The 225975-nt window shown below is 44.4% G+C and carries 258 protein-coding genes, 3 tRNA genes and 5 pseudogenes; 50 read left to right on the plus strand and 216 right to left on the minus strand.

Annotated elements, in window-relative coordinates:
• Positions 1 to 235: 235 nt before the first annotated feature.
• Positions 236 to 1606: an MATE family efflux transporter gene (locus LCF57_RS11175; protein WP_226000747.1), complete on the plus strand. Its 1371-nt coding sequence runs from the start codon at positions 236 to 238 to the stop codon at positions 1604 to 1606.
• On the opposite strand, the gene LCF57_RS11180 is transcribed toward LCF57_RS11175, so the two are convergent.
• The 5 genes from LCF57_RS11180 to LCF57_RS11200 form a co-directional block, all read right to left on the minus strand.
• A complete protein-coding gene (locus tag LCF57_RS11180; RefSeq protein ID WP_226000748.1) occupies positions 1603 to 1812 on the minus strand; it encodes a DUF3906 family protein in 210 nt (69 codons plus the stop codon). The two genes, LCF57_RS11175 and LCF57_RS11180, sit on opposite strands and share 4 nt — an antisense overlap.
• 117 nt (positions 1813 to 1929) lie before the next feature.
• Entirely contained in the window at positions 1930 to 2901 is a 972-nt protein-coding gene (pfkA, locus tag LCF57_RS11185) for a 6-phosphofructokinase (RefSeq protein ID WP_226000749.1), read from the minus strand.
• Between the two features lie 23 nt (positions 2902 to 2924).
• Positions 2925 to 4004: a tetraprenyl-beta-curcumene synthase family protein gene (locus tag LCF57_RS11190; protein WP_226000750.1), complete on the minus strand. Its 1080-nt coding sequence runs from the start codon at positions 4002 to 4004 to the stop codon at positions 2925 to 2927.
• A 191-nt stretch (positions 4005 to 4195) separates the two neighbouring features.
• Positions 4196 to 5611 (minus strand): MATE family efflux transporter, encoded by a 1416-nt coding sequence (locus LCF57_RS11195; protein ID WP_226000751.1) that lies wholly within the window; start codon positions 5609 to 5611, stop codon positions 4196 to 4198.
• 209 nt (positions 5612 to 5820) lie between these two features.
• Positions 5821 to 6018 (minus strand): cold shock domain-containing protein, encoded by a 198-nt coding sequence (locus tag LCF57_RS11200; RefSeq protein WP_013309706.1) that lies wholly within the window; start codon positions 6016 to 6018, stop codon positions 5821 to 5823.
• Positions 6019 to 6190: 172 nt separating this feature from the next.
• Between LCF57_RS11200 and LCF57_RS11205 the strand changes: the two genes are divergently transcribed.
• The 5 genes from LCF57_RS11205 (at position 6191) to LCF57_RS11225 (ending at position 10163) form a co-directional block, all read left to right on the plus strand.
• The gene (locus LCF57_RS11205; protein ID WP_226000752.1) at positions 6191 to 6424 is read left to right on the plus strand and encodes a hypothetical protein; all 234 of its coding nucleotides are present in this window, start codon (positions 6191 to 6193) and stop codon (positions 6422 to 6424) included.
• Between the two features lie 7 nt (positions 6425 to 6431).
• Positions 6432 to 6620 (plus strand): hypothetical protein, encoded by a 189-nt coding sequence (locus LCF57_RS11210; RefSeq protein WP_007429808.1) that lies wholly within the window; start codon positions 6432 to 6434, stop codon positions 6618 to 6620.
• Between the two features lie 199 nt (positions 6621 to 6819).
• Positions 6820 to 8616: an oligoendopeptidase F gene (gene pepF, locus LCF57_RS11215; protein ID WP_226000753.1), complete on the plus strand. Its 1797-nt coding sequence runs from the start codon at positions 6820 to 6822 to the stop codon at positions 8614 to 8616.
• 78 nt (positions 8617 to 8694) lie between these two features.
• On the plus strand, positions 8695 to 9111 hold the full coding sequence (locus LCF57_RS11220; protein ID WP_413232193.1) for a LapA family protein: 417 nt from the start codon (positions 8695 to 8697) through the stop codon (positions 9109 to 9111).
• 14 nt (positions 9112 to 9125) lie between these two features.
• Positions 9126 to 10163, plus strand: a complete 1038-nt coding sequence (locus tag LCF57_RS11225; RefSeq protein ID WP_226000755.1) for a M42 family metallopeptidase — start codon at positions 9126 to 9128, stop codon at positions 10161 to 10163.
• Positions 10164 to 10340: 177 nt separating this feature from the next.
• On the opposite strand, the gene LCF57_RS11230 is transcribed toward LCF57_RS11225, so the two are convergent.
• The 9 genes from LCF57_RS11230 to hemE form a co-directional block, all read right to left on the minus strand.
• Positions 10341 to 12290, minus strand: coding sequence for an ABC-F family ATP-binding cassette domain-containing protein (locus LCF57_RS11230; protein WP_226000756.1), 1950 nt, complete (start codon positions 12288 to 12290; stop codon positions 10341 to 10343).
• A 128-nt stretch (positions 12291 to 12418) separates the two neighbouring features.
• Positions 12419 to 12994 carry a TetR/AcrR family transcriptional regulator gene (locus LCF57_RS11235; protein WP_226000757.1) on the minus strand — a complete coding sequence of 192 codons (576 nt, stop codon included), beginning with the start codon at positions 12992 to 12994 and terminating at the stop codon, positions 12419 to 12421.
• An 81-nt stretch (positions 12995 to 13075) separates the two neighbouring features.
• Positions 13076 to 13882, minus strand: coding sequence for a DUF92 domain-containing protein (locus LCF57_RS11240; RefSeq protein ID WP_226000758.1), 807 nt, complete (start codon positions 13880 to 13882; stop codon positions 13076 to 13078).
• Positions 13883 to 14093: 211 nt separating this feature from the next.
• Positions 14094 to 14717 (minus strand): fumarylacetoacetate hydrolase family protein, encoded by a 624-nt coding sequence (locus LCF57_RS11245; RefSeq protein ID WP_226000759.1) that lies wholly within the window; start codon positions 14715 to 14717, stop codon positions 14094 to 14096.
• Between the two features lie 39 nt (positions 14718 to 14756).
• On the minus strand, positions 14757 to 15527 hold the full coding sequence (locus LCF57_RS11250) for a glycerophosphodiester phosphodiesterase (RefSeq protein WP_226000760.1): 771 nt from the start codon (positions 15525 to 15527) through the stop codon (positions 14757 to 14759).
• 81 nt (positions 15528 to 15608) lie between these two features.
• A complete protein-coding gene (locus tag LCF57_RS11255) occupies positions 15609 to 16997 on the minus strand; it encodes a CapA family protein (RefSeq protein ID WP_226000761.1) in 1389 nt (462 codons plus the stop codon).
• 136 nt (positions 16998 to 17133) lie between these two features.
• Positions 17134 to 18579 (minus strand): protoporphyrinogen oxidase, encoded by a 1446-nt coding sequence (gene hemY, locus LCF57_RS11260; protein WP_226000762.1) that lies wholly within the window; start codon positions 18577 to 18579, stop codon positions 17134 to 17136.
• Between the two features lie 7 nt (positions 18580 to 18586).
• Positions 18587 to 19528 carry a ferrochelatase gene (gene hemH / locus LCF57_RS11265; RefSeq protein WP_226000763.1) on the minus strand — a complete coding sequence of 314 codons (942 nt, stop codon included), beginning with the start codon at positions 19526 to 19528 and terminating at the stop codon, positions 18587 to 18589.
• Positions 19529 to 19561: 33 nt separating this feature from the next.
• The gene (gene hemE / locus LCF57_RS11270) at positions 19562 to 20608 is read right to left on the minus strand and encodes a uroporphyrinogen decarboxylase (protein WP_226000764.1); all 1047 of its coding nucleotides are present in this window, start codon (positions 20606 to 20608) and stop codon (positions 19562 to 19564) included.
• Positions 20609 to 20839: 231 nt separating this feature from the next.
• On the opposite strand from hemE, the gene LCF57_RS11275 reads away from it, so the two are divergent.
• Entirely contained in the window at positions 20840 to 22060 is a 1221-nt protein-coding gene (locus LCF57_RS11275) for an MFS transporter (protein WP_226000765.1), read from the plus strand.
• Between the two features lie 109 nt (positions 22061 to 22169).
• Here the strand turns inward: LCF57_RS11275 and LCF57_RS11280 are convergent, their stop codons facing one another.
• Positions 22170 to 22814 carry an O-methyltransferase gene (locus LCF57_RS11280; RefSeq protein ID WP_226000766.1) on the minus strand — a complete coding sequence of 215 codons (645 nt, stop codon included), beginning with the start codon at positions 22812 to 22814 and terminating at the stop codon, positions 22170 to 22172.
• Positions 22815 to 22985: 171 nt separating this feature from the next.
• Between LCF57_RS11280 and LCF57_RS11285 the strand changes: the two genes are divergently transcribed.
• Both LCF57_RS11285 and LCF57_RS11290 read left to right on the plus strand, forming a co-directional pair.
• Entirely contained in the window at positions 22986 to 24146 is a 1161-nt protein-coding gene (locus LCF57_RS11285) for a THUMP domain-containing class I SAM-dependent RNA methyltransferase (protein ID WP_226000767.1), read from the plus strand.
• A 238-nt stretch (positions 24147 to 24384) separates the two neighbouring features.
• Positions 24385 to 26367, plus strand: coding sequence for an LTA synthase family protein (locus tag LCF57_RS11290; RefSeq protein ID WP_226000768.1), 1983 nt, complete (start codon positions 24385 to 24387; stop codon positions 26365 to 26367).
• Between the two features lie 102 nt (positions 26368 to 26469).
• On the opposite strand, the gene LCF57_RS11295 is transcribed toward LCF57_RS11290, so the two are convergent.
• The 13 genes from LCF57_RS11295 to LCF57_RS11355 form a co-directional block, all read right to left on the minus strand.
• Positions 26470 to 26739 (minus strand): hypothetical protein, encoded by a 270-nt coding sequence (locus LCF57_RS11295; protein ID WP_226000769.1) that lies wholly within the window; start codon positions 26737 to 26739, stop codon positions 26470 to 26472.
• A gap of 94 nt (positions 26740 to 26833) precedes the next feature.
• Positions 26834 to 27055: a DUF1450 domain-containing protein gene (locus tag LCF57_RS11300; protein WP_007429791.1), complete on the minus strand. Its 222-nt coding sequence runs from the start codon at positions 27053 to 27055 to the stop codon at positions 26834 to 26836.
• 23 nt (positions 27056 to 27078) lie between these two features.
• Positions 27079 to 27381 (minus strand): iron-sulfur cluster assembly accessory protein, encoded by a 303-nt coding sequence (locus LCF57_RS11305; protein ID WP_226000770.1) that lies wholly within the window; start codon positions 27379 to 27381, stop codon positions 27079 to 27081.
• A 209-nt stretch (positions 27382 to 27590) separates the two neighbouring features.
• The gene (locus LCF57_RS11310) at positions 27591 to 27857 is read right to left on the minus strand and encodes a hypothetical protein (RefSeq protein WP_226000771.1); all 267 of its coding nucleotides are present in this window, start codon (positions 27855 to 27857) and stop codon (positions 27591 to 27593) included.
• A 136-nt stretch (positions 27858 to 27993) separates the two neighbouring features.
• Positions 27994 to 29250, minus strand: a complete 1257-nt coding sequence (locus tag LCF57_RS11315; protein WP_226000772.1) for a M14 family metallopeptidase — start codon at positions 29248 to 29250, stop codon at positions 27994 to 27996.
• 118 nt (positions 29251 to 29368) lie between these two features.
• Positions 29369 to 30178, minus strand: a complete 810-nt coding sequence (gene racE / locus LCF57_RS11320; RefSeq protein ID WP_318840674.1) for a glutamate racemase — start codon at positions 30176 to 30178, stop codon at positions 29369 to 29371.
• 209 nt (positions 30179 to 30387) lie between these two features.
• Positions 30388 to 30714 (minus strand): YtxH domain-containing protein, encoded by a 327-nt coding sequence (locus LCF57_RS11325; protein WP_226000773.1) that lies wholly within the window; start codon positions 30712 to 30714, stop codon positions 30388 to 30390.
• A 97-nt stretch (positions 30715 to 30811) separates the two neighbouring features.
• A complete protein-coding gene (locus LCF57_RS11330) occupies positions 30812 to 31459 on the minus strand; it encodes a helix-turn-helix transcriptional regulator (RefSeq protein WP_226000774.1) in 648 nt (215 codons plus the stop codon).
• 8 nt (positions 31460 to 31467) lie between these two features.
• Entirely contained in the window at positions 31468 to 31908 is a 441-nt protein-coding gene (locus tag LCF57_RS11335) for a DUF86 domain-containing protein (protein WP_226000775.1), read from the minus strand.
• A gap of 24 nt (positions 31909 to 31932) precedes the next feature.
• Positions 31933 to 32220, minus strand: coding sequence for a Dabb family protein (locus LCF57_RS11340; RefSeq protein ID WP_226000776.1), 288 nt, complete (start codon positions 32218 to 32220; stop codon positions 31933 to 31935).
• Positions 32221 to 32301: 81 nt separating this feature from the next.
• The gene (locus LCF57_RS11345) at positions 32302 to 32727 is read right to left on the minus strand and encodes a holin family protein (RefSeq protein ID WP_226000777.1); all 426 of its coding nucleotides are present in this window, start codon (positions 32725 to 32727) and stop codon (positions 32302 to 32304) included.
• Between the two features lie 226 nt (positions 32728 to 32953).
• Positions 32954 to 34081, minus strand: coding sequence for a polysaccharide deacetylase (locus tag LCF57_RS11350; RefSeq protein WP_226000778.1), 1128 nt, complete (start codon positions 34079 to 34081; stop codon positions 32954 to 32956).
• Between the two features lie 546 nt (positions 34082 to 34627).
• The gene (locus LCF57_RS11355; protein ID WP_226000779.1) at positions 34628 to 35461 is read right to left on the minus strand and encodes an RHS repeat domain-containing protein; all 834 of its coding nucleotides are present in this window, start codon (positions 35459 to 35461) and stop codon (positions 34628 to 34630) included.
• Between the two features lie 182 nt (positions 35462 to 35643).
• On the opposite strand from LCF57_RS11355, the gene LCF57_RS11360 reads away from it, so the two are divergent.
• A complete protein-coding gene (locus LCF57_RS11360; RefSeq protein ID WP_007429779.1) occupies positions 35644 to 36228 on the plus strand; it encodes a helix-turn-helix domain-containing protein in 585 nt (194 codons plus the stop codon).
• Positions 36229 to 36439: 211 nt separating this feature from the next.
• Here LCF57_RS11360 and LCF57_RS11365 read toward each other — a convergent pair whose 3' ends face one another.
• The 4 genes from LCF57_RS11365 to LCF57_RS11380 form a co-directional block, all read right to left on the minus strand.
• Positions 36440 to 38137, minus strand: a complete 1698-nt coding sequence (locus LCF57_RS11365; RefSeq protein ID WP_226000780.1) for a ribulokinase — start codon at positions 38135 to 38137, stop codon at positions 36440 to 36442.
• Positions 38134 to 38844 (minus strand): L-ribulose-5-phosphate 4-epimerase, encoded by a 711-nt coding sequence (gene araD, locus LCF57_RS11370; RefSeq protein WP_226000781.1) that lies wholly within the window; start codon positions 38842 to 38844, stop codon positions 38134 to 38136. Before araD ends, LCF57_RS11365 begins: the two co-directional genes overlap by 4 nt.
• A 333-nt stretch (positions 38845 to 39177) precedes the next feature.
• Positions 39178 to 40275 carry a GntR family transcriptional regulator gene (locus tag LCF57_RS11375; protein WP_226000782.1) on the minus strand — a complete coding sequence of 366 codons (1098 nt, stop codon included), beginning with the start codon at positions 40273 to 40275 and terminating at the stop codon, positions 39178 to 39180.
• A gap of 196 nt (positions 40276 to 40471) precedes the next feature.
• Positions 40472 to 41623 carry a sn-glycerol-1-phosphate dehydrogenase gene (locus LCF57_RS11380; RefSeq protein ID WP_226000783.1) on the minus strand — a complete coding sequence of 384 codons (1152 nt, stop codon included), beginning with the start codon at positions 41621 to 41623 and terminating at the stop codon, positions 40472 to 40474.
• 167 nt (positions 41624 to 41790) lie between these two features.
• On the opposite strand from LCF57_RS11380, the gene LCF57_RS11385 reads away from it, so the two are divergent.
• Complete coding sequence (locus LCF57_RS11385) at positions 41791 to 41994, plus strand: hypothetical protein (protein WP_226000784.1); 204 nt, start codon at positions 41791 to 41793, stop codon at positions 41992 to 41994.
• Positions 41995 to 42121: 127 nt separating this feature from the next.
• Here LCF57_RS11385 and fabV read toward each other — a convergent pair whose 3' ends face one another.
• Together fabV and LCF57_RS11395 are read right to left on the minus strand one after the other, a co-directional pair.
• Positions 42122 to 43297 (minus strand): enoyl-ACP reductase FabV, encoded by a 1176-nt coding sequence (fabV, locus tag LCF57_RS11390; RefSeq protein ID WP_226000785.1) that lies wholly within the window; start codon positions 43295 to 43297, stop codon positions 42122 to 42124.
• Positions 43298 to 43948: 651 nt separating this feature from the next.
• A tRNA-Leu gene (locus LCF57_RS11395) sits at positions 43949 to 44033 on the minus strand.
• 395 nt (positions 44034 to 44428) lie between these two features.
• Here LCF57_RS11395 and LCF57_RS11400 point away from each other — a divergent pair.
• Positions 44429 to 44890 carry an N-acetyltransferase gene (locus tag LCF57_RS11400; protein WP_226000786.1) on the plus strand — a complete coding sequence of 154 codons (462 nt, stop codon included), beginning with the start codon at positions 44429 to 44431 and terminating at the stop codon, positions 44888 to 44890.
• Here the strand turns inward: LCF57_RS11400 and LCF57_RS11405 are convergent.
• Together LCF57_RS11405 and LCF57_RS11410 are read right to left on the minus strand one after the other, a co-directional pair.
• Positions 44841 to 45356, minus strand: a complete 516-nt coding sequence (locus LCF57_RS11405; RefSeq protein WP_226000787.1) for a GNAT family N-acetyltransferase — start codon at positions 45354 to 45356, stop codon at positions 44841 to 44843. The genes LCF57_RS11400 and LCF57_RS11405 overlap by 50 nt on opposite strands.
• A gap of 31 nt (positions 45357 to 45387) precedes the next feature.
• On the minus strand, positions 45388 to 45903 hold the full coding sequence (locus LCF57_RS11410) for a hypothetical protein (protein ID WP_226000788.1): 516 nt from the start codon (positions 45901 to 45903) through the stop codon (positions 45388 to 45390).
• Positions 45904 to 46215: 312 nt separating this feature from the next.
• Here LCF57_RS11410 and LCF57_RS11415 point away from each other — a divergent pair, with 312 nt between their 5' ends.
• Entirely contained in the window at positions 46216 to 46722 is a 507-nt protein-coding gene (locus LCF57_RS11415; RefSeq protein WP_226000789.1) for a hypothetical protein, read from the plus strand.
• Between the two features lie 160 nt (positions 46723 to 46882).
• On the opposite strand, the gene nspC is transcribed toward LCF57_RS11415, so the two are convergent.
• The 5 genes from nspC to LCF57_RS11440 form a co-directional block, all read right to left on the minus strand.
• Complete coding sequence (gene nspC, locus LCF57_RS11420) at positions 46883 to 48022, minus strand: carboxynorspermidine decarboxylase (protein ID WP_226000790.1); 1140 nt, start codon at positions 48020 to 48022, stop codon at positions 46883 to 46885.
• A gap of 8 nt (positions 48023 to 48030) precedes the next feature.
• Positions 48031 to 49230, minus strand: a complete 1200-nt coding sequence (locus LCF57_RS11425) for a saccharopine dehydrogenase family protein (protein ID WP_226000791.1) — start codon at positions 49228 to 49230, stop codon at positions 48031 to 48033.
• Positions 49231 to 49459: 229 nt separating this feature from the next.
• Positions 49460 to 51340 (minus strand): molecular chaperone HtpG, encoded by a 1881-nt coding sequence (gene htpG, locus LCF57_RS11430; protein ID WP_226000792.1) that lies wholly within the window; start codon positions 51338 to 51340, stop codon positions 49460 to 49462.
• Positions 51341 to 51521: 181 nt separating this feature from the next.
• The gene (locus LCF57_RS11435; RefSeq protein WP_226000793.1) at positions 51522 to 52145 is read right to left on the minus strand and encodes an SMI1/KNR4 family protein; all 624 of its coding nucleotides are present in this window, start codon (positions 52143 to 52145) and stop codon (positions 51522 to 51524) included.
• Between the two features lie 130 nt (positions 52146 to 52275).
• The gene (locus LCF57_RS11440; protein WP_226000794.1) at positions 52276 to 52476 is read right to left on the minus strand and encodes a hypothetical protein; all 201 of its coding nucleotides are present in this window, start codon (positions 52474 to 52476) and stop codon (positions 52276 to 52278) included.
• A 76-nt stretch (positions 52477 to 52552) separates the two neighbouring features.
• Here LCF57_RS11440 and LCF57_RS11445 point away from each other — a divergent pair, with 76 nt between their 5' ends.
• Positions 52553 to 53683 (plus strand): phosphodiester glycosidase family protein, encoded by a 1131-nt coding sequence (locus LCF57_RS11445; RefSeq protein WP_226000795.1) that lies wholly within the window; start codon positions 52553 to 52555, stop codon positions 53681 to 53683.
• 131 nt (positions 53684 to 53814) lie between these two features.
• Here the strand turns inward: LCF57_RS11445 and LCF57_RS11450 are convergent, their stop codons facing one another.
• On the minus strand, positions 53815 to 54261 hold the full coding sequence (locus LCF57_RS11450) for a DUF6386 family protein (RefSeq protein ID WP_226000796.1): 447 nt from the start codon (positions 54259 to 54261) through the stop codon (positions 53815 to 53817).
• Positions 54262 to 54484: 223 nt separating this feature from the next.
• Entirely contained in the window at positions 54485 to 54583 is a 99-nt protein-coding gene (locus LCF57_RS11455; RefSeq protein ID WP_226000797.1) for a YjcZ family sporulation protein, read from the minus strand.
• 583 nt (positions 54584 to 55166) lie between these two features.
• Between LCF57_RS11455 and LCF57_RS11460 the strand changes: the two are divergent.
• Positions 55167 to 55505: pseudogene (locus tag LCF57_RS11460) on the plus strand (helix-turn-helix domain-containing protein).
• A 125-nt stretch (positions 55506 to 55630) separates the two neighbouring features.
• On the opposite strand, the gene LCF57_RS11465 reads toward LCF57_RS11460, so the two are convergent.
• On the minus strand, positions 55631 to 56080 hold the full coding sequence (locus LCF57_RS11465; protein WP_226000798.1) for a VOC family protein: 450 nt from the start codon (positions 56078 to 56080) through the stop codon (positions 55631 to 55633).
• A 128-nt stretch (positions 56081 to 56208) separates the two neighbouring features.
• Here LCF57_RS11465 and LCF57_RS11470 point away from each other — a divergent pair, with 128 nt between their 5' ends.
• A complete protein-coding gene (locus LCF57_RS11470) occupies positions 56209 to 57147 on the plus strand; it encodes a helix-turn-helix transcriptional regulator (RefSeq protein WP_226000799.1) in 939 nt (312 codons plus the stop codon).
• 44 nt (positions 57148 to 57191) lie between these two features.
• Here LCF57_RS11470 and LCF57_RS11475 read toward each other — a convergent pair whose 3' ends face one another.
• The 7 genes from LCF57_RS11475 to LCF57_RS11505 all read right to left on the minus strand — a co-directional run bounded on the left by LCF57_RS11475 (position 57192) and on the right by LCF57_RS11505 (position 63524).
• Positions 57192 to 58316: a serine hydrolase gene (locus LCF57_RS11475; RefSeq protein ID WP_226000800.1), complete on the minus strand. Its 1125-nt coding sequence runs from the start codon at positions 58314 to 58316 to the stop codon at positions 57192 to 57194.
• A 145-nt stretch (positions 58317 to 58461) separates the two neighbouring features.
• The gene (locus tag LCF57_RS11480; protein ID WP_226000801.1) at positions 58462 to 58716 is read right to left on the minus strand and encodes a YciI family protein; all 255 of its coding nucleotides are present in this window, start codon (positions 58714 to 58716) and stop codon (positions 58462 to 58464) included.
• Between the two features lie 97 nt (positions 58717 to 58813).
• Entirely contained in the window at positions 58814 to 59665 is an 852-nt protein-coding gene (locus tag LCF57_RS11485) for a GNAT family N-acetyltransferase (RefSeq protein WP_226000802.1), read from the minus strand.
• A gap of 761 nt (positions 59666 to 60426) precedes the next feature.
• Positions 60427 to 61566 carry a 5-methyltetrahydropteroyltriglutamate--homocysteine S-methyltransferase gene (locus tag LCF57_RS11490; protein WP_226000803.1) on the minus strand — a complete coding sequence of 380 codons (1140 nt, stop codon included), beginning with the start codon at positions 61564 to 61566 and terminating at the stop codon, positions 60427 to 60429.
• A gap of 122 nt (positions 61567 to 61688) precedes the next feature.
• Entirely contained in the window at positions 61689 to 62591 is a 903-nt protein-coding gene (locus LCF57_RS11495) for a LysR family transcriptional regulator (RefSeq protein WP_226000804.1), read from the minus strand.
• A gap of 155 nt (positions 62592 to 62746) precedes the next feature.
• Positions 62747 to 63088: a carboxymuconolactone decarboxylase family protein gene (locus LCF57_RS11500; RefSeq protein ID WP_226000805.1), complete on the minus strand. Its 342-nt coding sequence runs from the start codon at positions 63086 to 63088 to the stop codon at positions 62747 to 62749.
• A gap of 49 nt (positions 63089 to 63137) precedes the next feature.
• A complete protein-coding gene (locus tag LCF57_RS11505; RefSeq protein ID WP_226000806.1) occupies positions 63138 to 63524 on the minus strand; it encodes a tautomerase family protein in 387 nt (128 codons plus the stop codon).
• Between the two features lie 111 nt (positions 63525 to 63635).
• Here LCF57_RS11505 and LCF57_RS11510 point away from each other — a divergent pair, with 111 nt between their 5' ends.
• Entirely contained in the window at positions 63636 to 64529 is an 894-nt protein-coding gene (locus tag LCF57_RS11510) for a LysR family transcriptional regulator (RefSeq protein ID WP_226000807.1), read from the plus strand.
• Positions 64530 to 64656: 127 nt separating this feature from the next.
• Here LCF57_RS11510 and LCF57_RS11515 read toward each other — a convergent pair whose 3' ends face one another.
• The 4 genes and pseudogenes from LCF57_RS11515 to LCF57_RS11530 form a co-directional block, all read right to left on the minus strand.
• Positions 64657 to 66585 carry a fructose-specific PTS transporter subunit EIIC gene (locus LCF57_RS11515; protein ID WP_226000808.1) on the minus strand — a complete coding sequence of 643 codons (1929 nt, stop codon included), beginning with the start codon at positions 66583 to 66585 and terminating at the stop codon, positions 64657 to 64659.
• Positions 66586 to 66652: 67 nt separating this feature from the next.
• Positions 66653 to 67564, minus strand: coding sequence for a 1-phosphofructokinase (pfkB, locus tag LCF57_RS11520; RefSeq protein ID WP_226000809.1), 912 nt, complete (start codon positions 67562 to 67564; stop codon positions 66653 to 66655).
• A gap of 2 nt (positions 67565 to 67566) precedes the next feature.
• Positions 67567 to 68313 (minus strand): DeoR/GlpR family DNA-binding transcription regulator, encoded by a 747-nt coding sequence (locus LCF57_RS11525; protein ID WP_226000810.1) that lies wholly within the window; start codon positions 68311 to 68313, stop codon positions 67567 to 67569.
• 366 nt (positions 68314 to 68679) lie between these two features.
• A pseudogene (locus LCF57_RS11530) lies at positions 68680 to 69351 on the minus strand (O-methyltransferase).
• Between the two features lie 125 nt (positions 69352 to 69476).
• On the opposite strand from LCF57_RS11530, the gene LCF57_RS11535 reads away from it, so the two are divergent.
• Both LCF57_RS11535 and LCF57_RS11540 read left to right on the plus strand, forming a co-directional pair.
• The gene (locus tag LCF57_RS11535) at positions 69477 to 70385 is read left to right on the plus strand and encodes a LysR family transcriptional regulator (RefSeq protein ID WP_226000811.1); all 909 of its coding nucleotides are present in this window, start codon (positions 69477 to 69479) and stop codon (positions 70383 to 70385) included.
• 220 nt (positions 70386 to 70605) lie between these two features.
• Positions 70606 to 70920, plus strand: coding sequence for a hypothetical protein (locus LCF57_RS11540; protein ID WP_226000812.1), 315 nt, complete (start codon positions 70606 to 70608; stop codon positions 70918 to 70920).
• A 53-nt stretch (positions 70921 to 70973) separates the two neighbouring features.
• On the opposite strand, the gene LCF57_RS11545 is transcribed toward LCF57_RS11540, so the two are convergent.
• Positions 70974 to 71852 carry a radical SAM/SPASM domain-containing protein gene (locus LCF57_RS11545; RefSeq protein ID WP_226000813.1) on the minus strand — a complete coding sequence of 293 codons (879 nt, stop codon included), beginning with the start codon at positions 71850 to 71852 and terminating at the stop codon, positions 70974 to 70976.
• A gap of 198 nt (positions 71853 to 72050) precedes the next feature.
• Between LCF57_RS11545 and LCF57_RS11550 the strand changes: the two genes are divergently transcribed.
• Genes LCF57_RS11550 through LCF57_RS11560 form a run of 3 tightly spaced genes read left to right on the plus strand, consistent with a single transcriptional unit; the run spans position 72051 to position 74423 of the window.
• The gene (locus LCF57_RS11550; RefSeq protein WP_226000814.1) at positions 72051 to 72788 is read left to right on the plus strand and encodes a MerR family transcriptional regulator; all 738 of its coding nucleotides are present in this window, start codon (positions 72051 to 72053) and stop codon (positions 72786 to 72788) included.
• A 49-nt stretch (positions 72789 to 72837) separates the two neighbouring features.
• Positions 72838 to 73422 (plus strand): GNAT family N-acetyltransferase, encoded by a 585-nt coding sequence (locus LCF57_RS11555; RefSeq protein ID WP_226000815.1) that lies wholly within the window; start codon positions 72838 to 72840, stop codon positions 73420 to 73422.
• Positions 73419 to 74423 (plus strand): alpha/beta hydrolase family protein, encoded by a 1005-nt coding sequence (locus LCF57_RS11560; protein WP_226000816.1) that lies wholly within the window; start codon positions 73419 to 73421, stop codon positions 74421 to 74423. The genes LCF57_RS11555 and LCF57_RS11560 overlap by 4 nt, the downstream gene beginning before the upstream one ends.
• 186 nt (positions 74424 to 74609) lie before the next feature.
• Here the strand turns inward: LCF57_RS11560 and LCF57_RS11565 are convergent, their stop codons facing one another.
• The 8 genes from LCF57_RS11565 to nrdR all read right to left on the minus strand — a co-directional run bounded on the left by LCF57_RS11565 (position 74610) and on the right by nrdR (position 83586).
• Complete coding sequence (locus LCF57_RS11565) at positions 74610 to 76151, minus strand: MFS transporter (RefSeq protein ID WP_226000817.1); 1542 nt, start codon at positions 76149 to 76151, stop codon at positions 74610 to 74612.
• A 39-nt stretch (positions 76152 to 76190) separates the two neighbouring features.
• Entirely contained in the window at positions 76191 to 77291 is a 1101-nt protein-coding gene (locus LCF57_RS11570; RefSeq protein ID WP_226000818.1) for a glycoside hydrolase family 105 protein, read from the minus strand.
• 258 nt (positions 77292 to 77549) lie between these two features.
• Positions 77550 to 78839 (minus strand): ABC transporter substrate-binding protein, encoded by a 1290-nt coding sequence (locus LCF57_RS11575; protein WP_413232194.1) that lies wholly within the window; start codon positions 78837 to 78839, stop codon positions 77550 to 77552.
• 35 nt (positions 78840 to 78874) lie between these two features.
• Positions 78875 to 80428: a response regulator transcription factor gene (locus tag LCF57_RS11580; RefSeq protein ID WP_226000819.1), complete on the minus strand. Its 1554-nt coding sequence runs from the start codon at positions 80426 to 80428 to the stop codon at positions 78875 to 78877.
• Positions 80429 to 80432: 4 nt separating this feature from the next.
• Positions 80433 to 82190, minus strand: coding sequence for a sensor histidine kinase (locus LCF57_RS11585; RefSeq protein ID WP_226000820.1), 1758 nt, complete (start codon positions 82188 to 82190; stop codon positions 80433 to 80435).
• Positions 82191 to 82832: 642 nt separating this feature from the next.
• Positions 82833 to 82905 (minus strand) — tRNA-Lys (locus LCF57_RS11590).
• A gap of 13 nt (positions 82906 to 82918) precedes the next feature.
• Positions 82919 to 82994: transfer RNA gene (locus LCF57_RS11595), tRNA-Ala, on the minus strand.
• Between the two features lie 124 nt (positions 82995 to 83118).
• On the minus strand, positions 83119 to 83586 hold the full coding sequence (gene nrdR / locus LCF57_RS11600; RefSeq protein ID WP_226000821.1) for a transcriptional regulator NrdR: 468 nt from the start codon (positions 83584 to 83586) through the stop codon (positions 83119 to 83121).
• 105 nt (positions 83587 to 83691) lie between these two features.
• On the opposite strand from nrdR, the gene LCF57_RS11605 reads away from it, so the two are divergent.
• The gene (locus tag LCF57_RS11605; RefSeq protein ID WP_013309613.1) at positions 83692 to 83916 is read left to right on the plus strand and encodes an alpha/beta-type small acid-soluble spore protein; all 225 of its coding nucleotides are present in this window, start codon (positions 83692 to 83694) and stop codon (positions 83914 to 83916) included.
• A 115-nt stretch (positions 83917 to 84031) separates the two neighbouring features.
• Here LCF57_RS11605 and LCF57_RS11610 read toward each other — a convergent pair whose 3' ends face one another.
• The 11 genes from LCF57_RS11610 to LCF57_RS11660 all read right to left on the minus strand — a co-directional run bounded on the left by LCF57_RS11610 (position 84032) and on the right by LCF57_RS11660 (position 96254).
• Positions 84032 to 84595 (minus strand): lytic transglycosylase domain-containing protein, encoded by a 564-nt coding sequence (locus LCF57_RS11610; protein ID WP_226000822.1) that lies wholly within the window; start codon positions 84593 to 84595, stop codon positions 84032 to 84034.
• Positions 84592 to 85188 (minus strand): dephospho-CoA kinase, encoded by a 597-nt coding sequence (gene coaE, locus LCF57_RS11615; protein ID WP_226000823.1) that lies wholly within the window; start codon positions 85186 to 85188, stop codon positions 84592 to 84594. The genes LCF57_RS11610 and coaE overlap by 4 nt, the downstream gene beginning before the upstream one ends.
• Before the next feature lie 11 nt (positions 85189 to 85199).
• Positions 85200 to 85925 carry an MntP/YtaF family protein gene (locus LCF57_RS11620; RefSeq protein ID WP_226000824.1) on the minus strand — a complete coding sequence of 242 codons (726 nt, stop codon included), beginning with the start codon at positions 85923 to 85925 and terminating at the stop codon, positions 85200 to 85202.
• 111 nt (positions 85926 to 86036) lie between these two features.
• The gene (gene mutM, locus LCF57_RS11625) at positions 86037 to 86867 is read right to left on the minus strand and encodes a DNA-formamidopyrimidine glycosylase (RefSeq protein WP_226000825.1); all 831 of its coding nucleotides are present in this window, start codon (positions 86865 to 86867) and stop codon (positions 86037 to 86039) included.
• A 71-nt stretch (positions 86868 to 86938) separates the two neighbouring features.
• Positions 86939 to 89593, minus strand: a complete 2655-nt coding sequence (gene polA, locus LCF57_RS11630) for a DNA polymerase I (RefSeq protein WP_226000826.1) — start codon at positions 89591 to 89593, stop codon at positions 86939 to 86941.
• A 175-nt stretch (positions 89594 to 89768) separates the two neighbouring features.
• Positions 89769 to 90428 carry a phosphate signaling complex protein PhoU gene (gene phoU / locus LCF57_RS11635; protein ID WP_226000827.1) on the minus strand — a complete coding sequence of 220 codons (660 nt, stop codon included), beginning with the start codon at positions 90426 to 90428 and terminating at the stop codon, positions 89769 to 89771.
• 39 nt (positions 90429 to 90467) lie between these two features.
• Entirely contained in the window at positions 90468 to 91226 is a 759-nt protein-coding gene (pstB, locus tag LCF57_RS11640) for a phosphate ABC transporter ATP-binding protein PstB (RefSeq protein WP_152381166.1), read from the minus strand.
• Positions 91227 to 91353: 127 nt separating this feature from the next.
• Complete coding sequence (locus tag LCF57_RS11645; RefSeq protein ID WP_226000828.1) at positions 91354 to 92478, minus strand: methyl-accepting chemotaxis protein; 1125 nt, start codon at positions 92476 to 92478, stop codon at positions 91354 to 91356.
• Between the two features lie 133 nt (positions 92479 to 92611).
• Positions 92612 to 93343 (minus strand): response regulator transcription factor, encoded by a 732-nt coding sequence (locus LCF57_RS11650; RefSeq protein ID WP_010349065.1) that lies wholly within the window; start codon positions 93341 to 93343, stop codon positions 92612 to 92614.
• A gap of 129 nt (positions 93344 to 93472) precedes the next feature.
• Positions 93473 to 95275, minus strand: coding sequence for a two-component system histidine kinase PnpS (pnpS, locus tag LCF57_RS11655; protein WP_226000829.1), 1803 nt, complete (start codon positions 95273 to 95275; stop codon positions 93473 to 93475).
• Between the two features lie 109 nt (positions 95276 to 95384).
• Positions 95385 to 96254, minus strand: a complete 870-nt coding sequence (locus LCF57_RS11660) for an SDR family oxidoreductase (RefSeq protein WP_226000830.1) — start codon at positions 96252 to 96254, stop codon at positions 95385 to 95387.
• A gap of 235 nt (positions 96255 to 96489) precedes the next feature.
• On the opposite strand from LCF57_RS11660, the gene LCF57_RS11665 reads away from it, so the two are divergent.
• Positions 96490 to 97578 (plus strand): low temperature requirement protein A, encoded by a 1089-nt coding sequence (locus tag LCF57_RS11665; RefSeq protein ID WP_226000831.1) that lies wholly within the window; start codon positions 96490 to 96492, stop codon positions 97576 to 97578.
• Positions 97579 to 97700: 122 nt separating this feature from the next.
• Here the strand turns inward: LCF57_RS11665 and LCF57_RS11670 are convergent, their stop codons facing one another.
• The 4 genes from LCF57_RS11670 to citZ form a co-directional block, all read right to left on the minus strand.
• Positions 97701 to 98114 carry a hypothetical protein gene (locus LCF57_RS11670; protein ID WP_226000832.1) on the minus strand — a complete coding sequence of 138 codons (414 nt, stop codon included), beginning with the start codon at positions 98112 to 98114 and terminating at the stop codon, positions 97701 to 97703.
• Positions 98115 to 98475: 361 nt separating this feature from the next.
• Complete coding sequence (mdh, locus tag LCF57_RS11675) at positions 98476 to 99417, minus strand: malate dehydrogenase (RefSeq protein ID WP_226000833.1); 942 nt, start codon at positions 99415 to 99417, stop codon at positions 98476 to 98478.
• 15 nt (positions 99418 to 99432) lie between these two features.
• The gene (icd, locus tag LCF57_RS11680) at positions 99433 to 100728 is read right to left on the minus strand and encodes an NADP-dependent isocitrate dehydrogenase (protein WP_152381159.1); all 1296 of its coding nucleotides are present in this window, start codon (positions 100726 to 100728) and stop codon (positions 99433 to 99435) included.
• A gap of 152 nt (positions 100729 to 100880) precedes the next feature.
• Positions 100881 to 101993, minus strand: coding sequence for a citrate synthase (gene citZ, locus LCF57_RS11685; RefSeq protein ID WP_226000834.1), 1113 nt, complete (start codon positions 101991 to 101993; stop codon positions 100881 to 100883).
• A gap of 344 nt (positions 101994 to 102337) precedes the next feature.
• On the opposite strand from citZ, the gene ytvI reads away from it, so the two are divergent.
• Positions 102338 to 103456 (plus strand): sporulation integral membrane protein YtvI, encoded by a 1119-nt coding sequence (gene ytvI, locus LCF57_RS11690; RefSeq protein WP_226000835.1) that lies wholly within the window; start codon positions 102338 to 102340, stop codon positions 103454 to 103456.
• Positions 103457 to 103480: 24 nt separating this feature from the next.
• On the opposite strand, the gene LCF57_RS11695 is transcribed toward ytvI, so the two are convergent.
• The 7 genes from LCF57_RS11695 to LCF57_RS11725 all read right to left on the minus strand — a co-directional run bounded on the left by LCF57_RS11695 (position 103481) and on the right by LCF57_RS11725 (position 109663).
• On the minus strand, positions 103481 to 103879 hold the full coding sequence (locus LCF57_RS11695; RefSeq protein ID WP_010349074.1) for an FxsA family protein: 399 nt from the start codon (positions 103877 to 103879) through the stop codon (positions 103481 to 103483).
• The gene (locus LCF57_RS11700; protein ID WP_226000836.1) at positions 103876 to 104394 is read right to left on the minus strand and encodes an acyl-CoA thioesterase; all 519 of its coding nucleotides are present in this window, start codon (positions 104392 to 104394) and stop codon (positions 103876 to 103878) included. Before LCF57_RS11700 ends, LCF57_RS11695 begins: the two co-directional genes overlap by 4 nt.
• A gap of 132 nt (positions 104395 to 104526) precedes the next feature.
• Positions 104527 to 105735 (minus strand): pectate lyase, encoded by a 1209-nt coding sequence (gene pelA / locus LCF57_RS11705; protein WP_226000837.1) that lies wholly within the window; start codon positions 105733 to 105735, stop codon positions 104527 to 104529.
• Between the two features lie 210 nt (positions 105736 to 105945).
• Positions 105946 to 106788: a phosphate ABC transporter ATP-binding protein PstB gene (gene pstB, locus LCF57_RS11710; protein ID WP_226000838.1), complete on the minus strand. Its 843-nt coding sequence runs from the start codon at positions 106786 to 106788 to the stop codon at positions 105946 to 105948.
• 16 nt (positions 106789 to 106804) lie between these two features.
• A complete protein-coding gene (pstA, locus tag LCF57_RS11715; RefSeq protein WP_226000980.1) occupies positions 106805 to 107701 on the minus strand; it encodes a phosphate ABC transporter permease PstA in 897 nt (298 codons plus the stop codon).
• Positions 107701 to 108633, minus strand: coding sequence for a phosphate ABC transporter permease subunit PstC (pstC, locus tag LCF57_RS11720; protein ID WP_226000839.1), 933 nt, complete (start codon positions 108631 to 108633; stop codon positions 107701 to 107703). Before pstC ends, pstA begins: the two co-directional genes overlap by 1 nt.
• Positions 108634 to 108739: 106 nt before the next feature.
• Positions 108740 to 109663, minus strand: coding sequence for a phosphate ABC transporter substrate-binding protein (locus tag LCF57_RS11725; RefSeq protein ID WP_226000840.1), 924 nt, complete (start codon positions 109661 to 109663; stop codon positions 108740 to 108742).
• Positions 109664 to 109868: 205 nt separating this feature from the next.
• Here LCF57_RS11725 and LCF57_RS11730 point away from each other — a divergent pair, with 205 nt between their 5' ends.
• The gene (locus LCF57_RS11730; protein ID WP_226000841.1) at positions 109869 to 110765 is read left to right on the plus strand and encodes a LysR family transcriptional regulator; all 897 of its coding nucleotides are present in this window, start codon (positions 109869 to 109871) and stop codon (positions 110763 to 110765) included.
• Positions 110766 to 110862: 97 nt separating this feature from the next.
• On the opposite strand, the gene pyk is transcribed toward LCF57_RS11730, so the two are convergent.
• The 6 genes from pyk to LCF57_RS11760 all read right to left on the minus strand — a co-directional run bounded on the left by pyk (position 110863) and on the right by LCF57_RS11760 (position 119174).
• The gene (pyk, locus tag LCF57_RS11735) at positions 110863 to 112293 is read right to left on the minus strand and encodes a pyruvate kinase (protein WP_226000842.1); all 1431 of its coding nucleotides are present in this window, start codon (positions 112291 to 112293) and stop codon (positions 110863 to 110865) included.
• Positions 112294 to 112416: 123 nt separating this feature from the next.
• Positions 112417 to 113400 carry an acetyl-CoA carboxylase carboxyltransferase subunit alpha gene (locus LCF57_RS11740; RefSeq protein WP_226000843.1) on the minus strand — a complete coding sequence of 328 codons (984 nt, stop codon included), beginning with the start codon at positions 113398 to 113400 and terminating at the stop codon, positions 112417 to 112419.
• Positions 113401 to 114294, minus strand: coding sequence for an acetyl-CoA carboxylase, carboxyltransferase subunit beta (gene accD / locus LCF57_RS11745; protein WP_226000844.1), 894 nt, complete (start codon positions 114292 to 114294; stop codon positions 113401 to 113403).
• A gap of 180 nt (positions 114295 to 114474) precedes the next feature.
• Entirely contained in the window at positions 114475 to 114663 is a 189-nt protein-coding gene (locus LCF57_RS11750) for a hypothetical protein (protein ID WP_007429680.1), read from the minus strand.
• A 153-nt stretch (positions 114664 to 114816) separates the two neighbouring features.
• Positions 114817 to 115314 (minus strand): phosphatidylglycerophosphatase A, encoded by a 498-nt coding sequence (locus LCF57_RS11755; RefSeq protein ID WP_226000845.1) that lies wholly within the window; start codon positions 115312 to 115314, stop codon positions 114817 to 114819.
• A 191-nt stretch (positions 115315 to 115505) separates the two neighbouring features.
• On the minus strand, positions 115506 to 119174 hold the full coding sequence (locus LCF57_RS11760; protein ID WP_226000846.1) for a DNA polymerase III subunit alpha: 3669 nt from the start codon (positions 119172 to 119174) through the stop codon (positions 115506 to 115508).
• A gap of 137 nt (positions 119175 to 119311) precedes the next feature.
• Here LCF57_RS11760 and LCF57_RS11765 point away from each other — a divergent pair, with 137 nt between their 5' ends.
• Together LCF57_RS11765 and LCF57_RS11770 are read left to right on the plus strand one after the other, a co-directional pair.
• Positions 119312 to 119641, plus strand: a complete 330-nt coding sequence (locus LCF57_RS11765; RefSeq protein ID WP_013309582.1) for a YtrH family sporulation protein — start codon at positions 119312 to 119314, stop codon at positions 119639 to 119641.
• A 12-nt stretch (positions 119642 to 119653) separates the two neighbouring features.
• Positions 119654 to 120151: a hypothetical protein gene (locus LCF57_RS11770; RefSeq protein WP_025717645.1), complete on the plus strand. Its 498-nt coding sequence runs from the start codon at positions 119654 to 119656 to the stop codon at positions 120149 to 120151.
• Positions 120152 to 120194: 43 nt separating this feature from the next.
• On the opposite strand, the gene LCF57_RS11775 is transcribed toward LCF57_RS11770, so the two are convergent.
• The 3 genes from LCF57_RS11775 to LCF57_RS11785 form a co-directional block, all read right to left on the minus strand.
• Positions 120195 to 121529, minus strand: coding sequence for a DRTGG domain-containing protein (locus LCF57_RS11775; protein WP_226000847.1), 1335 nt, complete (start codon positions 121527 to 121529; stop codon positions 120195 to 120197).
• Positions 121530 to 121726: 197 nt separating this feature from the next.
• Positions 121727 to 122011 carry a hypothetical protein gene (locus LCF57_RS11780; RefSeq protein ID WP_226000848.1) on the minus strand — a complete coding sequence of 95 codons (285 nt, stop codon included), beginning with the start codon at positions 122009 to 122011 and terminating at the stop codon, positions 121727 to 121729.
• A 72-nt stretch (positions 122012 to 122083) separates the two neighbouring features.
• Entirely contained in the window at positions 122084 to 122428 is a 345-nt protein-coding gene (locus LCF57_RS11785; protein ID WP_025717648.1) for a YlbF family regulator, read from the minus strand.
• 162 nt (positions 122429 to 122590) lie between these two features.
• Here LCF57_RS11785 and LCF57_RS11790 point away from each other — a divergent pair, with 162 nt between their 5' ends.
• Genes LCF57_RS11790 through LCF57_RS11815 form a run of 6 tightly spaced genes read left to right on the plus strand, consistent with a single transcriptional unit; the run spans position 122591 to position 129352 of the window.
• Positions 122591 to 123961 carry a YheC/YheD family protein gene (locus LCF57_RS11790; protein WP_226000849.1) on the plus strand — a complete coding sequence of 457 codons (1371 nt, stop codon included), beginning with the start codon at positions 122591 to 122593 and terminating at the stop codon, positions 123959 to 123961.
• Between the two features lie 43 nt (positions 123962 to 124004).
• Entirely contained in the window at positions 124005 to 125159 is a 1155-nt protein-coding gene (locus tag LCF57_RS11795) for a YheC/YheD family protein (protein WP_226000850.1), read from the plus strand.
• Between the two features lie 12 nt (positions 125160 to 125171).
• The gene (locus LCF57_RS11800) at positions 125172 to 126542 is read left to right on the plus strand and encodes a YheC/YheD family protein (RefSeq protein WP_226000851.1); all 1371 of its coding nucleotides are present in this window, start codon (positions 125172 to 125174) and stop codon (positions 126540 to 126542) included.
• The gene (locus tag LCF57_RS11805; protein WP_226000852.1) at positions 126539 to 127648 is read left to right on the plus strand and encodes a YheC/YheD family protein; all 1110 of its coding nucleotides are present in this window, start codon (positions 126539 to 126541) and stop codon (positions 127646 to 127648) included. Before LCF57_RS11800 ends, LCF57_RS11805 begins: the two co-directional genes overlap by 4 nt.
• Positions 127649 to 127664: 16 nt before the next feature.
• The gene (locus LCF57_RS11810; protein ID WP_226000853.1) at positions 127665 to 128180 is read left to right on the plus strand and encodes a GNAT family N-acetyltransferase; all 516 of its coding nucleotides are present in this window, start codon (positions 127665 to 127667) and stop codon (positions 128178 to 128180) included.
• Positions 128162 to 129352: a YheC/YheD family protein gene (locus tag LCF57_RS11815; RefSeq protein ID WP_226000854.1), complete on the plus strand. Its 1191-nt coding sequence runs from the start codon at positions 128162 to 128164 to the stop codon at positions 129350 to 129352. Before LCF57_RS11810 ends, LCF57_RS11815 begins: the two co-directional genes overlap by 19 nt.
• A gap of 129 nt (positions 129353 to 129481) precedes the next feature.
• On the opposite strand, the gene LCF57_RS11820 is transcribed toward LCF57_RS11815, so the two are convergent.
• The 3 genes from LCF57_RS11820 to LCF57_RS11830 all read right to left on the minus strand — a co-directional run bounded on the left by LCF57_RS11820 (position 129482) and on the right by LCF57_RS11830 (position 133771).
• Positions 129482 to 130183: an HAD family hydrolase gene (locus tag LCF57_RS11820; protein WP_226000855.1), complete on the minus strand. Its 702-nt coding sequence runs from the start codon at positions 130181 to 130183 to the stop codon at positions 129482 to 129484.
• An 84-nt stretch (positions 130184 to 130267) separates the two neighbouring features.
• On the minus strand, positions 130268 to 130930 hold the full coding sequence (locus tag LCF57_RS11825; RefSeq protein ID WP_226000856.1) for a class I SAM-dependent methyltransferase: 663 nt from the start codon (positions 130928 to 130930) through the stop codon (positions 130268 to 130270).
• A gap of 24 nt (positions 130931 to 130954) precedes the next feature.
• Positions 130955 to 133771: a methyltransferase domain-containing protein gene (locus tag LCF57_RS11830; protein ID WP_226000857.1), complete on the minus strand. Its 2817-nt coding sequence runs from the start codon at positions 133769 to 133771 to the stop codon at positions 130955 to 130957.
• Between the two features lie 427 nt (positions 133772 to 134198).
• Between LCF57_RS11830 and LCF57_RS11835 the strand changes: the two genes are divergently transcribed.
• Positions 134199 to 135275, plus strand: coding sequence for a glycosyltransferase (locus tag LCF57_RS11835; protein ID WP_226000858.1), 1077 nt, complete (start codon positions 134199 to 134201; stop codon positions 135273 to 135275).
• A gap of 150 nt (positions 135276 to 135425) precedes the next feature.
• Here the strand turns inward: LCF57_RS11835 and LCF57_RS11840 are convergent, their stop codons facing one another.
• From LCF57_RS11840 to LCF57_RS11870, 7 genes are all read right to left on the minus strand, one after another.
• A complete protein-coding gene (locus LCF57_RS11840; RefSeq protein ID WP_226000859.1) occupies positions 135426 to 135995 on the minus strand; it encodes a manganese catalase family protein in 570 nt (189 codons plus the stop codon).
• A gap of 33 nt (positions 135996 to 136028) precedes the next feature.
• Positions 136029 to 136508, minus strand: a complete 480-nt coding sequence (locus tag LCF57_RS27880; protein ID WP_318840672.1) for a spore coat protein CotJB — start codon at positions 136506 to 136508, stop codon at positions 136029 to 136031.
• 1 nt (position 136509) lies between these two features.
• Positions 136510 to 136734 carry a spore coat associated protein CotJA gene (locus LCF57_RS11850; RefSeq protein WP_226000860.1) on the minus strand — a complete coding sequence of 75 codons (225 nt, stop codon included), beginning with the start codon at positions 136732 to 136734 and terminating at the stop codon, positions 136510 to 136512.
• Between the two features lie 191 nt (positions 136735 to 136925).
• Positions 136926 to 138281, minus strand: a complete 1356-nt coding sequence (locus tag LCF57_RS11855) for a hemolysin family protein (RefSeq protein WP_226000982.1) — start codon at positions 138279 to 138281, stop codon at positions 136926 to 136928.
• A 134-nt stretch (positions 138282 to 138415) separates the two neighbouring features.
• Positions 138416 to 139546 (minus strand): radical SAM/CxCxxxxC motif protein YfkAB, encoded by a 1131-nt coding sequence (gene yfkAB, locus LCF57_RS11860; protein ID WP_226000861.1) that lies wholly within the window; start codon positions 139544 to 139546, stop codon positions 138416 to 138418.
• A gap of 97 nt (positions 139547 to 139643) precedes the next feature.
• Positions 139644 to 140804: an HD-GYP domain-containing protein gene (locus tag LCF57_RS11865; RefSeq protein WP_226000862.1), complete on the minus strand. Its 1161-nt coding sequence runs from the start codon at positions 140802 to 140804 to the stop codon at positions 139644 to 139646.
• Positions 140758 to 142212, minus strand: a complete 1455-nt coding sequence (locus LCF57_RS11870) for a bifunctional metallophosphatase/5'-nucleotidase (RefSeq protein WP_226000863.1) — start codon at positions 142210 to 142212, stop codon at positions 140758 to 140760. Before LCF57_RS11870 ends, LCF57_RS11865 begins: the two co-directional genes overlap by 47 nt.
• Before the next feature lie 312 nt (positions 142213 to 142524).
• Here LCF57_RS11870 and LCF57_RS11875 point away from each other — a divergent pair, with 312 nt between their 5' ends.
• Entirely contained in the window at positions 142525 to 143589 is a 1065-nt protein-coding gene (locus tag LCF57_RS11875; RefSeq protein WP_226000864.1) for an HD-GYP domain-containing protein, read from the plus strand.
• 211 nt (positions 143590 to 143800) lie between these two features.
• Here LCF57_RS11875 and LCF57_RS11880 read toward each other — a convergent pair whose 3' ends face one another.
• The 8 genes from LCF57_RS11880 to LCF57_RS11915 form a co-directional block, all read right to left on the minus strand.
• Positions 143801 to 144163 carry a YmaF family protein gene (locus LCF57_RS11880; protein WP_226000865.1) on the minus strand — a complete coding sequence of 121 codons (363 nt, stop codon included), beginning with the start codon at positions 144161 to 144163 and terminating at the stop codon, positions 143801 to 143803.
• 503 nt (positions 144164 to 144666) lie between these two features.
• Positions 144667 to 144870: a helix-turn-helix domain-containing protein gene (locus LCF57_RS11885; protein WP_226000866.1), complete on the minus strand. Its 204-nt coding sequence runs from the start codon at positions 144868 to 144870 to the stop codon at positions 144667 to 144669.
• 322 nt (positions 144871 to 145192) lie between these two features.
• A complete protein-coding gene (locus tag LCF57_RS11890) occupies positions 145193 to 145588 on the minus strand; it encodes a LytTR family transcriptional regulator DNA-binding domain-containing protein (protein ID WP_226000867.1) in 396 nt (131 codons plus the stop codon).
• Between the two features lie 14 nt (positions 145589 to 145602).
• Entirely contained in the window at positions 145603 to 145749 is a 147-nt protein-coding gene (locus LCF57_RS11895) for a cyclic lactone autoinducer peptide (protein WP_081752074.1), read from the minus strand.
• Positions 145746 to 146282, minus strand: a complete 537-nt coding sequence (locus LCF57_RS11900) for an accessory gene regulator ArgB-like protein (RefSeq protein ID WP_226000868.1) — start codon at positions 146280 to 146282, stop codon at positions 145746 to 145748. Before LCF57_RS11900 ends, LCF57_RS11895 begins: the two co-directional genes overlap by 4 nt.
• A complete protein-coding gene (locus LCF57_RS11905; RefSeq protein WP_025716044.1) occupies positions 146260 to 146892 on the minus strand; it encodes a hypothetical protein in 633 nt (210 codons plus the stop codon). Before LCF57_RS11905 ends, LCF57_RS11900 begins: the two co-directional genes overlap by 23 nt.
• Positions 146893 to 147016: 124 nt before the next feature.
• Positions 147017 to 147349 carry a YolD-like family protein gene (locus LCF57_RS11910; protein WP_226000869.1) on the minus strand — a complete coding sequence of 111 codons (333 nt, stop codon included), beginning with the start codon at positions 147347 to 147349 and terminating at the stop codon, positions 147017 to 147019.
• A gap of 564 nt (positions 147350 to 147913) precedes the next feature.
• Positions 147914 to 148075 carry a hypothetical protein gene (locus LCF57_RS11915; RefSeq protein ID WP_167438774.1) on the minus strand — a complete coding sequence of 54 codons (162 nt, stop codon included), beginning with the start codon at positions 148073 to 148075 and terminating at the stop codon, positions 147914 to 147916.
• A gap of 124 nt (positions 148076 to 148199) precedes the next feature.
• Here LCF57_RS11915 and LCF57_RS11920 point away from each other — a divergent pair, with 124 nt between their 5' ends.
• The 3 genes from LCF57_RS11920 to LCF57_RS11930 all read left to right on the plus strand — a co-directional run bounded on the left by LCF57_RS11920 (position 148200) and on the right by LCF57_RS11930 (position 149042).
• On the plus strand, positions 148200 to 148337 hold the full coding sequence (locus LCF57_RS11920; RefSeq protein WP_226000870.1) for a hypothetical protein: 138 nt from the start codon (positions 148200 to 148202) through the stop codon (positions 148335 to 148337).
• A gap of 104 nt (positions 148338 to 148441) precedes the next feature.
• The gene (locus LCF57_RS11925) at positions 148442 to 148750 is read left to right on the plus strand and encodes a hypothetical protein (RefSeq protein ID WP_226000871.1); all 309 of its coding nucleotides are present in this window, start codon (positions 148442 to 148444) and stop codon (positions 148748 to 148750) included.
• Positions 148751 to 148883: 133 nt separating this feature from the next.
• Positions 148884 to 149042: a hypothetical protein gene (locus tag LCF57_RS11930; RefSeq protein ID WP_226000872.1), complete on the plus strand. Its 159-nt coding sequence runs from the start codon at positions 148884 to 148886 to the stop codon at positions 149040 to 149042.
• Between the two features lie 283 nt (positions 149043 to 149325).
• Here the strand turns inward: LCF57_RS11930 and LCF57_RS11935 are convergent, their stop codons facing one another.
• The gene (locus LCF57_RS11935; RefSeq protein ID WP_226000873.1) at positions 149326 to 150747 is read right to left on the minus strand and encodes a helix-turn-helix domain-containing protein; all 1422 of its coding nucleotides are present in this window, start codon (positions 150745 to 150747) and stop codon (positions 149326 to 149328) included.
• Between the two features lie 271 nt (positions 150748 to 151018).
• On the opposite strand from LCF57_RS11935, the gene LCF57_RS11940 reads away from it, so the two are divergent.
• Both LCF57_RS11940 and LCF57_RS11945 read left to right on the plus strand, forming a co-directional pair.
• On the plus strand, positions 151019 to 151564 hold the full coding sequence (locus LCF57_RS11940; protein ID WP_226000874.1) for a hypothetical protein: 546 nt from the start codon (positions 151019 to 151021) through the stop codon (positions 151562 to 151564).
• Between the two features lie 85 nt (positions 151565 to 151649).
• Positions 151650 to 151934, plus strand: coding sequence for a hypothetical protein (locus LCF57_RS11945; RefSeq protein WP_226000875.1), 285 nt, complete (start codon positions 151650 to 151652; stop codon positions 151932 to 151934).
• 212 nt (positions 151935 to 152146) lie between these two features.
• Here the strand turns inward: LCF57_RS11945 and LCF57_RS11950 are convergent, their stop codons facing one another.
• From LCF57_RS11950 to LCF57_RS12290, 72 genes are all read right to left on the minus strand, one after another.
• Positions 152147 to 152734, minus strand: a complete 588-nt coding sequence (locus LCF57_RS11950; RefSeq protein WP_226000876.1) for a hypothetical protein — start codon at positions 152732 to 152734, stop codon at positions 152147 to 152149.
• On the minus strand, positions 152727 to 153299 hold the full coding sequence (locus tag LCF57_RS11955) for a hypothetical protein (protein WP_226000877.1): 573 nt from the start codon (positions 153297 to 153299) through the stop codon (positions 152727 to 152729). Before LCF57_RS11955 ends, LCF57_RS11950 begins: the two co-directional genes overlap by 8 nt.
• 230 nt (positions 153300 to 153529) lie before the next feature.
• On the minus strand, positions 153530 to 154087 hold the full coding sequence (locus LCF57_RS11960; RefSeq protein ID WP_226000878.1) for a phage holin, LLH family: 558 nt from the start codon (positions 154085 to 154087) through the stop codon (positions 153530 to 153532).
• Positions 154088 to 154101: 14 nt separating this feature from the next.
• Positions 154102 to 155022: an N-acetylmuramoyl-L-alanine amidase family protein gene (locus tag LCF57_RS11965; protein ID WP_226000879.1), complete on the minus strand. Its 921-nt coding sequence runs from the start codon at positions 155020 to 155022 to the stop codon at positions 154102 to 154104.
• 3 nt (positions 155023 to 155025) lie between these two features.
• Positions 155026 to 155427 (minus strand): hypothetical protein, encoded by a 402-nt coding sequence (locus tag LCF57_RS11970; RefSeq protein WP_226000880.1) that lies wholly within the window; start codon positions 155425 to 155427, stop codon positions 155026 to 155028.
• A gap of 45 nt (positions 155428 to 155472) precedes the next feature.
• Complete coding sequence (locus LCF57_RS28175) at positions 155473 to 155616, minus strand: CD1375 family protein (protein WP_413232195.1); 144 nt, start codon at positions 155614 to 155616, stop codon at positions 155473 to 155475.
• Positions 155613 to 156128 carry a hypothetical protein gene (locus LCF57_RS11975; RefSeq protein ID WP_226000881.1) on the minus strand — a complete coding sequence of 172 codons (516 nt, stop codon included), beginning with the start codon at positions 156126 to 156128 and terminating at the stop codon, positions 155613 to 155615. The genes LCF57_RS28175 and LCF57_RS11975 overlap by 4 nt, the downstream gene beginning before the upstream one ends.
• Before the next feature lie 13 nt (positions 156129 to 156141).
• Entirely contained in the window at positions 156142 to 158325 is a 2184-nt protein-coding gene (locus LCF57_RS11980; protein ID WP_226000882.1) for a hypothetical protein, read from the minus strand.
• Positions 158318 to 158866 (minus strand): YmfQ family protein, encoded by a 549-nt coding sequence (locus tag LCF57_RS11985; RefSeq protein WP_226000883.1) that lies wholly within the window; start codon positions 158864 to 158866, stop codon positions 158318 to 158320. Before LCF57_RS11985 ends, LCF57_RS11980 begins: the two co-directional genes overlap by 8 nt.
• Positions 158859 to 159926, minus strand: a complete 1068-nt coding sequence (locus tag LCF57_RS11990; RefSeq protein ID WP_226000884.1) for a baseplate J/gp47 family protein — start codon at positions 159924 to 159926, stop codon at positions 158859 to 158861. The genes LCF57_RS11985 and LCF57_RS11990 overlap by 8 nt, the downstream gene beginning before the upstream one ends.
• The gene (locus tag LCF57_RS11995) at positions 159919 to 160326 is read right to left on the minus strand and encodes a DUF2634 domain-containing protein (protein WP_226000885.1); all 408 of its coding nucleotides are present in this window, start codon (positions 160324 to 160326) and stop codon (positions 159919 to 159921) included. The genes LCF57_RS11990 and LCF57_RS11995 overlap by 8 nt, the downstream gene beginning before the upstream one ends.
• Entirely contained in the window at positions 160323 to 160682 is a 360-nt protein-coding gene (locus LCF57_RS12000; RefSeq protein ID WP_226000886.1) for a DUF2577 domain-containing protein, read from the minus strand. The genes LCF57_RS11995 and LCF57_RS12000 overlap by 4 nt, the downstream gene beginning before the upstream one ends.
• The gene (locus tag LCF57_RS12005) at positions 160682 to 161680 is read right to left on the minus strand and encodes a hypothetical protein (RefSeq protein WP_226000887.1); all 999 of its coding nucleotides are present in this window, start codon (positions 161678 to 161680) and stop codon (positions 160682 to 160684) included. The genes LCF57_RS12000 and LCF57_RS12005 overlap by 1 nt, the downstream gene beginning before the upstream one ends.
• A gap of 4 nt (positions 161681 to 161684) precedes the next feature.
• A complete protein-coding gene (locus LCF57_RS12010; RefSeq protein ID WP_226000888.1) occupies positions 161685 to 162392 on the minus strand; it encodes a LysM peptidoglycan-binding domain-containing protein in 708 nt (235 codons plus the stop codon).
• A gap of 2 nt (positions 162393 to 162394) precedes the next feature.
• Positions 162395 to 164632 carry a hypothetical protein gene (locus LCF57_RS12015; RefSeq protein ID WP_226000889.1) on the minus strand — a complete coding sequence of 746 codons (2238 nt, stop codon included), beginning with the start codon at positions 164630 to 164632 and terminating at the stop codon, positions 162395 to 162397.
• 57 nt (positions 164633 to 164689) lie between these two features.
• Complete coding sequence (locus tag LCF57_RS12020; protein WP_226000890.1) at positions 164690 to 165043, minus strand: hypothetical protein; 354 nt, start codon at positions 165041 to 165043, stop codon at positions 164690 to 164692.
• 234 nt (positions 165044 to 165277) lie between these two features.
• Complete coding sequence (locus LCF57_RS12025) at positions 165278 to 165703, minus strand: phage tail assembly chaperone (protein WP_216974992.1); 426 nt, start codon at positions 165701 to 165703, stop codon at positions 165278 to 165280.
• A 25-nt stretch (positions 165704 to 165728) separates the two neighbouring features.
• Positions 165729 to 166196 carry a phage tail tube protein gene (locus LCF57_RS12030; RefSeq protein ID WP_226000891.1) on the minus strand — a complete coding sequence of 156 codons (468 nt, stop codon included), beginning with the start codon at positions 166194 to 166196 and terminating at the stop codon, positions 165729 to 165731.
• Position 166197: 1 nt separating this feature from the next.
• Positions 166198 to 167523 carry a phage tail sheath family protein gene (locus LCF57_RS12035; protein WP_226000892.1) on the minus strand — a complete coding sequence of 442 codons (1326 nt, stop codon included), beginning with the start codon at positions 167521 to 167523 and terminating at the stop codon, positions 166198 to 166200.
• Positions 167523 to 167771, minus strand: a complete 249-nt coding sequence (locus LCF57_RS12040; RefSeq protein WP_226000893.1) for a hypothetical protein — start codon at positions 167769 to 167771, stop codon at positions 167523 to 167525. The genes LCF57_RS12035 and LCF57_RS12040 overlap by 1 nt, the downstream gene beginning before the upstream one ends.
• Complete coding sequence (locus LCF57_RS12045; protein ID WP_226000894.1) at positions 167764 to 168189, minus strand: DUF6838 family protein; 426 nt, start codon at positions 168187 to 168189, stop codon at positions 167764 to 167766. The genes LCF57_RS12040 and LCF57_RS12045 overlap by 8 nt, the downstream gene beginning before the upstream one ends.
• A 4-nt stretch (positions 168190 to 168193) precedes the next feature.
• Entirely contained in the window at positions 168194 to 168592 is a 399-nt protein-coding gene (locus LCF57_RS12050) for an HK97 gp10 family phage protein (RefSeq protein WP_226000895.1), read from the minus strand.
• Entirely contained in the window at positions 168589 to 168960 is a 372-nt protein-coding gene (locus tag LCF57_RS12055) for an ABC transporter ATP-binding protein (RefSeq protein WP_226000896.1), read from the minus strand. The genes LCF57_RS12050 and LCF57_RS12055 overlap by 4 nt, the downstream gene beginning before the upstream one ends.
• A 1-nt stretch (position 168961) precedes the next feature.
• On the minus strand, positions 168962 to 169336 hold the full coding sequence (locus LCF57_RS12060) for a phage head-tail connector protein (protein WP_226000897.1): 375 nt from the start codon (positions 169334 to 169336) through the stop codon (positions 168962 to 168964).
• A gap of 13 nt (positions 169337 to 169349) precedes the next feature.
• Positions 169350 to 169544, minus strand: a complete 195-nt coding sequence (locus LCF57_RS12065; RefSeq protein ID WP_226000898.1) for a hypothetical protein — start codon at positions 169542 to 169544, stop codon at positions 169350 to 169352.
• A gap of 17 nt (positions 169545 to 169561) precedes the next feature.
• Positions 169562 to 170551, minus strand: a complete 990-nt coding sequence (locus LCF57_RS12070; protein WP_226000899.1) for a major capsid protein — start codon at positions 170549 to 170551, stop codon at positions 169562 to 169564.
• A 29-nt stretch (positions 170552 to 170580) separates the two neighbouring features.
• On the minus strand, positions 170581 to 170937 hold the full coding sequence (locus LCF57_RS12075; RefSeq protein ID WP_071559182.1) for a hypothetical protein: 357 nt from the start codon (positions 170935 to 170937) through the stop codon (positions 170581 to 170583).
• A complete protein-coding gene (locus tag LCF57_RS12080) occupies positions 170937 to 171542 on the minus strand; it encodes a phage scaffolding protein (protein ID WP_226000900.1) in 606 nt (201 codons plus the stop codon). Before LCF57_RS12080 ends, LCF57_RS12075 begins: the two co-directional genes overlap by 1 nt.
• Before the next feature lie 122 nt (positions 171543 to 171664).
• Entirely contained in the window at positions 171665 to 172006 is a 342-nt protein-coding gene (locus LCF57_RS12085; RefSeq protein ID WP_226000901.1) for a hypothetical protein, read from the minus strand.
• Positions 172007 to 172175: 169 nt separating this feature from the next.
• Positions 172176 to 173870, minus strand: a complete 1695-nt coding sequence (locus LCF57_RS12090) for a minor capsid protein (RefSeq protein ID WP_226000902.1) — start codon at positions 173868 to 173870, stop codon at positions 172176 to 172178.
• On the minus strand, positions 173867 to 175339 hold the full coding sequence (locus LCF57_RS12095) for a phage portal protein (RefSeq protein WP_226000903.1): 1473 nt from the start codon (positions 175337 to 175339) through the stop codon (positions 173867 to 173869). Before LCF57_RS12095 ends, LCF57_RS12090 begins: the two co-directional genes overlap by 4 nt.
• A 15-nt stretch (positions 175340 to 175354) precedes the next feature.
• Positions 175355 to 176590, minus strand: coding sequence for a PBSX family phage terminase large subunit (locus LCF57_RS12100; RefSeq protein ID WP_226000904.1), 1236 nt, complete (start codon positions 176588 to 176590; stop codon positions 175355 to 175357).
• Entirely contained in the window at positions 176587 to 177378 is a 792-nt protein-coding gene (terS, locus tag LCF57_RS12105) for a phage terminase small subunit (RefSeq protein WP_226000905.1), read from the minus strand. The genes LCF57_RS12100 and terS overlap by 4 nt, the downstream gene beginning before the upstream one ends.
• 46 nt (positions 177379 to 177424) lie before the next feature.
• Positions 177425 to 177616 carry a hypothetical protein gene (locus LCF57_RS12110; RefSeq protein WP_226000906.1) on the minus strand — a complete coding sequence of 64 codons (192 nt, stop codon included), beginning with the start codon at positions 177614 to 177616 and terminating at the stop codon, positions 177425 to 177427.
• A 15-nt stretch (positions 177617 to 177631) separates the two neighbouring features.
• Positions 177632 to 177952: a hypothetical protein gene (locus LCF57_RS12115; RefSeq protein ID WP_226000907.1), complete on the minus strand. Its 321-nt coding sequence runs from the start codon at positions 177950 to 177952 to the stop codon at positions 177632 to 177634.
• Between the two features lie 79 nt (positions 177953 to 178031).
• Positions 178032 to 178217, minus strand: a complete 186-nt coding sequence (locus LCF57_RS12120; RefSeq protein ID WP_226000908.1) for a hypothetical protein — start codon at positions 178215 to 178217, stop codon at positions 178032 to 178034.
• Between the two features lie 4 nt (positions 178218 to 178221).
• Positions 178222 to 178401 (minus strand): hypothetical protein, encoded by a 180-nt coding sequence (locus LCF57_RS12125; RefSeq protein ID WP_226000909.1) that lies wholly within the window; start codon positions 178399 to 178401, stop codon positions 178222 to 178224.
• 205 nt (positions 178402 to 178606) lie between these two features.
• Complete coding sequence (locus tag LCF57_RS12130) at positions 178607 to 178834, minus strand: hypothetical protein (RefSeq protein ID WP_226000910.1); 228 nt, start codon at positions 178832 to 178834, stop codon at positions 178607 to 178609.
• A 77-nt stretch (positions 178835 to 178911) separates the two neighbouring features.
• On the minus strand, positions 178912 to 179163 hold the full coding sequence (locus tag LCF57_RS12135; protein WP_226000911.1) for a hypothetical protein: 252 nt from the start codon (positions 179161 to 179163) through the stop codon (positions 178912 to 178914).
• A 409-nt stretch (positions 179164 to 179572) separates the two neighbouring features.
• Positions 179573 to 180028 carry an AP2 domain-containing protein gene (locus tag LCF57_RS12140; RefSeq protein ID WP_226000912.1) on the minus strand — a complete coding sequence of 152 codons (456 nt, stop codon included), beginning with the start codon at positions 180026 to 180028 and terminating at the stop codon, positions 179573 to 179575.
• 174 nt (positions 180029 to 180202) lie between these two features.
• Positions 180203 to 180421, minus strand: a complete 219-nt coding sequence (locus LCF57_RS12145; protein ID WP_226000913.1) for a hypothetical protein — start codon at positions 180419 to 180421, stop codon at positions 180203 to 180205.
• Between the two features lie 174 nt (positions 180422 to 180595).
• Entirely contained in the window at positions 180596 to 181066 is a 471-nt protein-coding gene (locus LCF57_RS12150) for an ArpU family phage packaging/lysis transcriptional regulator (RefSeq protein WP_226000914.1), read from the minus strand.
• Positions 181067 to 181077: 11 nt separating this feature from the next.
• On the minus strand, positions 181078 to 181290 hold the full coding sequence (locus tag LCF57_RS12155) for a hypothetical protein (RefSeq protein WP_226000915.1): 213 nt from the start codon (positions 181288 to 181290) through the stop codon (positions 181078 to 181080).
• On the minus strand, positions 181280 to 181405 hold the full coding sequence (locus LCF57_RS27565) for a hypothetical protein (RefSeq protein WP_264083593.1): 126 nt from the start codon (positions 181403 to 181405) through the stop codon (positions 181280 to 181282). The genes LCF57_RS12155 and LCF57_RS27565 overlap by 11 nt, the downstream gene beginning before the upstream one ends.
• Complete coding sequence (locus tag LCF57_RS12160; RefSeq protein WP_226000916.1) at positions 181402 to 181686, minus strand: hypothetical protein; 285 nt, start codon at positions 181684 to 181686, stop codon at positions 181402 to 181404. Before LCF57_RS12160 ends, LCF57_RS27565 begins: the two co-directional genes overlap by 4 nt.
• Positions 181683 to 182012 carry a hypothetical protein gene (locus LCF57_RS12165; protein ID WP_226000917.1) on the minus strand — a complete coding sequence of 110 codons (330 nt, stop codon included), beginning with the start codon at positions 182010 to 182012 and terminating at the stop codon, positions 181683 to 181685. Before LCF57_RS12165 ends, LCF57_RS12160 begins: the two co-directional genes overlap by 4 nt.
• Complete coding sequence (locus tag LCF57_RS12170; RefSeq protein ID WP_226000918.1) at positions 182009 to 182326, minus strand: hypothetical protein; 318 nt, start codon at positions 182324 to 182326, stop codon at positions 182009 to 182011. Before LCF57_RS12170 ends, LCF57_RS12165 begins: the two co-directional genes overlap by 4 nt.
• 48 nt (positions 182327 to 182374) lie before the next feature.
• A complete protein-coding gene (locus tag LCF57_RS27570) occupies positions 182375 to 182500 on the minus strand; it encodes a hypothetical protein (protein ID WP_264083594.1) in 126 nt (41 codons plus the stop codon).
• 72 nt (positions 182501 to 182572) lie between these two features.
• Positions 182573 to 182878 (minus strand): hypothetical protein, encoded by a 306-nt coding sequence (locus LCF57_RS12175; RefSeq protein ID WP_226000919.1) that lies wholly within the window; start codon positions 182876 to 182878, stop codon positions 182573 to 182575.
• Positions 182871 to 183020 (minus strand): hypothetical protein, encoded by a 150-nt coding sequence (locus LCF57_RS12180; RefSeq protein WP_226000920.1) that lies wholly within the window; start codon positions 183018 to 183020, stop codon positions 182871 to 182873. Before LCF57_RS12180 ends, LCF57_RS12175 begins: the two co-directional genes overlap by 8 nt.
• On the minus strand, positions 183013 to 183417 hold the full coding sequence (locus LCF57_RS12185; RefSeq protein ID WP_226000921.1) for a hypothetical protein: 405 nt from the start codon (positions 183415 to 183417) through the stop codon (positions 183013 to 183015). The genes LCF57_RS12180 and LCF57_RS12185 overlap by 8 nt, the downstream gene beginning before the upstream one ends.
• Positions 183418 to 183527: 110 nt before the next feature.
• A complete protein-coding gene (locus LCF57_RS12190; RefSeq protein ID WP_226000922.1) occupies positions 183528 to 184205 on the minus strand; it encodes a hypothetical protein in 678 nt (225 codons plus the stop codon).
• Positions 184206 to 184289: 84 nt separating this feature from the next.
• Positions 184290 to 184628 (minus strand): hypothetical protein, encoded by a 339-nt coding sequence (locus LCF57_RS12195; RefSeq protein ID WP_226000923.1) that lies wholly within the window; start codon positions 184626 to 184628, stop codon positions 184290 to 184292.
• An 18-nt stretch (positions 184629 to 184646) separates the two neighbouring features.
• Positions 184647 to 184907: a hypothetical protein gene (locus LCF57_RS12200; protein WP_226000924.1), complete on the minus strand. Its 261-nt coding sequence runs from the start codon at positions 184905 to 184907 to the stop codon at positions 184647 to 184649.
• A 133-nt stretch (positions 184908 to 185040) separates the two neighbouring features.
• Positions 185041 to 185310, minus strand: coding sequence for a hypothetical protein (locus LCF57_RS12205; RefSeq protein WP_226000925.1), 270 nt, complete (start codon positions 185308 to 185310; stop codon positions 185041 to 185043).
• Complete coding sequence (locus tag LCF57_RS12210) at positions 185307 to 185834, minus strand: hypothetical protein (protein ID WP_226000926.1); 528 nt, start codon at positions 185832 to 185834, stop codon at positions 185307 to 185309. The genes LCF57_RS12205 and LCF57_RS12210 overlap by 4 nt, the downstream gene beginning before the upstream one ends.
• 10 nt (positions 185835 to 185844) lie before the next feature.
• Positions 185845 to 186069, minus strand: a complete 225-nt coding sequence (locus LCF57_RS12215) for a hypothetical protein (protein ID WP_064795283.1) — start codon at positions 186067 to 186069, stop codon at positions 185845 to 185847.
• On the minus strand, positions 186053 to 186214 hold the full coding sequence (locus LCF57_RS12220) for a hypothetical protein (RefSeq protein ID WP_226000927.1): 162 nt from the start codon (positions 186212 to 186214) through the stop codon (positions 186053 to 186055). Before LCF57_RS12220 ends, LCF57_RS12215 begins: the two co-directional genes overlap by 17 nt.
• Positions 186215 to 186316: 102 nt before the next feature.
• Positions 186317 to 186688: an ead/Ea22-like family protein gene (locus LCF57_RS12225; RefSeq protein ID WP_226000928.1), complete on the minus strand. Its 372-nt coding sequence runs from the start codon at positions 186686 to 186688 to the stop codon at positions 186317 to 186319.
• Complete coding sequence (locus LCF57_RS12230) at positions 186681 to 186992, minus strand: hypothetical protein (protein WP_226000929.1); 312 nt, start codon at positions 186990 to 186992, stop codon at positions 186681 to 186683. The genes LCF57_RS12225 and LCF57_RS12230 overlap by 8 nt, the downstream gene beginning before the upstream one ends.
• Before the next feature lie 261 nt (positions 186993 to 187253).
• Positions 187254 to 187574 carry a hypothetical protein gene (locus LCF57_RS12235; protein WP_226000930.1) on the minus strand — a complete coding sequence of 107 codons (321 nt, stop codon included), beginning with the start codon at positions 187572 to 187574 and terminating at the stop codon, positions 187254 to 187256.
• Positions 187571 to 188005, minus strand: coding sequence for a BC1872 family protein (locus LCF57_RS12240; RefSeq protein WP_226000931.1), 435 nt, complete (start codon positions 188003 to 188005; stop codon positions 187571 to 187573). Before LCF57_RS12240 ends, LCF57_RS12235 begins: the two co-directional genes overlap by 4 nt.
• A gap of 121 nt (positions 188006 to 188126) precedes the next feature.
• The gene (locus tag LCF57_RS12245; protein ID WP_226000983.1) at positions 188127 to 188906 is read right to left on the minus strand and encodes an ATP-binding protein; all 780 of its coding nucleotides are present in this window, start codon (positions 188904 to 188906) and stop codon (positions 188127 to 188129) included.
• Complete coding sequence (locus LCF57_RS12250; protein WP_226000932.1) at positions 188815 to 189621, minus strand: DnaD domain-containing protein; 807 nt, start codon at positions 189619 to 189621, stop codon at positions 188815 to 188817. The genes LCF57_RS12245 and LCF57_RS12250 overlap by 92 nt, the downstream gene beginning before the upstream one ends.
• 46 nt (positions 189622 to 189667) lie before the next feature.
• Positions 189668 to 190054 (minus strand): hypothetical protein, encoded by a 387-nt coding sequence (locus LCF57_RS12255; protein ID WP_226000933.1) that lies wholly within the window; start codon positions 190052 to 190054, stop codon positions 189668 to 189670.
• Between the two features lie 12 nt (positions 190055 to 190066).
• Positions 190067 to 190393 carry a hypothetical protein gene (locus tag LCF57_RS12260; RefSeq protein ID WP_226000934.1) on the minus strand — a complete coding sequence of 109 codons (327 nt, stop codon included), beginning with the start codon at positions 190391 to 190393 and terminating at the stop codon, positions 190067 to 190069.
• A gap of 8 nt (positions 190394 to 190401) precedes the next feature.
• Positions 190402 to 190833 carry a single-stranded DNA-binding protein gene (locus tag LCF57_RS12265; protein WP_226000935.1) on the minus strand — a complete coding sequence of 144 codons (432 nt, stop codon included), beginning with the start codon at positions 190831 to 190833 and terminating at the stop codon, positions 190402 to 190404.
• Entirely contained in the window at positions 190823 to 191458 is a 636-nt protein-coding gene (locus LCF57_RS12270; RefSeq protein ID WP_226000936.1) for an ERF family protein, read from the minus strand. The genes LCF57_RS12265 and LCF57_RS12270 overlap by 11 nt, the downstream gene beginning before the upstream one ends.
• A 2-nt stretch (positions 191459 to 191460) precedes the next feature.
• A complete protein-coding gene (locus tag LCF57_RS12275; RefSeq protein ID WP_226000937.1) occupies positions 191461 to 191718 on the minus strand; it encodes a hypothetical protein in 258 nt (85 codons plus the stop codon).
• Entirely contained in the window at positions 191666 to 191896 is a 231-nt protein-coding gene (locus LCF57_RS12280) for a hypothetical protein (protein WP_226000938.1), read from the minus strand. The genes LCF57_RS12275 and LCF57_RS12280 overlap by 53 nt, the downstream gene beginning before the upstream one ends.
• A 131-nt stretch (positions 191897 to 192027) precedes the next feature.
• Positions 192028 to 192219, minus strand: coding sequence for a hypothetical protein (locus tag LCF57_RS12285; RefSeq protein ID WP_226000939.1), 192 nt, complete (start codon positions 192217 to 192219; stop codon positions 192028 to 192030).
• A gap of 133 nt (positions 192220 to 192352) precedes the next feature.
• Entirely contained in the window at positions 192353 to 192517 is a 165-nt protein-coding gene (locus LCF57_RS12290; RefSeq protein WP_226000940.1) for a hypothetical protein, read from the minus strand.
• An 82-nt stretch (positions 192518 to 192599) separates the two neighbouring features.
• Here LCF57_RS12290 and LCF57_RS12295 point away from each other — a divergent pair, with 82 nt between their 5' ends.
• Complete coding sequence (locus LCF57_RS12295; protein WP_226000941.1) at positions 192600 to 192842, plus strand: hypothetical protein; 243 nt, start codon at positions 192600 to 192602, stop codon at positions 192840 to 192842.
• Here the strand turns inward: LCF57_RS12295 and LCF57_RS12300 are convergent.
• Genes LCF57_RS12300 through LCF57_RS12320 form a run of 5 tightly spaced genes read right to left on the minus strand, consistent with a single transcriptional unit; the run spans position 192832 to position 194799 of the window.
• A complete protein-coding gene (locus LCF57_RS12300) occupies positions 192832 to 193323 on the minus strand; it encodes a hypothetical protein (RefSeq protein WP_226000942.1) in 492 nt (163 codons plus the stop codon). The two genes, LCF57_RS12295 and LCF57_RS12300, sit on opposite strands and share 11 nt — an antisense overlap.
• Positions 193324 to 193326: 3 nt before the next feature.
• Positions 193327 to 193593, minus strand: coding sequence for a hypothetical protein (locus LCF57_RS12305; protein WP_164964720.1), 267 nt, complete (start codon positions 193591 to 193593; stop codon positions 193327 to 193329).
• A gap of 2 nt (positions 193594 to 193595) precedes the next feature.
• The gene (locus LCF57_RS12310; RefSeq protein ID WP_226000943.1) at positions 193596 to 194279 is read right to left on the minus strand and encodes a Rha family transcriptional regulator; all 684 of its coding nucleotides are present in this window, start codon (positions 194277 to 194279) and stop codon (positions 193596 to 193598) included.
• Positions 194280 to 194292: 13 nt separating this feature from the next.
• Positions 194293 to 194559: a group-specific protein gene (locus LCF57_RS12315; protein WP_226000984.1), complete on the minus strand. Its 267-nt coding sequence runs from the start codon at positions 194557 to 194559 to the stop codon at positions 194293 to 194295.
• 21 nt (positions 194560 to 194580) lie between these two features.
• Entirely contained in the window at positions 194581 to 194799 is a 219-nt protein-coding gene (locus tag LCF57_RS12320; protein ID WP_104495759.1) for a helix-turn-helix domain-containing protein, read from the minus strand.
• Positions 194800 to 194937: 138 nt separating this feature from the next.
• On the opposite strand from LCF57_RS12320, the gene LCF57_RS12325 reads away from it, so the two are divergent.
• The gene (locus LCF57_RS12325) at positions 194938 to 195606 is read left to right on the plus strand and encodes a LexA family protein (RefSeq protein ID WP_226000944.1); all 669 of its coding nucleotides are present in this window, start codon (positions 194938 to 194940) and stop codon (positions 195604 to 195606) included.
• 16 nt (positions 195607 to 195622) lie between these two features.
• Positions 195623 to 196774 (plus strand): tyrosine-type recombinase/integrase, encoded by a 1152-nt coding sequence (locus tag LCF57_RS12330; RefSeq protein ID WP_226000945.1) that lies wholly within the window; start codon positions 195623 to 195625, stop codon positions 196772 to 196774.
• Between the two features lie 62 nt (positions 196775 to 196836).
• On the opposite strand, the gene sufB is transcribed toward LCF57_RS12330, so the two are convergent.
• The 6 genes from sufB to LCF57_RS12360 all read right to left on the minus strand — a co-directional run bounded on the left by sufB (position 196837) and on the right by LCF57_RS12360 (position 202919).
• Positions 196837 to 198234, minus strand: coding sequence for a Fe-S cluster assembly protein SufB (gene sufB, locus LCF57_RS12335; RefSeq protein ID WP_025717668.1), 1398 nt, complete (start codon positions 198232 to 198234; stop codon positions 196837 to 196839).
• Between the two features lie 30 nt (positions 198235 to 198264).
• Positions 198265 to 198687: a Fe-S cluster assembly sulfur transfer protein SufU gene (gene sufU / locus LCF57_RS12340; protein WP_226000946.1), complete on the minus strand. Its 423-nt coding sequence runs from the start codon at positions 198685 to 198687 to the stop codon at positions 198265 to 198267.
• Complete coding sequence (locus tag LCF57_RS12345; RefSeq protein WP_226000947.1) at positions 198677 to 199900, minus strand: cysteine desulfurase; 1224 nt, start codon at positions 199898 to 199900, stop codon at positions 198677 to 198679. Before LCF57_RS12345 ends, sufU begins: the two co-directional genes overlap by 11 nt.
• Positions 199897 to 201201: a Fe-S cluster assembly protein SufD gene (sufD, locus tag LCF57_RS12350; RefSeq protein ID WP_226000948.1), complete on the minus strand. Its 1305-nt coding sequence runs from the start codon at positions 201199 to 201201 to the stop codon at positions 199897 to 199899. Before sufD ends, LCF57_RS12345 begins: the two co-directional genes overlap by 4 nt.
• A gap of 23 nt (positions 201202 to 201224) precedes the next feature.
• Positions 201225 to 202007 (minus strand): Fe-S cluster assembly ATPase SufC, encoded by a 783-nt coding sequence (gene sufC, locus LCF57_RS12355; protein ID WP_007429648.1) that lies wholly within the window; start codon positions 202005 to 202007, stop codon positions 201225 to 201227.
• A gap of 441 nt (positions 202008 to 202448) precedes the next feature.
• Positions 202449 to 202919, minus strand: a complete 471-nt coding sequence (locus tag LCF57_RS12360; protein WP_226000949.1) for a Dps family protein — start codon at positions 202917 to 202919, stop codon at positions 202449 to 202451.
• 289 nt (positions 202920 to 203208) lie between these two features.
• Between LCF57_RS12360 and mtnK the strand changes: the two genes are divergently transcribed.
• A complete protein-coding gene (gene mtnK / locus LCF57_RS12365; protein ID WP_226000950.1) occupies positions 203209 to 204441 on the plus strand; it encodes an S-methyl-5-thioribose kinase in 1233 nt (410 codons plus the stop codon).
• The gene (gene mtnA / locus LCF57_RS12370; RefSeq protein ID WP_226000951.1) at positions 204438 to 205547 is read left to right on the plus strand and encodes an S-methyl-5-thioribose-1-phosphate isomerase; all 1110 of its coding nucleotides are present in this window, start codon (positions 204438 to 204440) and stop codon (positions 205545 to 205547) included. Before mtnK ends, mtnA begins: the two co-directional genes overlap by 4 nt.
• A 156-nt stretch (positions 205548 to 205703) precedes the next feature.
• On the opposite strand, the gene LCF57_RS12375 is transcribed toward mtnA, so the two are convergent.
• The 6 genes and pseudogenes from LCF57_RS12375 to LCF57_RS12400 form a co-directional block, all read right to left on the minus strand.
• Positions 205704 to 206006, minus strand: a complete 303-nt coding sequence (locus tag LCF57_RS12375) for a YunC family protein (RefSeq protein ID WP_226000952.1) — start codon at positions 206004 to 206006, stop codon at positions 205704 to 205706.
• 140 nt (positions 206007 to 206146) lie between these two features.
• Positions 206147 to 206497 carry a hypothetical protein gene (locus tag LCF57_RS12380; RefSeq protein ID WP_226000953.1) on the minus strand — a complete coding sequence of 117 codons (351 nt, stop codon included), beginning with the start codon at positions 206495 to 206497 and terminating at the stop codon, positions 206147 to 206149.
• Positions 206497 to 207690, minus strand: coding sequence for a WXG100 family type VII secretion target (locus tag LCF57_RS12385; protein ID WP_226000954.1), 1194 nt, complete (start codon positions 207688 to 207690; stop codon positions 206497 to 206499). Before LCF57_RS12385 ends, LCF57_RS12380 begins: the two co-directional genes overlap by 1 nt.
• A gap of 70 nt (positions 207691 to 207760) precedes the next feature.
• Positions 207761 to 208036 carry a hypothetical protein gene (locus tag LCF57_RS12390; protein WP_226000955.1) on the minus strand — a complete coding sequence of 92 codons (276 nt, stop codon included), beginning with the start codon at positions 208034 to 208036 and terminating at the stop codon, positions 207761 to 207763.
• Between the two features lie 203 nt (positions 208037 to 208239).
• Complete coding sequence (locus LCF57_RS12395; RefSeq protein WP_226000985.1) at positions 208240 to 209655, minus strand: helix-turn-helix domain-containing protein; 1416 nt, start codon at positions 209653 to 209655, stop codon at positions 208240 to 208242.
• 699 nt (positions 209656 to 210354) lie between these two features.
• Positions 210355 to 210939 (minus strand): annotated as a pseudogene (locus tag LCF57_RS12400) (recombinase family protein); the annotation flags it as partial.
• Positions 210940 to 210983: 44 nt separating this feature from the next.
• On the opposite strand from LCF57_RS12400, the gene LCF57_RS12405 reads away from it, so the two are divergent.
• Complete coding sequence (locus LCF57_RS12405; protein WP_226000957.1) at positions 210984 to 211445, plus strand: hypothetical protein; 462 nt, start codon at positions 210984 to 210986, stop codon at positions 211443 to 211445.
• On the plus strand, positions 211426 to 211842 hold the full coding sequence (locus tag LCF57_RS12410; protein WP_226000958.1) for a hypothetical protein: 417 nt from the start codon (positions 211426 to 211428) through the stop codon (positions 211840 to 211842). The genes LCF57_RS12405 and LCF57_RS12410 overlap by 20 nt, the downstream gene beginning before the upstream one ends.
• Positions 211843 to 212514: 672 nt before the next feature.
• Here LCF57_RS12410 and LCF57_RS12415 read toward each other — a convergent pair.
• The 7 genes from LCF57_RS12415 to LCF57_RS12445 all read right to left on the minus strand — a co-directional run bounded on the left by LCF57_RS12415 (position 212515) and on the right by LCF57_RS12445 (position 217048).
• Positions 212515 to 213225 (minus strand): alpha/beta hydrolase, encoded by a 711-nt coding sequence (locus tag LCF57_RS12415; protein WP_226000986.1) that lies wholly within the window; start codon positions 213223 to 213225, stop codon positions 212515 to 212517.
• A gap of 473 nt (positions 213226 to 213698) precedes the next feature.
• Positions 213699 to 214169 carry a hypothetical protein gene (locus LCF57_RS12420; RefSeq protein ID WP_226000959.1) on the minus strand — a complete coding sequence of 157 codons (471 nt, stop codon included), beginning with the start codon at positions 214167 to 214169 and terminating at the stop codon, positions 213699 to 213701.
• 22 nt (positions 214170 to 214191) lie between these two features.
• Positions 214192 to 214710 (minus strand): hypothetical protein, encoded by a 519-nt coding sequence (locus tag LCF57_RS12425; protein ID WP_226000960.1) that lies wholly within the window; start codon positions 214708 to 214710, stop codon positions 214192 to 214194.
• 44 nt (positions 214711 to 214754) lie between these two features.
• Positions 214755 to 215420, minus strand: coding sequence for a restriction endonuclease (locus LCF57_RS12430; RefSeq protein WP_226000961.1), 666 nt, complete (start codon positions 215418 to 215420; stop codon positions 214755 to 214757).
• Between the two features lie 492 nt (positions 215421 to 215912).
• Entirely contained in the window at positions 215913 to 216359 is a 447-nt protein-coding gene (locus tag LCF57_RS12435; RefSeq protein WP_226000962.1) for a hypothetical protein, read from the minus strand.
• Positions 216360 to 216399: 40 nt separating this feature from the next.
• The gene (locus LCF57_RS12440) at positions 216400 to 216900 is read right to left on the minus strand and encodes a hypothetical protein (protein WP_226000963.1); all 501 of its coding nucleotides are present in this window, start codon (positions 216898 to 216900) and stop codon (positions 216400 to 216402) included.
• Position 216901: 1 nt separating this feature from the next.
• Positions 216902 to 217048 carry a hypothetical protein gene (locus LCF57_RS12445; RefSeq protein WP_226000964.1) on the minus strand — a complete coding sequence of 49 codons (147 nt, stop codon included), beginning with the start codon at positions 217046 to 217048 and terminating at the stop codon, positions 216902 to 216904.
• Between the two features lie 80 nt (positions 217049 to 217128).
• Between LCF57_RS12445 and LCF57_RS12450 the strand changes: the two genes are divergently transcribed.
• Entirely contained in the window at positions 217129 to 217437 is a 309-nt protein-coding gene (locus tag LCF57_RS12450) for a helix-turn-helix domain-containing protein (RefSeq protein WP_226000965.1), read from the plus strand.
• Between the two features lie 160 nt (positions 217438 to 217597).
• Positions 217598 to 218080 (plus strand): hypothetical protein, encoded by a 483-nt coding sequence (locus LCF57_RS12455; RefSeq protein WP_226000966.1) that lies wholly within the window; start codon positions 217598 to 217600, stop codon positions 218078 to 218080.
• A gap of 303 nt (positions 218081 to 218383) precedes the next feature.
• On the opposite strand, the gene LCF57_RS12460 is transcribed toward LCF57_RS12455, so the two are convergent.
• From LCF57_RS12460 to LCF57_RS12485, 6 genes and pseudogenes are all read right to left on the minus strand, one after another.
• Positions 218384 to 219130, minus strand: coding sequence for a hypothetical protein (locus tag LCF57_RS12460; RefSeq protein ID WP_226000967.1), 747 nt, complete (start codon positions 219128 to 219130; stop codon positions 218384 to 218386).
• Positions 219131 to 219212: 82 nt separating this feature from the next.
• On the minus strand, positions 219213 to 220490 hold the full coding sequence (locus LCF57_RS12465; RefSeq protein ID WP_226000968.1) for an SIR2 family NAD-dependent protein deacylase: 1278 nt from the start codon (positions 220488 to 220490) through the stop codon (positions 219213 to 219215).
• A gap of 567 nt (positions 220491 to 221057) precedes the next feature.
• Positions 221058 to 221177, minus strand: a pseudogene (locus LCF57_RS12470) (DUF1805 domain-containing protein); the annotation flags it as partial.
• Between the two features lie 782 nt (positions 221178 to 221959).
• Positions 221960 to 222934, minus strand: coding sequence for an alpha/beta hydrolase (locus tag LCF57_RS12475; protein WP_226000969.1), 975 nt, complete (start codon positions 222932 to 222934; stop codon positions 221960 to 221962).
• Positions 222931 to 223560, minus strand: a complete 630-nt coding sequence (locus LCF57_RS12480; protein WP_226000970.1) for a TetR/AcrR family transcriptional regulator — start codon at positions 223558 to 223560, stop codon at positions 222931 to 222933. Before LCF57_RS12480 ends, LCF57_RS12475 begins: the two co-directional genes overlap by 4 nt.
• 2111 nt (positions 223561 to 225671) lie before the next feature.
• A pseudogene (locus LCF57_RS12485) lies at positions 225672 to 225941 on the minus strand (transcriptional regulator); the annotation flags it as partial.
• Positions 225942 to 225975: the final 34 nt, after the last annotated feature.

Consider the following 225975-nt stretch of genomic DNA (forward strand, 5'->3'; position numbering starts at 1 on the left):
TTTCTGTCCTTTTTTAGCCATACAAATATCCCCTTCAAGTTCACTCAATCCTCATGATACCATGCGGACTTTTTTGAGTGTCTACTTGAAGGGGATAATACCAGTTTGAATAACGAGAGCAGTCTTTTTTGTTGCTGTTCAAATGTTACAGCATCCCTTACAATGATCCTTGACATGTTATGATATATCTTGTGGTATATCATAGTGACAATTCTTTAGTAAATGAGGAAACAAAATGCAATTAACACTTACAATGAGTCAGAAATGGAAACAGCTTTTTTACATTTTGCTACCCATCCTGATTACCCAACTCGCATTATCCGCGATGACTTTTTTTGATACCAATATGTCCGGACACTTTTCTCCTGCCGATCTGGCTGGTGTAGCTATCGGAGTAAGTCTGTGGATCCCCGTGCAAACAGGTCTCAATGGCATACTTATGGCGATCACGCCGATTGTGTCCCAATTGGTTGGGGCACAGCGCAAAGATAAAGTTTCCTACTATGTCATTCAGGCGCTTTGGCTATCTCTTGCCTTATCCATCATTGTTCTGATTGCAGGCCTTTTTATCGTCAATCCTATTTTGAATGGCATGAAATTGGAGCCGAGGGTTCATAGCGTTGCAGTGTACTATCTTTGTGCGATGGCATTTGGTGTTATTCCATTATTCGCCTACACAGTGCTCCGAAGCTTTATGGATGCTCTAGGACAAACCCGATTTACTATGGCGATCACACTGATGTCACTCCCTATCAATATTCTGTTAAACTATTTGTTTATTTACGGAAACTGGGGTTTTCCTCGTCTGGGTGGTGTGGGGTCTGGGGTTGCAACCGCCACCACCTACTGGATCATTATGCTGGTCGCTGGCATCACCGTCCACCGAGGAAAAAAGTTTGCCGAATACCGAATCTTCCGCAAAATATACGGAATTGCCTCCAGCGCCTGGAAAGAGCTTATCCATATTGGTGTACCGATTGGCTTTGCTATATTTTTCGAGACTGCCATTTTCTCTGCTGTCACTCTATTGATGAGCAGTTACAATACGGCCACCATCGCCGCTCACCAGGCCGCCATGAACTTTGCGAGCACACTGTATATGCTTCCGCTTAGCATATGTATGGCACTTACGATTCTCGTCGGTTATGAAACAGGAGCTAATCGCTCGCGGGATGCCAAAACCTATAGTGTACTGGGCATCAGCACCGCAGTGGGTCTGTCACTGATCACAGCTATTGTTCTGCTCATCTGGGGTGAACAGGTGGCTCGACTTTATTCCACCGATCCGCAAGTGATTCAGTTGACTCAGCATTTTCTTATCTATGCGATTTTCTTTCAAATCTCAGATGCCATCGCTACGCCTACTCAAGGGGCACTACGCGGGTATAAAGATGTCAATCCGGCCTTTCTACTCACATTCCTGTCCTATTGGGTTATTGGGCTTCCCGTGGGGTATATACTCGCACGCTGGACATCCTGGGGCCCCTACGGCTACTGGATCGGTTTGATTACAGGTTTGGCCGTAGGCGCTATTTTACTTCTCGGACGTCTGATGCTGGTACAACGTCGTTTTACCGATAAAAAACAACACGCAGAGGCTGTCTAGCCTTTGCGTGTCTCGATAACATATGCTGTGCCTGAAGTTATTCTTTTCTTCTCCACAATGGCTACCTCATTCAGCTTGGGAGGATACAGAAAGTGTCTCTCCACATGTTGATCCATCTCCTTAAATGCCTGTTCTTCATTTTCAGCAGCGAGAATGACCGTTAAAGCTCCTTCTGAGCTGTCCACTTCGATTTTAAACAAATACATGCGTTATAGCCTCCTCACAGTATTTAAAGCTAAAAAAATAGCGGATGACTCGGGTCATCCGCATGATTTTACGTTTCTTCAAAATCAGAACCGATCTACTACAAATAAAGGCTCTTATTATTGGGACAAACGTAATGCCAGCTCGTAAAGTTCCATATTGAATTCTTTTTTCGTGCTTACTACCTTACCAATATCTGTAGCTACCAGTTTGCCATCAATCATTCCGCAAGCTTTGTCAGATACGCCCTCGATCAATTGACGAACAGCAAAATCACCCAAACGGCTGGCCAGATTGCGGTCAAACGCGGTTGGTGTGCCTCCACGTTGGATATGACCAAGCACCGTAACACGCGGTTCATAATCCGGACAGTTTTCTTGGATTACCTTTGCTACATCTTCGCCTTTGCCTACGCCTTCTGCAACGATAATGATACTATGGCGTTTGCCATGCTTAAAGTTTTGCTTCATCCGATCCGATACTTCGTTCAGGTCAAACTCTACCTCAGGCACCAAAATAGTTTCCGCGCCGGAAGCCAACCCAGCATGCAAAGCAATATCTCCGCAATGACGTCCCATAACTTCCACAATGGAAGAACGTTCGTGGGATGACATCGTATCACGCAGTTTATTGATCGCGTCCACTACGATACTAACCGCCGTATCAAAACCAATGGTGTAGTCTGTGAAGGAAATGTCATTGTCAATCGTACCTGGAAGACACATGGTCTTAATGCCTTGCTTGGTCAGTTTGTTAGCCCCTTGGTAGGAACCGTCGCCACCGATCACGACTACGCCATCAATTCCACGGTCACGCAAAATTTGCGCGCCTTTTTTCTGCCCTTCTTCAGTTATAAATTCCAGGCATCTTGCAGATTGAAGTACAGTACCTCCACGTTGGATAATATCTCCGACGCTTCTCAGATCCATCGGGAAAATATCGTCGTTCAAAAGGCCTTGATAGCCGCGTTGAATCCCGAATACTTCCAGTCCAAAGTACAAGCCGCTACGCACGACGGCGCGAACTGCCGCGTTCATCCCTTGTGAATCTCCACCACTTGTTAATACTGCAATTTTCTTAACTGCTGTCATGATTTATGACCTCCTCAAAATAATCATATAAGCCTTCTTATCCATCGACTGTTCAATAAGAAAAACAAACGCATGAGCGGACTGTTTTTCATTAAACGTCTCGAAACAGCGCGCACATCCTGCTGCTCGCTAACTTTGGGGTCGGATAAATATAAAGCCAGCAATCCCTCGATAATCATCCGGTGAAAGGAGCTGGCAGGGACATCTGCAATATCAGCCCGCGCCCGATTCACAACGTAGGCGATCCGGTCCAGCATCATGTCGGCATCTTTATAATAGTTGCAAAAGTTAAGATCTCCGCCCTTCCGGTCTTCGTCTTGATCGATTAGATAATCCAGCAAAATATGAAGACTGCACACATGTGGAAAATACGATGCATGTATTGAGGCAGCCCCCGCATCTGTCAGATGCTGGTCGCTGGCAGCAAGAAACAGCATAAAGACCCCCAGGGTTGAACCCGTAGCCGCAGCAAATTCGTTCCAGCGCAGCTCCGGTGTACGGTCTTTATGTAACGACCACCAGTCCAAAAGCGCTTGTTCCCGCAGCTCGGGTTTAATATGCTTGTATACTTGCAAATCCGTGTATAATCCCGCTAAATCCTGAACGTAAGGCATTGCCGCCTCATAGCCCGGAAGTCTGCTTATACAAGACTGACAGGTTGTCACCAGCCCGGTCAAATAACCGTTATCCTCCTGCTCCCGACGCAATTCATAATAGTTCACTGGCTTAGCCGCCGGATTAACCGCATCCAGCATAGACTGATGGAGCAGCCTGAAATCATCAGGGTCCATAGACGTACTGCGATCACACAGGTTGTCCAGATAATCGCTAATGGTCTGGTACGCCACGATCAGCGGAATTAGCGTCTGTCTGGCAGACATATTGGCTGCGGCATAAACCGCCCCGCCTACACAGTGAAACGTCTTTCCCGCTATACTCGCAAGTGCCTGACTTCTCAACTCGGGGTCCGGGATCTGCTCCGCCTTGCTCTTCCAGTTGCTCAACTGTTGTTTTGTTTCAGGGAGAATATGCTTGTACATTCGGCTCATTAGACCTATGGGGCCTCTCGGTACTTGATAACGTCCTTGCTCAACATAACTCAAATGACGGTGCCTCCACATTGTTGTCTACGTAATTATACCTATCCAAACCATATTCATTATAATATGATCGTCCTTTTAGCACAAATGAACAACCTCACTTTTTTCTTTATTATCCAAGAAAAATGGGCTATTTTCACAAAAAGCTTACTCCTGTGATGTTTAATTAGTTAAAAATAGCATAAACGTCCTACTTATCCCCCATCCTTTGCTGGCTTCATGCCTTGGGGAATCTCTCCCATACTCGCTTGCTTCCATTTCCCGGAAGCATAATAGACAACGACCGCCACCGCAGAAATAGCAAAACCAACCGGGAAGCTCCACCATACGGCATCCAGGCCATACTTATCGACAAATGCATAGGCCAAAGGTATACGAATGCCCCATAATGAAACAATGGTAATTAAAAGTGGTATCATTACGGAGCCCGTAGATCGAACAACACCCGTAATAACATTGGTAATGCCGAATATAACAAAGGACCACAAGGTAATCAGATTAATCCGCATCCCCAATTCCATTGCACCTCCCGTAGAAGGAAGAAACATCAGCAAGGCCTGACGGTTAAACACGTAAATTAATACCACAGCTCCGCCAGTTAACACAAAATTGTACACAATCCCAATCCAGGTTGTCCTGCGCACTCGATCCCAACGTCCGGCTCCGATATTCTGAGCAGCAAACGAAGATACAGCCGCACCTAAAGCCATTGCTGGCATTTGCACATAGCTAGACAAATTATTCGCTGCCGTATAAGCCGCCGCTGCCACAGTCCCGTAGCCGTTAATCAGGTTCATTAATGCAATTGCACTGGTCGAGACAGCGATCATTTGCAAACCCATTGGCACTCCCTTACGGATCAGGGTCCAAATAATCTTCCAGTCGAATCTTAGCAAGTGAAGCTCTGAAGATGTAATGCGCAAAAAGTATTTTACACGATAAAGGTAAATGAGAATCAGCACGAAGCTGATCCCTTGAGCGATCAGGGTAGCAGCTGCGGAACCTCCAATGCCCATTGCAGGTATCGGCCCCCATCCGAATATTAATAACGGATTAAGTAGTACATCCAGCACGACGGAGACGATTAGAAAATAAAACGGTGTTTTGGAATCTCCAGCCCCTCTCATGACGGTCATAATGTAGTTATATCCGTACAAAAAGGGCATACCCGCGAAAATAATACGCGTATACGTGATTGCCATATCCACGGATTCGGCAGGTGTATTAAGCACGTGAAGAATCCACGGAACACCCACAAAACCGATAATGCCTATAGCCAAAGCAAGCACTAGAAAAAAAACTGCACTTGTGCCTACTACACGCTTGGTTTCAGCAATGTCTCCTGCTCCTATATTTTGTCCGATCATAATGGTAGCAGCCATCGTGACACCAAAGATCGAACTGATAAGAAAAAACATAATAATATTTGCGTTGGAAGCGGCAGTCAATGCAGCCTCTCCGAGAAACTTCCCTACCCAGATCGAATTGATAGTTCCATTCAGGGATTGCAGAATGTTTCCGAACAGCATCGGCAAAGAGAACATAAATAGCGATTTTGCAATGGGACCTTCAATTAAGGAAGGCTTAGAACTAGCCTCTGCTGCACTCATTTAATCAGCTCCTTCAATTTAAAGTGACTTCTGCTTGGCTTTATTACGTATAATACCCTATTCCAACTTAACCTCTTCATATCATAAACGTTTTCACGCAAAAAAGCGCAGTCCCTTAAACTTTAAGGAACTGCGCTTTCAATTCATCGTTTAACCGTAATATATAAGACATCCGTAGTAACGGAACAATTCTTACAATTCAGTTACACTTACAGTTTGATAACGTTAGCTGCTTGTGGTCCACGGTTACCTTCAGTAATTTCGAATTCAACCGCTTGACCTTCTTCCAAAGTTTTGAAGCCGTCGCCTTGGATTGCGGAGAAATGTACGAATACGTCCTCGCCACCATCCATTTGGATGAAGCCATAACCTTTTTCTGCGTTAAACCATTTAACTGTACCTTTCAAGTGAACAACCTCCTAAAAATACCGCCATCTATGGCGAATATCCATATTATACTTCATGCTTTTTCACAATGCAATTGATGTTTTTGATGAATTTTCAGGCTGGAATGATTTGCTTTTGCGGCGGAAACTGCGGTATCATGAACCAAAACATCTATATATCGGAGACATGCATATGATGAAAAAACACGAAATATACAAAAAAGACAATTGGAACATGATGACTGTCGAGGTGCAGGGCCGTTACATCGTTCTACGGGAAATATCCGATGATTGGGGCGAGGAAGCCCACACCTTTTTGAGCCGTCCGGCGCTAATGCAGTGGGCTCAAAATCGGTTTCCCAAGCAGTCCTTTCAAGATAACGAGGAAGAGTGGCAGCGGATCATGAACGCTTTCAAGCAGGTATAGCTGATTCATGGTGTCCAACAGCTATCTCATCTTCATTATTTTGGCCTTCACGCTGGGCGGAGTGCTGATCATGAAACGTGATACGATACCGGCTCCTCTCAAAAAGTGGATGGCCCTCACTGCCGTAATCATGGTTTGCCTTGCCTTTTATCTTATTGTATACAGCTTATTAAATATAGGTTCCAACCCACAGTAAGGAAAATTATACTTTCCGGGGTAAGAGGTCATACTATGGCATAACAAGCCATGGTATAAGGAGGATATGCCGTTATATGCATCCCGTAAAACCTCTTGCCTTGCTGCTTACGGTAAGCGTGGCGGTTTCTTCGTTTTGGCATCCGTCCCTTACCGCCGCAGCCCTACCCCACATTATGTTCGATCAGAGGAGGCTCCCCATGAGTAAAATTGTAAAACGCGCCGATGCACCGGTGGAAAATACATGGAAACTGGAAGACCTGTTTCCTGACCGCAAAGCATGGGATCAAGAATACGAAGAAGTCAAACAATTAGCCAAAAAGGCTGCACAATTCCAAGGCAAGCTTAATTCAGCCGAAGCGATTGGCAACTGCTTTAAACTGGAAGATGAACTGTCGCTTAAAACCGAGCGGGTCTATGTGTACGCCCATCTGCATCATGATGAGGATACGGCTGAACCTACATATCAGGGGCTTTCGCAAAAAGCCAAGAAATTAGGCGTTGAGGTTGGCGAGTCTCTTTCTTTCGTGACGCCGGAAATTTTGGCACTGCCGGATCAACAGCTTGATACCTTCATTGAAGATCCGAAGCTTGCGGATTACAAATTTACCCTTCAAGAAATGAAGCGGGAAAAGGCGCATGTTTTGGGCAAAGCAGAAGAAGCCCTGCTCGCTCAGGTTGGCAATCTGGCTCAGGCTCCGCAAACGATTTTTGGTATGCTGAACAACGCCGATTTGAAGTTTCCTAAAATCAAGGATGAAAACGGCAAAGAGGTTGAGCTAACCCATGGCAGCTATATTCAATTTCTCGAAAGTCCGCACCGTGAAGTACGTGAGCGTGCTTTTAAAGCGGTCTATGACACGTATGCAAAAAATAAAAATACGATTGCTTCCACACTGAATGCCAATGTGAATAAAAATATTTTTTATTCTCGTGTTCGCAAATACCCTTCCGTATTGGAAATGTCACTATACGGTGACAATATTCCGAAGGAAGTGTATACGAATCTCATTGATACCATTCATGAAAGCCTCCCTCTTCTCCATCGTTATATCAAGCTGCGCAAAAAATTGTTAGGTGTGGATGAGCTTCATATGTATGATTTGTTCGCACCGCTTGTGGACGAATATAAGATGGACATAACGTATGAAGATGCTAAAAAGCAAACGAAGGAAGGTCTTAAGCCACTGGGCGAGGACTATATGGCTTCGTTGCAAAAAGGCTATGATGAGCGCTGGATTGACGTTTACGAAAATGAAAATAAACGGACAGGTGCTTACAGCTGGGGTGCTTATGGCACCCATCCTTATGTGCTCCTGAACCATAAAGATAATCTGAACAGCATGTTTACACTTGCTCATGAAATGGGACACGCGTTGCATTCATATTATTCTGACAACGCCTTGAAGTATCGGGATGCACAGTACACCATTTTCCTAGCTGAAGTGGCTTCAACGACTAATGAAGCATTGCTCATGGATTATCTGCTTAAGAAGTCTACCGATCCAAAAGAGAAAATGTATCTTCTCACCTACTATGCGGACCAATTCCGTACAACTGTTTTCCGTCAAACGATGTTTGCGGAATTCGAGAAGATTGTACATGAACGCGCAGAACAGGGAGAATCCCTTACACCACAGCTTTTATCAGAGATTTACTATGATCTGAATGTGAAATATCACGGACCAGGCATGAAGGTAGACAAAGACATTGAAATGGAATGGGCGCGTATCCCTCATTTTTATAACAGTTTTTATGTCTACAAATATGCTACCGGCTTCTCGGCTGCAACTAGCTTCTCTAAACAAATTCTCGAAGAAGGCCAGCCGGCCGTTGACCGTTACTTGGGCTTCTTGAAGAGCGGCGGCAGCGATTATTCCATCAATATTTTGAAGAAAGCTGGCGTTGATATGTCCTCTCCTCAGCCGATTCGTGAGGCAATGAGCGTATTCGAGGAAGTCATTACGGAAATGGAAAAGCTAACTGAAGGAAAATAGAATCGTGCACGCATAAAATCCAGCATTGAAATGATGCACGGATAAATCCCTTGTCCATGACGGGCAAGGGATTTTATAATGTACCGTAAGAATGGAACAGGAGGAGGTGGCAATTTGAAAACACAATGGTCTTTAATCGCTGCTCTTGTTATCGCCTTGTTAACTGCTGTATTTGCTGTCATTAATGTGAACTCGGTTCAAGTGAATCTTCTGTTTAGTAGGGTGAGTATCCCCTTGATCCTGCTAATTCTTGGCTGCACTCTTTTAGGCGGACTTATCGTCGGTTCATTTGGTATCTTCCGCCAATATAAGCTTCAGCGAGAAATTAAACGTCTAACTGCTCAGCTTCATACACTTCAAGAAGAGCATAATTCCGCGATGGAAGCATACGAAGGTGGCATGACCTATGACACGCTTGATTCACCCAGTACGCTGTCTACATCCGACAAAGATACAGAGCAACCGTCCTCTAACCCTGATCGGTTGTCCAAATGAGGAGGAGCAACAAGATGACGATTCAATTGAATGAGAATTATATCATGACCTTTCTAAATCGGCTGCTGAATACGCCCAGTCCCAGTGGCTATACCCATCAGGTGATGGAACTGATCCGCAAGGAAGCTGAAAGCCTTGGGGTACATATCGAATGGAACGCAAAAGGCGGTGCCATCTTGACTTTGGAAGGTCAGGAAACAGGCTATACGGTGGCACTGAGCGCACATGTGGATACATTGGGCGCGATGGTACGCTCGATTACAAGTCAAGGCACCTTGCGTCTGACATCCGTTGGCGGCTTTATGATGAACAGCATTGAGAACGAATACTGTCTGATTCATACCAGAAGTGGACATACGTATACGGGTACCATTCTGTCCAGTCACCCATCCGTACATGTCTATGACGATGCACGCAGCTTTGAGCGCAAAGAAAGTCATATGGAGATCCGGATTGACGAGCTGGTCGAGTCCAAGGAAGACGTGCTTCAGCTTGGCATTGCGGTGGGTGATTTTGTTTCATTTGATGCCCGTCCGGTCGTAACACCGAGCGGCTTCATCAAATCGCGGCATTTGGACGATAAAGCTAGTGTGGCTGCGTTATTTGGTTTATTGGAATCTGCCGTAAACGAAGGCTGGAAGCCTCGGCATACCGTTAAACTGCTCATTTCCAACTATGAGGAAGTGGGACACGGAGCGGCATACATACCCGAAGGAATCACTGAGATGATAGCTGTCGATATGGGCTGTATAGGTGAAGATCTAAGCTGCAAGGAAACAGATGTTTCTATCTGTGCCAAGGATACCTCCGGGCCCTATGACTATAATATGACGACTCGGCTGATTGATTTGGCCAAAGAGCTCCATATTCCGTATGCGGTTGATATTTATCCGCACTACGGTTCAGATGCCTCGGCTGCGCTGCGAGCAGGCAACAACATCCGCGCTGCACTGATCGGCCCAGGTGTACACGCTTCCCACGCGATGGAGCGTACGCATAAGCTGGCCGTGGTGAACACTGCTCGTCTGCTTGCAGCTTATGTGACGGTTTAATCTGGATAATGACAACCGGCCTATTACCCTGGAGAATAGGTCAGTAAAATAGATCGGTTAAACAGATCAGTAAATAAAAAAGCAAGTCGTCCGGCTTTACGGAGACTTGCTTTTTTAGTATGAGTAACAAGAAAAAAATCGCTTCTGTACCATGTTGGTTGCGTGCTATATGAAAGCTTATGACTTGCTTTGTTCAATTTGCTCGGCAAGCTCGTTCAGGTAGGTCCAGCGCTCCATTTGATACTCCAGATGCTCTTCGGCCTTCGTTTGCTCAGCCATAAGCTCCTGTAGCCGTGCCGAATCACTGAAAGCCTCCTCCATCTGTCGTTGGATGTCGGCCAACTTCTCTTCGGCTTGTTCAATCAGCTCGTCAATTTGCTCATATTCTCGCTGTTCCTTAAAGGTGAATTTAAGCTTGACTTTGCTTGTCTCCTTGACCGAATTCGAAGCACCTTCTGACTTTGGCGCAGAAGACCGAGCCGAAGAAGCTATACCCGGCAAAACAGACGTAGCCGCAGATGATTGAGCATTTTTGCTCATCCATTCTGCATACTCGCTATAGTCGCCCACATGCACTCGTACCTGTCCTTCGCCTTCAAATGCGAGTATTTTATCCACCGTTCGATCCAGGAAGTACCGATCATGAGAAACGATGAAAACCACACCCGGGAATTCATCCAGATAATCTTCCAGTACGGAAAGGGTCTGAATATCCAAATCATTTGTAGGCTCATCCAGCAGCAGCACATTCGGTGCGGACATGAGGACACGCAGCAGATACAAGCGCCGTTTTTCGCCCCCGGACAATCGCGAAATCATCGTCCATTGGGCGTTTGGCGCAAACAGGAAACGCTCCAGCATTTGCGCGGCTGTAATCGTTGATCCGTCTGCTGTACGAATCACCTCAGCTTCTTCCTTAATGTACTCAATGACACGCAGTGATTCGTTCATTTCCTGATGTTCCTGCGTAAAATAGCCGAGTTTCACAGTCGGTCCCAGCACAACACTGCCGGAATCCGGTTCTACACGCTGGGCAATCATTTGGAGCAGGGTAGATTTCCCACTGCCGTTGGGACCCAGGATACCGACACGATCCCCTGGAACAGCGATATAGCTCAAATCCTGTATCAGCTTGCGAGAATCTACCGATTTGGACAGATGCTCCAGCTCCAATATCTTTTTACCGAGACGCGTAGAGGCTACGGACATTTCTACCGATCCCGAACGAGCTTCCGGCTGTTGATCCCTGAGCTGCTCATAGCGCTCAATGCGCGCTTTCTGCTTGGTCGAACGAGCCTTGGCCCCCCGGCGAATCCAGGCCAGCTCATTACGCAGCAGGTTTTTCCTTTTTTGTTCCGAAGACGCTTCTCGCTCCTCGCGTTCTGCCTTTAGCTCCAGAAAACGGGTGTAGTTAGCCTCATAACGGAAAAGCCGACCATGATCCAGCTCCAGCATGACATTCGCAACTCGATCCAGAAAATAACGATCATGCGTGATCATTAATAGCGCACCGCGTCTTTTTTGTAAATATTGCTCCAGCCATTCCACGGAATCATTATCAATATGGTTGGTAGGCTCGTCCAAAATGAGCAGCTCACAGGGTTGGATCAAAGCCGCCGCTAAAGCTACCCGCTTGCGCTGACCGCCGGATAGAACGCCCATACGCGCCTCAAACTGAGTGATTCCCAGCCGAGTAAGTATATTTTTGGCCTCGCTCTCCAACTGCCATGCCTGAAGCGTATCCATTTGCTGGCTTGTTCGCAACAGACGGTTCTGAAGCTCCTCGCTGCCCGGATTCAGCTCCAACAGCTCCATGGTTTCCGTGTATTCACGCACCGCTTTCATTTCTGGCTGGTTGCCGTGAAAAATATGCTGGAGTACCTTCATTTCAGGATCAAACTCCGGATTTTGCGCCAAATACTGAATACGTACATCATTGTTCACTGCAATATTGCCATCATCTGGTGACTCCAGCCCAGAAATGACTCGTAAAAACGTCGATTTGCCGGTACCGTTCACACCGACGACACCTATTTTGTCACGTTCATCCATACCAAAGGAAGCATCCTGGAACAACACTTTTTCACCATAGCTTTTCGTTATATGTTCAACGGTCATAATATTCATACGGATTCCCTACTCTTCCCCAGTTTTGTGCTGCATCCTTTTTATTTTAACACAGACACAGCTAATGATTAAAAAAAAACCGTTACCTGAACAAGGTCAGTACGGTTTTTAGCTACAAGATGTCAGAATTATTGCACCCCAGCGGCTTTACACCCGTGCATAAATAAATGAGCTGTCCATTCAGCCATCTGGTCCACGTCGCATTCGTGGAAATCCTGATTCAATAAAATATCCATTTTCATACGTTCCAGCATACCGATAAAGGCCTTTGCATGGAACTCGGGCTGCTGCACTCCCTCTGACGCCAATTTATTTGTGACCATATCCGTATAGTCTTGAATAAACCCCCGCATAAATTCCATTAAATCAGGGTCGTTGTTCGGAGTCATAAAAAATAATTGGGTATGCTGCTTGCGCTTGTAATAGTAATGCAGGTGCAAGTTGGCCATCCGCAGCAGTCCCTCTGCCAAATTACGTTGGACCAGTGCACCCTGCATTTCAGCCAGATATTGCTCGCAATCTCTGCGTGTGACTGCTGTAAATAACTGCTCCTTGCTTTTAAAGTACAAGTATACCGTGCCTTTGGCAACACCCGCATAATCTGCAATCTCGGAAATTTTACTCTCATAAAAGCCTTTGGTGCCGAAGACTGTGTAAGCGGCGTCCAAAATAGCTTCATACTTATCTCCGTGTATACCGCTCATCTTCGCACCTCCTTATACAATGATTAAAGCACGGTCAATTTTAAAACAGTTATTTTGTTGTATCGATCTCCATCACGGTGTTCAGAGTATAAAGAAAATACCTATAAGAGCGACCAAGCCTCCAAAAATTGAACTAATGCTATTCACCCGATCATTACTCATCCAATGCCAGCCACGCTCATATACTGTTGTTTGTCCACAATGCGAGTCAACTTCTACTTCCCGTCCACAAACTGTGCAGGAACGCATCCTCTGCACCGTAGCACCTAGATAGGAATCAGCAAAGGCTCCCGCACTGCCGGATATACTTCCAATTAATGCCCACAGCCATAGCGGTAAGCCCGGCGTTCCTATGGCATATCCAAAAAACCATGCACCTATTCCGATCAATACGCCCCCAGCCAAGGCCGCAGTCGTTCCCATTACAGATACGCCTCCCGAGGTTCCAGGTGCCAGTACCTTCCTGTTAAGCACCGAACGTGGCGGCTTACGGCTCAGACTGCCGAATTCTGTTGCCCACGTATCGGATGTGACCGTAGCCATGACACCTACAAACGCTAGCTGCCAGGCCATATGAGGCCATATTGCATACCCCAGACATAGCAGCATGCCTAATCCCCCATTGGCCCATACCTGACCTGCATCCCGATTGCCGGTTTTGGCATACGATTTTTCAAGCTCTGCCTTTCGCTCCTTTTTGAACCTTGACAGGAGAGTTGATGTAATGAAGAACAGGAGCAATGTGCCGAACCAGAACAGATTGCCCGCCCCATAATACACGGTTCCCATCAATACAGCTGCGAGAAAGCCCGATAAGGTTAAGGATTTTTTATAAAAAGCAGCCCCCGCTACTACAGCAGCGCAAAGCATTCCGATGATCCAGTCCATCCAATACCCCCCGCTTTTAAATGGAATCTCCGTTTTCGTTTTTCAGTTCTTTCTATTATTGTACATCGCTCTGCGCTGATATAAAAGCCGTGCCCCATGCTTTGGCAGAGGACACGGCCTTCACAATTCTTATTTACTGGGATCAATCTTTAGCCAACCACCAAGAAAATCCCCTTTTTAATCCTCTTCACTGATACCGTTCACAGTCTGTTTAGGCGATAGTGCAGCTTCCCTGACAATCACTTCCCCAGAAAAGCTCGAATCGATCCCCGCTTGTGATAGGACCAACACCCGCCGGAGTACCTGTAAAAATAATATCCCCCTCACCCAGTCCATAATGGATCGCTATGTAGTCAACGATGTGCTGGATGGAAAAAATCATGTCCCTGATATGGCCGCGTTGTACTTCCTGTCCGTTTTTGAGCAAGCTAAAATCCTGCTGTTCCAGCACGCCCAAGCTCTCCAAGGGCAGAAAGGGAGTCACAGGAGCAGCCGATTTAAAGCCCTTGGCGGCAGTCCAGGGATGGCCTTTTTTCTTAAGAACGCTTTGTACATCACGCAGAGTAAAATCGATGCCGAGTGCAAATGCGCTCAGACACGTATCCGCAGACATCCCAGGCTCGTAATTACGCCCGACAGCCACAACCAGCTCAGCCTCAAAATGAATATCACCTTTCCCCTGAGGAAGCTCCAGCGTGGCACCATCCAGCGGAACAACCGCGTGGGAAGGCTTTAAAAAAATCATCGGTTCTGTAGGAACATCATTCCCCAATTCCTCTGCATGCAGCTTATAATTGCGTCCGACACAGTAAACATTACGAATTTCCACGTTCATTACGACCAGCCATCCTTCCCCCATATGTAATGCGTTAAGTTAACGAATAAGATTACGTATATAGTGCCACAATCGGTACTTGGAAAGCAAAAAAACTTGCTCCCAGCGATCCGGCCAATTGGTACAAATCATCAATTCAGGATGCAGTGCAGACAATTTCCGCATGATACGGCGGTCATCCACCGTCCATGCCATAACCGTAATACCACGTCCCGTCAGGTCCTTCATCAGGTTTCGATCCAGACGCGGATAGCCCATGGATAGAAAAGAGCATTGCAGCTTTTCCAGCTGCTTCACCAAATCGTCTGGACGTGCGTCGATAATCAGTCCGGTACGGATCTCAGGTGCCAGCTCTTTGGTGCGGCGTAAAGCGGTACGCTCAAAGGAGGTCAATACTACTTCACCCTCCATCTGCCTCATCACAATTTCACGAAGTACAGCTTTCTCGAGGCCTGGATACATATCGCCCGCTGTTTTAAGCTCAATATTGAGTGATACACGGCCGCGACACATATCCAGAACCTGCGCGAGAGAAGGAATTTTTTCTTCGCGATATTTCGCATTTTTCCAGCTACCTGCATCAAGTTGTTGCAGCTCTTTCCAGTCCAGGTCCTTTACCCGTCCCGTCCCATTCGTCGTTCGCTCCAGCGTAAAATCATGAATGACCACCGGAACATCGTCCTTCGATAGCTGTACATCCAGCTCAATCCAGTGTACAAACGGCTGCTCCAGCGCAAGCCTAAAGGCCGCCATCGTGTTCTCAGGAGCCATACCTGAAAAGCCGCGGTGAGCCACGCACAAATGATTCATCCCAATTATGACCTCCATCCACAAAGGAGTTCTTCATATAATTGTTCTGTTAATTCTCAATTTAAAATTTTTTCCAAACTTCTAGTGTGCACTTACTGTACCATCCGCACCTATCGAGACATTTCCCGGCGACAATGCTGCTACTCTCTGCAAAATTTTGTTGGCCTCCGCATCCTTCAATGGGATTGGTTGACCCAGCTCCGCCCGGTAAGGAGTCAGCTTCATATCGCAAGTCCCACTTCGGGTACAGGTTGCCTGAAATATCGCTGTATCCCAAGTGGCTGGCACCGTAGATTTGGAAAAAATAAAATTGCCTGTACTGTATGCAATCCATTTGCCTTTGTATTGCTCCATCCCTTGAAGCACATGCGGGTGACCCCCGATGACAAGATCTGCTCCGGCATCAATAAAAGCATGTGACAACTCAGTTTGATGCGGCTCCAGGGCAGTGGCGCGCTCCTTCCCCCAATGGGCAATGACAATCACCAGATCTGCCTGTCTTCGGGCCTCGCGGATGGACTTCACGATGGCAGTCGAATCATATGCTCCGGCAACACCAGGCTGTTTGACGCCTGCATTCCAATTGGCTTCGGGCATGACACGTGTAGCTCCTAACAACGCAATTTTAATGCCTTTACGTTCAAAATAATGCGGAGCATACGCTTCTTTTGCATTACGTCCGGCTCCAGCATGCGCTATACCCTTTTCATCCAAATATTTCAGTGTATCCAGTAATCCGCCTGTACCCTGATCCAAAATATGATTGTTAGCCAAATTTACAGCATCTATTCCTGCTGTAGCCAACGCAGTTAACGCCTTGGGAGAAGATTTATACACATACGTTTTATTTAACGCACCAACACCACCGGTTGTCACCGGCGTTTCCAGATTGGCAACCGTCAGATCATCTTTACGAAACAAGTTGCCAAGATATTGATATGGGAAATCAAATCCGTTCTTCTCCAGCCGCTGCTCAACTTTACCGGAAAACTGCACATCCCCTACAAAGTGAAGCGTGACTGTGGGTGAAGCCTTCCCTTCATTCTCCTGAGGCGAATCCGAGTTTGTAGTGTTGCCTTCGGAGTCTTGCGTATCAGACGGTGTCACAGGACGATTGCCCGTATCTACAACAGCATCAGAAACTTGCTTCGCTCCATCGTCAGCAGCTTGCTCATCTACATCGGAGCCTTCGTTCAGTTGTTTACTGGACAAGGCTGTAAAATTTTTACTCACCGGGGCAGAAGCCTCTCCTTCCCCAGTAGATCCCGTATGGATTTTCTTCTCTGATTGTGAATGCTCTTCGTTGTCCGCAAGTGAGCTACTACCGCCACGTTCAAATATGTAATAATAACCGAAAAGACCTATAATCATTAGCAGCAGGACAAGATTCGTTAAGATCCAAGCCTTGCCTATTTTGGTTTTTCTCGTTATCTTCCTACCTTCATTTCGCTGTGATCTGGGAGGGTACATTCTTCACTCCTTCTATGCCATTGCATATACATGAATTCCTTTTATTCGGCGAATTTTTCACCTTCTCCATTATATATCAAATTTCAATATAAATAGAACCCCTCGCCTAGAACACGAAGGGTTCATTATCGAACTTTTACACCTGTACCTTGACCGCTTCCTGCTGTGCTGCTTGGACGGCATTAGCGGCCCACTCCTTGGCCTGACGGATGCAATCCGGTAAACCGATCGCATCATAGCCAGCGCCCAAAACATACACTCCCGGCATGGCAGTGCGCAGCTCTTCCCGCAGATCGGCTATAGCCTGCGGATGCCCTACTGGATATTGCGGCATAGAATTGCGAAGACGTGTGATTTCGGTAAACAACGGAGTCGCCGTAACTCCCATCATCTCTTTCAAATCCTGCCGTACCAGCGCAATCAGATCATCATCCAGCAATTCTACGGTTTCCTCGGCTCCTGCTCGCCCTACATAGCAGCGCAGCAGCACCTTATCATCCGGGCTGGTATGCAGCCACTTGGCAGATGTCCACGTACATGCCGTCACACTGCGTCCCTCTTTACGGGGAACGAGAAAACCGGAACCGTCAAAGACATTCTCAATATCTTTTTTATCGAAGGCCATAACCACGTTGGCCACAGATACATAATTTACAGCCTCCAGGGCAGCCACATTCACATGCTCTCGCAAGAGCGGTGCAGCAGCAAAGGTTGGAGTCGTTACAAAAATATCGTCTGCCTCCAGCATCTCTCCATTATCCAATATAACGCGATAGGCGCTTTTTTCACTTTCTGCTGTCTTTGTGAATTCGGTAACAGCAATTCCCGTGCGCAAATCACAGTCATACAAATCGTTCAGTAACGCATGCACCAAACTTTGCAGGCCTTGACGGAAGGTCATAAAGACGCTTTTTTTCGTACCAGTATGTGTCTCGGCTGGTTTTCTCCCGGTCATCATCCCGTGAATGAGGCTTCCGTATTGCTGCTCAACCTCTGCAAATTGTGGGAAAGTCGCCTGCAAACTTAGCGTCTTCATGTTGGCGGCATAGATCCCGGCCAGCAGCGGCTCGGTCACATTTTCCAGCACTTCCTTACCTAGTCGACGTTCGATGAAATCACCCAATGCCTCATCTCCAGGTTCGCGGCGGGGCGGAATGACAAAATCCATCATAGCCCGCAATTTCCCACCCAAGGAAATCAAGCCGCTGCGCAGAAATGGCTTCAGCTCCGTCGGAATACCCAGTACCAGACCGGGAGGCATCGGATGAAGCTGTCCTTCATGCAAAATGTACGTCTTTTTTGCTTCGGGATTCGTGCTCACCAGTTCATGATCCAGTTCCAGCTCTTTCGCCAGGTCTATCATGGCCGTTTTACGGGCCAGAAAGGAATCCGGCCCCTTTTCAATCACAAACCCGTCTTTATGCAACGTTTCAATTTTGCCGCCTAGCACAGGAGCCTTCTCCACCAGCGTAATTCGTGGTGTGTAGCCAGCTTCCTTGTACATTTTTCGTGTGTAAAAAGCTGCGCTAAGCCCAGTCAAGCCGCCACCAACAATCACAATCTTGCGTAATTTTTGCTCCATTATGTCCTCATCCCTTTTTCCATTGGTCTATGATGACATCACTAAGCGTCTCCATATACAGCGGATCACTGTTGAGTGAATCTATGCGCTGAAAACGCATATCCAGCTCCTTCGCCAAAGCCTGCGCTTCAATATCCAGATCGTATAGCACCTCTAAGTGATCGGATACGAAGCCAACCGGCGCAGCGAGTACATACTCTACCTGCTCTTCCCTGAGACTGTGCATGGTATCCAAAATATCAGGCCCCAGCCAAGGCTCTGCTGTGCGACCCGCGCTTTGCCACGTAAATTGCCAGTTGGTAATTCCCACCTTGTCCGCAACAGCCTGCGAAGTAGCCATTAATTGCTCCACATAAGGATCACCCATAGCCACAATCCGCTCAGGCAAGCTATGCGCACTGAACAGAACACGAACCTCATCACGTTTGGCCCCTGCTTCTTCAAAAAGCGCCAGCTTGGCATTCACACGCTCGGTGAGCGTCTTAATCAGCTTGGGATGAAGATGATAGCTCTCCACAAAAGATATGGCCAGATCCAGCTCCTGTGCCTTGGCCTGTGCACGCTTAATGTAAGTACCTACACTCATAACGGAATAATGCGGAGCCAGCACGACACCCACCGCTGTACGAATGCCATCCTGCACCATCGCTTCCACACCATCCTCAATAAACGGCTTGGCATGTTTGAGTCCCTGGTAACAAATAAATTCAATGTCCGGGTTGCGATTCTCCCGATTTAAGGTTTCTTGCAGATTTTGAACCTGGCGATCCGTATTCTGACGCAGTGGAAAAACACCGCCCACAATAGCTTCATAGCGGTCTTTTAATTCCTTTAACTGCTCCGGTGAGGGGGCATTACCGCGACGAATATGTGTATAATAGGCCTCGACCTGATCCAGACTCTCCGGCGTCCCGTAGGACATAACCAGAACACCCACTTTGGTTTTCATTTACAGATCACCCCTTGAATATTACTTAATGTATTAATTCTTTGATATAACGGAGCGGGAATACTCGTGTACATATTCGGTAAGCTCTCTTAGCTTATCTAGCGAGGCTTCAGGAAATAACCCGTGACCCAGATTAAAAATATATCCTGGCTCCAGTATTCCTTCATCTACGATTTTTTTTGCATACTGCTTGATCACATCTATTGGGGCAGTGAGCACATAAGGGTCCAGGTTTCCCTGCACACCAAAACCGTTCCCCAGACGACGACGTCCTTCAGGTATACTTACCCGCCAGTCCAGTCCAATCACATCGGCTTTTAACTCCCTTAAATGCGGGAGCAACTCACCGGAGCTTACACCTGGAAAATAAATTTTAGGTACATTCAGATCGGACAACTCATGGAAAATACGTGTGATGGTCGGTAGGACAAAAGTTTGGAAATCATAAGGCGTAAGCGCGCCTACCCAGCTATCAAACAATTGAAATGCCTTACCGCCGTTAGCGATATGGGCACGCACGTATGTAATCACCATATCCCCCAGCTTATCCATCAGACGATGCCATAGTTCAGGCTCTCCATACATCATCGCTTTGGTACGAATATATCCTTTAGATGGTCTTCCTTCTATTAAATAGCTCGCAATTGTAAAAGGTGCTCCAGCGAACGTGATTAATGGCACTTTTAGCTCACGGTCCAAGATACGAATCGTTTCCAAAATATGACTCAGATCGCGTTCCACATCAATCGGGCGCAGGTTGTCTACATCCGCAGCTGACCGGATCGGATTTTCAATAACAGGGCCAATATTTTTAACAATATCAAAATCAACCCCAAGCGAGGCTACCGGATTCATAATATCAGAATATAAAATAGCAGCGTCCACCCCAAGCTTGCGCACGGGCATTAAAGTCACTTCGGCGGCCAGCTCGGGCTGGCGGCAAATTTCTAGCAACGTATATTTTTCTTTAATTTTGCGATACTCAGGGTCATACCTTCCGGCCTGCCGCATGTACCATACGGGAATATGATCCACAGCCTGCTTGCGGCAAGCGCGAATAAAGGTATCATTGTAGGTCATGACTTCAGCCTCCAGTTCGAATCATACATACTATATTTTATTATGCCCTTTTTCAAGAGTCGTAACAACCGCCGCTCTCGAACAAACCATGACAAACCCATGACATTTGGATAAAGTTTCAATGAAGTGTGCTATACTAGAGGAATGGCTTTTTTAAAGCTCCGGGTAATTATATATGGATGAACATTTATTACAACAGGATGAGAATGGCAGAAAGGAAGTGAGCGCACATTGAAATCGTGGGAGACATGGAAAATCAACCTCATTGTGCTTTGGTTCGGTCAGTTTCTGGTCAATGCGGGTATTACAATGATAACTCCGTTCCTCGCCCTGTATCTGGCTCATGACCTCCATGTAAAGGGAGAGCACGATATCGGTCTATGGGCCGGAGTTATTTTTGCCGCTAACTTTTTGACCTCATTTATATTCCAGCCTTTGTGGGGCAAGCTGGCTGACCGATATGGGCGCAAGGTCATGCTGCTTCGCTCAGGCTTCGGTATGGCCCTAGTAATCGGATGCATGGGCTTGGTCACCCATCCTTGGCAACTGTTGGCACTTCGTCTGCTGAACGGTACCATTTCGGGCTTCAACCCAGCCTCCATTTCTCTGGTCTCGGGTACCACGCCTAAAGAGCGAACTGGATTCGCTATGGGCATTATGCAGTCTGGTCAAATGGCTGGTACGATTCTTGGCCCTCTGCTAGGTGGCTTTTTGGCTGACTGGGTCGGGTTCAGACCGATCTTTTACATTACAGGATCTCTTATTTTCCTCGCCTCTTTAATTGCAATGTTTCTGGTTAAAGAAAACTTCAGCAAAGCGGAAGCCGCACGCACTCCGCAAATTTCGGTACTTGCCGGGCTAAAGGAGCTAAGCCATACGCCTCAGCTTCCAGCTTTGTTTACTGTAACCTTCCTGCTCCAGTTTGCCATGATCAGCACAGTATCACTACTACCGTTGTATGTGCAGAAGCTATATGGCTCCGCAGAAGGCATCGCACTGATTGCCGGGTTTGTTACGGCCATTACCGGCGTATCCAATATGGTGGCTGCACCGCTGCTTGGAAGATTGAGTGACCAGGTAGGAGCGCACAAAATTTTGACCATCTCCCTGCTGGGAACAGCAGTTATGCTCATTCCACAGGCATTTGTCAATGAAGTTTGGCAACTTGTCATTATCCGCTTTTTCATGGGTGTGTTTATGGGCGGTCTGTTACCCAGTGTAAATGCGCTGATTCGCACGTATACACCGGAAGGTATGGAAAGTCGCTCTTTCGGCTTCAATACTAGCTCGCTTGCACTAGGGAATATGCTGGGAGCTGTCATTGGTGGGGTACTGTCTGGGTTTATCGGTATCGAAGGATTGTTCATCATGTCAGGCGCCCTACTGATCGTCAACATCATCTGGGTACGTATGAAGCTTTATAATCATAAGACCACGCATGATTTCAGGTAAGACAACCCTCCGGTGGGATTAGAATTACGGTACAGAGAAGAACCTCCCTCCACGTTGCTGTGGACAAGGAGGTTCTTTTTGTGCAGCTATAGAGATGGGAGGCTGTGTGCTATTTTACTCTCGCTAGTGCTAAACCATCATAGGCTGGCAAAAGCGTACTGACCAGACGCGGATCTGTAGCGATCGTTTCATTAAAGCGTCTCACGGCCTGTACGGCAGGACCGTTTTTATCTGTATTCAGCGTACGTCCACGAAGGAAACAGTTATCGCCGGCAATAATGGCACCCGGCTTCGCCAGAGCAATTGCATATTCCAAATATACCGGGTAATTCTCCTTATCCGCGTCAATGAAAAAAAAGTCAAAGGTTCGTCCCTCTTCCTGAAGTGCCTGCAAACTGTCCGCTGCAGGTCCAATACGATATTCAACACAATCACCGTAACCGTTGTTCTTCATATGCTTATGTGCAAGTAGCGCATAAGCTTCTTTCAGCTCCAAGGATACAATTCGTCCCTTTTCCCCCAGCCCACGAGCCAGACATAATCCGCTGTATCCGCCCAGTGCGCCAATTTCCAATACCTCTTGTGCGCCGGACACCTCAATTAAAAAAGTCAGTAGCTTGCCGTAGGGATGGGCAACCGATACCTCAGGCATCCCCTCTCCAATGATGGCCTCCCTGATGCCGCGCAGCGCTTCATCCTCCTGCACCAGTTGGTCTACATATTGTTCAGGCGTCATATTCGGTGTAATTTTCATGTTTCATCTCTCCTTCTTGCTTTTATCATAACGCAGGTTGAACACAGTGTCCTTCGTAAATGATTTGTCTGAATGATTTGCCTGATTAATTTGTCTCTTTGTGTACAATGACCTATACTATAGGGATTGAACCAAGCTTACATGATTATGGGGACGGAGTGAATACGTTTAATGACTCAACTGCAACTAATTGCAACTGCGCCGATGGGACTTGAAGCCGTCGTGGCCCGGGAGCTCAGAGAACTCGGGTATGAGAATCTGACCGTCGAGAATGGCCGCGTCGTTTTTTCTGGAGATTATATGGATATATGTCGATGTAATCTGTGGCTTCGCACATCAGATCGCGTTCTTATTAAAATGGGTGAATTTGCCGCAACTACCTTCGACGAGCTGTTCGAGGGCACCAAAGCATTGCCATGGCAGGATTGGATTCCTGTAGATGGTGAGTTTCCCGTGGAGGGACGTTCGCACAAATCACAGCTTAGTAGCGTACCAGCCTGTCAGGGAATCGTCAAGAAGGCCATTGTAGAAAAGCTCAAGGAAACCTACCACACAGATTGGTTTGCCGAGGACGGCCCTCGTTACGTCATTGAGGTCATTCTATTGAATGATCGTGCATTGCTGACGCTTGATACGACTGGGCCAGGGCTGCACAAACGCGGCTACCGCAAACTTGTTACAGAGGCCCCTCTCAAAGAGACGATGGCTTCTGCTCTTATTCAGCTTAGCCGCTGGAGCCCGGATCGACCCTTCTACGACCCGTGCTGCGGTTCTGGTACTTTATTGGTCGAAGCCGCCATGCAAGCCTGGAATATTGCGCCAGGTCTGAGACGCACCTTTAATTCCGAAAACTGGCCTGTCCTTGGCAAAGAATTATGGAATCAAGCTCGCGACGAGGCGATGGATTTGACCCGCGATGATATTCCTTTTGAGATCGCAGGCAGCGATATTGACCCAAGTGCCATCGAAGTTGCTGAGGCGGCTGTGAAAGCTGCAGGCTTCGCTAAAGACATCTCACTGAAGGTGATGCCTGCAAGCAAGGTCAGACTCGAGGGCCAATATGGTGTGATGATTACCAACCCACCTTATGGCGAAAGACTGAGCGAGCAACCCGAAGTGGAAAAGCTGATTCGTACACTCGCACGCACGGCAGCCGAAATGAAGACCTGGTCCTTCTTTGCCATCAGCTCCACCAAGCAATTTGAGCATTATTGGGGCCGCAAGGCGGACAAGCGCCGCAAGCTGTTTAACGGCCGGATTGAATGCCAATACTATCAGTATCTAGGCCCTCTACCTCCGCGTCGCAAAGATATTTCGCCGTCACAGTCCTAAATAGATGAAGTTCAGGCCAGGAAACGAACTCTCCGTTCGACTCCTGGCCTGGTTTGTGCTTGCTCAGCCTAATAAATTGTACCGCTGCATCTATGACCGAAAGGAAAATGCTGTATTTTCTTTACTAAATCATTGAAATGCGCCAGATGAGCGCTATAATTATTAAAGGCATTTCGGTTTTAACATTACGTTAATCTATAGTTTATACTAGCCGAACATTTCTGCCGGAGGGGGTAAAGTGTTGGTTATTCGCACGGCCAGTGCAAGTCGCACTGGTAACATGTTCAGCAGATTACTGCTGTCCCGATATTTCGGGTTGGGGCTGTTTTTTGTACTTATGATTGGCAAGCTCGTATTGATTCACTATAACCTGCATGCCCAAAATATTGATATGAATCCGCTGGATTATGTCATCGCAATGGGTTCACTCTTGCTTGTGAGTTTCTGGACCTTGTGGCTACCAAGTCGCGGACGTCTGGTTGCGCTGGTGGTGCTCGATATTTTGCTCACCGCGCTCATTTATTCCGACATGGTTTATTATCGGTATTTTCAGGATTTCATTACGATTCCCGTCTTGCTTCAAGCCGGACAAGTTGATTCTCTGGGGGGAAGCATCGCATCCCTGATGTACTGGTGGGATATTTTCTTTTTTGCAGACTGGATTCTGTTCATTCCATATCTGATATTCGTGGCTTCCTTGCGGCGTCGGTATACAACACCTGATCCTTACGTGGAAACGTCCCGAAGCTCGCTCACCAAGAGATTCCTGCTTCGCTTCTCCAAAGGCGCATTGGCCTTCCTAATCGGCTACATCCTCACCTTTGGACCGATCAAATATTATACCTCAACCTGGGCAACCGGCATATTTGTCGGTAATTGGTGGTCAATGGCCTTGTACAATGTAACCGGATTGATCGGATTTCATGGATATGATGTCTACCGCTATGGTCAGGATCATCTTGGAACCCAGCCTACATTGGCTCAAGCGGAATCCGACAAGGACAAGCAATGGTTTAATCAACACCAGAAGCTGCTTCAGGTGAAAAATGATCTGTCCGGCAAGTATAAGGGCAAAAATGTGATGGTCATTCAGGCTGAAGCGTTCATGAACTTTTTTATCGGCAAAGAGATCAACGGTCAAGCGATTACGCCTAACTTTGACAAGCTGATGAAGGAAAGTATGTATTTCAACAATTATTTTCACCAAACTGCACAGGGCCGTACCTCGGACGCGGACTTTTCTACACACGCTTCACTACATCCGCTACCTACGGGTTCAGTATTTATCCGTTATGCAGACCACAAATTCGATACATTGCCTTCTATTTTGAAGGATACTGGCTACAGTCCAAATGCGTTTCACGTATACGACAGCAGCTTCTGGAACCGCTACACGATGTATAAGGCGATGAACTATGATAAGTTCTACAGTAAAAAAGATTTTAAAATAGATGAGCCACTGGGCTGGTCACTGGGAGACAAATCCTTCTTCCGCCAAACGCTCAATGATCTCACTTCCGAAGTCAAACAACCGTTCTATGCCTATATGGTTGGTATTTCCAGCCACCATCCGTACAACCTGTCCCCTGACGCAGTAGATCTGGATGTCGGCGAGTTCGAAGGTACGATGTTCGGAGACTATCTAAAATCCGTCCATTATGTAGATGAAGCATTGGGCGAACTGGTTGATCAAATGAAGAAGGACGGTTTGTGGGACAATACGGTCCTGATGTTCTACGGAGATCATGACAATTCCATTAAAGATAAGACACTGTATGAAAAGTTTTTGGGCAAGCCACTCACAGACTTGGATATGCAAAAGATCATGAACCAGGTGCCGTTGCTTGTGCATCTTCCTGACAGTAGTCATGCGGGAACCTATACAGAACCGGCAGGCCAACTGGATTTGACGCCTTCTGTGATGCATCTGCTCGGAATTTCTACCAAACCCTATCATTTTATGGGGAACGATCTGTTTAGCGGAAAGCCGCGCATGGTTGTGCTGCGCACTGGTGCCTTCACGGACGGTCGAGTATACTACATTCCATCTGAGGATGGCATGTTCTCCAAGGGAACCTGTTACAACCTATCTACAGGCCAGCCTACGGATGTGAATGCCTGCGGACCGGGATATACTGAAGCTCTCAATCGGTTGAACATCTCCGATCAGGTCATCACGTACGACCTCATTCGCCAGTGGGAATCACAAACGAATAAGTGACGAGGGAAAACAAAAATCCCGATCAATCAGCCTGTAAGTGCTGTTGATCGGGATTTTTGTTTTCACAGTCGCTAGACTACGCACACTTGCAATGACGAATGCTTAGGAACGCAACGTCTTTTTCGCCTGTTCAAGCCGCCCTACCTCTTCACCTAGCATTTCCTCAGCAACTTCCACTGCATCGTCACCAAGACTATCTTTCGCCTGCTCTATGGCATTCTCCGCATGAGTGCGAGACTGCTCCGCCTGCTCAATCAATTGCTCAGCCGGATGCGACAATGCCTGAGACACGGCATTGTGGAGCTTGTCCACCGCGTTTTGCGTTTGAGCCTCGACACTGTGATCGTCGAGATTGGAATCATACTGGGCCATGAGTCACTCCTCCTTCTGCGCAGTGGTCTACACCCATTAGCATGGATCAGAAGAAGGGGAACTATGCAAAAAGTTGTGAATGCTGTGCACCGAGCTATTTTATAAAACGCGCAGCCTTTTCCAAGACTTCATCCTCTGTAGCCGCACTCACATAACGTCCGTTCACATACACAAACGCCCGTTTCCCACAAGGACCGCAATACGATTTGCAGCCGATTTTGATCTCGGCATCCGGTGCCATTTTTTGTAATTTTGGCAAGATCGTTTTCAAGCGAATATGATTACATTCATCACATACGCGAATATCATTGGCCATATGTCATCCCTCCGTGCTCCGGCCTAGTGGTCGCCGTGATTACCTTGGGAAGGGTTAGTAATGACAAATCCTTCTTCGGGGAAGTACAAGTAATCAATTTTCACACCATCCAGCAGTGGCTGACCGGTTTCCAAAATAACATCGATACCTTTATCCGTAGATACTACAGTATCTGTTTCTTTAGGCGTGTCCAAATCAAGCCCGTAATGAGCATGATCTCCGTGAGCATGAGTAATGACAACACGCAGGCTCTTTCCCTGGTTCTCTGCCTTATCCAGTTCAAGCTTCAATACTTTAGCTGCGTTACGAGTAATTTTGCAATTCATGTAACTTCATCTCCTTCATATTCATTAAATGAAATGTGGCCTTTGGGATACCAATCACACCACACAACCTAGCAGGTAAAATCAACAACTACAAATGATTAGCCTCTATCTCAAAGAGAAATAGGTAAATGGCAGCATAACAAAAGTCAATATTCCTATTGTAAAGAAAATCGCGTAAAATCGCAATCACGAAATTCATAAGTTTACGTCTACCGAACACGTACATGCTGCTTTTCAAGCACGCCGGGATACTTACGTTCGGCACGGGTTACAAACCAATTCATGAGCAGCAGCGTCACCCCAATGTCATCGATGGGCATAAAGGGCATAACATCAGGCAGCACCCAATAAAGCAACACAGGAACGGCAAAAAGTAATTTTTCACTCCAAGGAATCTTCGAAGTTGTAATCAACCGGGGCATACGCCGAAATACATGAGACCATTGACGGAGAGACAGTAATCTTTTCCACTTCATAGGTTGTTCACTCCATTTCCAATGCTCCTAAGTATATTTACCCGTTAAAGGGATACATAAAAAGGAACACTTTATTCGAACGTGTTCCCCCTACATACGTACGAATGAATCATTACGTTTCAGATGGCTTAGTCTTTTACCATGACAGCACTGCTGCCATTAACATACCCACTTCTGCAGCAATGTCGTCGTAATCTCGCATGGGCAGCGGGTTTACGCCCAGTCCGACCTCAACCGTAAAACCCGGTTTACCAAACCGCTGTATAAACCAGTCCTTGTAGCCTGCATCGCTCCCTCCGAGCTTTACCGCCCGGTATCCTGTCACGGCAGCTAGCCGCAAGGCCAAATCTCTGCTCTCCTTTGGCTCCAGATCCCGATAATTCCAATAGATTTCCTGTCCCTGACTGTGAATGGATAACACCATATCAAACTGTTCGCGCTCCGTCAGATCGACAAGCGCCCTGGATTCTGGCTCAGATAAAGGTGCAGGCCCAGCATAGTCTCTTCGAGACGGTCCTGTTTTGCCACGTCTACGTACCTCCTCTTCCCAATACGCCGGAAATTGATCGTTGAGGTCGACACCACGAATATTCGCCTTCCACCCCCGATAATCAGCGCGTCCTTCATTCCATTTTCGGAGGTCTTGATACATCGGATGATCCGGAAGCACGCCCTGCTGCACCAGCTCAACCCCATCCGGGTTGACCATCGGTACCACCCATAACGAGGTGTGCTCCAGCAAGTCCTGCGGAGAACCACCATACACCCATGGTAAAGTCCCCTCTCGATTCGCTCGTTCACCCCGAAGCTCTCTTTCTTCCTGTTCCCGAGCAGTACTAATTCCTTGCGCATATTGCTCTATAAAACGCAGCAAACAAGGCGTCGTCAGCCATTCATTAGCATGTACAGAGGCGTTGGCGTGAATTTTCCGCGTTCCCCTCCCAATGCGTACATAGGGGATATCCTTCCCCATGACACTTGTGCCGATGCTGCCAACTTCAATAAACGGATACCTGCGGACCAAGGCCGCAATGTCTTCCTTCAAATCCTTATATCCATACTCTCCACGCAACCGTACAATCTGATCCTGATGGCCATCAGGAATAACAATTGTTTGTCCCTCCACAAGCTCATGCTCCGCAAGTCCGGGATTGACCAGCCGCAGCTCATCAAGCTCCACACCAAACTGCTTGGCAATCTGTCTTGCGTACTCACCGGGCTGAATAACATATTTACGATCCATTGACGGACGAATATATAGCACCTGACCACAAATCAGGTAGGGTTGAGTGGCGGCCCACGGATTATCTGCGATCAAAGTATCCGCCGTTAGTTTAAAAGCCGAGGCGACCCGGTGTATTGTATCTCCTTTTTGAACGATATACTCCCTCATCTTCTACGCCCCTTCCATCTGCCTTAATGCATGTTATGCAGATGCTGCGTGTCTTGATGTAGCGAAAAGCAAAACAACCGTCTTCTTTTGTCCAATGACAAAAAAGACGGTTGTCTCGTCAATCCAGATTGGTCACTTGCCAGACGACAGGCGTTTGCCGAATTTGCTCCCCGAGCCACTGGGCGGCTATACGCTGAAACAGCTCCGGATCGCCGGAGCAGAAAAGCTGATGCACCGGCGTTTCATCCCCTGCCTCCAACCTGCCCTTGTTGTACAAAATGGTACTCGTCTCACGGGCCGTTTCGTCTGCCGAGCTAATCAGCTTCACCGCAGGGCCCATCACTTCCTGAATCGTTTCCTTTAAAAAAGGATAATGCGTACAACCCAGAATCAGGCAATCAATTGGATACGCTTGAATGGGCTTCAGCGACTCCTCCACAATCTTCGATGTCGTCTTCGAACGGAATTGTCCTTGTTCCACCAAAGGAACAAGCGCAGGACAAGCGTGACTCACTACTTCGACATAGGGAGATAACTGCTTGAGCGCAGCCGTATAGGCCCCGCTTCGGATGGTACCCACAGTCCCAATCACCCCGACATGTCCGGTAGCGGTTGCGCTGATTGCAGCACGAGCCCCGGGATGGATAACTCCGATCACCGGTATGGACACCTTTTGGCTTATATAGTCCAATGCCGCGGCTGTTGCCGTGTTGCAAGCAATAATAATGACTTTCGGATCAAACTGAATCAGAAAATCAACCATTTGCTCCGTAAATTTCTTAACCTCTTCCGATGGTCGGGGGCCATACGGGGTGCGCGCTGTGTCTCCAAAATAAATGATTTTTTCCCGCGGAAGCTGACGCATGACTTCTTTGACAACCGTCAGACCTCCTACACCGGAATCCAATATTGCAATCGCTTGCTGCACGTACACACCGCTTCCTTTTTTGTTCAAATATAAGTTGTTCCCTCTCGGGAAGCTATCCGTTGCTACATACCTTATGTCGCAGTCATGTAAAAGGTACCCCAGAAGATTACCCTAAAACGATGAAATGAGCAATAAAAAGGCTCCACCCTAAAGGGAGAAGCCGCGAATCCAATCGATATTCAGCTATCTCATCCAGCGCTTACAGACCATTACAGAGCATCTTTTTCTGTATCCTCTTGAACAGGAATAGATGAAACGCTGATCTCCTGAATAATTCCGGCGTCTTTTTTACGCCATTGCCCAATTTCATGAATGACGGCTGAGGCCGCTTCCTTAATCTTGTCGGTATACTCGATTGAGGTATCTGAAATTTTCCCTGCAAGCTCCTGTCCCTTATCGCTCACGTGACGTGCCTGATCTGTAATATCCTGACGCAGCTCGCGACCTGACTTGGGGGCTAATAGCAACGCAGCAAGCGAACCAGCAAAACTACCTGCCAACGCGCCACGGATAAAGCTTTTGTAGTTCTCCTTCATCATCATCTCTCCCTTGTGCCCGGGCGTATGCCCATCTGTTAGTGCATTATAAGCACGGAGAGCTTGTCATGATACAGGGAACAAGCCAGAAAAACTTTTACTTTTTTCGTGAGCGAATACGGTACAGGCAGCAACGGCCTCCATCCGCCAAACAATCCTCACGGACCACCTCAGCATCAAGGAGTTCCTCGAACATTTGCTGTTCACATTCGCAAGCCTTGCGGTAGCGGCCTGCAATTTGAGAGATCGGACAATTGTACTCCACAAGAGAGTAACTACCATCCTTCTCCTTGCGCCACTCTGCCATATAGCCGGAAGCGTTCTGAATGCCTGAAAGCTTTTCCACACGTGAAGCCAGTGTAGTCTCACTTTCTATGTGTGGAGCGTACCGCTTCATCATTTTGCGTTTTCTACCATCAAACAGAGAGTGAACGGCTTCCATTCCCTGCTCTTCATCCAGCTCCTCTAACAGTTCCAGCAGCAGATGATCATAATTGCGAGGAAACTGCTCACTTCCCTGCTCGCTCAAGCTGTACAAAAACGTCGGACGTCCCATCGCTTGTCTCACAATCGTAGCAACGATCAGCCCATCCTGCTCCATCAATTTGAGATGCCTGCGCACCCCCATTTCTGTAATGCCTAATTGAGCTGCCAAGCTTCCGACGCCCACAGGTCCCTGGGTTTTCAATAGTGTTAAGATCATGCGCCTGGTGGGCATTTCGGGTACGATATACTTATCCGTCACTTTTGCCTTTACACTCCCTCGGGCTGCGGACCCAATTCCTTATTTAAATAGTCATGCACGCTTAATACGAAATGCTCCAGCAACTCAGGCAGCTTAGGTGTAAGCGGGTGAAGGCTTGTCCGGTCCCAATGGAAGTACTCCTGTACTAAGGGTTTACGCAAGGATACCAGCTCCAACAGCGAATGAAATACGGTATCATCCATTACGCCTTCTTCATGAATGATACCGATAATATCCTCATAGCTACTGGCGTCGCGCATAATAAATCCGTCAATGATATAGCTTCCTACGTCCGTTACCGTCTCAATCGCCAGATGAAGGCAGCGCTCCTGCACCAAACCCTGCAACAAATCACCGTTCCAGGTGGCAGATATATGGCGGAGCCCTGCGGCAATGTCGGGAACGGCTTCTAGGCGAAGCTCAATTTGTTCCCGGTTGACATAATACAAGTTACTGCACCTCCAATCATCGCTCTAGATTTCATAATCAACTGCGATTGAAACATCCTTCACTTCATTCATGTGTGCAATGATTTCCTGATGTACAGGGTGTACCTGATACGTTTGCAGGTCCTCCAGTGTTTCGACAACAGCTGTAAGGGAAATATCATAAGATCGTTCAGAACGAATCACATCCGTACCTACTTCGAGCGACAGCAATTCTTTGATTTTGCCATTCATGCTACGCAAAATGGATGCCGTATGCTCAATGCTTTCAGGGGAGCGGTCTTTCAATTTGAACAAAACAATATGTTTAATCATGCGTATAGGCTCCTTATCTTAAAAATGTTCTCTTGAAAATTTTATCATAACGCCCCACATACGGAAAGAAGCTTTGTAATTCTAACGATCTTTTCCTCCATCTTTCCCGTCAGACTCCTTGTCCTTCAGCAGAGCAAAAAAATTTTTGAGCTTTGGCGGCAGTGGCAGACCCATTCGTGAACAGTTTTCCGTTATAGAGATTAGTTCGTTGGATAAATAAAAATACGTCGCCGCTCCTTTCATGATTTCAGTACCCATCAAGAGATCCACATGATGTGCCAAAGAAATCACCATGAGCATCAAAGCCTTTCTCGTCAACCCCCAAAAACCAGCTTTGCTGCTCAGACCTTGTCCGGTCTTAATCGCTGCAGCAACTCCTGTCACATAATCCACAGCCATGGCAACGGTGAATAGCACCATCAGCTGATTCCAGCCCCCAAAAGCAAACGTAATAATGGCTCCTGTGGTAGCACAAAACACACTAAACATACTTGGATTAATATTCATACCTGCTCCTCCTTCTCGGGGCGGTTACTGTAATATATGCAGTGACGCAGCAACCCGTAAAGTCATATGACCTGAACAGGATGTGAATTCATAGATTCATATGAATCAAGCTATGAACTTCATGGACTCACCAGATAGCCACAACAAAAAAACACCCTTAAAACCCTAAATACCTGGTTTTAAAGGTGTCTTGACTTCCTTTTTGGGCAACATAACGCTTGTTTAATTAACGATGATCATTCCAAAAATTAAGCGGAGTCAGGTTGTTATTCAACGGCTCGAACGAATAGCCTTCTTTCTGCAAAGCAGCCATGATTTGTGGAAGCACCTTGATCGTAGATGGCTTATCATGCATCAGAACGACTGGTGTTCTGCCTTGCTTTTTCAATCTTCGAATATCACTTAAAACGGTTTTTACAAAATGCTCGGGATTTTTGGTATAACGCCAATCATTAGAATCTATATTCCAATCCCAAATATGATAGCCTGCACCCGTCAGTTGGTCGCGGTAGGCTTTCTTTAAGTACGGTTTGCTGCCATAAGGCGTACGAATTAAAGAAGTGCGTTTCCCAGTTGCCTGAAATAAAATTTCATTATCCTGATTCATTTCTGCAAGTGCTGCTGCAGGAGACGCATAGATTTTCTTTACCTGATGACTCATTCCGTGTAAGCCCAGAGCATGCCCCTCTTCTACCATTCTCTTCATCACCGCACTATGTTGACGAATTTCCGGTCCTAGCATGAAGAAAGTAGCCTTGGCATTATATTTGTCCAAAATATCCAGTAGCTGCGAAGTGTGCGCTGTAGGACCATCATCGAAGCTCAAATAAATCGTACGGCTGGATGAGGAAACATTCCCTTTATTGCCTGCGTTACTTGGCTTGGTAGCCGCCTGCTGCTTAATTTCTGCCGCAAACTTATTCACAAATTGTGCATCGGACAAGCCTGCATTTGCATTCTGAATTCGATACAAATTACTTGATGGAAGCGTAATGGTAAAGCCAAACGCATCTGTCAAAGTGCGAATCGGCACCATTGTACGTCCTCCACGTTCAAAAACATCACCCTCGGTCAAACTCAGCGTAAAGCTGCGGTTATGTCCCGTCAATATCAGTGTGTTCCCGCTCGCCGAAGCAGAAATGCCCATCTTTTGCCCTAATATAACGATAGGTACATACAGCTTATCATTTTTCATCACTGGCTCAATTGTATTGGAATCTAGTAACACATCATTGACTCCCAGCAAAGGAGCCTTTGCTTGCGCGCTCGCTGTATTCGTATGTATGCCCAGTAGACCCAAACAACAGATTGCCATCAAGCACACTGCCATCCATTTAACTTTTAAAAGCTTCATTCACTACACCATCCTGTGCTGTATTTTTTTATCTGCGGGAGCTTTCTCTAGCTTGTCTATGAAGTTATACAGACATGACGATATAGACATGGCAATATAGACATCCACTCAACATTTAGAACATAAACGCATCTCAACCGACTGAATCCGAACGTCTTTTCGTCCCCCATATATATTAATAGATTACCAGACTATAGTAAGTAAACATAGTAAAACAATTTGAAAACAATCTCGCAACCCCTCTTGCCAGAGAAGTTACAAAGTTGTGAATAAATCGACTGAGTTAAGAAGAATACAAGCGATTAATAAATTCTTTTGGTGGAACTAGAACTATTCTTTCATTAATAAACCTTGTTACATCATCGGATCATATTCTTCATTGGATTGATAAATTCTTAACCCGTCGGAATTCTTCTGTACGCGCTTTGCTTGTTCGCTGAAGCATTTCACGATCCGCATCCGCTAAATGCAGTTTCCGTTTTTCTTGACTCTTAAATATACGCCTATTTTTAATCCCTCTGAACCTGGTATAATATCCTGCAGTATTCAACCACCTAAAAGTTTTTTTCTTCTAATATATAATTTTGCATCATAGATATTGTCTGCCATTTCGGCGGCTTCCATCGCAGTAGGAATATGTCTACTAGGGTCAATAAACCTCAAAGGATTATTCTTCACATACGCATACCCGTTCAAGCTTTGCGGATCGCTGATCTCCCCCTGATACGTATCCTCGCCCATAAAACATGCTGTACCCGGATCGTACCAGCGAGCCCGCAGGTACTGAAGCCCAGTCGTGCCGTCCCAATACTCGCCAGCATAACGCAGCACGTTTGGAACAGTCTCTTTGACCGTCTCCGGGCCGCCCCAGATGTCATAGCTGTAGCTGTTAAGTTCCTTGCCCGAACTATCACTTAGGCGTACCACATCACCGTGACCGTTGAGATGATAATATTGCAACTGCCCGCTTGCCTTGTCTTGTCTGGCCCACAGTTGACCGGACAAATCATACACGTAAGCGTAGGTGATCTTGGCTGTTCCACCTTGGACTTCGGCTTCCGCAATCAGCTTCGCTTCTTCGTCATAGTAATACCGAGTCGTTTTGCCGCCCTCTGTACGCTCGTATAGCAGCCCGTCTCCGTTATAGCTGTATCCGACCTCTTTGCCCTCACCGCTCACATGGGTTAGACGACTGACGGAATCATAGCCATAACTGGCGCTTTCGATACCGAACACTTTGCCACTGCCTTCGGCGCTTCGGTTTCCATTCGGATCGTAGCCGTAGGTCTTGTTCTTCTCACCTGCGACTTCGCTGGCAATTCGGTTTGACGGATCATATCCAAATTGGTCTGTTGTTCCGTTAGAATATATTACCTCCATTTCCATAAAAAACGTCACATTTTAATATATCGACACCTTAAGCTTCCATTTTTATAGGCCAAATGGACCTTATTTTCCATAAACCGGTTAAGCCCATGGGATTAAAAGAAAATCGGGAGAAGAGCCACTTGCAAAGCCCCCTTCGGGTATAGTAGTATGTGTTTAAAAAAATCGGAGGGTATATGCCTAAACAACAAGACAAACATTCCATTCAGGCGTGGTCTCTGATCAATCGCAAATATTTGGGAAAAGGTGTGCGTGTCAAACGTTTTCGCAAGCCAACACGCTGTCAAGTACGCAATCGCGTTCTGCTTGCCGTTCTGATGGCGAATGACATTAAACTGTCCCAACTTGCCGAGGAGCTTTCCATCTCCTCACGCAGTGTCAGCGCGTGGGTATATGAGGGCCGTATTCCTGGCAACACCAATCTGGAAAAGACGTGTAATACACTTGGTTATCCGCACCATATTCTGTTTAACGAAGAGGTTGTTCGGCGTTCACCGCTCATCTGTCAACCAGCGCCGTCCCGTTTTATGAAACGGACTGTAACTCGTTCTCCGGTAAAAAATCGGATCTTGGCGGGTCTATGCATGGTTCATGATATTTCGGTGACCGATGTCAGTCATTGGATTGGCGTTCATCCCGGCACATTCCGAAAATGGTTGCACCAGGGTACCGTTCCTTCGCAAACCTTCCAGGATCAGGCGGAACAGTTTTTCCGTATTCCAAAATCCATTTTGTTTGCTGATGCCATGCTGAAAAAGTAAAAATGTCCATTGAAACGAAACTATTGTACTTCTCATGAAAGTCTTTGAAAGGAACGCATTACCATCTTTCATTTGATGAGACTTTCACATCATGTGATTCACACAATATAACAAGCAAAAAAAGCACAGTCTGCCGATTTCTCGGCGTACTGTGCTTTTTTAAATACCATAGAACCTCACGAGGCTTCTAAGTCTATATGTTCTTAGCTTCTTAAGAATGAGTGCTTGCCGCTTCAGATGAGCGTCCTGCTTCTTCCTTGATGGCCTTCAGCTTTTTCATGACCGGGTTGCCTCCACGTCCAAAATAGTCGTGAAGACGGCTGTATTCCTCGTACAGCTTATCGTAGACGGCAGCGTTCTCAGGGATCGGTTTGAAGCTCTCGTCCCGTACACGTGCCATATGGCGCGCTGCTTCGACGATATCGTCATATCCCCCAGCCTCAGCTCCCGCAGCCACGGCCGCGAACATGGCCGCACCCAGTGCAGGAGTTTGGGTAGAAGCTGCGACCTTAATTTCACGTCCGGTTACGTCAGCATAAATTTGCATCAGCAGACGGTTTTTCTGCGGCAATCCACCGCACGCGTACAATACGTCTACCGGCACACCGTTATGATGGAACGCATCGACAATTTTACGTGTTCCGAACGCGGTTGCTTCCAGCAATGTACGATACACTTCCTCTGGCTTCGTCAGCAGCGTATACCCGACAATCAGCCCTGTCAGGTTGGTGTCCACCAGCACAGAACGGTTACCGTTCCACCAGTCCAGCGCCAGCAATCCGGTTTCACCCGGTTTATATTCAGCCGCTTTACGCTCCAGCCATACATGGACGTTTACGCCTTCTGCAGCGGCCTGCTCCTTTACCTCAGCCGGAACCGCATGCTCTACGAACCATGCAAAAATATCTCCTACTGCCGATTGTCCAGCCTCATATCCGTAGTAGCCCGGGATAATTCCGTTCTCTACGACACCGCACATACCTTCTACTTCTTTTTCTTCCTCGCCGAGCAGCATATGGCAAATAGAAGTTCCCATCGCCATCACCAGCTTGCCTGGTGTAACGACGCCTACTGCCGGAACGGCCGCATGTGCATCCACATTCCCTACTGCTACCGCTGTGCCCGGATTCAGCCCTAGTTTTGCAGCCATTTCTTCTGTCAATCCACCCGCACGGCTACCCAAGTCATAAATCTCGCCACGCAGCTTCGTATCTGTCAGATTTTCCAGACGCGGATCAAGCGCCTTAAAAAATTCACGGTCCGGATAACCATCGCGGTGATGGTAAATGGACTTGTAGCCAGCAGTACACTGATTGCGTTTTAGCTCGCCACTGAGCTGAGAAATAACCCAGTCGGTCGCTTCCACAAAACGATCGGTTTGATCATAAATGTCTGGTGCCTCATTCAGAATTTGCCAAATTTTTGCGATCATCCATTCGGATGAAATTTTCCCTCCATAGCGGGGCTGAAACGCCTCTCCGCGCTGCGAAGCAATTTCATTCAAACGATCCGCCTCATCCTGTGCGGCATGGTGCTTCCACAGCTTTACCCAACTGTGCGGGTTATCCTTCAGCTTCTCGTCAAAGCACAGCGGTTGCCCCTGTGCGTCGATTGGTAGCATCGTACAGGCCGTAAAATCAATTCCGATCCCGATGATGTCGTCCGGAGAAATACCCGTTTCCTTCATAACAGCAGGTACAGAAGTGGTCAGCACCTCAATATAATCAGCCGGATGCTCCAGCGCCCAGTCCATTTCCAGTTTGCGTCCGCTACCAGGCAATACTTCATCAATAACCCCATGGCGATAAGGTGTTACATGCGTAGCTATTTCAGCTCCGTTCGACAGGTCAACAATGACCGCACGGCCGGACTCCGTTCCATAATCGACACCAATGGTATACTTGCTCATTTGTGTGCCTCCTCCTTTTTCATCTGCCCATAATAGGCATTTGCTCCATGCTTGCGCAGAAAATGCTTATCCAGCAACGCCTGATCCATCGAGGTTAATTCCGGATTCAGGATAAGGGAACGGTATGCCATTTTGGCTACTTCCTCCAGCACAACTGCATTATGAACAGCATCATTGGCATTATTACCCCAAGTGAACGGCGCGTGTTGATTCACGAGTACACCTGGAATGTCGGTTGGATTAATATCCTTAAATGTCTCAATGATCACATGTCCTGTCTCCAGCTCATATTCCCCGGCAATCTCCTCCGAAGTCATCGCACGAGTACATGGAACCGTGCCATAAAAATAGTCACCTTGAGTTGTGCCTAATGCCGGAATCGCGCGCCCTGCTTGCGCCCAGCTTGTAGCCCAGGAAGAGTGGGTGTGCACAATGCCTCCAATTTGCGGGAAAGCACGGTACAACGCCAAATGTGTAGGCGTATCTGACGAAGGACGAAGGTCACCTTCAACAACATCGCCTTGAAGATTAAGCACAACCAGCTGCTCGGCTTTTAGGTCTTCATAGGCCACACCGCTTGGCTTGATAACAACCAATCCCTGTTCCCGGTCGATACCGCTTACATTTCCCCACGTGAAAGTAACCAGACCATGCTTTGGAAGCGCCAGATTGGCCTCCCACACTTCCTTTTTCAATTGTTCTAACATGTATAAGACACTCCTTTTACTATCATTTCTGAAATCTGCAATGGAAGTGACTGAACCCAACTTCAAATGGAAAATGACAGGAGGGTCGTAGCGACCCTTTATCCTTGGTTCCGCTTTCATTATACACTTGTACGTACAACTTAGCCAGTCTTTTTTTATCTCTTTTCTTGATCAATTTCCACGCCTATTTTCAGAAAAAACATAGTAAAAACAGCCTATTTTCTGCAATCCAGAAAACAGGCTGTTTGGTGTGACGAGAAGTGTGGCGAGAACCATACCGATAAAATATGCAGGTTAGAAGCTGTATATTCACTAACTTGTCCTTACATGTCCCTAGGCATTTCCTGGAGCTGGCCCGGTGGATTCGCGAACAATGAGCTCAGGCGGTATAATCCACTGACGATCCTCTTCACGGTAGCCCTTCTCTTCAATCATCGACAGCATAGTATCGGCAGCACGCAGCCCCAATTCTTCCTTGGGATGCCGAATAGTCGTTAGCTTGATTTCCGTTGCTGTCGCCAAAAATGAATCATCAAACCCAACCAGCGATAAATCATTGGGAATGCTCAGACCCGCCGAACGTACAATATCCAGTAATCGAACAGCCAGCTCATCATTATATGTCACCCATCCGGTCGGGCGCTCCTCTGCTTCCATCGCTAGCAGCTCTGATGCACGTTGTAACGGAAGCTCATTTTTTTCTTCGGTTCGGTAAGTAGTGACTGCATTTGGGTGTAATGTCACCCCATACTTGCGGTGAGCAGCCACAAATCCCTTCATACGCAAAATTCCCTGCATATCATCGGTTTTAAAAAATCCAGCCAAACGTCGGTGTCCCAGCTTGATTAAATGCTCAGCCGCCAAGAAACCACCCTTTTCATCATCCACACGCAGACAAGGCGCATCCATTTCCTCATAACGTGCATTGATCATCAAATAAGGGATCTGGCGATTCTCCACGGTCAAGTAATAATTCAGATTGGGATTGCGCTCCCCGCTTTTGGTCGGTTCAATAATAATTCCGCTCAGCGGTTGACTCAGCAGCATTTCCAGACACTGACGTTCCTGCTCGGGGTCATTCCCTGTGCTGGACAGCAGCAGCTTGTAGCCTTGACGGCTTAATTTGGATTCGATTCCCTGTACGATAGAGGGAAAAATATAATCCGATATATAGGTCGTAACCACCCCAATCGTCCGCGGATCTTCAGGTTGCTTACTATCCCGTGTCGCGACAAAGGTTCCCTTGCCCTGCATGCGAAACAGCCAGCCTTCCTGTACCAGCTCGCCGAGCGCCTGACGCACCGTTTGCCGACTAACCGCAAATTGCTCAGACATTTCATGTTCAGATGGAAGCTGGCTTTGAGGCTCCAGTTTGGATGAATGAATCCATGATAAAATTTCCTGTTTAACTTGTATATATTTGGGCGCCATAGTTTCCTCCGTACTTGCAATATCGTGTACCCGTTCGTATTGCACGATTATAGCATATCGTTCATTTGTACATACAAATGTTATGGGAGCAGGGCATCGTTGTATAGCTGCCGGAGGCGAAACCCATTCGCTAATCCCCTCCTTGCTACATATGCTTGGCTAACTATCTATAGACGATTGGTATTCATGCTGCATATTACGAACGAAGCAGTCGATGTTCGTTCATATACTTGAGTCCAGTACAGCGGTCACGCAAAGTATGGGCCGTGCGCAAAGCACGAGCAAGCTGTTCCTCCGTCACCCCAAGCTCGGCAATAGTAGATGGACCACCGACCTGAGCGAGCCATGTACGCATCTGTTCCGATGTAGGCAAAGTCCGATATACTTTAAAAGCCTCCACATCCAGGCTGGCAGCCAATTCCCTGTACATGTCAGACAGCAAAGCGGAAGCTACGCCCACTTTGGCACCATGCAAAACCTGCTTGCGTCCCTCTGCAATAAAATCCATTTCAATTCGGTGGGAGATATGGTGTTCTCCCCCCGAAGCTGGGCGCGAATGATCGATCATCAGCATCGAAATACCGGATGCAATCAGTGCATTCATCAAGACCTCGACGCCTGCCTTGCTGCCTGCCGCAATCTCATCGACATGCTCTATACAGGCACGTAAAGCCTCCTCGGTAATGCGGTTAGCCACGGGTGAATACGGCTCATTTCCCAAATCTCTGGATACATGCCAATCTGCTAATGAGGTGAATTTACCGAGCATATCGCCAAAGCCTGCGGCAGTCATCGTCTGTGGTGCACTCGCCAGCACGGACAGATCCGCAAAGATCGCTTCCGGCGGAACCGCCTGAAACGTCTGCTTGCTGCCGTCTACGATCAGCGGCGCACCTGCGGAGGTAAAACCATCCACGGAAGCGGCCGTCGGTATGGACAAGAACGGACGATTCATTTTATAGCATACGAAGCGAACCAGATCGTGAATCGTACCGGAGCCTACAGCCAGTACAGCCTGACTCTGATCTTTCACGCCCAGCAGTACCTTCATAATATAGGTTTCATCAGCAATGACATCTCCCACAGCATTCGGAGGCAGTTGGACCACATCAACCGTCAACCCTGCCTCATGTATCAGCTTAGCCACCTTTTGGCCTGCTGCTACCGAGGTATTCTCATCCTCTACTAGAGTTACATGACGATAATCCTGTTGGTTCAAATAAGGGACAACGGCTTCAAGTGCTCCATCCCGCATCTCGATCAACAATTCAACCTTTCGGTGAGGGTGATCAGCATTGCTTGCCTGCGCCTCTTCGTTCCACTGCTTGATCTGCTCATTCATATTCATTTCATCAGCCTCCTGAAAAGGAATAATTTGCATAAGAATGACCCATAATGATAAAAGATTCAGTTTGAAAACAATTACTACTTAATTGTACGCACAAGTTTATACCCAAGTCCAGAGAAAAAGTACAAGTTAATATTTAATTCATACATTAAGAAAGGAAAATAATAATGAAATATAGAGCGGACATTGCCTGCTCGCTTGGATTACTGGCAGGTACTACATTTGGCAGCGGGATTGCTTTTTTGTTCGGCTGGCAAGCCTATCGAGCTCTGACTTCTGTCACCGTCTTTGGGGTTGCTGGAATCATCATCACCATTGCCGTTTTTCGCTTGCTTCACCGTAAGTCGCTTTCTACGTCCAATTCCCGATAAATTCAAGTAGGCGGGGATGAGCAACTCGTAATTTGCATCTATCTGCATACATAGAAAACGGGTACTTACAAGCCATTTGCAGCGCTTGAGAGTACCCGTTTTTATTTGACTCATATTTATTTGTTAATTAAGCGTGAACCTCTGGATCGACATCCAGCTCATAATCAATCTCTTCAAATCCAAATCCAAATAATTGAAGGAAATCCAGACGGTATTGTTCAAGATCACCCCGTTCAGACACGTTTTCTGTAGTGATCTCGGACCAGGCAGCTTTGACTGCTTGCTGCACATCGTCTCTCATTTCCCAGTTATCCAGACGAATGCGCCCTTCTTCGTCCGTTTCCACAGTTGACCCGCTATACAGCTTTTCGAACAGACGTTGCGCCTGCTCAATGCATCCCTCATGTAATCCCTTTTCTTTCATAATCTTAAACAGTAAGGAAATATACAGAGGTACAACTGGAATAGCCGAACTGGATTGTGTAACTAAAGCTTTGTTCACAGAAACGTAGGCTTTACCCTGATAACGCTCCAGTTGTTTCGTTAACGTATGCGCTGTGGCTTCCAAATCGTTTTTGGCTTGACCAATGGTTCCTTTACGATAAATGGCCTCCGTGATCTCCGGACCAATATATGAGTAAGCTAGTGTGGTTACCCCTTCAGCCAGCAGGTCAGCTTCTTCCAACGCTTTTAGCCACAAGGACCAATCTTCGCCACCCATTACCGTGATGGTGTTCTCAATTTCCTCCTGCGTAGCCGGTTCCAGCGTAATTTCTGATACGACACCTGTATTCGTATTCACCGTTTTATTCGTAAAAGGCTGCCCGATGGGCTTGAGAACGGAATTGAAGGTTTCACCCGTATCTGGATGTGTGCGCCGCGGTGAGGCGACACTATACACAATCAAGTCTACCTTGCCCAGCTTTTCCTTTACCAGCTTCAACGTCTCTTGCTTAATTTCATGAGAAAAAGCATCACCATTAATGCTTTCCGCTATGTAGCCAGCCGCTCTGGCCGCTCTTTCAAAGGCCACAGTGTTATACCAGCCTGCTGAAGCCGTACGTCCCTCTGAAGCGGGACGTTCATAGGATACACCTATGGTATCAGCCCCCATACCGAAGCTCGCAGCAATGCGGGAAGCCAGCCCATAGCCTGTAGATGCTCCGATCACGAGTACCTTTTTAGCTCCTTGTATTGCCGTGCTGTCTTTGATGTAATTGATTTGACGATTGACATGAGTCGCACACCCTGCAGGATGCGCAGTCGTACATATAAAACCACGGATTTTCGGTTTAATAATCATTGCAAGGGTCCCCCTACTTAGGCATTCATTTAATATAGATGGTATGGTTGTTCAGTCATAACTATATAGTAAAATAGCCTGCGGCTCAACCTGGATTACAGTTACGAAAAAACATACGCGGATTCCAAATAATATTGATTTCAAGCTTGTTTTTCATTTTCCATTATGAGTCTCTTCTTTCGATATAGAATTAAAATCATTAATTAGTTATGGCGAAGCCCTTATTACAAGGTCGATTTTATTTTATTAATAACTTCTTTAAGATTTCAGCCTCTTCTGGAGTAAGCCCTTGAGTGATACATTTTCTACTTCCATAAAAATTTCGTTAAATTCCTCCACTAAATCAGCGCCCTTTTGCAATACGTATATTTTTTTTGCGTTCATTATCTTCTGGTACTACACGTTTAATGTATCCTTTCTTTTCCAAGCTTTGAAGCATGCCGGTAATGCCGGCTCCTTTTCAATTAAAACGATCCGGCAAAGAATTCTAACTGTCAATATTCCAACTTTATATAAATTCGCTTTCCTCGTTCTCCTGATTAAAGCTTCAAAATCTCTCCCGCTAAGGTCACAAGCAGTAGCTTGGAATATAAAAAAAGGGTTATAAAATTGCTACAAGAGCAATCTTATAAACCTTTTTTAGTCAATTGATGCGGTCGAGAGGACTCGAACCTCCACGGGGGGTTAGCCCACACGGACCTGAACCGTGCGCGTCTGCCAATTCCGCCACGACCGCATATTATATATTCATGATGATGTTTTCAATCACCGCAATTAAGATTATATCTCCCATAGTTCATAAAATCAAGTTATTTCTTAATATATATTTTCTATTCATTACTCCTGAAATCATACGAAAATAACTGGATATCACACACCATATATGGTAAGATGAACGTATCAGGAAAGGAGGTGCGTCAACATTAGTAATCACATGTTGAGCGCATCCCTTACCCGGTCCGTTATTCTCTAATTCTCAGAGTTGACGGAGGCGCGGGATACGGATCAAGGATTTAACCAAGCGCCACGGGTAGAAAGACCGTCTGCAGACGGTCTTTTTTATTTCAACATCATACTTATACCATAAATTAACTATCGATAAGGTTACATACTGTGAAAAGAGGCGATACCATGTCTATTAGACCAGCGAATGTGGAAGAGTACAAGGAGTTGGCAGCCATCTGGCTGGATGCTTCCATAGAAGCCCATCATTTTATTGCTTCGCAATATTGGACTTCACAAGTCGCCGAGATGGAAAACAGATACCTCCCTATCTCTCAAAACTACGTTATAATACAGGCTGATCATACCATTGGCGGCTTCGTTTCCATGATCGATGGATATTTAGCAGCTCTGTTTGTACGTGTTGGTTCTCAAAGAAAAGGCTATGGCAAGTTGCTACTGGATTGGGTCAAGAAGCAACATGAAGAGATTCAATTAAAGGTATACCAGTCGAACACGAAAGCATTTAACTTTTATACTAAAAATGGATTTATCATTCAAGAGGAATCTGTTGATTCCGAAACGGGTGAGAAAGAGTTTGTCATGCTTTGGAGCTCAGTCCGTAAACCTCGGTATATAAAATCTGTTTAAACGGAGCAAAAGCCTGTTCAGCCAGCGCACCTGGATAGCTCATAATTTGAAGCCGCAGATCGGCCTGCCCTTCTCTTAAAGGAGGCTGCACATACTCAAAATGATTCAAATGAAACCCCAAGCGTTCGTAAAAACCGATTCTTCTCCGTGACCATTCATCCACTGGCGGCTCAACCTCCAGCACTATCGGTTTGTCAGACTCTGAGATAAACCTGATCATGAGTTTTTTACCTAAACCGCTACCACGTATACCCGAATCTACCGCAATATGCTCTACAAACCGAAAATGTGTAAATTCCCAGCCCGCCAAAAAGGCCACTGTGTTGCCCTGCTCATTCTTTTCAGTGATGATGCGATAGCCAGGATGCTTCAATAAAGCCTTTTGAGACTCAAATGACCTGCATTCTGATTCTGGAAAAGAGGCCTCCATGATCGCATATATTTCAGAGAAATCATGTTCATTCATTTTATTATCTCTAGGCTCCTTTCCCCAAACTTTATACCTTGTTCAATTCTATAAGCGTCAGCAACATATGTTCCAACAGCTCTGGAATATCCTCCATCTGTTCTTCGTTTATTTTCCTGGAAAATCGGAGTTCAATCCTGTTTTGGTATGTAGATGTCTTCTCTCCGTAAATCTGACTGAGCGTTTGTACCGGTCGAAGATCGGGCTTCCAAATTTCGGCCAGTATATTTTCAATCTGGCTGCATTGTGACTCCATCTCATGAATTTCCATGTAAAAACTCAGCAACAAGCTACATCCCGGAATTTGATCTTCGATTTCCAAAATTTCCGCAGCCAAGTTGTTTAGATCCGCCTTTAGTTGAATCTCTGCTGTCACACTCGGGTGTTCTCTCAGCCTGAATTGGACAGCAAATTCACGTGACATCACAGACATTTCCAATCTGTCGATCCGCTGTGTAATGTCAATACGTGAATCCAAATTATCCAGATCGTAAACTGCATTTTCCATCGCCACTTTTAAATTATCAAAAACGGTCGGGTCGAACATGTATTTTCACCTCTACCTATTGTTCCATATTATTTACCAAGTCATAATCCAAGTATGGTCCCAATTAGATGAGTATACCATATATATTTGCCTCCAAGAAATCCAACCTTTAAACAGAGCCCCCTAGAACAAACCTGTGAACATTCAAAATGCAATCTTGTAACAAAATGTTCTATTTTATTCGTTTTATTGATAAATATCCCTTTTTATTATTCCAATTTCCTGGTGAATGATATACAATAATTCAGAAGAATTTACTAATATATTCATATAAATGAATATAAATTCCAAAATAAGAGAGGACGTTTATTCATGAAAAAAACACTGTTAGCTTCATTAAGTCTGACACTTATGCTAAGTACTACTGCCGGTGTCGCTTTAGCCGAAGAAGCAAATCCTGTACCAGTAGCAAAGGATTTAACTCTTGCCTCTTCAATTAATAGTCATGAACAGGAGCCAAATAATAGTTTTGAACAAGCTAACGGATATTTTATAGGTGATGCTGTCATTGGAACCCTCGGTCAAGAGGTTGGGGGGATGTGGGAAGCCTACGATGTATATACATTTCATGCTTTTGAATCGAACAATGTTCATTTTACAATTGAGGGAGATAGATATTCTGATAAATGGTTGCAAATAAGTATTTACGATAGTAATGGTAAGTATATTAAAAGATCAAAAGACGGCCGATACTTTTTAGATATAAATGTTGAAAAAGGTAAGGAATACTACCTAGTTGTCCAGCCAGATGGGCCAGGAGGGTTTCAACCTGGAGATAATTACTTTGATTATAGAGTTTCTTCTGAAATTGTAAATTAAATTACTGGACGATCGATCCTTAATTATTAAATTTCGAGAACTCTCACCTACAAAAATCAAGAAACTCTAACTATACAAAATGGCCTCGCCCTATATCAAAGGACGAGGCCATTTTGTATTCCGTTATTGAATCTCTAATCCGGCATCCAATTAGCAGATCTTACGACAAACGCGAGCTAAAATCCTCGTAGGAAAATTGGCGGATTACCTTGATGCCTTCTTCGTCGTTGTAGCTGGCGATGGCTGGCAGGTTGACTCCGTTGAACATGTGGTTTTTGACCATCGTGTAATGGGCCATGTCGCAGAATACAAGCTTGTCTCCAGGCTTCAATGGCTCTTTGAATGAATAGTCTCCAATCACGTCTCCGGCCAGGCAAGTAAGTCCACCGAGTCTGTAGGTGTGTGCATACTCACCGGGCTTGCCTGCATCAATGATATTCGGGCGGTATGGCATAGCCAGCACATCAGGCATATGACATTCAGCCGAAGTATCCAGAATGGCAATATCCATTCCATTCTTCATCGTATCCAGGACGGTAGCGACCAGATATCCGGTATTCAAAGCAATAGCTTCGCCCGGCTCCAGATAAACTTGTACACCGTATTTATCCTGAAAATATTGAATACAGCGTACCAGCGTGTCCAGATCATAGTCTTCTCTGGTAATATGGTGACCGCCGCCGAAATTGAGCCATTTCATTTGCTTAATGTATGGCCCGAATTTCTCATCCACAACTTTGATGGTGCGCTCCAGCGTATCTGAATTCTGTTCACACATTGTATGAAAATGAATACCATCTACGCCTTCCAGCTCCTCAAGCTTAAAGTTAGCCAGGGTCACACCCATTCTGGAGTTGTTGTAGCAAGGATCATACAACGGAGTTTCGATTTCCGAATATTCCGGATTTACCCGAATTCCGATGTCGATTTTTTTGGAAGTTACGCCTTGCACTCTACCTTTGAAGCGTTTCAGTTGATCAAAGGAGTTGAAAACGATATGGTCAACATACTCCAATAGCTCATCAAATTCACTGTCCACATAAGCAGGTGCGTATACGTGAACCTCCTTGTCCATTTTTTCGCGACCGAGTCTTGCCTCGAACAACGAACTGGAGGTTACGCCTTTTAAATATTTGCCAACCAGAGGAAAGGTCGAAAACATCGAAAATCCCTTAAGAGCAAGCAAAATACTGCAGCCTGTGCGCTCTTGAACGGAATTTAAAACCTCAAGATTTTTGACAAGAAGTCTTTCGTCAACAAGATAACAGGGTGATGGAAGTCCAGTAATATCAATATTCATCGCAGACCTCAATCAAGCAGCGTTGGCGTAAAGCTCTCTTGCCATGGCAATCCATGTTTATTCAGTGCTTCCATGAATGGGTCTGGATCAAATTCTTCAACGTTATAAACGCCTGGTTTTTTCCAGATGCCTTTAATGATTAGCATAGCCCCGATCATGGCTGGAACACCTGTTGTATAGGAAATGGCTTGGGAGCCGACCTCTGCATAGCATTCCTCGTGATCACAAACATTGTAAACATAATAGGTTTTTGGTTTTCCATCCTTTACACCCTGGATGATACAACCAATGTTTGTTTTGCCTTTCGTTCTTGGTCCCAGAGAAGCCGGGTCCGGCAAAATTGCTTTCAGGAATTGCAGTGGAATGATTTGTTGTCCTTCGTACTCAATAGGCTCAATGGAAGTCATGCCTACGTTTTGAAGTACATTCAAATGATTCAGATAATTGTCCGAGAACGTCATCCAGAAGCGGATTTTTTTCACGCCTTTAATGTTCACTGCAAGAGATTCCAATTCTTCGTGGTACAAAAGATATATGTTTTTCGGTCCAATTTCAGGAAGGTCATATACCTTTTTCTCAGAAAGCGGCTCAGTTTCAATCCACTCTCCATTTTCAAAGTAACGGCCCTTCGCCGTAATTTCACGAATATTGATTTCCGGATTAAAATTAGTTGCAAATGGATATCCGTGGTCCCCTGCATTCGCATCCACAATATCAATCGTATGAATTTCATCAAAGTAGTGCTTTTGAGCATAAGCTGTAAATACTCCAGTCACGCCTGGATCAAAACCGCTTCCCAGCAGAGCTGTAATTCCCGCTTTTTCGAATCTTTCTTTGTAGGCCCATTGCCAGCTGTATTCAAACTTCGGCGTATCCGGCGGTTCATAGTTCGCCGTATCAACGTAATGAACACCTGTCTCAAGGCAAGCATCCATTATCGTCAAATCCTGATAAGGGAGAGCCACATTGATAACTACATCCGGTTGAAAGCTTCGAATCAAGTCAATGACCATGTCGGTGTTGTCAGCATCCAGCTGAGCCGTTTGTATCTTCGTACGACCTCCACCCAGCTTCTCTTTAAGCGCATCGCATTTCTCAACAGTTCTGCTTGCGATACAAATTTCTTCAAATACATCTGGGTTTTGGCAACATTTATGCACCACAACGCTGGCCACGCCACCGGCGCCAATAATCAATGCTTTTCCCAAAATAAATAACCTCCTTATTCCATACGCTAATCGCTAATCATTCTTGCAAACAAAATGATTATAAAGACATCCCACCAAATAATCAAGAAAAACGACAATTTGCTGTGTTAAAATTCACACCAGCATGTCACAAAAATTTTACAAACCCCAGAATCAGGAATAAAAACTATAAAATCATGAATAAAGCCGCCCCCGATACGGGAACGGCTTGGTGTAGAACAAACATTTGTTAAACCATGATTTTGCAAATATCGTTCGTGAATTCAACCGGATCTTGCAGCGGCAAGCCTTCGATCAACAGGGCCTGATTATACAGCAATGCCGTATAGAGATTGACCTTCTCCTTGTCCTCGGCAAAAGCCTCTTTCAAAGAGTTAAACACTGCATGGTTCACGTTGATTTCCAGTACTTTATTTGCTTTGACATCGGCGTTATTCGGCATGGCGTTCAAGATCTTCTCCATCTCAATCGTCACTTCGCCGTCTGCGGACAGACATACCGGATGCGTCTTCAAGCGCTTGGAGGCTTTGACACTGGATACCTTACCCTCCAGCAAGCCCTTCATGTACTCGAACAGCTCCTTATTGTCGTTTTGCTCCGTTTCTGTTTCTTTCTCGTTCTCGTCAGCCTCAATGCCCAAATCGCCACTTGATACGGATTTGAATTCCTTCTCTTTGTAGCTCAAGAGCATTTTAATAGCGAACTCATCAATGTCGTCGGTAAAGTACAAAATTTCGTAGCCTTTGTCGGCTACCATCTCGGTCTGTGGCAGCTTTTCAATACGCTGGTTGGACTCCCCGGAAGCATAATAAATATACTTCTGATCCTCAGGCATACGAGATACATACTCGTCCAGTGTAACCTGCTTTTTCTCTGTAGAAGAGTAGAACATAAGCAGGTCCTGAAGTGTCTCCTTATGGCGGCCATAGTCATTGTAGACACCAAATTTCAATTGTCTGCCAAATGATTTATAGAATTGATCATATTTTTCGCGGTCATTTTTGAGCAGTGTCAGCAGCTGGCCTTTAATTTTGCTTTCGATATTTTTGGCAATCAGCTTCAGCTGACGGTCATGCTGCAGCATTTCTCTGGAAATGTTGAGCGACAGACTTTCGGAGTCCACCATACCTTTAACAAAGCTAAAATAATCCGGCAGCAGGTCAGGACATTTTTCCATAATCAGCACGCCGTTGGCATACAGCTCGAGCCCTTTTTCATATTCCTTGGAATAGAAATCAAACGGAATATTTTCGGGAATAAAAAGAATAGCCTGGTACACCACCGCGCCGTCCGCGCTAACATGGATATGCTGGAGCGGCTTGTCGTAGCCATAGCGTTTTTCCGCGTAGAAATTTTGATAATCCTCGTCGGTCAGCTCGCTTTTGTTCTTTCTCCAGATTGGAACCATGCTGTTAATACGCTGTTCTTCTTCGTAATCCTCGAACTCGTTATCACTGCCTTCTTTCAGACGTTTGCCTGTAACATCCATTTTGATCGGATAGCGGATAAAGTCGGAGTATTTCTTAATCAAGGCCTTTAAACGATACTCGTCCAAATATTCATCATAGGACTCATCCTCGGTGTTTGCTTTGATTTTCAAAACAATCTCGGTTCCAACCTCGTCCTTCTCAGCCGGCTCAATAGTATATCCGTCAGCACCTGTGGATTCCCACTTGTAAGCAGTATCGCTACCCAGGGCCTTAGTGGTCACTGTAACAACATCCGCTACCATAAAAGCCGAATAGAAGCCAACACCGAATTGACCAATGATATCATGCCCGTCCTTGGATTCATTTTCATTTTTGAATGCCAGCGAGCCGCTTTTAGCAATGACGCCCAGGTTGTTTTCCAGCTCCTCCTGGGTCATACCAATTCCGGTATCACGCAGAGTTAGCGTTCTATTTTCCTTATCGGCAGTTACTTTGATATAGTAATTTTCCTTGTCAAACACCAGTTGATCATCTGTCAGTGCTTTGTAATAAATTTTGTCAATCGCATCACTTGCATTGGAGATCAGCTCTCTTAGGAAAATTTCCTTTTGCGTGTAAATCGAGTTAATCATCATTTCGAGCAGACGCTTGGACTCAGCCTGAAACTGTTTTTTCTCCATTTTGATATCTCCTTTCAGATATGAACCTATGTAGGGCCAGCGGGTATGAGCTATGCAAACGATTCAAATTTGTTAGCACTCCCACCATTCGAGTGCCAGCCTACCTTTTTTTATAACATTCCTCATTTTTTATGTCAATATCATAGTTGGGTGTACAGTAAAATTCCATTGTAGGGAATCGTTAGTGTCTGATCTGCTTAAACATGATGTTAAACATTTCGACAGAAGACGGGAACAGCCCTTGCACATGAGGAAGCAGGTTTCTTCTGATTCGCAGCTCGTCCTCGTCCAAATGCTGCAAGTCCTCGTGAAAGAACCAAACAATAGGATAATCGCCGTCCTTATGTCTGCTGCCTGCATTCAAGCAAACGGGACCCTGATCATCCTCTGCAATTGCAAATGGAATGTAGCCTGCTGACAGCAGAGGTGACCATTGATTGATCAAATCATAAAATGCTTTTAGCCCTTGGCCCACAGGCAGGCGTGGAAATTCTACAAAAGTACAGTCGCTCCAGTATACCCCCGGTATGGCTTCATTATCGAATTGTAAAGATACATAATGGTAGGACATGATGAAGCTTCTCAGCAGAGGAGGCAGCTCAAAATGATAGGTTTGTTCCAGCTCCCGAACCTCCTGTTCTGTAATCTGCGAAGGAAGAGGCTTCCACTTGATCCACCCTTCCTTATCAACGACCCCGTCACGCATTTCGAAGGGTACATTTTCGACCACTTCCATAAAAAAAGCTTCATCCATCTGTGCAAATAACTCCTTCATGGATGTGCGAATATCCGCTTTCTTGTCCATGTCCTTGCACCTCTTTCCTCTCTATTAACAGTATATGATGTGCTACTATTTGTTTTTAAGTTCAGCTTATCAGAATTTGCTATTATCATCATTTGCGGAATATTAGTATTACCAGCGCAATGGCTCCTGGTTACGCCAGATGATCCAACGCTTGCTCATCCAAATAATCAATCGGCATGTGAACAGGGTCCCGATCCCATTGATCCACATTCACATATAACCAGTTATTTTGCAGTTGCTCCATACTATGTACCAGCTCCTGCAACCCTTCAAATATTCGATAAGACGGGTGCTCTCTGCGACGGTAATCCTCAATTCGCATAACATACATTTACAACTCATAAAACCCGATATAAGTACAAGCACCTCGTAAAGTGTCAAGACTACATAAGGAGATTGATCTATTCATGAAAAGAATCACCGCACTTGTTATTCTGTCCTTGCTATTACTTGTATCCCCGATCTACGCTTCTGCACCAGCGCCTATGCTGGTCTATGTGGATCAAAGTAACCATTCCTTTATCCCGCTTCGCCTCCTGAACAGCTATGAAGGGATTACGCTCAACATGACGGCAGCGAACAAAAAGATAGAGATTGCGCAAGGCAATACCCGGCTCACATTATTTGCGGGACAAGCCACTGCCAAAGTGAATGAGCAGACAGTCCGTATGCAAAATGCTCCTTTTACCGATAATGGTTCTACCTATGTCCCCTTGCAGTTTATCAGCCAGCATTTAAACCTGCAGGTCTCATGGCAAAAGGAAGCTTCAGCCGTACGCATTAAACAGGGCGCAACGTCCATCACGCTGCCGGTACTCAATGGCAAGCTCCTTGGCAGCACCTCACCGATCACGACAACCAACAAAAGCTTTAAGGTCGGATCACATACCTTTTCCGCGAAGGTAGTGACCATCTCCATGCTCCATCCCAAGGTAAGTCTGGATGTGGCGCTGGCAGGCAACACTATCGGCAAAGTAGAAGAGTTAAGCAGTCTAGCCAAACGTAATCAAGCAGTTGTAGCCATAAATGGTACATTCTTTGACGCCTATACCAAAGACTCCTACAAAACGCCTTACGGCTACCTGGTCAGCCACGGAAAAATGTTAAAGAAAAGCTCTGGCGACCAGCGAACCGTCTTCTCCTATGATGCTAATCATTTAGCCGAACTGGTTTCCGGTTCTGCTTTTGAACAGCGGTTGAGCCAAGGCAACGTTGAAGGTGCCCTTCAAGCCGGGCCTCGTCTGGTGACAAACGGACAGGTGTCCCTCAATGTCAAAGCCGAAGGCTTTAAGGACCCGAAAATATTAACAGGCGGCGGAGCCAGAAGCGCACTCGGAATTACCCGGGATCATAAGCTGATCCTCTTGACTACAGGCGGAGCCACCATTCCACAGCTCGCCCAAATGATGAAGCAAGCGGGCGCTTATCAGGCCATGAATCTGGACGGCGGTGCTTCCAGCGGACTGTATTATAACGGCTCTTACCTCACCACACCCGGCCGTCAAATCAGTAATGCCATTATTGTAAAGTATCAATAAACGATATAAGGGCTGTCTCTACAGATGCATAAGCTGTGGAGATAGCCTTTTTTCTTTTTTCTCCAGCCTCGATTGTTCCAGCTTTCACCTGTGCAGGCGGCTTGACCGTCTCGTTACAGATGCACCTGCGCCTACAATCGAATCAGACTTGTAAAGCTGTTGCTCCCCTCGTTGCTCTTAATTAAAGAAATATAAATACGGTTGTCTTCTCTGGTCACCAAGCATTCATAAAGGCCGGGTTGCAAGGACAGGAAGGTCCCTCCCCATATACATTCGGGCTCCAGCCCACCTCCTGTGGCTTCCTCTCCTGCTCCGACAAATACGTTGCCTGAGAGCACCTTCAAAAACAGCCTGACAGCAGGCTTTTCAATATAATCTGTCAAGATAACCTCATACGTCCCGTCCGCACCCAGATTCAAAAAAGCGGCATTTCCCTCGTTCAACTCGCCCAGCTCGTCCTCTTCAATGGACCACCAATCCGGATCATCGTCCAAGCGATGCTTAAGTGCCTCGGTATCAAATACGCACAGGGTTGCCGTGTCTGTTGTGAATTGAAATGGACTGCTTGCTGTGTTCATCCTGTATCCTCCTGCTGTGGACAGCGAATTTCCATTTTTCCAAGTGTGTCGCCATCCATATATACCAAATAACTGAGGGAAATTCTCCCTCCATGTAAAGTATAGCAATGCTTGCTAGACCAGACAATATGATTGGGCTACCATCTATCCTGCGCCAAAAAAGCCTTCCCTCACTGTAGTGAAAGAAGGCCAAGTTGTGGAAGTAATCGATACTAACCTACTGTTAGATCCAAAAAGATTTTGTGATAATCACCAGCAAAATGAACAATACCAGAATCGCGCCTGTGGATGTCCATGCTCCACCGTAGCCAACTTCACCCATGTCTAATCCCTCCTTACTTAAAGCATACTCTCAGGGTATGAAAAAAAAGCGATTTACGACAGGGCACATTGGAAAGTTTATTGAAAATAATAGGACTTTTTAGAAAATGGACTGGTACGTTTCGGAGGGATCAGTTATGAGTCTTGGCGATAACTGGCAGAGAATGTCGTCGGTTCTACGCAGCAGCCTGTTCACATCCTTATGTTTCATATTATGTAGGAGTGGAGTTTCTAATTAGGATGATAAAAACTGGGTGGTGCCTATAAACACAACAACATCCAATCCCGGGTTAGTATCTGTATGTAATAAATGCAGTAGGTCAGTCATGGACAGGAATCTTGGAGGGAAATGGGTGTTGTTTTCTTTCATATATAGAGCTTTCAGCATCGAGGTCAACGCCCAGTCACATAGGATATTGCAGCAATGAGACTGGTTATGTTTTTGCAGGATTCGGGCCAGTTTCATGTGGTATTGGGCTAGGCTGTGAAAATCGTTCCTCCAAAGAATTTCAATATTAGTCTTATCATTCGATGTTTTCCTTTAGATATCTTGTCTACACTTTTAGAATAGTGAGGTGTAGATGATGGATGATAAAGAAATTCTAAAATTAGTGGGTGCCAGAATACGTGCTTTACGAAAAGAAAAAGGATTATCTCAGGAATCGCTTGGGGAAAAAGGCGGATTTCATTTTTCATACATAGGGTAGATTGAACGTGGGGAAAAGAACGTATCATTATTGAACGTAGCTAAAATTGCTGACGCAATGGATGTTAATTTGATTCAGCTATTTGCTTACGTAAATGAGGATATTAAGGTTACAAAGCATGTAACTGATATACAAGAGATCGTAGAAATACTCAAAAAGTCGAATCCAGAGAAAGTACGCTTGGCGAGGAATGTGATAAGGGAGATTATCAACTAAAAAGATTTTTTTGAAAATTATGAAAGCAAAATAAACCCACCTGTTTTTTTAAAATACAGGCGGGTTTTTCTAGTGCTTTCACACTCAAAATATGCATGAATTGTACAGAGTTCTAGTCCATATTTCTATTGTAATCGATCGTCAAACATTAGTTGTATTTGAATACCGAACGGGTCTTCAATAATACCATATGCTTTGCTAAACATATTATTGGATAAAGGAACAATAATTTTCACTCGATCATCTGTAATTAAGCTATTATAAAACTGTTCAATTTCTTCTAAGTCGGCACTTTGAATACATAATGAAGTGTTATTCCCAACTGTATATTCTTCACTGTTATTCATCGTATCCTCTGCTATCATCACTTTTGTTCTTCCGATGGATAAGACAGAATGAGAAATATAATTCTTATTGTCATCAGTAAGCTGTATAGAGCTGTCACGTTTTGCAATGTCTTGATAGGTAACAAGTAATAATTCCTCTGCGTTGAAATGATTTTTGTAAAAATGGATAGCTTCTTTGGCTTTTCCGTTCATTGATAAGAAAATAGCCACTTCCAGTGTTGTACTCATGGTATCAATCTCCTTTTATATAACGATTTTGGGTAGATATCTTATACATTTGTACATTGATATATTCCCTTAAACTCATTATCATATATAAAGGTATCAAAACATGACACCTTTATAAGGAGATGGGTATGAAAAAAACAGAAAGATTACATCACATGATCAGATACTTAAACAGTCGGGAGTTCTTTAATTTAAATGACCTGATGGACCAATACAATATTTCAAAAAGCACCGCGCTGCGTGATATTAGTTCGTTGGAACAGTTAGGTATGCCTATTTTTTCAGAACATGGCAGACATGGACGATATGGTATCTTAAAAAACAGATTGTTATCCCCCATTTTTTTTACTATGGATGAAGTGTATGCTCTGTACTTTGCAATGTTGACGTTGGAATCCTATCAATCCACACCCTTTCATTTAAGTGTTAATCAACTAAATGAAAAGTTTGAGAACTGTCTTTCTAATCTACAAATCAAGCAGATTCACAAAATGAAAAAAGTCCTACAATTTGAAATATATCAGCATAATAATGTTAGTCGTTTTTTAGATCAAATTCTAAAAAGCATTCTTAATGAGAGTAACTGTAAGATTCAATATTTAAAGAACAGCCAGAAAAAAAGTTACCATATTCAATTTTTCAAAATTTCCGCTATGTTTGGTCAATGGTATGCTGCTGGAATAGAGCTACATACGAATAAATATAGAGTTTTCAGATGCGATCGAATCACCTTGATAGAAGAAGAGGAGATCAAAGCTCGCTTTTCTATAGATGAACTCCTTAGTCGTTCATTAGAAATGTATCAATCTGAGAAGAGTATTGACTTTGAAGTGGAGATTTTAGAACAAGCAAAGGATATTTTTTATAAAGAACATTATCCTTCTATGAAAATAGAACATGGTCATAAAATAGTTATTAAGGGCTTCTATAATCCAGGAGAAGAGGAGTTTATAGCTAACTATTTTATGAGATACGGTAATTCTGTTAGATCAGTGAAGCCTGAATCATTAAAGCAAATCATTCAAGATAGGGTAGAGAATCTTTTAAATCACTATCAAAAATTATAATGTGCTTTTAGATCACTGAATCTGCAACACTGTGTTAGAGCATTTCAACTTCTTTCCTTATCATATGATAATTTACGACTTGCCTCTTCTTGAAATTCAGTATCCGTTAATAATTTATAAAAAAACAAATCCAGCTTCTGTTTAAGCCAGATATGATCCATCCCAGATTCATCTTGAATAAACATGGCTAATTGAATATCGTTTCCTTCCAGATCCGTACAATATAAAGCCTCTGTTAGAATAGAAATGGTAGATCCACCTTTATTTCCAAACTCTATTAGCTTGGAATTATCTACTTGTCGCTGAATTAGCCGTTTCAGATATGAATTTACAATAGGAGGAAACAACTCCTCCTTGTGTATAAGCCTCATGACGTGAGCATATTCTTTAGTTGTTGAACAAGGAAGCTTTCGCGATTCCAGCACTTGAAGCTTTCGTGCATAACTCTGCTTGGTATTCCATTTCTGAATACAACCTATCCCCTGATGACTATTTAAAATCTGGTGAATTTTGATAGATTTTTTCATATATTCTTCGTAGCTCATCTCACTTATTTTTTGTATCGACTCTTTAAACCCTATGTTTTCTGTTTCTTGGATATAGGGAGACATTAATCCTGCAGATGAAAAGGGAAAGATTTTGTCATGTGAAGAAAGTGAGAGTTTCATAATATTCTCATTGATCTTATCCAAACCCATTTTCGCCATCAGAAATTCTGTATTGGCATTGGAACTGTATGCTAACATACCGTGAGCAATATCCAATAACGTAATTCTTCCTTGAACCTCTTTATGGTTTGAGCGAATGGATTTGATCCAGTTATGATGAGCATTACCATCGGAACCAGGGATATAAAATTTATTTAATTCCTCTAAAGGAACAAGTTCCTGCTCGTCTAATATTTTCGTCGCTACTTGGCGAGCAAATTCGATTGCAATGATCACTTTGGCCGTGCTGGCAAGCGGCATTTTAACTTCTGAGTTGTAGCTAATTTTCTCTATACCATTTTTAATCATATACAAAGAAGCTTTATTCGGATTTTCCTTCAAAAAGTTTAGAACATCCATTTCTGTTTTGTTATTATTTTGGCGCTTTGCTATGAACAAAAACAGGATACATATGAACACAAATATTAAAATCATAGCTACTATCAATAAAATTATTTTCATACTTTGCTCCTTAATGGACACGCTTAGGATGAAGCTATATAATCATACAAATAACCGCCTATGCCCATTTTTTTGAAAATAATTATAAAAAGAACCGCCCACCAATAGAGTCAATTCCACATTGTATTATTTCACTGATGAACATTTAACGCAGCAGCCATTCCTTTATTGTCAATGTGGAGGAGCCATTTTGAATGAGTGGATCTAGATTCCCAATCTTTGTCGCCTCCTCAAGTGACGTTGCTTTTATTAAATAGGCTCCTCCCGTTGCATCGCTAAACGGACCGTACATTTCAAGAAGCTCCTCTTTTTTCAACTTTTCCAGATGGTCATAGTGTCCTTTGACATCATTAGAATCAAACTTGTTTGTTCGTGTAGTAATTAATAAAAAGTAGCTCACTGTTATCTCCTCCATATTTCACTTGTAATAAAAATCTAGCATCACTAATCAACAAAATGAATATCAATTCATACATTATTCAAACCGTATTTGAACACTATTTTGGCAAACGGTAATAGGGCACTCTTGTTGCTTCCTCAAACCCTAGTTTGTGGGCAAGCTTCCTAGATCCTATATTTCCGGAATGACATGACCAAATCGGTTTATAGCCATTAGCCATGCAATAATCAATTAATTCTGTACATACGATAGATCCGAAACCTGAACCTTGATTTCTTTCACAGGTTTCAATTCCTATTTCAAGCTGATCATCTATTATAAATGCTGCAAATGCAGTAGAAGCAGGATGGTCATTCTCCGAAAATATAGTAAAGCCTATTCCGTTTTTCATGAAATCATTGTAATTATTCCAGAAGTACTTTGGCACTACGCTCCCATCCAATTGATCAAAAATAGCTTCTGATGTTGTTACAATTTTGTAGTTCATATCCGTTTGTCTTTTTTTAACCGCTAAAAACTTTTCCTTATTAAAACCAAAATTTATTCTCTGATACTCCAGAACTTTGTTATCTTCTTCCACTAACAATGATTTTTTATATGGTTCATTCGGGTTCTTTTTGATTAGATTGCTTCCCAAAATAGCTTCCATTTTTGAATATAATGAAGCAGGATATACTTGCAGCCATTCAAATTCATTCCTGACATTTTGGACATTAAGCATATAGGATGCCAGCTGTACATAAAAATCTTCCTTGTTGGTTTCTCCGTAAAGCAAAGCCATTCCGTAAGGATGCTGGATATAAAATGAAGCAGGAGAAGCTTCTTCATCAATAAATACCTTTCCTTCCACCTTTCTTTCCAAAACAGATAAAGCAAACATGGTATTTATACCTGCAGATTGAATGATGGGTATTACTTTTTTATAATTCCGACTATCCAACAATTTCATTTTATTTAATCTTCCTTTCTAAATTATTTCATCCAGCCAAGAGAACCAGAGAATAAATAATTAGATTAATTCTACATTTTAATATACAATAACGGAAAAAATAGTCCAAACATCCGATTTTAATTCTGTACTACTACAGGTAATAAAAATATATGGTATTGGGAGATTGGGATTATGAATAAAATGGTGTATATACATCAAGTTCACAGACCCTGATCACTCATGTAGCACAACAAGGAATTTATATAACATTGAAGGCTTTATTTCCTGCCCCATCCAACGACAAGCTTTTAATAGAAGTGCCAACCTATAATTTGGCTCTGGATATGCTAAAAGTCTTAATATTGATTGCAAAGGGATACAAAGAAGTTCTCACGGAATTAATCTGGATGAACTGGAAACTATTTTTAAAAAGGAACTCATTAAGGCGTTCTATATTATTCCAAGGCACCATAACCCAACTGGATATTCACTACTGGAAAAAGATAAGAAAAAGATTGTGGAGATCTGTTATCGTTATCAGGTTCTATTAATTGAAGATGACTATTTAGCTGATTTAGAGCAAAACCTTAGGCACTGTATATCTGGTATTTCTGAAGAAGATATTACAGCGCTAGCTACTGTAATAGAAGCCATCAAAGATGAAATGCAGCGATAAACTTGTCAGCTTGATATTAGCAATAAAGATTGCAAATAAATGCTGTAGATAGATTCTCACACAAAAAAACACGCCCACAAATGGCGTGTTTCCTTTTAAACCCTTACTTCCAAATCTCGTCCGCAATTTCTTTAATGAAGGCAAGCTTTTTCCACTGCTGCTCTTCCGTCAAAATATTGCCCTCTTCTGTGGAAGCAAAGCCACATTGTGGACTGAGGCAGATGTGGTTGATGTCGACGAATTGAGTTGCTTCCTTAATGCGGTTAATGACTGTCTGCTTATCTTCCAGCTCACCCGTTTTGGAGGAAACGAGGCCCAGTACGACCTGCTGCTGGTCTTTCAGATGCTTGAGCGGTGTGAAATCGCCTGCACGGTCAGTATCGAATTCGAGATAGTAGCCGTCGATGTTGTCGATGCCGAACAGGGTTTCGGCAACAGGCTCGTAGCCGCCTGAGGAAGCCCAGGTCGAATGGTAGTTACCACGGCATACGTGGGTTGTAACGACCAAATCGGCTGGAAGATCATTTACGGTTTCCTGATTCACGCGAGCGAACAGCTTTTTGGTTTCTTCTATATTCTCACCCGCATGCTGTCTGGCTTCCCAATAGTTTTTATCACAGAGCATGCCCCATGTGCAATCATCCAGTTGCAAGCTGCGGCAGCCTTCATTATACAACGCTTGGATCACGGATTTATAAGCTTTGGCAATATCAGTAACCAGCTCATCCAGGTTGCTGTAATAGGCATCGGTTGTTTCTTTATTCTCTCCACGCAACAGCTCAGCCAGAAATTGTGCCGGTGCAGGGATCGCTTGGCGGGCAATGGCATCCTCACCTGCTACTTGCTTCAGAAATTTAAAATCTTCAATAAAAGGGTGACGGGAATGTCCAATTTTACCGGACAGGCGTGCGGTTTCCGCTCTTGTTTCTACGCCTTGGAATTGGTAGCCGTTTGCAAGCTGTACCTTTTCCACACCGTCCAGCCCCCACATAAAATCAAGATGCCACCAGGAGCGTCTGAATTCACCATCTGTCACGGCTTTCAGCCCTACCGATTTTTGTTTTTCTACCAGCTTAATAATTTCGTTGTCTTCAATCTTTCTCAATTCGTCCGCAGAGATTTCGTTATTTTGAAATTGAATTCTGGCGTCTTTAATCGCTTGCGGGCGCAGAAAGCTGCCGACGATATCATGTCTGAAAGGGGTCGCTTTACGTTGGGATGCATTGTCAAGGATGCTGCTCATTAGGGTTATCTCCTTTTTACTTCTGTAGTGAAGTTCTTGCAAGAAAGATAACATACATTTTCAGCTATAAGGTAACTCCAATAAACTATAGCTAGTTATAGCCTAAAGCTATATCCAGCCTTTTATTCCCCTATCGCCTCATGCAGTGCTTCTACATAAACAGTAGCCAGCTTGGAGAGCGCAACGTTTTTATGACAAATCCATCCCACATTAATAGACTCATCGCATTCCAAAGGCACGGAAATAATCTCGTTACCATTCAGATCCGCACTGATGACCCCGGTCGAAATAGTATAGCCGTTCAAGCCAATCAGCAGGTTAAAGAGGGTCGCCCGGTCATTGACACGGATGCTTTTGGAATGCGATAACGTGCTGAGAATCTCCTCAGAAAAGTGAAAGGAATTAAACTCCCCTTGCTCAAAGGACAAATACGGATAGGGGTGAAGCTGGTCAATCGTTACAATGGATTGGCGGGATAATGGGTTTTTGCTGCTGATAAAAATGTGCGGCTTCGCCGTAAACAGGCTGTTAAATTGCAGGTTCGCATCTTTTAGCAGCTTATTAATGACCTTCGCGTTAAACTCGTTCAGATACAGGATTCCAATCTCACTGCGCAAGCTTTTGACATCCTGTATGATTTCATGGGTCTTCGTCTCCCGCAAAGCCAGCTCATATTCATCCTGTCCATATTGATTCACCAGATTTACGAATGCATTTACGGCAAAAGCATAGTGCTGTGAGGACACGGCAAAATGCTGTGGTGAAGGCTTGGCATCCAGATAGCGACTTTCCAGCAGCTCCGCCTGTTCAACAACCTGACGCGCATAACCGAGAAACTCTACGCCTTCCTTGGACAAAGAGATTCCCTTATTGGTACGTTCAAAAATAGTAATATGAATTTCTTCCTCCAGATCCCGAATCGCATTCGACAGACTGGGCTGGGAAATAAACAACCGCTTCGCTGCCTCATTCATGGAGCCACGATTGGCAACCTCGATGACATATTTTAATTGTTGTAAGGTCAATGCTTGATGTCCTCTCGATTTTGTTTTCTTTATTATATAACACTTGAGCACACGTCAAAAAATAAAAGAAACCACTTTCGAAAAAGTGGCTTTTTATAGGCTCTGATCGAATACACCCTTGGACGGTGTCCGATTAAATAAAGATTTTTTTAGGCTTATGCGTCAGTCTCTTTTTCTTTGCAAAATACGTCTTTGGCAACCTGAATAGCTGAAGCTGCCCGGGGCCATCCCACATAAAAGGCAAGCTGTGTCATGACCTCAACCAGTTCTTCCTCTGAAATACCGTTCTGCTTGGCTAGAAACAGATGATAGGGAAGCTGATTCACATGCTCACCCGCTACCAGAGCGGCAACTGTAATGAGACTCCGTTCTCTGAGAGACAATGCCTCTCTCCTCCAAACATCCCCAAAAAGAACGCCCTCCGTATAGCTCACAAAAGCTGGTGCAAAATCGCCTAGCGTTTCCCGAGCGCTCGATGTGATTAGTTTGTGCTTCATTTGTTCAACGCTTCCTTTCCTTCCTAATTGTGCAGTGTGCAGTTTCCAGCTACAAAATCATCTGGGCAAGTCCGTTGCCAAAGGACCAATTTTCAAATTCAGTCTCCACCAGCGTTACAAATACATCATCCGATCTAATCTTACACTCAGTAGATAGGAGCTCGGCTAGCCTGTGGTAAAAACTCTTTTTTTGCTCCGTAGTTCTACCCGATCCCATTGTAATTTGGATATACAACAGCTTGTCTGTTCTGGGTACATTCAAATAATCCGGGCTATAATAAAACTCGCTTTGCTTATGAGCATGAAAAACCTGAAAGTAATCCTTTTCCGGTACCTGAAAATGCTCAATTAGGGCCTTCAGAATACAGCGGCTAATGCAGGGCAGCTCTTGCTCTGTATATTGCTGCTCCATGTAACCTACGCGTACAAATGGCATGTTCATCTCTCCTGTCCATTGGAATAAGATGATTGTACTCTACCTATCTTCATCTGTATAATTGAAAATAATCATAATTAAATTCATTTTTCCCGATGGAGATGAGTGTGCATGGATCTGAAAGAGCTAACTACATTTCGTACCATTATCGAAGAAGGGACTTTCTCAAAAGCTGCTGCCAAATTAAACTACGCGCAGTCTACAGTCACAAACCAAATCCAAAGGCTGGAGAAAGAGCTGGGATTTCAGCTTTTTAAAAGAGGTTGGGATGCGGAATTAACGGCCTCAGGCAAAGTGTATGCAGAAGAGGTAGATGGGCTTATTCAGCATTGGAATTTTGTGCTGGACCAGGCCAAATCTCTGAAAAAGGAGGAAGTCGGCACGCTCCATATCGGTGTGATTGAAACGGTAGCGACTACCATACTCCCCTTGGTTCTGCAGCGGTTTCGGGAGCATAAGCCGAATATTACGTGCCATTTTACAGTTGGAAACACGGATACACTCTCGAACGCTCTGATGGACCATACGCTGGATTTTGCAATCTGCGGGGAACCTCACTCGATTCCCTCCTTACACTTTGAACCCATTTATCACGAACAAATCGCTTTTATCGTGTCCCGTAATCATCCCTTCGCAGCAAAAAGTGAGCTTCATCTGGAGTATCTGTATGAATACCCGCTTATAGCCGGAGGTAGAAGCTGCCTGTACTCTATCCGGCTGGAAAAAGAATTTTCCCGCTTCCCGTCGATGCCGTTTTTGTATACTATCAGCCAAATTTCGTCTATACCCTCATTTGTAAAAACAATCTCTTCAGTAGGAGTGGTTTTATCGTCACTACCTTTGCCGAATGAACTGGTCACCATCCCCCTCCAGCTAAAAGACCCGAATATTCCCATTGGAATATTACAGAACAACCAGGATCAGCAATATATGTCTTCATCCCGAAAGCTGTTTATGCAGCTGATTAAGGAGCAATGGTCAGTCCAACTGCCCAGGTCTAATTAAACCGGGTTTATGGGAGGCTACAAGTCAGCTCCCGAACCCACATCAACATCAAAAAAACCGCTAAACACATTGTTTACGTGTGTTTAGCGGTTTTACGTTTATGAAGAGGGGTATGCGTTGATACCGGTTATTTCGCTTCGAGCGGTTTTTTCCACAGTCCCAGAATGAATGCGGAAATCACAGAGCCAATCGCCACTGCAAGCAAGAACAGCAAAGCATGATTGGCAAGCGCTGCTACAAAAATGCCGCCGTGTGGAGCTGGAAGATTGATTTGCCAAAACTGCGTCAGACCACCAGCAATCGCTGAACCTACAATACAAGAGGTTAAGACACGCAGAGGGTCAGCAGCTGCGAATGGAATTGCTCCTTCTGTAATAAAGGACAAACCGAGTACATAGTTCGTCAAACCAGATTTGCGCTCTTGCTCCGTAAATTTATTTTTGAAGAACGTCGAAGCCAATGCGATTGCCAGCGGAGGTACCATACCGCCCGCCATAACAGCAGCCATCATAGCCCCGTTCGTGTTACCACTGGAAGTAAAGACACCGATTGAAAATGCGTAAGCCGCTTTGTTGAAAGGTCCACCCATGTCAATCGACATCATTCCACCCAGAATCAGACCCAAAATCACTGCATTACCTGTACCCAAATTGTTCAGAACATTAACAAGCCATGTATTAATACCACCGAAAATCGGATCGAACAGGTAGAACATAATCGCGCCTGTAATTAGGAGTCCAAATACCGGGTATAACAGGATTGGTTTTAGACCATCCAGTGCTTTCGGCAGACCTGCTAAAGCTTTACGCAGGAAGATAACTACATAACCAGCCATGAAACCTGCTGCCAGACCGCCAAGGAAGCCTGCATTAGAGTTTACAGCCATCAGACCCCCAACCATACCTGGCATCAATGCCGGACGATCCCCAATGCTCATCGCGATAAATCCAGCCAATATTGGAATCAGGAAGTGGAACGCACCTGTTCCGCCACCAATCGTTTGCAACAGCTTTACGATCGGATTCTCTGCTCCTGCTACCTGTTCGAACAGGAAGGAGATGGCCAGCAAAATCCCGCCGCCTACAACAAACGGCAGCATATGGGAGATACCGTTCATTAGATCCTTGTAAATTTTACTGCCGACGCTGGTTTTTTCTGTTGTCGCTTCCTCCGCGTTTCCCTTACCTTCACTGCGGTAGATTGGAGCATCGCCGTTCAGCGCTTTGCGGATCAGTTCTTCAGGTTTACGAATACCGTCGCTTACTGGTCTTTGCAATACAGGCTTACCGTCAAATCTGGCCATTTCAACCTTTTTGTCAGCCGCGACGATTACACCTTTGGCACGACGGATTTCATCCGCTGTCAGTACGTTTTGTGCACCCTCCGAGCCATTCGTTTCCACTCGGATATTCACGCCCATCTCTGTCGCTTTCTTAATGAGAGCGTCTTCAGCCATAAACGTGTGCGCAATACCTGTAGGACAAGCAGTCACCGCAACCACAAACTCGTCAGAATTCGGGTTACCAACGATAACGTCCGGTTTTTGCTGGGCTTTGGCATTCTCTTTCTTCGCCTCTTTTGCTTCTTTAGCCGCTTCTTCTTCCGCTTGCTTGGCATCAAACAGCTCCGACACTTCGTCCGGTGTTTGCGTATTCATCAGCTTATCAATGAAATCGGTATCAATTAGCAGCCGGGAAAGAGCCGCGAGTGTACGAAGATGAGTATTAGCTGCTCCCTCTGGAGCTGCAATCATGAAAAATATTTTCGCAGGCTCGCCATCCAGCGATTCAAATTCTACGCCTTTGCTGCTCTTGGCGAACACTACAGTCGCTTCATTTACAGCTTTGGTCTTGGCATGCGGCATCGCAATGCCGCCACCAATTCCTGTGCTGGATTCTGCTTCGCGTTTGTAAATCATTTCTTTGAACAATGCCCGGTCATTAATGCGGCCACTTGCTTCGAGACTAGTGATGAGTTCCTCAATCGCCCCGTCTTTTGTCGTTGCCTGCAAATCCATGATCATCGTTTCTTTAATCATCAGGTCTGTTATTCTCATTTTTCACACTCTCCTAAGTTCGGTCAGCGTGTGGACACACGCATAATAAGCTCATGGTGTAGCGGGATTACCAATTTGAAATCGTAACTTGCGGCCGTAATTGTTCAATTTTCTCTCTAGTAGCCAGATCATCGGAGAACGCGGTTGCGCTTCCGGATGCCACTCCTGCACGGAATGCTTCGATCGGATCGCCAAGTAGAGCCAGCGTACCCACGAATCCAGCAATCATTGAATCACCTGCGCCTACAGAATTTTTAACCGTTCCTGCTGGTACATTTGCGTGATACACTTCATCTGCCGTAATGAACAATGCCCCTTCTCCAGCCATGGAAATCAGTACATTTTTTGCACCTGCTTCCAGCAGCTTACGGCCGTAAGTGACGATCTCCTCCTTTGAATGAATAGTTACGCCAAACAACTCAGCCAGCTCATGATGATTCGGCTTGACGAGCAGCGGCTTATGAACCAGTGCCTTCATCAGCGCCTCACCTGTGGTGTCGATGACGAATTCAGCCCCGGTTTGCTGGCATACGCTAATCAGCCGATTATAGAAATCTCCTCCAAGTGACGGCGGGATACTTCCCGACAAGACAACAATGTCATTTTTCTGAAGACCCGACAGCTTCTGCACCAACGCATCCGCCTCATGCTCACGAATCGCAGGTCCCAAGCCGTTAATTTCCGTCTCATCGCCATGCTTAAGCTTAATGTTGATCCGTGTGTCATCTTCGATAATTACAAAATCAGTTTTAATGGATTCTTCCCGCAAAGTATCGTTGATAAACCTGCCTGTGAATCCGCCGAGAAAGCCAATCGCCGTGCTGTCTGCTCCCAATTGGTTCAGTATCCGGGATACATTAATGCCCTTACCACCCGGCAATTTCAAATCTCTTTTCATCCGGTTCAAATCACCAAGCTTTAAATCGTCAACTTCCACGATGTAATCAATAGAAGGGTTCAGCGTTACTGTATATATCATTGTTATCCCTCGATTATCTTAGTTTTCTGAGCAATGGATCGGCGTGAGCGTTCAGACACCGATTCGGTAATAAGGATAGCTTCCTTGAGTTCGAACAGCTTGGCGAAGGTAACTTCTCCAATTTTACTGGAATCCGCCAACACATAAGTTTTGCCGGACAGCTGATGGGCTCGCCGCTTAATCAGCGCCTCTTCAGGATCAGGAGTGGTATACCCCATTTCCACATCTACCCCGTTCGTTCCCAGAAAGCACTTGTCGAATCGAAAATTGTCCAAATTCTGCAGGGCAATACTCCCGATTACGGCTTTGGTATGAATTTTCATCATCCCTCCCAGTAGATAGCTTCTGATTCGCTTGCTTACCAGTGCTTCTACGTGGGATAGGCCATTGGTCACGACCGTCACGTCTTTAGCTTCAATGTAAGGAATCATCGCCATCGTTGTTGTTCCCGCATCCAGATAAATACATTCGCCATCCAAAATTTCTTTGGCTGCTATACGGGCGACTACATTTTTTTGTTGAACGTTTTTGAATGTTTTTTCTTCCATGCCAGGTTCCTGACTTTTTTGATTCAGCAAGGTTGCCCCGCCATGAATCCGCTTTAGCAACTGACGGCCTTCAAGATCTATCAAATCACGCCGAATCGTTGACTCAGAAGCCCCCAACAGATCGGCTAATTCCTGCAATTTTACAACACCACGTTCTTGTAAGCGCTGTATTATTAAATTGTATCTTTCTTCCGTCAGCATCTTCATTCCCCCAACTGTTCATATCGTACCACAAACTTCATAAAAAACAATCATTTTTATTCAAAAAACTTCAAAAAACTTCATCTCAAGTTCATTTTTTTACAAAATGGTGAATTCCTGCCCCAATCATGATGGTTGCGTTTACATTGTTAGGAAGGCTCATCCATTTTTATGTAAATTCATTCTTCTTACATAGGAATTCAGCAATAAACGTTCATAAACATTCTGACGTTTACCAGCAGCACCATTTTACCATTATTGAAAATATATTACGTACAATTCATAAACGGCTACTGCACATAGCAAAAAAGCTAAACACCGGGATTTTGATCCCCTCCATGTTTAGCTCATTATGACCGTTTCCCCTCAGTCCTTGACGATCCCAATAACAAACCCATCATGTCCCTTGCTCCCTACGGTTTGAATGGCTGTTGCTGTAATTCTCGATTCTTCAGCCAGCAAATCGTAAAACTTTCTTACCCCTTGCACACGAGGGTCCGTGCTGTAAGCTTGAATAATTTATCCTTCACGGATTACATTATCGCCGATAATTACAGTACCTGGATGCGAAAAGCGAAGTGCCCAAGTCAAATAATATGGATTATTGGGTTTATCCGCATCGATAAAAATAAGATCAAAGGGAGCAACCTGTTCTTCCTTCATTTGTGCTAACTGTTCCAATGCATCGCCCTCCCGTAGTTCTACCACTCCATCCAACTGAGCCAACGATATATTGGATCGGGCTATTTTAGCATGAGTCGGATTAGCTTCCAGTGTAACTAATTTTCCGTTCTTCGGCAGCGCTCTTCCCAGCCAGATTGTACTGTAGGCCCCTAATGTACCGATCTCCAGCACACGCCCAGCGCCTTGCATCTGAGCGAAAATATTCAATAGCTTTCCCTGATTGGGCGACACATCATGCGGAGGCAATCCCGCTTTTTGGTTCGCAGCCAATACCTCATCCAAGACAGCATCATACGGAATGAGACGCTCCGTGATGTACTGGTCTACTTGATCCCACGTGTTAGATGGATTCATTCTCTTCACTCTCCTTAGGATTATTTACATTTTGATTGTAATTGATTTATTATTATAAAAATAATATATGTTTTTGATTTATTCATAAATTAAATATATGAGTACATACGAAGAGGAGTTTGATCATGAATCTGCATGCGTTACGTTTATTTCATGTGGTCGCATCCACCGGGAGTGTAACCCGAGCCTCTGAACTGCTAAATATTAGCCAGCCCGCTATTACAGCTCAAATAAAAAAATTCGAAAAAGAAATATCCCTCACACTGCTCATGCCGCAAGGAAGAGGAATTACCTTAACCGATGCCGGTAAAAAGCTTGCGATGCTCGCCAAACGACTTTTTGCCGTCGAACAGCAAATCGAGCAATTTTCACAGGACTATCTTGATGGTACTCATGGGCATATTCGGCTCGCGGCTACTTATTTACCGGCGCATTTTCTTATTCCAACCTGGATCGCAAAGTTCAAGCAGCAATATGAGCACGTTGAAATGACGATTAACACCACGAATTCCAGTGGCGCTTTACAGCAGCTATTAAATATTGAAGTGGATTTGGCCGTTTACGGGGGACTACCGGAACAATATCCCGATACGATACAGACCGAAGAGCTATTTCGTGACGAGCTATGGTTTGTAGTAGCACCGAATCACCGGTATGCCAATCAGCAGGTTTCTTTACTGGAAATGATGCATGAGCCCTTTGTTATGCGTGAGAAAGGAAGCTCGACACGGGAAAGATTATTGTCCTTATGTCGAACCTACAATGTTCCTGACCCCAAAATCACGCTAAACTTTACGGGGCTGCATGAGGCCATTACCGCAGTTCTTGCCGGATATGGTGCGAACTTTGTGTCCTCATTGGTCGTGCGCGAGTATGTAGAGCGCGGTGAACTGTGCCGAGTCTATGTAGAGGACATTGAGCTTCTCAATTCAATCGCCATCTGTACCCGCAAAAATGAGCCACTATCTGCCGCTGCCCGAAACCTCATTCAGCTCATTCGTAATAATTCCAAAATAATTCCGGATGAGCATTAGGTAGCCGGATACCTTTTGCGTTGCTTTAAATTTAAAATTGTTGGTTTACTTCGGATTCCACACCAACAAGATATCCGAATAGTTGTTACAGGCTGAATGCGGACGGGAAGCAGTTTCGTAGTTTCGGGATCACCAAAAAGTAGTAATCGAAGACTCTCCCCCATCCAATCCATATCCAGATGCGTTAATTCAAGCCTGGTATGAAAAAAACGATGCATACATGGCGATCATCAAGGATTGGAAATCCGAACTGCCTTCTGAGAATTTCTCAAAGGCCACATTGAAAGAATACGCTGAGTTTTTAGCTCAATTAGTACTTAAGAGGTCTGGAAAAGGACTTATTTTGACGGGGCCAGAAAATGTCAATATTAACGGAAATCAAGGCTTGCAATACGAAGTATGGGTAGAGAGTGATAAAGTAAAAATTGTATATCTAATTCAAATATATACCAATACAGGGAATAATAATTGTAGATATGAAAAAAACCGCCAAACACTTAGAAATCTTTGTGTAAAGCAGTTCTTTTCTATATGACTTTCGTATGACCTTCCATTTGCTTGCACTGTCGACTGAGTTCTACCATACTGTTATGTTCCAAATCGTTTACGGTACCCGCATTTGCGACACAGCTCTTCCACCGCTTCTCTCTTGGAGAACCCGAAGTACAAACGATTTGCACGCTCCCCTTCAACAATGTCGCTAAAAGATTGCTCATGCACGTTACCTAAATTAATTACGCCTTCACCATCAAGACAGCAAGGAACAACCGTTCCATCTACTAATACCGCCGCTTGGCTGCGAAGCGCATGGCAAAAGCCTTTACCATCATCTTCCGGGGCACTTAGGCTTGGCCATTCAAATTCGTGATCCTGATTCAAATAAATATTGGGGGCAATCTTAATCCCACTCCCAGGTACAACCTTTTCCTCAATCCGGTAATCCAGCCCAAACTCTCGCTCCAGCTGCTCAAGAGTCACCCGGTTGCGCTGGCGCTCCGCATTGGTCAAATTATCCGGCGTCAGGTTCCAGAGACGGAACGAAATAATGACATTATGCTTCACAGCTTCTCTGACAAACGTGAAAATATTTCCCAAATATCCTTCTCGGTCCACGGAGCCTTCATGTCCGTCAAAACTATGAAGAGAAAAGTTCATCTGACGTAGCGCCGGTTGCCCTAGCAGCTTATGACCGGTCTTGGGCAGCAAAGTACCATTGGTAGTAATATTGACCTTTAGGCCCTTCTCATGAGCACTCTCCAGCAAAAGATCAATTTTCGGATGGAGCAGCGGCTCTCCTTTTACGTGCAAATAAATGTAATCTGTATGCGGCTTGACCTGATCAAGCACATTCCGAAAGACTTCCGGATCGATAAATTTTTTGACACGCTGTGTCTGAGGGCAGAAACTGCATGCGAGATTGCAGATGCTTGTGATCTCAATGTATACCTTTTTAAAAGTTTTCAACATAATTTCCCCATTCTAACCTTCATCCTGAACATCTTGTTTATGCTCACTAATCTTATGATTATAACGGGTTATCACGAGTAGGTAAATCATTTCTGTTCGTTCACTTGCGCTATTACTGTCCTCAATTTGCTATTGACCTTAGGTCTGACCTAAGGTTTATAGTGAAGTTATTCAACTATCCAGTAAGGAGTCCTGTCATTGAAAGAACATATTACAATCAGCCAGCTTTCACAGCTTATGAATGTATCTGTGCATCAGCTTCGATATTTTGAAGAAAAAGGGGTACTGTATCCGTCTTACACAGAAAAAAATCAATATCGAATGTACGGGCTGCATGAAATCTATCAGCTTTCCCATATTTTAATGCTGCGTAAATTAAATGTCTCAGTCGCTCAGATTGAAGAATGCCTGACTTCCTACACGGCCGATGATTACAACCAGCTTTTAGAGAATTCGCTGCACAAGGTACAGGATGAAATCGCTAGCTTGAAGCTGCTCGAACAGTTTATTCACAAGGTGCTAAAAGAACATCATAACTCCACCCAGCAGAATAATGAGTATCAACTCAAGTTGTTAGGCCCCCGACATTTAAAGCTATGGTTTGCATTTGAGAGTGATCATGAGCTGTCTGCCAGGGATCTATTCGAACAGCAGCCCACTCCACCTCAATTATTTGAAAATGACCTGCATTATCTATTGGATTCTGGACAGGTGAAGCTATGCTATGAAACGACAGAAATGACAGAGACGGCTGACTGTATCCTGGAAGAAGGCAGCTATCTTTGCAAGCATTTTTCCGTCACTGAAGACGCTGAGATCGAACATGAAATTCAACAACTGGAGCATTACGTGGCCCAGCACCAATATGAATACCTAAGCAAAATCATTTTAGTAGAAAAATCCTATCTTTCCATGTTCAACAACAACATCCTTTGACATTGTTGCTTATCAAGAGCAAGACCATGAAGCTGTATGTAAGCTCTTAGTGGAATCCTTCAAAGCGAAATTTCAAGCCCTTGTTGTATTGGAGGATCAGGATATACAGCAGTTACTCATGAAGGTTTGGGTTCAAGACCCTAATCCTTCAACGATGAAGCAATTTGTAGTTAAAGAGAATCAGGAAGTGGTCGGTGTCCTCTCCCTCAAATGGAAAGCAACCTCCTCCTTGCTCCCTAAAACAAAACCTATTTCTTGGACTCCGCTCATAAAACAGTTTGGCTGCTTCAATGTATTTAAATTTTTGACAGGTATGCATGCGCTGGATTATAAGCCTGCCGCAGATGAGTGTTACATTGATCATTTGGCAATTCGCTCAAGCCATCGCAATCAGGGGATAGGACGACGTTTTCTAGCTTTTGCACAGCAATTTACGATTGATTCCGGCTTCCATGTGTTGACGCTTCATGTAGCGAACAAGAACCAGGGGGCGATCCATTTGTATCACAAACTGGCGTTTGAAATAGAACAATCCAAATACAATTATTTGCGCCATTTTTGGTTTAAGGAGCCTGTATGGCACCTGATGAGCTGGAAAGGAACAAAACTGCCTTCGAGGAGAGAGCATCATTGAAAAAGACATTTAAGCTTACCCTTGGTATTGCCGCAGGTCTGGCTGTTGCCTTGATATTGATTGTTCTATATCAAAATTCCTACAAGATGACGGAAGAAAAAATACAAATTGCGACTCCTAAAGGGGTTTTAACGGGTATATTAGCTTTGCCTAAGGACTACTCGGGAAAGGTTGGATTGGTTGTTTTTGTCCATGGGGATGGTCCCATCAATGACACCTATGATGATGGCTACAAACCACTGTGGGAAAGGTTCGCTTCCAAAGGGTATGCCTCCTTGTCCCTAAATAAGCCCGGCATTAACGGCGCTCCTGGCAATTGGCTGGATCAAAGCATGGAGGATCGCGCACAGGAGATCAGATATGCAATAGACTGGGCGAGGACCTTACCGATGATCGATAAGCAAAAAATCGGCCTATGGGGAGCCAGCCAAGCAGGATGGGTCATTCCGAAGATCGTTAAAGAGGAGCACAATATTGCTTTTAGCATCCTTGTATCACCCGCCGTGAACTGGATTACACAAGGGCAATTTAACACCAGAAAAGAGATGGAGCAAGAAGGGGCTAGTCCACAGGAAATTACAAAGAAATTGAACTACAATCAACAGGTTTTGCAATTACTGAAAAAACAGGCTTCTTACGAGGAATACCTGAAAATAGCCAGCCCCAACAATGTGATTTCCAAAGAAAGATGGAGCTTTATAGGCAAAAATTTTCGGTCGGATTCTACCGAAGAATTAGGCTACTTCCATTCTCCAGTACTCTTGGTTCTGGCTGGAAAGGATATTAATGTTGATGTAAAAGATACCGAGCGTGTATACCGACAGAAGGTGCCTTCACAGCTGCTGTCTGTCATCCATTTGCCTGAAGCCGATCATTCCATGATGAATGAACAGATCGCGCATTCCAAATCTCTAACCTTTTTAACAGCCGTATTTGCCCCCAGAAAATTGGTGAATGAAGAGTATCTAAAAATCCTCGCCGATTATGTCAGCCAGCGTTAAAGGTGTAAGTCCTTTACTTGATATGATATTCACTGCTTCTTGTAAAGGAACGTTTTCAATATCATGTACCCGAATTCCTAAATTTGCATTCATACCCGTCCTCCATTTTATATAAAGCCGCATCACATGAAATCCATGCGATACGGCTTTGTTGACTTGATCATTTCAATTCACCCATATTCACACTTATACGATTGCTTCATGTTTGGTTTCATGATTATCTTTATATTTTATAAGATTTTCATACCCCACAGTGTTATTTCCCCATGTTTTTTCATATTCCCAACCTGTTAATTGTTCAAAAACTTGTCGGGCTTCCGGTGTAACCTCTTTTTTAGAGCCGCCATTTTTCAAGCGTTTAATTTCATCCATCAAAACGACATGATTCTCTTTAGTTAATTTGTAACGATAGGAGATAATCAAACCTCCCACCAAAAAGAAGAGTGTACCAAACAGCAAGATCGAAATAATAGTTGTTACAGCTGAAGCCGGTTGTGATGATTGCCCGGATACAAAGCCTGCTTCTTGCAATGCAACACCTACTAAAAAGACTGCTAACGCCTGTGTCCCTTTTCTGATCAAACTCATTACACCGGCGAACACACCTTCACGTCTTTGACCCGTTAAAGCTTCATCTACGTCTGGAATAAATGCGTAATTGTTCCAGGGGATATAGTTCAAGCCACCGCGTCCCAACCCGCAAATTCCAATCATAATAAACAATAAAACGGTGCTATTTAGCGTTCCAGTGATCTTTAATATGATAAATCCAACAACTCCTGCGATAAAGAGAGAAATTGCAGCTCTATACGCCGGGGCAGGATTTAATTTAATCGTTAAGGTAAGAGCAATCCATACGCCAAAAAGCTGCATGACATACATAAAGGTTAATAGGTTGGATGCGGCAACGGCATTTTGCATGAGAGCAAAAACAACAAAATAAGTAAATACGGCGTTGAAAACATCCTGACTTAAATATCCACCCAAATACATACCCAGATGGTGGCGGAATGTTTTTACTCGTAAAGTTGAGAATAAATCCGCATAGATCTTATGAACATTTTGTAAAAAAGTTCTATTATCGATCACTTTCTCTTCAGGTATTTCTTCGAAAGGACGTTCCCATGTGTATCTATAAAGCAGTGACAATACCACTATAAATATGACAGTGAAAATAATACCTGAGTACAGGAATGTAAGAGGGTCATCCTTACCTAATGCTTCCACAAGACGGCCAGGAATAAATGCAGCGAATACAGCTGAAGCCTGAGCAACAAACATTCTTGCACCTGTAAACTTCGAACGTACTTTATAATCGTTACTCATTTCAGCGGCAAGTGTATCATAAGGAATTAATATCATGGAGTACACAATTTCAAACAAGATATAGGTTAATAAGTAATACCAGTAAGAAAAACCGGAAACCCAAATTGCTGTATAGACAAGTACAAGTGGAATGGCGGCTAATATAAAGAATTTTCGTCTTCCAAAGCGTCGGCCAAGTTTTGTTTTATGGAAATTATCTGTAATATATCCCATCGTTGGCGCTGCAATCGCATCAACAATCCGAGCAATAGCGAAAATAGAACCTGCTTGAACGGCAGTTAGGCCACAAAAAGTGGTTAAGAAGAAAAGCAACCATGCTGCTGTCAATGCAAACGCGCCTGCCCCTAAGAAATCACCTAACCCATAGGACAAATAATTTATAAATTTGGGTTGTTTAACCATTTTATTTTCCTCCATTTTGGGAAATGAACAGCTGGAGATTTAGATATAAGTATGAAGATATTCGGATAGGCAAAGCACAGCAAGCGATTGTCCATAAGGCATGGTAGTCTTTCTGATTTCCTTGTAAAATTCCAAAGTATCTCCCATACCTGTTCCTACGGATACCCTTTGCAATGCTCCTTCTTTATTAATTTCATTGATAATTCCGCAAATAGCCTTGTGAGCGACTTCTTTATAGTCCTGGCTGATATACCGCTTATGAACGGATTTTAGAATTCCATATGCAAATCCAGCTGAAGCTGAGGCTTCCAAATAAGAGGTCTGGTCATTAATTAGTGTATGCCATAATCCGCTTACATCCTGATCGTTGGCAAGAGCTTCAATTTGCCTGTTTAATGTATCAATTAGGAATTCACGGAGAAAATCCCCTTTTTCCAATTCCAATATTTCAATAATCTCGGGAATCGCAATGGTAATCCAGCAATTTCCTCTTGCCCAAAGCGCTTCGGCATAATTATGGTTTTCTTCGAATGTCCAGCCGTGGAACCATAAGCCTGTCTTTTTGTCCGTTAAATATTTGATATGGATTAGAAACTGCTTTTTGGCTTCTTCCAAGTATTCAGGTTTGTTGAGCAGCTTACCGATTTTCGCCAAAGGCAGCACGGTCATCATCAAGGTATCGTCCCAAAGCTGATTTTTATTCTCAGGTCCATAGGTCATATGCTGTAACCCGTCTTCTTTGGTACGAGGCATATCATGCATTACCCATTCAGCCCAATCCTCCAAATAGGGCAGGTATGTCTGGTTTCCGGTATCCTCATATAAAAATGCCAATGTTAATAGCGGCGCCATCGTATTGACGTTTTTCGGCGGTGCACCTTCTTGGATTCTTGCATTGAACCATTCATTGATAATTGCCAAAGCTTTTTGGTCATTAGTCAATTTCCAATATTTGTATATTCCATATAACCCTACACCCTGAGGCCAGTTCCAAACATTCCAGCTTTTATCATCCACAATTAACCCGTCAAAATGGAGTAAAAATTCACCGCTTTGGTCTTTGATTTCTGTGAGATTATTCATTAATAAATGAATACGATCAATGACCTCTTTCTTTTCGAAAGCTTTTACCTGCAACACAGCAATCCCTCCAAATAATGATCTCTTTCTCTTGATTTGTCACCGCTTACACTTATACTGTTATTGTATTGAAAGTGCTTTCTTGAAACCATAAAAAAAACAGTGGATTACGTTTAAAAAACATACTTGTTTCAATAGACTGGTTTATTTCATTGATTATATCCACGGCACAACTCACGCTGGTTGCCAACGCAAAAACACCTCCAAGGTGATCTCCATATCTGACGATACGGATGAATTCTCTTGAAGGTGTTTTGATTACTTATTTTTGCCTAAAATCCTTTCAGCTTGTTTTCTAAAGGATTTCGCTCCATCTTCCGGAGTGATTTTCTTAAATAAAATCTGTTCGGATATATAATCAAGCGCTTTCATTATTTCCGCATTACCCAGTGGATCAATCAGATCCATAGTGCGTACATTTTGAGACGCTTTTTCAACATAATCAAAGATTTTGGTTTCAACTTCGGATAATTCTGGCTTGATTTCTTTGATCACCTTTGAAGATACCGGGACACCTCGATCACCTTTGATCAACTTATTTGCTTCCATATTATTTACAAAGAAATTAATGAACTTGGCCGCTTGTTCTTTTTGTTTTGAACTCTTAGGGATTGAAAAGAACATACTCGGTCTTAAAAATAAAGCAGTTTCGTTCGCGTACTCAGGAGGAAGTTTAATGGATAAGGGTGCTTTAGCCGATTCGGCAAATCCTGAATATTGATTGGACCAGTTCCAACTCATTGCTGCCTTTCCTGTTACGATAAATTCATCATTCGTTCCTGCTACATGTACTTGAACGTCTGGAGTCGGGAATGCCTTTGCATCAACTAACCTAAGCTGCCTTTTAAAGTAATCAACAAATAATTGATCATCTGTATAGCCAAGGCCTGTACCGTTTTCATTATAAAGACGCGAGCCTTGTGTTCTTAAATAGTAAGGGAAAAATACATCGGCAGGGTACATTCCATTTGTACCATACACGCCTGTAGCATTTTTGACCTCGATTGCTACTTTTTCGAAGTCATTCCAAGTCCAGCTTTCATCTTCAATTTTAATACCGGCTTCTTTTAACAGATTATCATTTGTAATCACAGAAAGAACGTTTGATCCAAGTGTGAAGCCATATAATTTACCTGCAATTCTCCCACCGGAAATGGCGTTTTCATCAATAGAGCGAGTATCAATCGTCCCATTTTTTATATACGGAGTTAAATCATCCAGCCTACCTTTTTCTCCATATTGAAACAGGTAGGCTCTATCCATTTGTATCACATCTGGCAATTGGCTGGCGGCAGCCATTGGAGCAAGCCTCTTCCAATAATCATCCCAGTTGGCATATTCCTCTACAATTTTTACATTTGGATTTTCTTTCTCATACATTTGAATAACTTTCAAGGTATAATCATGTCTGGATTGGTCACCCCACCAGGCCACACGCAGGGTCACTTTTTCACTTTCTTCTTCATGATTTCCTTTATTGTTTAAATCGCAAGCAGCGACTGAAAGGAGCATTATAAAAGCTAATAATGCCAAGCCAAACTTTTTCAAGCTTTAACCTCCCTTTTGCGAGTGAGCTTATGGATTCATGTAACTTTCCGGTATTCAGATGGTGTATAACCCGTATATTTTTTGAAAACCTGACTAAAGTATTGGGGGTTGTCACCAAACCCGATTATTTTGGCCAACGTTCCAACCTTCACATCGTCCATTTTTGAAATGTACTCCACTGCCTTTTCAATTCTTAATTTAGTGAGAAAGGTTGAGAATCTCTGGCCAGTTTCCTGTTTGAACAGTTTTCCCAGATAATCTGGATTCATATATAAAATGTCATTAGCTACCATTTTTAGTGATAAATCAGGGTTTCCTAAATTCTCAATTAAAATTTCCATTACTCTGCTAATTACAGAAGAGTGTTTTGACTTGAAACGATTATAGTACTCATTGGTCATTTTTCTGGCTGTTGCTTCGATATAATCTTTCATCTGCTGGACAGTTTCCATCTCTAACAATACAGATGTTCCCATGAGGTAACCTTGCATGCGATCTGTATCTACCGTCTGTACAATTGCAATATAGAGCTGTATACAATAGGATTTTGTCAAGTCAATCCCCAGCCGTAAATCCGTCATTTTTTCAAAAATACTGGTAATTCCTTTGCATACATCCTGGATATGCCCGGATTTGATTTTTAGAACAAGTTGCTGCTCATCGATCATAAAATCATTGGGGACGGCTGCATTTGCCGGTAAAATATCTTTTCTCGTTATAATGCTTCCTTCCCCTAAATAAAAACGATGTTCCAAACACTCCATGGCCTCACGGTACAAGTTCCTGGCGTATCGGAAATAGTTCCCTTCACTTATAGCAACAGTGGTATCTCTTTTGAAATATTGATAAATGGTTTCTCTTATTTGATTAATTTTTTGATGTAATTTTTCCGTGTCATGATCATCCTTGATTAGGAACAGTGCATATTCGCCTATATTGGTAGTTACCAAGACAGAGTCAAGGATCTCAGCTCCAATATTTTTGATGGCAAACAAATGCTCATAAGAAAAATAACCTTCCATCATAAAAAGAACGATTCTGACCTGCTGATTATTTATTTCAAAATCAAAAAGCTGCTGATAAAATGATAAATCATTGTCTAAGTAGCTTTTACTAGTTAAGAATTCGGTTAACAGATGTGCTTTGATATAGGGCTGAGCGTTTTGATATTTTTCCCGGAGCTCGCTATTAAAGGTTTCCTGAACCTTTTTTTCGTTTAGTTCATTAACGGTTTCGTTAAGTGCAGCTGTAATTTTATCCTCATTACATGGCTTTAACAAATAATTTTTAACATCATAGTGCATGGCGGTTCTCGCATATTCAAACTCACTATATCCGGACAACAGGATAAATTTTATAGAAGGATATTTCTTATGTGCCTTTGAAACAAGACTAAGTCCGTCCATACCAGGCATTTTGATATCACTGATAACAATATCAGGTTTTAGTTCAACAATTTTCTCATACGCATCGATCCCGTTTCTCGCCGTTGCTACAAGTTCTGTATCCAATGCTGCCCAATCGATCACATTGGAAATACCTTCAACAATAATCCTTTCGTCATCTACCAATAACACTTTATATGACATTCTATCACCCCGTTTGAACAGGTAAAACTACCGTAATTGCGGTCCCTTTTCCCGAAAGATTTTCAATTCTTAAACCATACTGTTCACCAGCATAAAGCTTGATCCTATCATCGATATTATTCAATCCTATTCCAGTACCTTTAGGATTTACTTTGCCTTCTTTTACTTTTTGGAGTATTAGGGGGTCTATGCCAGGCCCGTTATCTTCTATCCGAATAAATAGCTTGTCCTCTTCCTGATAAACATGTAATTTAATAACTGACAAATAGACGGAAGGCTCAACTGCATGCTTGAACGAATTCTCCAGAAGCGGCTGCAATATTAATTTTGGAATCTTATATTTTGCAACATGGGAGGGGAAGTCCATTTGAAAATCAATCCGATCGTCAAACCGGTATTTTTGGATGGTTAAATAACTATTTAAAATGTCGATCTCTTCTTCAAATGTAATAATATCCTGCTTAAAATTTGTGGAGTATCTCATGAGATGACCAAGGGCTTCCACCATGCTTGAAATTTGCTTCTGTTTATTTGTTTTAGCCAACCAATTAACAGACTCCAGTGTATTGTATAAAAAGTGCGGGTTTATCTGAGCCTGCAATGCTTTAAATTCAGTTTCCTTGATCAGCAGCTGCTTAGAAAAATTCTCCTGGATCAACTCATCAATTCTTTGGATCATTGTTATAAAATTCCGATAAAGAATCCCTACCTCGTCTTCATTAATCGTAGAGGGATTTAATAAATTTACAGCGTGAAAGTTCCCCTTTTGGACTTCCTGCATGGTAGATGCTAATTCTTGAATGGGATTCGTAAACTTTCTTAAAAATTTAAAACCAAGGGAAATAAGAAAAACGAACATTAACATAAAAACCAGCACCAAGGTATATTTCGCCGCAGTAATCTTGGAAAACATCATGTTAAATGGAATGATGCTCCAGTATGTCCAGTCCTTAAAACCGGTTGTAATATGGCTGACAAAGGTTCTTTCCCCATTAATGTATTCAATACTATAGCCCTGATCATTTTTTGCATTGAAATGATATTCTTTAAAATCATCTATCCCTTTTTCTGAATAAAAAACCTCATCCTCTTTTGTAATCACAATATTTCCTGCTATTTCTCCGTGAGGCTTTGGTAAACCGCTTACAATCTTATCTAAATTAACACGAACAAGCAGTTTGCCGATGGTTTCAAAGTTTAAATTCTCATAAGACTGGATAAGGCGAACAGAAATTAAATCTCCATTGTTCCCTTCCAGCTCCATCCAATGGTTTTTACCCTCATACTTATCCGCCTGACTAAGAGCAAGTTCCTTATCTTTATTCTTTATCGGTTTGCTGCTATCCCCGGCCAAAAACTCCCTTCCTGCTGAATCGTACAGATAAATGGATTGAATGTAATTTGCCGGATCTACATATTTTTCCAACTCATCTCCAATTTTCTGTTCAAGACGATAGAAATCATAGCCTTTTACATTTCCTTGAAGATCTAATAAAATTTTTTGAATATACGGGTCGACTGCTATGTTATAACTGACTTCTTCCACTCTTTCAAGCTTCTCTTCTACGTTGTTGGACGACATCATCAGCACTTGTGAGGATTTTGCATAGATTTGCTCATCATAGAGTGAAAAAGCATATTGAAGACCTCCTAATACAAATACTAGCGTTGTCATCATAATCAATGTAATCGTTAAGAAAAGCTTTACGTTTAGCTTTGAATTTATATAAAAATTTGCAAAGTAAAACCATATCTTCTTCATGAACCTAAAACAGCTCCCTCAGTTGGGGAATGATACTTTATTATTCCAAATAAAATACTTCCTTTAAATTTCTTGACACAGGACTGTTATCAGAATTTGTCTCCATTAAAGGCTCCATAGGCGGCGCTTATACTCTTCATAATAATCAGGAAAAACATGCATAATACTCGCTTTTCTAATCACTTTTCAACACACCAGACTTTAAAAACAATTTTATCTTTTGCAGTATTTTTAGGATGAATTTGTTTATCTTATTTATCTTAAATTACACTAAAACACGATAGATGCCCTATGACGCAATTCACTAAAATATTGTTTTTCACATCTTTTCATTGAACTACTCTTCATTTACGAAATGCATGTAGCTAAGAGATTTCTCAATCTTGCGGATCTGCAAGGATGAGCAAAGAATAAATATATTGAGCCTTTATATTTGGGTATCTTTGAGGGGACAACATGTGAGGGCTTTGCGATCACGATGCGGAATGAGTCAGGAACTATTGGAAGCTATTTTAAAATTCTTCAAGTGAACTATTATGTCACACCAAATGTTAATATTGAGTCTTAGCCTGCCATAGAATTTCATAATCTGTACTTAATCAACGCAAAAAAACGGCATCTCTGCCGTTTTTTTCTAAAGGATGGACTCTCAGGGACTCGAACCCTGGACCAATTGATTAAGAGTCAACTGCTCTACCAACTGAGCTAAGAGTCCATAATCAAAACTTTGGTGGAGCCTAGGGGGATCGAACCCCTGACCTCATCGCTGCCAGCGATGCGCTCTCCCAGCTGAGCTAAGGCCCCATTATGTGTAATCAATAACGTTTCAAGCGACTTCTATATCATATAAAATATTGCACCCTTTGTCAATACTTTTATAAAAAAATTATAATCATCTACTTACCATTATCCTAGATACAGTCAGCGATCAGTCGCTGGCTGTATCTTTGGATAACAGTGTTTTCAGTTCCTTCATAAACATGTTAATGTCTTTGAACTGCCGATAGACGGACGCGAAGCGTACATAAGCGACTTCATCTACAGGATAGAGCTGCTCCATGACTAGCTCACCGATCTGCTGGCTGTCCACCTCGGTGGCGGCTGTATTGCGAATAGCATTTTCCACCTGGGATACGATCATATCCAGCTGCTCGACGGATACAGGACGCTTTTCACAGGCACGAATGAGACCGCGCAGCATTTTATCACGACTAAACTCTTCGCGGCTTCCATCTTTTTTGATGACCATAAGAGGGGTCTCCTCCACCATTTCAAAGGTGGTAAAACGCCTGGCACACTGCTCACATTCACGACGGCGGCGAATGGACTTATTATCATTCGCAGGCCGTGAATCCAATACTTTCGTCCCATTGTAAGTACAATATGGACATTTCATAATATCATCACTTCCTTTTTCCAATAAATTCCCGATGCTTTTCAGTAATAATTTTGTCAAAACGGATCATAATATGTTTACCACGTCGCGAGGAGGTGAACAACAATGGCACAAGGAAACAATGGCAACTCCAACAACCTGGTAGTCAGCAGATCCTCCGGCGCTCTGGAGCAAATGAAATATGAAATCGCTCAAGAGCTGGGTATCAGCATTCCTCAAGATGGATACCAAGGCAACATGACTTCCTATGAGAACGGTTCGATCGGGGGCTACATCACAAAACGCCTCGTAACGATCGCCGAACAACAATTGGCAGGTCAATATCAATAATCGCGGTAATAACGTAGAAGTAACAAAAAAGTGTACGGACAGGCTGCAAGTACAGCCTGTCCTGCGCTTTTTTCATTTTAATGGCAAAAGGCTCATATTGTCATTAATTTGTGATTCAAAACTCATTATAAATTTTTGTATATTGCCTGTAATAGTAAATGACTCGCTGTACATAATGTCGCGTCTCACCAAAGGGAATTTGCTTAATGGACTCTTCCTTTCCATCCCACACTCCCTTATCCAGCCACTCCTGAACTTTACCCGGTCCTGCATTGTAAGCGGCTACGATCGCTACCGGGTTGTCTTGAAATTTGGCAGACAGATTATGCAAATACCAGGTCCCCAGCTCAATATTGGCGCCCGGCTCGTGCTTTACGTCATCCAATGGAACCCTCTGAACCTGAGCACTGTCCATAATCCAATTGGCCGTATCAGGCATAATCTGCATGAGCCCCAATGCGCCTTTGTTTGACTGCTTACTGGTTTTGAAATTCGTTTCCACACGGATAATAGACGCCACCAAAAAAGGGTCTACTTGATACGTCTGCGAATACTGCCGAATTTCATCCTTATACTGAATCGGATAAAACCACGACATCCAATTGGAACTAAAAAACAGAATCAGAACAAAACCGACAAACAAAGTGAGTAGGACTCTCTTTTTACGCAGTATATTCATGCAAGTCCCTTTCGCTGCCAAAACAGATCAATTTGACGTTCCGTTTCAGCCTGTGTTCCACTATTGTCAATGACGATATCGGCCTTGCTTCTTTTTTGTTCAATATCCATTTGCGCAGACAATCGGAGTCCGGCTTGTTCCTCTGTCAGTCCATCTCTAAGCATCAGACGCTGGAGCTGGACATCACGTGGCACATAGACAACCATAATTTCCTCGTATAAGCTCTCCAGTCCAGACTCATACAATAACGGGATATCTGCCAAAACAAGCTTGTCCGGCTGCTCCCGTTCGTAAGTTTCCATGCGCAGTCGCATCTCCTCACGTATCGCGGGATGAGTAATATTATTAAGCGCCTGTCGCTGGGCAGGGTCTGCAAATACAATTTCCCCCAGCTTTTTGCGACGCAGGGTTCCGTCGCTGTTCATCACAGCTTGTCCAAAATGCTTTATGACCGCCGCCAGCACCGGATGCCCCGGAAGCATGACTTCCCGGGCAATGGCATCTGCGTCGATCAGCAGCGCACCCTTGGCGACCAAAAGAGCCGACACGGTGCTTTTTCCGGTAGCAATACCTCCGGTTAATCCGATATTCATGCTCTTTCACCTCATAACAGCTTCAATATGCCCATCATAATCAGTAATAATGCGGGTAACACACCCAGCGCCTTCATAAATCGGAATGCCGACAAGAAAAAGCCTGCCTTCATACCTGCAATCAAAAACGTCCCGCTGAATAACGTAATAGCCAGCGCGGTAGACAGCGGTTGGAAACCAAGCATAGCCGCTCCTAACCCTGCTCCAAACGCATCGACCGATAAGGCGATGCCCAGCCAAACCGCTTCCAATGCGGATATACTACCGGAACTGTCCATATCCGCAGCAGACGGACTTCGAAGAATACGAATGACAAGCCCCCATTTGCGAAACTCCAGAGAAAATACCGTTCGTTCCCGCTGCATCTCTGAACCATTCGAGGAAGCTTCGGCTATTTCTGTACCCTCTGTACCTTTCTTCTGGTTCAGAACAGATCCGCTCACAGGATCGTCCGTCAAATCCTCTTTTCGATGCAGGGCTTGAATCAAAGAATAGCAGCCGATACAGATCAGGATAACAGCGCCGAAAACAGTCGTATATACAGGAGACAGAACACGGGATAGTAATGCGCCGAGCTGCATCGATATGCCGATCACCAGACCTGAACATACTGAAATGATGGCAATCGACAGCAATGGAATTTTCATCTTGCGCAGACCATATGTAACACCGACTCCGAAACTGTCCAAACTTAGCGCAAATGCCAGTAATAGCAGGGCTCCCCAATGATTAGCCACTCCAATTCCCTCCCATTGCGAAGGAAGGGCCTTACAACAGCCGAAGCCCTTCGCAGTATTGGTACTTGGAACAATATATGAGAAGGATGGGCTTGGCGTGACTGTATCTGTTTAACGGAGAGGCTGGCAGACCGGGCAATGATGCGTGCCACGTCCGGCCACGACAGACTTTTCGATCAATGTACCACAGTTTACACAAGGCTTGGCGTTACGTCCGTAGATTTGCAGTTGATGCTGGAAGCCACCTGTTTTACCCTGTCCGTTGACGAACGATTTGATGGACGAGCCTCCAACCTGAATCGACGCGCCCAGCGTGGAGACAATAGCTTCATGCAGAACATGAAATTGACTATCAGTCAGGCTTTTTGCCGGCTGTGCCGGATGAATGCCCGCCTTAAATAGCGATTCATCTACATAAATATTCCCGATACCAACAACATATGACTGATTTAATAGCGCGGCCTTGATCGAAGTCGAACGAGTTCCGACAGCGGCACGAAGCATTTCTGGTGTAAAGGACTCGTCCATCGGCTCCAAGCCGAGCTTGTTCAACGGTTTTTCCAGCAAATCCTGTCCTGCCGGAAATAAGTGCATTGTTCCAAATTGACGTACATCCTGATAACGCAGCTCCGTACCATCTTTAAAATGAAAGATGACATGCGTGTGCTTTTCCACAGGATCATGCTGCGAGTACAATCCATATCGCCCTTCCATTCGAAGATGGGAGACAAGCACCAGCCCGTCCAGCAAAATCCGCAGAAACTTGCCGCGTCTCTCCACCCCCGTAATCCGGTGGTCGGCCAATTCCATCGCAAAAGCGTGGATATCATCAGGTCGTTGAATGATACGCGGCAAATTTACGGTCACATGATCTATATGTTTATCGACGATAAGCTCGTTAAGTGTTCGTTTAATCGTTTCTACTTCCGGTAATTCCGGCATGATGTCTTCACCTCACCCTATATTATAGCGGAAGTAGCGCCAAAATGGGACTATCTGCTCATTGAAAAATCTTACTTCGCTTCATACCAATTGGAACCGTAGCTTACTTCTGCTTTAAGTGGCACAGACAGCTTCAACGCAGCCTCCATTATAGCTGGGACAAGCTCTTTCATCGTTTCTATTTCCTCAGGCGGAACCTCGAACACAAGCTCATCATGCACTTGGAGCAGCATACGACTGCGAAGGTTACGTTCTCGAAGCGCTGCATCCATCTGCACCATCGCCAACTTAATTATATCGGCTGCCGTACCCTGAATCGGCGTATTCATCGCTGTACGCTCGGCGAACGAACGCAGGTTGAAATTGCTGGCGTTAATTTCCGGCAAATAGCGTCTTCGTTCCAGCAGCGTTTTTACGTAACCGTCCCGCTTCGCATCCTTCACAATATCATCCATATAACGGCGAACACCTTGGAACACGTCAAAATACTGGTCGATAAAGCGAGCCGCTTCTTTGCGCGTAATATTCAAGTTTTGCGACAGGCCATAGTCGCTGATCCCGTAAACAATCCCAAAGTTGACCGCCTTTGCGGAACGTCGCATATTGGAGTCCACGTCTTCCGCCTGGACACCGAACACATCGGATGCGGTCTTCGTATGGATGTCCATATCATGAACAAAGGCTTCCTTCAAACGCTCATCATCCGAAATATCAGCCAGCACCCGCAGCTCGATCTGTGAATAGTCTGCCGCCAAAATAGACCAGCCTGGCTCCGACGGCACAAATACTTTGCGAATTTTACGTCCTTCTTCGAGACGAATCGGAATATTTTGCAAATTCGGAAATTGGCTGCTCAAGCGTCCGGTTGCTGCAACCGTTTGTCGGAAATACGTATGCACTTTACCCGTTTTCTCCGAAATTTCCTTCAGCAATCCTTCGACATACGTCGATTGGAGCTTGGCAATGGTGCGGTACTGCAAAATGTTTTGCACAATATCATGGTAAGGAGCGAGCTTTTCCAGCACCTCTGCATCGGTCGAGTAACCGGTTTTCGTCTTTTTAATAACAGGCAAGCCCAGTTTATCAAACAAAATCTCACCCAGCTGCTTGGGTGAATTCAGATTGAACTCTACACCGGCAATGCTGTAAATCTCACCCGCCAGCGTTGCAATCTGGGCTTCAAATTCTTTACCCAAAGCGCGCAGTTCCTCTACGTTCACCAAAATCCCCTGCTTTTCCATATCGGCCAAAATGCGAGACAACGGCATCTCCAGCTCATGGAATAGCTTGTGCATTTCCGTTTTTTCCAGCTCCGCCTGCTGTACGGGTACCAACGCTTCGATCACCGCCGCCTTGCGGGCCACATGATCGGACAGTACATCCACGTCAGGGACTTTATATTTAGCGCCTTTACCGAACACTTCATCGTCCGGACGAATGGAGGACAAACCGTATTTGGCTGCCAATCCGCTGAGCGTCTGATTCGCATCGGTCGGGTCCAGCAAGTATCCAGCCAGTTGGACATCAAACTCGGCTCCGGCAAACTCTATTCCGTGCCAATGCAAAGCCAAATCCGTACGATGCAGATCATGACCGCGTTTTTTGCGTTCAGCGTCAGCAAGCCATTCACGTATAGGCGTTGCTGCATCACTTTGCAGTACACCCAATGTCATAAAAAACTGTCGTCCCGCTGCGGCAAATATCAGACCTACGATTTCAGCATGGTGCGGATTGTCACCATGCGTCTCCACATGCAGCACATCTACATGATTCAGTACTTCTACCAATTCGCTTATCCGCTGCTCATCCAGCACGGTCACGTCAGCCGTGGCTTCCTCTACGTCTGTCCCCACACTGCCAACCTCACCCGAAAGGGATAAGCGTTCCAGCAAGGACTTGAACTCCAGCTTCGCCAGAGCAGGTCCGGCTGTTTCTGCCTTCAGTCCGCTGAAGACGACATCTTCCAGTTGCTTGTCCAGCGTTACATCTCGATAAATGGTCGCTAATTCTTTGCTCATTCGCGCATCGTCTGCATGGGTTTCAACTCGCTCTTTCATTTTGCCTTTCAGCTCGTCCGTATGCGCCAGCACCTCTTCGACTGATCCATATTGGTGCAGCAGCTTGAGCGCTGTTTTTTCCCCTACACCCGGAATTCCAGGAATATTGTCTGACGTATCACCCATCAGTCCCTTGAGGTCGATAATTTGCAAGGGCTTCAAGCCGTAGCGCTCCTGAATCTGTTCAGGTCCATACGTCTCCACCTCGGTAACCCCTTTGCGGGTCAAGCCGACAGTAACGTGATCCGAAGCCAATTGGAGCATATCCTTATCCCCGGTCACGACCAATACATGGACACCCGCTTCGTCCGCTGTTTTGGACAGGGTACCTATAATGTCATCTGCTTCATAGCCATCCAGTTCGAACTGGGCAATGCCGAAGGCGGTCAACAGCTCTTTCAGCAGTGGAAATTGCTGGGACAGCTCCGGCGGTGTTTTTTCCCGTCCACCCTTGTAATCCTCGTACCCTTTATGGCGAAAAGTTATTTTCCCGGCATCAAAGGCAACCATAATATGTGTCGGTTTGTGCTCCTCCAAGAGCCGCAATAACATCGTTGTAAATCCGTACACCGCGTTCGTCTGCTGTCCGCTCGAATTCGTTAACGGCGGCATTGCAAAAAACGCCCGGTAAATAATACTGTTACCATCTATAAGCATGAGTTTATCCATTTTGCACCTCGCAAGTTCATCAATACATTTGAAACGTTGTTACGATTTTACGCATTCCTCTTCTATCTTAACATACAAGGCTCCTTTTTCAGAAAAAAACGGCTGTTTCCTAACCAATTTGCCTTTTGCTCAAAGACAAGTCTGGTTCAGAAACAACCGCTAATACCCGATCGCTTTACTGATTCAAATCTGGCCGCTCCCCTGTCACGAGATATACAGTGCTTTCACCGATATTCGTAGCATGGTCACCAATCCGCTCAATATATCGCCCTACGAGCAGTTGCAGCATGGCTTGTGAAGCTTCTGCTGGCTTTTCTACCATAAAGGCATACAAATCGCTGATCATGTTGCTGTACATGGAATCCACACGGTCATCCTCTTTCGCCATTTTATAGGCCAGATCCGTATTTTCATCCAAATACGATTGTATAGCATCGTCAATCATTTCTTTAACAATGGAAGCCATATGAGGAATATCTACCAGCGGCTTCATCATTTGCTGCCCCTCCAGGCGCAGAGTGACCTTGGCAATATCGAGCGCCAAATCTCCCATCCGCTCCAAATCACTGGAAATTTTAAATGCAACAATAATCCGGCGTAAATCCTTGGCTACCGGCTGCTGGGTAATGATGAGCTTGGAACCCATGTCGAGAATGTTCTCTTCCAGCGCGTTCAGGGATGCATCATTTTTAACCACCTGCTGAGCCAATTCTGTATTTTTGGTCTGCAAACATTCAATGGCCTGATCAAGCGCCTTCGAAACATGTGCACCCATTTCGCGCAGTACGGCTCTCAGCTCATCTAATCCCTCATCAAAACCTTTTCTACGTATCATTTCGAAGTCACCCCTTCTGGCATAATCATTGGGTTGGCTTTAGCCAAATCGCCCGGAAATATAATCTTCTGTGCGGGAATCCTGTGGCGTGGAAAACATCGCCTCTGTATCTGCCGCCTCCACCACAACACCATTCAAAAAGAACGCAGTCCGACCGGACACACGCGCAGCCTGATGCATGTTATGCGTCACCATGACGATAGTATACCTGTCCCGCAGTTCTTGAACCAGCTCTTCAATCTTGATCGTGGAGATCGGGTCCAGCGCAGATGTCGCCTCGTCCATAAGCAAAATATCCGGCTGTACAGCAAGCGCTCTGGCAATACACAACCGTTGCTGTTGTCCACCGGACAAGCTCAGAGCTGAACGCTTCAGAAAATCCTTAACCTCTTCCCAAAGCGCCGCCTGCCGCAAGCTTTGCTCGACCAGTTCGTCCAGCTTTTCCTTTTGCCGAATTCCATGCAGACGTGGTCCGTAGGCCACGTTATCATAAATGGATTTGGGAAACGGGTTAGGCTGTTGAAAAACCATCCCTACCTGCTTGCGCAGCGTTTCTACTTCCATCGTATCGCCATATATATCCTGACCTGCAATACTCACGGTGCCTTCAATACGCGTTCCAGGTATCATATCATTCATCCGATTTAGCGTACGGAGCAAGGTTGATTTGCCGCAGCCGGATGGACCGATGAAGGCTGTGACCGTTTTTTCAGGAATATCGAGGTTTATATTTTTAAGGGCGTGAAATTTCTCATAATACAAATTCAGCTTATCAATCCGAATTACGGAATCATTCATGGATTTATGATCTCCTTCGTGTTGCAGTTATGGTCCTCAAGCATTGCACCTGATTTGCACAATATGAAGATTATATAAGCTGTGTGTAAAATCAGTGTGGTGTATTTGTTAACGGTATGTAAAATGATCATGGATTCAGCATCAACTCAAGCTCCTGCGCAATTCCGGCTGCGTTCAAAGCCGCTTCCTCTGCTGAACGGGACATTTGGCTGTTTTTAGCTTCAATTTCCGTGACAGCCTGCAATAGTTGGGCAAAGGTTTGGGTTCCGGCCGATATATATTGGGAGCCTGTATGAATCTGCTGCATGCTTGTATCCGTCAGCTCTGCGGTGTCACGCAGCATTTGTTCAATATCCGCTAGCAAGCTGGTAATCTGTACGGAAAAGTCTTTCGTCTGGAGGGACATGTTACGCACCTCCTGCGACACAATCTGGAAGCCACGTCCATGTTCGCCGGCATGTGCGGCCTCAATGGATGCATTGATGGCCAGCAGTCCGCTGTGATCTGCCAGTGCGCGAATCGACGAGGCCATGCCTGCAATGTCATTCAGCGATTGAGTTAGCGCCGTCATCTGCTCATGCTGGCGCTGCATTTGCTCAGTCACTGCCCGATAGGAGAGAAGAACATCCTCCAGCTCTACTTTGCCACGGCGCGATAATTCACTCATCGAGCGAGTGAGCCGCATACTGTCATCGGCCTCTTTGGCGGCATCCAGCACTGTCGTCTGAATACGATGGACACCGTCATAGCTATGCCGAACCACATTACCGCGGTGTTCGTCGGCTTCTTTTTGCATGCGCTGAACGACAGACAGGATATCACGAATGGTGAGTACACCGAGTAGCCGCGTACCTTCCTTTAGAAGCAAGCAATCGTAAAAACGTTGATCATCGCGCAGCATCGCCAGTTCTACAATGTCCGATGCTGGACTTTTCAGATCAACAATGAGTGTGTTGGGGTCGGCAAATATCGCCGCAGGCTTGTCATAAAAGAGGGCCGCAGCAAACCTGCCAGTAAAATGGCGATTATACGCATCCCTCATAATAATGCCCAATGGAAGGCTATTTTTATCAACGACTATGACACAAGGGATATTTTCCTGCGTTTTCATAAGAGCTAACAGTTCTTTACAGGACATGTCCGTACCAATAATGGGAACCTCCCGGCATGGCACGTAAGTAGTAATCGGCTTGTATGCATCACGTTCAATCACGGCAGTGGAACTCGGCTGGGTCTTTGGTTCCGTTATCATCGTTCTGAAGTCCCCTTTTTTTAACTACTTGGAGTGACGGGAACATCATATCGGTCATTTATTGATTGTAACGCCTATATTTGTTAACGGAATGTAAAATCACAAATTGGACACAAAGAAAAACGCTCCTCATTTATAGCAAATGAGAAGCGCTTCTTTTCTTATTTACAACCAGTTTGTACCCTACACCGCGGATCGAATCAATATGAACCGAGTCGGGATCGAGCTCCAGCTTTTTGCGTAATGAGCTGACATGCACATCCACCGTCCGTTGACCGCCAATATAGTCAAAGCCCCACACCGCGTTCATCAGATCATCCCGAGTGAGTACCACACCTGGCTTACGGGACAAGTAGAGAAGCACCTCGAATTCCTTGGGCCTTAAGCTGATAGACTGCCCTCCAAGAATGACTTCATATTTTTCAGGGTAAATCTCCAGCTCGCCCAGTTGAATTTTGGAGCCGTCTTTCTGATCTGACAGCACCCCTTCATCCCCGCCGGATGTTCTTCGCAGCACCGCAGTTACACGGGCCAGCAGCTCAGAAACGCCAAAAGGCTTCGTGATGTAATCATCCGCACCCGACTTCAACCCCTGAACAACCTCGGCTTCACCGTTTTTGGCTGTTAAAATAATGATTGGCGTCGTTAGTCCCTGATGGCGTAGTCTGCTCAGGATATCCAGTCCGTTCATACCGGGCAGCATCAAATCCAGCAGGATCAAATCGTAGGACTCTCTGGATGCTTTTTCAAACCCTGCACTGCCATGATCCTCCGTATCTACTTCGAAACCTTCTTGTATCAAATTGTAGGATAGCAATCTGGCAAGCGTTGGTTCATCCTCAATAACCAGCAGGCGTTGTCCCATAAAATAACTTCATCTCCTGTTTACCTGTTAAAGGCGCATTGGTCAAAATTCCGAAAGCTTTTCCATACTCATGCGACACTCGTTTATTTTATCACGACATTGTTAACAGAATGTAAAAACGATTATAGTTCATTCTTCCTGTTGCAATAATGGCAATTCAATCGTAAATGTAGTACCTATGCCAAGCTCACTTTCCACCGAAAGTGTTCCATGATGCAGGTCAACCAAATGCTTGACAATCGACAACCCCAGACCCGTTCCGCCCGAGTTGCGCGAGCGTCCTTTATCTACCCGGTAAAAGCGTTCAAAGATACGCGGCAAATCTTTTTTCGGAATCCCGATGCCTGTATCGCTGACCGTAAATACGACTCTTTCCGTGTCGTTCTCACGCTGTACTGTCATAACCTTGATCTTGACCTTGCCGCCGTCCAGTGTATAGTTAATGCCATTAGACAGAAGGTTCAGAAAAATCTGCTGGAGCTTATCTTCATCTGCCTCCATAAACAGTTCATCCGGAATATCCATATGCAGCGTAATTCGTTTTTTGGCAGCTACATTGTTCAGTTTCTCTAGCAATGATTCAATGAACGACGAAACATGCACTGGAGAGCAATCCAGCGGAGAACGCTTGGACTCGATTTTGGATAGCTCTAGAATGTCGCCGATCAGCCGATTCAGCCGTTCACTTTCATCATAAATAATTTGTAAAAATGAACGGGCTGTCTCCTCATCCTTAACCCCGCCGCCAAGCAACGTTTCGGCAAAGCCCTTGACCGCCGCAATCGGTGTTTTTAGCTCATGAGAAACATTCGCCACAAATTCGCTTCGCATATTTTCCAATCGGCGAATCGCCGTAATATCCTGCAAAAGGAACAACATCCCGCGGTATCCGCCGTCATCCTCGTACATGGGTACACCATCCAGCAAAACCAGTCGTTCCTCGGGATTGTACAAATGTACCTCACCATGCAGCCTCCCACGGCTTTGTATACTGCCCTCGATCAGCTTGGTCAGTTCGTAATGCTTCTTTAGCTCATGGTACGGTTTATCCGTCACCCGCTTACCCGCGACACCAAGCATCCGCTCAGACTCACGGTTTACAAGCGCAATACGCTCACCGGCATCAATCATCAGAATTCCACCAGTCATATTGCTCATGACGCTCTGGAGCAAATCCTCGTTATCACGGATCGTTTTCATTTGGTTTTGGAGACTGTCTGCCATGCGATTAATAGCTTCGCCCAGTTGCCCTACCTCATCCCTGCGCTCTATGCCTACCCGGGCGTCATAATCCAGCTTGGAAATACGATTGGCTACACCCGTAATATGCTCAATGGGTGAGGTTAGGCTGCGGGCGATACGATAGCTGACCAGCCCGGCAGCGAGAAACAGCACCACAAGTCCAATTCCAATGGCTGTCCAGCCGCGTTGTACTCCCTCCTCTACCGCTTGCAGGTTCATGGACAAACGGATATATCCGTCAAAGCCTTTATCCGACACAACAGGCTCTGCAACGTACAGCATGTTTCGCTGCAAGGTTTCGCTGTAGCGTATCGTGCGTCCGATCCCCTCTGTCGAGGCTTGCTTAATTTCTTCGCGGGATGCGTGGTTTTCCATCTTGCGCGGATCGCTTAACGAATCGCCAACCACCGTCCCATCCTTGCGAATGAAGGTCACACGCGATTCCGTCAGACGAGCAATTTCCTTCGCCTTTTCAGAATAATAAGAGACATAATCTGTGCTGGAAAGAGCGTCTGCATTGACAAAGGGGAATGTAGCGCGAAGCAGGTCGATCTCACGCCCCATGTTCTCCTCAAGCACCTTCATGTTTGAATTTTTAAAAATTTGTCCCATGGTAATTCCCGCAGCAAGGACAGATACACCAATCAAAATCAGCATGATCAGGGTAAGCCTGAAACGAAATGATTTCATAAAATATGCCCATCCTTTATGTAAGTTAAGTCCCATTCTACAGGCTACCTGCTTTTTGTTCCACTGCTAAAGAAAAAAGGTCGGGGCATGGACTGCCCCAACCTCCTGCTTATCCGTTAATGACTTCACCGCCGTTGATATGAATAACCTGCCCGCTTACATAAGAAGAATCGTCTGAAGCTAGGTACACATAGGCTGGCGCCAGTTCTTCCGGCTGACCCGGGCGCTTCATCGGCTGTGCTCCACCAAACTCGCTGACGGTTTTGGCATCGAACGTAGACGGAATTAGTGGTGTCCAGATCGGACCAGGTGCTACAGCATTCACCCGAATGCCCTGTTCCACCAAATTGAGTGAAAGGGAGCGAGTGAACGCGGTAATCGCCCCTTTGGTGGAGGAATAATCGATGAGCGTCTTATTTCCGGCATACGCAGTAATTGACGTTGTGTTGACGATGGCGCTCCCTTTTTTCAAATGTGGCAAAGCTGCTTGTGTCAGGAAGAACATACCGAAAATATTCGTACGGAAGGTGCGCTCCAACTGTTCTTTGGTGATATCCTCCAGCTTTTGCTGCGGATGCTGCTCCGCCGCATTGTTCACGACAATATCGAGCTTGCCCAGCTCGTTAACCGTCTGTTGAACCGCCTTTTTAGCAAATTGGTCATCTCCGATATCACCAGGGATCAGCACGCATTTGCGTCCTTCCTGCTCTACCTGACGTTTCGTTTCTTCTGCATCCTTATGCTCATTCAGATAAACGATGGCTACGTCAGCCCCTTCTTTGGCATACGTTACGGCTACAGCTCGTCCAATTCCACTGTCTCCGCCCGTAATAATCGCAACTTTATCTGTCAGTTTGCCAGCCGCTTTGTAAGTCGGCTTTTCAAATTGAGGGGCAGGCGACATTTTCGACTCAATTCCCGGTTGCTGCTCTTGATGCTGTGGGGGTAAGGTTTGCTGGGTTTGATTACTTTTTGGCATGGTAAAAACTCCTTTCAGAATCAGATATCCCTTAGGATGCAACATTTGCATCCACTCTACTCCTGATTTACCCAACAGCTTTCGGATTAAACGGAATGTATGATTATTATATGGAGATCGTTAAAAAATAAGGTATCCCAACATCTTGTGGTCTGCTAGACTATGGAAGGGAGCTACGTATATAAGCAGCAAAAAATAAATTACGAGAATAGCATGAGGAGGTTTGTTGAATAGAATGCTGGAAAAAAAGGTGACCTGGCTAGAGCTTTTTTATGATTTGCTCTTTGTGGCCGCAGTTTCCAAAGCTACTCATGTTTTATTGCACGTGGAGCACGGTAGTATTGCGATGGAGCATTTGGCAAAGTTTGTTCTTATTTTCATTCCCATTTGGTGGGCTTGGGTGGGACAAAGCGTTTATAACAACCGTTATGGCCAAGATACGACGACACACCGGATCTTCATGATCCTCGAACTATTTTTTGTTCTGATTATGACCGCCAGTCTGGATGCAGATTTTGACGCTAATTTCGCACCATTTCTGATTGGATATATCGGGTTAAGAGGCTTAACTGCGATTCAATATTTGGTATCCGCTCGAAGAGAAAAGCATCATAGGCAGGAGACTGCACGCTTCTTTGGAACCTACTTCTGGCTTGGAATCATCATCTCATGCTGCTCCATGTTTTTTGATTCATCGCTTCGATATGTCATTTTATATGCAGGTATTGCGGTTGACATCCTCGTGCCTTTAATAGGCCGTAAAAACCTGGTTAAAACACCAATCCATACAGCACATCTATTAGAGCGCTTTGCGCTGTTCACCTTGATTTTACTGGGTGAATCGGTTGTCAGCATGCTGTCAGTGTTAAAATCCGATAAATTCACACCTTCGTCCATTGGTTTTGCCGCTTTGGCCTTTGTATTGGTCATTGCGATTTGGTGGCAATACTTCGAAAATGTAGAAAAACGTATAGATAAAACAAAGCAAACGGCAGGACAAACCATCATCTACGGGCATTTGTTTATTTATTTCTCACTCAGTATGATTGCAGCTTCAATACAGCTCTTATTTCTGCAGCAATTGGCGTATCTGTTTATCCTTTGTTTTACTTTTGGATCTGTTTTGATTTACTTCTTATCCGTGATGCTTGTATTTCATCAGTATCGGTTTCATCATCTCAAGCCACGCTTTAAGGTCATGCTTTTATTATTGGGCCTGTTATGTGTCCTGTTTATCTTCAATCTCGTTATTGTAGTCTCCCCTCATCTCATCGTAGGTGAACTCATGTTGTTTTTTATCATTTTTGCCAAAGCGACTACATAATGTGCATAGGAATTATTGAAATTCAGCTATGACAGCTTGATATCGCAAAATGGCCTGTGCTAAAGAAGCACAGGCCATTATATTGCAATTCAGGAATTCGTAAAATCCGTTCACTTATACCTTTAAATAATGTGGTTGTACACCATTAAAAAGGTAATCATGATCAGGAATACTGCGAGCAATGTACTGAATGTACGCATTTTGCCAATATAGCCGTTAATCGGCTGATTATTGGGAAGTGCTTCCAGCGCCAAACGTAATGGCTTGCCCATAATGCCGCCAATGGCGGAAATAGCCAAAAACAGCACAAGCACGATGACGATCCATGCCACGGAATATGGGCCGCCAATAGTCAAAAATATACCGCTAACCAGCAGAATGATAAGTGCAAATTGGGCGATACGGTTTAAGAGCTGAACAGCTGACACCATACCTTCCTGCGCCGTGGGAGACAGGCTTCCAATCTTCCCCACTAAAAACGGCAATACTAGATAAAAGCCCAGTGCCAATGTTCCTATCATGTGTAGAAAAAACATTCCTCATTACCTCCGTTTGTATGAAACTCAAATCTATTATATCGGGCAAAAGGGACAAAGAGAAGCGGGAAAGTTTCAGATTGGGGGCTTGGGAGGCTCCGCGAACGAAACGTTGCTACCATCGCTGTTGTCTCCGAATTTTTTGAATATAGCTTTATGGTAAAAATCCGGAGACAAAGGCGAGCGCTACGCTTGTCCGCAATCGTTCCGTCCGCTTCGCTGGTGCCAGCAAATCCAATCTGATATTTTCGGTAATTAGAGAAAGGAATTACTCAAAAACTAAAGGGGGCCCGCAGCCAATAATATGGCTTATGGGACACCCCTTTAGTAAGTGAAAACAAAGATTACACGATAAACATATTTAGACGTTGACTACTTTAACTACATTGCGAACTGATTCGGCGGATTGATCAAGCGCTGCTTTTTCTTCAGCGGTCAATTCCAGCTCGAACACCTTTTCGATGCCATTGCCACCCAGAAGTGTCGGTACGCCGAGGAACAAGTCCTGATAACCGTACTCTCCCTCCAGATAAGCAATGACCGGGATAATACGTTTTTTGTCTTTTACAATCGCTTCTGTCATCTGCGTAAGCGAAGCGGCCGGGGCATAGTATGCACTACCATTACCCAACAGGTTCACAATCTCACCACCGCCGACACGCGTCCGTTGTACGATCGCTTCGATACGTTCCTGTGGAATCAAAGTTTCGATAGGGATACCACCGACGCTGGAATAGCGTACCATCGGCACCATATCATCACCGTGACCACCCAAAACGAAGCCGCGCACGTCTTCAACGGATACGTTCAATTCCTGTGCAATAAAGGTACAATACCGCGCTGTATCCAGCACACCCGATTGGCCGATAACCCGATTTTTCGGGAAACCAAGCGTCTGGTATGCAGTAAAGGTCATTGCATCGACCGGATTACTCAGAATAATGACAATGGAATCCGGCGCATACTTCTTCACGTTTTCGCACACGGATTTTACGATTCCTGCGTTGGTATTGACCAAATCATCACGACTCATGCCGGGCTTGCGTGCAATTCCAGCTGTTATGATAACAATGTCTGAATTGGCTGCATCCTCATAGTTGGAAGTACCTGTGACCAGGCTGTCAAAACCCTGTACCGGACCGGCCTCCAAAATATCGAGCGCCTTGCCCTTGGTCGGATTCTCAAGTTGCGGAATATCGATCAGCACGACATCGCCCAGCTCCTTTTGAGCCAGCATCAATGCGGTAGTGGCACCGGTAAAACCGGCGCCAACAATAGATATTTTTTTACGTTGAATGGTCACGTGGCATTCCCCTTCCTACAGGTTACTAATAATAGTATCTGCAAATTCGGAGCATTTCACTTGTGTAGCACCATCCATCAGACGGGCAAAGTCATACGTTACGATTTTCTGATTTATGGACGTTTCCAGTCCTTTATAGATCAGGTCAGCGGCTTCCTTCCAGCCCAAGTGCTCAAGCAGCATGACGCCGGACAAAATCACAGAGCCAGGGTTCACAACGTCTTTGTCAGCATATTTTGGCGCTGTGCCATGTGTAGCTTCAAAAATGGCATGCCCTGTTACATAGTTAATGTTCGCACCTGGGGCAATACCGATTCCACCGACTTGAGCAGCCAGTGCATCGGACAGATAGTCCCCGTTCAGGTTCAGCGTAGCAATAACATCAAATTCGGATGGGCGTGTCAGTACTTGTTGAAGTGCAATGTCAGCAATCGCATCCTTGATGATGATTTTGCCTGCATCTTCAGCAGCTTTTTGAGCTGCATTGGCCGCATCTTCACCGTCTTTTTCCTTAATGGCATCATATTGAGCCCAAGTAAATACTTTATCTGCAAATTCTTCCTCGGCTACTTCATAACCCCAGTTTTTGAAAGCACCTTCGGTAAATTTCATAATGTTGCCTTTGTGTACGAGCGTTACGCTCTTGCGTCCGTGGTCAACAGCATACTGAATGGCTGCGCGAACCAGACGTTTTGAACCTTCGGAGGAAACCGGCTTAATCCCGATACCCGAGGTTTCAGGGAAACGGATTTTGTTCACACCCAGCTCTTGCTGGAGGAACTGAATGACCTTTTTCACGTCTTCGGAGCCTTCGGCATACTCAATACCTGCGTAGATATCTTCTGTGTTCTCACGGAAAATAACCATATCTACCAACTCAGGACGTTTTACCGGAGACGGTACGCCGTTAAAGTAACGAACAGGACGCAGACATACGTACAAATCCAGTTCTTGGCGCAATGCCACATTCAAGGAACGAATGCCACCGCCAATAGGTGTCGTAAGTGGACCTTTAATGGCTACAATATACTCACGGATGGCTTCCAGTGTATCGTTAGGCAGCCACTCGCCGTATGTATTGAAAGCTTTCTCACCAGCGAATACTTCATACCAGGCAATCTTTTTAGTGCCGTTATATGCTTTATCTACAGCTGCGTCCAGTACGCGCTTGGATGCTTTCCAGATGTCACGTCCTGTGCCATCACCTTCGATGAACGGAATAACCGGATGGTTCGGAACCTGTAGCTGACCGTTATCAATCGTAATTTTTTCGCCTTCAGTTGGGAGCTCAAACTTTTCAAATTTCACCATAAGTTCCTTTTCCTCCTCAGATATGAATGGGTACATGGCGAAAGAAGTGATCTTCATCACAGACAAAAAACGTCTATCCCTCGCCGTCCCCTTTATTGTACCTTATTTTTTAAATTCAGGATATACAACCTTGATATTCCTTCAACAAGGAATTAGCGCAGCTCTGGCGCCACATATTTTTGATCCATCGGACCTGTATACTCGGCACGCGGACGGATCAGACGATTATTTTCGTACTGCTCCAAGATATGCGCGGTCCACCCGGATACACGGCTCACAGCAAAGATCGGTGTAAACAAGTCTCGCTTTATACCCAGTTGGGTATAAACAGAGGCAGAATAAAAATCCACATTCGGTTTCAAGCCCTTTTGCCCTGTCACAATTTCCTCAATTCGAACCGACATATCAAACAACGTGGTGTCACCGTTCATTTGGCCCAGTTCACGGGACATCTTGTGCAAGTGCTTGGCACGCGGATCACCGTTTTTATAGACACGATGCCCAAAGCCCATGATTTTTTCACGGTTATCCAGTTTGGCCTGAATATACGAGTCCACCTGATCCAAACCGCCAATTTCCTCCAGCGTCCTGGCAACAGCCTCATTGGCTCCGCCATGCAGTGGTCCTTTTAAAGCGCCAATAGCAGACGTAATCCCTGAATAAATATCCGACAATGTAGCTACCGTTACACGCGCAGCAAAAGTCGAAGCATTCAATTCATGATCGGCATGCAGCACAAGAGCCTGATTAAACGCTTTGATAGCCGTCTCCTCTGGCTCTTTGCCAGTAAGCTGGTACAAAAAGTTTTCAGCGATGGAAACATTTTTTTTAGGCGCAATCGGCTCCAAGCCCTCGCGTATACGCGCTATGGCTGCCACAATGGTGGGCAATTGCGCCTGAAGCTTGACGGTTTTGGTCACATTCGACTCTCTAGACATATCATCCGCCTCTGGATCATACAAAGCGAGAGACGATACGGCTGACCTCAAGGCGGCCATCGTGCTCAAATCTTTCGGGTACAACTTTAACTGAGTAATAATTTCCTCCGGAATAGCAGCATATTCGCTTAATTGGTTGCGAAGCTCCTGCAATTGCGCTTGATCGGGCAGTTTTCCAAACCACAGCAAATAAGCTACCTCTTCAAAATCGGCGTTAACAGCCAAATCATCAATGTTATAACCCCGGTACGTGAGAACGCCATCTACGATAGAGCTTATGGAGGAAGTGGTTGCCACAATTCCTTCCAGACCTTTAGTCGCTGTCATCGTTACATCTCTCCTTTGTAAAAACATTGTGAACGGACTTGCAATGTAAACATTTTCAAAAGTAAGATATGCCTTTTAAATAGCTAAGTAATGTTAACGCCATATGTCAATATTTAAACCTTCTTTCACTATACTGGATTTTGTCGTTTATGTGAACATTCAGGGCTATTCCGACACATTCAAATGTTTTATCGCTTCTATAAAGATTTTTTTGAAACCCCTTACATTTTTTGAAGTCCGTTTGCACTTTTTTACATAGGTCTTGTCTCCCCCCCTCCCAGCATATGTATAGTAGAGCACTTATTTTGTGGAATACCATCGTAAAAGAAAGGAGCCGTGAGAGCTTGAGCCGATTGATCCTGAACCGCATATTTCGTGCTCTGTGGGTCACTATTGTGATAGTAGCTCTGTTGCTGGGCATATATGTGCTGTTCCCACTCGTTTATCCATTCCTGCTCGCCTGGCTTGTGGCCTATGCCATGAACCCGCTGGTTGGTTTTCTGCGTACAAAAGCCCGCATGCCGCGTTGGATGGCTGTCACGGTCTCATTGTTTGTATATTTAGGCGGAATCGCAATTGTCCTGTCTGCGGCAATAACCCGAATGGTGCGAGAGGTTATTAAGCTGACCATGACGTTTGACGGACATATTGAGCATTTTAAAAGCCTGTTTATCGACTGGACTCAGAGTGATCTGATTCAAAATGTAATTAACGAAATCAATCATTTCATTCGCGATAATCCGGATTATCAGCATACTATAAATAGCAATATTGACAAAACCACTCAAACGGTCAGTTCGGCCGTCACTACGCTGGTCGCCCAATTTTTTAATGGCATTTTGAATTTGCTGACCTCTCTGCCTAATATGGGCGCCGTGCTAATGGTCATTGTTGTAGCCGCATTTTTTATCAGCAAGGACTGGAACCAGCATAGCCGGATACTCTCCAATACGATTCCGGATACGATTCGCAAGCCATTATCGGGTATATGGCACGATCTTCGCAAGGCACTGTTCGGCTATTTGCGTGCACAATTTATTATTATCTCCATTACGGCCTTGACGGTCATTGTTGGACTATTCATATTGCGTGTGGAATCCGCCTTTACCATCGGTTTGATGATCGGGCTGGTGGACTTGCTGCCTTATTTAGGGGTTGGCCTAGTGATGATTCCATGGATACTGTATGCCTATATGTCGGGTAATTTGGCATTAGGGGTAGGATTATCGATCCTCTATATCATCCTGTTGGTTGGACGGCAAATTGTAGAGCCGAAGGTGTTAGCCAGCAGCGTGGGTTTGAACCCGCTTCCCACCCTCATCGGCATGTTCATCGGGCTCAAGTTGTTTGGCGTTTTGGGGCTGATTATCGGTCCTGTATCACTCATAATCGTCGATGCCCTGAATCGCGCGAATGTCATTCAGGACTTACGCAACTACATTCTTGCCGGAAGAGTGCGTTAAGTAGGTAGGAAAAACGGCCTCACGTCAAAACCGTCGAAACGTAATACTGCCATTTTTCATTTTTTTCTCCAGCCACTTCAATAAAAAGCGTCGGTACAACGCACGTGTTAAAGGAAATACCAGCGTAAAACCAATAATATCGGTTAAAAATCCGGGGATAAGCAGTAAACTTCCGCCGAAAAAAACACATAACCCATCCAGCATTTTACGGCCAGGTACTTGCCCCCGGTTCATTTCATGTTTCGCATCGGCAATCACCTTGCGACCTTCAAATTGCATCATGGCTGCACCAATCAGGGTCGTCAGAATGATGAGCAGAATCGTTTTGCCCGCTCCAATCCAGTGACTTACCCATATGAACCCGTACAACTCTGCCAGAGGAATGAGCAGCAGCAACAGCCACAGGCGCTTGCGCATCATCATGATTTCTTTCCCTCCCCGCCTGTAAAAGCAGACCTTAACGCCGTGTATAGCTCAGGTAGTGCCTGATCTAGCCTGACGGGCTTCCATTCGGTATTTACCCATGCGTGGCGTGTCTTTCCTGTGACGAGCAGCTCTCCCGGCAACGTATCTACCTGTGTCCACACCTTTCCAACATTGTTTTGATGCTCGTCAGCCGTTACACGCCGAACCTCATAAATATAGTTTAGACGCAGTCTGGAGAAGTCCGTGATGGCTGTATAAACAGTAATCATGTCATCGTAGCGAGCAGGACTCCCATATTTCGCATTGATTTCAAGAACTGGCAGCAAAACTCCCCGTTCCTCCATACTCCGATAGTTAAAGCCTGCCTGACGGATCATTTCGGTACGCCCAATCTCAAACCAGTTCAAATAATTCGCATGATACACGACCCCCATCTGGTCTGTTTCCTGATAACGGACACGTAGCGGTGCACCATACCAGCGTAATTCGTTTTGTTTCTCCTCTTGAGTCATACTAGCTCTCCTATCTTTGCACATCTTTATCTCTATGTTGCCCTCTCTCCATTAAACCATATTTACAGCCAAGGAACAAAAAGAGGGCCGACCGACGGTCAGCCCTTTCAACTATGGTGAAATGATCGCTTATTATTTAGGCAACGGCTTGGACAATTTATAATATCCGCTTTCCGACGCCGCAATCAACAGACTTTTTGCTTGACTTCCTGCCCAAGCATAACCAAGACGTCTTTCTTCACTGATTTTCATAATGTCTGTATACTTTTTGCCATCTCGGTCTGAGAAAAAATACTTATTGTCTTCCACATTGTAGAAACGATACCACATAACGCTTGATGCATCCTTTTGGAAGAACTCTGGACCTTTACGATTGTATTTGATACCGTCGATTCGGTTCGTGTCAAACCATTTCAAGGCGCTCAGTGCTGCTTTTTTCACCTCAGCCGTTTGCGGTTGGGACATCAGAAAGGCCGTGATGCCTACCGATTCCGTAGTTGTTTTGGAAGCAAGCTCAAATGCCCGGGCAGGCACAGATGCATAAGTAACCGGATCATGCTGTGCACCCCAGATCGTCGGCGTACCATTGTTTACAATTTGAGCTTTAACCGTATACTGTACGCCTTTATTCAGAGCCTGCTGAAGTCTGGAGCGATATGTATTGTCAAGAATATCGCTATCAAAAGGCTGTCTCTTGTTCACAATATCATCAGCCAAAACCATTATTCTAACCATTGCATCATCGTTGTAGGTTGCGGCATCAGAATAATTACCACGTTTAGGGTATACTTGCGGCCAACCACCGGAGGAATATTGAGAGGTTAGAACGAAGTCAACTGCTTTTTGTACACTGTTCTTCATGTCTTTATTTTTTGTTTTTTTGTAAACATCCGCCAAAAAACGAATCTCGGTTGTCGTGGCCTCGTTATCAAACGTTCCCAGTTCCACGCCATCCTTGTTCACCCAGGTAGAGCGTGCAGCTTTGCCATCCCACTTGGATTTATAATTTTTTTCCATAGCTTTGAAAAACCCGCCATGCGGCAATTGCCACGATACAATATTCAAGGCCAGTTTGGTATCCTTGGATACATCGCCTGTAGAAAATTTACTAAAATCACGATAGTTGTCCAGCAGGCTGCTCGCACTCACGCTAGCGAATGGAACAACAGCATTTTTGTAAATGGTCGTATCCCCGTATACTGCCTGGGTAACACTCGCACCCGTATCAGCTGTATCCTGCTCTGCTGCCGCCCATGAAGGGTTAATAAGTCCCGTTGTTACCGTAATCGCCATTCCAGAAAGGGCGATCCATTTGACAGATTCTTTAACATTAAACCTCATTCCAAACCTCTCCTTTAATTTGAGTGTGATGCTTCAAAATCTATTAAACACATGTATTATATGAAAATATACCCAAATAATCAATATATTTTATTATATACAAATGTAAGAGTTTACTAAACTAATAAAAAAACCTCTTACTAATACTTGATTAGTAAGAGGTTTTATCCCGTTTCATATATATAGTAAAGTTGTTGAAAACTGTACGGCTTACCCAAAGCGACCCATAATGTACTCCTGGGTCAGTTCATTTTCAGGATTAGTGAAAATATTGTTTGTTTTTCCATGTTCAATCAGATTCCCGATATAAAAATAAGCAGTATAGTCTGAAATCCGTGCGGCCTGCTGCATATTATGCGTCACAATCACGATACGCAGCTCTTTTTTCAATTCAGTAATAAGTTCTTCGATCTTGCCTGTAGACACGGGGTCCAGTGCAGAGGCCGGCTCGTCAAGCAACAAAATTTTCGGCTGGACGGAGAGCGCACGCGCAATACAAAGCCGCTGCTGCTGCCCGCCAGATAACGCTAGTGCGGAATCATGAAGGCGATCCTTGACCTCATCCCACAGCGCTGCCTTACGCAGGCTGCTTTCCACGATTTCATCAAGCTGCTTCTTTTTGCGCACCCCCCGATATTTGGGACCGAAGGCGATATTATTGTAAATAGATTTATAAAAAGGGTTGGGACGCTGCCACACCATGCCAATTTGCTGACGCAGCTTGATCACGTCCGTTCCCGGCGCGGTCAAATCCTGCCCGTCCATCCAGATGTGCCCTGTTGTAGAGGAAGACGCGATCTCGTCGTTCATGCGATTAAGTGAGCGTAAAAAGGTCGACTTGCCACAACCGGAAGGACCGATCAGGGCGGTCACAGTTTGCTCGGGAAAGGCCAGATTTATTTTTTTTACAGCCTCAAAGCTGCCATAATAAATACTCAAATCCTCGGTACTAAATGGCTGCGGCGGTTGCCCCGCAAGTTGTTCCGAGCGTGTAGACTGAACGGGTGTTGTTGGTGCTGCAGGTTTTGCCGTTCGTGTAATCACTTGTTCCATATTCCCCATCCCCTTTCTAATCCATACGTTTGGCAGCTGTCAGACGGCGGTAAACGACTCTTCCGAACCATCTTGCACACAAGTTGAAGGCAAGTACGAGCAATACCAAGACCGCGGAAGCGCCTGCGGCGATATCCTTGGAATCAGGAGCAATGCCTTCACTGTTCACCTTCCAAATATGCACAGCGAGCGTTTCGGCAGGTCTCATCGGATTAATAGGCGATCTGGCATGCAATGGATTCCAATCGGTAAAATCAAGCGGCGGCGTACTCATCCCTGCTGTAAACAGCAACGCGGCGGCTTCCCCGAAAATCCGGCCTGCGGCCAAAATGGTACCCGTAATCAAGCTTGGCAGCGCAGCTGGCAGTAAAATGGAGGTGATGATTTTCCATTTGGATAATCCGAGCGCAAGCCCGGCTTCCTTTTGCTCCTTAGGTATAGCCCGGAAAGCCTGCTCTGTTGTACGAACCATCAGTGGCAGATTGAATACTGCCAAGGCCAAGGCTCCTGATAACAGAGAAAAACCAAAATTAAACGTATTTACGATAAGTAAAAGTCCAAACAAACCGATGACGATGGACGGGAAGGAAGACAATACTTCGACGACAAGTCGTATAAAGTCCGTAATTTTTCCCGGCTTTGCGTATTGCGCCATGTATATACCGGCACCCCAGCCAATCGGAATGGTAATGATCAAAGTTAAGATTAGCAAAAATACAGAGTTAAATAGCTGCGGGCCAATGCCTCCGCCTGCGCGTAACGTTTGGGGAGCACTGGTTAGAAAATCAAAGGAAATGTGACTTACTCCACGGGCCAAAATGAATCCCAATAATCCGACCAAAAGTACAACAATGAACAAGGCAAAGAAACAGATTACAAATGTAGCGATTTTATCGGTTGTTTTAGCTCTCATCAAATCCGGTTTCTCCTTTCAAGCAGCCTTACCAGCAGCACAAAGATAAATGTCATGAGCAGAAGCACAAGCGCCATACTCCAAAGAGCGTTGTTATGAACTGAGCCCATAGCTGTGTTGCCCATGCTAAGTGTAATAACGCTGGTCAAGGTCGAAGCGGATTCCAACAAGGAGCTTGGTATGTGCGGTGCATTCCCGATGACCATCTGCACAGCCAGCGCTTCCCCAAAGGCACGAGCCATACCGAGAATTATTCCTGTCAAAAGAGCGGGCAGCAGCGTCGGAATAATGACGCGTGCAATGGTCTGCCAGCGGGTAGCCCCTAAAGCGTAAGAGGATTCGCGCAGACCACCAGGCAAGGATGACAGAGCATCCGCCATAATACTCGTAATGGTCGGCAAAATCATCACAGACAACACAAGGCAGCCTGCCAAAATGCCGATGCCTTGTCCTCCGAACACGTTCCGCAGCAACGGGACGATCACGGTCAAACCGACAAAGCCATATACAACAGATGGAATACCGGATAATAATTCAATCGCGGGTTGAAGGATACGTTTACCCGATTTCGGCACGATTTCCGTCATAAATAAAGCCGCACATAAGCTGAGCGGACTGGCAATTAGAGCCGCCAGTATGGTTACTGCAAAAGAACCCGTAATAAACGGAAGCGCGCCGAAGGACTTGGGTTCACCGTCCGGGCTCCATTTGGTGCCAAAGAAAAACTCACGTAGACTTACTCCATTCATCGCAAATGTAGCTACACCTTTGGAGGCAACAAAATATACGATGGAGACAATGACTGCAACTAAAAAAACGACACAAACCGACGTATAAATGCGGCCGGTCCATTCTTCCCAGTAATGTCTTTCTTTCATAACTCGGGAACGTTTATTCTGTTCCATGTATGCCTTCCCTTCAATTGGTTCCATACTGTAACTCCTTTAACCGAAGAATAGAGGCCGGACGCTAGTCCGCCTCTTCTCCGTGAATATACTTCGCATTAGCTGCATTCATCCGAACAGGAGGTGTATCTCCTTATTTCGTAATGTTACCGTCAGCATCGCGTTTAACTTGCATGCCTGATACTGGAATGTATCCCAGATCTACGACATCGGATTTCTGGATTTCATCAGACAGGATATAATCCAGGAATGCTTTGACGTGTTCTTTTGGCTCACCCTTAGTGTACATATGCTCGTAAGCCCATACTGGATATTTACCTTGCTCTACATTTTCCACGTTGGCTTCAACACCATCGTATTTCAAAGCTGTTACAGTGTTGTCGATGTAGGACAGAGCCAGATAACCAATAGCACCCGGTGTTTCAGCAATCAGCTTTTTCACAGTACCGGAGGAATCTTCCTGAATGGAGCCCGGCAGATCTTCCGTTTTTTGTCCCAATGCATATTTTTCAAATGTTGCACGAGTACCGGAGCTGCTTGGACGGTTTACAATAACGATTTTTTGATCCGCACCACCAACTTGTTTCCAGTTCGTGATTTTACCTGTGAAAATTTGTACCAATTGATCTTTCTTTAGGTCTGTTACGCCAACCTTAGGATTTGCTACTGCTGACATCGCTACAACAGCTACTTGGTGATCGACTAGCTCATCTGCGCCGCTCTCCAGTTTTTCTTTGGCAAACACGTCAGAGTTACCGATATCCGCTTGTCCGCCGGAAACCTGAGTCAAGCCAGTACCGCTGCCGCCGCCCTGTACTTGAACTGCAATGCCTTTATATTTATCGACAGCCATAAATTTTTGTCCTGCTTGCTCTACCAATGGTTGAAGTGCCGTGGAGCCAACAGCCAGAATGTTACCTGTCAGTTCAGCAGCTGCTTTATCGTCTGTTCCTTTAGCAGCATCTCCTTGTGGTGCAGCATTGTTACCTGACCCGCAAGCTGCGAGTGCAAATACCATGGTGAGAGTCATCAGAATGAACGGCCATTTTTTCAACATTTTTTATTGTCCTCCCCTTAGTTAAGTGACGGTTTTTTATTTATGACCATCAACACTTTACATTGTAGACCTGGAATGTTAGACGAACGACGTGGTTTTGTAAAACAAATATAAAATATTGATAGATAAATTATTTTTCGGTATATAATTAATCTATAGTTAAAATTCACATATGAATGACATATAAGGAGAACTGTTCGATTCCATGAATATTCTAAAATTGCGTATCTTGATGCTGATCGACAAATTCCATAAGGCGACGGATGTGGCCGCAGCTTTGCAAGTCAAGCAGCCTACCGTCAGCTTTCATATGAAGAGCCTTGAAAAGGAAATGGGTGTTTCCCTATTTTCTCTTCATCAAGGCAGAATTATGCTAACCGAAGCCGGAAAAAGAATGCTGCCCTACGCGAAGCAGATCATCTCTCTCGAGCAAGAAGCAAGACAAGCTGTAGATGAACTCGCAGAGGAATCGCAGGCCCAATTACATCTGGGCGCAGAGTCGATATCAGGCACATATCTCCTCCCCCCTATCATTGCTAAGTTTGCTCAACAATATCCAGAGTGCCGAATTCGCTTGGAAATTCAACCACCAGATACAATCAGACAGTTGCTGCAGCAGGGAGAACTTGATTTTGTTTTTCTGGACGATAAAGGTCCTCTACCGGAATATACGGTGGCAGAGGTGGTGGCTTCGGATCGAATTGGGATTATCAGGAACAAAAATAATGCTTCCAAATCAGTGGATGTCTACAGACCTGATATGCTGGACAAGCATGCGTGGGTGAGATACAGCGGGGCATCTGCTATCGATGCGCATTCCTCTCTGCTTAAACCCTATCTGGAGACCAACTCATGGGAGGCGTTAAAGCAAGTAGTAGGCGACGGAGAAGCGCTTGCCTTCTTTCCTGCCTGTGGTGTTCAGTACGACAATAGCAGCGTTCCTAAGGTGGAATGGCTTCCTTATGCTGAGGCTACTGAGGTTGATGGACAAAGTGACTGTTATCTAATAAACATTGTGTATCAACGTGGTACACACCAGAGCATGATCCAACAGGCATTCCTGGATTTCATGCGGCAAGAAGCGCAGAAAATTAAAAACTAGAGAACACCAAAAAGAGCATCCAAGTCGCAATGACCTGGATGCTCTGCTTGCTGTATCCAAACGATACAGCCTGTTTAATATTCCGAACAGGATAAAATTATGCTTGTGCAGGAACACAGCTAATTTTAATCAGGTTGGTAGAACCGGAATCGCCAAGCGGTACGCCAGCGGTAATTATAACCAAATCGCCTTCTTTAACAAGACCGGAATTGCGACCGCCTTCCAGTGCATTGTCAAACAGACTGTCCGTTGTGTCCACAATCGGTCTTCCTTGGACTGCATGTACGCCCCAGATCAGAGCCAGGCGGCGAACGGTTCTTTCCTGTGTTGTCACAGCAATAATCGGAGCTTCTGGACGGTATTTGGAAATCATACGCGCCGTTGTTCCGCTTTGTGTGGACGTCAGGATCGCTTTGGCATGCAGGTCAAGTGCAGAAATGGAAACGGATTGGCTGATTGCTTCCGTAATACTAATTTCTTGTGCCGTTCTTTGTTTCTTGAACAAATCACGGTAATTCAGAGAGGACTCTGCTTTTTCTGCAATACGGGACATTGTCAGTACGGATTCTACCGGATATTTACCCGCAGCTGTTTCGCCGGACAGCATAATTGCATCTGTTCCGTCAAAAATAGCATTGGCTACGTCACTTGCTTCCGCACGAGTCGGACGCGGGTTACGTTGCATAGAATCTAGCATTTGTGTGGCCGTAATAACAGGCTTGCCAGCTACATTACATTTGTTAATCATCAGTTTTTGCGCCAAAGGCACTTCTTCAGCAGGGATTTCCACACCAAGGTCACCACGGGCAACCATCAGGCCGTCGGAGGCTTCCAAAATTTCGTCCAGGTTGTCAACACCTTGCTGATTTTCTATTTTGGAAATGATTTGAATGTGACTTGCGTTGTGCTTCGCCAGCAATTCACGGATTTCCAGTACGTCACTTGCTTTACGAACAAAAGAAGCCGCGATGAAATCAATGTCCTGCTCAATACCGAAAATGATGTCGTTAGCATCCTTCTCTGTAATACCAGGCAAAGAAATGGCTACGCCTGGCACGTTAACGCCCTTCTTGCTCTTGATCGTTCCACCATTGACAATGCGGCATTTGATTTCAGTGCCTGATACTTCAATAACGGTGAGTCCGATCAGACCGTCGTCGATCAGAATGGTGGAGCCGGGCTCCACGTCAGCGGGAAGGTCCTTGTACGTAATGGAAATACGATCTTTCGTACCAAGAATTTCTTCCGTAGTCAGCGTAATGAACTCGTCCTGAACAAGCTCAATAGGTTCAACCTCGAGCTTTCCTGTCCGGATTTCCGGCCCCTTCGTATCGAGCAAAATAGCAACGTTTTTGTTAAGCTCCTTGCAAGCTTGACGGATATTTTTGATCCGGTTGCCATGCTCCTCGAAATCACCGTGAGAGAAATTCAGGCGGGCTACGTTCATACCAGCCAAAATCAGTTTCTTCACATTTTCCAATGACTCACTGGAAGGACCGATAGTACATACAATCTTAGTTTTGCGCATTTGGGTTTTTCCTCCGTTTTCAAAGGTGCTACTTTATATCTTTTTCCAACAATTAAATCTACTACACTTTTTCCTATTTGTATAGGAAGTTCGTCATATTTATTGTTACCCGTTTCCAGTGTTTTACAACATAGGCTCCGTTTCCGAAGGTTTCAAAAAGGTGTATTGACCTATTTTCCGGAATTTTCGATACCGATCTTCCCTCAATTCATCGCAGCTCATATTCATCAGTTCGGCCAAATGACGTTCCAACAGCTCCTTGATTGCAGCAGCAGTCATTTCATAGTCGCGATGCGCGCCCCCTTTCGGCTCCGGCACGATGTCCTCGATGACCTCCAGACGCAGAAGATCATTTGCCGTAATCTTCATAGCTTCAGCCGCCTGATCCGCCTTGGAAGCATCCTTCCATAGAATCGAGGCTGCCCCGTTTGGAGAAATGGCCGAATAGATGGCATGCTCCAGCATCAGCACCCGGTTGCCGACCGCAAACGCAAGCGCACCGCCGCTTCCACCCTCGCCGATGACCACACAAATAACAGGCACCGAAAGCTTTGCCATCTCCCGCAAATTGCGGGCAATCGCTTCCGATTGACCTCTCTCCTCTGCTGTATTACCCGGATAAGCGCCCTTCGTATCAATAAATGTAATGATTGGGCGTTTAAACTTCTCGGCCTGCTTCATAAGACGCAAACCTTTCCGGAATCCTTCCGGGTGCGCACTACCAAAAAAACGCGCAATGTTATCTTTGGTATCCTTACCGCGCTGCTGACCAATAACGGTCACCGGAATACCATTCAGCTTGGCAATCCCGCCCACGACCGCCAGATCGTCTCCAAACAAGCGGTCGCCATGTAATTCAATAAAGTCCGTAAACACTTGCTCGATCAAATCAAGAGACGTCGGCCTTTGATGATGACGGGCCAGATGCATCTTTTGCGGTGCTGTAATGTTCGTGTATATTTCTTCTTCCATCTGGAGATAACGTTCTTCCAGACGATTAATTTCATCTGTAAAATCAATTTGCTTATCCTGTCCGAATTGCTTGAGTTCTTCGATCTTTTGCCGCATCTCGACCAGGGGCTTTTCATAAGGCAATTCGCCAGCCATCTATTCCACCCCTTTCACACTGTGTAAATCAAGCAGTTGCCCAAGGGTATCGCGCAGTTCCTTGCGGTGTACAACCATATCCAATTGTCCATGCTGCAAATTAAACTCGGAAGTTTGAAAATCATCCGGCAGCTTCTGTCTGATGGTCTGCTCGATTACGATACGGCCTGCAAAACCAAATACAGCGCCCGGCTCTGCCATATTAATATCTCCAAGCGTAGCAAAGCTGGCCGAAACTCCACCTGTAGTCGGATCCGTAATAATGGAAATATAAAGCAACCCCTGCTCGTCCAGACGAGCGAGAGCAGCGCTTGTTTTGGCCATCTGCATCAGACTCAGAATACTTTCCTGCATACGTGCCCCACCGGATGTGGAGAAGATAATAAGCGGCAAGCGCTTGTCAATCGCCTGTTCAATGGCGCGGGTAATTTTTTCTCCCACGACCGAGCCCATGCTGCCTGTAAAAAAGTCAAAACTCATCACCGCTACGACAACAGGAAGCCCATGAATAAGGCCGTCGCCCGTAACGACAGCCTCTCGCAAGCCAGATTTCAGTGTCTGCTGCTCCAGCTTACTCGCATATCCAGGAAAGTCCAGTGGATCAACTGAAATCATATCAGCATCATATTCTGTAAACGTGTCTTCATCCAGGACCATGCGAATACGTTCCATCGCATTAAGACGCATATGATATCCGCACACCGGACACACCTTTAAATTCTTTTCCAGCTCTTTGCTGTATTGAATGCTTCCGCACTTGCCACATTTGGTCATAAGACCTTCGGGAATTTCCCGTTTGGGACGATCCGGCATGTCCGCTTGATCGCCGCTCAGCGAACGTTCCGAAGGGATCGTCGCGTATTTACGCTTCTTTTGGAATAAATCTTTAAACACAACTACACCTCTCCAGCCGTTTATTTGTCAGCCGTAACCGATACAAGGTCCTCTGCCGTCTGTGCGGCACCTCTAAGCATTATGTTCATACACACGTCAACGCTTGTTTGTAAAACATTACCGCCGATCGTGCATCCTTTGTTCCATTCATGCTGCTGTATCACTTCCGCCGTTCCGGACTCAAGGGCGCAAAATCGAATTAAGCACTTCCTGTATTTCTTCGACTTCACCCGAAGGCACAAGTATCTCAAACTGTTGCTTGGACGCGCTAATGGCCCGGGTCTGTACCATAAAACCTTCTTCAGACAGTTTGAGCTTAATCATGTCAGCCAGTCTGGCCGTCGGTGCGATATAAATCACCGTCCACATGCCTTGTTTCTACCCCCTAAGCCTCAAGTTTTGAGCCCACATAATAGACTCATGATAACATACCTTACTTTTTTCCCGCAACAAAAGCCCTCCTGCTCATTCAGAATCCTTCGGAGGGCCTAAAAATTTATCCACTCTGCTCATACAGACCAATCAAGCGTCCAAGGACGCAGGATAATGCTTGGCATGAAGGCTCCGATGGGCAATACGCGAAGAAGCGGCAGCGGCCAAACCAGCGACGAGATCGTCTAAAAATACGTGAATACCGCTACCTTTTTGGTTCAACTGATCAATAATCCCAATCTTTTCCTTATCCAAATATCCAAAGCTGGTTAAACCGATCATACCGTATACGCTCGTAATCCCGAGAGCCAGTGTCTCGTCCACCCCATACAACGGTTCGTCTGCCTCCATAATGGCTTGCAGTGGCTCAGGGAGAAGTCTTTTTTCGGCCAGCTCATCAAGTGCAATACCAGTGAGCAAAGTATATTGCACCTCGCGCTTTTGCAAAACCGCTTTGACACTGTCCACACATTCTTCCATCGTCAAATGGGGATAATATTTTTGTTGCAGTTGAAAAACGATGTCCGCAATGGACTCGATACGAATGCCTCTACGATTTAATAGAGTTTCTGCATATGCATAGGACATGATTTCCCTCCCGCCTCACCGTACAGTTCTATTCTTCCACTGTGCGGGGCCTCATGTGTGCAGGATACGTGTTGAAGCTGCTGTTCCGCCAGTTTTCCAAGTGTATGCGAGAGGGAAGGAAATTGTTCATTAAATTGTTACTATTAGGCAGGAAGGGCAGTAGGCAGGAAGGACAGGTTGCAGCGTGCCCATCATTTGACTTTCACCGTGCCTTCACCCAGCATGGACTCCATTCGATCAAAAAGCTGAGGCGAAGGCTTGATGCTGTAAGCATCGCTCAAGGCCAGCAAACGCTGGCTGCTCTCATAAAAGAGAACGGTAGGCAACGCACCGGGATGCTCCTGCAGCAGCGCCTTGAGGCTGACCAGCAGGCTGGCGTCCTCTTCGGCCTGGCGGGTGATTTTGACAAACACCCGCTGACGGGCCTCCCGCTCCTGGCTGTGCGGAGCCAGGGCTTGCCCGCCGTGAGCCGCTTCGGCGTTGCGCGGTGAAGCGCCTGTAGCCGGGCGAGCCGGCTTGGAATGCGACGGAGCAGACGTTGCGGCTGTTGACGGCACGCGCTGCGCTCCCCCGCCGGGGGTGCCAGCGGAGGAACCAGCCGCTGGCATGGATGTCCCGGCTGCGGCGGATGGACGCGTCCCGGCACGCCGACGCTGGAGAAGCCGTGCCAGCGAGTCCTCCGCTAGCGGCGCGGTCTCATCCGCGAGGAGCTTAAAGTGCTCGTCCTGCTGCTGCATTTTGGCACGCAGTGCCAGCAGAGCCCCCTTTTCAATCCACTGCTGGCTTCGCTTCCATACCTCAGGGAACAGTACAACCTCGCAGCGCTCAATCTGATCCTCCAGCTCAATAAAGGCCATGGCCTTGCCCTGCTTGGTCGTAATCGTCTTGAGCGACACAACCATACCCGCGGTCACAACAACCGTTTCATCCGGTACATCGCTCAGCTCCATCAGACGATCTGCATGGCTACTTTCCAGCAACGGCTCAAAATCATCCAGCGGATGGCCCGACAAATACAGTCCCAGCAGTTCACGTTCCAGCTCCAACTGCTGGCTGGCACTGAACTTCGGTACATCAGGATATTCGATATCCCAATTGGGCATTTCCACAAAGCCGAACATATCAATTTGCAGGTCGTCACGTTCCTTACGCCATTTGACGGCTGCGTCTACGGTTTCATCCAGCATGGCAAGCAGCTGTGCCCGGTGACCTGTCAGCGAGTCAAAAGCCCCTGCCTGAATGAGCGATTCAATAACTCTCTTATTGCACACCCGCAAATCCACACGTCGACAAAAATCGAGCAGGCTGTCAAATGGCCGTTCCTTGCGAACAGCGAGAATACTTTCCATCGCCTGTGTGCCGACATTTTTAATGGCGGCCAATCCGAAGCGGATGTTGCCCTCCAGTAAGGGAGTGAATAGCACCCCGCTTTCGTTCACATCAGGCGGCAGCACCGCTATATTCATGCGGCGGCATTCAACGACATATTCCGCCACTTTTCGATGACTTCCCATCACGGCTGTCAGCATGGAAGCCATGAATTGTACCGGATAGTGTGCCTTGAGATAAGCCGTCTGGAATGCCAGCACGCCGTAAGCAGCCGCATGGGCACGCGGGAAGCCGTAGTCAGCAAAACGGACGATCATGTCATAAACCCTTCCGGCTTCCTCCTCTGTGTACCCCTGCTTAATACTGCCTTCCACAAAATGACCGCGCTCCAAATCCAGCACTTCGCGCTTTTTCTTGGACACGGCGCGGCGCAGCAGATCGGCTTCTCCCAGGGAAAAGCCCGCCATGCGCGAAGCAATCTGCATGATTTGCTCCTGATACACAATAATGCCGTACGTGTCCTTCAAGATCGGTTCAAGATCAGGATGCGGGTAAGTAATTTCGATCTGTCCATGCTTGGCCTGTATAAAGTTAGGAATAAAGCCCATCGGGCCCGGACGATACAAAGCCACTACAGAGATGATATCCTCGAAGACACTTGGCTTCAAATCCTTGAGCACCCGGCGTATCCCCGCCGACTCCAGTTGGAATACACCACCTGTATCCCCTCTGCCCAGCAAGTCATAGGTATGCGGGTCATTATCGGAGATTCGGTTAAAATCAGGTGTCTCTCCATGCTCTTCCGCAATCCAGCGCATACACCGTTCAATAATGGAGAGCGTACGCAGTCCAAGGAAATCCATTTTGAGCAAACCGATTCGCTCCAGATTTTCCATCGAGTATTGCGTCAGCGGGACCCCTTCGCTCCCCTCCTGAAGCGGAACCGCATCGGTCAATGGAGTCCGCGAAATGACGACACCCGCCGCATGGGTCGAAGCATGACGTGGCATCCCTTCTACTTTGATCGCCATATCCAGTAGCCCACGTGTCTTAGGCTTTGTTTCATACAGCGCCTTCAGCTCCGGGGTAATTTCCAGTGCATGACGGATATTTATTCCGAGCTGTGCCGGAATCAGCTTGGCCGCCTTGTCTACCTCACCATACGGCACGTTCAGGACGCGCCCGACGTCACGGACAGCAGCTCTTGCCGCCAGCGTTCCAAAAGTAATAATTTGCGCCACATGCTCATTTCCGTACTTTTGTACTACATATTCGATAACCTCGTCGCGCCGTTCGTCACTAAAATCAATATCTATATCCGGCATGCTGATCCGTTCGGGGTTCAAAAACCGTTCAAAGAGCAGGTTGTATTTCATCGGATCGACATTTGTGATGTTCAACACATAGGCAACCAAGCTGCCTGCTGATGACCCCCGCCCCGGTCCCGTTGCAATTTTATGTTTATGAGCAAAAACAATAAAATCCCATACGATCAGGAAATAATCGCTGAAGCCCATGCTGTTAATCGTACTCAATTCATAGTTCAGCCGTTGGTCCAGCCTTTCCCGTTCCTCTGGCTGCTCCCATACGGGATCGCCTCCGTAGCGACGCTCCAGCCCCTGCTCGCACAGGCTGCGCAAATAGGACGAAGAGCTCAGGCCTTCCGGCAACGGGCGATATTCAGGCAATATGGATTGACCAAACTCCAGCTCCAGCTCGCACTGTTCAGCTATACGCACCGTATTGGCGATGGCTTCGGCCACATGCGGAAACAAACAGGCCATATCCTCCTGGCTTTTCAGATACAGCTGACGTGTCGGTATACGCAAGCGTTCCTCGTCGTCAACCGTCTTGCCTGTCCCAATACAGATCAGAACGTCCTGGACGTCCGCATCCGGCTCAGTCAGATAATGCACGTCATTCGTCGCCACCAGCGGGATACCCAATTCCTTTGCCAGTGCAATCAAAAGGGGATTTACACGCTTTTGCTCGGAAAGACCATGATCCTGAAGCTCCAGATAAAAATCATCACCAAAGATGCTACGGTAGCGTTCCGCCGCTCGTCGCGCCTCGGCTTCCCGGCCATGCAGCAAATGCTGCGGTACTTCACCACCCAAGCACGCGCTCAGACATATGATGCCTTCATGATGGGCAGCCAGCGCTTCCATGTCGATACGCGGCTTGTAGTGAAAGCCCTCCAAATGGCCAATGGAGCACAGCTTCATCAGATTTTGATAGCCTGTTTTATTTTTGGCGAGCAAAATTAAATGATATATGGGCTGGTCCTTCCGACTGCCGCGCTCCTTGCGTGATCCTGCCGTTATATAGGCCTCACACCCGATAATCGGCTTAATGCCGTTTTCCACACACGCTCTATAAAAAGGAATAGCGCCGTACATGACCCCATGATCTGTAAGGGCAAGCGCCTTCATTCCATAAGCTGAAGCCTGTTTGACCAACTCCGCGGTACGAGCCGCGCCGTCCAATAGACTATACTCGCTGTGAACATGCAAATGCACAAATGAACTCATGCGCTTCTCTTCCTTTCACCGCTTGTTTTTCTTCAAACTATTTTATCATATCCGCGTTAGTAGCGCCCATACAATAAAAGTACAGAACCGGGCGGACAAGCGCGGACCTGATGTGCACACTCAAGGAGGAAAAGAGCATGAGCACTTTTATATCCAAAGCGATACTCGACTTCTTCATCGCCTTCGGCATCGTGCTCGGGGGAGCCATGCTCGGCGGAATGGGAGCTGTGGTATCGCTTCAGCCACCCACCCAGACGATGCTGGAGGTTGCCGGGAGGATTAAAATTTGGGCACTTGCCGCCGCTGTGGGGGGAACGATGGACCCGATCCGGGTTATTGAGAGCAATATGTTGGATGGCAATTTGTCACCTGCCATTAAGCAAATTCTGTATTTGATCTTCGCCTTTTTAGGCGCTCATATGGGTGCGGAGCTGGTCAAATGGGTGTGTGGCAACGGACGGCCGTGAGGTGAAACGACCATGAGAGTCCCCCCCTTTGAGCGTCTACGTCCTTTTATGCAATTATCCTCCGTCTTTGTACTCGGTATGATTACCGGAGGAATGGTCTATAATGCCATCTGGCACGCCAGCTTCAATGAGCTGTGGAAAAACAATCAGGATCTTCAATTCCAGCTCCAGCAAGCTCAAGAGGACAACAAAACACTGCGCAAATATAGTAAGCGCCAAACCGTTATCAAAGAAATCAAGCTAACCGCAGAGGAAACGTCGGCTGAAAAAATTGACTCTATTAACCTGAAGGAGCTACTTCGCCGTGTCATTCGAGATTTGGAGGTACTGCGCGGCAGAGATATGTTCGAGATTGACTCCGACAGCAAGCTGGTACGCATGCTGCTGCATCAAAAAAAATACACCGTTCGCGACAAGGAGTATACGATCCAGGTCAAAACGATGCTTGTAATGGAAGGTGTGCTGCAAATTTGGCTGGAGGCGAAGGAAAAGCTTCCCGAGAGTCACTGAGCCGTTCTTTTCTGTCCCCACACCTCGCTCCAGTCCATTGACGCTATCCGTGTTCAATGGATTGAAGCGTCATTACCGCTTTGCATACCAAATGATTTTCCCGTGATATTGCAATTTCCAGCTTGCAGGTACGACGGCTCATCTCAAGCAGCAACGGACGCAGGACGACTGCATCCTCAATCTGTACTGGTCGGATAAAATATGTCATCAAATTATCAAGCACATAATCCTTGCCGCTCATGTCTCTAGCCGCTCGATAACCCGCTTGTGTCATGACGTTGACCAGCACGCCTTCCGAGATCGTACCCAAATTGGTGGCCATCTGCGGAATGATAAAGCCACGAAAAAACAACGATCCGTCCTCATTACGTTCCTCGGCAAACCCGTTCCAAATTAACTGGTCGAACGTCTCGCCAAGTTGTGGCTGCTTTTGGGCATTGCGCAGCGCCTCCAGCACCTCACGCCGTGTAACAGACCCTAGCAGCTTGCGGTTACGGTCTACAACTGGTAAGTAATCCACACCTTCCCACGCCATCATCTGCGCGGCTGAGGCCAACGAAGTCTGATAGGTGACCGTTACCGGATTACGGATCAGACATTTGTCCATCGTATGCTCGGGCAGGAGCCCCTCCACATCTTTGCGGCTGACGATGCCTATTAAACGATTCCATTCATCCACGATGGCAAAATGATGATGCCCGGTCGTCTTCGAAAGCTCTTCAAATTCGGTGAGCGTGCTATTGATTTTCAATGTCAGCGTCTTTGGTTTACCTGCGGCTATATCTTCAATCAGCATAATCTTCTTTTTGATCAAACGGTCGAATATCGCTCTATTAATCATGGAAGCCACGGTGAAGGTATCGTGGCGCGAGGAAATAATCGGCAGACTGATCTGGTCGGCCAGCTGCTTGACCTCCCGACTCGTACCAAATCCCCCTGTAATCAGCACGCCTGCCCCCTGCTCCAGTGCAAGAGAATGCGCATCCTCCCGGTTACCTACGATCAGCAAACTGCCTGCATCAATATAACGGGCCATGGCCTCTTCGCGCATCGCCCCGATGACATATTTATGCAAAGGCTTCTCCAGCCCCTCGCTTCCGCCCAGCACATGTCCTTCCACGATATTCACAACATCTGCAAAGGTCAGCTGCTCGGACAAACCGCGTGGACGCTTTTCTACCCTTACCGTTCCAATTCGTTCCTTGGTAATGACAATTCCCAGGTTTTCCGCTTCCTTCACGGCCCGATAAGCCGTTCCTTCGCTGACGCTCATTTCTTTAGCCAACCTGCGTACAGAAATTTTGGAGCCTATTTTTAACTGCTCGATATGACGCAATAATTGCTCATGCTTCGTAACTGCTTCATCTAGCCCGTCCAATTCTGTTACACCCCCAACGTTCAATCTGTATCATTCTGTATCTATTATAGCACAAAATTCCTTTATTTTAGACCCTTGTTCATTTCGATATCATTACCTCGGAAATAGCAAAAAGCGATCCCCTTTTTACAAGGGACCGCTTCTTAACTGTGCTTCATGTGTAGCATCGGAGCAAGCTCAGGATCATAGGGAAAGGCTCACAGCATGCTGCCTTTGTCCGTTTTATTATCCCACTTCATCTGCCACTGCTGCACTTTGGCCCGCCGCACACGCTCCAGCGTTTTGCGCTTTTCCTCATCCACACCCAGCAAAAAATGCAGGTTCGCGCCGATGACAAGCAACGCAAAAAGTACCCACACGATACCAAAGCCGTTGACCCAGTTCAAACCGCCTGCAAGCGAGATGCGCGGCACCGCAACAAACACCATAGCTAAAGCAATCAGTGTGTACAAACCGTGTTTCCATTTTTTAAGAGAACCCAATTGTATCCCTTCCTCTCCCTGTGACTCTATGTATCTAGTCTATGAGAGGACAGGAAGGAATATGAGACAAACTTACATAGAAGAACCATACAAATGCTGAAGGCTGTCTGAAATAATTTTGTTGACGTCCTCAATGATCACGCTCAGACGGCGCTCTGCGTCGAACAGACGACGGATGTTGAGGTTCAGACTAAGGACCTCGAACAGCTTTTCCATCTTTTCCATCTCTTCCTGTGCCGGCATATCGCCGCTCATCATCCGCTGCTGAACTTCCATTTGGCGCTGACGGAAATCGTCCAGCATTTGTTTGGCTTCCGGATCAGTTTCAATCAGCTTCATCGCTGCCGTAATTTCCTCTACCTCTTTGCTTTCCTTCAATGCTTTTGCTAAATCATGTGCTTTGTCATAGATATTCATAATTGTTCATTCCTCCAGTACAAGTATAGTGTCAACATTTCACATTGTCCGTCAATCACCAAGGTATATATGTCCTCATATGATGAATCAGTGCTATTACAGCCCATTTACGTTTCCCGTTACTTTCAAGACATCAAGTTGCTGCCCGGAAGGAGATCCACGATGTCCATCAAAAAAACAACGATTCAAATCATCGGATCGGGCATCTTGCAGGATGACGTACTCATGGTCGGCGAGTCCTTGCTTCGCAAATGGAAAATATCCGCAGGCCACCCCGTTCAGCTCGCCTTCGGTTCGTTCCGCCAAGAGGTTACCGTCATTTCGGTACCCCGCTACAGCGGCCTACGTGTAGGAAGCGTGCTGGCCCGTAAAATGGGGATTCATTCCAATTGTCAACTGCGAGTAACCTACAGCCGAGGCCGCCGGACACTTCGAGTGGGCCCACTTATTAGCGTGCTGGTCAGCCGGGACTATCCCGAACAGCCTGATAAGCCTTTCGGGTCGATCACCCTGTTCTGCCATGAACTGGTCGGGGAATGTCGTAGACAAGGAGCATATGTGTATTTTTTTACCCCGGAGCATATCGGAAGCCAGCCCGGTCGGGTTCAGGGATGGGTGTACGACGGAAGCTGGAAAAAGACGGTTATGCCCGCCGGCGATGTCGTCAATAACCGGCTTACCTCCCGTAAACTCGAGAACAGAACTAGCGTACAGCATTTCATGAAAGAAGTAAAATCGCAGTACGGTACGGCCATTTTCAATGAAAAGTTCTTGGATAAGAATGAAGTGTTTGATGCGCTTAAATCTAATTCTTCCCTGCGCAAGTATTTACCCGAGTCCCACTTGCTGCAAACCTTTGCCGTATTCAAAAAAATGTGCAACCAGTATCCCACTGTTTTTCTTAAACCGGTTCGCGGGAGCCTGGGCAAAGGCATCATGCGTATTAGTAAGCAAACGGACGGTACCTTTTCTGTACTATCCACGACAGCGGGTGCACCCCGAAAGAAAACGTATGCCAATGTCGACAAGCTGTACAAAGGCCTGGCAGGGAAAATGAAAACAACACGCTTTCAGCTCCAGCAGGGACTTACCCTGATTGATCACGGTAAGCGTCCGGTCGACTTTCGTGCGCTCGTGCAGAAGAATGCGACCGGGGCCTGGACGGTGACATCCATTGTCGCCCGGATTGCCGGAGGGAGCCACTTTGTGTCTAACCTGGCGCGAGGCGGCACGCTGAGTACGGTCAAAGAAGCACTGGCTAAAACGACACTGCCCGCGGCCATCAAATCGAATGGCCTCCTCTCTCTCAAGACAGCTGCACTGAATATCGCAAGCGGAGTTGAGAAGGCGATTCCCGCCCATTTTGCGGAATTTGGCATTGATCTGGCCATTGACAGCACGGGACACATCTGGCTGCTGGAAGTCAACTCCAAGCCGTCGAAGAATGACAATACACCATTAAATGATCAGAAAACCCGTCCGTCCGTGAAAAAAATGATTGAATACTGCCGTTATTCAGCCGGTTTCAAATGAATCCCTCTCTTCCAGGGTCCGGCTGCCAAAGGAGCTGTTGTTGGTGTCTCTTGTCGTGCCAGGCACGCTGGGCGTGCTCGTTAGCCGGAATCAGGCCGCCATCCCCCCCATTACCGAAGCCGATTTTTGCCGCAGGCTGAGTTTATTGGGCAGGCGCTCTGGTCTCAGCGTAATGGCGTTTACCGCCGAAGGAGTTTCACCTGAAAAGCATTCCATACGAGGTTATGTTTATCATGACGGAGTATGGACATCCGGTCGCTTTCCCCTGCCGGATATTGTGTATAACCGCTGTCTCCATGTCCATGAGAGCCAGAATGTCGGACACACGTTGGAAGAAATGGCGGAGCAGAAATCACGCAAGCTCCTCTACTGGTCGCGCAACCTGCCTGGCAAATGGCAGGTGTACCGCGCTCTGCACAAGGTAGATGAAGTGCGTCCCTTTGTGCCGCCTACGGCACCTTACCGGGATACGGCCCAGCTTGTGGAGTGGCTGCGACGCCATTCGGGGCTGTTTATGAAGCCTCAAGCCGGAACACACGGCAAGGGGACGCTGTATCTCCGCCTGGCGGGAGGAGATCGGGGACTGCTCATACAAGGCAGAGACCCCCGAAACCGCCCGTTCCGGCGTTTGTTTTCCGAGCTGGATGCAGGCTTGTCATGGATCAACGGAATTACAGACAAACGCGCCTACATCGTGCAGCCTTATTTGAAATTAACGAGTCAAAGCGGCCGTCCCTTTGATGTCCGCGCACTTATGCAAAAGGACGGCCACGGCTGTTGGTGCCTGACGGGCTTTGCCGTGAGAGAAGGCAGGAAAGGAACGCTGACCTCCAATCTGCACGGCGGAGGCGAAGCGCATCCGGCAGAGCCTTATCTTCGTGAACAATTTGGCGCGGACAGCACGCGTCACATCATCGGGCAGATGATGAAGCTGTCCTTGACCATTACCGGGGCGCTGGAGGAACGATATGGCCGCCTTGGCGAGCTGGGGATTGATTATGGTATTGATCGGGACGGGAACATTTGGCTATTGGAGGTTAATTCCCGGCCTGGTCGGGCTTCCTTTTTTCAGATCCGTCAGCCAAAGTGCGCTTTCCGGTCGATCAACCGCCCGCTCGAGTATGCCCGATATTTAATGACCCAATCCAAAACGACGGGGCCACAAGGCGCGGGCGCCTCCCTTGAACATACGGTATAGGAGGATAAACAGATGAGTTTAACGCATTGCAATGTGCATTTCTCACAGCAGCCCGACAAGGTGGCTTATATATCCACTGCCTTGTTGAAAAGCCTTAATTTATCCGGAGCCAAGTCCATTCGTTTACGGCTCGGTAAGGATCAGATTCCCGCCACAGTGAAGCCGATTCAGAAGGCGGGACGTCATCTATACCTGACCTCCGGCTTACGTAATGCAATCCGTGTTCCCAAAAGCGGGTCCATCTATTTGCGCAATCTGGACGGTGATGTACAGCTAGGGCCGTTGATTGGAGTACTGTCTGACGGCACCAACTCCACCACCCGCCCTTTCGGATCACGCACAGGCTTTATTAAGCAGCTGCTGAAGGAAGGCAGCAAGAAATCTTATATTTTTGCCTTCACCCCTCGGGATATCAACTGGCAAAATGATACGATTAACGGCTATTTTCTATCATCCAGCGGGGAATTTACACGTAAACTCGTACCTCTGCCGGATGTGATTTATAATCGTTTGCCGAGTCGTCGCTCTGATTTTTCCCCGGCGATCAATCAGCTGCGCGAGCGGTTTTCCCGCAAACGAATTCCCTTCTTTAACTGGAGCTTTTTCAATAAATCAGATATCTATCATCTGCTGGAAAGTAATCCAGAAGTCAACCGCTATGTCCCTGAATCGTATATGAATCCCAGCTCTGAACGAATCCGGGGCATGCTGGAACGCCATCAATTTGCTTATTACAAGCCAAGCGGAGGCAGTCTCGGCAAAGGAATCTACCGGCTTTCCCATGTTCCCAAGCAAGGCTATTTTGTAAGGTATCGCAAAAAAAATAGCAATGTATTACTGCGCTTCACCTCTTTTAACTCTATGCTCCGTATGCTTCAGTCCAATCAGGGCCAGACATTAAAAGGCTACGTCATTCAGCAAGGAATTCAGCTGATCGAGATTGACAATTGCCCGATTGATTTCCGGTTTCACATGCACAAGAACGGCAATAACCAATGGGTCGTCGTCGGAATTGGAGCCAAAAAAGCCGGTCGTGGCAGTGTCACGACTCATATTAAAAACGGTGGCTCCCTGATGACACCGGAGCAGGCGCTGAACCGGGTATTTGGAGATCGGGGGGGCGAGGTACTTCAACGTGCCAAGAATGTAGCGATTACGCTCGCGGAAGCCATTGAGAACCATCATCAGCATCTGCTGGGTGAAATCGGCTTCGATCTGGGCATTGATCAGCAGGAAAAGGTATGGATGTTTGAAGCCAACTCCAAGCCCGGTCGATCCATTTTTCAACATCCATCGTTGCGTGCGGAGGGTAAAGCATCCGTGGAGCATATTTTGGACCACTGTCTTTACCTCAGTAAATTCCGCAGAAAAGAGGAACTATGAATACCCGGGCGGAGCAAAAACCGGTCGTTGCTGTATTGACCGTGCACGACGATGGGCAATTCTTCAAGGGGAATCAGCGTAACTTTAGGGATATCCTTGAAACGGGAACACGAATGGGCTATCAGGTGTACATCGTTACCGTCAGGGATCTGAAGCTGGCAGCTGAAACGGTCAAAGGCTACATCTTCAACAAAACCTTACAGGCTTGGGAGGAAAAAAATTTCCCGCTTCCGCAGGTCATTTATAATCGCATCCCAAACCGTAATTATGAGCTTAAAACCTCTGTTCGTACAAAACTGGAGGAAATTTCACAAACTTCTGGCATTGAGCTGTACAATCCGGGCTTTTTTAACAAGTGGGAACTGTTCAAGTGGCTCCGCACCTCGGAATCTACACGTCAGCTCGTTCCAGCAACCAAAAGATTAAGCAACCTGTCTTCCTTGGGGAAGATGCTGTCTGCGTTTCCATACCTGTATCTCAAGCCGGAGAATGGCAAGGCCGGAAAGGGGATTATGATTCTTAAATTCCGGCCAGAGCATCTGATGGCCTACAGGCTAACCATTCAGCATGACAAAAAAAGCGTAACCTACAGATCCGTGTCGCTGTCCCGGCTGTGGGGACGTATTCGCCGGGAAGCAGGTAATTCACCTTATATCATTCAGCAGGGTATCGATCTGGCAACCTATCAGAAAAAGCCCTTCGACCTGCGTATCCTGGTGCAAAAAAATGTCCGCGGCTCATGGAGCATTACCGGGGTCGGCGCCAGACTGGCGGGTAAAGGAAGCATTACGACACATGTCCCGCGTGGTGGAAGTGTGGAGGACCCGTTCAAGCTCCTTTCCTCTCTGTTTGGGCCTGAGGACAGCACGGATTTACTGAACAAAATTAAAAATACGGCCATTCAGATTGCACGTCAAATTGAACGCGCGTCTGGCCTCTCCCACGGAGAAATGTCCATGGATCTGGGCGTAGATACGAATGGTACTCTTTGGTTTTTTGAAGCCAATGCCAAACCAATGAAATTCGACGAGCCGGAAATCCGTCAAAAATCGCTTAGACGCATATTCCAGTACAGCTCCTTTTTGGCTGGACGAATGAAATCATAATCAAGGAAGTGGAATCATGCCGCAAATTAGTGATGTTCAACATTTGCCCACCCGGAGCTGGCTGCTGAGACGACGACAGTTGCTGTTTCTGGCCCGAAGTTCAGGCGGCATGCGCATTACTCGCAATGCTCAGCGGCAGTTGGCCGTTCTAACGCCGGAGCAATTGAACAATCCAGGCTCCTCCCTCCTGTGCGCTTATGTGCGCACAGAGAAGGGCCTGCGGATTGCAGGTTTTTCCCTCGCTCTGAATTACGGTAAGGATGCGTGCATCGTGATCGTTCGTCCGCTTTACCGGGGCCGCAGACTGGGTGCTAGACTGCTGTCCGCCCAGCTCAAACAGCTGCACCGCCTGACGTGCAGCGTAGCCGCCGATAATATAGCCAGTCTCAAAACCTGTTTTCGCGCTGGACTTGTTGCGCATGAAATGACGACTGGACCGACCGGAAAACCCACGCTGATATTTCGCGGGGAGCTATCCGAAGATGAGCAGACGGCAGAGGAAGGTGGAATGCTGTGCCAAAACCTGTCCTAGGCATCATGACCTTGTATTTGAACAACAAGAAGCAATTGGAGGAGCGCGACATATATGAGCGCATGATTGCAGAAGGGAAAAGACTGGGACTGGATACGTATGTATTCACTCCTGCAGATGTTCATAAGGATCGCAGGCTGCTTCTTGCCCAAATCTATGATCCACACAGCGGTAAATGGACTCGAAAATGGCGGGAATTCCCGGACATGATATTCGACCGTTGCCGGGTGCAGCGTAGTGAGCGGTATCTTCAATTGAAGCAGTTTCGATTGCAATATACAGACATTGTCTATTTAAACCGACCGCTGAGCAATAAATGGGCGATTCATCAGCAGCTTGCGAGGAAAGCTGCCTTTCGCCCCCATCTGCCTGCAACCGAGCTGTTCGGTGGATTTCATAGTATAAAGCGGATGCTCAAACAGAATCCACTGGTATATCTCAAGCCGATTAACGGTACGGGGGGGCGCGGTATTTTACGCATTGAGCCTGTTAACAGGCAAGGAGGCCTGTATCTGATTGAGGGCCGCAATCACAAGCGTCATATTATTCCCCAGCAACGGGTACGTCTTGACCGTCTGGAGCCACGTTTAAGCAGATGGAACATGGATAACTACATCGTTCAGGAAGGCATTCCTGTACAGTTGCCAAATGGCAGGGTGCATGATTATCGCATGCTGGTACAGAAAAACAGCCAAGGGGTATGGGAATTAACCGGATGCGCCGGACGAATCGGGGCGCATCGAAGCGTCACTTCCAACCTCCATGGCGGAGGCAGAGCGGTACCGATGAAACAACTGCTAACGCAATGGATTCAGGATGAAAACCATAGAGAGAAAATCATCAAGCAAGGGGAAAAGCTTGGGCTGGATATTGCTGCTTATCTGGAGGAAAGCTACGGGGCATTGTGTGAGCTTGCGCTTGATTTGGCGATCAACAAGGACGGTCATATTTACGTGCTGGAGGTCAATCCAAAGCCAGCCCGCGAGGTATTTTCACGTATTGGTGAAAAAGAGACCTATCGCCGTGCCATCGCCAAGCCTATGGAATACGCCTTGTGGGTCTACAATACGAAGATTAATCCAAAGCCTCAGACGGATTACAAAACAGAAGATAAAACAGAAGATAAACCCGAAAATAAAACAGAGAATAAGGCAAAGGAAGGCTCCGCGTAAAGTGGCTGCCTTCCTTTGTTTTGTTGTCTGCGCGACATCGCTTGCATGTTTGTGTCTTATATATATGACGCGTCAGGCGTATCTAGAAGCAGTAATCTGATCTGTGAACCAGTAATCGGTGGTGCGTGATTACTCGGCATTTTTATAAAGCGTAAGCAGCTGCGTGAAATCCGTAATAATCGCATCCGAACCCTTCAACTCGTCGTTTACGCCAAATCCGGCATAAGCGCAGCCGATAACCGTCTGTCCGTTCTTTTTACCCGCTTCCACATCAGAGGAACGATCACCTACCATCCATACGTTCGAAATCTCATGCTTGCTCAACAGAATTTCCAGCAAATTCACTTTGGAAAGCGTGCTGTATTCCCCAGCGCTATATAATCCTTCAAAAATGGGAACCATTTCATAGGCAGCGGCGATCCCCTTTACATAATCCTCCAGCCCGTTACTTGCTACAAACAATCGTACGCCCTGCTCATGGAGGGCCTGGAGTGTTTCTTTTACATGTGGATACAGAGCATGACTTCCGTTCTTCAATCCCTCTAGCTCCAGCTGAAGCAGTAGCTCGTCCGCTCTTCTGTGGGCTGCTTCACTGGCTTCTGGCATCACTCTTCTCCAGATTTCATCCAGCAGCATGCCCAAACTATTCAAAATAAGCTCCTCGGGAGGAGTCTCTCCTTCATAAAGCCCTTCGGCGCGCAGCGTATCAAACAGCTTGTGGTATGCAGGAAGCAGCAGCGTCTCCGTCTGAAAAAGTGTACCGTCCATATCAAATACCATAGCCCCAGGTTTCTTCAACACAGGTGCATTGTTCATGTAGTTATCAGTCATTCCTTTCCTATGTAGGTTTACAACTCCAACCCCTCTCATGATAAGCAATAAGAGAGGTCTGTGTAAACCTCATTGCGCATACCGTTAGCTCTTATATTTTTTTAAAACAGCCCTAAAACAATGCAAGCCGCCCCACATATTCGTGTGTAAAGCACCAGGTGGAAGCTTGAGATCAGCACCGCTCCAATACGAAAATCCCGCCTGCTCTATCCATTGCTCCATCGCCGCAAGGTCAACCGTAGGGTAATCAAACGTCAACAGGAGCATCCCGTCATCCCGTAAAGTTCGATGAAATTCACGCAAGGCTGCCAACGATTCATCAGGTGTTAAATGCTCCAGCACCGAAATACATACAATTTTATCAAAACTGGCATTCTCATAGGGCAGGGCAGTCAAATTGGCGTGTGCGGAGTGGAGGCGAACTGGTAAAATTTCCTGAATGCGTTCGGCGGCCTCCTCTCCGATATCCCGCCGCACCTCGGCCAAAATGGCATCTACGGAAACAATCCGTATATCCAGATCGCAAGCATAGACCTGAGCGCAGCGCCGAGCCAGCTCAAATTTGAATGGATGCGGGATACCACATGCGGCGTCCAGCACCGTATCCTGCCCAGATATAAATTGCAGGCACCACTCATACTCATAGGGACGGCTCCACCAGCTTTGGGGTAGCCTATAGATTAGGCTGGAGGAGTTGGGATCAGAATATACAAAAAAACGGGAGAAATACGGGTCCGCAGTGTTCATGGATGCAGCCTCCTTCTCGAATGCTCAGATTGCTTTTGCCACACAGCACAGTTCATGACCCCGTTTCTCGCCCTGAAGTTTGGCCAGCAGCCCCATTCGTTCCGTAAAATCAAGCTCATCGTACAACGGATGGGCTTGTAGCAAGTCATCCAAACCGGAGGGAAGCTGACGGGTGAACAAAGCAACCGGACGCAAGCCGGACTTGGCCAGCAGCAGCGTCAGTGTATGCTCCGAATAATGATACAAATGATCTTCCTCTGTGAATAAAGGTGAATAAACGCCGTAAGCCTCATTGGTAAACGAGTTTTTGTTGGGCACTGTCATATATAACGCCCCGTCAGGTTGAAGCTGTTCGCGTAAATCCGTCAAAAATGCGATCGGGTCCGCAATGTGCTCCAGCACATGCCAGCATGCAACGGCTTCGTATTGGTGATTCAAGGATAAATCAGTATCCTCTTCATTATCTTGTGTTTCATTCACTTCCTGAGTTTGAGCATCTTCTTCGATTTCACCGTTCCAGTAGCCTGGCATCAAATCTACATCATATTTGTCTTTGGCATAGGCACGCGAGTCAATAGAAGGCTCAATCCCCACTGCATTCCATCCACTTTGAAGGGCAGCATGGATAAATTCTCCGGTACCCGATCCGATCTCGAGCAAATTTCCTTTACCGGGACTGAACATTTCCAGCAGCATGAGTCCAAAAAGGGCATGATCCCCGTAGGTTGAAGCCGCAGCACTATCGCGCATGGCAACCCAATTGACATTATAAATCTCTGAGATCATATCCTCAGGCTGTATACGATCCACATCATTACGGAAAACCAAGCCACAGGAGCCGCATCCTATCAATGTAAAACGATCATAGCGATGGAAAACACCCGTGTCGGATGAACCGCACAACTTGCACTTCATACCCTGCTCTGCTCCTTTTACCTTCCCATAAAATACGTCCTTTATTTCATCTTTGATTTCCGGTTCGGGATTGGTAACAACCTGGACACTGGCAACCTTGACAACTTCCGTGGTGACAACATGATCGATATCTTCCTGTTCAGAGGCGGGTTCGTCCCCTACAATTTTGTTGTCTTGATCTATCCAGAGCGTGAGTCGGGGATTCGGGTCCAAAATCGATTCATATTGCTCTTTCCAGCCATAACGAGCATTCGGGTCCAGCAGCTGGTACCGTTCAAATTTTGCTGCACGAATAGCAGGTGTATACCATCCCCAATGCTGGATACGGTAGTTGCTAATCTCACTGGGAAGGTCAAGCACATTTTCGGGAAATCTCCCACAGTGCAACGACTGCTCCTTCCATTTATAAGAAAATCCTTCCTTGTATCGAATTAGAAAAGGGCGGTAGTACCGATGAGCCTGCCAATAGTCATCATCACGGTAATGTGTGGAAGACCACATATCATACAGCCTGAAGCAAATCGTATCGCCTTTCGTTCCCGCCAACAAAGAATGTACCCCTTGAGCAAACCGGGATTCGAACATTTCGTCAGCATCCATATTCAAAATCCATTCCGGGGAGGAGGCCACAGTCTCTCTCCACTGCTGCTTCCGCAGTTCTACTTCATTGGTAAAGGAAGCTGTTTCATTACGGACTAAACGCAGTGGAATCCCCTTCAGTAGCTCTCGGCACAATTCACCGCTACCGTCATGGCTGCCATCATCGATAATGACCGCCTCATCAATGTATTCCCGATGACTTCGGAGCACATCTGTGAGCTTGCGATCCGCCTCATTGTATACCGTCATGCTCAGCGTCAGTTTGGGCTTGGAGGCAGCTGGTGTATGAAGCTCACTTTGACGTGGTCCGGAAAATGCTTGTGGCACAACAAAAGAATCCGCAGTGTACTTGGCAAAGACAGCAGACTCACGGAGATGATCTGGTATAATGGGAGGTTCAGAGTAGTTAGGGGTTCTTGATGGAGTGGAACGATTGTAGGTCAGAGAATGATCAGGAGTATCCGGGTGTTCTGCATGAGCTAAATAATACGGATGGTCCGTATTTGCAGCACTCGAAGTAAAATAGTTTAGGGCCGATAGCAGCTGCTCTGCCTTGATCCGATCCGCTTCCCGGTACAGATGCATCGCCGGATAGTACGTATCCACAAAAAGTGGGAATCCATACGCAGCCGCCCGGATACAAAAATGCCGATCTTCCCCCCAAAAGGAAACGTTTTTAATTTTACCAAAGTGAATTCCCGCTTCCAGCGCCCGTCTGCGGATTAAGGTACAAGCTCCCAGACCGCCCACCTCATACAAGCCCGGGACATGCAACTGGTGTATAAAATGCAACTCGCGATGCGCTTGTTCCTCTGCTGATAATACCTCTCCTTCTTCACGCTGAAACAGATTATATTCGTCACTAAGCCATACTTGAGGCAACAGCGTTCCATCCGGCTGCCAACGTGTCCAGAAAATCTCGGATACGATATCCTTCTCCGTCTCTACCAGCCTGCACAAGGTACGGGAATGAAGAACCAAGTCTGAATCAACTAAAAAGAGCGCGTCATAATGATGCTGCAGCGCGTAGTCAATGAGACGATTTTTAAAGCCAGCCACTTTCCAGACGAGGGCAGGCGGCCAATAGTGAGTGTGCTCATCACTGCGATTCTCCACTTGCTGCTGGCCTTTCAACAAGGGCAAAACCCGCCCCGGCAGCCGATTGGCAAAATCAACAAGCCACTGGCTTGAGATTGGATTGTCATTATCATCAACAAACAAATAATCCGGCAGTACGTCAGGTGCGTCCAGTCGCTCCAATGCTTGAAGAAACAAAATCAACGTTTCGGGCTTCTGATGTATCGGACTTCCGATTAGTATACGCATAATTCAACGCCTCCATCAGGCGGAAGCCTCATACCCGTTTTCCTCCATGTCCTAGCGCATACCATAATTACGATCAAGCGATAAGGGAGTCAGCGTGATATGAATGGACCTTCACCTGGAAATATCAATGAAACGACATCAGTACAAAAAATACAATCTCTCCATCCAATATAAAATCCATTTCCCGGTCACACGAGCTAATCCCGAATTCACGCATTTGCAAAATTACAGCCCTTACAGAGTAAATTGAATGGTCTTATCCATGCCCTCCTCCCTGCATCAGACTTTGATCTTCTAATTTATTAGTGCGAGGATAAATTTATGATCATCACATAACCTCCACACGTTCTATGAAATTGCTACATAATGAGCAAGCTATCCCAATAAAATAGAGGGTATACCAAGTTTTTTGGGAGGGACAAAGAGCATGGTAACTGTCAGCTTATGTATGATTGTCAAAAATGAAGAAGAAGCACTTCACACCTGTCTGAAATCGGTTCATGATCTGGTGGATGAAATCATTATCGTCGATACCGGCTCTACCGACCACACTCAAGAGGTGGCTGCATCATTCAACGCACGGATATACCCTTTTGCATGGTGTGACGATTTTTCTGCAGCCCGCAACTATGCGTTTGATCAAGCCACACAGGACTATCAATTTTGGCTGGATGCTGACGACATACTGGAAGAAAAAGACCGGGTATCCTTTCTCAATTGGAAAAAACAATCCACCCTCTCATATGACAGCATTACGATGGATTATGTGTTATCCGTAGATGAACAGGGACAGCCACTACATAAGCTGAAAAGAAACCGGATTGTACGCCGGGATCGTCAATTCAGATGGGTCGGATTTGTACACGAACTTCTGAATGTGACAGGCAGCATCTTTCACGCAAATATGGCGGTGACCCATAAAAAAATACGCGCCTACAATGACCGTAATTTGCACATATACCTCAAGCACCGGGAACAGGGCACCGTATTTTCTGAACGAGATCACTACTACTTTGCTAATGAACTGTATGACAACGGACGGACGATAGAAGCCATCCAGCAATATGAGCACTATCTGGGGCTGAATCAGGGATGGATTGAGGACCGGATTGCTGCTTGCTTTAAGCTTGCGGATTGCTACGGTCGCCAAGGCCAAAAGCAGGAGCAGCGGATGGCGCTGCTTCGCACACTTAACCTCGATGCACCGCGCCCCCAGTTCTGCTGTGCCTTTGGCAATTTGTTCATTGAAGACCAGCAGTATGCACAAGCCATTTATTGGTTCAGACAGGCCACACGGATTGAGCCGCCACAAGATGTCATGGCCTTAACTAATTCGTCGTACCACACTTGGCTGCCGCACTTGCAATTATGCCTGTGTTATGACCGAATCGGAGACATTGAAAAGGCAAAATTGCATCATCGCATGGCCCAGTTACATCATCCTACTCATCCGAGTGTTTTATATAATGAGCAGTATTTTGCGCAGCTAGAACAACAGGGATGAGGAAGACGAACACTTAGGAAGTTGTTCCTCTTAAATTCATTCCAGGTAAAGGAAAAAGGCCACCTGCACTTGATGCTTGCAGATGGCCTTCCCTATTTTAATAATGTATCGGACGAGAAAACAAATAAAACCAGTGCTGTTTAAAAACTCTCAAAATACTTTTTTCCGGTCGCGTTCCCCCTTCAAAATTTCCACAGACTCACGGAAACGCAGCGAATGGATCACTTCTCGCTCACGCAAAAACTTCAAACTATCCTGCAAATCCACATCGTCAGTCAGATCAATCAGCCACTGGTATGTAGCTCTTGCCTTTTCCTCTGCCGCAATGTCCTCATACAAATCCGCAATGGGGTCGCCTTTGGCTTGAATATAGGTCGCTGTAAAAGGAACCCCGCCTGCGTTTTCGTAAAATAATGCACGATCATGCGCCGCATAATGTTCGCCCAGACCGGCTGCCTTCAATTGCTCCACACTTGCATCCTTCGTCAGCTTGTAAATCATCGTGGCAATCATCTCAAGATGCGCAAATTCCTCTGTCCCGATGTCATTCAGTACACCGATGACCTTATCAGGAATGGTATAACGCTGATTCAAATACCGCAAAGCTGCGGCGAGCTCACCATCCGCTCCCCCATACTGCTCCATGAGCAACTTGGCCATGTGAGGATCACATTTGCTAACACGTACGGGATATTGCAGCTTCTTCTCATATACCCACATTTATGTTCCTCCTTTAAAAAAGGTTGTACCTGCCTATACCTGCCACGGCCAAGGGGCTTGGCTCCACTCCCAAGGATATTTGGAATAGGCACGGCCAAAGTTTTGCAAAGGCCCATATAGAAGCTGGTACTCGTTAGCAATCGCTGTTCTTTCCTGTGTGAGCTTGTTGAACTGTTCAATGGCCTGCAGATCATCCGGGTGTGTATCCAGATACAAATTAAGCTCTACCAACACAAAATCCACCGCTTGGAGCTTCTCCAACAGCGCATAAAACTGTGCATCCCCCGGTTTGGTTTGGGGCGTATAGCCCGGGGCCGGGTTTCTGCCTTGATTGTAGTCCTCTGTTTGGCCCTGGTACTGGTTTTGGTTTTGGAACTGGTTTTGATATTGATACTGGTACGAATTTGAATAGGGACTATGATATTGATTCTGCTGTTGCTGTTGATACTGACTCTCTTGCTCGTTTTGCTGTTGAAACTGGTTGTTGGACTGACCCTGATTTGGATGCTCCATTCTACTCGCCTCCCCCCTGGTTTCTCTTAGGCTGATAAGGGCTGTAAAGCAAAGGCCATAGTGTTCCCTTCGTCAGTGCCTCTTCCGGACTGAATTGGGGCAGACCGGGGGGCTGAAATTGCACAAACAAATTAGGCGGTAGCACAAAAGTCTTGCACAGAATGGGCGGACACGGATCGAACGGGCCGACAAACGGAGCATACTCACCTTGCTGGGGAAATTTCACGGGCCGGGACCTCCTTTGATTGATCCATCTGCTTTACTATTCAACATATGCCGCATCGCCCAAGTCTCGAACAAAAAAATTATAGATAAAAAAAGAACCTTCAAAACCACGTTAACGTGGAATCAAAGGCTCCTTGTCTATTCCTCTATAATAACTTACATACCTGAACTGACCGCACCTATCTATTGGGATCAGGATTCATCGGTAGAAAGCTCATCTTCAATCATAAGTTCAGGCTTGCGATGAATCTTAACCCGCATAATGCGAAGCCTGGTTGCTTCCTCCACCTCAAAGGTCAGATTATAAAACTCAATTTTCTTCCCCTTCACCGGGCTGCCTTCCAATTCCTTGAACAGCCAGCCTCCGATGGAATCCACCTCGTCATCTTCAATGTTCACACCAGTCAAATCATTGACATCCTCAATGAGCATACGGCCGTCCACAGAGATAAAGTTTTCCTTTATTTCCACGCTCGGACGCTCATCCTCAAACTCATCATAGAGGTCCCCGACGATTTCCTCCAATATTTCCTCAGCTGTCAGCAGCCCGGCCGTTCCGCCGTACTCATCCACCACGAGGGTCATTTGGGAATGCTTTTTCTGCATAAGACGGAGCACATGACTAACTTCCATCGACTCCGGTACATTCAAAATAGGACGAACTACCGAGGCCAGATCCAGTTGCTCCCCCTGCTCAGCTAACAGAAGATCCGTAATATGAACAAAGCCGATAATCTGATCTTTGTCCTCGACCGCTACCGGGTAGCGAGAATGCTTGGTATCACTGATGATTTTCAGGTTTTCCTTGAACGATAAGTTTGTGTACAAACAATCCATATCCGTACGGGGCAGCATAATTTCACGGGCAAGCAAGTCGGAAAAATCAAAAATATTATCCATCAGCTTGATTTCGTCCTTATCAATAACCCCGCTTTTGGCGCTCTGATTCATCAATATCCGAATTTCTTCCTCCGAATGCGCCGCTTCGGCTTCACTTGCCGGCTGGATACCGAATGTTCGCAGCAGTAAATTCGCAGCGGAATTCAACACCCAGATCACGGGCAGAAAAATCTTGTAAAAGAGCAGCAAAGGAGCTGATAAAAATAACGCCACCCCTTCGGTTTTCTGAATCGCCAGAGACTTTGGAGCCAGCTCGCCCAATACAATATGCAAAAAGGTAATAACGCAAAATCCAACAATTACGGATACTGTTGTAATCAGTGTACCGTCAGTTATACCAAGTCTATACATGAGTGGCTCAATCAGGTACCCGGATACCGCTGGTTCACCGATCCAGCCCAAGCCCAATGAAGCCAGCGTAATGCCCAGTTGGGTGGCGGACAGATAAGCATCCAGCTTTTGGTTCACCTTCAGCGCATAGCCTGCCAGGCGATGACCCTCGCTTTGGAGCTGCGTCAATCGAGATTGGCGCATTTTGACCAGCGAAAACTCTGCGGCCACAAATACACCGTTAAGAAAGACAAGCAGCAGTACCAAGAGGAGATTCACAACTAGCAATCCCCAATGAAACTCGGTATGACCTTCCAATACGAACTCCCCATTTCTTATAGATAACATTCTGCATCATTTGACTTGCAATGCTCATCGTGAATTCTCTAGACGAATTAGAGCAATTCAATCTAGATTGAATTGAAAGTTGCGAATGAAAACATGCAACATGCTTATAGTTGTAATGCTTTTCTTGATTTAAAATCTACTCCCTTGTAATACATATCCGCGACAAGCAGATTCGGTCCGCAGCAGGCAGCAGCATCACAATGACAGTTAACGGTCTGGTTTAGCGGGTGCTCATTCAGCCATTCACCGAAAATTTCGTCCAAACCTTGCTCCTGAATGTTTCCAAAAGCAGGAATGTCTGCGAAATCCGTCACATACACGCTACCCGTGAACATATTTACATTAACGCGGTTTCTACCGTCCGGATCATTACGAACCGTAATATTCGGTTCCTGGCGCAGGCGGCGAAGCAGCTTGCGATCCTCCTCCTGATCGGAGCAAGCAAAGAACGGCAGGGTACCAAATAACATCCACATATCCTGGTTACGCACATCCAGCAGCTTATGGATAGCGCTGCGCATATCGCCCAGTGAGAGCACAGGCAGGGCAGAGGCAAAATTTGATGCGTACATTGGATGGACCTCATGCCGTCGGCATCCCATTTCATTGATTAACTGATGAATGCCATCCAGCTTCGTGTGAGTCCGATAATTAATCATGGATTCAGCTGAAATGAACATGCCCATCTCGCTTAATTTACGGGCATTCTCCACCATTTTCTCATAAAGGCGAACAGCACCCGCGCGTGGAGTCGGACGTCCGGTATTCGCAAAACCCACTTCATAAAAATCGTCGGCATTCAAATAATTAAATGATATATGCATGACATCCAAATAAGGAAGCATCTTCTCATACCGGCGGATATCCAATGTCAGGTTGGAGTTTATTTGTGAGCGAATGCCGCGCTCCTTGGCATATTTCAGCAGTGGTACGATCACCTCATCAACCGTTTTATCGAGCAAAGCAGGTTCTCCGCCTGTAATACTGATCGTCTCCAGATGCTCAACCTCATCCAACCGCTTCAGCATCAGATCTAACGGTAGGAAAGGGGCCTCCTTCATGACTAGCATATCGCCAACAGCGCAATGCTCACAGCGCATATTGCACAGATGCGTCACGGTCATTTCCACACTTGTCAGCAAATGACGACCATATGTGCGCAGCGAGGCAATCGGGTCCCACGGATCGTATGCTGGCGATATTGGGGGAAATGTGTTGTTTTGTAGAACTGTCATTATGTTTTCACCTTATTTCTGTTATTAACCTCAAAAGACGTATAAATATCATATCATGATGTGTAAAGCGTCTGCATGCTTTCTTCCACATCTTCTGCTAATCCACATGTACTTCTCCGAAAGGGACAGCGGTAGCACCCAGTGTGTTCGTAATCATAACCGAAAGGGATACGGACAAATCCAAATCGTAAGGTGCTTTCAGCTCCTGCCCGTCCCGGTCTCTCACAATGCGAATGACAGGCCTTTGCGGAATTTTGGGGTGTATACGTACTACAACCCCTTCCTCCCCTGTATTGAGCACTACAGAGAGGCCCAGAGGGTAAATCGCTACACAGTCACGGAAGGCTTCCAGCATCCGCTGCTCATACAGCGTGCCTGCACCGGCGTACAGCACCTCCATCGCTTCATAAGGCAACAACGCCTGCTTGTATATCCGACTTGCTGTCATTGCGTCGTATGAATCCACCAAACCGATCCATTTTGCATATTCGTGGATTTGGTCCTTCTTCCAGGCGTTCGGATATCCGCTGCCGTCGATACGCTCATGATGCTGCAATGCACAGTGAGCTGACAACAAGGGAATCCCCGGTTCATCTTTAAGCAACTTGTAGCCAATCACCGTGTGTGTTTTCATATGCTCGTATTCCTCGTCCGTCAATTTGCCTGGCTTATAGAGCACTTGAGGTGAAATTTTCATTTTTCCAATATCGTGCAGTAATGAACCTATTCCTAGTTCCATAAGCTGGTTGTTATCGTAGCCATTGGCTATTCCCAGTACAAGCGAATACAGACATACGTTTAATGAATGATGATACAAATCCTGGTCCGCTGCCCCAATATCCATCAGCATAATGATAGCATCCTGGCGGCTTCCGATATCGTCCAGAATGGACTCCATCACCTTATAAAAGGACTTCCCAAAATATTTGTTCTTATGATCTACGGAATAGGATGACAGACCCTGAAACTGCTTTTTGATCTCCTGTAGCGCCACTGCTCTTGTCTGTTCATGGATCATTTCAGGAATCACGATATCTTCGGTTACCGCATCCTCAATGTATACATATCCAATACCGACTTGGCCTAGACGTTCAATCAATCGCTGAGTAAGCTCAACACCTTCCGAGAGCAGCACCATTCCGTTTTCATTGTATATTTTTTTGCCCAGCTTCATGCCGGCTCTCAATAATTTAACAGGTACCAGTCGCAGCTTAATCCTCTCCCGATTGTTTTGATACCTGAAGCCACCTAGCTGCAAAACACTCTTCCATCGCGCCCGGACGCTTCAACTCCATTTCAATCAAATCCCGTAAAAATTCTGGAAGCATAAATCGGAACTCCGTTCCGTTCGCAAGCACCTCATAGCCTGCTCTGAAAGTGAACATATCCAGTGTACCCACCGTATATTCCACATCCTCTACCAATAAACGATCCGCTACACGAATGTGCGTGACTTTATCATAAGGAGCGCGATCCGGGTCATACTGTATCTCCAAACCTTCCACACACATTGTGCCAAGCACTTTACCTCTGAAGCCAAATCCCATCATTGGCTTGTCCGCAAATTCAGGCAATAAGGACTGCTCCAGTGCCAGCCGAATGTCCCTTCCCCGCAACTTCATAACACAGGCATTAATCGGCGATGGGCATAAGGAATGAAGCATTCCTTTGCTGATATTCCCTTGGGGCAACGGGCCGAGCAGTTGCCCCGCATTAACCAGAGCAATGGCTGTCCCTGTAAAATGTGACACCGATTGTGCCAGTAAATTCCCGAAAGGGGACTCGTGATCGTATGCAATCCCCAGTTCACGATCCGTCACGGCTACTGTGCTCTCCAAAACACGCTCTGCATGTCTGCGATACAGAACGATGGCCGAGGCTACTTTTTCATCCAGCAGTGTAGGATCTACAGGAACTACGCTGCCTGACGCAACTCGAAACGGCTCATGACTGCCGCTACGTGTCAATGTCACTTTACCCAGCAGTGTCCCGAACTTCCCCGCTCCACACAAAGCGGTATTCCCTATCCAAAGCGGCTTCTCTAGCACATGATGGGTGTGGCCTCCAAGAATAACATCAATTTCAGGAAACTGTGATGCTAATTTCTCATCGGAAGGCAAACCCAGATGAGACATCACGACCAAAACATCAACCTGCTTTCTCAGTGCTGCGATCTGCTCACCCAGCACCTCGAACGGATCGAGAGCATTCCAACCAAGCAATCGATAAAACTCTGTAAAAGGAGCCGTCAAGCCGAGCAAACCAACCTTGATTCCTGCTTTGTCCAAAATCACAGATTCCTTCATCCACGAAGGTCTTACCCCCGTGGCACTCTCTATTATATTGCCACATACGACCGGACAGTGAATTCCCGCATAGGCCTGTTCAATGATATTCGGGGTAAACGTCAGTCCTTCGTTGTTACCGATCGTAATCGCATCATATCCTGTTAGATTGATCACATCCACATTTGCCCCACCCAGCGTTCCTTCCGTTTCGGGGGCCATCCGGTCCATGTGGTCTCCTATATCCAGTACAAGCAGCGCATCCCCAAATGCGGCTCTTTGTTCATCAATCATTGCGGCTATCGAAGGCATACTGCCAAAATGACTATGTATATCATTCGTATGCAAAATGGTCAACGTTTGCCGATTCGTCATCTCCATAACCGCCCTCCTTCTTTATATATCGACTTTAAAGCTTCTAATGTTTAAGGATACCATTTTCTTTACCATTATGGTACATATGAGTGTGTGGAGCCTCACCCGGCGATTCGGCTCCACTACAGGCTCAAATCATAGACACATTGAAAAAGCACTAACATAAGCTTCCGTATACATCTAAGATGAAAGGGTTCCTCGTACCTATTTTGCAACTCGGAATAATAGTAAATTAGTCGTTGTCATCCCATATAATTCTTGATATATTAGGGTTGTTTCGTATTTTCGACACATTTTCGACAATAAGGAGGTTAGCACATGAGAGTTCACGTTACCGATGCCAAGCCAGGAGATCGCCTCAAATCCGATACATACAACGGGCACGGTGTACCTGTCTTGGTTCAGGGCACCGAGCTTCAGCACGAAGATATCTCCAAGCTTATCATGCACGGTGTCGATTATATCGACATTGATGCTGGTTCAACGAGCATTCCGGTTGACTTTGCCCCCGATGTCCCAACTTCCCCCGAATCCCTCAGACGCGCCGTCCCCCTCATGGAGCAGACCATCAGTGGCTTTGAGAGCATGTTTCTCGAGGCTTCCGCAACTGGAAAATTTGATGAATCTCGAGTTGATGAGCTATTCGGCCCCCTCGTTTCAGAACTGACTCGTCAAAAAGATGTCGTATCTATGTTGTTAATTATGGAACGGGGAGATCAGTATACGTATAATCATTCTCTCCAGGTAGGTGTGCTCTCATATTACATTGCCACATGGCTGGGATATACAGAGGAAGAGGCTTATGCTGCAGGTAAGGCCGGATATTTACACGATATAGGCAAGTCCATGATACCAAATGAAATTTTGAATAAGCCTGATAAATTAACGCCAGAAGAATTTCAGGAAATGAAGAAGCACTCCCAATATGGCTTTGATATCATTCGTAATTCGACCAGTGATGAAATTTCAGCAATCGTCGCCCTGCAGCATCACGAGCGCGAAGATGGAAGCGGGTATCCCCATGGACTCTTTAAGGAAGAGATTCATCCTTTCGCCAGCATAACGGCTATTGCCGACGTGTATAGCGCTATGATTTCCAATCGTGTGTATCAAACAAAGCAAGAGCTGCTTGCCGTGTTACGCGAGCTGCATAGCATGAGCTTTGGACATCTGAACCCCGAAGCTACTCAGGTCTTCATTCGACACATGCTTCCGAATTTTATTAATAAGCAGGTGCTTCTAACTTCAGGTCAGACAGGGACGATTATTCTGAATAATCCAGTTGATTATTTCAGACCTTTGGTGAAGATCAGCGATAATGAGTATGTAGATTTATCCAAGGAACGCCATGTATCCATTGATGAAGTTTATCTGGAATCCTGATCTGCAACTGCTGCCCGGCGTTACTTTGGTAGAACGGAATGGTTTACCGAAAGCAGAGGCTACACGAATCAAAAGAGGCTGTCCTTGATCCGTAGGTTTTTCCTACAAAGGACTGCCTCTTTTTATGCTTAAACCTGATTATTAAGGGCCATCAAAACAATAAAAGCACGTTTCTACTATATAAAGTATGTTCCACCTCTACATTTGTACATTAGATAAGAGGTGACTGAATCAATGTTGCGAAATTAAACTGGTGTACATGACCATCATTTAATGTAGTTTGGCCCGTAACAAAATGTACGTGTTTCCCATTTCCGACTGGAATAGCGGGTCCTGTTCTAATCCTTCTCAGATTATGAAAATGGTTTACGAAATCAGTTTTCGTAAGATCAATTTCATGGACATGGCTTCTTCCTGATCGAATCGCTTGCCCAGTTACACCTGCAAAGCGATGATTATGCCGGTCTGCGCCTTCTTCAGCCAGTTTGGTACTACCTTCAAATTCATGTACATGCCTCTGTGTCTGTTTAGAAGAGAGGGTTTTCTTCTTTACTGCAGTTTTATTCTTCTGCATCCGTTGCATGCCTCCTTATGTTTGTGTCGCTCACAACATCCTATTAAGCAAACATATTTAAGTGCTAGGCAATCATCCACAGTCTTAACAATAAATTTTTTAATGCTACCTCCCCCATATAAACGAACTCGAATCATAGCTCATTCCTTTCTAATTTTCACGATTCAACTGCTGACACATATGTAAACATTACAGAAAAAATAGAAGGAGGCGAACTTAAAAAGTTCGCCTCCTATCTAGCAGGAAATCCGAGTCGGCACAAAATCGGCACAACTCGGATTTAACTCCTTTAGAGTATCTTAAAAACCTTGTCGTATCAAGGGGTGCTTCGTTTTAACCGATACTACCTTCCATCTCAAACTTGATTCTTTTACGATTTCATAACCTATTATAATAGGAAGAAACTCGTTTTTTTTAAAAGAATGCTTTCTTGACCAATCACTACATTTCATTATGTAGGGGGCAAAAAAGGGGCAATAAAATTCATTTAAAATAATGCTTAATCATCTGTATGGAATATTATAAAACTGAAATAAACTTAGAGCGATGCATAAAGGTGTTGTCCCAAAATCACCCTCATATTTTTCCAACGAAGTGGCAGACAGCCCGACAGCATTTGCTGCTTCATCGACTGTAATACCTCTCAGCATTCTGGCAAAATATAAGGTTTGGTTGTTTGATCTTTTACGCTTATGAATATCTGACATGGCTTACACTCCTTATATACTTGTCTTTACTGACAACTGAATTTCTTGTATACTCACGTTGAATCTTTTTCCGTGGGATCTAACATGGCTATCCTGGCAGGGATGCCAACCCACATTTGTGCGTCTCTCTTATGGGAGGCGTTTTTTTGTTACATCCGATCTATGTAATTATCTAGGCCTAACCACCTCCCTTTATTTTCAAAATCGAACCTTATACCTATATTAAATCCCAATATTAGGTGCTTTGGCAACATAAATTCAGCCGCTGAATGTGTTACAAGTTTCGACATTTAAAGACAATTGTTTTCGACAAAAAGAGCCACTATTTAATAGCGGCTCCAGTGATTAATATTTTCGAATTCATGAAGCCCATTTCTTCGACAACCTCATCAAACCGATGGTGAGAAATTGGACATCTTTTCGATGTTTTTGTTATTTCACACTCAAAGTAAGCATCCTTGAAGATGCCATTAACGATTTTAACTTTTTCTACATTAAGAGTGTTACTTCTATCTACATTCAAAAAATTAAACCCATTACTATTCAGGAAATTTTCCCAATGTCTTAAAGTACCTATCATGTAGTAGGTTCTTTCAAATGTGTGCACTAGAAGCTGATTCTTTTTACGGCCTTTAGAAATAAAAAGAACCTTGTCCACCGATACGTTTCCACCATCTATAAAACCTTCAGGATCTGCCGATACGGTTAAACTTAGCATTTAACATTCCCCGCTTACTTTAACAATTCTTCCGGTGGTTCTGGACTATGAATCCACGACAGACTTGCCGTGCTTACAGATGCAACTGCAAGAGATGTAAGAAGTGCTGCAACATTGTAATACATACCAGCCTTCACTTTACTCAGTTTGGTTTTCTTCATTTTTTCACACCTCCTTCTATTAGTGTTAAACTCTGAACAAAAAAACTAGCAGCTACTACCGGATAAGCCAACCCCAAATTAAGAGCAACAATTGCAACTCCTAAACATTTTAGCAATGGGTAGTATTGTCTTGGTATACGAGTCCTTCCCTCTATCCGTGATGGGGCATAAATTAAGACCAGTATCATACTTAATATCGACGTAATTACGACCCAATTGTAGTTGAAATTCGCAAAAGATAAAGCGGTAAGTAAAACTGTTGATACAACTATGCATGTCAGATTACTCTTTAAATGCACCCCACCCACAACTTGGCGCAGTAAAGAAAAAGAAATCATCGCCACTACAGCTTCAAGAGCCTTACCCGTGAAAAACGAAATGCCGATAGTCAATAAAATAATTGAAACAGTGTTGATCACAACGGCTATCCCATGTTTTAAAACATTCACAGATGCCGGATGATCGGGTACAACGGTTTTGATGTGTGTTGCAATATCAAGAGCGATGGAGTCAAGGCTTTTTATAATATTCACGCTCCGTTCTTAGCGCATAATATAAGAACATGATAGATGCCAAGGTTATAAATATAATGCTCAGAAAGAAATTGTTGAAGTAGAACATAAATGTACATGCAGCAAGTACCCCAACTATCAAGATAACAACAAGTACGTGTTCCCACCTAAAACGAAGGTTTTCATAATCTGCTGTAAAGCCTATTTTAAATTTATACAGAAACCACGAAATGGCTAACACCCATGCACTGGTTACTGCTTGCGCCAATGATCCCTCTGCTGAAGTCTGCATTTCTGTTGTTAATGTTCCAAAGAGCATCAATATAATCACTGCTTGGAATAACGTGTACAGAAATGAGCCTGTAATGGATATTATAGCTGCCCAAATAATAGGCATCCTAACAACAGTAGTGATCAACAAAGTGAACAATATAATGTTAATGGTAAAAACAAAAAAAGCTAAGGATGTTTCTTCCCTTAAAATGAAGCTTTGCAAGTTCATTATTAATCCAATAAACAATGCAGGCCATACATAGTCTAAAGCCCTTACTCTAAAAATAGTTAACATCAAAACAAATGCTGCAAATGTTTCTACAGTTGAAAAAAGCAAGAACCTAATAGGCTCCCACATAACACATATCCCCTTCACATAATTGGTAACAAACACACCTTAATACTACATTTGCTACCACTACGAGGCAATCCAATTACCATGTTAAATGGTAGTATTTATGTATTATGTGAGGTAATTATTTTTAGCCTGCCGACACAATATCCTCCAGCTTAATCCAACTATAATCATCTTCCCCACGAAACAGTTTTACTTCCCTTCTGCTCGTGTTAATGGAAGTTACTACGCCAGTCATAACCTCATCATCAAATGGGCTGAATACGGTCAATGCGACCGCTGTACGTGAGTTGTAAGAGTCTATAAGCGCCTGTTCGATTAGTTGCACCTCTTGGTCGTCGAGTTCTGGTTTACTGCGGCGCTGACGGTCTTTCATAAGCTTCAGATACGCCTCTTTATGCTCAGGTATGATGATCCGTGAGCTTTCCCATATACCGTTACCTTCTAATTTTTTAGACATGTATGTAGCCTCCTGATGTGTTATGTAGAAATTATAATGCGAACAAACGTTCCTTACAAGTGACATCTTTTCCAGCACATAAAAAAATAAACCACGGATTGCTCCGGGGCTTAATATTCTGTGAAGTATTTATTCGCGTCACCCATGCTCTATGTTTCATATTGTCAATAAAGGCAATCCCATTGCCTGTATAGTTTCGGTGTGGTAACATAAGAATAGAAATAAGGGGAGTCGCTACACTCCCCCTGAACAACAAAGTGCCTCACGGCGCGCATATATTACTGTGAAGACAGCAAAACCCACCGTAGGCGGTCAACCTTAGCGGTGGGTTTTGCGCTTGTTACGTCTTTTACGTATCCATCGGTAAACTTTCCGTGAACTAAACCATAGGCTTAGAATCGTTGAAATTACTTTCAGGATCATGTAAAACGCACCAAGTGCAGTCATGGCGTCAATCACCTCCTTTACAGAAGGCTGCGCCGTGACCCCACCCGTTGTCCAATCCAGATTATACCACAAGTCATCATGTCGGGGGCTTTTTTTATTTAAAAGAGCAGTGAGGCCTTATCCCTCCTGCTCTTTTGCTTGTGCAGTCATCCTATTTACCAACACGCTTACTGTACATTTCTCTTGCTCTGCCTTCTCTTGGAGCCATTCCAACAATTCCGGCTCAAAATAGATAGCCTCTCTAATCTTCTTATCTTTTTTCGGTGGTCTTCCAGCCATAAAATCACACTCCTGTTATGCAAATTTTAAAGCATTTAAAATATTTTTGCAACACTCAATAAAACTATTTACAAAGCATTTTAAATGCTGTAAAATAGTAAATGTGAGGGGGGTGAGCAAAGCAATGAAAGATTGGGTAAACCTTGTTACGGCAATCATCCAACTGGTTACAGCACTGGCTGTACTCAAAGTACACAACGCCAGCCGTAAAAAGGCAAAGAAAAAAGGAACCAATAAACGACGCGTGCGGCGCAGACGTTAAGGATTCCTTTATAGAGGGCGGCTTACACAGCGCCTTCTATCCCAATCTTAACATATAGGCTTTATATATACAATTGGCGGCGGCCTTACGCGGGAGGGTTAGAAATGAACAAGCTGACGCAAAACGATCTTGAATGGTTACAAGACATGGTTCGGCGCGGAGAAATGTCTGCTGATAGGGCAAATGTTGAAAAGGTACGTATGGCACGATTTGTGGTAGTGAAGAAGCTTCCTGCCGAAGTGCGTTCTGTGCTCAACGCTGCTGTTAAGGATGGAGAACTTGGTCATAAAAAGAAGGATGGACATAAACCAGAAGTTTATTATCATCCGAATTTCGAATATTTGGCTAATCAAGAGAGAGCGCTGATTGAAAAACAAACATTTGAGGTACTTTCGGGAGTTATTGCTAGGTAGGATGTTAATTGAAATAACGGGGCTTCGGCCCCTCTATAGGAGGTAATCATATGGAGACAGTGACAATGATTGTGGGCGTAGCTGCGTTGGTCGTATCGGGGATTGTGGCGGTTAAGGTCTGGAGGGATAAACGATGAGTAATAACGCATGTCTTGGGTACATCATAGCAGCTCTGCGCCGACAAGGTTGGGATGATGATGAAATAAGAGAGGTTACACGCGCAGTGTATTTCGAGTTTGATTTCAAAACCCCTTCCGAGGCGGAGGAAATATACGCGCATCGGAATGATTAAAGCAAAAGCTCTGCCGACCAATAAAGGTTAGCAGAGCTTTTTTGATATCTAAGTTTAAGCACCTCCAACGACATCCTGTAGTTGAATAACCTGATGACTATAGATTTGAAAGCCTACAAAAAACAAAAAACTAGTCGCGACAATCAAAACTGCCATTTTTTTTTAACATTGTTCATCCACACCTTTTCAATAAGTTTTTTAAGCTCCTCCTACTGTATCTTGCGGTTGTATCATTGGATTATGACTATTCGTCTGAACAGGTACAGTAACAATAAACAAAAAACTAGCCGCAATGATTAGAAAAGCTACTTTTTTCAACATTATCTAACCACACCCTTTCAATAAGATTTAGAAACTCTTCCTTGAACTCAGGAACTGCATGTTTTCTAAACTTCACGAAAAGCCCCAAACAGTTTATAAAATAAGTTTCATTATTTAGTGTATGCGCTTTTACCATTGAATACATCAAGTATTTAAAGCCATCACTGAACATACCACGATGTAAACAATAATAGGCCAATTCATAACCAAATCGTGCAAGCTGCTCTGGTATAACTTGCTTAGTATACATGTCAGATGATGGCTGTCCCTGTTGCACAAAAGAGTCAATAACCGTTTCAAAACGTTTAAGTATATCATTCACATCTAACTGATATCGGTTAGCCGCAAACATTACGTTCAACAGCTTAGTAACCATTTCTTTATCGGATTTATTGGTTGATGCAGCAATAAATTCAACATAATCCGTAAGCACACTTGTATTTCCAGACAAAAGCTTATATACGTAAGTATTACTCTCTGCCCAGTTCTTGAACAAGTTAACCCAGTGTCGAGTGTCTTCATCCGTCTCTTTGACCCAATCTAAATTAGCGTAGGCGTATGTATATTGTAAAGCTTGCTGATAATCGCCTTGGGCTTCACAGACACTGGCACACAACAGGTCGGCATAGGTGATGTACACAAACATGGGACGACTTAACTTTTTCGCAGCATCATTGCGTTCTTGGTTCTTCTGTTGGTGTTTCCAAGTATATTGGATTTCCGCTTTAGCTCTCATTTTCCTTGCCATTTCATCAACCTTGTCCCACTTACGTAAAGACCTATACACGTTAGCCAAATCCTTTAACGCGTCAAGCTGGTCTATTTCATCTAGACGCTCAACAAAAGCCTCAAATACCGCTGCTGCCCTGCAATTTTGGTTTTGATCGTCTCCAACCTGAATCGTGAATATCCGATATTGACAGAGTGCCAAGCGTTCAGAATGTTGGTACTTCTCCACTTCTGCCACATTCTCATAGAGTATCAGTGCCGCTTCATGTTGACCCTGCGCGAATAGGTCTTCCGCAATCTCAAATAGTTTTGATGAATAGAGTGGATTATCCATAACGGCTCCTAGCACTTTACGGATCGTATCCAGCTTGTTCAACTTCACACAGCGATACAAAAATGGCTCAATTCGTCTCATATTCAGGGGTACGTCTAAGATGTAGTTTTCTACGAACAAGTCGTAAAAGTAACCTTCCGGTAAACCCATAGCCTTAGTAATGCAATCTAACTGGTTAATGGATATAGGCTTATTTCCTGACACAATGGCACTTACTGCTCCCCTATTCATGCCTGCAATTTGCCCAAATTGTGATAAGCTCAAACCTTCTTGTTGAAGGTAACTATCTAATTCCGTCCGAATCGTAGGTGTATGCTTCATGTCATATCCACCCTTCGCATAAAAATTCCAAGATTTTTATATTCTTGCATTCTATTGTTGTCCATAATTTAACAGTTGTCAATAACTTTTGTAACTTCTATTCATGTAATATTCTAATTATTTTTATTTTTGAATATTGTCGAATTTTGTGGGATAAGTAGTTCCAAAGAGTCATTTTACAAATTATTCTAAAAAAATATCATAATTATTGGTATATATATGTTATAGTTCTATCGTTATATAAAATACACAATGATAGGGAGAGATTAGGATGAAGAGAATTTTTTCCGTCTTTGCTGCGTTGGTTTTATTGTTTACAATTGCGCCATTCGGTTTAGTGTCAGCACAAGAGACAACAACACAAGCCAGCAGTAGTAGTATTTTACAGTCAAATAACCCTGCCACTGTTACCAGTGAGACTTATGGTAATGGAGAGATAAGTCTGCAAAAAGCAGACACTTATGTTGATCTGACTGTGCAGAAGTACGGAGGACTACTTGCTGAGTGGGACTATAAAAATTGGGGCAAGGTAATTACTAGGGTGAACTTAATAATGACCTTAGAATACAGGGAAGATTTTTTACATGCTTGGAAAACAGTAGATACTGTAGTATATAATTATACTGGTGGTCTTGGTCCCGAAGAACATAATGAACGTACATTCTACCCAGATAAAAAAGGAACGTATAGAGTATTTTTGTCTGGTAATATATACCACAATTCAGGAGGAACTAATATCCAATTGTTTTCAGCAGCAAGAAGTTATGATCCGAAAATTATTATTTCCAATGATCCAGATAAAATTGAATTGAAATAAATATAAACTTTATAACTAACAATGGTCAGGACATTAGGGATAATGTAATCCTGACCATTGTCATTTTGTTGAAAGGGGATTTAAAATGATTGATGCTGAGAAAGTAAGGGAGCGTAAGAAATTAAGATTAGATATACTAGGAGAGCTATATCAGATTTGGTTTTCCGGAGAAGAAAATAATATGTTATTTGGCTCAAAAGAAGACATATATCAGAAAAGAAACACTGAACGACACTTAGCTTTCCATTTTATGTTTGAAATGGGGTTCATTCATATTTCGCCAATGGGCGGTAAAGGCATGGACGAAAAACTGTCGATAAGTATTACTGCAAAGGGTATAGATTTTTTAGAGTCTAACTTGGAAGAATAAGAAAAAGGGGTGGAACCCATAGGGCTTGATTTTATGTTTTGTCGTAATTACAATTAAATTGAGTTGCCATACTCAGCGTAAAGATGCAGAAGCTTTCCTTTAATGGAGGGCTTTTTTACATATCAATTCTTTTGGTGTAAATCTATGTGAGCAATAACAAAAAAACACCCCACCAGCTTAGCCAGTAGGGTGTCACCGATGCTTTCGGATTATTATCGAGTAAGCACAACTGTAATCACCATGCCTGCAATTCCTATGATAATAGCAACAGTTAAAGCAATTACTGTATTCCTTGTGGTTCTAGACTCATCCTTTACATCTTGAAAATCCTGTTTCAGATCAGTTTTAACCTCAGCAATCGCATTTAGAATACGTTCTTCTCGCTCGTTAGCTTCTTGCCGTAAGCGTCGATCCTGTTCCTTCATTTCTTCGCGATAACGTTGTTCACGTTCCTGGGCGTCTTTATGATAACGGGCCTCGCGTTCTCTTGAGTCGCGTTCTATACGTTCAAGCAGCAATTTCGTCGAGTCGTCCATGTTATCACCAGCCTCCGCATTATTTTCTGTTGTTGTTGCAGTTTCATAGTTTCCTATTAGTATATCACGAATCCGTTGTTCTAGTAGGGAAAAACCTTTATTTTGAGGATGATGGTTCCTGACTTTTCCATCTGTAATATCACTACTTAAGTATGGACTATACCGTTCCTCAGGCATATTTAACGGTTGTTTTTTTTCATTAGGAATCCCTATAGGAGCTTTACTGAACAAATCCACATCTTTAATGGCTATGGATTTACTCATGATTATTCGATAGAGCGGACTCCACTCCGCCTTTCAAGTAATTCAAAAAATTCTTTTTATACTCTTCATCAACATTTACAAACGATGCGTTCATCAAATTGAACATAAATTCGACGAAATAGGCGATTCCAACAGAATCGAGATCAAGATCAATGTATGATCTATCAGCTCTAAGTATTCTTACAATATTCGCATCTCCATTTAAAATTTCCAATTTGACCAAACTAAGCGGAGAATTATTGTACGACATAATAGATGCATGATAATCGAACCCGAAGCTTTGATTTAAAGAAATATAAAAGGATTTGTTTTTCATCAAAAAAGAAGATATATCATCACCTAAATCACCACTTAATAATAATTCAATTGCTCTTCCTGCTGGTGGTTGAAAAATCATATCTATTACGTCTGCTAACCTTTCATAATTGTTGTTAGGTCTGTTCAAAACCTTTTCAATTGTATTCCATAAGAATAGTTTAGTGTTACTGTCACCATCAATAGCATCGTCTATGTATTTAAGACCTTTTTTTACGAGCTCTGCTGGATCTAGTTGTTGTTCCTCCATTGTTTCTACCTCCTAAATATTGCCGTTTCTTGAATTATAACAGATCATTTGAAAAAATCTATAATCTCTTCTCTTTCGACCGATATTAATTGATTACCACAACTGCAGTAAACTCTATCAATAATATAGGCAAATTTTCAGCCGGTTTAACAACCAAGGAAACAAAAAAAGCCCCACCAGCCGAAGCCAGCAGGGTAGTTGATTACTTTGTAACTGTAGCCGTATTAGTCTTATTCAGCAGCAGGCGCTTGTACCGATTCTGCTGGTGCCGGAATAGGCTCAGGTTCAGTCTGCGCCTGAGTAGAAATAGTATTTGATACCTCCGCCGTAGCTTGAGCCAAGAAATCATTCAACTTTGCAGCCAGACCAGATACAGCTTCCTTAGCTGCTGCCTGTGTTACCTCTTCACTCGGCTGCGCTTCGGTAGCCAGAACCGTCTTTGTCTTAGCCTTATATTCCAGATATGCCTTCTCAATCGCTGCCTGCAACTCCGTAGACGATACTACAATACCCTGTTCCGTCAATCGCAAGGATGCATACTGCAAGGCCTCTTGCATCTTGCGAACCCCGCCAACATCTTTAAATGTAGTCTGAGCAAGCGCAAATGCCTCCCCTGCTACTTTATGAATTACCTCGCGCTGTGCAGCTGTTGTACGTGCATCTAACCAAGCATTAGCCTTATTCTTAAGTGTATTAATCCCTGCCAAAGCAAAGGTCACCAGTACACCTACAATGGCTGTGACAATGGTATTAATAGCTGGTTGAATTGTTTCGATTACATTTTGCATATAAAATCCCCCTATTATTGTTTGGGCAGACCTGCGGCAGAACGCAGGTAATTAGCCAGATTGTTATAGTGTTGCATTTGTTCCTTGTCGCCCGCCTGCTTTGCTTTAAACCAAGCTGGTTGGAGCCACCGGAAGATAATCTCTTGTGCATTGGATTTAAACAGCTTCACAGCTCCGGCAAGAGGCAGGTTCTTTTCGTTCAGCCCGGCCGCTGCCCGAAGGTTATTGGCAAGGTTATGAAAATGTGTCTTGCCCACATCGTCTCCTGCCTTTTGGCTTGCGAACCAAGCTGGAGATACATAGTTGTCAATAAGCGACTGAGCTATATAAACAGGTAACGGCGTAAAGTCCAGCGCAGCAAGAGCCACGGTAGTGCCTTTAAGCTCTGTTTCCACGTCCTGCACTAAATCCTTTAGCGTCTTACCAATCGTAGCTAGCGCTTGGTCTACGTCCCTCTTACGCGCTGGATCAAGCTGCTTATGGCTTGGTATGTGCGTTCGTGGGTTAATGCCCCACTTGTTACAGCAGTAAGCTAGATACCATACAAAGCGTTTGTAAGCCTCTAACGTGTCGATCTTGCCACCGAAGCATAGTTCTATTCCAAGGGCAATGTCGTTCGCGTCGTCACCAAAGCGCTCGTTATCTGTGGTGACGTTGTACAGGACGTGCCATGCCTTTTCTGCTGGATCGGGTCCAGTACCAGCCGGAATTATCTCAAGAATCTTTTTGTCGTCTATGAACGTCTGTGCTGAAGCAGAACGATCTACCAGCCCATTGAAATAGGTGTAATGGTTATCCGCTGACGCTCCTGGATTACCTGTATCGTGCGCAACTAAAAAGACCGGATTCCCGCTTATTAGGCGAGTACCCGGTCTTACGTTATGGCGCTTGTTTATGTAGCGCCGTTCTATCGTGTATTTGGTTTGATTAAACAAGTATCACAATCCCCCTTTTACAAATACCGCTGTAACGATAGCGATTATGGTCCCGCCCAATACAAAAGTCAGAAAGTTAAACCACTGTTTATTATTTGTGGTTCGTTCCTTAACACTGTCCTGCTGAGTTTGTTGGAGCCAGCTAAACAGTTTCATTTCCAGCGTATCGATCTTGGTCATTACTTGATCAAACTGGAGTTGCATCATACGTGTTGAATCCTTTAACTGGCGAATCTCATCATCATGCCGCCCTGTCGTCTGCTCGATCAGTTTAAAACGCGCCCCATCCGATACAGCCTGAGCGGATAACCTAGCGAATTCACCACTTAGATTCTGTAGTTGAACTGTTAACTCTTCTGTTTTCGTGTGCAATTGTTCAATCGCCATCACGTCTCCTTCCGGCATACCCTTTCCCCCGTCTCTATCAATTTTCCTGTATCACTCTTCCCGTTATTCCAATTGTGTGCCATCCACGTCTAATCCCCAACTTGCTAGGTAAGCCCTAACTGGCTCCTTCTGTATGTCTGGTACCTGGGCGAACGTTTTGAGACCTTTTCTAATCAACGATCCATAAATGGCTGCCACGTTAATCACCTCCCCTCTTTAAGTGCCGCAAGCTCGGCTTGCATAGTAAGCATCTGCTCGTACATATCCGCCATGGCGACTTGAGTGTTTGCAAGTTCCTCGCGTAGCTTCGGCTGTGACTCTGGCTGCTTGGTCAGCTCCGCGATTTCCTCCGGCGTAAGCCCTTCTTTCCACAATCCTTCCGGCTGCGCTAGCACGACATATACAGGCTGCTCTCCAACATCCTTGCCTTTGGTCTGCCAGTCATGCAACGCAGCTATATACGCCTCTTGCGCCTCGTAAACGGCTGATTGGTACGTTTCCCACGCCGCCAGATCAAAGCGCGGCTTGTACAGGCCCGGCGTTGTAATCGGTACACCGACAGTGTACCCGGCAGGCTCCGGTGTTGTTGGCTCAATATCTGTGTCCTGACCGGAGGTTTCCGGCTGGGCATAAAAAGGGACGACACCATTAAAGGCATCGTCCACTAGCTCGTCCTCCAGATAGAAGCCATCTGTATTTACTTTAGGTACTACTTTCATGGTGTGACCTCCTTTATCTATTCGCTAAGAACTTAATACCGTCTAACCTCAACCAAGCCAAGGATACAGTAGACTCCATTTGCACATTGCCATTCTCAGATACAAGGACTTTTACAGACACATCTGCGGCTCCTGTGTTGCCTGCACACATTAAGGCAACGAGTTGCTTAGGTCTATACCCTTCGGGCAAGCGGAACATTACAAAGGTACCAGCGGAAGGTGGTTTAACAGACCCTTGAAACGTTACCAAACCATCTGAGGATTTCACGTATTCTACAGGAGAAAACGACGCCTCAACAATGACCCCGTTTAGTAAGGTCGGACTTAACACACCTGGGTTATCCTTGTCAGCCTTCTTGTTCTCCAGCACACTCACACGCGCCGTATTCTGTTGCACACTGTCCACCAAGTCCGCAAGCAGCGTTTTTTCGTTGGTTGCGTAGGAACCTGTGAATGGTGCTACAGGCGATGGCATGAATGCCAGGTAGGACACTGTGTAGACAGCGGACGAATCGTATTCGACCTCTAGTTTTTGGGCCATTGCTCCTGCTTGAGTCGTGGTATTCGGAAACAATCTCCACTTATCTAAACGGCCATTTTTGTAGATGCCAACAAACCTATCAATGCGATAATCCGTTAGACTTTGCTCGTAACTTGGCGAACCGTTATTTATGTTCCATGAATATAGTGTTGGGTTTTCCGTTCCATACCCTTGCTTGAGCAACGCCCTAGCCCGTTCTCGTAGAACAACACCCGTACCCACTTCAACTTGGTTATCACCCTCATTGAAGGTCAGTTGCCCCTCTGATACGATAGGCTCCACGGTAGGCGTTGCGAGCTGGTATACAAGCTGGTACGGTGTACTAAAATCAGCGGCTTTTGTTGTCGGCAAGGTGTTGGTATAGTAATCTGTACCGCCAGATTTTAAACTGCCCCATGCTTTGACTCCACTTGTATATGGGGCTGTTGTTACTTGGTCGCGCATCCTCCAACCCATAAAATACGCCTTTATCTCGTCTACTGTTGGCGTGTAACCATCTGCCCACCCACTGTCTGCAACCCCTACAGTAAGTAAAATACCGTAGTCCGGCGCGTACCCCCCATTATGTTGGTCAGACGCTCCACCCGCAGAGCTTCCTTTGTTGTCCAACACCTTACCATCATACTTTGTTACCAAAGCATTACGATTCGAGGATATGTCCGATATAGGAGTATATCTGAATAGTTGCACAGCCTTAAATCCTGTACCAGACTTTAAGGCGTTTAACTCCCACGGCAAGCCCCCATCAAGAATTAGACGATTCCAATTCTTGCTTTTGAAATATTGCCCGTCGCGCTCATAGACTGTATCCGCATTAGCTCCCGTAACCGGATCGGCGTACAGGTCTGTTTGCAGTGCAAGCATGGAGGCGATAGTTGTTTTGGTGGCATCTGTCCAGCGTATAGCATAAGGGTTACGTACAGGCATTACACTGTCTACGTATGGGTACTTAGTTGCTGCTTGTGCTGGCGTAAGGCTTGCAGCGGCTGTATAGTCCGCCTCGCTGACCTCGTAAACGCGCACACTGTCCATATTAAAAGTGCTTCCGCTGTTGCCTGTGCCTGTGACAGTAACGATGTGGAAAAAATCTGTAGCCGCGAACCGTACAACGGACGAAGCAAAAGCAGAGGCCGCTGCTACGTCATTTCCATTAGCGCCAGTAACGCCATTTATGGATATGGCCACCTTGCTGGTATTGCCGTTTTTAACATCGGCTACGGCAATGTATTTGCGACCCGGTGTGGTCAAAAAGCTTGCTGAAGCTGTAGCAGGCACAGAGCCAAGTGTAAGCTTAAAACTGCTGCTGCCGCTGGTTTTGTTCGTGCTGTCGAGTGCGATTGCTACGTTGGATGACCAAGACGATACCGCTTCGCATCCACCAAGTCGCCCGATCAGGTTAACCAACATACGCCCGGTTATACCGGACAAAGAAAATGGCGCTGACTTGGCAGCATTGATGATCTGCACGCCTGGCTGCAGTGTTACGTCTTGACGGGATATAGTATTAAGGCGTTCTTTAACCGCATCCATACTACCAGCAAAACCGTCTATCTTCTCCCAGTTATCATTCATCATCGTTTTCACATCGAAGAAATCGTTACCGTCTGCTACTGGGTCCTTCATATATAAACTTAAATTAGGTGTATTACTAGCCAATCGGTACACCTCCTGCAAAATTGTTTAATAGTGTTTTATTTATTTCGTTTATCCGCATTACATGGTGTATTTCACGAATAACCAAATAGCGAAATTTATATCTTACTTCTAAATGTGCTGGTTTTATTTCTTCAATAGCGTCTTTCAAATCCTGTAGATTTGGCGGTATTCCTAAAGTGCCAATAAAGCGAATCACAAAATAATACTCAGACGGATACACAGTGACATCAACCTCGCCACGATCATAGCTATCTGCCACATTTTTTATCATGCTTGCAGACACTTTGCCGCTCCCGCGCATCTTAGAGATAACCACGCTGCGGCGCTGCTCTATGGGCTTGGAAGGCATGGAGACTATTTTCAGATCCTTCTCCCAATACTTAATGCCCCAGGTTGCCGTCTCCGGGTGAAACTGGCTGAATGTATCTACTATTGCTGCGTTCAGCTTGTCGAACTCGATATCTTCAGCGTCCATTATCTGCACGAACTCTTCAATCTCTTGGTAATAATCAGGCAGATAAGACATAAGTTTTTTAGACATGTACATCCACCGTCCCAAGCACAGCAACCGAATCCAAAGGTACTTGGATATTGCTGGTCACTCCGTTGATAGTCAGGTCAAAATAGTCGATAACAGGTGGCACATCCAATATAAAGTTGGCAATCCGCGTAATCCGTACTAGGGTATCTGTATCGTTAAAAGCTAATCCCTCCAGATACTTAGCTATGCTGGCTTCCAGCTGCTCTTTTACATCGTCTGTTGTCGCATCCCTAGCCAGTTGAACCCGCACACTGACGTTTATAGGCACTTCTCCGGCACCGACAACCGTTACTACTGGACCGATTGGGGCAGCGCCCTCACCATGTCCATCCTGAGTAGGGTCAATATAGGTCTGCACTGCCTGTACGACTGCTGCCGAAGGAGCACGCTTGTTATTGTCCAAAATGACCACCTTAACCGTTCCGGGACCATTCCAGAGTGGGAAGGTTTTAGCATCCCCAACACCAGGCACTTCCCGAGCCCACACAACATACTGGTTTTTGTTAGCGCTCGTAATTGGTTTAGTGACCTTGTCTTGGTACCGATCAAATAGAGCCGGACCCGTTTCTGTATCTTCGCCGGAAACAAGTAGATCCACCAATTCCGCTTTAGCCAACCCGTTAATAAAGTCAATAGGCAACAGCGCCCCCGAAAATTGATTGCCTATTTCGCCAGCCGTTTCGCATTCCGCAACAAACTGGCCGACACCTAATTTGCTGAGCACGACATAGTTTAGGTCCTCAATGCTGTAACGGCTACCTATAGGTACATCCATAAGCACACCTTGGTTGTCGAAAAACTTCCCTCGCCAATGCGCTTTGGTCGCTTCTTTCCGCACTATGCCGGACCACGCTATAGCCGAGTCCAAATATTCCTCATTATCCGCGTTCGGGAATATCAGGCTTATATTCGTATCCAACTCGGCATACATTTGGGCCAGTTCGTTCGCTGCCGGGGCCAGCGCGTCAAAGATAACGCTCCCCTCCCGTTTATCCATAGTATCCGGTATACGGGCCAGCAGACGTTCTAAGATGACCTCTTCTGTTTGATCCTCATACAATTCCTCCGACCCCCGTTTCGTCTCTAAAGTTTCCTTGCGTTGTTACGACCTCAAACTCTGCCAGCACGTCACTACCAGAAAAGGTAAACTGAAAATCTCTTACGTCCGTAATCCGATCATCCGCCAGTAAAGCTTCACGCACTAGCCGCTTAAGCTCTGTTTGCACGAATAATCGGCTCTGTCCTTGCAGCCGGTCTACTTCGGCGCCGTAATCGTCACTGTAAATGAGATTTTCGTAACGTAGTGTTTGCAGTATCTTGTACACTACCTGTCGCATAGCCTCCAGACCGTCCACAATGCCGCGTGCGCGTCCGTTTTCAAAGTCTAAGGCGTATGTCTTGGTGGGCATTTCTTCCTCTTCTATTTCCTCGTCTATGATGCTGCCGCCCTCTGGAATCATGCGCTCACCAACTTATCTATAACGGCGAATTGCTGGCCACCTTGCATGCGTTGTAAAAGTACAGCGTCACCGATCTTGAGCCCTTCGCGAATCACCAGTACATCCGGCAGAGCGGTTTGAGTAGCCTTGGTTGCTGTTTCTGTCGGAGTCTCGTCTTTATACGTGTGACTGTGCGTTAGGCTAACCTCATAACGGGTAACGCGCTCTGTAACAAGTAAAAGATCCTCGTCCAGAACCAGCCGCTGGTCTACAGTGATTTCAAGCGGATTTACTCCTGTCACCTGACCAACCATACCCGTAGATGGCTTGCTGGCCTCCACACTTCCAAGTGCTATTTTTTGTAATTGTTTTATCATTAAATCACCTTCAATTCGAGTGACATGGTATGTTCTAAACCCGAAAATTTATGTGTGCATGAATCTACCAAGTAAACTTGACTCACCTTCAAATCATCAATAAACACAGGCACATAGCACCCGGCCCGGATACTTAAATCCCCCATAGCATCTATACTCAGGCTCTTGCTTTCCCGGTTGTGCAGGGTAAGCAGGTTTTGGGCTTTTTGTTTAATCTGTGCCGCGTTCATTTTTTCATCGACTTTATCGTACAACTGGAGCTTGCCCCACTTTTTGATATTGTTGCTGTCCTGGTAAACGTAGGCATCCCGCTTGCCGGACTCTTTATTGTCCCGCACCAGCTTGACGTAATTGTAAGTCTCGGAGTCTATGCTCTTTTTAAGCGCGTATCCGGTCATAAGGCTACCATCACCCACCGACACCGATACAAGCATGTCCGCTGCACGCTTAAGAGCTAGAGCGCCAAAGTTGTCATAGAACACATAGATTGACCCGGTGGATGTTAGCGTCAAGTCTATAGCCTTATAGATGATGTCCAGCAGCTTTTGATTATCTTCGACCATAGATGGTATCTTAAATCCCGTGTCCGCGATATTGCCAGTCTTGAGCTTAAAATCCTCTGCAATCCGCTTAATAACCGCCCCGGCTGTCAGGTTCTTGAACACGTACGTGTCGTTGGCGTTAAGGTAACGAATCTGATCGTAAGCAGTTATCTTCATTTCGGATTTTTCAGATTGCTCCACCGAAAACACATAGCCATAAAAAATCTTGTACTTGCCCTTGGTGATCCGTACGATATCCCCGTTCTGGACCTTGAATTTTTTGTTCTGGTAGATGCCATCTCTTACAAGCGTGATATCTACGCTACCTGGGCTCCCGGTGCGTTCGGTCTTCCATGTGAGTTCAGACACAAGTCCTGACGCGTTCTCTTTGCCTGCCAGCGCTTCACCCGACACCTGCCATACGTTACCATCCCGGTTATCTATAAAAATGTCCATACCATCACCCCGGCAGTCTCAGCACTTGCCCAGCCTTTAGCCGTTTGGCCTGTGCATTTGTAATCTTGTTGAGTGTTTGAATCTCCTTGTAACGGGACCCGTCACCCAAGTTCTTCTTAGCGATAATCCAAAGTGTGTCGCCTGCTTTCACCTTGACCGACTTGGGTTTAACCTTCTCATTAGGCCGCTTGGCCTTTGCCTTCGTGGTCGTGGTCTTTTTTGCGCCTGCCTTGGTTGTGGTTTTCTTCACCTTGGCCTGCACCGCATTGTAAAACACGTACTTTTTTAAAGATATCGTGTACTCAATGTCTGAAGTACCAGCAACTGGTTTCCACTCGAACTCTTCTATTGTGACCGGCATGTTAATAGCGATTTCCTGCGGGCTCTTCTGCGCACCTGGATCAAAACTGATCGCAGAATAAATAAAACGGATGGGCCGCTTGGTGTCCATCCACTTATCTATTAAAGCAATATATTCAGGTATTGGACGTAATTCATCGGTGTTGACGAATGGGTACGCCTGTCCAGGGAAAAAGCTATCGAAGGATATCTCCGTAAGTTTCCGTGACTGAATCGCGTTGATCTCGCCCCCGTCCACGATTTTAAATGTGGAACCATCTCCAGCCTCTTTGATGCTCATTTCTGGCGGATTCACTGGGATACGGAATGCTTCTTCTCCGTTGTTGTAGCTTAGTAGTATGGCGTGTTCCATTGTTATGTGTACACCCCCTGTGCCGTAGAGACAAATTGTTCTTCCAGATGGTCACCGATCTTTTTAATGATCGTATCCACATCAGCGCCGTTGTTGATGTCCCCAGTCTTCACCTGGACAGTAGGCGTAAGTGTCACGAAGTTCTGTATGGACTTCATTTCTGCGATATCGCGCATTACCTTTAAATCCTCAGACGAGATATCTACCTTGTCCTCGATCTTGCCGACTTTATCTACCTTGCCAACGTTTTTCTTTTTGTCATTTCCAGCATTCGCTTTTTTAGCTGCGTCAGCTGCCGCGTTCCATTTGGTGAAGTCGAAAGTTTTATCTGCCTTAGGCGTAGCTGCGGCTTTTTGCTTCCGACGATCCATATCCCGTTGGCGGATATAATTCATGGTATCATCTTGGCGTTTTCTCGCTTTAGAAGCAGCAGCGGCTTCCATTGCTTCAATTTTAGCATTGCTTTCGCTTCGGAATTTATCAGCAGCTATCTTGGAATCATCTGCGAATCGAGTTTGACTGACAAAATTGATATCCGTCATTCCTGTGCTGTTCAGAGCATTAATCATGTCATTTACTTTGTTTATTACGCCGTTTGCCATGTCTTGCATCGTCTGCATTACGCTGGCCTTTGCATTCATGAACGCTTGAGCAATACCGACTCCGACTTTTGCGAAAAAGATAGGTACTTGATCGAAAAAATTTAAGACTTCATTCCACTTCAGCAACATCGCCGCAGCCACCATGTCGTTGGTTTGGTACACCTCGTACATCCACGTCACAATAGCCACCAGGACCGTCAGGATGGCAATAAACACGTTCGCCTTCATAACCGTATTCAGGGTTGCCCACGCCGCCGAAAGACCTCGTGTTGCTAATGTTTGGGCAAATATCACAGCTGTGCTACTCCCTGTGACGAAAGCAATGATCCCTTGCGTAACCGCTACGGCTTTCATAGCAATGTTCCAAGCGATAAACGCCGCTGCCACCCCTTTGACAATAGGTGCAATGTTTTGCCAATTGCTTGATATGAAGCCGTATACTTGAGCTATAACATTAAAAGCTTTAATCGCATTTTGGACTACCCAATCTAAACCTTTGCTCAGGTTAGCAAAGAATGCATCGAATTTGCCTTGCTTGAATGCGTTATTCAACATCTGGATCATTGGTAAAAGCGACTTGGTAGCCGCGCGCCCAGCATCAGCAAACATGGATTTAACATTGTTTTGCATCGTCTCCAACTGTTTAGCCGGACTCGCCAGCATGGTTTCGAATGCTTTTTGCCCCATCTTCTGCGATTCAAGAAGCTTGTCAAATCCTTTAATAAAACCTTCGATATCACCTTTTTTAGCGAAGTCCACAATACCGGATGCGCGGATATCTGATTTGCCCATGTTAAAGCGTTCTGCAAGAGATACAATATCGCCCGAGAGGGCTTCCTTAAGGGCGAAGGCGCTGCCTTCCATGCCATTTCCCGCACTGTCAAACGCATTCAACCGTTGGGCGAGATTGTTTAGCTTCTCAAGTTGATCAACATTTTGCGTTGCCGAGAAAAAGGAAAGGCTACCTTTCAAGGACTCATTCACATCTTGCCCAGCTTCCAATGCATTTTTCTTGAAGCGATCAAACATCGCGCGTCCTACATCTTCCTGCCCTGTACGAGCAACAAACATGTCTTCCATCTTCTGCTGATCCATCGCACCACCTACGGTAGCGCTGAATAATTCCTTAAGCCCTTGAAGCGACAAATACGCTGCGGCCATACCTTTCAGATTAGCCAGCAAGCCAGACGATGCACCTTCTCCTCTTCTTAGGCTTCCGTTTATCTGCTCTTGCAATTGAGCTATTTTGCGTTCTAGGTCCGCTATTCGTGCTAAAGCGGCTTGTAACTCTGCCGCATTCGCTCCGCTACTGGTTCTGAGTTGACGCACAACACGAATAAGACGCAACACAAGCATTTGAAGATTGCCAAACATAGCTTGCAATGACGCTGGTAGTTCAATTTGTATGCGAGCTTGGATAACCCTTAGTTGGCTCTGAATGCGTTGCCTTATGAGACGTACTTGGTTCATTAAAATTGCCTCATTAGCGATTTGGATATCAAACCGCATATGTGCATTTGTAGCAGTTCTTAACCTTTCCATTTGCCTAGTAGTGGCTTGAACGGCACTATTGACTGCGTTCAGGCGTTGAGAAAAGTTATCGAACAGTTGGAGACTCGCTGATACAGTTGCCATCATTTCTCCTTTCTGGCATGAAAAAAGACGCCTTCATAGGCGTCTGTCTTTTCAACCAATTTATTTCAGTTCATCAAAAATCTTTTTCGCTTCTTTATTGTTGGTGTTTAAAAGTATGTTTCCTTTCAACGAATACTTTTTAAGAAAAAAGATTTCTTCTTGAGCCTTTTTAGCATCTTCTGGCGTATCATACTCCATTATTTGTATAGGACTATTGTCAAGATACAGCATTTTTCCGTTGGAAGCTCTTCCGTTTTCAAATTGCAATTTCCCTCGCTCTATGGCTCCAGCATCAGTATAAGCCTTCACATAATCATCAAGAGTAGGAGTAGCCGCTTCTTCTTTAGCAGATGAACAAGCAGACACAATCATCAAAGACATAACAAGCATAAATAAAGTCAGGACTTTTTTCACAAATGACCCTCCCTGAATGGGTAGATTTTACCATCATTCTACCAAGTCATTCAGGGAACGTCTATTATTTTTTCTTTGCTTTCTTTTGTTCCGCCTTCTCTTGGTCTATTCGATAAGAGATCATAGCGTAAATAGCAGCGCGTTCACGCTGACTCATTGCCATGAGATCGTGCGGCAGGATATGGAGTTCATGGAGGGCGTAGTAGGCATAGTTAGCTTCCCCACTATCCTCCTTTATGAGTTTTTTACTTCATCAACCAATTCGTTCATATCTCGATCGTAACCGCTTAGAGACTGTACTTTATCCAGCAAAGTAGAATACTCACCGGATAGTAACATCTTCTTAATGAGTGATTCAGCACCCAGAACACCATACGATTTTTGTAATTCCGCATCTTTCAAATTTGGGTAAACAACTGCCGCTACTACCATTTTGGACAAGTATGCCTCTGAATCAAATTCATTGGAGTAAATACCGTTCTTCCCTTTCACTTTCTTTGTTGACTCCTTGCGAAGTACAGAGTTTTCAGTTTCCGGGATACTACGAATAACCCACTTTACAGGCTTGCCCTCTTTATCCTTGAATCGAGGTGAAATTGCCACATCTTCAGTAATTTCAGAATCCACGTTTTGTGCATAAAACAAAGTCAAGTCGCTCATTATATTAATCTCCTTTTAGTTAAAATTAGGCTCCCAATGTAGGGGCATTGAAGCTATCAGGTACATCCACGTCATCAAAAGTAAAGTCGATATCTTCGTCCAGAACTTCGGAATCGGTATCGACTTTGGCCATGATCACACTATCCAGGTTCACACTTTTCAGAACTACAGTTTGTTTCCCAATCGAAGAGGAAGGGTCTTCGTTTACAATCATGATGTCAAAGTAAGTATCCTTACCTGTCTTGATGTAATCTAACATCAACTGTCGGAATCTCGTTGTTGTATAGTAAATCGTCATGCTGCCTGAACCGCTCCAGCCATTGGCTTTGTGCTGTGTACCGCGCTTACCAAGGGTTTTGACATCGGTTTTTTCCTTCTCTGCTTTAGCCTCAAGGGTTTTAATGTAAAACATTTCTTCTACATTGCCGTTAATCGTGGCAAAGGCTCGTCCCTCTTGACCAGAGATCGTATCTCCAGCTTTTAAGTACGCCATATTATCTCACCCGCACTTTCATGTAGATTTTCTCTACTGCATCTACTGGTTTAACTCCCGTGTCCACCAATACTGCGTCTTTGTCTTCGCCAGCAGTAACTATGAAATCTGTTTGAGAATTGAAATCCTCAATTGCATTGATGCTTTGCAACAATTCCATGTAGGCAATACCTTCTTTTTTGAATATGTTGCGCCCATCGGCATTGTTGTCCACTTTGCCGATATAGTATCTTTCAAAAACCTTTTTGAGATCGTTACCGATGCTGTCCAGTACGCGAATTACGCGGTTCTTAGAGCGCTCTTTCCCCTTAGTAGGGGTGTAACTTCGGAAAGTATTGATATCCTTCTCAACGATGGCTTTATCGTCACTAAAGGTGAATACGAACTCCCCGTTTCGCAATGCCGTGATCGTCTCACTATTAGTCAAACGAACATCTACATCAACTGCATCGTCGTAGGCCGTGTAAGTAAGTGACTGGTTTACCTGCGCCGCCGCCTCTGCCGCAGCTACCCAAGCTACCACGTTAACCTTGTCGATCACCGTTCCATCCGACAGTATCACGCCGTTTCTAGCACTTATTACGCCTTCGTAGTCGGCAGTAGGGTAGTCAGAGAGGACAACTTGTACATAACGGCCCTCCGACTCTCTCAATCGCTTCACGAAGGATACGTAAATTGACTTGAGCGTTGCATCCGTTGATACCACACCGATGGTGTTGAAATTCTGTGTTTCTACAGCGGCCAAAAAGTCACTATGGTCTGTATTGGTTACAGTACCGTTTGCGCCGCCTGTAAGTGGTGCGCCCGCTGTAGCAGCCAGCGTCTTATCAGTTGCAGACGCCTTGAATGTTACCCAGTCATTGGCTACCAGTCCGTCGATGTTCGCCACCTTCTGCGTATCTACTTCCCGACCTTCCACAAGCGTTCTTACATTAAAAATAGTAGGAGTATCAATGTCGCTTTGGATCACAACGGTAATGTCGTTCCCACGCACGCCTCCATATTTAGCTGTGATGACTAAATTCCCACTTGTGGCGGTAGCTTTTGTACCTTCGTTGAGTTTGTATATAAGAAGCTTGGAAGCCCGTTTCATCGCTTCTTTAATTAGCAACAAGCTTGCATGTGTAATGTCATAACCCAACACCTTAGATACATCGTCGCCTGCATTAATGGTGATTATCTGTTTTGTTGCTCCCCAGGGAAGCGTCAAGGGCAGCGCTACTGTACCGCGGTCACCAAGCGTGCTGAGTGACTTTGGATCAGATACAATATTCATGTACACGCCTGCTCTGTCCTTATTTTGGGTAACCCATGTACCACCTGGCATTATTTAGCCTCCTTCGCGTTAAAATCCGCCAGCAGGGTCTTAGCCTCGCTGATCGTGTATGTTCGTTCATCCTGAAGCAGAGCGTTCAGGAAGTCTTTTTCAATATTTGTAAACTGCTGTGATTCTCGAAATTGGTCTTTGGAAAAGCGGGGTTCTACAGAAGCCGCAGACGTTGCCGTCTCTTTCTTTGTAGGCGCTACCGCAGGCGTTGCCCCAGTTTCGTTTTCTTGGTTATCAGTATCAGCCACGTATACCAGCCTCCTGTTTTAAAGTCCTCATTTTTGTTTCTGGTCCCTTTGGTTTCATAAGGTGAACGTTAATGTCCAGGAAGAAATGCAGCACATCATCGACGATTTGGTGTTTCATCCCCACCGCCCTGTACATACTGCCATCCCACTGGATGTATTCCATTTCTTCATATAGCCGATCAGCCACGGCCTCACATTCACGGCGCTTCTCCGGGTTGTCTGGGTCCGGGAAATAGTGAATGTCATAGTTGTCTACCCTCATGTAGCGGCGGCCAAATTCCCGGTCTTGCGAACCATGTATAAGCAGCACAAAAAAGCATGGCTCGTCGAAACCCTGCTCTATACGCTCGTCGTATGCTTTCACACCTGTTTGAAAGGATGAAAGATACTTTCGTATTCCGTTTTTTACATCTTCCATTGCATCACCTCAGGTGGTCTTCCATAAATCGTTTCAGCATACGGTCCATGAGCGCAGGCAATTCGCGTTCAAGTTCCCTTTCGGAAATGGTAAGCATGAATCTACCTTCCACCCAGCCCGTGTGTAACCGGGTGCGGTGCCCGTATTCCACGTAAGGCGCATATTCGATAGGGTTAAATAGTTCGATGCTATAGCCACCTCCTACACGCTCTACAGGTCCCAGCTGCCAGTTACGCCGGAGCATTCCCGTATCTACGGGAGTCCTCGCCACCGTCTTAGCCAGGAGCCTACTAGCAAGCTCGCGTATGCAGTCCTCCACAAAGCGCGGGTAGTCGGCGTGCATCTTTCGCAGGCTCTTGCCCAGCTGTTCAAACTCGCTAAAATCAAACTCAGCAAAGCTCATGCCTTACCAACCCGCTTCATTTTGATTTCTTGATGTGTTGGGTAAATGAACGGCTCACCTGACTGCTGAAACTCATAATTCATGCCATCCTGCGTAACAAAGATACGACTTCCGGACGGAATAACAATATCAGGCGCAATAAACAGCTTACCGTCATATGCGACATCATTGTTCGTGTCCATTTGGGCCGCGCTTGGCAAAGACGCTTGAGACAATGCACACGGCTGGTTGTCGAATATAATGCCCTTTGTGGGCCGTTCTACGCCTGTTACGGGGTCTTTGCGGGTTGTCTGTCCTTCGACTCGGCAAACCCCCGTATAGGTCATTTCAAGAAGCCTGCGTTCCACTGCGGGATTACCCAGTTGCACACTACCACCTCAGCTTTCGAAATGCATTAAGTTGCGCGGCGTACGACTTGATGAAAGCCGTACCCTCCACGCCCTTCTTGGCATATGCGGCAAAATTAAACTGCACATCGCCGCGCTTGACACTTTGGACGTTCAACTCAGTTTCTCCAGCCGTTGCAGGCTCCGCAAACTGGTTGAGGTAATAGTCCTTTGCGATCAGCAGTGTCGTGTTTTCCAATTGCTCCGGTATGTCGGATATGTTGCAGTAGTTCTTAATGCCATCAATCGTAAAATTGAGGGCAAAAGACAACTGCACATCCTTATCTGTTTCGGTCACTGGCAGGCCCAACAAAACCTTAAGCTTGGTGAGTAAGGCTTCAAGACGCTTCGGGTCCATATCGCTCACCAGCCTATTCAGTTTTATTGGTGCTGTCTGCTTCAGTTTTATTTGCGCTGTCCGTTTTCTTTGCTGATGCTACTTCCTCAAGTACGCCTTTTTCAACTAGTTTGTCTCCATACTTATCGTCAAGATCGATTTCGCCAGAATTCACAATAACCCCTGCTTGGATCACCGGGGATAGTACCTTATATTTTTGTTTTGCCATGATATAAGTTCCTCCTATTAAACCGACAGGCGGTAGATTTGGGATGGTTTTTGTACAGCTACGAAAGCAGATTCACCAACGTATACCTCTTCGGATGGTGGTGGGCCTTCTTTGACGATAGGCAGTACATAGATTCCTGGTTCAAAGTTCTTTTCGATTGTTGGCCCTTGCACCGTGATGATAGGCTGCTCACCCAATAATGCAACTGTACGAGCTTCCAGCAGCCGCGCAGGGGCCGCACCCTCCAAGGAAACCACATCGTCGTTAACACGGATCGTAATTGGAGCGTCAGCGATTTGTGTGATGAGGCCTTCTACTTGCTCCCGGGTAGGCAACATAGCGCTGTTAACACCGAACAATGCGCCTCTTGTCTGAGCGTTGAGAGTCAGATCGAGCATAACGTCACCCGAAATGTCGATATAGCGCGGCGCTTGGCCTGCGTTAGCGTCTTTGTATGCCTTAATAGCCACTCGTAAATCATCTAACGGCGTAGAAGCAGCACGATCCGACCATAGAACTGTCGGCGTTACCTTAGCCGTCAGACCAAAGCTTACATTGATCTGCACATCATTTTTGTTATACACGATAACCCCGTTGTAAACAGCCTGCGCTCTCAACCATTCCTCTGTATCGTTTACACCTTCAATTAGTTTGTCCGTTTGATCGTAGACTCTTTGAATAGCACGTTGTCGTTCATTTTCCACACGAGGATTGGTGAATTTGAGTTGTTCGCGCTCATCCAGGCGGAAGCCGTGTTGAATCTTAGCAACCTCTTGAGTGAGTGTTTTTAGCCCTTGTTTGTCCCGTAGCGGAGCACCTGAGTTCCATCCAGTAATGGAGGCGCTTGGTGCATAGGTTTGTGTAAATACGTCATAATCAAAAGTCAAATCGTAGGTCGTATCGGTGGCACTGATAGCTTTAAGAAGATACTTTTTTGGTATAAGCCGGTTCTCAACATACCCCATGAATTCCGGTTGTTTAAATTGATCTAATGAAAGAATACCCATTTATATATTCCCCTTCCCTTATCCCTGTTTTAGTAGTAACGGTAACGCCCGGCTGCTGCTGTTTTAAATGCTGCTGTAACGCCTGTGAGCTTGCTTTCCACAACCAAGGCTTCTGCCCATGCGCCTACGATCACGTTTTGGGTGGTAGCATCACCTGTGAATACGTCATGTGACGTGAGATAAACCTTACCTGTGTCTGCATCTGCAAAAGGCTTTGCCAGTCCGTTAGCTTGGATGCTTACTGCTGTACCTGCTGGGAAAAGCGTGTTTACAGCAAACTTCGTGCCATCCAGCGTAACCCCACCAATCTTTTCAATGGAGCCCTTCACCGTATAAAGGATTTCCTTCTGTGATCCATACTCTTTAACACGTGGATTCAAGTTCATTATTTTTCACTCCCATTTCTTTGCTCGGCAATAGACTTGCCTGCGTCATAACCCTTCAATGGTGCTGGTGGGTTGCCTGCTCCTGCGCCTTCTGCTGGTTTAGCACCTTTGAAAGTCGGTTGCGTATTGCCTTCCTCTTTTGGCACAAACAAAAAGCCCTTGCTTTCGCGTAGGCCAGTGAGTTGATTGTCGAGTCCGGCTTTAATGCTTCCATCCTCTGCAATTTCGATTTGTGATTTGTCCAGCAGACTAGATACGATATCAGGATCGTGGGCCTGACCGTTCAAAGCCATCTTAAGCGCCGTATTAAGGCGTAACTCCTGCATGTCGGCATTGTACTTGTCGGTAGCAGCTTTATTTTCCTCTTGAAGCTTGGTAATCTGCTCCTGTAATGCTGGCACATCCCCCGCCGCCTTCTGCAGATCAGCCAATTGCTTATCCCGGTCCTTCAGATCCGTTTCGAGTCGTTTCTTGGTATTGTTCACTTCATCGAATTTATCTTTTGGGAACCAGTTGCCATCATTAACGACCGCCAGTTTCTTATCACCAGCCTTTTCAACAACTTGGTTATACAAATCTTCTCCAAGCAATTCTTTCAAATCCATTAATAGCACCCCTATTTTAGTTTTTATGACGTGTAACCCACCACGCATAGGATACGTTCAGTCAGCCCCGAACCTTTAAAGAGGGCAATACCCAGTTTATAGCCATATGGCAGGGCAAATGGTCAGTTAGTAAGCCTTGCTTTTATTTCCACCCATCCAGTAGGGGATACAGGCAATGTAGTCGATTCAATTCGAGGCCATTCATGTTTTCCAACCGTCACTTTGAAATTAATAATCGGCTCCCAAGGGATATACAAGGCTAATGCCAAGTCAATAGTTATTTGCATAGCTCGTTCGTTGTCATAAAGAGTAACCCTATCATCAATAACCAGCTTTCCAGTCTTGTTTAGTTCATACTGCCATTCAATGTTCGATGCAGGTTCTCCGGCAAATCCTATTTTCTCTTTTAAGATGTCAATGACCTCAGCATTGGAAAGTACATCTGCCTTTACAACTCCATTCATGACTGCCCCTCCTTGTGTTTTTTCGCAAAATAAAAAGCCTGCTGCATCTAAATGTGCAATCAGGCTTTAATCCTTACTATTTTGTTTTTCAAACGGCTCTTTGACTTGCCTTAGCATGTCAGCAGCTATTTCTTTAGGCGTTTTAGTAAAATCTAGCTTCAGCGGCGTATCATCGATTAAACCGATAGTCCGCTTTGGCTGCTTGGAAGTCTTCATGATACGTCCACCCCAATTCTTTAATGATTAGTCGCAACCACAGATAATCCATATATTCATTCTTGGCTGTTTCTGACATTGTAGCATAGTTCTCGCTGCTTTGTAACTGCTCAAGAGCAGTCATAGCAGTGGATTCCAGCACATTATTAAACACAAGCAAATCGGATGATTTACCATTAGATGATACTCCACTTACTCCGCCATCATGCCCAACTGCAAGTAAACTAACTATGGCCGGATAAATCGCCATGTTGCGTATATCCTTAACGTTAACCCTTGTTCCTCTCGGATGATTGTGAGTCAGGATCACGCTATTTGGCGGTGCTTTAATAAGCGAATCGTGTATCTCAGGCGTGAATGTAACTTTATTTATGATGCCATCAGCTCTGCCGATTTTCTTGCCTGTCTGATCCATAATGACCATGATTTCTTTGCCAGCTTTGTGACCTTCTCGGGCAAGACTACGGTTAACCTCAGCCAACTTTTCCAATACCGGTTCAGATACGTTTGGCAGATCAACATGGTAAGAAGCTTTAGGATTGTACTTCCGATTAAAGTTGCCTCCAGGTTCTTCAACCTCTGGATCAGGCGTGTTGTTTTCTGTGGATTCATTCGGCGTGTTCGGCTTAACATACTCCTTTTCCCATTCGGAATAAGTCATATCCCCGGGAACAGCCTGATTCTTACCGTCTTCGTCCCTCGCAACTCGCTCTTGTACATTTTCCTCATAATGTGGAATCGTGGTAGAACGGCAATAAGCATGCAATGGTGGGTAGTTCACCCCTACCTCAGCTTCAGACACCCCAAATACCTCTCCATCCATGTGACGGCAAATTGAGGATGTGCGTTTGTCCAGGGTAGCCGTAAACTTGTATTGCTCTACGCCCAGCTCCTTATAGGCATCCATACGAGACTGGCCAGCAAAGTAGGCTGATTCAGTTTGAATGATCCTGGCTGCAGCTGATCGGGATACACCCATTCGGTCAGACAGTGCATTAATCATCTTGTCCGGTGTATCGCCGCGTATCATGCCTTGAGTCAATACAGTCTGGAGCTCGTGTACCAGCTTGTCCCGATCCTTCCAGATACGAGCGCTAAAATTAGATCCATCCGCCGCCCAAGGTTTCGATAAGACTGCCTCTATCTGGCGTTTGTCCAGCTTGGAAAATGTAGCGCCTAACCCTGTGCCTTTGTGTAGCTCAAACACAGAGTGATAGTACCCATTCTTATATATGTCGCCCATAAGCTCTTTAGCGCCTGCCTGACGCTTTCCGGTTAGGACTTCGACATGTTGGCGCATCTGCATTTGCAAAGCCTCTAAACGAGTCATACGCACTCTTATGGACGCATTCTCAAGCTCTTTCATCCACCGCTGATCGACCGCGTTCTCACGGCCTGCCTTAATGTAATCCTCAACAGTCCACTTAAACTCTTTGAGCTCGCCAGCTTTCAGCACTTGCCGTGCTTCCGCTAGGCTTATCTCGTTATTTTTCGCAAACCGCTGGTAGAACACGTCAATATCCTTTTGGATGGATGCGTTAGCCTTGGCGTACTCAATCTCCATTTTGCGAACGTAAGCATCACCCTTGCCTAGCTGCGCCTCATTGAGGGCATCCATACGACCTGACCAGTATTCCTCGGACCTCATGACTGTTCATCCTGTTTCGGTGCTGGTTCAGGCGGAGTGCCACCGGTACCGCCATATGATTGGTCTGTTGGAATAGACGCTGATTCCGTTCTTTCCTTCTTGATCCTTTCCAACTCATCCTGGACGTTAGTCACAAATGGATGGTTAGCAACAATGGTTTCGTCCGATATGACACCTACGCTGTCCTTAGCATTTGTCACGGCTTCCGTTTCATTAATAAGAATGTCCCGGTTAAAAATGAACTCCACATCAAATTTGGAGTAATCCTTGTTCGTCGTATTAGCTAGATGCTGATTCACAAACCATAGCAATTGCTCAAGACTGGCTTGAAACTCAGTCTCGATGATGTTCGCATCCATATCTAGGTCACCATACAAGAAGCGTAGAGCAATACCGGATGGGCTGTTACCAAACTTGTCTGACTGTGTATCAACCCCACGACCAAACTCATAAATGCTCTTACGAAGCATTTCCATATGATTACTGAATGCTTCTGTATCAATATCAAGGCTGAGCGTATCTACACCGCCTGGGTCCCTTACCTTAATCACGCGTAACTGTGACAGATTCCGGCGCATTTCTCCTACATCTGTGCCGTCATAATTCTTAATAACGTAGATACTGTTTGGCAGGTCTTCGAGGTTATTGGCGTTCTCGCTCATGCGTTTGTCGTAATCGTCCACCAGTGTTTTTAGGATCTCAACCAGCGGCATTTCCTCATCGTTATACTTAAATGGGACGAAGGGCACGCGCTCCCAGTTCAATTTCTCCTGACCGTTCTTCGTTTGCGCCGTGAAGTGCTCTTTTAATTCCTCGTAAAGCATAAGATCGGGGCTAATTGTTGTATCCTGTACCCACTTCATCACACCATCAGTACCCCATAGTTCTACAATATGAACAGTCTTTTTCGTCTTGGCCTCATAGACTTCCATCGGGTAGAACCGGATCATCTTGTCTAGCTCTGTATGGGCACCATCTTTCCACAGCGGCACACACTGTTCTGACGGGATCACCTTAAAGCTCAACTCGCCTAATTCGGAATAGTAGACTTGCAGCCAGCCGATACCTTTATTAATAGCGTTTTTCCCAAGATTCTTGAGTTGTCGCAAGAATGGTTTGCCAAAGAAACTATCTAGTTGTTCTTTGTATTCGTCCGGGCCATCTGTTTGCATGCTGATAGGCTTAGATAATAAATAACCAGTCTTTTGGTCAACCAGCTTACGAACGAATCCATGGACCAATTTGTTGTTAGCTAGATTTTTAACCTCGATCTGCGCGCCGCCCTCTCCAATGATATACCGCTTGTGTTTAAGAATCTCTGTCTGATTACGGTAGTAAGCTTCCCCGGTCAGCATCCATTCATAACGTTTGGACCGTTTGAAGTCGTTAACCTCTTGCTGAGCTATCTCCCTATTGGTCATAGGAGCATTCTTATCAAGGTTGTACATTATTTCTTCTGCTAATGTCATAGTGTCCTCCTTCCTCTAAAACTCAAATGTAGGGCCTCTACGCATCCCCTCTACGGCATAACGAAGAGCAGCCATTGCATCATCAAAAAAGTTGACTGGTTCATCCGTATAGGTGTTTGTCTTAGGATCATGCTTCCACTTCCACTGTTGCATTTCCTTAATCGTGTTCGAGCAGCTTGGATGGATGTGTATCTTATGTTTCTTGAGCCAGTCAATTTGAGCGTTTACGCTACCTGGTTCCTTGAACACGGCACTAGCCTTGTACCCAGCATTACGCCATGTCTTGATGCGGTCAGGCTCGGCAGAATCGCAATACATTGGTATCCGCTTATCCAACTTCCCGTCAGCTAAGGCTATGATTTCGCCCGTATCTTTCTCATGTACATATATTTCGTTGCAAATAAAAATCTCACCATCTTTGAATCCGACAGTGAGAATCGCGTTCGCATGATTGAAACCGAAGTCTTGCCCGAATGTCATACTATCGAACATGGCAAACGATGTATCAAAATCATGCACTGTATAGTTAGATAAGATTGTTCCCCCTAATTCGCCCCATTCACCAAGCCCATATATTTTATATCCGTCTGGATCCCGCTCTTTACGGAGCATCATACGGCGATGGTAAGCATCATCAATGAAACGGTTCATCAGGTACGTGCTATGGTTCGTTATGATATCCTCGTGCTCAGTGTCAAAGTATTTTCCCTTGATCCAGTGAGTGGCGGACACTGGGTTAAATGTGAACGTCATCTGATAATAGAGATTTGGGTTATCCAATATCCCCCGAAGCCGGTCATCAAGTATATCAATGTCTGATTCTTGGAGCTCAGTTGCTTCCTCGACCCATATCCAAGTCAGCTTACCATGCGCAAAGTTGATTGATTTAAGTTTTTCCCGGTCCCTGGCATCGTTAACACCACGGAAAATTACTTCATTGCCAGTAGATTTATGTTTTATACTCAAGCGCGATTGAGGCATGTCCCAATAATCATCCACTTGGTCGCCATAAATGCGATTGATTGCAGCCTGTAGTTCAGCGTATGTGCTGTTTCGGTTAGTATCATTGACCTTGCGGATACAAAGAAGATTGGCGCCCTTATAACGTGAATCTGAAAGCTTGATAACGTAATCTTGAGCCACATTCACCGATTTACCAGAACCAGCAGATCCCTTGAAGACTCTATAGCGTTTCCGAGTGAGGTTCATATCCTTGAAATTTGGGTTGAACGAGACAGTTACGGCACTCATGACCCATCACCATAATCAACGATAATATGGATAGGCTCTTTCTTTTCTGATCCGTCCATCTTCTCAACTTCGCCCTTGAGCTTCTTGATGCGTAGCTGCTGTTCCTCGTCGGCGTAACCAAGGCGACACATTTCCTCATACCGTTTAATGAGTCCTTGTAGCGTGGTCATAGCGCGGCTTTGAGCATTAAGGAATGTTGCCTGTCTATCCCAAGCAAACTGAAATTCAAATTCCTGTTCTGTAACAACTGGTTGAAAGGAAGTCTCTTCTTTAGTTGAAGTGTCCATAACCTCGAACTTCTCTTTTTTCAGTTCCTTAATCATTTCATCCTTATCAGTAACGTACATAACTTGTTGCGCCCTGAGGATTGCCGCGTATTGGAGAGTGATTTGATCCCATATCATATCCAAAGGGGACCGTTCTTCGATCATTTCCATTATTTCTGCGGTATCAGCTGGTAGGAACTTGCGAAAGAATCCATGCGTCACAGCCTTATCGTTCCCATAAGGACCACCAGCACCACCTTTGTTGCCCACTGCATTCTTGTTACCTTTGGGAGCACCGTGCCCCGCCGCATTCCGATTCCCCTTGGGCGGTCCGCGCCTCTTTTGGGATGCATCTTTATCGCCATTGGACGCATCTTTAACAGATAAGGATGCATCCTTGCTCCAGCTTTGGCGCTGCTTCCGACTCTTGATGGTCGGGTATTTGATATTATGTTTATCAGCTAGGTCCGTTAAGGAGATATCTGTTGTTTCATATTCTTCTCTGATTGCTGACCAATCCATGACTACATTTCACCACCCCCGGCTGGTTATTTGAGTTGGTTTTGCGCTATTGTGGAGAATCAGGAGGTTTGCCGTCGATGATCTTTACAACGTTATCGCCAGTCATAGATTCTTTCATAGCAAAGGTTACCGTTTCCCCGCCGATCTCCATACTCACCAAACCCATATCTGGATCTGCCGTAATGGAGCCGCCTTCTCTACTGAGTTTCTTCAACCATTCCTGATACTCGTTTGGCAATCCTAACGCCTCCCCTTATCTGGTCATTCTCCATAGCCTAAAACGATCTATAAGGCGTTCATACCATCTTGATTCCCGTCCATCCGGTTCAATGTATCCACTCACATCCACTGCCATGATCTTAGAGTGATGTAATGCGTGTATATCTCTTGTAGCAGGAGTGAAAAAGGTAAATACTTTCTGCCTCCCCGGCTTTCGGAACCAATCCAGAAAGTCTTGTACAGCTTCTGTGTATTCAAAGGGTAGATGTTGACTAAACGTGTCCCCATCCACAAAATGCACTTTTATTTCGATTTCGTGTATCTCTTGGCTTTCTGCATCTATGAGCCCGTTCATTTTACCTCCCCACGACAAATAGACCCGTGTATCCTACTTAGCTGTCACCTCTCAGCATTTTCAGATGTATATTACGGGTCTATTTCTCCTCATTAAACATTCGATCATATGCCTGCTCGTACTTGGTCACGACAGCTTCCAAGCCTTCTATAGCCTTCTTCCTGCGCCGTTCGTTCTTCCATTGCCATGCAGTGAGTGAAATGACGGCAATAATCATTACAATTAACAATATCTGAATAATCGTTTCTGGTAGAACTACAATCATATAGTTATGACCCATACTGTATCCCCAACCTTTTTGATAATTCTGCCGCCATTCCATCAATAATATTCTTAGCGTCACATTTGATATCAGCTGTCTTTATGGTTATAGAACGTGTGTTCAAACCTTTATACTCTGCTATCTCCTGTGGTGTACCCTCTATGGTTCCGTCTGTATAGAGTTTCATGGGTTTACCTCCTTGTCTTTCGCCTCATCAACATGATAGGCAATATAGCTTTACGATGGTCCAATAAAACAAATAAGCAATCGTTAGGTAAGTGAGTACAACTCCGTACGCCCATACTTTGTGATACCATGGCAACCTGTCTATAGATTCCTGCGTTATCATCGTATTCACCCTTTCAGCAAATAAAAAAGCCGCCTATTGGCGACTATTCGAGCAGCTTTTCAAGTCTACTCCGCATTTGCGCTATGTCATCTTCAAGTTCTTTGTTGTCTTCATCAATGGTACCTGAGTATTCACCTATTACCGCCGATTCAGCTCCTTCGTACTTGCCAATCAGTTCATTGAATAGCTTCCTAATTTCTTCTTTCTTTTGGTGATCCAACGTGCCACTCATTTCCACACCACCCCGACTCGTTTTGATCAATCTTATCATATATAAGACACACAGCGGAATCGAACCGCTATAATCCTGTATGTGTCATATCCCCGGACTAAGCCGGGAAAAAGGTGTTACTTGAGCTTACCTACCAGTTGCTTAATTACAGCCGGCGTACTGATACGTTGTCCGTCTTTACGGTTGCCCTTGATGTATGCTGCATCCTCGTCTGTGTAATAAACTACACCGTTACCCTCTACGATCGGGTAGCCACTCTCATCTGCTTGCAGCTCAGTGGCTACATGCTTACCATGTTTCGCCGCCTCTTGTTGATTATGCAGATGTAAGATACCGTACTGATCGAGATACGCGTAATTCTGTACCATCGTTTGTTTCCTCCTGTACATAGCAAAAAGGACACCGTATACCGATGCCCTCATGCTTGCTTATATTAGTTGCGCCCTAACCCTCCGTCATGCGCTTGCCACTGCCGCTCCCTTATACTTGCGGTATGGTTCCCTAACGAATTATAGCCTTGCCTGATAACCTGAACGGCCGTGTCAGATTACCAGGGCTTACAGGATACATAGTCCGCATTACGTGCGGAACAGTCTGCCGCCCTTATTGATGGGGTGTTATTACCCTCTTTACGGCTGTTTCAAATTAGTTGTAGTTAGTTTCGATGTGGGCGAGGCGTGTATCGCGGCCTTGCGTCTATCCCGCCACCACATCACATTTACATATTAACATGGATAAATCCTAATACCCTGCCATTCTCCTGCCAAATTCCTGCCACTATTTATTTCCTATGATCGGCTTGTGATACAATTCCTCACCGTGCTTCCGGGCAGCTACGGCATCTTCTTTTTTATCGTAATAACCTAGGTTGATTTGCTTACCTTTAAAACCAATGTGTGCAGTCCATTTCTTTCGTTGCTCATTGTACCGTACACCTTTTACGCCGCTCTTATTGTCCTTGTGTAATTTAGCTTTAAGAGCCGATTTTCGTGTACCGTCAACAGTATCCGTTTGTATGTGGTTGGCAATTCCTCTGTCTCGTTTTTCGACACGTTTGCACCCGCAGCTTTTGTAATGCCCGGCTCTCAAGGCTATACCAGGTACATATGTCTTATTTCCACAGCTACACAAGCATTCCCATAACCGAGTTCCGTTTTTGAGTTTCTTGTCGCTCAATTTCACCACTGTCAGGTCGTCAAAAACCTGATCAGTTAAATCAATCCTTTTCGGCATGTTCAAACCTACTTTTAAGCCACAGCGGACGCCCCTCAAATAAAGCATCCGGCCTGATCATGGTGCCTCTGTAACCAGGCTCCAATGCTCTAAGACCAGACTTTGTGATATTCTGCTGCGTGGTGCCTCTTCTTTTGGCTACCCACGCAGCTCCAACATATTCAAGGGGCGCTGTTACTTTTTTTCGACGTAGATTGTATCGCCCGTTCCGTCTTCCCAACCGTTCACGTCTTCTCCAGCGTCGAGATCAGCGATGATCTGCGCTTGGTTTTCCAGATCGGGAGGCGTGATGGTGAAGAGTGTTTCTCCGTCTTGTACTACTTCAAACTGATGCAAGTCATGATCAAAAGCAACCTCTACAACTGTATAACCTTCGCGGGTCCATGTTTTCATTAGAATCTATCCTTTCATCCTCATCCGGTATATCCGGCTTGTTGGTGTGTATGTATTGTCCCTTGCTGTGATTTAAATATATCACGAATGGTTGTGTTATACAACCGAACAATAAGGGAACATAATGTAAAATATGCCCTACCAACCAACTTGGGCCAGTAGAGCATACAATTTTTACACCTCTTTTTTAACCTCTAACCGTAATGCATAAGCCAACTCGGACAACGCTTCCCGTTTAAGCCTGTAGTATGTCCGCTCAGATAGGTTAAGCTCAATCCATACGTTTGCATCATAGACATCATCAGATTCCAAATAACGCGCCTTTATGATCTCTTGATGGATGTTTCTGAGATTGTCGATTGCCTTTTTAACTTGATCATAGTGTTTTTTTAGTCTGTCCGGCACATCTACATTAGCAATTGCCGCCGCCTCTACTGCTTTGCTGATTACATTTGTTCTTTGCGAAGGTTGATATTCATATGTTGCAGTATTTTTTATTTCCCTGCGTACAAATCCCAACCGTTTATATATTGCCGCCCTTTCCAATGCGCCTTCAACTCGTAAAAATGTTGCGTCCTCGTCAATTTCCATGCCTGGGAAAGCGATTTGAAACACTTCATTTTTCGCCTTATCTCTCGTTTCCATATAACCGCCTCCTAGATGAAATCAAATATTGTTGTCTGCCCTTCACGCGGCGAATCTGCCGAGTCCTGTATCAATCCATCATCCAACATAAACTTAGGAGCCTCATAGAGATATCTTTCATGGACTGGATCGCCTTCCCGTGAATGCGCTGGGTTCTTAATCTCTGCCTTTTTCGTCCAGACCCAAAAGCTTTTAGCTTTCACTATTTCGTTGTTATCTGCCATATTTAATCCTCACCTCGCTTGGCGGCACTGTTTCTATAAGGAAATACCGATCTATACTTACTACACCTATAAACAACAGTACAGCAGCTAATATAGATGTGTAGGCTCTTATCATGGGGTGTCCTCCTTGAGCAGTTCAGTCAGAGCGGATTCGTATTCCTCCGTTCCTTCTCCACTCAACAAGCGTTCATTTTCATCAGTGGCATCATTTATGATCTTAGTAAGTCTGGCTATCTCTGCATCCTTTTGTTGTATAAGGGATTCAGCGGCTATCGCTCTTTTTAGTGCATGCGGTAGAACTTCATTCATGATGAAATTTTCTGGTTCGTAATTGACATTGACCAGAGAGGTTACAATTTCTAAATCCTTCTGCAGATCACGTTTTTCCCCTGTCATACCTCTTCACCTTCTACCTTTTGGAGTTTTTCTACTTGGCAATAGCCAATCACTCTATCTCCAAACATTCCTTTTCGATCAGGCCAGAGTATAAGTGCCTTGTCTTTCTTTTTTGAAAACTCTTGAAAAATACCGATCCCCCAACTTGGATGATGTTTATGCTTTACCTTTGACCAAAGCTTTATATCTGGCTGCTGTGGTGGATCTGGATCAAACAAGCCTGCTGCTATGGTTATTTCAATCCTCTTTGCCGCCAGACCGCCTATTTCTTCCTCAAGAAATCTTTCCAGCTTATCTGCATCTATTAAGCGTGGTTTATCTGTCATTGTTGTTCCTCCTCGGGTTCATATTTACCGAAAACAACATCAGCAAGAAATTTATTTGGCCTACGGTCGTGCTTTTCCTGAATCAATTTGTACAACTGCACACAAGAAGGGCAAAATTCAAATCCCGCGTAATTCGTGGCGCATTCCTTGCACATTCCGTTGTTACAAGTCTGGTGCTGCCCTCCGATCATGCGACCTCTTTCATCTTTCATGCTGGTCCAACTGTACCCAATGACGAAATCGCATAGCTGGGTAGACTCTCTTTTTTTACAGAATGCACATGGATACTTTGGCATTTTAAATACTTCCGGCATACCATTGATCCTCCCTTAGTGGGTGCAGGACCTACACCCTGTATTGGTTTAATCCCGATGGTCCAATTCAAGTTCGTCCATGATCCGCTGCAAGTCTCCTAAATCCAGATTGTTGCCCTCAATCCCCTCTGCTTCAAGGCGGTTAATTTCCTCGCGCAGATCGTGCCACATCATATAATAATTTGGTATCATATCTATCATCCTTCCAACGCTCCGTCAGAGTGCAGGAGCGTATTGTATTGGTGGTTACTCCCCTAATGCTTCATCAATGCCATTTACTGAGGCATCTAGATATATTTCTGCTGCTTCCAGTCGCTTGGTGAGCAGGGCTATTGTCCGGTCCCTCTCTGCCAACTGTTTACCTCTCTCAGCAGCCGTTTGGAAGTTAGCTAGGCTTTCCTCATTCAAGCCATTTACCTGCTGCTGGAGTGAGTCTATTAAATTCAATAGGTATTGAATGTCTTCGTATTCAGCGCCCATCGCTCCTATTGCTTCTGCTATGTTTAAGTTGAATACGAATCGTTCTTTAATTTCTCTAATCCGTTCACTCATCCTGACCACCATCCCTTTCTACATAACCCGCACCGCTGCATCTTGGGCAATCAGGATGATTCTCCGATTCCGTGTATCCTCTACCGTTACAGGCGCTGCATTTCTCTATATTCCCAGTTAGTACATGTGTCCTTTCACTCACCTTTACCGCCTCCTTGGGAAACGACTTGTACATCTGGACGAAAGCCGCATGCCGCCCTATCATCAAATTCAACGTGTCCTGATCCATCAATTTTGGTAATTACATGCGGTACAGAAAAATCAAAGCCGGCTTTGCTTCCTCCGCTTCCCAAACGAGTAATCAAAACGGTGTCACCAACTTTGGCGCCAATACGTTCTATTTCCCGTGCCACCTCTTGAGCCTCATAATGCTCTTCGTCGATTTGATCCGTAAGCAATCTGTAAAGCTTACCCTCTGGCGTTTTGACTTGGTACAGATCGGGTCTTCCTCCTCTGTGGTAATAATCAAAGTAGATAATACCGCCTTCAAGCTCTTGTCCAAAGCACGGATGTTTTGGGTCAGTAATTTTAACTTTCATGTTTATCGCTCCTTATAAGGTATATAGGGGTATAGGGTAAGAGGCTAATCAAGTGGTATGTGCAATTCTTGCACTAACCACTGAGGTATAGGGTAAGAGGCTGTTATGCCTCATTCAAATTCAGGGTTTCCAAACTCCGTTTCGTAATCATCTATGACCAGTGTTGCTTTTTGAGTCCACATCTTGAACAAAGTCGCATCCAATCCGTACATTCCACCCATAATCACACGGTTATCGAATTTCTTATCTGAAACCTCGGCTCTTGATACGGTCATATCTTTTTCAAGCGATATCATGTATTTGCATTGGTACCACTCAACATCTTCTTTCGGGTCCATATATACGTACTTGGTTCCGTATTTTTCCTCTACAATAACCGTAATTTGCTCAACCTCTTCATAAGACAGTTCTTCAAGTTTAAGTTCATCCTCTACCATTTCTTTTACTAATTCTGACAATCTATATTCATTCTTCCCTGTTCCTAGCAACTCTTGTAACTGCTCTTGTATTCTCGCTGCGCCTTCTTCATGAATCGAACGCTCTATCTCAGCTTTAATAACGTTCAGAATAACTTGGTTGTACGAAGGGATGTCCAACTTATCGAGATTGATTTGCAGTTGCCCTTTTACCGTTTCTTTCAACCCTTTTCCGAAGTCACTCCAACTACGCAAGGAATCTTCGACAACATCCTTAATAGTTTCTTCTAGTTGCTTCCTAATGATTTTTTCTACGTAGCCTTCTTCGTTTAACGCTGCCAATTGGTTATTAATGATTAAGTTCATATCCATTTCTTATCTCTCCTTTGGTATAGGGGATGCATTGTGTCTCTCCCCCTTATGGAGGGTTGCCCCTCCTTCTTGTCCCCTATGGGGCTAATTTCTGGCCCACTTGACCTTAATTCCGGCTGTTTCACACGCCTTTTTCATACCCTCACGAAAAGCTGATTTCACATCAGGTTCAGCTCGATATGGTAGTCCTTCCCTATATATTTCCAGCAGTTTTTCTTCCACCGTTTGTTCAACTTCGTAGCCGATATAAAGCGCACGAATAATGAAATCCAAAGGTACTCTGTTGAGCACATCATAAGGTGCAACCCATTGGTGCGAGTTTTCTGCATGTCTGCGGACAAACGACTCTGCTGTCCAATGGGTTGCAGCTAGAATTGAATCAATTGCCTCCGCCTGCGCTTTGGTTAAAATTGCTTTATCCATTGTTATGTCCTCTCTGCCCTATGGGGCTATATTTTCCGCCGCAGCATTAACCTTTTCTGTCCATCTTTCCAATGCTTCTGTTCCTGGTCCGATAGGATATACACATTCCGTTCGGATAGGGCATCCACCACAATTTTTCTTGTGGTTTTCCTTGCAAATTTGCAATGCTTTGTCGCTCAATCCTGACATTTGTTTTATGTCCTCTCTGCCCTTGGGGGCTATGCTTTTTTCTTTCTTACCGTCCCTATTGGCAACGTGGATGCGTCTTTTTTGCTCCATCCGTATTGCTCTATTCGTTGGATAAAATATTCTTTCTTGATACCGTTTTTCTCAGCAATACGAATCCATTTTTTCTCCTGTTCATACTTGGTTTTTCTTTTCATATATCCACCCTATTTCGTTGTTATATGAATTAACCGCTTTTCCCACCGTCAAATTTGTACACCTCATCTACTGTGTACGTCTTAATCCCGTCCCATAATGTCCGTATCTCTTCCGCCTTTGCAAGCACCCGGTTGATAGTCGGCTTGCTTATCTTTGGGTCACAACTCATAGCCTCGGTAACGTGCTTGATAGCCATGTCGTAAGCATCTGAATTTGTGGCATCCATGAAGCGATAGAAGTTTTTTGTTGAAAGGGACTTTATCTTTTGGAAAGCACGCCGTTTCTCTGCCTCGTTCATCCAGTCTTCACCTTGCCTTTCCCCTTTTTGGGAGCCGGGTTTAAAATAGCCTGTATGACTTCATCTTGAAACTTGGCTGTGTTGGTATTCATTTGCAATGAACGAGCTATCTTAGCCAAAACAAACGCGTCTCGGACGTTATCTGAACCGTGTTGGAAACCCCACCGTTTAAATATTTCTACTGCCAATTCATCCTTCTTTGTGTTTCCCTTGCCTGAAGCGAATTTTTTAAGCGCTGAAGGAGCAGCTTCCCGATATTTAATGTTGCGTTCGTATAAATTCAGTCTGATTCCCCAACCGATCCCACCGAGTAAGAAGCCGGATTGTGAAGCAAAGCCAAAACCCTCTATAACTACCACATCGCCATAATCTACGTTTTCGCAAACATCGGTGATGATATCATACATCCGCTCTGGATCTTTTCCGTCTGCCGTTATCTCCAACGCATCAAGTACATTACCATCTGCATCCAAAATGCATACCCCAGTTTTGGTACTCGGGTCAATTCCTACGTATCTGGTCATATTCATTCCCCTATCCTATTTTCTTTTTACGTCCTGGTTTGCCCAAGTCACTAGCTTCACGTTTTTCCGCAATTTGATCTATCATATCTACTAACTTACGCTTTATATAATCCGTCCGTGCTTCTGGCGGAATACCAAACATTGAACCCTCGCTTTGAATAAGCGCAACAATCCGGTCAGCACCAGCAAGCTTTTCATACAGGTGATATTCCCAAGTCTCAAAAATTGCGTCCATCCGGTTTGTGTAGTCCGTTGCCATCCGTTATACCTGCCCTCCGGTAGATTTCTTCTTGTGCGAGTATTCGATAATCATAATCTTTAGTTTCGTCATAAGCTGCAATGACCAGTTCCGATCCGGTCATGCTTTCAAACGGTCTCACGTTCGTTTTCAGTCTCCTTTTCAGCAATTCCATACGTTTCCCTGCCCCGCCGCATAAACTCTTCAAAATCCAAATCTATGAGGTCATAGTCGTCTATTGGATTCATGGGGTATCCTCTCCTTTTAGTGCTGTACGTGCCTTTTCACCTGCATCCTGTTGGACTCTTGATTCCCATTCATCTAGCTCTCCGTTTTGATCAACCGTGAAATTGCCGATCTTGTAATTTTCAATTGCGGCATACCATTTCAGCGCCTTGTTCTTTATCTCTATCTGTTGTAGGAGGTAATCGACGTATGAAGGTGCATTTGCTATAAATTTACGATTGTCGTCATTAACAACATCACAGATATGCACATGTCTATCTCCGCATTGGTATTCCTTGCCTCGCTTCCAAATCTCCATTCCTTCTTCTTGCCAGTCACCCGGTGTAGCTGCTTCCAGCGCTTCTCGTATCTCTTGTATCTTCTTATCCATGGTTAACCTCCTTTCCCGGTACACGTTTTCCGTCTTGGTATATCCAGCCTGTTTTACCTGTGCCTTCGCAATCAGGGCAAGTATATCCACTGTCAAATTCATGTTCTCTACACGTACCACCGTCACAATATGGGCAGTCAGGCAATTCAGAAAGTCTAAAGTCCTCTGTTTGCTCATATTCCTCTATAATTTCAACCATATGCTTTTTTAAAGCCTTTTTGGTTTTTCGGGAAATTGGTGTCACACCATGCATATGTTTATCAATGTATTTCCAATGCTTATTGTCATATCTCTTCTTATCCATGGTTTAGACCTCCACCCGAACTGTTTTCTTTACATCTGTCAAAAACCGTGCCGCCATTCTCTTTATGTCAAACTCTGAATAACAATTAGGACGGTCCATGCTGTCACAAAGGGGTACCCGTACACAAATATTTGATTGCTCATAGATTTTGTAATGAGCGGTCTTTTTGCCACACACAAGACACGGCTTGCTTTCACTGGATGATGAATGCCATACTCTCATATCCCTTATTCCTCTCCTTGCCCTTTAGGGGCTGTGATTTTATTCGGCTGCCGCTTCGCTAGGCTGTTCGGTCGTCTCGGTGGCCTGCGGCCTTAGTAGTTCCTTTGCTGCTCTTTCGCCTTCTACCGTGAGCCAACCCAAATCCATGGTGGTGCCCCATTCATACCAGTTCTTGTCTGACCATTTCTCTAATAGGTACCACGCTCTTTTATGATGCATATAAAAATCAGATTCATTGATTAGCACTCTTGGTGTGGTGCGTCTCGCTTGATTTTGTTCAGTGCGTTGAGGATAATGGATAAATTCATTGGCGCATCGCTTATACACGTCCAACAGAAACCTTTTTTCGTCCTCTTTCATTCCTCTATCCCCTCTATCCCCTCTCCTTGGGCAGCTATTAGAGCTGCTAAACAGATGGCTTCTGTTTCTATATCCGAATAAGCCACATCCTGATTTCTACCGACAATAACTCTGTATTTCATTCCTGAATGTGAAAATCCTGATTCGGAGTATGTGATTTGGTATGTTTTGAATTTCTTCAGCAATTCCCATGCTGCGGAAATGTCCTTTGTGAAATTAGGAATGCTTGACGACCATCGTCGCTCTCCAGTAGTCCATCCATGCCAATTTAGATTTTCATTGTATTCGGGCTTCATGTTCAGGACTGTTTCCCCTACCCAAGCATCCCGTTCCCTCGGTTGCATACTATTCCATTTAGCTATTACTTCATCTCTGGTCATGGCTGTTTTACCGCCTTCCGGTCTTCTTGATGGATTTTGTTGCTTAAGCATTTCTGACACACTTTAACTTTCAACCCCGGCACACCCATTGTCGCCGGTCGTTTACCTTCCCAATTGCATTTCTCACATACCCAAATTTTCATGTCTATCTTCTTCCCTTCTTATTGGAGTCTTACTGGAGACGGTAGTTTAACTCTATGCCGCCTTGAAGCACCACTTTATAGTTGCGGCACATCTCGTTAATACGGCTACCTATGCCCTCGTCAATCTCGCATAAGCCAGCTATTGTTTTTTCAGAGCTAATAAGGATTGGTTTCCGTTCGAGGTAGCGATAATTGATGATGGCGAACATTTGCTCAATTACAAAGTCTGTTGCCTTCTCCCGGCCCTTGAATAAATCATCTATATAAAGCACATCCGCCTGTTGCATTTGGTGTATGCGTTGCTCCAATGTGTCCAAGTTGGCTTTAATCTCGTTAAAACCCTCAACAAAAGGGAAATATAGCACCTGTATTCCTTTGGCTAATAGATTGTTTGACACTGCCATAAGCAGATGCGTTTTGCCGCATCCGGGGCGCCCTAGGAGCGCTATACTGCTATTAGGTATTCCTTGGTCATCCAAATCTCTAACGCAGTTGTACGCCGCGTTGTAGGCTTCCACAACCGTATGCGGTCTGCCCTCCTGTACAAAGTTGCCAAAGGTTTTCTTTTGAAACTCTGGCGTGATCCTGCTTGACTTCATCATTCGCTCTGCCACCCTTTCCTTTTTGCACTCACAATCTCGCCAGTCATCCCGGTAATCAAATGGTCCGTCTCCGGTTTTAACACGGATCAGAAAACCTTCTTCATCCCGGCATTTTTCACATCGGTGGTTCTTCGGTGGCTCCGGTTCGGTTTTGTCGGTCGAGGAAGGCGAACTCGCTCTCAGCCGCTTCAGCAGTTCTGCCGCCATTTCTTCGGGACTGAGACCCTTTAGTTGATCCTTCAGACTTTTCATTCGTTTGTTCCTCCTTCCAAGGCTCGTCTATTCCGTCAGAATGCCAGCTTTTTAAAATTCCATGGACATAAGCCATATTTCGTTTGCCTCTTAAAATTGCTATTTTCATGGCTTCACAAAGCCAACGATCACCGTATTCTTTTGATAAGTCGTCTATGTTGTCTCGAACAACTGGACTCATAATCCCAAAACCATTTTCATAATAACGATAAGGATTAAGGTTGCTGTCGCCATCAGGCGAAATCTGTTCCCTTCCCTTCTCTTCAGTTCTATTCTCTTCAGTTCTATTCTCTTCAGTTCTATTCTCTTCAGTTCTATTCTCTTCAGTTCTATTCTCTTCAGTTCCCTTCCCTTCAGGAGGAATTTTTGGGAAGTTCCCGGAATTTCCCGGAATGTCCGGGAATTTAGACTTCGTTCGTTTGTGTAAACCCTGTTGATGTTTTTCAAAATTGATCACCTGAACGACCTTTTCGCCTTCCGTTTCATACCAAACAATCAGCCCGTTTTTGTCTAATCTCCTTAGAGAATCAGCAATTTCAGCCAGTGTCTTATCCAACATCGGCACTACTAAAGCTTTCACTTTCGCAGGCGATCCCGCCAGACGACCGAAATCGTCTGTATGTGGAATCATCCATGTAAACAACAGCATGTCGAAAAGTTCAGGCAACATGTTTACTTTTTCTGATATTGATATCACTTTTGAAATCATTCGCTTTTCAGCCATCTCTAACGCTTCCCTTCGGTTCCGTGTGTTTCTCAGAAGTTCCGGGAATTTCCGGGAATTTCTCGGAAATGTTGTGAACAAGCATAGCCATGCATTTCCGCGCCCGTATTCCTTCCGGCGTTTCATCTAGCCAGTCATGGCATTCTGTACAAAGATGTAATAAGTCCGTTACTCTCGTTTTATGGTTAATGTGCTTACGTCCGATCAAGTGAGCTCGTTCAGTAGCCAAGGCGTTGTCACAAAGCTCACACAAGCCGTGTGACCGCGCTTTAAGCTGCTTATCTACCTTTGTGCTTATATCTCCTTTTTCTCGCTGTGTAAGCTTCACACGCTTAGACTGAGTTTGTTGGGCCTTTGAATAAGGCAAGAAATCATGCACTCTGATCCCCTCCTATATATCAGACTGGTATTTTAAGATAGTCTGGAGAGCTGACACCTGCACTTTTATGGCGTCCGCCGCTTTAATGCCAGATTGAAACTTCGTTTCTGCCAGATCCCGATTAAACAACAAATCCGAAACATTACCCTTCGCCATATCCGGTATAAGTGTGGCTGGGATTTTCTCCTGCCGTAGCTTAAACATTTCCTTAGCCAGTTCAGCGCGATATACACGCTCTGTCTCTGCCTTATCACGCCCCAAACCGAATAGAGCATCCGCTGACTTACCAAGCCGTTTTGAAGCGGCGTATAACTCTTGGCTTACATTCGTTATTTCCATTTATCCTCCTAGAAAGGTAAAGAATCATCATCTATATCAATTGGCTTTCCATCGTCTGCAAACGGGTCTTTATCATAATTGCGGCGATGATCCGGCTCGTTCGGATCTCTTTGGCTATCACGGTTTGACTCCAGAAACCGCACATTATCCGCTACAACTTCCGTAATATAACGAGTGCCGTGGTCCGACTCCCATTTGCGTATCTGCATGCGGCCTTCTACCGCGGTTAAACGCCCTTTCTTAAGATAGTTAGCTACGGTTTCAGCAAGTTGCCGCCATACCACAATAGGGATAAAGTCTGTTTCCCGTTGCCCGTTTCCGTTCGTGAATGGTCTATCTACAGCAAGCGTGAAGTTCGCTGTTCCAGTCCCGTTCGAAAGATATCGTAATTCCGGGTCCTTGGTTAAACGGCCTACTAGTACCACGCGATTAATTGACATTTGCAGCGTCCTCCTTTTGCTTATCTATAAGTCTCTTAGCTAACAGTTCATGCATTTGCTGCAACGTATGTCCCTTTTGTTTCAATCCCTCTACCCATGCTTCCATGCCATCCGTACTGCCAGATAAAACTTTCCATTTCATTTCAATATCCTTGAGCAATTTTGCTTCAGCAGCCTCTTTTTTCTCACGTTCAATCCGCTGTTTTTCGTCCAGTTCAGCACTACTTACCTTGTCCGGGTCTTCGCCTGTAGGAATCGCAAACGTCCGCAGGAACAAATATTTATATGAATAGGTCATAGCCTTGCCCACGCCTTTGTCTTGCGTGTCAGCCCCTGTGCCAGAAGAAACGATAATTTCATGGTCTCCGGTATCAATGTCAATAATCTTGTAATCAACATCTACCGTGGAGAGGTTACCTTCCTTGGTATGAACTTGTTTTATAGGAAGCACAATTAACCCGTGTTTAATGAGACTTGCACGCACTGTGGCCGTTACTTTTTCCTCGCTGATAGCTCTATATTTGGTATTTCCGAACTCAACCTTGTCGTCTTTAGAAAGGTATTCAACGTCACGCATGACAGCGCTGATTTTCTGGAACAAATTAAGCTTGATCTCTTCGGACATATTTACATCCTCCTAGAAATATGATATTGTTTCCGTAAATTGTTATTAATAAGTTTCTGATTCGACTCCGGTTGCAGCCAGAGTCGTTTGCTTTCCAGATCATTACGCACGTCATAGAGATTATTTAATACCTCTTGGAGTTTAATAGCTCTGAAATAGCCTACTTGTTCCATGATGTTATATAACGAGCTCCCGGACATTTCGGTATTAGCCTGAAATTCCTCCAGATCCCGGATAGCTTGTTCTAACGGCGTTTTCACGTTTCATTCCCTCCTTTTGTTCCCGCCGAATACGGCGATACTCCCGATAAGCAACATCACTATTGAATCTGAATTGAATGCTTCCGTTTTCTTGCTCGATGGCTTGTCCACCAACCTGCATCAATGCCTGTAGATCAGAGTAACTATTGCTTCCCTTGACGCGAGTTTGCATATGCATCGTCTATCATCCTCACCAAGACCTGATTTTTACACTCAACAGCTTCCAACATGCATTCTTTGCAGTGTGCTTCCTCATGTTCGTATACCAGATACTTTGCCTCAGCTCCGCATCCGCATCTGATCACCATATCAAACCTCCCACTGAATCTTTTGTGCCAACTCAACATAACGACCAAAGGTAATGCGATTTTTGATAAGGCCATATTCAGGCTCCTGCTCGTACAGTCGGCCCAAGTACTCCAGATGTTCATCCGTCAGTACACTCAATCCAGAAAGATCCTTAGTAACTACCGTAGGACGTATACGCCACCACCGCCACATACCTATCAACTCCCTTTGATAGATTCTGCTTGCCATTTAGCCATAGTCTTAAGTTGGAACCATGTCCCTTGGCGCTTTATCAGCAATACCCCATTTACTCTCTTCCCGGCATCGAATCCGCTAAAGAATGGATTCATACCCTCACCCCTTCAATCAATCCTTCTACAACGGCCAGCATTTCAGCATTACCCTTCCAATACAAACGCGTCCGATCTACAAACCCTAGTAATTGTTCTTTGCTCACATTACGTCTTAGGCAATCGTCAAAAGCTTCTATGAGTGCAAGTTTGTGTTTCATATAATCACCCTTTCAAGATTTTTCCTTCCGTTGTAATATTGAAGTTGTCCGTACTTCATTTAACAAGAAAGGAGTTGATAAAATGGCAGTTCAAGTTCACGCTTGCTTAATTGGTAATTGGGTAAATCTTAACGACGACCCCGAATGCACAATCGGTGAGAACCATGCATCACCTTCTATTTGGTGGGAAGAGAGTGCTAAAATTTATAGCCCATTTAGTAGAGCAAAAGCACATACAATGTATGAACAAGATTATGTTCATATTCACTACAAAGGCGTTGATTATCGAATACATCCAATGTTCATACAGATCGTTAAAAGTTAAAACCCCGTATAATGTTCTCCTTTAATAGTTTCAAGTCGTCAATTTCAACTTTGGCGGCTTGGGAACTATACATCATGTCTATGTGTTGCTGGATTCTGGACCACTCGTAACTTTTCAGGCCTCTTAAAGCTTCCACAATCGTTTCAATTCTTTGTTCCGACGTCAGTTCTTCTCTCTCAAATGTCTCTTTCAGAAACGGAACAGATGATGGCTTATTGGCAATTTCCTGCATCGTTTTAACATCTACTTCAGAAAGTTTAAGACCAGTCCGCTTCTGTGTTTCAGGGGCGGGCTCTTCATCCCCAAATACTCCCTTTGCCGTAGATACAAATTGGCTTTCCAAGTGATCGCCAATCTTTTTGATGATTTCGTCCATGTTAGCACCCGTTTTAACAACTACTGTAGGTGACAGAGTGACCATATTGCGTCCGACCTCTTCCCTAACAATCTCCCGTACCCTTTGCTCAGTTAACTTTTCCATTCCTCATTCTCCTTCTTCTAATCCAGAATAGATTTCCTTACGGTATTCTTCATTTGCTTCACCAAGTAACTGCTCAAGCTTGTCCATGTTTTCAGCTTGGCTTTTAAATCCTTGTGCGGCACTGTTAATTCCGTTGTTTGCATACACCACAGATTTATTAGACAAGTCTTCCGCTACAGCCTTAATACCGTCCAGCACGTTTAGCATGTCGTCAAAATCTAATGTACGAATAAATTGGATAAGTTCACTTTCCTGTTTGGTTAGTTCCATGTTCATTCTCCTTTCTTAATAGGACGCCAGTAGGTGATGTAGTTCAGGACGTTCTCCAATTCTTTCCGAAGCACATCCTTATAAGATGTCACTTGCCAGCGATCTTTGATTTCTCGGTGAAGTTGTTGGAATAACTCGCCTCGTGCGTCCTTATCTGGCTCAATGGCGTACACCTTTCTCGAAATTGCTCTTTGCAGCGTTCGTTGTTGACCACTATTTAAAGTAATCTGCTTGTCCAACTTCTGCTCAATTTCTACCAGTTTAGTCCCATGTTCTGCCGTAGTTGCTTTCACCACTTCGACTTCCTCTGCCATCTCAGCCGTGAGTTTGAGAGATTGAATAATTGCTTGGCGTTCTGTTAGTACAGGAACTTGAGGCGCGTTCAGTGTTTCCTTCATCCGGTTAAACTCGGTAATGTACATTTCCTTGAAGCGTGCAGCTTCTTTACCCGTGTAGCCCATTGCAAGAAAGGAGAATCCGTTTTCTGTAATAATAAATTTAGGCCTTGTTTCTCCCTTGCCGTCGATATAATCAACCGACGCAAAATTGCGTTCGTTGAATTCTTCGCTACATTCCAGATTAGCGATGCTACGAAGAACATCAGAATGCCTTTTCCCAAATACCTCCGCTACCGTGAGGCTGTCTGTGACGGTTTGTCCATTTTCAATGAATACTAATTGAGTCATACTGTTTCCCCTTTCAGTAGGTTTGTTCTTTGAGCCACGTTTCTAAAAACACTCGGGTTTCCTTGGCTGGAAAATACCACTTACCTCCGATCTTTCTTTTTACAAAGCGAGGATCGTAAAAGAATAATTCCTGAATAAAATTCCAGCTCATACAGGTTCGCTTTTTGAGTTCTGCACTGTCCCAAAACACATATTCACCTTCAACATCCTGTACAATTTCTTGAACTCGTTCCCGGCATATTTTTATTATTTCGTTTTCGTCTACATGAACATTTAAGATACCGCCCATTATCTCCCCTCCTTAACAAACTCCTTGTGTCTTTTTATGACACTTTGCATTAAAAAAAATATTAATTTCTGTCCCGAATAGCTTACTCAGCTTAACGGCTTCATCTACATAAAAGCGGCTTGTCCCATCTTCCTTACGTTGGTATCCAGTTAACGACAAGTTAAGATGATCAGCTGCATCTTGTTGTTTAAGTCCCGCGTTGACTCTAGCTGCTTTGACAGATATCGTCATGTGCTCACCTCCTTATGTGTCATTTAAGGACACTTAAATCATAACAACGTTTTATATGTAAGTCAACAAAAAAAGACACAAAAAATAAAAAAAGTTTGCATAACGTGTCTTTTTGTGGTTATAATAATAGACAATTAGATGAAGCGAAAAGGATGGGTAAATAAATTGACTAAGAATAATGATTCCAAACTTTTTTATTTTGCTGTCGGAAAAAACATAAATAAGTTCCGTACCGTTCGTAACTACAGCTTGCAAACGTTGGCAGACAAAGTTGGTTTAACAAAAAAAACCATCCAAAGATATGAAAATGGAGAAATAAAAATAGCTATGAATCGAATAGAGGACATAGCCGAGGCATTAAATGTTGATGTTCCTGTGTTACTTGAGGGTACGGAAACATTTCTTGGAGCAGACTTAACAGATTTGACAAATGCTATGCTGCCGATAGTCGGGAGTGTTTCCTGTGGAAAAGGGGGACTAGCTTTCGATAATATAGAAGGTTATGAACCAGCACCAAAAGAATGGATATCGGGAAGTGAGCACTTCTATTTGAGAGCTAAAGGCGACTCCATGATTGGGGCACGTATTTTTGATGGGGATTTATTATTAATTCGCAAACAAGAAACTATTGAAAACGGGGAAATTGCAGTGGTGTTGTATGGAGAGGAAGCCGTCCTGAAGAGAGTATACATAAATGGTTCACAAGTCGTTTTACAATCAGAAAACCCTACATATGAAACTATTTTCAAATCCGTTGAGGAGGTGAAGATTATCGGGAAACTAAAAAAAATTATAATAAATATGTAATTAAGGAGTGATGATAATGGCGTATTTTCGAAAACGAGGGACAAAGTGGGAATACAGAATTAAATTCACTAACCAAAAAACTGGTCTACCTGACGAAACTTCTAAAGGTGGCTTCAAGTCAAAAACAGAAGCTTCATTAGCGGCTGCAAAAGCACAACTGGAATTAGAATACTATGGATTCTTACCAGATGGCAACGAACTCGTCGAAACTTATTTTGGTAAATGGATGGAAACATATAAGAAGCCAAACCTTAAACCGATCACTTATAGTGTCCAAGAACGAAATGTAAGACTGAATATTCTCCCTCGATGGGGAAAAAAGAAGATGAAGCAGATAAATCGAAACGAGTACCAGGAATGGATAAATGAACTGAAAGAAAAGTACAGCGAAGGAACGGTCAGAAGAATACACAGCATCTTTAGTTGTGCAATGAATGATGCTGTACATGAATTTAATATCCTAAGAGAAAACCCAGTCCAACGTATAAAAATTCCTAAGGATAGAGATAAAGTTAAAAAAATAAAATACTTCACTAAAATACAACTAAAATCATTCCTTGAATATACTCGTCCAGTGAAAAACGCAAAGTATAAAGCTTCAATGCAATATCTTGCATTGTTTACACTTTTAGCTCATACCGGTCTTCGCATCGGGGAGGCATTAGCACTTAAATGGGATGATATTGATTTAGACAAAAAAACACTTGTAGTAAATAAGACCTTAGTTTACCCACTCAATTCAACTCCATATATATCAACCCCAAAATCCAAAACGAGTGGCAGGAGCATTAAGTTAGATGAAACCACAATAAAGATTCTCAAGAAACATCGACTTAATCAAAAAGAAGTCATTCTTATGTATAAAAATTACAAAGCGGCGAGAGAGGATATCATTTTCCACCAACATGACGGACGATGGCTCCGCACCAATGTAGTACGTGAATATTTTAAAGAAGTGTGCAAACGAGCAAGCATTCCAATTCTTTCACCACACGCACTGAGGCACACTCACGCGGTCCATTTATTAGAAGCTGGCGCAAATATAAAATACGTGTCTGAACGGCTTGGACACAAGAGTGTCAAAATCACCGCAGACACGTATTTACACGTCACCGAAAAAATAGAAGACGATGCCCTGAGTCTTTATGAAAAGTACGTCCAAAAATAACTCAGGGGGCAAAAAAGGGGCAAAGCTCGTTTGCAAGGTTAATAAACCCTTATAGGACGGACTTAACCGATACTACCTTCCATTTCAAACTTGATTAAACGGTTCATTTCTACCGCATACTCCATCGGCAGCTCTTTGGTGAACGGCTCGATAAAGCCCATAACGATCATTTGAGTCGCTTCTGCTTCCGTCAAACCACGGCTCATCAGATAGAACAACTGATCTTCCGATACTTTGGAAACCGTTGCTTCGTGCTCAAGCGTAATGTCATCGTTCATGATTTCATTATAAGGAATGGTATCGGAGGTCGACTGATTATCCAAAATCAACGTATCACACTTGATATTTGATTTTGCACCTTGAGCCTGACGACCGAATGAAGCCAATCCGCGATACGTAACTTTACCGCCATGTTTACTGATCGATTTGGATACAATGGTAGATGTGGTATCTGGCGCCAAGTGGATCATTTTCGCTCCTGCATCCTGATGCTGGCCTTTGCCTGCAACTGCGATGGACAAGACCATACCTTTGGCTCCGCGGCCTTTCAGGACAACAGCTGGATACTTCATCGTCAGCTTGGAACCGATGTTGCCATCGACCCATTCCATCGTTGCATTTTCTTCTGCAACCGCACGTTTAGTTACCAGGTTGTAGATATTTGGCGCCCAGTTCTGGATCGTTGTGTAACGAACGCGCGCGTTCTTCTTACAAATGATTTCCACCACGGCGCTATGCAGCGAGTTCGTGCTGTAAATCGGAGCCGTACAGCCTTCTACATAATGCACAAAGCTGTCTTCGTCGGCAATAATGAGCGTACGCTCAAATTGTCCCATGTTTTCCGAGTTAATGCGGAAGTAAGCCTGCAATGGAACTTCACATTTTACACCTTTAGGTACGTAGATAAAGCTACCACCTGACCATACCGCACTGTTCAGTGCTGCAAACTTGTTGTCCGCAGGAGGTACAACGGTCGCAAAGTACTCCTTCAGAATCTCAGGGTGCTCACGCAGCGCCGTATCGGTATCCATGAAAATAACGCCCTGCTCTTCCAGTTCCTTTTGCATACTGTGGTAGACAACCTCGGATTCATACTGTGCAGATACACCAGCCAAAAACTTTTGCTCCGCTTCGGGAATCCCCAGTTTATCAAAAGTTTCCTTAATTTCCGTAGGAACCTCTTCCCACGTTTTTCCTTGTTTCTCGGAAGGTCTTACATAGTACTGGATATCGTTGAAATCCAGCTCATCCATATCCCCGCCCCAGGTTGGCATTGGCATTTTTTCAAACTGTTTCAATGCTTTTAGGCGGAATTCCAACATCCAATCCGGTTCACCTTTAATTTTGGAGATTTCCTTTACGATTTCCGGAGTGAGACCCTTACCTGTTTGGAAAATGGATTTGTGCTCGTCACGAAAGCCATATTTATACTCTTCCATTTCCGGTGCTTTCTTGGCCATGTTTCTCAAACCTCCTCTGTACTATTTAAATTATTTATCTTCATCGATTCCTTTGCGCAGCGCATTCCAAGCCAGTGTCGCACATTTAATGCGAGCCGGGAACTTATTAACGCCGGACAAAGCTTCCAGTTCTTCATAATCGTCGAATTCCACGGCTTCCCCCTTCATCAGAGAAGAGAAACGACTCGCCATATCCAAGGCCTGATCAATCGTTTTTCCTTTGACCGCTTCCGTCATCATCGAAGCAGAGGACATACTAATCGAACAGCCTTCGCCTGTAAAACGAGCATCTTCAACCACGCCGTCTTTCGTTTTAAGCTGAAGAGAAATCCGGTCACCGCAAGTAGGATTGTTCAAATCCACCGTGACCACATCATCCTCAAAACGACCGCGATTCCGCGGATTTTTATAATGATCCATAATCACGCGTCGGTACAAGTCATCAAGTTGCATCGCCAAAATACTCCTTTGTTTGGATTAAGGCGCTGACCAGAGCGTCGACATCTGCTTCCGTATTATAAAGGTAAAAGCTGGCCCGTGCGGTTGCACTGGCTTTCAACCAGCGCATTAATGGCTGACAGCAATGGTGGCCTGCACGTACTGCCACCCCTTTGCTATCCAGTACGGTAGCTACATCATGCGGATGCACATCATCCAAATTGAAGGTTACGAGCCCTACATGACGTTCTGCAGGCCCGTAAATCTTCAGACCTTCCACTTCACGAAGCCGCCCGAGAGCATAGTTGACCAGACGATTTTCATGCTGTGCGATTGCATCCAGACCGATGCTTTCCAGAAAATCAATAGCCGCTCCCAAGCCGACGGCTCCAGCGATAATTGGGGTTCCACCTTCGAATTTCCAAGGCAGCTCTTTCCATGTGGATTCATACAATCCCACATCGTCGATCATTTCCCCGCCGAACTCAATCGGCTCCATATTTTCCAACAGCGCCTTTTTGCCGTACAACGCTCCAATCCCTGTAGGAGCGCACATCTTGTGACCCGAGAAAGCATAGAAGTCAGCATCTATCTCTTGCACGTCTACTTTCATATGTGGCACGCTTTGTGCACCATCGACGACGATAATCGCACCCTTACGATGTGCAATAGCCGCAATTTCCTTAACAGGATTCACAACGCCAAGCACATTGGAGACATGCGCAATGGCTACAATTTTGGTGTTTTCTGTAATGGTATTTTCCACGTCAGCAAGATCAACACTGCCATCCTCTTGAAGCGGAATATATTTTAAAGTCGCACCTGTGGCTTTGGCTACCTGCTGCCACGGAATCAGATTACTGTGATGCTCCATCGGAGTGATAACAATTTCATCACCCGCTTGGCAGTTGGCCCTGCCATAGGAAGAAGCCACCAGATTCAGCGCTGTTGTTGTTCCTCTTGTGAAAATAATTTCCTGGCTACGCTTCGCATTCAGAAAACGGGCTACCTTCTCACGTGCACCTTCATAAGCATCCGTAGCACGGCTCCCCAGCGTATGCACACCGCGGTGAACATTTGAATTGTCATATTCGTAGTAGTGCTTGATCGCCTCGATGACCGCCAACGGCTTTTGCGAAGTGGCCGCATTATCCAAATAAACCAGTGGATGACCGTTAATCTCCTGATGTAAAATCGGGAATTGTTCACGGATCAATGCAGTATTCATTGGCCCAACTTCCTTTCAACAAGGCTTTGCAGCTGCTGTTGAAGGCCTTCGAGCGGAATTTCAGATACGACTGGTGCCAGGAAGCCATAAATAATCAGACGTTCGGCTTCTGCACGACTAATCCCGCGGGACATCAGGTAATATACTTGTTCGCGGTTAACCTGACCGACCGATGCTGCGTGACCTGCTGTCACATCATCTTCATCAATCAACAGGATTGGATTAGCGTCGCCACGCGCTTTCGGGCTAAGCATCAGAACACGTTCTGTTTGCTGACCGTCTGCTTTAGTAGCCCCTTTTTCGATTTTTGTAATTCCGTTAATAATGGAAGACGCTTCCTCACGCATAACTGCACGTGTAATCATCTGACTCGCAGAATTTTTACCAAAATGCTGCGCTTGTGTCGTATAGTTCAGCTTTTGTGAGCCAGAACCTACAGCAATGACCTTGGCGTCCGAGTTGGAGCCATTGCCTTTGAGTACAGACATGGTATTGCTCGCTGTGTTGCCGTTGTTCATTTCGCCAACAATCCATTCGATCGCTGCATCATTGCCCAACGTAGCACGACGAATAGAAATATCTGTTACTTGTTCTCCTAGCTGGTGGACCGTCGCATAACGAACTTTGGCTCCAGCATTCGCAACCACTTCTACTGCACCGTTATGAATAACAGGTGCTGCCAAATTTGCAGATACATAGTTGTCTACATATGTTACAGAGCTATGGGTTTCGGCAATAAGCAGTACATGCGGCGCAAACGTTGCTGTCGCATCATCCGTCAGAAAAACAGCCTGAAGCGGAACGTTCAGTTCTACGTTTTTAGGCACATAAGCAAATACTCCACCGTTCCAGAGTGCTGCATGTAATGCAGACAATGAATTTTCCTCAGCTTTAATAACTGTGTTCAGGTGGGCTTTAACCAAATCACCATGTTCCTTAACCGCTGTTTGTAAATCCGTGAAAATGACACCTTGCGCTGCCAGTTCCTCGTTCAGCTTTACGTATACTGCGCCGGAGTTGCGCTGGATAATCAGACCGCCCTCCTGCTGTTCTTTAACCAGATCAGCAATGGCAGCGGGAACCTGCCCCAACGATGCAATCACCTCACTGTTTTTATGTTGACCGTAATCGTTCAAATTCCAACGTTCGATTTTTGTTTTTTCAAATACCGGAAGCTCCAGTTTGCCTGCAAGCTCAAGTGCTTTTTGTCTGTCTTCGGTTAGCCAAGACGGCTCGCCATTACGTTCAGACAGAACACGCAGTTGCTCGGAATCTACCGGAAGGATTGTTTGTGTACTCATCAGTTTTCCTCCTCGCTTCCGGCTTACGCCTCTTGTCCTACAGTTTCATCAACGATGCCCAGTTCTTCCTTGATCCAATCGTAACCGTCTGCTTCCAGACGTTCAGCCAGCTCAGGACCGCCGGATTTAACGATACGTCCTTGCATCATGACATGTACATAATCAGGCTTAATATAGTTTAGCAGACGTTGATAGTGGGTAATCACGAGAAAACCACGGTCCTCAGAACGCATAGCGTTCACACCGTTAGCCACGATTCTCAGAGCATCAATATCAAGACCGGAGTCGATTTCGTCAAGAATGACAATTTTCGGATCAATCATCATCATTTGCAGAATTTCATTCCGTTTTTTCTCACCACCGGAAAAGCCTTCGTTCAGATAACGGTGAGCAAACTCCGGATTCATTTCAAGCTCCTTCATTTTGCTTTCCATTTGACGGATAAACTTGATCAGAGAAATTTCTTGTCCTTCTTCACGGCGTGCATTAATAGCACTACGCAAAAAGTCGGAATTTGTTACCCCTGCAATTTCACTCGGATACTGCATTGCCAGGAACAATCCCGCACGTGCACGCTCATCCACTTCCATATCCAGCACGTCTTCTCCATCCAAGGTTACGTTGCCCTCTGTGACTTCATATTTAGGATGACCCATCAAAGCAGAAGCCAATGTACTTTTACCTGTTCCGTTAGGACCCATGATCGCGTGGATTTCTCCACCTTTCATTTCGAGGTTAATACCTTTCAAAATTTCCTTGCCTTCAATAGTCGCTTTGAGACCTTCGATCTTAAAGTTTGTAGCCATATTCGGAATACCCTCCAAAATTTGTAGTGTGGTGTCGAAATCAGAAAGTATATCTAAACAGGGGAGCCCCCTGATTTCAAGCAGAACAATAGTTAAAAATTTATTTATAATCATTCTAAACTGATTCTCAATGATTCTCAAGCTATTTTATAATAAATAGCTTTAAGGGTGCAACCAACAGACACACGTTATGCCCCTTTTTTCATAAAATATTCATTCTCGCCAGCACACAAATAGCCAAATACATCCTCCAGATTCATTATACACTTATATTTGTGCTCAACTTGAAAGTGTAGGATTTCTTTTTAGCCATAAAAACGCTACTGACAGCATGACGTCAGTAGCGTTTTTAAATGTAAAGGGTTTATTACAGAAGCAGCCTATCTATATGGGGTGCTATTAAACTGTCCGAATTGACATTTAGCCGAAATTCCTTCTGATTTAGCCCAGATAGGAACGCAGCATCCACATATGTTTCTCCAGATCCGCTTTGTAGCCGATCAGCAAATCTGCGGTAGGTTGATCGGAGTTGCTTTCTGCCAGTTCAATACCTTCCTGAAACTCCTCGCATACAGTTGCAAAATCCTCGATCAGGGTTTGTACCATTTTCGGAGCATCTTCACTGCCGGTTGCCTCGTGAATCGAGGACAGCTCCAGATATTCCTTTAATGTTGCGGAAGGAGAACCTTTCAATGCGAGCAGACGCTCGGCGATCTCGTCCATTTTCAATGTAATTTCATTGTACAGCTCTTCAAACTTAACATGGAGAGTATAAAAACTGGAGCCTTTTACATACCAGTGGTAGTTATGAATTTTCACATATAACACATTCAGGTTAGCGACTTGACGGTTTAAAAGTTCCTCCACCGAATTGACTTGCGTATTTTTCGAGTTACTTGTTGTTTTAGCCATCATAAATCCCTTCCTTTTTTATTAAATTGACATTCATAAACGAACCACTCTTATCCACCGTCATACTGACGGAGAGACGCCAACGGGCATCGTAATGATCATCTGCCATGATCACCTGCCGGACGTCTGCTTATTCATTACCCTTCCTGCAAGGCGATGAAACAAAAGAAAAAAAATGTACAAAACTTCACCGATTTTCGTTATACTTTTTATATCATATCAAAATACTTGGTTTAATATTGTATTATTTTTCGTATTTTACCGTGCACAATTTATGGAGGTGACTTCCTTGTCCCAATATCATCCTTTAACGACAGAAGAAGCAATCGAATTCGTCAAGAACATCCCTGGATTTTTTAGTCAGGAAGCCCGTCTGGAATGCCGAGAAATCGGTGATGGTAACCTGAATCTGGTTTTTCATATTACGGATTCTGAATCTGACAAGAGTATCATTGCCAAGCAGGCACTTCCCTATGTGAAAATTGTAGGTGAATCTTGGCCGCTGTCGCTGGACCGTGCTCGGATTGAACGCGAGGCACTTCAACAGGAGCACCAAATTTGCCCTGAATTTGTTCCTACCGTACTAGGCTATGACGACGAGCTTGCGTTGACCGTGATGGAGGATCTTAGCTCATACACAATCATGCGCAAAGGATTAATAGAAGGAAATACCTATCCGCATTTTGCCGATCATATCGGAGAATTTCTGGCACGCACGCTCTTTTTCACTTCCGATTTGGGCATGAATCAGCAGGCTAAAAAAGACCTGGTTAAACGCTTTATTAACCCGGATCTTTGCAAAATAACGGAGGATCTTATTCTGGATGAACCCTATCGATTCTCGGATAATAACAACTACGGTGAGTACATTGAAGACGAAGCAGAGGCACTCCGGACAGATCAGGCCCTTCACCTGGAAGTGGCTTTGCTGCGGGAAAAGTTTCTAACACGGACCGAAGCGCTGTTGCACGGCGATCTTCACACAGGCAGTATTTTTGTAACGACAGAGTCTACAAAAGTCATTGATCCCGAATTTGCCTACTATGGACCGATGGGCTTTGATATCGGAGCGGTGATTGCCAATCTGCTATTAAACTACGCAGCCCAGCCCGGCTGGATTTCTGGCGAGACAGCTGTACAGGAACGCCGTAACTGGCTTTTGCAGACAGCGATTCAGGTGTGGGAGCAATTTGAAAGCAGATTCCGCAAGCTATGGGACGAGCATGTCACCGACCCTATGGCACGTACGACCGGCTATCAGGATTTGTACCTACAGAAAGTGCTGCAAGATACGGTTGGCTTTGCAGGCTGCAAGGTGATTCGCCGCATTATCAGCCTCTCACATGTGGCGGATATCGATACAATTGCTGATCCTGACATCAAGGAAGCCGCCGAACGTCTGGCGTTATCTATCGGTAAAGCCCTGGTTCTCCGTAATCGTGAGCTGCATTCGATTCAGGAACTGGGAGACATTGTTCGGACAGCAACGGCTGCCCAAAATAAAGGAGCACAATGGATATGAGTGAAAAAAAGGAATTCACCCCTGTAACCTCTGCTGAAGCCGCAGTGTCTGGTCAGGCTCTGTCTTCGCTGGTGTGGAAAGGCGATCGCTTGTCCATGCTGGATCAACGTCTGCTACCCGAGACAATTGTCATGCTGGATTTGTTCACAGCTGAAGAAGTGTGGGATGGCATTCATGCTATGAAGGTACGCGGTGCGCCTGCCATCGGCATGGCTGCGGCCTACGGCGTTGTACTGGGAGCTTCCGCCTATGGCGGCACAGACGCTGCTGGGTGGCTGGAGCATGTACACAGTGTGTGCGGGCATTTGGGTACATCACGACCGACGGCCGTGAACCTGTTCTGGGCATTGGACCGCATGAAGAAGCGGGCCGGGGAACTCATCGCTGAAGCTAGCGGTGGTCAGGTCGAGGACTGGAATGCCGGGCTGGAGCGTGAAGCCGTAGCCATTCAGGCAGAGGATGAGGAAGTATGCCGCCAGATCGGCGTCCATGCTTTACCTTTGTTCGAGGATGGAATGGGCGTCCTCACTCACTGCAATGCAGGCGGATTGGCGACAGCGAAATACGGAACAGCGCTCGCGCCTATGTACCTTGCACAGGAGAATGGCATCCATCTGAAAGTATTTGCAGACGAAACTCGCCCCGTGTTGCAAGGCGCGCGCCTGACCGCTTTCGAGCTTCAGCAGGCAGGTCTTGATGTAACCCTGCTCTGTGATAATATGGCGGGCATGGTAATGTCCAAAGGATGGGTGCAGGCCGTCATTGTCGGCACGGACCGAGTGGCCGCTAACGGCGATGTGGCCAACAAAATCGGCACTTATAGCCTGGCTGTGCTGGCAAAGGCGCATGGCATTCCTTTTTATGTAGCCTCGCCGCTATCTACAATTGATTTGCAGACTGCAACAGGCGCAGATATTCCCATTGAAGAACGTTCTGCGGAGGAGATTACCGAAAGCTTTGGCAAAAGGACGGCCCCGCAGGGTATCAAAGTCTACAACCCGGCTTTCGATATTACCCCTCATGAGTACATTACCGCCATCATTACCGAAAAAGGGATTGTCCAGGCTCCCTTTAACGACAGTCTAACCGCCTTGTTTGCAGATTGATCTGTTCTTGCAGATCAATCTGCCCGTATGAGGACTGAATTGTTTTAATCATAAATAAGAGTAGAATAATTTCTCATCGACAGAACCGGAGCCAAAAGGCCCCGGTTCTGTCATTTCTTGTTCATCTACTTTGTGCAGCATAGTATAAAAATTTTATTAGACTAGTTTCAAAAGTGCTTCGTATCCTGGCATACCTGGCTTAATCCCCAGCTGCTCGGCTTCCGTCGTCACCGATTCCATCGGCGCTTCCAGCAATTCCTTCAGTGTCTTTACCCCCACAGCTCGTGCGGCGAGAATTTTCCGATCTCCCAGCCGCTCATTGAGCAATCCGACATCCAGTGCACCACACATGATGTAACCACGGGAGTTGGAGATCGTTAACAGCGTTGTTTTAGGCAGTTTGACCTCAACTCCGATAAATGTATGCTCACCCACTTGTACGGGTTCCATGCGTATCATGGTTATTACAAGCACCTCCTCTTTGTTCATCCGGGATATTTTATGCATCATTTACGGGTGGGTGTGGACGTCCGTGGATACCTATAAAATATTAGAGGCTTATTTATGTACAGCACACATATGACGAATTGTAATACAACTTAACTATCTTCATCCTTAAAAATAGCTTCAAACTCTTCATCTGTATAATCTCTATTGCTAGGCACATGATAACGCTGAGGAAGTCCATTATGATCTAATACATGATCAACAATCCCATCTCTATCCGAAACAACAAAAGTAATTTCATCATCACCTTCATAACTCTTTGGTGTGATATCAGCCAAAACTAACCAAGCACCACCCTCAACTCTGTAGAATTCCGGGTAAAATTTTACGGACTTCTCAGTGTTATCATGAATTACACCGTATAGCTTATATTTCTCTTGATAATCCTGAGCAATTTTTCTAGCTTGCTTAGCTGTTAAATTAGTATTTACTCTTTCGTCCACTATTCTTCATATCCTTTCCAACTAGGCAGAGGCCACTGCCCGTTTCTCAATTTATAAATATATCTCTGTGCTTCGTATATTTCGGAGGAATTAAATTTGTCTTTACTTTTCATAATTTCATTATAAACATACTCTTCTTTTTCTATAGTCGATAACTTCATATATTTTTCTTTTCCTAGTTCTCCAAAGTGTTTTGCATGGTAAGATTCGTGAATCGCACTTAAATAGGAAGCATCAGGCCGTAACACAATCTGTCCTGTACTAGGATTAAAGCCACCTACAGCCTTTTCAGGAAGTATAGCCCCCTTTTTATCAATCAAAACCTTTACATCAATATCATTCATTTCTTTTTTAAAAGCTTTCATTTCACTAACATTCATAATTTTCAGTCCATCTGGTGTTAACCTTCTCTGACCACTTACAGGCATCTCTTCCCAGGATTTCAAATCTAATTCATGCCCTTTGGGAAATGGTCTAACCTCACCGTTAAATTTTATTGTATTACCAATTCCAATTTTAGGCTTGATTACTGAACTGACTCCTCCAAATAATCCGGCTGTACCGATCATATTAGCCCAGTGTTCCTTTGACCAGGCATTGGTGGGATTGAATGCCCCCTGAATCATACCTGTTACTCCAAATGTACCGAAATTGAGCATGTCATTCCATGAATCGTTTTGTTTGGCTGCCCGTTCCATGTAACCTTCATACATACCCTTGGGAATACCGTAGGTCATATAATCAAGGAAGCTCCAGATTGAATCGAATTTTTTCTCATAGCGTACTGAATTAGCGTCTACAAAATCCTGACCTAGCTCAGTTAAGCTATCTACTGATTTCTGGAACGCATTCCGTGTATCTGGAGCAGGAACAGCACATGAATTAGGTGGAGGTGGTAAATAACTTGCGTCAATATTACCTGCTTCCATCAGATCTGCTAATCTGAATTTATCTGCATGATGACGTAACTCCCTAGCAATAGAATCCGTCAGGGTAACAAAGTCATTCATATTCTTCTGAGAGGTCTGGAAGGAATAGTAAAAGTGCTCTTTAGTCAGTCCTTCCCACAATTGCCCCATAGATGAAATTTGTTGTACTAAATTGCTATTCATTTGAGTTGCTGTTTGCTGTGCTAACTCAAACTGTTTGGAGATAGTCATAAGCTGCTCAGGTGTCACTTTAATTGTTGTCATAATATACCTCTGTTTGAGTTCGTTATGACATAATAACACTATTCAAATTTATGGAAAATTATCTCAATTCCTAATTGTTATGTAAAGTATTAACCTTTCTACCTACGTCTAAAGACTTAAAACGTGCCATGATCCTCAACCATATCCTGTAGTTCAGGAATAAGAGTGAGAAGTTTTTTATAATTTCTGTTATATTCAAATCGTTAGCTATATCCTCTTGAGTTTTTGCCAGAGCAAAATTATTTTGGTCTGCTTTTTTTGATACATATTGATTACCTCTGCTCCCTCCATTCTCAATCCCATTAATCCTTTCTAACTCAACAATACATTTAGCAAGCTTTTTCATACAATTCAAAAAGGCTAGACGGACAATCACGTCTAACCTTCAACTAAGTGTTCTGCCTTGCTTCCCATTGATCCTTTTGGGGAGTGCATTGTTACAAAGCCTTTTTCCATTCAATTTTTATTTACATTCATGCCCCTCCAATTTGATCATGGAGTTGGATATGACTTTGCGACTGAACAGGCACAGTAATAATAAACAGGAAACTAGCCGCAACGATTAGCAATGCCATTTTTTTGAACATTACTTAACCACACCTTTTCAATTAAATTGGAAAACTCCTCTTTGGTTTCAGGAACTGCATGAGCGCGAAAACGTTCAAACAGCCCCATACAGTTTATATAATAAGTCTCATTATTTAGTATATGATAACTTACCATTGCATACATCAAATTTTTAAAACCATCACTATACATACCTTTATGTAAATAATAATAAGCCAATTCATATCCAAAGCGCGCAAATTGTTCCGGTATAACTTGTTTAGTATACATGTCAGATGATGGCTGCCCCTGTTGCACAAAAGAGTCAATAACTGTTTCAAAGCGTTTAAGTATATGATTCACATCTAACTGATATCGGTTAGCTGCAAGCATTACGTTCAACAGTTTAGTAACCATTTCTTTCGTTACATTTGTTAACGCAATGTACTCAACATAATCCGTAAGCACACTTGTATCTCCAGACAGGAGTTTATTTACATAAGTATTACCTTCTGCCCAATCTTTGAACAAATGAACCCAGTATAGAGTATCCTTATCCTTCTCCAAGACCCAATCTAAATCAGCATAGGCGTATGTATATTGTAGAGCTTGTTGATAATCGCCTTGGGCTTCACAGACACTTGCACACAGCAAATCGGCATAAGTGATGTACACAAACATGGGACGACTTAGCTTTTTTGAGGACTCATCACACTCTCGACTCTTCTGTTGATGTTTCAAAGTATATTGGATTTCTGCTTTAGCTCTCATTTTCCTTGCCGTTTCATCAACCTTGTCCCATTTACGCAAAGACCTGTACACGTTAGCCAAATCCTTCAATGCGTCAAGCTGGTCTATTTCATCTAGACGCTCAAAGTAAGGCTCGAATTGAACGGCTGCATTATAATTTTTCTCCTGATCATCTCCAACACGAATCGTAAACAATCGATACTGGCAAATTGCTAATCTCTCTGAGTGCTGCTTTCTTTCACTCTCAGCCACGTTTTCATAAAGGTAAGCTGCTGTATCCCGATATCCTTTGTGGAACAAGTCCTCGGCTAGTTCAAAAAGTGATTGAGTGTAGACCGGATTATCCAGAAACATACTTACAGCATGCTGTAAGCAATCAAGCCGCCCTAACTCAATACATCGGTGCAAGAAAGGTTTAACTCTCCGCCAATTAAGCGGTACTTCTATAATGCACTCTTCAACGAATCGCTCATAAAAATAATCCGCTGGTAAATTCATGCCTATAGTAATACGATCCAGTTGATTAATAGATAAAGAACGATTGCCTGTTACGATCCCGCTAATTGTACCTACATTCAAACCAATGATATGTCCAAACTCGGTCATACTCAAGCCCTTCTGTTTTAGGTACTTTTCAATTTCTGTCCGAATCGTAGGTGTGATTTTCATTAATAAAACACCCTTTGTGAAACAAGTAGTAAAATATATTTTCTTATCGCTCATATCATACTATATTTTGGCATAAAATCATATACCTTTCATATATGTGATTTAGATACCTTTTGGGATAGTTTGCGATGATTTTATGATTAAAAGTATCATCTTTATGTTTATGTATAATTTATTGTGAAAATCAGAATACAATTGATCCAATATAAAGTTACCAGATTAATAGTTACATTCGTATTCCCTTGTAATTAATCTATGAATTGAGCTTAGATTGGATGTATAGCATACAAGCAACCTTAACGATATTTAGGAAGGCATCGAGTAAAATTTAGTCTGAGTCGGGGAATGGAAGTGCTATGTCCCTATTTGTGGAAGAAGAGTGGTCAATTGATTTTTAATATCCCCCGGTATCTGTGAGATTGGATAAATTTAGAAGTATAATATTTTACCAGTCCCCAAATTCGGAGCCGATTCCGATTTTCCAAACTGCTCATGAGCAGAAATCAGCGTTCATAAAATAACTATGCGATGTAGATGGATGTGCTACTGCATTATTTGGAAATTAAATAGGCATTTTAGGTGTAAACTATCCCTCCTCATTCAAATTAACGCCAATATATGGTTATTAAATCACAAAAAAGCCTAGACATAAATCATCTAAGCCGTGAGTGTGTACGTAGTGTACACATGATTATTATTTTATCCTACTTGTTTCTGTTGCTCATATTCCTTTATCCTACGATAAAATGTGTTAGGCTTCATTTCTACACGCTTCATTGCTTCAACTGCTGTTATGCTGCCTTCCTTCCATTCCTCATATACCGCAATGAAGTCATCACTTATTGCCTGTTTAGGCCGACCAAATACCACACCATTATTTTTTGCTGCTGCTATACCTTCAGATTGTCTACCGTTTATCTTCTCACGTTCACGTTCTGCCATGTAGCTGAGTAATTCAAGCACGATACTAGATATAACTTTCTCCAAGCCATTATGATATTGTCTGGTATCAAGGATAGGCATATCAAGAATAACAATGTGTGCGCCTATCTCGTACGTAATATCTTGCCATTCACGTTTGATTTCTTCTGCATTCCGTCCAAGTCTGTCTAGTTCCTTGATGAACAGAATGTCGCCTTTTCTAAGCACACTCTTCAATGCTTGATATTGTGGTCTATCAAAATTCTTGCCGCTTTTCTTATCAATAAAGTAATCACGTTCCATGATACCTAAATCTTGCATTGCTTCCAATTGTCTAGCTTCGTTCTGATCTTTCGTCGATACTTACAAAATATAGATTTTATTATATAATTTCTAATCTTAAGTCATTGTTTACAAAAAAAAAAAAAAAAAAAAAAAAAAAAAAAAAAAAAAAAAAAAAAAAAAAAAAAAAAAAAAAAAAAAAAAAAAAAAAAAAAAAAAAAAAAAAAAAAAAAAAAAAAAAAAAAAAAAAAAAAAAAAAAAAAAAAAAAAAAAAAAAAAAAAAAAAAAAAAAAAAAAAAAAAAAAAAAAAAAAAAAAAAAAAAAAAAAAAAAAAAAAAAAAAAAAAAAAAAAAAAAAAAAAAAAAAAAAAAAAAAAAAAAAAAAAAAAAAAAAAAAAAAAAAAAAAAAAAAAAAAAAAAAAAAAAAAAAAAAAAAAAAAAAAAAAAAAAAAAAAAAAAAAAAAAAAAAAAAAAAAAAAAAAAAAAAAAAAAAAAAAAAAATTAGGAGGAGTTAGATATTATAAAGAAAATCGTAACAGTTTCATTGTCATGTGCATTAATGTTGTCTTTGTCAAAAGCAATTTTTGAAGATAATAGTTACATAGCAAATGCGAAACAATCAAACCAAGGTAAAATCCATAAAAACGTAGTTAAAGATACTCCAATCATTAGTCCTACGAATTTTCTACCTATAAATTCTGTTCATCATAGAGGGAAAGGAGCTTTTAAGTACCCCTTTACTCTTTCTGCTCAAAAAGGTAAAAATTTAAATATTTACACCAAAAATAATGGTACGTCAACAGTTTATCTTAGTGTAAAAGTCAATGGTCAGGACTTCGGAGAAACAACTATTCCTGCTGGTGGACAAAAAACTAGGAATTTCGAACAATTAGTTGGTACTGGCTTATCAGGTAACTATGAAGTATATATATACAACAATGATGGCTCTCTCTACGACCTTAACATAAGTGCTAGACAATACTAAGGTACAAGAGGTTCGTCTCCTTTGTGAGACAGCCTCTTTTTTTTACATTCTGACGTTCTTAATTCCATTTAGACACCCTTATCGAAGCTCAATCGTCAAACTTGACCATATGTTCAAAAACTCCTTATTACATATAGCTTTCTGAGTCATTGTGGTTCAAAATTATGCCTGAATATATTTACATCGACCCGTATCGAAAAAACAGCAAAAGAATAGATAAATAAAGGGAATTGTGAAGAATTACTTTGCATCGCAGTTTCAATCGTAGGTATCGAGAAATAGTGTGTAAAAAAGCTTGATATATCAACGGATTATTTAATATTAATTGTTCCAACTCAAAATTGGAAAATCCTTTATTTATCTATGTTTTTAAACACAGCAAACACGTATCGTGAATCGTAACACGAATAGCGGAGTGGATGACATATTTTCATGTTTTTTCATCTATTTTCACTCTATCAAGTTGGTTCTATATAATAGAAGAAACTCAACTTTACCTCACGCAACTCACGCAACTCACGCACAGTCATTTCTTCACATGTTTCAATCGTCGCCCAATCTCAAATAACGACTGCCCAGCAATTTGCTTGTAGCTTATAGAAGATGAAAACAGCGCTGGATGGTATGCAAAATGGGAAGCAGTCAGATAAAACTCCTTGCTTCCCATTATGCTTAATTTGCGAATAAATGTTCTTTCAACCACTGCCTATAAAACTGCAGTTGCTCCTTGGTGTGAAAATAATGTTTTCCATGCTTCATCACTTTTAGATGGCAATGAAATCGGCTTGCAAATGTAGATATTACATCATATTCACATAAGTCATCTTCAGAACCATAAAGAATTGCAGTTGGCTTATTCCATGTATCAACCGGATGTGATTTAACATAGCAGTAATAATCCCAATAAAGTGTTTGTCCAATGGGTGTAGATATTTCTCTTTCAACTTTTAATCTATCCTCACTTACACTGAACCATGTCATCATATTTTTGATTATTCTCTCCATATCTAGCACTGGAGAAAGAAACAGGCATTGTTTAAGTGGGAAATTATTATAAGCAAGCAAACTAAAATACGCACCCATGCTACAAGCGAAGATACTGATGTCATCCGATTGCTTTTGTGTGTAACGCATGATTATGTCAAGATCATGAACACAATTTTGAACTTTACAGGCGTATGCTTCTTCTTTGCGGTCACCATGTTCAGGCAAATCAAAACTAATGACTTGATACCCTTGTACCGTTGCTTCTTCAGCAAATATAACGATCGCATCATCTGCCTTGTTTGACATATTACCGTGGATAGCTATAAATATCTTATCTGATTTACCCCCCCACAAAATTGCCGGGATACCCTCTATTTTCAATTCTTGTTTTATCATTACTTTATCCTCGCTTAAAACAGCCAGTTGTATGTTGTCTCCCTGTTCAAAATGTTCTTTGCGATTCCACTGCTCCAAATTTATTTTGTTAGAATTCATGATTATCCTCCTAAAAGTAGTAGTATGTGTTTTTAACTTTTAGGAGCTGTCTTGTCTGTCAGTACCATACTTTCACCCGATTCCGAATTTTTTAATTGAGTGCTATACCATATGATATTACAATGGTAAGAAAAACCAAACCACAAATAGCCCCACAGGAGGATGTTAGCACCCAAGAATTACATGATTGCACTCTCTATCATCAAATTCAATACCGACCATTTTATCTGTGGTAACACCTATCGCTGTGTCTGGGCTTTGCGTGAGTATCTTACCCGTAACTGTTAATATGAGAATAGCTGAAGCTGGAACTCAGGCTTTCTACATTATGTCATAACCCTTGATATCACTGAGTTTAACGCTATGTTAAATGTTCACCTCTCCACAAAATACCTATTCGTCATATACCAAACTTTCCCTTTAATCGTATCAACCATACCCTTCTTGCTATCCAAGAATACAATATCACCACACTCTTTACAGCCCCATTTATTCCTCTTATACGCCGATTCCTCTATATAAGAAGCTCCACATTTACACTCTACCTGAATCAATACCTTGTGCTGGCTGTATGCGTCTGCTAACTGCTCAGTGGCCTTACTTGCTGCTGCTTGTTGTATAGCCACTACATGTTCTCTCTGCTCAGAATATTCATTATGTACCTTAAAATCTGCTACAAGCTCAGGGTTCAATCCAAAATGTTCTTTGCCTACTGTTATTACATATTTACTTCCTACACGATAAGACTCTATCCAGTCCTGTATTTGTTTGCTGGATAGATTAACTGTTCCTTTGATACCGCTGTTTAGCGTGTAAGTCATTGTGTGATGCTGGTTTAGATTCATATATGAAGCTGCTCCTTTAATACTACGAATTGATTTTCTTTGAATAAATCTTCTTATTGAGTATGTCTTCTTGTTTCTTTAATATCTTGAATCCATCCCTAGAATAAATGTCTGGTTTATCAGACAATAAAATATAACCCTCATCAGTAGTTTTTAATAAGTAAAGCTCAATATCTGTGCCGTTTATGTTATCTGTGAAATAGTATACTCTTCCTATCTTCTTTGCTACAAAATATAAAGACACATAAGCAATTAAGCATAATAAAAAACTAAGAATTGAAGATCCTAATATTATAACCTTCAAATCTTTTATAGTTTTGATGTCCCCAGTAAAAAAACTCATGATGACAATTAGTGTAGCAGTAGCAGCGACAGTTAGAGCAATTGACAGTGGTGTTACCATATATTTTTTGTTGCTCTTGTACAATAGCTTTTCAAGAGGAGTTGAGTTAATTAACGCAATTCCTTTGAAAATTAGTATGGCGAGCGCGACTACAGATCCAGCCCCGACTAAAGGCAAATATTTAGTTATAATTCCCATATTTTACCCTCCATTATCTAGATTTCTTTATTCACCTAATAAAATCATCGTTTTACTACAGGAGTCTCCAGTATCTTGTTACCTGAAGCAATAAACTTTTCAGCCTTGCGATCCTTTTTAATCACTTTACTGTTATTCCTATAATCATCCCATGAATCCAAACTCAAGTAAGGCTCTGCTTCAATAATATCTTTTACCTTGCTGTGCTGTTGTTCTTTGAATAGCTCAATCATTTTAATTAAATCGTTGCGATCCAGCAGCTTTACTCCATTATAACTGGCTAACTGTTCACACGAAGTTGTGTATTTGCTCGAAGTAATAACAATAGATTTCTTAGCTCTATAAAATCGCATAGAACTATACACTTCCTGAACTGCACTCAAACCCACAGGATTGCTTACTGCATACCGTTTAGCCTGAATGACATTGCGGTAGCCCTCTCTGTCCGTAAATACCAAATCTGTTCCAAAATCTCTGCTGTCTTGTGTTTTATACGCATCGCCATAGCCTAAGCAATTGAACAGCTTGCACAAATAAATTTCAAAATCCTTGCCATCTTCCATACGATCTATTTCGTTAATGCCAATTTTATAAGGATCAATATCCTGCGTTACCTTGTACGGTTCCTGAACTCTAGGCTTTTTAAAAAAGCGTAGCAACACCAAAGCAATCAATATAGCAATGACACACACTATCACAAATATAGACAAAAATGCTCCTCCTTAGCTGCTCTAAATCCTTTTCGCACTTGCTTATAATACAACAAATAGGGACAATTTCCCACATTTTTTGGATGAGTATAGTAATTTAGCAACAAAAAAACGCCTATTCCTAGGCGCTTAGTATCATATTCAAGGGGTGACAATTTGGCATCCCCCCAACCTATATGCACATTTCTTCTTGTTTCAGCTTCCTTTTTCATACGCCTACCTGTTGGCTTGAGCCAGCACTTTCAGACTGATTAATTGACCATCCCAAGTCTGCAAAAAAAGTTTCCCCTTTATGAGTCGTCCACATCTGTACATTGTTATTGCTCCTTGTTGATTTGATAGGATATATTGTCGACGCTATTGTTCTTATTCCAGTACAGTGTAGCCTGTTACGATACGATGTTACGATGAAATGTAATTTTACATAAAGTCGATAATACATTGTTAGATGCATATTGTTCATTCGATTATTAATGTACCAACTTTATTCAACTAAGCGAACAAGGCAACTTGTGCCATATGCGAATACTTTCCTTGTTCAAGATAAGTGTCATAAATACGTTCAGGATCATCTGTATTGAATCGTTCCATTTTCCAGTCATGTACTGGTTCTTGAAACAGGCGTTCAAGTGCTGAACGTTTGTCCATATAATAGTCGTAAGTAAAGTCAGATTTATTAGTATAACCGTAAGCGTCGATATGCTCTTTACGCATTTTAGTGAGCAGGGACAAAGGATGATTAGCAAATGTGGAGCGATTCAGAAACTCATTTAACCGTTCGACACTGGTCAACATGAACTTCATTGATCCAATTAGAATTTCAGCTTTAGGTGAGATATCAAGGAAGTAGCAAAGCCTTTCAATTGTTAGGTCAAAGTGGTACGGAATTTCCGTAGTGGTCAAATTGACTACCTCTTGGTTGTTCAATGTGATTGTCATATGTATCTCCTTTTGGAAAATAGTTGTGTCACGTTACACATTAGAAGCCTGAAACAATCCCTCTCGCTTCATCCTCAGCACGTTCGATAGCCTGAATAAACAGCAACAAAGGTTCCTCACGTTTGTACTGTATAGCCTTCTCAGCTGTACCGTTAGCGTTAGCCCATTCCCAATAAGCGATTATATCAATGGACTGTAAAAAATACATAGTCAGAGCTTCTACAGGATTCACAGCGTACAATTGCATAAAGTGTTCATCTGTAAGTTGATCGTGCTGTAAATATTCATCTTTCATTTGGTGTAGCAAAAGAAATCTACTTTCACGATTCACATTGACAATACGATTTACATACTCATTACGGCGTTCAACTGTGTTCAATATGATTTGCATGTCATTGCGAATACGCCAAGCTTCAGGACTGATATTGAGCATGTTGATTAGATCATTGGTGGACAGGTCAGGATTGTACGGTGCTGGCTCGATAATACGAGTCCATGTGTCGTCATTACCATGCTCAAACACTTGGATAGCGTCTGACACGTTAAGGCCAATAGTCTGCCATTTGCGATTGAGGGAATCGGTGATATGGTAATAGTGTAGCTTTTTCGCTGGCCTCCTCTTCTGATTCCCAAACCTGCTCCTGTCTGATAATATTAATTATGGCTTGATTGTTAGCTTTTTGGGTCATTTAATATCGCTCCTTTTCTTATCTACTAATAGATAAAGTCAAAAGGTTTTTATCACTTCCCCGTTAAATTGTTCATCAAAGTGTTAGAGCCTGTTTTAGAAATAGATATTATTGAAAGGAACTATTTTGATATGATCAAGATAACACTAGGCGAGTCATTAAAAGAACTTGCATTAACACAAAATAAGTTTGCAGTAACATACGGTTTTCGTCCCAATACAATAAATGATTTTGTAAATGGAAACGTTAAAAGAGCAGATTTCGACACTTTAGATAAGATGGTTAATTCTCTAAACCACTACGCTAAAAAAATGAAGATTCAGTGTCACTTTACGTTGAGCGATGTTTTTATTCACGTCGACGAATCACAAGAAGAACCCAAAAACTAACCAAATTAAATAACTAAGTTCAGACAAAGCAAAGAGCCTAGATGATTGATTCTGTCTAGGCTTATTTGTCGTGTACACCGATTGGGCAAACACCATTCCTTTAACTTTGCATATAGTGCTTATGCCTAGATCATATTTTGGAAAGGTGGAGCTTTGAAAAATGCCAAGTACATTTGAAGACATGAAAAGAGAAATAGAAACTGGTTGGGATATAGTCTTGTGGTCAAAATCATACGGAATGGGCGAAGCAGCTAAATTAGCAGCATGTATCTATTTCGGATGCGCGGCAGCATATTTAGGTCAAGAACTCAAAGAACTAGCTGATAAAGTGGGGGAGGATTTGCTATCAAAAGCCTTACAAAACAAGGGGAAAATATTTGGAAGTGGCCAGTTTGAAGTATCTGCTGGAGACGCTTATTGGAGTGTATATCATAAGGTTTGGAATCCCTTTAAAAGAAGACATGAGAAAATAACCACTGAACGTTTCGTCAGACTCTATGTGAGAATGAGAAGAAAAGCAAGAACCGTCTGGGAACCTTCTTTTGCTGAAATGCTTGAAACATCAAGAGAATACTATGAGTTGCCTGAATACACGAGTGGAATGGTTTATCCACTTAATCCTGATGGTACAATAAATCCATAGATAGATAGAATAGGGAGGATATCATTCCTCCCTGAGCATTCGCTCATATCCAATTGCATGTAGAATGATTATTGCAACTTTAACTATTCTCCTATCCAAGTTAATGACCTCCTTTAGTTTTTAAATTTGAACAATAAGAATATAGATTAATAAAAACTCATAATTGACGATAAGTTTAAACCATCCGCTGTCGCACGATTCGGATACAAAAAATCCAGTCACCGTCAATATGAAGCAACTGGATGATGAAATTGGTGTTTTATAGAGACTTTTCTGAATGTTTATTATAATACATCTTTTTATCTATTTATAATATCCAATACTAAGTTCTTTTTGCATTTCATTCTTCAATTCTACCAGTAGACTAGATATCTTTTCATTGTTCTCTTTAATACTTTTCATGGGTTCTACTTTATCTTGACCCGGAACGTTTTGATCATAATAAGTGTGAAGATCCCAACATACCTGCCATAATAAATTTGAAAGCTCAGAACACAATTCATCAACGTTCTCTGATAAGTACAATTTTGAGTAAATCCACTCGTTATGAGCTTTCTTTTGTTGCTCATCCGCCATGTTTACACGAATTCTGTCCATGAGTTTAGAAAACTCATCGACTATTGAACTATTTTCATATCTGCTTTCCCATCTCTCTAAAAAATATTTTTTCCTTTCTTCTCCAACTTCTGACTCATCAAGTATTTTAGATATCTCAGAAGATGTATGATTTTTATAGTCTGGAACATGTCTCAAACCATACATACCACGAGCATAACCATCAGCCTCATGAAATAGGCGGTAAAGTGTTAAGTAAACCTCATGTTTTTTTACAGTATATAGATTAAAATCTTGGATTTTTCTTTGTATATCAAATTTATTGAATTCCATAATCGTTTGAAGTTCATGTTTGTGGGTTTCTAACTTTTTGTTAAATTTTTGATCTACGTATTTCTTAGACAAATATTTAGTCCCTGCCCATACAGTTGCAAGTATCAGAGGCACAGAAATAAAATAACTTCCCCAAACTACGGAAAAATCGATTATCATCATCTTCTGTTCCCTTCGAGTAAAATAGCCATTTTATCCGAACTCATAGTCGCTTAGAGCCATCTTTTATATCAAGCAACGTCTGTTATCTACAATTTATAAATTGTTCATATATTGTAAGTTCGGCTTCATTAAATTGATACATGTTATGTGAGAACAGACCTTCTTTAAGTCTCTGTTGTCTTTTTATCGGATGCTCTGCAACAGTAACACAATCTTTCCTCAATTTATCAATCCAACTAGAAATATATCTTTTTAATGGTTCAGTCAGAGAATTATAGTCTCCCGATCTATCTACCCAATGGCCAATATTCGATACAAAAGGAGCTGTTGGTTTCCATCCCCAATCATATACAAGCTCAATAGCTTTTGCTGCAATAAGAATATATGAAGATTCCTTGATTCCGTTCATTCCGATTATAATAAAATGGTTTTCTCCATATTTACTATTTGCGGATCTTTTGCATCCTGTCGTCATAAGTGCTGAATATACGAGCATTTTGTTTATATGCTTGTTTAACTTTAAATGCACCAATGCATAACTTAAAGTATTTGATTCCTTCTCATTCTCAACTTTTTTTGCAATTTCAATGAAAATATCTTTGACTCTGTCATCATAATCGTGGGGTATGATGGTTAAATCAAACACCTCTCGGAACGATCTAAGTGCAACATCAAAAGTATTCTCGCAAACCGTTTTTTCAAGAATTTCAAGTTCAAGCTTGCTGAGAACTTTTTGGGTTTCAGTGGATGTTGGATTGAAGAATTCGTCCATACTATTTTTATGTTTGATAAATCTTGTGTCTTCTGTTAATTTCCTAATAAATGTTTCAAATGCCACTTTGAAATTTTCACTATCTGGAATTTCTTTCATTGGGTCAATCAATACTATATTGTATTCATCGCAAATTTCTTGTAGCTCGTTACTATACTTATAAGCTACAAGATATGCTTTTGGGATACTTCCAAAAAAAGCCTTATTTAATTCTTCGAACATCAACCTAATATTAATATCTCTAAATCCGTAACCTATAAAGAGAATATTCTTTTCAATTAAGTCTGCGCGTAAACGAATGTTTAATGCGTTGCCTACATCTTGAATTCTATTTTGATAATCCTGTTCAGTAAATACAATTGAATTAGGGTGATTCAGATCTCCATGGAACTTAATATACAATTGCTCTGAAACTTTTATTTCGGCAAAATCAGGAAGATTAATGATCGATCTATATTTTTTACCGTACTTTTTATAACCAAGCTCCATGACGTTGTCTTGATTAGTCGTATAGATAACTGGAACTCCCATATTCATAACACTTAGATGAATATATCCCTGTTCATCATCAAACTCACCAATTTCCAACCTTTGTTCTAGTGCTCGATCCGAATTCTCCCCTACGTGGGAATCGACCTCTTGCCTCAATCAGTTGGTCAATCTGAAGACTGTCTAATTCAGCCAAGGTGTAGATGTATTCATTCTGTTTGGACAAAGTAATCCCTCATTTTCATATGAAATAAACCTTTAATAATAGGAACAATATACCATACAAAAGCACACTTGTTCGAGTATTTTTTGATGTTGAACTTTTCATACTGGCATAACCCTTATTTGCTCTCATGTTCGTTTTAAGGTCAGCATTTAAGTTCATGAATCCATCATTCTTCGAAAATCTGCTTATACATCCCCCATACCTTGCATCAACTCAAATAACCATTTGTTCTGACCTCACAGGAGTAAAATGCACAGTCACATGCTTGCCCCTCCCAAGAGGTCACAAATGCGGTCACAAAATTCAGTCATTTATAAGATTTTAATAGAATGAATCAGTACAGATCAGTAAATTGAAAATTGCTATGAAAGCTTGTCCCGTTTGACTTTACGGATTAGACAGCGAAAAATTTCACTGCCCCAAATTCGGTACATCTTAGACGCACCACACATGATGTAACCACTGGAGTTAGAGATAGTCAACAGCGTTGTTTTAGGCAGTTTGACCTCAACTCCGATAAATGTATGCTCACCCAATTGTACGGGTTCCATGTGTATCATGGTTATAACATGCACCTCCTCTTTGTTCATCCGGGATATCTTATGCAACATTTACGGGTGGGTGTAGACGTCCGTGGAGCCCTGTAAAATATTTGGGGCTTATTTATATACATCACGTATATGACGAATTGTAATATAAAGTGCGGCACTCGGCTAAAAATACATAAAAATAACCCATGGAAGGATCCGTGTAGAATAGAGTCATCACAACTACATTCACAAGTAGAATCCACCATGAGCTATTCACATCTTAGCTTCATTGAACGCTGCAAGTTAGAAATCCTTCACGGGCAAAGAAAGAGTTCAAGAGGACATCACCCAATAACTAGGAAAAGGTGCTGCTTCAATTCTTGTTTTCTTTGGACCGAGTAGGCAACACTTGCGTTGATCTGCAGAGCTCCTCCTCGGGAACAGTTGTGTTATTGTAATGCAACTTAACTATCTTCATCCTTAAAAATAGCTTCAAAGTCTTCATCTGTATAAGCTCTATTACTAGGTACACGATAACGCTGGGGAAGTCCATTATGATCTAATACATGATCAACAATCCCATCCCTATCCGAAACAACAAAAGAAATTTCACCATCACCTTAATAGTTCTTTGGCGTGATATTAGCCAAAACTAACCAAGCAGCACCCTCAACCCTGTAAAATTCCGGGGAAATTCTACGGACTTCTCAATGTCATCATGTATTATTCCGTATAACTTATATTTCTCTTGATAATCCTGAGCTATTTTTCTAGTTTGACACTCCTCACTAGTTGGCTCTCTTGGATTGAATTTATTTTCCTACATACTCATCCAAAAAGCGATCTACTCTTTGGAAATATTCAGTGGGGTAATGGTTGATGGCATCGATGTGCTCCGTATTTTGTGGGTACCACACTTCTGCACTTGGGTTATCTTTTAAGGACTCGTAAATAATTTCTGTATTTTTATAACTAATTTGCTGATCTCCAGTACCATGAATGAGCATAACTGGCTTGTCTTGCATCTTTTTTACCGCATCCATAGGAGATATGGAATCAAGATCAACCTTAAAGACCCAATTTGCCATCCATGTCGATGTATAACTGAATGGGAACGCAGGTAAACCTGAAAAGTAGGGCAAACCCTCTCTCAGAAATAGACCAGCATTACGAAAAGGACTATCCGCAATTACGGCTTTGATGTCATCACTTTCACTTGCGGCTAGCAAAGAAGTAGCAGCACCCATTGAAAAGCCGATAACTCCAATGTTATCACCCGTATGGTCTCTGGATTTTAAATAGCTTACAGCTCCTAGCAAATCGTATTTTTCATTGAGGCCCAGTGTAATCAAATCACCATCGGATTTACCTTGCGAGCTGAGGTCAAATGCCAATACATTGTAGCCTTTCGGAACGAAATGCTCTACTAACTTTTGGGTCCGCCCTTTGACTAAACGATTGCTCGTATATCCATGGACGACAACAATCGTCTTATTACTTGATTCACCAGAAAGACCACTTGCAGGAAAGAAGGAACCTCTAATCGTATTATCATTTTTCAAACTCTTGAACTCGACCTCTTCGTAGGGAGTTTTATCGATATTCAATTCGTAGCTGACATTAGTGTCTCTAGGATGGTGCAACAAGGTGTCTACTACTTTATAAGATATAAAAAATACAAGAGCCATCACAAGCAAAAGCACGATCCCTAGGCTCCATAAAATTTTCTTCCGTTTTTTCACACGAACGTTAAATGTCAGATCGGGTTGTAATGATGTTTGACTCATTCAGACTCCTCCAGTTTTTCTTTAGGTTGTATGGGTGCGAACAAATAAAAGGCATGCCCCTTCAGATTTTCCCACTCGGGATGATGAATAATACTTTCTCCAAGAGTTAAGCCCACTCCATTTAAGAAAGAGATATAGGCACGAGAGATCATTGCCGGAGAAAAGCTTTTGTTGAATTCCCCCATTAACTGTCCCTTGGCATAGACGGATTCGATCGCATCTGTCATTACCTTTATACTTTCAAGGACCTTCTGTGTAAGTTCAGGGAATCTTATTCGTTGTCCTAAGACAGATTGAACAAGCCGCAATTCATTTGTATAGAAGTAGATATGGTTGAATTGTTCTGCCACCATGTTCTTAATCAATACGCCCGGCGTCCCCTCTTGTTGTAGACAAGCAAGCGATTTCACCTGAATATCAGCAAGCGGCTCAAGGACAGCGGCATAGTATAAAGCTTCTTTGCTAGGGAAATATTGAAAAATGGTTCCAGGAGTCACTCCCACACTCTGCGCAATGATAGCCGTTGTGGTATTAGAATATCCACTTTCTGCGAACAGGACAACAGCTTCTTTTAGGATACGATTACGCCGCTCCAGTCTTTTTTCTTCATTGATGGGTCTTGCCAAATGTATTCCCCTCTCTTTAAACTAAACTTTTATTAATTAAATGATTGGTTATTTAATTAATAATATATCTTAAATTACGACTTATAGCAAGAGTGAATTTATTTATCTTACTTACGAACATCTCACCAATGACAAGTTGACTTAAGCCACACTACGAATACCCAACAGATAAGAAAATAGGTTTATTTTCTCGTCTCGGCTATATCAAATGCTTTCTTCACTCCACGGAAACCAGTTTACTGGGTTAATTAGGTAATCATGCTTTTTAAATATTTCAATATATATCAAATTAGCCAACCATTTTTACAGTCATCATTCTTTCTTATGTGAAAGTTTATTTTAACTCTGCTCTGGAAAACAACTCATGTAAATAATTTTCCCCTTCTTGTATATGAAACTCCTTATCCAATGAACCTATAATATTTAGTAATAAAAAACGCCTATTCCTAGGCGCTTAGATTCATATCAAAGGGGGTTAATTTTGACCCTCCTTGGCTCTATGTCACATTCCTTCTAATTTTGCCTTCCTCTTTGTAACATTTGCCTCACATAGACATGGCAAAGAGCCTCCACCAATTTTTTAGCCCTATTTGTATTGAACACCATTCTACGTTTAGTGGATCAGGAAGGAAAAGGAGTAAAATTCCTGATTATAAGAAGCTCTCTTTTCCTTATGCTTTCGACAAACTGTCATAAGCCTTGATGTGACTGGATTTAACGCAATGTTAATGTTGAACGCTGTCTACATTTTTAGGTGTCACTTGGTGACATAATTACAAGCAGCTTTCACACTACTGTAATTGCTCGTTCCACTTTCTTTTTAAGAGAAGTATTCACTGCAATTTTTGCAGCAGCAGGTTCAGTGTACGTACTTACACGAATTGCATTGTTTGTATCAACCTAATAGCCTAGAGTTTTTAGGGATTTTATCCATAGGGATCATGATCAAAAATCGGGTAAGATGATTATATCATTATTCCTTTTTCTTGATTTAAAATAGTATAATTAACATAATATCAATAAACATCCTTTTCAAAGATTTTAGGATCACTATATTTTTTATAGACTTATCTTGCATTACTTTGACTGGCTTCATAGTACAAAAAATCTCTTTTTCCAAAAACATTATTGGAGGCTAACAAATGAGTAAATTTGAAAAAAATCTAATTAAGTATTTGTCTTACGGTTTTTTTGTAGGAATATATTATTCCTTTATTAAAGGGCCAACAACAACGAGTTCTTCGGTCAACGGTATGTTTGAATTTTATACGGTACCCACTTCTACTTTTATTTTCAGAACATTATCAACTTCGTTTCTACTAAGTCTCATTGCTGGAGTGGTGTATACAATTATTTTTTTATCTATAAGAGGAAATAAGTAGATTTTACCTGAATAATTTCAAAGCAAAAGGAGCCGTCCTAATCTGAACGACTCCTTTTCTTAATTGACGGTTCGACAGCAAATATCACGTCATTGGTTGTGCCACTTTAAGCTTGCTCCAACAAAGGAGATAGTTATGAGAAAACATGGAATTGCAATATTTGTAGTAATGATATTTGCAAGCATTTGGATGCTTAATAGTTACACTAAAAGCCATACTCAAAACGAAGTATTCAATTATCTTGTAAAATTCAAGGATACAAACCATCTGAAATTTATTCAGTTGAAACTCAAATAGGTAAAGCTCCCTTAGTTAGTACTCAAGTTATATTCAAGGACGAAACCAATGCAAGGTATTTTTATAAAAAAAGAACAGGGTAAAATTATTCAGTATAGCCAAGCCCCCATTAAAGGAGTAGATGATGGGGCGTATAATTATAAACATAAAGAAAAGAAATAAAATGATCGTCTAGAAACCAAAATCGGCTTTGAAGGATTATAACGGAAATATATCGCACCGTCACATGCTTGTCCTCCTCCAAGAGGTCACAAAAATTCAGTCATTTATAAGATTTTAATAGAATGAATCAGTACAGATCAGTAAATTGAAAATTGCTACGAAAGCTTGTCCCGCTTGACTTTAAGACTCAAACAGCGAAAAATTTTACTGCCCTAAATTCGATACATCTTAGACGCACCACACATGATGTAACCACGAGAGTTGGAGATAGTTAACAGCGTCTTTGTAAATATTCTCGGCTACTTCAAAGAGTAACGGAGGATAAATAAGGTTATCCAACAATAGAAATACAACTCGCTGCAAGCAATCCAGTCGGTTAAGCTCCGCGCATCGATACAAAAAAGGGCTAATTCTTCGCCAGTTCAGCGGTTCTTCTATGATGCACTCTTCAATGTAACGTTCATAAAAATAGTCTGGTGGTAATTCCATCCCGCCAGTAATGCGATCCAATTGGTTAACGGATAAAACACGATTTCTAATTCTGCTCTAATCGTAAGTGTGATTTCCATGAATA

Source organism: Paenibacillus sp. BJ-4 (genome assembly GCF_020404765.1).
GTDB lineage: Bacteria > Bacillota > Bacilli > Paenibacillales > Paenibacillaceae > Paenibacillus.

What these genes read in the sequence shown, in the direction of transcription:
- LCF57_RS11700 (WP_226000836.1), bottom strand. Translation starts at nt 104,394, where the DNA reads ATGACTCAAGAGGAGAAACAAAACGAATTACGCTGGTATGGTGCACCG.
- LCF57_RS11820 (WP_226000855.1), bottom strand. Translation starts at nt 130,183, where the DNA reads ATGACTGATAACTACATGAACAATGCACCTGTGTTGAAGAAACCTGGG.
- LCF57_RS11730 (WP_226000841.1), top strand. Translation starts at nt 109,869, where the DNA reads ATGAATATTCTAAAATTGCGTATCTTGATGCTGATCGACAAATTCCAT.
- LCF57_RS11500 (WP_226000805.1), bottom strand. Translation starts at nt 63,088, where the DNA reads ATGAAGCACAAACTAATCACATCGAGCGCTCGGGAAACGCTAGGCGAT.
- LCF57_RS11650 (WP_010349065.1), bottom strand. Translation starts at nt 93,343, where the DNA reads ATGGGACAACGCCTGCTGGTTATTGAGGATGAACCAACGCTTGCCAGA.
- LCF57_RS11455 (WP_226000797.1), bottom strand. Translation starts at nt 54,583, where the DNA reads ATGGGTGAAGTTGGCTACGGTGGAGCATGGACATCCACAGGCGCGATT.
- LCF57_RS11280 (WP_226000766.1), bottom strand. Translation starts at nt 22,814, where the DNA reads ATGAAAATTACACCGAATATGACGCCTGAACAATATGTAGACCAACTG.
- LCF57_RS11470 (WP_226000799.1), top strand. Translation starts at nt 56,209, where the DNA reads ATGAAAAAAACAGAAAGATTACATCACATGATCAGATACTTAAACAGT.
- LCF57_RS12025 (WP_216974992.1), bottom strand. Translation starts at nt 165,703, where the DNA reads ATGAGCGACTTGACTTTGTTTTATGCACAAAACGTGGATTCTGAAATT.
- LCF57_RS12165 (WP_226000917.1), bottom strand. Translation starts at nt 182,012, where the DNA reads ATGACAGATAAACCACGCTTAATAGATGCAGATAAGCTGGAAAGATTT.
- araD (WP_226000781.1), bottom strand. Translation starts at nt 38,844, where the DNA reads ATGTTAGAACAATTGAAAAAGGAAGTGTGGGAGGCCAATCTGGCGCTT.
- LCF57_RS12160 (WP_226000916.1), bottom strand. Translation starts at nt 181,686, where the DNA reads ATGACAGGGGAAAAACGTGATCTGCAGAAGGATTTAGAAATTGTAACC.
- LCF57_RS12420 (WP_226000959.1), bottom strand. Translation starts at nt 214,169, where the DNA reads ATGAATCTAAACCAGCATCACACAATGACTTACACGCTAAACAGCGGT.
- LCF57_RS11765 (WP_013309582.1), top strand. Translation starts at nt 119,312, where the DNA reads ATGAGCACTTTTATATCCAAAGCGATACTCGACTTCTTCATCGCCTTC.
- LCF57_RS12435 (WP_226000962.1), bottom strand. Translation starts at nt 216,359, where the DNA reads ATGACAATCACATTGAACAACCAAGAGGTAGTCAATTTGACCACTACG.
- nspC (WP_226000790.1), bottom strand. Translation starts at nt 48,022, where the DNA reads ATGAATATTGATATTACTGGACTTCCATCACCCTGTTATCTTGTTGAC.
- LCF57_RS11540 (WP_226000812.1), top strand. Translation starts at nt 70,606, where the DNA reads ATGGCGATCATCAAGGATTGGAAATCCGAACTGCCTTCTGAGAATTTC.
- LCF57_RS11305 (WP_226000770.1), bottom strand. Translation starts at nt 27,381, where the DNA reads ATGAATTGCAAAATTACTCGTAACGCAGCTAAAGTATTGAAGCTTGAA.
- LCF57_RS11755 (WP_226000845.1), bottom strand. Translation starts at nt 115,314, where the DNA reads ATGTCCTATGCATATGCAGAAACTCTATTAAATCGTAGAGGCATTCGT.
- LCF57_RS11490 (WP_226000803.1), bottom strand. Translation starts at nt 61,566, where the DNA reads ATGAGCAGCATCCTTGACAATGCATCCCAACGTAAAGCGACCCCTTTC.
- sufB (WP_025717668.1), bottom strand. Translation starts at nt 198,234, where the DNA reads ATGGCCAAGAAAGCACCGGAAATGGAAGAGTATAAATATGGCTTTCGT.
- LCF57_RS11545 (WP_226000813.1), bottom strand. Translation starts at nt 71,852, where the DNA reads ATGTTGAAAACTTTTAAAAAGGTATACATTGAGATCACAAGCATCTGC.
- LCF57_RS12310 (WP_226000943.1), bottom strand. Translation starts at nt 194,279, where the DNA reads ATGACTCAATTAGTATTCATTGAAAATGGACAAACCGTCACAGACAGC.
- LCF57_RS11400 (WP_226000786.1), top strand. Translation starts at nt 44,429, where the DNA reads ATGTCTATTAGACCAGCGAATGTGGAAGAGTACAAGGAGTTGGCAGCC.
- LCF57_RS11250 (WP_226000760.1), bottom strand. Translation starts at nt 15,527, where the DNA reads ATGAATCATTTGTGCGTGGCTCACCGCGGCTTTTCAGGTATGGCTCCT.
- LCF57_RS11535 (WP_226000811.1), top strand. Translation starts at nt 69,477, where the DNA reads ATGAATCTGCATGCGTTACGTTTATTTCATGTGGTCGCATCCACCGGG.
- LCF57_RS11605 (WP_013309613.1), top strand. Translation starts at nt 83,692, where the DNA reads ATGGCACAAGGAAACAATGGCAACTCCAACAACCTGGTAGTCAGCAGA.
- LCF57_RS11660 (WP_226000830.1), bottom strand. Translation starts at nt 96,254, where the DNA reads ATGCCAAAAAGTAATCAAACCCAGCAAACCTTACCCCCACAGCATCAA.
- LCF57_RS11725 (WP_226000840.1), bottom strand. Translation starts at nt 109,663, where the DNA reads ATGTTGAAAAAATGGCCGTTCATTCTGATGACTCTCACCATGGTATTT.
- LCF57_RS12225 (WP_226000928.1), bottom strand. Translation starts at nt 186,688, where the DNA reads ATGGATAAGAAGATACAAGAGATACGAGAAGCGCTGGAAGCAGCTACA.
- LCF57_RS12005 (WP_226000887.1), bottom strand. Translation starts at nt 161,680, where the DNA reads ATGGACATTTTTATAGATAACCGGGATGGTAACGTATGGCAGGTGTCG.
- LCF57_RS11355 (WP_226000779.1), bottom strand. Translation starts at nt 35,461, where the DNA reads ATGGAGGTAATATATTCTAACGGAACAACAGACCAATTTGGATATGAT.
- LCF57_RS12235 (WP_226000930.1), bottom strand. Translation starts at nt 187,574, where the DNA reads ATGAAAGAGGACGAAAAAAGGTTTCTGTTGGACGTGTATAAGCGATGC.
- LCF57_RS11610 (WP_226000822.1), bottom strand. Translation starts at nt 84,595, where the DNA reads ATGAATATACTGCGTAAAAAGAGAGTCCTACTCACTTTGTTTGTCGGT.
- sufU (WP_226000946.1), bottom strand. Translation starts at nt 198,687, where the DNA reads ATGCAACTTGATGACTTGTACCGACGCGTGATTATGGATCATTATAAA.
- sufC (WP_007429648.1), bottom strand. Translation starts at nt 202,007, where the DNA reads ATGGCTACAAACTTTAAGATCGAAGGTCTCAAAGCGACTATTGAAGGC.
- LCF57_RS12125 (WP_226000909.1), bottom strand. Translation starts at nt 178,401, where the DNA reads ATGAAACTCTATACAGACGGAACCATAGAGGGTACACCACAGGAGATA.
- LCF57_RS11920 (WP_226000870.1), top strand. Translation starts at nt 148,200, where the DNA reads ATGAAAGATTGGGTAAACCTTGTTACGGCAATCATCCAACTGGTTACA.
- LCF57_RS11950 (WP_226000876.1), bottom strand. Translation starts at nt 152,734, where the DNA reads ATGAGTAAATCCATAGCCATTAAAGATGTGGATTTGTTCAGTAAAGCT.
- LCF57_RS11885 (WP_226000866.1), bottom strand. Translation starts at nt 144,870, where the DNA reads ATGTCAGATATTCATAAGCGTAAAAGATCAAACAACCAAACCTTATAT.
- LCF57_RS11245 (WP_226000759.1), bottom strand. Translation starts at nt 14,717, where the DNA reads ATGAACGTGGAAATTCGTAATGTTTACTGTGTCGGACGCAATTATAAG.
- LCF57_RS12010 (WP_226000888.1), bottom strand. Translation starts at nt 162,392, where the DNA reads ATGGAACACGCCATACTACTAAGCTACAACAACGGAGAAGAAGCATTC.
- LCF57_RS11890 (WP_226000867.1), bottom strand. Translation starts at nt 145,588, where the DNA reads ATGCTAAGTTTAACCGTATCGGCAGATCCTGAAGGTTTTATAGATGGT.
- LCF57_RS12330 (WP_226000945.1), top strand. Translation starts at nt 195,623, where the DNA reads ATGGCGTATTTTCGAAAACGAGGGACAAAGTGGGAATACAGAATTAAA.
- LCF57_RS11310 (WP_226000771.1), bottom strand. Translation starts at nt 27,857, where the DNA reads ATGAAGTGGAAAAGATTACTGTCTCTCCGTCAATGGTCTCATGTATTT.
- LCF57_RS12195 (WP_226000923.1), bottom strand. Translation starts at nt 184,628, where the DNA reads ATGGATAAAGCAATTTTAACCAAAGCGCAGGCGGAGGCAATTGATTCA.
- LCF57_RS12015 (WP_226000889.1), bottom strand. Translation starts at nt 164,632, where the DNA reads ATGATGGCAACTGTATCAGCGAGTCTCCAACTGTTCGATAACTTTTCT.
- LCF57_RS12095 (WP_226000903.1), bottom strand. Translation starts at nt 175,339, where the DNA reads ATGACATTAGCAGAAGAAATAATGTACAACCTTGATAAGAATGCTCCT.
- LCF57_RS11240 (WP_226000758.1), bottom strand. Translation starts at nt 13,882, where the DNA reads ATGGACTGGATCATCGGAATGCTTTGCGCTGCTGTAGTAGCGGGGGCT.
- LCF57_RS11915 (WP_167438774.1), bottom strand. Translation starts at nt 148,075, where the DNA reads ATGGCTGGAAGACCACCGAAAAAAGATAAGAAGATTAGAGAGGCTATC.
- LCF57_RS12080 (WP_226000900.1), bottom strand. Translation starts at nt 171,542, where the DNA reads ATGGATTTGAAAGAATTGCTTGGAGAAGATTTGTATAACCAAGTTGTT.
- LCF57_RS12325 (WP_226000944.1), top strand. Translation starts at nt 194,938, where the DNA reads ATGAAGCGAAAAGGATGGGTAAATAAATTGACTAAGAATAATGATTCC.
- LCF57_RS12145 (WP_226000913.1), bottom strand. Translation starts at nt 180,421, where the DNA reads ATGAAAACATGGACCCGCGAAGGTTATACAGTTGTAGAGGTTGCTTTT.
- LCF57_RS12045 (WP_226000894.1), bottom strand. Translation starts at nt 168,189, where the DNA reads ATGGAAGATGTAAAAAACGGAATACGAAAGTATCTTTCATCCTTTCAA.
- LCF57_RS11975 (WP_226000881.1), bottom strand. Translation starts at nt 156,128, where the DNA reads ATGAAAGTAGTACCTAAAGTAAATACAGATGGCTTCTATCTGGAGGAC.
- LCF57_RS12415 (WP_226000986.1), bottom strand. Translation starts at nt 213,225, where the DNA reads ATGATAAAACAAGAATTGAAAATAGAGGGTATCCCGGCAATTTTGTGG.
- LCF57_RS11995 (WP_226000885.1), bottom strand. Translation starts at nt 160,326, where the DNA reads ATGATTCCAGAGGGCGGCAGCATCATAGACGAGGAAATAGAAGAGGAA.
- LCF57_RS12185 (WP_226000921.1), bottom strand. Translation starts at nt 183,417, where the DNA reads ATGAAAGTTAAAATTACTGACCCAAAACATCCGTGCTTTGGACAAGAG.
- LCF57_RS12245 (WP_226000983.1), bottom strand. Translation starts at nt 188,906, where the DNA reads ATGGCGGCAGAACTGCTGAAGCGGCTGAGAGCGAGTTCGCCTTCCTCG.
- LCF57_RS11210 (WP_007429808.1), top strand. Translation starts at nt 6,432, where the DNA reads ATGGTGTCCAACAGCTATCTCATCTTCATTATTTTGGCCTTCACGCTG.
- LCF57_RS12280 (WP_226000938.1), bottom strand. Translation starts at nt 191,896, where the DNA reads ATGCATATGCAAACTCGCGTCAAGGGAAGCAATAGTTACTCTGATCTA.
- LCF57_RS12475 (WP_226000969.1), bottom strand. Translation starts at nt 222,934, where the DNA reads ATGAGTCAAACATCATTACAACCCGATCTGACATTTAACGTTCGTGTG.
- LCF57_RS11790 (WP_226000849.1), top strand. Translation starts at nt 122,591, where the DNA reads ATGTCCATCAAAAAAACAACGATTCAAATCATCGGATCGGGCATCTTG.
- LCF57_RS11895 (WP_081752074.1), bottom strand. Translation starts at nt 145,749, where the DNA reads ATGAAGAAAACCAAACTGAGTAAAGTGAAGGCTGGTATGTATTACAAT.
- LCF57_RS11925 (WP_226000871.1), top strand. Translation starts at nt 148,442, where the DNA reads ATGAACAAGCTGACGCAAAACGATCTTGAATGGTTACAAGACATGGTT.
- LCF57_RS11875 (WP_226000864.1), top strand. Translation starts at nt 142,525, where the DNA reads ATGAGAGTTCACGTTACCGATGCCAAGCCAGGAGATCGCCTCAAATCC.
- LCF57_RS12455 (WP_226000966.1), top strand. Translation starts at nt 217,598, where the DNA reads ATGCCAAGTACATTTGAAGACATGAAAAGAGAAATAGAAACTGGTTGG.
- LCF57_RS11380 (WP_226000783.1), bottom strand. Translation starts at nt 41,623, where the DNA reads ATGAATATGAATGAGCAGATCAAGCAGTGGAACGAAGAGGCGCAGGCA.
- LCF57_RS12090 (WP_226000902.1), bottom strand. Translation starts at nt 173,870, where the DNA reads ATGAGGTCCGAGGAATACTGGTCAGGTCGTATGGATGCCCTCAATGAG.
- LCF57_RS11300 (WP_007429791.1), bottom strand. Translation starts at nt 27,055, where the DNA reads ATGGCCAATGATATTCGCGTATGTGATGAATGTAATCATATTCGCTTG.
- LCF57_RS11350 (WP_226000778.1), bottom strand. Translation starts at nt 34,081, where the DNA reads ATGAAGCTTTTAAAAGTTAAATGGATGGCAGTGTGCTTGATGGCAATC.
- LCF57_RS12425 (WP_226000960.1), bottom strand. Translation starts at nt 214,710, where the DNA reads ATGGGAATTATAACTAAATATTTGCCTTTAGTCGGGGCTGGATCTGTA.
- hemE (WP_226000764.1), bottom strand. Translation starts at nt 20,608, where the DNA reads ATGACCTACAATGATACCTTTATTCGCGCTTGCCGCAAGCAGGCTGTG.
- LCF57_RS11910 (WP_226000869.1), bottom strand. Translation starts at nt 147,349, where the DNA reads ATGTCTAAAAAATTAGAAGGTAACGGTATATGGGAAAGCTCACGGATC.
- LCF57_RS27570 (WP_264083594.1), bottom strand. Translation starts at nt 182,500, where the DNA reads ATGATGTGGCACGATCTGCGCGAGGAAATTAACCGCCTTGAAGCAGAG.
- LCF57_RS12155 (WP_226000915.1), bottom strand. Translation starts at nt 181,290, where the DNA reads ATGGCAGATAACAACGAAATAGTGAAAGCTAAAAGCTTTTGGGTCTGG.
- terS (WP_226000905.1), bottom strand. Translation starts at nt 177,378, where the DNA reads ATGGATTGGTCAGCAATCAGAGAAGAATATGAAACAACAGATATCTCC.
- LCF57_RS12135 (WP_226000911.1), bottom strand. Translation starts at nt 179,163, where the DNA reads ATGGTACAGAATTACGCGTATCTCGATCAGTACGGTATCTTACATCTG.
- LCF57_RS12320 (WP_104495759.1), bottom strand. Translation starts at nt 194,799, where the DNA reads ATGACGATATCTGTCAAAGCAGCTAGAGTCAACGCGGGACTTAAACAA.
- LCF57_RS12215 (WP_064795283.1), bottom strand. Translation starts at nt 186,069, where the DNA reads ATGGACGCAATTTTTGAGACTTGGGAATATCACCTGTATGAAAAGCTT.
- LCF57_RS11970 (WP_226000880.1), bottom strand. Translation starts at nt 155,427, where the DNA reads ATGCCGGAAGGAGACGTGATGGCGATTGAACAATTGCACACGAAAACA.
- LCF57_RS11810 (WP_226000853.1), top strand. Translation starts at nt 127,665, where the DNA reads ATGCCGCAAATTAGTGATGTTCAACATTTGCCCACCCGGAGCTGGCTG.
- LCF57_RS11230 (WP_226000756.1), bottom strand. Translation starts at nt 12,290, where the DNA reads ATGAATATTATGACCGTTGAACATATAACGAAAAGCTATGGTGAAAAA.
- yfkAB (WP_226000861.1), bottom strand. Translation starts at nt 139,546, where the DNA reads ATGACAGTTCTACAAAACAACACATTTCCCCCAATATCGCCAGCATAC.
- LCF57_RS11325 (WP_226000773.1), bottom strand. Translation starts at nt 30,714, where the DNA reads ATGAAGGAGAACTACAAAAGCTTTATCCGTGGCGCGTTGGCAGGTAGT.
- hemH (WP_226000763.1), bottom strand. Translation starts at nt 19,528, where the DNA reads ATGAAAACCAAAGTGGGTGTTCTGGTTATGTCCTACGGGACGCCGGAG.
- pepF (WP_226000753.1), top strand. Translation starts at nt 6,820, where the DNA reads ATGAGTAAAATTGTAAAACGCGCCGATGCACCGGTGGAAAATACATGG.
- LCF57_RS11645 (WP_226000828.1), bottom strand. Translation starts at nt 92,478, where the DNA reads ATGATAACGGAACCAAAGACCCAGCCGAGTTCCACTGCCGTGATTGAA.
- LCF57_RS11205 (WP_226000752.1), top strand. Translation starts at nt 6,191, where the DNA reads ATGATGAAAAAACACGAAATATACAAAAAAGACAATTGGAACATGATG.
- LCF57_RS11220 (WP_413232193.1), top strand. Translation starts at nt 8,695, where the DNA reads ATGTACCGTAAGAATGGAACAGGAGGAGGTGGCAATTTGAAAACACAA.
- icd (WP_152381159.1), bottom strand. Translation starts at nt 100,728, where the DNA reads ATGGTGAAATTTGAAAAGTTTGAGCTCCCAACTGAAGGCGAAAAAATT.
- LCF57_RS11785 (WP_025717648.1), bottom strand. Translation starts at nt 122,428, where the DNA reads ATGAATATCTATGACAAAGCACATGATTTAGCAAAAGCATTGAAGGAA.
- phoU (WP_226000827.1), bottom strand. Translation starts at nt 90,428, where the DNA reads ATGATACGTAGAAAAGGTTTTGATGAGGGATTAGATGAGCTGAGAGCC.
- LCF57_RS11905 (WP_025716044.1), bottom strand. Translation starts at nt 146,892, where the DNA reads ATGTGGGAGCCTATTAGGTTCTTGCTTTTTTCAACTGTAGAAACATTT.
- LCF57_RS12035 (WP_226000892.1), bottom strand. Translation starts at nt 167,523, where the DNA reads ATGCCAGGTGGTACATGGGTTACCCAAAATAAGGACAGAGCAGGCGTG.
- LCF57_RS12065 (WP_226000898.1), bottom strand. Translation starts at nt 169,544, where the DNA reads ATGGCAAAACAAAAATATAAGGTACTATCCCCGGTGATCCAAGCAGGG.
- LCF57_RS11505 (WP_226000806.1), bottom strand. Translation starts at nt 63,524, where the DNA reads ATGCCATTTGTACGCGTAGGTTACATGGAGCAGCAATATACAGAGCAA.
- LCF57_RS11385 (WP_226000784.1), top strand. Translation starts at nt 41,791, where the DNA reads ATGAAATATAGAGCGGACATTGCCTGCTCGCTTGGATTACTGGCAGGT.
- LCF57_RS12210 (WP_226000926.1), bottom strand. Translation starts at nt 185,834, where the DNA reads ATGACCAGATACGTAGGAATTGACCCGAGTACCAAAACTGGGGTATGC.
- LCF57_RS11375 (WP_226000782.1), bottom strand. Translation starts at nt 40,275, where the DNA reads ATGGCGCCCAAATATATACAAGTTAAACAGGAAATTTTATCATGGATT.
- LCF57_RS12240 (WP_226000931.1), bottom strand. Translation starts at nt 188,005, where the DNA reads ATGCTTAAGCAACAAAATCCATCAAGAAGACCGGAAGGCGGTAAAACA.
- LCF57_RS12305 (WP_164964720.1), bottom strand. Translation starts at nt 193,593, where the DNA reads ATGGAACTAACCAAACAGGAAAGTGAACTTATCCAATTTATTCGTACA.
- LCF57_RS11295 (WP_226000769.1), bottom strand. Translation starts at nt 26,739, where the DNA reads ATGGCCCAGTATGATTCCAATCTCGACGATCACAGTGTCGAGGCTCAA.
- LCF57_RS11435 (WP_226000793.1), bottom strand. Translation starts at nt 52,145, where the DNA reads ATGGACAAGAAAGCGGATATTCGCACATCCATGAAGGAGTTATTTGCA.
- LCF57_RS12295 (WP_226000941.1), top strand. Translation starts at nt 192,600, where the DNA reads ATGGCAGTTCAAGTTCACGCTTGCTTAATTGGTAATTGGGTAAATCTT.
- LCF57_RS11565 (WP_226000817.1), bottom strand. Translation starts at nt 76,151, where the DNA reads ATGGTTAAACAACCCAAATTTATAAATTATTTGTCCTATGGGTTAGGT.
- LCF57_RS11315 (WP_226000772.1), bottom strand. Translation starts at nt 29,250, where the DNA reads ATGAGGGAGTATATCGTTCAAAAAGGAGATACAATACACCGGGTCGCC.
- LCF57_RS12000 (WP_226000886.1), bottom strand. Translation starts at nt 160,682, where the DNA reads ATGATAAAACAATTACAAAAAATAGCACTTGGAAGTGTGGAGGCCAGC.
- LCF57_RS12085 (WP_226000901.1), bottom strand. Translation starts at nt 172,006, where the DNA reads ATGAATGGAGTTGTAAAGGCAGATGTACTTTCCAATGCTGAGGTCATT.
- LCF57_RS12130 (WP_226000910.1), bottom strand. Translation starts at nt 178,834, where the DNA reads ATGATAAGATTGATCAAAACGAGTCGGGGTGGTGTGGAAATGAGTGGC.
- LCF57_RS11945 (WP_226000875.1), top strand. Translation starts at nt 151,650, where the DNA reads ATGATTGATGCTGAGAAAGTAAGGGAGCGTAAGAAATTAAGATTAGAT.
- coaE (WP_226000823.1), bottom strand. Translation starts at nt 85,188, where the DNA reads ATGAATATCGGATTAACCGGAGGTATTGCTACCGGAAAAAGCACCGTG.
- pstB (WP_152381166.1), bottom strand. Translation starts at nt 91,226, where the DNA reads ATGAATGATTCCGTAATTCGGATTGATAAGCTGAATTTGTATTATGAG.
- pstB (WP_226000838.1), bottom strand. Translation starts at nt 106,788, where the DNA reads ATGGAACAAGTGATTACACGAACGGCAAAACCTGCAGCACCAACAACA.
- LCF57_RS11825 (WP_226000856.1), bottom strand. Translation starts at nt 130,930, where the DNA reads ATGAACACTGCGGACCCGTATTTCTCCCGTTTTTTTGTATATTCTGAT.
- LCF57_RS12230 (WP_226000929.1), bottom strand. Translation starts at nt 186,992, where the DNA reads ATGGATAAGAAGAGATATGACAATAAGCATTGGAAATACATTGATAAA.
- LCF57_RS12300 (WP_226000942.1), bottom strand. Translation starts at nt 193,323, where the DNA reads ATGGAAAAGTTAACTGAGCAAAGGGTACGGGAGATTGTTAGGGAAGAG.
- LCF57_RS11880 (WP_226000865.1), bottom strand. Translation starts at nt 144,163, where the DNA reads ATGCAGAAGAATAAAACTGCAGTAAAGAAGAAAACCCTCTCTTCTAAA.
- LCF57_RS11365 (WP_226000780.1), bottom strand. Translation starts at nt 38,137, where the DNA reads ATGAGCAAGTATACCATTGGTGTCGATTATGGAACGGAGTCCGGCCGT.
- LCF57_RS11405 (WP_226000787.1), bottom strand. Translation starts at nt 45,356, where the DNA reads ATGAATGAACATGATTTCTCTGAAATATATGCGATCATGGAGGCCTCT.
- sufD (WP_226000948.1), bottom strand. Translation starts at nt 201,201, where the DNA reads ATGAGTACACAAACAATCCTTCCGGTAGATTCCGAGCAACTGCGTGTT.
- LCF57_RS12060 (WP_226000897.1), bottom strand. Translation starts at nt 169,336, where the DNA reads ATGGACCCGAAGCGTCTTGAAGCCTTACTCACCAAGCTTAAGGTTTTG.
- LCF57_RS11255 (WP_226000761.1), bottom strand. Translation starts at nt 16,997, where the DNA reads ATGTACCCTCCCAGATCACAGCGAAATGAAGGTAGGAAGATAACGAGA.
- citZ (WP_226000834.1), bottom strand. Translation starts at nt 101,993, where the DNA reads ATGACAGCGACTAAAGGTCTGGAAGGAATTGTGGCAACCACTTCCTCC.
- LCF57_RS12170 (WP_226000918.1), bottom strand. Translation starts at nt 182,326, where the DNA reads ATGCCGGAAGTATTTAAAATGCCAAAGTATCCATGTGCATTCTGTAAA.
- LCF57_RS11180 (WP_226000748.1), bottom strand. Translation starts at nt 1,812, where the DNA reads ATGTATTTGTTTAAAATCGAAGTGGACAGCTCAGAAGGAGCTTTAACG.
- hemY (WP_226000762.1), bottom strand. Translation starts at nt 18,579, where the DNA reads ATGGAGCAAAAATTACGCAAGATTGTGATTGTTGGTGGCGGCTTGACT.
- LCF57_RS11235 (WP_226000757.1), bottom strand. Translation starts at nt 12,994, where the DNA reads ATGAGCGGTATACACGGAGATAAGTATGAAGCTATTTTGGACGCCGCT.
- LCF57_RS11440 (WP_226000794.1), bottom strand. Translation starts at nt 52,476, where the DNA reads ATGTATGTTATGCGAATTGAGGATTACCGTCGCAGAGAGCACCCGTCT.
- pstC (WP_226000839.1), bottom strand. Translation starts at nt 108,633, where the DNA reads ATGGAACCAATTGAAGGGAAGGCATACATGGAACAGAATAAACGTTCC.
- LCF57_RS11485 (WP_226000802.1), bottom strand. Translation starts at nt 59,665, where the DNA reads ATGAAATTGTTGGATAGTCGGAATTATAAAAAAGTAATACCCATCATT.
- LCF57_RS11670 (WP_226000832.1), bottom strand. Translation starts at nt 98,114, where the DNA reads ATGTTTTTTCTACACATGATAGGAACATTGGCACTGGGCTTTTATCTA.
- LCF57_RS11465 (WP_226000798.1), bottom strand. Translation starts at nt 56,080, where the DNA reads ATGAGTACAACACTGGAAGTGGCTATTTTCTTATCAATGAACGGAAAA.
- LCF57_RS11985 (WP_226000883.1), bottom strand. Translation starts at nt 158,866, where the DNA reads ATGTCTAAAAAACTTATGTCTTATCTGCCTGATTATTACCAAGAGATT.
- LCF57_RS12265 (WP_226000935.1), bottom strand. Translation starts at nt 190,833, where the DNA reads ATGTCAATTAATCGCGTGGTACTAGTAGGCCGTTTAACCAAGGACCCG.
- LCF57_RS12190 (WP_226000922.1), bottom strand. Translation starts at nt 184,205, where the DNA reads ATGGATATGAACTTAATCATTAATAACCAATTGGCAGCGTTAAACGAA.
- LCF57_RS11285 (WP_226000767.1), top strand. Translation starts at nt 22,986, where the DNA reads ATGACTCAACTGCAACTAATTGCAACTGCGCCGATGGGACTTGAAGCC.
- fabV (WP_226000785.1), bottom strand. Translation starts at nt 43,297, where the DNA reads ATGATTATTAAACCGAAAATCCGTGGTTTTATATGTACGACTGCGCAT.
- LCF57_RS11360 (WP_007429779.1), top strand. Translation starts at nt 35,644, where the DNA reads ATGCCTAAACAACAAGACAAACATTCCATTCAGGCGTGGTCTCTGATC.
- LCF57_RS11770 (WP_025717645.1), top strand. Translation starts at nt 119,654, where the DNA reads ATGAGAGTCCCCCCCTTTGAGCGTCTACGTCCTTTTATGCAATTATCC.
- LCF57_RS12385 (WP_226000954.1), bottom strand. Translation starts at nt 207,690, where the DNA reads ATGACAACAATTAAAGTGACACCTGAGCAGCTTATGACTATCTCCAAA.
- LCF57_RS12290 (WP_226000940.1), bottom strand. Translation starts at nt 192,517, where the DNA reads ATGAAACACAAACTTGCACTCATAGAAGCTTTTGACGATTGCCTAAGA.
- LCF57_RS27880 (WP_318840672.1), bottom strand. Translation starts at nt 136,508, where the DNA reads ATGGAGCATCCAAATCAGGGTCAGTCCAACAACCAGTTTCAACAGCAA.
- LCF57_RS11960 (WP_226000878.1), bottom strand. Translation starts at nt 154,087, where the DNA reads ATGCAAAATGTAATCGAAACAATTCAACCAGCTATTAATACCATTGTC.
- LCF57_RS11805 (WP_226000852.1), top strand. Translation starts at nt 126,539, where the DNA reads ATGAATACCCGGGCGGAGCAAAAACCGGTCGTTGCTGTATTGACCGTG.
- LCF57_RS12250 (WP_226000932.1), bottom strand. Translation starts at nt 189,621, where the DNA reads ATGTTGCCTGAACTTTTCGACATGCTGTTGTTTACATGGATGATTCCA.
- LCF57_RS12050 (WP_226000895.1), bottom strand. Translation starts at nt 168,592, where the DNA reads ATGAGCTTTGCTGAGTTTGATTTTAGCGAGTTTGAACAGCTGGGCAAG.
- LCF57_RS11445 (WP_226000795.1), top strand. Translation starts at nt 52,553, where the DNA reads ATGAAAAGAATCACCGCACTTGTTATTCTGTCCTTGCTATTACTTGTA.
- LCF57_RS11515 (WP_226000808.1), bottom strand. Translation starts at nt 66,585, where the DNA reads ATGAGAATAACAGACCTGATGATTAAAGAAACGATGATCATGGATTTG.
- LCF57_RS11585 (WP_226000820.1), bottom strand. Translation starts at nt 82,190, where the DNA reads ATGAAGAAGATATGGTTTTACTTTGCAAATTTTTATATAAATTCAAAG.
- LCF57_RS11835 (WP_226000858.1), top strand. Translation starts at nt 134,199, where the DNA reads ATGGTAACTGTCAGCTTATGTATGATTGTCAAAAATGAAGAAGAAGCA.
- LCF57_RS11410 (WP_226000788.1), bottom strand. Translation starts at nt 45,903, where the DNA reads ATGTTCGACCCGACCGTTTTTGATAATTTAAAAGTGGCGATGGAAAAT.
- LCF57_RS11415 (WP_226000789.1), top strand. Translation starts at nt 46,216, where the DNA reads ATGAAAAAAACACTGTTAGCTTCATTAAGTCTGACACTTATGCTAAGT.
- LCF57_RS12395 (WP_226000985.1), bottom strand. Translation starts at nt 209,655, where the DNA reads ATGAAAATCACACCTACGATTCGGACAGAAATTGAAAAGTACCTAAAA.
- LCF57_RS12115 (WP_226000907.1), bottom strand. Translation starts at nt 177,952, where the DNA reads ATGAACGGGCTCATAGATGCAGAAAGCCAAGAGATACACGAAATCGAA.
- LCF57_RS11930 (WP_226000872.1), top strand. Translation starts at nt 148,884, where the DNA reads ATGAGTAATAACGCATGTCTTGGGTACATCATAGCAGCTCTGCGCCGA.
- LCF57_RS11225 (WP_226000755.1), top strand. Translation starts at nt 9,126, where the DNA reads ATGACGATTCAATTGAATGAGAATTATATCATGACCTTTCTAAATCGG.
- LCF57_RS11800 (WP_226000851.1), top strand. Translation starts at nt 125,172, where the DNA reads ATGAGTTTAACGCATTGCAATGTGCATTTCTCACAGCAGCCCGACAAG.
- LCF57_RS11665 (WP_226000831.1), top strand. Translation starts at nt 96,490, where the DNA reads ATGCTGGAAAAAAAGGTGACCTGGCTAGAGCTTTTTTATGATTTGCTC.
- LCF57_RS12360 (WP_226000949.1), bottom strand. Translation starts at nt 202,919, where the DNA reads ATGGCTAAAACAACAAGTAACTCGAAAAATACGCAAGTCAATTCGGTG.
- LCF57_RS11340 (WP_226000776.1), bottom strand. Translation starts at nt 32,220, where the DNA reads ATGATTAAACATATTGTTTTGTTCAAATTGAAAGACCGCTCCCCTGAA.
- LCF57_RS11830 (WP_226000857.1), bottom strand. Translation starts at nt 133,771, where the DNA reads ATGCGTATACTAATCGGAAGTCCGATACATCAGAAGCCCGAAACGTTG.
- LCF57_RS12120 (WP_226000908.1), bottom strand. Translation starts at nt 178,217, where the DNA reads ATGATTGTAGTTCTACCAGAAACGATTATTCAGATATTGTTAATTGTA.
- pyk (WP_226000842.1), bottom strand. Translation starts at nt 112,293, where the DNA reads ATGCGCAAAACTAAGATTGTATGTACTATCGGTCCTTCCAGTGAGTCA.
- LCF57_RS11740 (WP_226000843.1), bottom strand. Translation starts at nt 113,400, where the DNA reads ATGGCTGGCGAATTGCCTTATGAAAAGCCCCTGGTCGAGATGCGGCAA.
- LCF57_RS12375 (WP_226000952.1), bottom strand. Translation starts at nt 206,006, where the DNA reads ATGATACGCATGGAACCCGTACAAGTGGGTGAGCATACATTTATCGGA.
- LCF57_RS12175 (WP_226000919.1), bottom strand. Translation starts at nt 182,878, where the DNA reads ATGAGTGAACGGATTAGAGAAATTAAAGAACGATTCGTATTCAACTTA.
- pstA (WP_226000980.1), bottom strand. Translation starts at nt 107,701, where the DNA reads ATGAGAGCTAAAACAACCGATAAAATCGCTACATTTGTAATCTGTTTC.
- LCF57_RS12030 (WP_226000891.1), bottom strand. Translation starts at nt 166,196, where the DNA reads ATGGCGTACTTAAAAGCTGGAGATACGATCTCTGGTCAAGAGGGACGA.
- LCF57_RS11750 (WP_007429680.1), bottom strand. Translation starts at nt 114,663, where the DNA reads ATGTGGACGGTGATTTATATCGCACCGACGGCCAGACTGGCTGACATG.
- LCF57_RS11345 (WP_226000777.1), bottom strand. Translation starts at nt 32,727, where the DNA reads ATGAATATTAATCCAAGTATGTTTAGTGTGTTTTGTGCTACCACAGGA.
- LCF57_RS11935 (WP_226000873.1), bottom strand. Translation starts at nt 150,747, where the DNA reads ATGAAGCATACACCTACGATTCGGACGGAATTAGATAGTTACCTTCAA.
- LCF57_RS11695 (WP_010349074.1), bottom strand. Translation starts at nt 103,879, where the DNA reads ATGATGATGCGCAAGCGCCTGTGGCTGTTGCTGCTGCTCATTCCTCTG.
- LCF57_RS11870 (WP_226000863.1), bottom strand. Translation starts at nt 142,212, where the DNA reads ATGGAGATGACGAATCGGCAAACGTTGACCATTTTGCATACGAATGAT.
- pfkB (WP_226000809.1), bottom strand. Translation starts at nt 67,564, where the DNA reads ATGATATATACAGTAACGCTGAACCCTTCTATTGATTACATCGTGGAA.
- pnpS (WP_226000829.1), bottom strand. Translation starts at nt 95,275, where the DNA reads ATGAAATCATTTCGTTTCAGGCTTACCCTGATCATGCTGATTTTGATT.
- LCF57_RS11175 (WP_226000747.1), top strand. Translation starts at nt 236, where the DNA reads ATGCAATTAACACTTACAATGAGTCAGAAATGGAAACAGCTTTTTTAC.
- polA (WP_226000826.1), bottom strand. Translation starts at nt 89,593, where the DNA reads ATGGATAAACTCATGCTTATAGATGGTAACAGTATTATTTACCGGGCG.
- LCF57_RS12445 (WP_226000964.1), bottom strand. Translation starts at nt 217,048, where the DNA reads ATGACCCAAAAAGCTAACAATCAAGCCATAATTAATATTATCAGACAG.
- LCF57_RS11195 (WP_226000751.1), bottom strand. Translation starts at nt 5,611, where the DNA reads ATGAGTGCAGCAGAGGCTAGTTCTAAGCCTTCCTTAATTGAAGGTCCC.
- LCF57_RS11475 (WP_226000800.1), bottom strand. Translation starts at nt 58,316, where the DNA reads ATGAAAATAATTTTATTGATAGTAGCTATGATTTTAATATTTGTGTTC.
- LCF57_RS12075 (WP_071559182.1), bottom strand. Translation starts at nt 170,937, where the DNA reads ATGAACTTGAATCCACGTGTTAAAGAGTATGGATCACAGAAGGAAATC.
- LCF57_RS11760 (WP_226000846.1), bottom strand. Translation starts at nt 119,174, where the DNA reads ATGAGTTCATTTGTGCATTTGCATGTTCACAGCGAGTATAGTCTATTG.
- mtnA (WP_226000951.1), top strand. Translation starts at nt 204,438, where the DNA reads ATGAGTGAAAAAAAGGAATTCACCCCTGTAACCTCTGCTGAAGCCGCA.
- pelA (WP_226000837.1), bottom strand. Translation starts at nt 105,735, where the DNA reads ATGAGGTTTAATGTTAAAGAATCTGTCAAATGGATCGCCCTTTCTGGA.
- mutM (WP_226000825.1), bottom strand. Translation starts at nt 86,867, where the DNA reads ATGCCGGAATTACCGGAAGTAGAAACGATTAAACGAACACTTAACGAG.
- htpG (WP_226000792.1), bottom strand. Translation starts at nt 51,340, where the DNA reads ATGGAGAAAAAACAGTTTCAGGCTGAGTCCAAGCGTCTGCTCGAAATG.
- LCF57_RS12345 (WP_226000947.1), bottom strand. Translation starts at nt 199,900, where the DNA reads ATGAATACTGCATTGATCCGTGAACAATTCCCGATTTTACATCAGGAG.
- LCF57_RS12100 (WP_226000904.1), bottom strand. Translation starts at nt 176,590, where the DNA reads ATGAGTGCCGTAACTGTCTCGTTCAACCCAAATTTCAAGGATATGAAC.
- LCF57_RS11510 (WP_226000807.1), top strand. Translation starts at nt 63,636, where the DNA reads ATGGATCTGAAAGAGCTAACTACATTTCGTACCATTATCGAAGAAGGG.
- LCF57_RS11955 (WP_226000877.1), bottom strand. Translation starts at nt 153,299, where the DNA reads ATGGAGGAACAACAACTAGATCCAGCAGAGCTCGTAAAAAAAGGTCTT.
- LCF57_RS11840 (WP_226000859.1), bottom strand. Translation starts at nt 135,995, where the DNA reads ATGTGGGTATATGAGAAGAAGCTGCAATATCCCGTACGTGTTAGCAAA.
- LCF57_RS12270 (WP_226000936.1), bottom strand. Translation starts at nt 191,458, where the DNA reads ATGTCCGAAGAGATCAAGCTTAATTTGTTCCAGAAAATCAGCGCTGTC.
- nrdR (WP_226000821.1), bottom strand. Translation starts at nt 83,586, where the DNA reads ATGAAATGTCCATATTGTACTTACAATGGGACGAAAGTATTGGATTCA.
- LCF57_RS12200 (WP_226000924.1), bottom strand. Translation starts at nt 184,907, where the DNA reads ATGGAGCAAAAAAGACGCATCCACGTTGCCAATAGGGACGGTAAGAAA.
- LCF57_RS12260 (WP_226000934.1), bottom strand. Translation starts at nt 190,393, where the DNA reads ATGGAAATAACGAATGTAAGCCAAGAGTTATACGCCGCTTCAAAACGG.
- LCF57_RS12285 (WP_226000939.1), bottom strand. Translation starts at nt 192,219, where the DNA reads ATGTGGCGGTGGTGGCGTATACGTCCTACGGTAGTTACTAAGGATCTT.
- LCF57_RS12460 (WP_226000967.1), bottom strand. Translation starts at nt 219,130, where the DNA reads ATGATGATAATCGATTTTTCCGTAGTTTGGGGAAGTTATTTTATTTCT.
- LCF57_RS12150 (WP_226000914.1), bottom strand. Translation starts at nt 181,066, where the DNA reads ATGGAAACGAGAGATAAGGCGAAAAATGAAGTGTTTCAAATCGCTTTC.
- LCF57_RS12390 (WP_226000955.1), bottom strand. Translation starts at nt 208,036, where the DNA reads ATGAAAAAGCTTGCTAAATGTATTGTTGAGTTAGAAAGGATTAATGGG.
- LCF57_RS12205 (WP_226000925.1), bottom strand. Translation starts at nt 185,310, where the DNA reads ATGAACGAGGCAGAGAAACGGCGTGCTTTCCAAAAGATAAAGTCCCTT.
- LCF57_RS12070 (WP_226000899.1), bottom strand. Translation starts at nt 170,551, where the DNA reads ATGGGTATTCTTTCATTAGATCAATTTAAACAACCGGAATTCATGGGG.
- LCF57_RS12140 (WP_226000912.1), bottom strand. Translation starts at nt 180,028, where the DNA reads ATGCCGAAAAGGATTGATTTAACTGATCAGGTTTTTGACGACCTGACA.
- pfkA (WP_226000749.1), bottom strand. Translation starts at nt 2,901, where the DNA reads ATGACAGCAGTTAAGAAAATTGCAGTATTAACAAGTGGTGGAGATTCA.
- LCF57_RS11450 (WP_226000796.1), bottom strand. Translation starts at nt 54,261, where the DNA reads ATGAACACAGCAAGCAGTCCATTTCAATTCACAACAGACACGGCAACC.
- LCF57_RS11525 (WP_226000810.1), bottom strand. Translation starts at nt 68,313, where the DNA reads ATGCTGACGGAAGAAAGATACAATTTAATAATACAGCGCTTACAAGAA.
- LCF57_RS11940 (WP_226000874.1), top strand. Translation starts at nt 151,019, where the DNA reads ATGAAGAGAATTTTTTCCGTCTTTGCTGCGTTGGTTTTATTGTTTACA.
- LCF57_RS11580 (WP_226000819.1), bottom strand. Translation starts at nt 80,428, where the DNA reads ATGTCATATAAAGTGTTATTGGTAGATGACGAAAGGATTATTGTTGAA.
- LCF57_RS27565 (WP_264083593.1), bottom strand. Translation starts at nt 181,405, where the DNA reads ATGATAAGAGCCTACACATCTATATTAGCTGCTGTACTGTTGTTTATA.